Raw genomic sequence first — 230,686 nt, 5'->3', positions numbered from 1 at the left:
GAATGTGGGCGCTATTTTTAGTATGTATTGCATCAGCATGTTTTTGGTCTGGTTTTGAACAAGCAGGTTCATCATTAAACTTATTTGCACGCGATTATACTGACCGCCTTATTGGTACTTTTGAAATCCCTACAACGTGGTTTCAATCTTTAAACTCGCTGTTTATTATTGCCCTATCACCATTTTTTGCAGCGCTTTGGATTAATTTATCTAAAAGTCTAGTATCACCTAGCTACAGCGTTAAGTGTGCGCTTGGTTTAATTATCATGGCGTCAGGCTTTTTAGTTATGTTTATGGCGGCTCATTACGCTGCTGAAGGCTTAAAAGTAGCGCCTTACTGGCTTGTTACTACCTATTTTTTACATACAGTAGGTGAGCTTTGTTTAAGCCCTGTAGCATTAAGTGCGGTAAGTAAACTATCGCCTAAACGTTACACTGGTCAAATGATGGGTGTATTTGTATTAACTTACTCAATCGGTAACATCATCGCAGGTTTACTTGCTGGTAATTTCGATCCGAATAATGTCCAAGAAATCCCTAACCTATACCTACAAATTGCATTATTTAGCATTGGTGTTGGTGTTGTTTTAGTACTCATGACATTTAAAGCTAAAGTATGGGAAAAACAAGGGTTAGAAGAAAAAGCTTCTTAATTGTTTTTTAAATAATATAGCTAAAAACCAATCCCTCATAACCGCTATGAGGGATTTTTTTATTCAACTTTGCCGCACCACTGTTAACTGATATTATAGCCTGATTGATTAGAGAATAGACTCAGGGAACAGCTGTATATGCAATCGTTAACGATATTACATGCCACAATTTTAGCATTTTTAATTATGCTTTTATCAGCTTGTGGCGGCTCCAGTGACGAGGTTACACTCAATCCAAACAACCCAGTTGAACCAGAGCCAAGTACACTAACATTATCAAGCTCGACTGGTTTAGACACGACATTAGATGAAGGTAATTTTATACTAACCGCTCCTGCTGGTGCGACTTCTAGTAATACAGAGCTTACTTACGAGAAAACACTATTAGATGAAGCAAATGAGCAACAAAATATAGTTTCAGATTTACATAGTCTTACACCAAACTCGCTGACTTTAATTACCCCCATCACTATTTCAATAAAAATCCCTGTGGACTATGCATTAGGCGGGCAACTCTTTATAGCAAAACTATCAACCAATACATGGGACATAATCGAAAGCTCAACCGTGTTAGATGGCTTCGTTAGCGCGCAAGTGAACACATTAGGCACCTACGCAATACAAATGCAGCGTAATGAAACTTTTGCCAATATAGGCCCAACTTGTGATGCCAGTGCCACTAAACAATCAGTGAGGTTTGTGCATGTTGCCGATTTACATGCTCGCTTTGGCTACCAAGAGCAATATTTCAGCCGTATTAAAGCCTATTACAACCAAGTAGCAAGCCAAACTCCTCATACCTTATTTACAAATGGTGGTGATGACTATGAAAAAGGCACCGTTGCAGAGCAACTATCACAAGGTACTGCAACAGAAGAAGCAATTAAAGCGATGCAATTTGATGTTCGTGTTGTTGGAAACCATGATTACGCGTGGGGCCCAGAAAAACTATTACGTTATTCACAAGACGAGAATGCCATCGTACTGGCGAGTAATACACGGTATGAAGGTGAGCAACTACAAGATTTTGCAGGCGTTGGATTTGCAAAAGTACAAGTAGGGTGTGTCACTTTAGGTTTGTTTGGTATGACTTCTGTGCCATGGAATGAACTTGATGAACCAATTGAAGATGAACCAATCCCTGATTTCATAAAACAATTTAAAATGAGCTGGCAATGGCAACAAGTAGCGCAAAGCATTGTTAGTCAATATCGTGACGACGTAGATTATATGATCATGCTGAGCCATTTAGGTGTCGGTCTTGATACTGATATGGCAACTAACGTCGCAGGCATTGATTTAGTGCTTGGCGGCCACACGCATGGTGGTGAAAGTTTCGAGACACTAGACAACGGCGCGATTGTTATTCAGCCAGATTTTTATGCTAAAGGGATTACTGATTTAACGCTTGATTTTGATTTAGCGGATAAATCATCTCCGGTTGTTGATTACAAAACAATTGAAACCGACTCTATTAATGAACGAGATGAAACGACTAAAAAAGCTATTGATGAAATTATGGGTCGTTATGCTCCTGACGCTGAAACAGAAATAACTATTTCAGAAAATTATCCAACTACTTTACAATTAGCTGAAATAACCGCCTTAGCTGCAAAGCATTCAAGCTCAATAAGCGCAGCGCTTTTAAATCCTGAGCTAGTACAAAAACGCTGGACACCGGGCGCGCTTACCCAAGAAGATTTTCATAAAGCTTTTTATGTAGAAAGGCAGCCATCAAATACGCCTGGGTTTAACTCTGTCTATAAAGTAACAGTATCGGGAAGCGACTTAGCAGCGATGTTTGCCAGTCAACCTGATTGGTTTTCACTTAAACCTGAAGATATACAACCCACAAATAATTACGAAGTTGCGCTATTTAAAGGCGCGGCTTTAAATCCTGATTTATTTTTTAATAGTGTGACATTCTCAAACATAGAGCCAATAGCCGAAGCTTGGTGGCTACTTGATAAATATGCTCGATTTAGAACAAGCCAATGCCTACATTTGGATACCGACACTGAGCTTTACTCGTGCAGTAACGTAGCAAATGTAACTGTATGGAATTTTGAGGATGCTAACAATCCGCTAGCGGCTGATTTTGGGCCTTCAGTACTTAACTATTTCGATCCAAATGAAACCAATTGGAGCACTGATGAAACCCAATATAACACCACCACTCAGTTAAATATTGATGATTTAACTGACGGCCCTTCGGGTGTCATGGCATTTTCGCGCCACTCCCCGACAGAAGGCTTATTAATTGAATTAAACACCCCTGCAAATGGTGATTTTGCAAACGAAGGAATGGTATCTGACTACACACTTGTTATGGATTTATATTGGCCTTCAGAAGGCAAAGATATTTATCGTGCAATAATGCAAGCAGAAACAAACAATTATCTGGATGACGATGCTGACATATTTATAGACCCAAGTGGTGGTTATGGTAAATCAACAAGCGACAGTGGCTACTTTGGTAATACTCAGGCAGAAGCATGGCACCGTGTCGCATTTGTTTTCTACACAGCACCTACAAGTGGGGTATTTGAAGTATACATTGATGGTGAATTAGCTGGCGTTAAAGAAGACGGCGAAATTGACCGTCAATGGGCACTCAATAAAACGGTGCTTTTATTTACCGATAATAATTTTGAAACCGTAGCGGGTTACTTGAATGCATTGCTTTATGCTGGCCGTGCTATGACCCGAGATGAAATTAAGCGTATGGGCGCTGCACAACAAAAATTAACATTTGAGCAATCTACACGTACTTTAAACCAAACAATTGAACGTCACTACAAAGCAGCTCCAGCAATAAAAACTAACCCATGGCTAGAGCAGCGAAACAAGTTTTTTGGCAACGCCTCTCAAAGTGTAAACAATTAAGTACGAAAAAGCTTTTGCTTATTAATTATAAAAGGAGGTTTAACGCAGGTTAAACCTCCTTTTTAGTATTTAAATACAATAACTTAAAAACAAGCACTCCCACTTGAATTTATACCATATAACTTCATTTTACTTAACTGTATTACAAACACGTAACTTTATAATAACCGTCCTATAAAATTTACACATGCACTAGACACTAAATAGCGCTCTCCTCTTCCCCAAATTAAAAATCTGGTTGATTATCTACTGCAATATGACAACAACACATAATCGCAGTGCTTAATTGCGGGAGTAATAATAATGAGTGAAGTAAATAACTATTTAGGTTTAGTCGGTATTGAATTTACCGAGTACGCAACACCTGATGCTGATTATATGGATAAAGTATTTACTGATTTTGGCTTCTCCAAGCTTAAAAAATTCAAAGGTAAAGACATTGTTTATTACAACCAAAACGATATTCACTTTTTACTGAATAACGAGCGTGAAGGTTTTTCTGCAGAATTTGCTAAAAGCCATGGCCCTGCTATTTGTTCAATGGGTTGGCGTGTTGAGAATGCGCAAAAAGCATTTGAAACAGCAGTAGAGCGTGGTGCAAAACCAGCGACCGACTCAACACATAAAAACATGCCTTACCCTGCAATTTATGGCATTGGCGACAGCCTAATTTACTTTATTGAAAATTTTGGCGACAAAGGCACTATTTACGAAAGTGATTTTGAAGACTTAGAAACGCAAAATATTGTAGAAGATAAAGGCTTTATCCGAATCGATCATTTAACCAATAACGTTTATAAAGGCACCATGGAAAAATGGGCTAACTTTTATAAAGACGTATTTGGTTTTACAGAAGTACGTTACTTTGACATTAAAGGTCAAAAAACAGCGCTTATTTCGTATGCACTTAAGTCCCCTTGTGGCACCTTCTCTATTCCAATAAACGAAGGTAAAGGTAACGATAACAACCAAATTGATGAATACCTTGGTGAGTACAACGGCCCAGGCGTTCAACATTTAGCGTTTTTAACAGATGACTTAGTAAGCTCTCTCGATAAGCTTGATAAATCAACAATTGCAACGTTGGATATTATCCCAGAGTACTACGATACTATTTTTGACCGTGTACCTTGGGTTGCTGAAGATAAAGAAAAAATTCGTCAGCATCAGATACTCGTAGATAGCCAAAGTGAAAATTGTTATTTATTACAAATTTTCTCTAAAAACTTATTTGGTCCAATCTTTATAGAAATGATCCAACGCGTTGATGATGGTGGCTTTGGTGAAGGTAACTTCCAAGCATTATTTGAATCAATCGAACGTGACCAAGAGCGTCGCGGCGTTTTATAAAATATTTGAGTAAATTAAAAGCAGCGAACTTCGCTGCTTTTTGTCGTTTTAATATTTAAAAAGTATGGCGCCAAGTACAAGTATGATTAAATAAACTATACCTTGTCGCCATACAGTAAAATCCAAAGGAAATGTAATGAGCCTAATTAACGAAACCCACGATATTAATTTAACCAGCTGGGTAGAATCAGCTAATGTTGATAATTGCGACTTTCCAATTCAAAACTTACCGTTTGCAGAATTTCGTCGTAAAGGGTCTGATGAGGCCTTTCGTGGTGGTGTTGCAATTGGTGACCAAGTAATCGATTTAGCAAAACTAAGTAAATTAAACGTTTTAACAGGTGACGCTAAAACAGCCGCTGATGCAGCAAGTGAAACAACTCTAAATACATTTATGGGTTTAGGGGGGCAGTATTGGTCAGCCCTTCGTTTGGCCCTTTCAAAAGCACTAAGAGCAGGCTCTGAGCACCAACAAGCGCTTAGCGATACATTGGTTGCACAGTCTGATATAGAGTTTTCTTTGCCTTGTCGTATCGGTGATTACACCGACTTTTACACTTCTATTTATCATGCTACTGCTGTGGGTAGTTTGTTTCGCCCTGACAACCCATTATTACCTAATTATAAATGGGTACCTATTGGTTATCATGGTCGCTCTTCATCTATTGACGTATCGGGTCAAACATTTCATCGCCCTAAAGGTCAAACCAAAGCGCCAGACGCTGAAGTGCCATCATTCGGTCCGTGTAAACGCCTTGATTACGAACTAGAGCTGGGTATTTACTTAGGTAAAGGCAATGCACTGGGCGATGCAATCGCTATCGAAAATGCTGAAAACCACGTATTTGGCTTTTGTGTATTTAACGATTGGTCAGCACGTGACTTGCAAGCGTGGGAATACCAACCGCTTGGTCCATTTTTAGCTAAAAACTTTGCCTCAACTGTATCGCCTTGGATTGTAACAACCGAAGCATTAGCGCCTTACAGAACAAGCTGGACACGTGATGAAAACGATCCACAGCCTATGGACTATTTAGAATCAAAAGCGAATCGCGACCAAGGTGCTTTTGATATTCAAATGGATGTTAAAATTCAAACGCAAAAAATGCGTAGCGAAGGCCATAACCCAACGCGCGTATCAACATCTAGCTTTAAGCACTCTTACTGGAGCGTGGCACAAATGGTTACTCACCACACAGTGAATGGCTGTAACTTTATGCCAGGTGACATGCTAGGTTCGGGCACTCAGTCAGGTCCAACGCACGAAGAAGCAGGTTCATTACTTGAGCTTTCTCGTGGTGGCAAAGAAAAAATTACGCTAAGTAATGGCGAACAACGCAGCTTTTTAGAAGATGGCGATAACGTTATTATGCGTGGCTGGTGTGAAAAAGAAGGCTATGCACGTATAGGTTTTGGCTCTGTAGAGAGTACAGTTCTGCCTACAAAATAATACGAGTATTAAATAAAAGGGCTGCTTACTAAAAGCAGCCCTTTTTTATTAATTTTTGAACAGTTACAATTTTTCTCTGGCTTTTTTAACTCAAATTGCTATCTTAATTCGGTTAATAGCCAATGTTTATATGCCATGTCAGTATTTATAAAGTCTTTTTATCAAAAAACATTTCCAGCCCGTCAGTTACTTATTCGCCAAAATGGTGAAGTTAAGCATGTTGTTTTGGCGTCTTGGGTTCAGCTTACTGTTGCAGTACTTGTTTTTGCTACTTTAGCTTGGATCAGTATTTCTACATTACGTGTTTATTCACAAACGAACAAAATTTCCAACATCCAGCAAAACCAATTGAATAAACAACTACTTTGGCAGAAAAAAGTCAGCGAACAAAATGCACTTTATACAAATCAGTTAGAACAGCTGGCTATTCTTGAACAAAAACAGGCTTTATTGCAAAGCATGATAGAGTCATTACCAGCCTCGATTAGCAAAGATTCAATACAGCTTGATAGTAATCTCGAGTCACCAATTAGTGAACGAAAAGAAGAATTTCATGCTCCACTACTTGATGAAGAGCCAAACAATAAGCAAGTGAACTTAGTTACCCCGCTTACTTTTTCAGCAAGATACCAACATTTAGCACAAGCTTATCAAAAAAACTTTGCATTACTTGATAGCCAAATAAATAAACGACACGACGATATTTTAGCAATGCTTAAAGGCGCAGGACTTGAATCGGCACTTAAACAACATTTGGCACTAAGCGAACAAAAAACAGCACAAGGTGGCCCACTTGATGTTTTTGATGAAACAAAAATTCCGACCCAATTTTTACTTATTGCCGATAAACTACTCTTATTAAATAACCTTGAGAGCTTTTTAACAGAGCTTCCGAATTCTTTACCTTTGCCTGCTGCAAAATATTACATTTCAAGTAGTTTTGGTCTTCGCAAAGATCCTATGAATAATCGTCGAGCCTTTCATAAAGGAGTCGATTTAGCTGGTTGGCATAAAACCGAAATTTTTGCCCCTGCTGACGCTATAGTTCTCAGAGCCGGCCGCAACGGTGGTTATGGTAACTTTATTGAGCTTGAACATAAAAATGGCCTTGTGACTCGTTTTGGCCACTTAAATAAGATTAAAGTGAAGAAAGGTCAACTAATTACTAAAAATGATGTAATAGGTTTAATGGGGAGCACCGGTAGAAGTACCAGTACTCACTTGCATTATGAAGTATTACTTGATGGCAAACATGTTAATCCTCTAAAAATAACAAAGGCGCTTTCTCATGTTCGGTAGAAAGAAACAAAAACCAGGAAGCTCTAGTTTAAAAAGAGTAAATAACACTCCCTCTATTATTTCACAAGATGTTCGTCTCACAGGCACCTTAGTTAGCCAAGGTGAAGTACAATTAGATGGTCGTATTGATGGTGATATTAAAGCAAAACATTTAGTTATTGGCTCAACAGGTATTATTGAAGGTATGGTTGAAGCACAAAATGTAGTTGTAAAAGGCAAAGTTATTGGCTCAATAAACGCCAGTGAAGTAAATGTTAAAAGCGGCGCACATGTTCATGGCGATGTATTCCACGATACCTTAAGCATAGATGCCGGTGCGATTATTGAAGGTAGTTTAAAGCAACGTTTTGAAAAAGATGCAATTGAGCTTATTAGTGAAGAATTAAAACCAGTCAGTGAAGTTAAGATGTTGTTAGAGGAAGACGACAGCGGCTTGTCGTTTGTAAATAAACAAGCCACAGATAAAAACTAAATCAACTCAGTTGACTGTTCATTATTTTTTTTCAGTGATATACATTGTAATATCAGCAGTGAATACAAGTTCATTGCGAGTATTATAAAGCTTTACTGGCACAACTAAGTCCTCTTTATCTATCCATTTATGCGGTAAATCAATCTCTGCAATTGCAGTTACATCAGTGTCTACTTTAGCTAAATACTGCACTGTCATCCCTTTTGGGATCCAACGATGCGTTTTAACTGGCACTGTAGCATCAACCATTACACCCGCACACAATTCAGCTAAGTTACACTGCGCAATAGCATGAATAGTTCCAATATGATTATGAACGCTGCGACGATTTTTAACCACCGCACTACAATGGCCCTCTCTCAAATCGAGTACGTAAGGTTTCATCGAACCAAAATATGGCGCTTTAAAGCAAACAGCTTTAGTAAAAAGCCAATTCCCAAAAGGTAAGCGCTTAAACTTGTGCCATGTTTTTACAAGTGCAGATTTATTACTCATTATTATTTTCCATCAACAGTTACTTTTTTAAAATTAACACATCAGACCAGTTTTAAAAAGTGCATTTATGCTGGCTTTTTAGCTTAATCCAATCAAAAAGTAAGAATGACAGCCTATGCAGGGGTCATAAGCCCTTTCTTTTTTATGAGTGCCCACCTAAAATACTCGACAAAAGGAGACTCAATGCAAACACAGCCCGCTAAACCTAATATGACTTTGTTACTTATCTTAGCGTTACTCGTTATATTTTGCCCTATGGCAATCGATATTTACCTACCTGCTTTTCCAACTATTGCAGAACAATTTGCAGTTACTGAACAACAAGTACAGCAAACCGTTGCTATTTTTATGCTAACAGTAGGCCTAGGCCAATTAATTGCGGGCCCTTTAGCTGATAGATTTGGCCGAAAACCAGTGGCAGTAGTGGGCATTAGTTTGTATGCAAGCTCTGCATTACTCGCATACTACTCGCCTTCTTTTGAGGTATTGCTGATAGCACGTGCTTTTCAGGGAATTGGAGCCTGTGCCACGTTTGTTGTCGCATTTGCGATAGTGCGTGATAAATATGGTAGTGAACGAAGCGGTCAGATGATCACCTACCTTAACGGGATTGTGTGTTTCATTCCGGCAATGGCACCTATTTTAGGGGCTTGGCTTACCGTACAGTTTGGCTGGCGTATGAACTTTATGTTTTTAACCGCGTTTGCCATTTTGGGCCTTATTGTTACGCTATTCTTTTTTAGAGAAACTCGCCCTGCTGATAGTCATTATCAGGGGCATATTTTAGATTTACGTCGCTTTACACCGATTATTAAAACACCGGTATTTTTGTTTAATAGCCTAATTTGTATGGTCTCAATGTCGGCCATATTAGTGTATGTAACGCTCGCTCCAGGCTGGCTTATTACACATTTAGGCGGCACCGTAGCCGACTTTACTTTTTGGTTTACGTTAAATGCCGTAATAAGTATTGTCGCAAGTTTTATTTTACCAACCTACATTAAACGAAATAGCCAACGTGCTTTGCGTGTCGGTGTGAGTGTACTGGTTTTCTCAGGCATTTTAATGTTAGCCCTTAGCGGTATAGAAACAGCATTTGCGCTTATGTTACCTATCTTAATTGCTGCATTAGGGTTTGCTTTAAGTTTAGGCTCTGCAGCAGGAATGTCTCTGTCTAGCTTTCCTAAACAAGCAGGCACAGCCTCTGCATTACTCGGTGCTATGCAAATGAGTGGCGCTAGCATATTGGTAGTATTGACCCAGTATTTAGGGCTAAGCACACCATGGCTAATTGCTTTTCACTTATTATTACTAGCTCCGCTTTGGTTTATTTTAATGAGCAAAAAAGCCCATACTTTACACCCAGCTAAAAGTACTCAATGATCAATCCTGACTTTCTAATCTCATTTTTATTAGCCAGCTTTTTAATGGCAGTAGCGCCTGGGCCATCAAATGCATTTTTGATGGCGCAAACATTTGCTAATGGTCGAAGTGCTGGTATGCAAAGTGCTTTTGGTTTTGCATTAGGTGGGGTTGTTCATACGCTATTTGCTGTTGTAGGTCTAAGCGCAGTACTAAAAGCCTCTCCTAGTGCCTATGCCGCAGTGCAATATGCAGGTGCAGCATACTTATGCTATTTAGGGTCTATGATGATTAAAGGCACGCTAAAGCAGCCAGAGCCGACACCTGATGACAAGCAAACCGATAAACCGCATATAAGTACCAGTAAAAAAAGTAATGTCATGTTTCAGGCCATGATGACTGAAGTACTAAACCCTAAAGTAGCATTATTCTTTATTGCATTTATTCCACAATTTGTAGATCCAACGCTTTCATCGGCTACTTTTCAGCTCGCGTTTTTTGGCTTACTTTACCCTCTTTTTGCTTTTCCAATTGACTGCACGTATATTTATTTTGGCGACAAAATTGCACAGTTTTTTAGACGTAACCCAAATAGCCAACTTTGGATTGATAGGATCACTGGCATTGTATTTATTGCCCTTGCTATCAATCTATTATTTTAACTAACCTGCACTTTGGTTAAGAGATTTATTCTTCCGAGTTTAGGTTCATCAATAAAAAGAATTAGCATGGAACAAAAAACACAATCTCTTCCCGCACAAAAAAATATTGCTTTAGTTGCGCACGACGGTAAAAAAGCAGCATTAAAATTATGGTGTGAAAAACACAAAGAAATACTAAGTAAGCACACTTTATATGGCACAGGTACTACGGGGCATTTAATTCAAAAAACCACGGGGCTTGATGTAGTTCAGCTTTTAAGTGGTCCTATGGGCGGCGATCAACAACTTGGCGCTAAAATAGCAGAACATGAGATACATGTTTTAATATTTTTTTGGGACCCATTAGCATCACAGCCTCATGACCCTGATGTTAAAGCACTACTGCGTTTAGCAGCTGTTTGGAATATTCCGGTGGCGTGTAATGAAGTGAGTGCAGATATGTTATTAAGCTCACCGCTTATGGACGTAGAGCTTGAACGTACATTGCCAGATTACGAAAAATACCTCGCAACCCGACAAATAGATCTTTAAACCTCAATTGTAATCTAGGTTATTTATAAAGCATGCTGGCCCATTTAGTCAGGCCAGCGGTTACACTACCAAAGTGATCCCCGTTAACCATTTTTATATCGCCTAAGTGCTCACTTAAAGCCGCTTTAATCAATGGTGATTGTGCACTACCGCCTGTTAAGTAAATAATGTCTGGCGTGGTCGCAGCGTCGCTGATTGCTTGTTTTGCTAAAGTAACTATTTGGCTAATACTACTCTCAACGGCAACAGCTAAATCGCTTACCGATACATTTTTATTCAGTCCACTATCTAAAAAGCTTAAATCGCAATCAAACGCACTAGCTGATGAAAGTGCTATTTTAGCCGCTTCACCTTGTTGCACTAATTGATGGCCTTGCTTGTTTTGCTGTAAATGTATTAAACGCTTATAAAGCTCAGGCGCACTTACATCACGTAATTGTGCATTTAGCTCTCGGGTATGGCTTTCACTATAAAATTGGCTTTGTAAGTTTACATCGTTAATTTTACACGCTTGCCAAAACGCTTGATTAGGCAAAGGCAAACCCGATTTAAACGTACTGCCTAAACCCAATAACGGCATTAAACCATGAAAGCTCAAAGCAATATCTAAATCATTTCCGCCAACACGTTTACCACTGTGAGATAAAAAATCGCTATCGCGCTGGCTATTTCCTCTAAAGCTTGGACCCATTTGTACAAATGAGCAGTCACTTGTACCACCACCAATATCAATAACGAGTACTTTTTGATCCTGAGTTAAATCACTCTCGTAGTCGATACCCGCAGCAAGTGGCTCATATAAAAACTCTACGTCTTTAAAACCAGCACGTTTAGCAGCACGCTCTAAAATACCGACCGCTTGTTGATTTGATTGCTCGCCACCCACAGCTTGAAAGTTTACTGGGCGACCAATCACTGTTTGTGTAAGTGTTTTACCTAAAGAGCGCTCAGCGCGTTGCTTAATTTTTAAGATCATCGCGGTTGCGATATCTTCAAAAAAGTTAATTTGACCTTGCTTTAAACCTGTTGCACCAAAAAATGATTTAGGAGACTTAACAAAATAGCCTTCTTCAGGAAACTGCACGTACTCGCTAATCGCTTCACGACCAATAAATAGGGTTTCATCTGAAGGTTGTAAATCAAGGTCTGACTTAATACGAGGTAAGGTATTTAATAATGCTTGGCGCTGCGTTAAAAAGTCATGCTCATGGGCTGTGCCATGTAAATGCTTAGCAACAAAATCAACAACCAACGCACTGTGATGAGTGTAAAGTGTAGACGGTAAGTAATGTTTTCCTTGCTCTAGCGGTACTAATTGAACATTACTCTCGCTCATTACACCCATAGCACAATTAGAACTACCGTAATCAAAACCTACAAACATACTTCACCACACATTACCAAAAAGGCCGCGCAATTTAGCACACTTTGTAAAATTTATAAATGTTATAAACTATCTCTGACCCGTAAAAAACTAGCAAAACGCGGTAACCCATTTTTTGTTAAGCCATGAAATCGGTACGTTACAGTACTACCAATCTCCGGTGGAATGGAGCGCTGTGCATCATTAAACCCAGTACCAATAGAAAATACCTGCCCCTGCGCTGTTTTTACCCTTAATGCCCCTAACATTCCTTGATATTTACCTTTGCCTGGTAAGTGGGCAATTACAACCGCTTCTGCATCTAAATAAGGTTTTAATTTTAGTAATGCATTACTTCTTCCATTGCTGTGCTTCGCGCTGGCCAAATGAAGCATTACGCCCTCGCCACCCTGCTTAGTTATATCGTCAAAATACTCTGTAAGCTGCTCATTATTTGTAAAGCTATATTGACCTACAGCACTAATGTGCGGCGAGTTTAGGCTAGTAATAAGCTCATTATAGTTTTTATAACGAGTGCTAAAAGGCAGATTTTTATCTGGCATATCAAATACTTTATAGGTAATAGTTTGCCAATCATGATTATTAGGTTTTTTAGTTCTGACTATGCCACTCAGCGCAGAAAAGTGCTCACGTTTAGTCCACAGCTCACCATCAAGCCATACATTTGGCAATGGCGCTGTAAACCAACTTGGCGCATTGATAATATTACCCTTACGAGTTAAAAACTCCGTGCCGGTCCAGATAGCTCTTACGCCATCATATTTTTCACTGACTAAATACTTACTTACATCGTAATGTTTAGTTTCGTTATATACTTTAGCCAGTAAAACAGGGGGTTGTGCTGCACTTATACATTGCGTAAAAAGTACAACAACAATTAAAAGCAGGTGTTTAATAGTAAACATTAGCGCATCCAAGCAAGTAAAAGTTGGCTTAAACTATAGTTGAGATTGCACCCATTGCCAAAACTCATCTAAGTTACTCATTTTATAGGTAGCTTGGCTAAAATCGTGATCTTTTGTGTGGCTATTAGCAATGGCTACAACACGTAACAAGGCGTTATTGGCCGCCGTAACGCCGGTAAATGTATCCTCAACGGCGATTGCATTGCCTGCCTGTATATTTATCTGCTCAAGTGCCAGTAAATACGGATCCCCTGCAGGTTTAGGATTAGTTACATCGTCTTTTGTTACCACCGTGTCAAACAGCTCATAAAATCCTAAACCTTTAAGTATTGGCATAGCTTCACTTTTAGCACTGCCCGTTACTAGGGCCATTTTTAAGCCACTCGCTTTTACAGCTTTCAACGTTTGCTCAGTAAACGGCATTAGTGGTGGTAAATGTGTTATTACATATTCGCCAAATAAACGGTATTTTTCATCTGCTAAAAACTGTGCACTTACCGATAAGTTATGCTCTTGCTTAATTTCGATTGCAGCTTCTAAAGTAGGCCGTCCCGAAAAGCGCTGGCAAAAATCATTTTCTAAATAACTAACACCGTAAGGCTTAAGTAGTTTACTCCAGCATACAAAGTGCATGCTTTCTGAATCAACTAATGTGCCATCCATATCAAATAATACTGCTTGTAAAGTCATCCTCATTCCTTATACCAACCTGCATAAATCTTTGATCAATTTAACGAATTAAATTGCACTATAACTTCGTTAAAAATTTTTTATTTAGAACAACTAGATACAAAAATTTTTGCCTATTTCTAGCGTAATTTTCTTAACGTTAAATAGAACCCATATATAAGCAGATTGGTATTATTTAACCTAAGCTAAATTTAGGCAATAAAAAAAGGCGCCTTAAGCACCTTTTATATAAATACAGTTATTGCGTTAAGCCTGCTGGTGGCTCACCCGTTGCTTCTTCACCCGTATCAACATCGACAAGCTCGTAGCCACGCGTTTTACGCATAACTTTAAGTACAGGCTTTTCAAATGCTGTTTTTAAACGATCTGAGTCATCTTTCAACTCATCAAGTGTTGTACCAAAAGGGGCTGCGCCTGTTTCTGACCAGTTAGTCACTTTACCGTTCAGGTTATATTCTACTTCGTGTATTTGATATTGCGCTGCTTCGTCTTTCGTTGCTTCACAAAAAATTACACGGTAATTCCAAAATCCAGCCATCTTTTTATCTCTTTAAATTAATTAACGCTACTTTACCAGCTTTATAAAAACATAAAAGCCTGCACAAGGCAGGCTTTTAAAAATTAATATAATTTAAGGTTATCTTTAGAAGAAGTTAACTTTAAACTCAGCGCCAACATAGCGTTCTTCATTAACCATTGCTGTGTTGTTATTAAAGTCGATTGCACCAATAGCAACTTGCTCATCAAATAAGTTACGAGCAAAAACAGCTACTTCGTATTCATTATCATCCTGAGCCCAAGTATAACCGGCGCGCACACCTACTTCTGTTAACGGTTTACCTTCAAACTCAACCGCTTCATATAAGAAGAAGTTAACTTTACTGCGGTACGATACATCGGTGTAAGCGTAAAAGTTACCATCGGCTAGTTCTTTTGAATAACGAAGTGTTATGTTAGAAATAAACTCAGGTGCATTAGGTAAGCTATTACCATCAATGATTGCTCTGCCATTCACTGTCGTATCAGTAATATGCAATGTGTCACGATCTGGTACAGGAATGGTAATGCTGTTATCTTTTAACTCTGTTTTGTTATAACTAAAGTTAAACGTGGCATTAAGCTCATCAGTTAATACCCACTCGGTATCAAGTTCAAAACCATAACCTGTTGTCTTATCTGCATTGAGCAAACTTGTGGTATTTGCAGTCCCACCTACAGCAGTTAATTGCTGATCATCCATAGTAAAATAATAAATACTCGCATTTACACGCCCGCGACCATCAAGTACGTCTGATTTGAAACCTGTCTCATATGAAGTAACAGTTTCAGAGTCAGCTGTAGTAACCTCGTCAGAGAACGTGATACGACCTTGAATACTAGGAGCGCGGAATGTATTTGCAACTCGTGCATATAAATTAACATCATCATTTAATTTATAAGACGCTGAAATATCCCAACTTACATGATCATCACTTACATCAGTTGTACGGGTGATATCGTTTGTACATTGTATCAAGTTATTTAGGCAGTCATCGCTAACTATTTTACGTACTGCTTCAAAGTCTTTTTCATCGTCTGAGTAACGAAGGCCAGCCGTTAGTTTTAAATCATCAGAAACAGTGTAATCTACAGAACCAAATACAGCCCAAGCTTTAGTATCTTGCTGTTGATTAACGTAACCGTTTAACGCGCCTCCAGCTAGAGTGTTATAGCCGAAGTTTTCAATCGTTACTGATTCATCAAAATAAAATAAACCGGTTTGAAAATTAACATCGCCGTCAAAGTTACTCGCTAAACGTAATTCTTGCGTGTATTGGTCGTGATCTGGTAAACCACTTTCACTTTCTGATGGGAATGGAATTGAACCTGGACCATGAAACTCACCTAAAAAGTCAGCACCATAACCACCATCAATATCGCCACGCGAGTTTACTTCTGCGCTTTCCCAACCTGAAATTGAAGTAATTGTATAATCATTAAAATCATATTCTAGCTTTAAGCTTAAACCTTGTGCATCAACAGTTTGCTTTTCACGTGCTGCTGCATCGTGGTAAACAACTTTATAATCAAAGTCATCAACTAGATCGTTAGTGCCACTTTTAATTGCATTCGCACGAAATGGAATAGGTGTGCCATCCATATTACGTACGTGATAATTAAGTAAGGCTGAAAAATCATCTTTTTCATATAAAAATTGGATACGTGCAGCTCTATCGGTGTAACCACCTAGTACATCATCTTGCTCAAAACCTGGCGCACGGTTATCAATAAAATTATCTTTGTCTTGCCAAAGAACAGAAACACGTGCTGAAAGATTATCAGTTAAACCACCACCCACCGCGCCTCTAAAATCAACGGCACTGTCTGTGCCATATGATACTGAGCTAAAACCTTCAAATTCTTGGCTAGGTTTAACCGAATCAAATTTTACAAGACCAGCCGGTGTATTACGGCCAAACAATGTACCTTGCGGACCACGTAAAACCTCTACACGCTCAACATCAAATACAGGGAAACCTTTTAGAATCGCATTTTCTTGAACGATATCGTCAACAACCAGTGACACAGGTTGTGATGCATTTAAATCAAAGTCGGTATTGCCTAAACCACGAACATAAAAACGTGGAAATGTACGGCCATAAGAAGACTCAATCGCTAAACTTGGAATTTTCGCATTCATAAAGCGAATATCCATACCGGCAGAGCTATACACATCAAGGTTATCACCTTGTAATGCAGATACTGCCACGGGTACTTCTTGAGCGTTTTCGACACGTTTACGAGCGGTTACTTGAATAACTTCTAATTGGTTGCTTTTTTTAGCTGTTTCTTGCGCAGCTAAAGAAGAAAATGAAGTACCTGCTACTGCAGAGAACAACGTTGCGTTAATTAGGGTTGCTAACGTAGATCGTTTCATTGCTTTCATGTTGGGTTTAACCTTTTGTGTGCACTCTTATTCAACGGTTTATGTGTTGCGCAATTTATACCATGGAGGTAGATTGCGGGTTCGACCAATTTTTCGCGTCTTGCTATAGGCTGCGCGGACCTTATTATCGAGAGTACAAAAACGATGTTATAAGGCTGAACGAACGATCGATATTATACCACCACGTAATAATTTTACTGCAAAAAGATGAGCAAAAAAGTAAACTCTTTTGCAACATTTAACTACACGTTATGCCATTTTTATACATTTAAAGGCATAAAACACAATAAATAAGGACATATGTCCTTATAAAAAAACAACAAACAAAGTAGCCATTTGCACTTTTTAAACAAAAATGAAAAAACACGAACATAGTTTGAAAATAAAAAAGCTGCACACGGCAGCTTTATTTTTTATGGACTCAGATAACTGAATGTTTTTATTTGATACGCTTAAGTGCAATTTCACCATCTATATGAATATCACGCTGCGGGAAAGCAATCACTACATCATGCTCTTCAAATACAGCGTAAATACTAAAGCGAATATCACTGCGTACTTTTCTAAGCATAGTCTCCGACTCTGCGCACACCCAAAAAATAGCGTTAAATACAAGTGAGCTATCGGCAAAGTCATCAAATAGTACTGACGACTTTGGATTAGCCAATATAGCTTCATGGTCATCAAGTACTTGCTGAATTAGCTTTTTAACCAGCAGTACGTCCGATCCGTATGCAACACCAACGCTCACCGCTGAACGCGCATTACCATCAATTAGTGTCCAGTTAGTTACTGTATTTTCTAATAGCTGGCTATTGGGTATCAACATATGCACACCATCGTTTCGGCGTATACGTGTTGAACGTGTATTTATTGTCTCTACAACCCCTTTTGCATCACCCACTTCTAAAAAATCACCAATACGAATTGGTCGCTCCCACATAAGTATCCAACCACTTATAAAGTTGTTGATAATATTTTGTGCACCAAAACCAACGCCAATAGCAATAGCGCCCGATACGAATGCAAATGCAGTAACGGGGATACTAAGCACTTCTAAGGACGTAAAAACTAAAATAGCAATGCTTATAATAAAGTAGATACGAGTGAATAAATGCACCGCGTCTTGGCTTAACTTTTTTGCTAGTAAGGTTTTTTTTATCAACTTACCAATACGCGTAACAACAAACCAAATAGCGAAAAGTATTAAAGGTACTTTAATGATTTTTGCAACGGTAATATGTACATCGCTGTAACTAAATACAACAAAGGCAAGAATTTGGTTTATGTGTTCTAACGTCATTTATTTTCCAATACAAGCAAGGAGCGCTTTAAAGTTAAATCGCTATAGAGTGAAAGTGATTCAGTGTTGGGTAAGTTTAGCACGTCATAATATAACTTAAACACACTGTTAATAAGTTCAATATGCACTGATTTAACTCTTACTGCAGCAAGTCCCCTCTAGTTATTAAAAAGTGGCGCGAGGTTTGTAACCTAGTGGGCTCAGTAAAAACCGAGCAAAGCTTCCGCATCCTGCTCACGCCCCTTATCTACATCCTGTAAGCAACAAAGAGTTAATCGTCCTTAGAAATAACCCGACGGGCAGCGCATGCTTGGTCTTTGTGCTACGTTATGGCCTATTTATGGGGAATAATCACACTTCATAGGCTCTGCCTTGCCTAAAAACCAAACATACTGATGCAAGTTCAACCACCAAAGTTCAACACGCCCTAACCTACATTTTAGAGCATCGTAATAAAATAGGGTGTCTACTTGCATAGCAAGAGTAAGTGTATAAACAGCGCCTCTTTTGATACTCAGCAGTAGTTAAAACGATGTTTTAGAGCTGTATTTACCTACCTAAATGCCTGTTATTAGCTAATTTGCGTTCAAATCCCGCTTAATATCGATAAACTTTATTGTATATAAATCAGAATTTGGTAAGTTAACTGGGTTTTTAAACTCATAAAGCCTATTCCGGCTAATCTTTCTATGGAGTTATTATGCGTAAGACACTGATCGCCACTACTATTGCTAGTGCCCTAATACTATCGGCCTGTTCATCAGATGAAACAACAAAAACGGCAGAAGAAGGCGCAGCACAAGTGCAAGACATGAACGCAAACAATGTTTTATTTAAACCAAGCCCATTGCAATATATGGCGCCAGAATTTGATAAGTTTGGCACAAAAGACTACGAAGCAGCGTTTGATGCTGGTATTGCACAGCACACAGCGCAAATTGAAGCTATTGCTAATAACCCAAAACCTGCAACATTTGAAAATACATTAGTTAAAATGGAGCTATCAGGCGAGTTATTGAACCGCGTATCGGCTGCTTTTTACAACTTATCGGGTTTAATTTCAGATGACGAATACCAGCGCATTGATGAAAAAATGGCGCCGGTATTATCAGCTCACTCAGACGATATTTACTTAAATGGTGCATTATTTAAGCGCGTACAAACAATTTATGACAATCAAGATAAATTAAATGCTGAAGATCAACGTCTAGTTGACTTTTACTACAAGCAGTTTGTAAAAGCAGGTGCTAAATTAAATGACGCTGAAAAAGCTAAAATGCGTGAAATTAACTCAGAGCTAGCTCAACTGTCGACCGCGTTTTCACAAAACATTTTAAAATCATATAAAGAAGACGTCATTGTCGTTACTGATAAAAGTAAATTAGCCGGTCTTTCTGAAGGTGAAATTGCAGGTCTTGCAGCTTCTGCTAAAAAGGCGGGTAAAGACGGCTACATGATCACGTTAGTAAATACAACGCAACAGCCTATTTTAAGCAGCCTTGAAAACCGCGACCTGCGTGAGCAAATTTTTAAAGCTTCTGCAAATCGTGCTGCAAAAACTAACGGCCCTATCATAATTAAAGAAACCAACCTACGCGCTCAAAAAGCAGAGCTTTTAGGTTATAAGGATTGGGCTTCTTATGTAATGACATCGCGTATGGCGCAAACAACTGACAATGTATATGGCATTCTAGACGACCTTGCGCCAAAAGCAGTTGAAAAAGCCAAAATAGAAGCAGCCGCTATTCAAAAAGTGATTAACGATTCAGGCGAAAGCTTTGAGCTTAAACCATGGGATTGGACTTTTTATGCTGAAAAAGTACGTGCAGAAAAATACAACTTAGACCCTGCACTTGTTAAGCCTTACTTTGAAATGGATTCTGTAATTCACGACGGTTTATTCTTCGCGATGAATAAACTATATGGCATTACGTTTAAAGAACGTAAAGATCTTCCCGTTTATCATGAAGATGTAACTGTATACGAAGTATTTAACGCTGATAACAGTGCTATCGGTTTATTTTACTTAGACCCATATGCACGTGAAGGTAAACGTGGCGGTGCATGGATGAGTGCATACGTAAGCGAAAGTGGCTTAAAAGGTACTAAACCAGTTATTTACAATGCGCAGAACATTCCAAAACCTGCTGCAGGCGAACCTACGCTAATGACGTTTGACGAAGTGTCTACTATGTTCCATGAATTTGGTCATGCTGCACACGGTTTATTCTCAGATGTTAAATACCCAAGCTTAGCGGGTACTGCAACGGCGCGTGACTTTGTTGAATTTCCGTCGCAAGCAAATGAAGATTGGATGATTGAACCAACGGTACTTGCTAACTACGCTAAGCATTACAAAACAGGTGAGCCAATTCCACAAGCTTTACTTGATAAAGTACTTGAATCGCAAAAATTCAACCAAGGTTACGGCACTACTGAATATTTAGCCGCTGCACTACTTGATATGGAATGGCATTCATTTGGTTCTGATGAAAAAATTACTGATGTTCAAAAGTTTGAACAAGACGCGCTAGAAAAACACGGTATTGCTTACTACCCTGTTCCACCGCGTTACAAATCAAACTTCTTTAGCCACACATTTGCAGGTGGTTATTCAGCAGGTTACTACGCGTACCTATGGACTGAAGTGTTTGCAGCAGATGCCTTTGCACATATGGAAAACAACGGCGGCTTAACACGTAAAAATGGTGACAAGTTCCGTAAAGAAATCCTATCAAAAGGTAACAGCCGCGACTTAATGCAAAGCTACATTGAGTTTAGAGGTCAAAAACCAACTACCGACGCATTACTTAAGCGCCGTGGTTTAGTTGAGTAAATAACTTAATTTATTAAGCTCACTTTTATAAAAGCCCGCTTGCGGGCTTTTATTGTTTATACCCTCACATATAACAGATAAACTTAGCTCAATATTTATTAAAAGATGATGGTTATGCAGTACTTATTTACAGTCACTTTGCTATGGGCGTTTTCGTTTAGTTTAATTGGTGTGTACTTAGCAGGACAAGTTGACGCTTGGTTTAGCGTATTAATACGCATAGCACTGGCAACACTGATTTTTTTACCTTTTTTAAAGCTCAAACAAACGCCTAAACCTTTAGCCTTAAAGCTTATGCTGATTGGCGCTATACAACTTGGTGTTATGTATAGCTTTTACTACCACTCATTTTTATTTTTAACCGTTCCTGAAGTACTGCTATTTACTGTAATGACTCCTTTGTACATTACCCTGCTAAATGATGCATTGAATAGACGCTTTAACCCACGCTTTTTTATAGTCGCACTTATTGCTGTAATCGGTGCAATTACTATTCGTTACGAAAACCTAAATAGCGATTTCATAATCGGTTTACTATTAGTTCAAGGTGCGAATATAAGTTTTGCTGTAGGCCAAGTCACCTATAAACGCTTAATGAATAAAAATCAACTTGATGATAAAACCGTATTTGGGTGGTTTTTTATAGGCGCACTTATTATTGCCATAATTTGTTATGCATTATTTGGCAATTCAAACAAATTACCAACCACTTCTACTCAGTGGGGCATACTGATTTATTTAGGGGTTGTTGCATCAGGCCTTGGTTACTTTATGTGGAATAAAGGCGCAACCCTGGTCAACGTTGGAGCTCTAGCAGTCATGAATAACTTACTTATCCCAGCAGGGATTATTGTTAACGTGCTTATTTGGAACAGAGATGCTGACATAGTTAGGTTAAGTATTGGAGCAGCTATAATGTTAGGTGCATTATTGGTCAATCAAATGCTTAATAAAAAGTGAATTAATAAGTTTGTAGCTAAATTGTCATTAATAATCATTAAAGTAGTACAAATTTTACTTTTTAAGGATAAACAATGAAACGTATTACCTTACTTACAAGCTGTATATTGTTAGCCGCACTTGCAGGCTGTGATGACGATGTAGAAATAGTAGAAAAAGAAGTGGTTGTTACCAACACCGAAGTGGAAATTGTTGAAGTACCTACGCCCATTGTTGTAGAGGTTGCTGAAGGCGCAAATATTCAGCTAGGCACTCGCCCCGACTATTTAATTGATGATATGGCGCAAAGCACACTAAAAACAAAATTAGAGTCATGCAGCGAAGGGCCATTTTATCGTACTGATTTTTCCATTGGTCATCGCGGTGCGCCAATGCAATACCCTGAGCATACTAAAGAAGCCTACATTGCTGCAGCAAGAATGGGCGCAGGCATTGTTGAATGCGATGTTACATTTACAAACGACAAAGAGCTTGTTTGTCGCCACTCTCAATGTGATTTACACACCACGACTAATATTTTAGCCATTCCTGAACTTGCAGCGAAATGCAGTGTGCCATTTACACCAGCCGATCCTGCTAATGGTATTGCTGCATCAGCTAAATGTTGTACCAGCGACATAAGCTTAGCGGAGTTTTTAACACTTGAAGGTAAAATGGATGGTGCAAACACTAATGCAACTACCGTTGCCGATTACATGGATGGTACACCAAGTTGGCGCACTGATTTATATGCCACCAACGGCACATTGATGACCCATAAACAAAGCATTGCACTGTTTAATGAGCTGGGTGTAAAAATGACCCCAGAACTAAAATCGCCACAAGTAAGTATGCCATTTGATGGAATGACACAAGAGCAATATGCGCAAAAAATGCTAGACGAGTACACACAATTGGATGTGCCAGCCTCAAAAGTGTACCCGCAATCATTTAACCTTGATGACGTAAAATACTGGATTAACAACAACCCTGACTTTGCAGACAAAAGCGTATACCTAGATGGTCGCGACAGTGAAGCCGGTTTTGATCCAAGTAACCCACAAACATGGCAACCGAGCATGGATGAACTTGTTGCCGATGGCGTTAAAATTTTAGCCCCTCCTATTTGGATGATGCTAACAATAGATAGCGAAAACAATATCGTCCCCTCGCAATATGCAATTGACGCTAAAGCGGCAGGTTTAGCGCTTATTGCATGGAGCCTTGAGCGATCAGGCCCGCTAAATGAAGGCGGCGGCTATTACTATCAATCAATTGCTGATGTTATAGATAACGATGGCGATATGATGACGGTTGTTGATGTACTTGCAAAAGACGTGGGGGTTATGGCTATATTTTCAGATTGGCCTGCTACGGTAAGTTATTACGCCAGTTGTAATAAAATGCCTGCAAGTATTTAATACCAATCTGCTTATATATGGGGTCTATTTAACGTTAAGAAAATTACGCTAGGGCCTGTTTATCTTTCGAGGTTAAATTTGCATCAGACTGTTTGGTATTTAGGCAAGGCAGAGCCTATGTAGTGTGGTTATTCCCCATAAATAGGCGATAACGTAGCATAAATGCCAAACAGGCGCTGCCCAAAGGGTTCTGCCTCGGGGCTATTTACTCTTTTTTACTCGGTTTTTACTTAGCCCACTAGGTTACAAACCTCGCGCCGCGATTAAATGCCCCTAGATTGAACAAATTTTAATCCTGAAAGGTCAATAGGCCCTAGAACTAGGCAAAAATTTTTTTATCTAGTTGTTCTAAATAAAAATTTTTAACGACGTTATAGTGAAATTTAATTCGTTAAATTGATCAAAGATTTATGCAGGTTGGTATAAATACTCGACAACAAAAGTCGTTTATTTTATCGCGCTCAGTTACCATATCATTATATAATTTTATTTAACTGAGCGCTTTTATGATAATCCAACAACATAATGCTGACTTGCCAACACCTACAGGTTTAATGCGAACAACTGTATATCGCCCTCAAGCGCAAGGACAGTTCCCTGCTATCATTTTTTATTCTGAAATATTTCAGCAAACCGCCCCGATTGCACGCAGCGCAGCTATTTTAGCAAGCCATGGCTTTGTGGTGTTAGTCCCGGAAGTATTTCACGAGTTAAACCCTATAGGCACTGTGCTTGCTTACGACGATGCAGGTAAAGACAAAGGCAATGCCGACAAATGGGCAAAACCACTTGAGCATCATGATAGCGACACGCAAGCCATTATCGACTTTATAAAGCAACAAACTTACTGCACAAGCACCGTAGGCGCAATGGGCGTATGCATTGGCGGACATTTAGCTTATAGAGCAGCACTTAACCCTGAAATTAAAGCGGCTTTTTGTTTATACGCTACTGATATTCACAGCAATACATTACCGGCAAAACTAGGCAACAACTCATTCGAGCGTATGGCTGATATACAAGGTGAAATTCACTTTATATGGGGAAAACAAGACCCGCATGTACCAAAGGAAGGCCGCACTAAAATATACCAGCAATGCGTAAGCACTGGCATTAATTACCAATGGCAAGAAGTTAACGCACAGCATGCCTTTATGCGTGATGAAGGTGAGCGATATGACGCTGCCCTTGCTATTAATATGTATCAACAAGCGGTTGCATTATTTAGCCGTACTTTATAAGTGCTTTATAGATATTTTAAAAGCGAAAATAATTAAACGCCTTTCAGCATACCTAAAGCGGTATGCTGCTTTACAAAGTATGCTTTTAAGTAATCAATAAACAATCGTAACTTTTTAGATCCCGCAGCCCCTGGCGGAAATACTCCGTACAGTTCAATATCTTTGCTTTTATAATCATCTAATATTATTTCAAGCAACCCAGCTTGTACTTTTGGCCACGCATCGTAAAGCGGAATACGCCCGATGCCATGCCCCGCTTCTACAAAGGCAGTACGTGCGGCTGCGTTATTAGTACTTAGCCCGCCTTGCATTGTAATATCGTGTTTTTTGCCATCTTTTTGAAGTGTTAATGTTTTACTCCCGAGCTGGTAAACGACCCATTGGTGCTCTGCTAGCTCTAAGGGCGTTTTAGGTTTTCCAAAATGTGCAAAGTATTCCGGCGCGCCACAAATACAGGTGCTCATTGTAGTCAGCTTGGTTGCCTGCAAGTTGGAGTCACTCAGCGCCACCCCCCTAATTGCAAAATCAAACCCATTTTTAATAATATCGATAACGTCATCCGTAAGTTGTAAATCAATTTTTATTTTAGGATATTGCCGTTTAAAGGTATTTATTGCAGGCACAATTAATTGCATTCCTACATTTACGGGGCAACTAATTTTAAGCAAACCTTGTGGCTCACTTTTTATATTTTCTATTTGTTGATTAGCGGCATTGGCTTGTTCGGTAATTATTCTACAACGCTCATAATAAGCAATGCCGGCTTCAGTGAGCGCCATGGTGCGGGTTGAACGATTTAGTAAAGTGATTTCAAGTTGGGTTTCTAATTTTTTTAAATGATAACTTGCCACGGCTCGCGTAAGCCCTAGCTGTTTAGCAGCAGCGGTTAAGCTACCCTGCTCTACAATTTGTGCAAATACCACCATACTTTTTAACTGCTCAAACGACACTTTCATAAACGCTCCACAATGTGTTTCAAATTCAACTCTTTAATTGTATCAATTATTAAATCAATAAAGTCAAATTTATCATCGTTGTTTAAAGGAGTGTTAGTCCATATAGTAATCGGTAAGCAAGATTACTAATTTAAATCATCAGAAGGAATATATTCAATGTCTAAAAAAATACTTATGGTTCTTACATCTCACGCAGAACTTGGTAACACTGGCGAAAAAACAGGTTTTTGGGTAGAAGAATTTGCAGCCCCTTATTACGCCTTTGTTGATGCCGGCGTTGAAGTAACGTTAGCGTCTCCAGCTGGCGGCCAACCACCCATTGATCCGACAAGTACACTTGCTGATTTTCAAACAGATGCAACAAAACGTTATGACGCAAATAGCGCAGCACAAACATTAATGGCAAACACTAAAGTGTTGAGTGAAGTGAATTCAAGCGATTTTGACGCTGTATTTTACCCAGGTGGCCACGGCCCATTATGGGACTTGGTTGACAACACAGATTCAATTTCACTTATCGAAAGCTTTGTAAAAGAGCAAAAACCGGTTGCTGCGGTATGCCATGCAAGCGCGGCATTTTTAAATGTTAAAGATGCTGATGGCAATGCATTAGTAGCGGGTAAAAAAGTAACTGGTTTTACTAACTCAGAAGAAGCTGCAGTACAACTTACCGATATCGTGCCATTTTTAGTTGAAGACGAGCTAATTAAAAAAGGCGGCGATTATCAAAAAACTGACGACTGGGGAGTATTAGCACTAGTAGATGGTTTAGTAATTACCGGTCAAAATCCAGCAAGCTCTGAACTAGCTGCTAAAAAGCTACTAACTAAGTTAGGTTAATAGCGAGTAATAATTAAAATTAAGCACAGTATTTTATGCTGTGCTTTTTTAATTGCTTTTCATTAGCAAGTACAATTCCTATACTGGCAACTCTTAAAGTCAATTAGGGCAATTATATGGCAACCAAGCCAACCACACTGTCATTACTAACCAGTACCCGTTTCGCAATTTTTAGTATTGTTGTTATTTGCTTTGTACTACAAGTAATTAATAGCCTCCCTGGTATAAGCTTAAATGGTTTAGGAATATACCCACGCAGTATCCAAGGCTTAATTGGCATACTATGCGCGCCTTTTTTGCATGGTAGCTGGTGGCATTTTGCCAGTAACATGATCCCATTTGTAGTATTAAGTTGGCTAATTTGCCAATACAGCGTTAAGCGTTTTTATAATGTATTTATTTTTACCGCTTTAGTTGGTGGACTGTTAGTTTGGGCATTTGGGCGCAGTAACATACATGTTGGTTTAAGCGGTGTTATATATGGTTTGTGGGGATTTATACTTTGCTATGGCGTGGTCAGGCGTTCGTTAAAATCCATTATCATTGCTATTGCTGTTGCCATACTTTATAGCGGTTTTATATGGGGTGTTTTACCTCAGCGCTACCATGTATCGTTTGAAAGCCATCTATTTGGAGCGCTAAGCGGGTTGTTTTTAGGTTATAGATTAGCAAAAAACGATAAGCTAAAAGGTCGATGAGTTAAATATTAAACGAAACCTTTAATTAATTTTTTATGTCCCCATTTATGAGTAAGTATTAAACAATTCTATTTAACATTGAGGTTATTTATGAGTGATGAAAACGAGTATACACCACCAAAAGTATGGACGTGGGAAAGTGAAAGTGGCGGTAAGTTTGCTAGTATTAATCGCCCCGTTGCCGGCGCGACTCATGACAAAACTCTACCTATTGGTGAGCACGCATTTCAGCTTTATTCTCTTGCGACACCTAATGGTCAAAAAGCCACTATTATGTTTGAAGAGCTTTTAGAGCTTGGCTTAACTGGTGCAGACTACGACGCATATTTAATAAATATAGGTGATGGCGATCAGTTCGGTTCTGACTTTGTTGATATTAATCCAAATTCGAAAATCCCAGCACTAATGGATCATTCAACCACGCCACCGACTCGTATTTTTGAATCGGGTTCTATTTTACAGTATTTGGCTGAAAAATTTGATGTACTCATCCCTAAAGACTTAAAAGCTAAAACGCAGTGTCGTAACTGGCTGTTTTGGCAAATGGGCTCAGCGCCATACTTAGGTGGCGGATTTGGTCACTTTTATAGCTATGCGCCAAGTAAAATGCAATACCCTATTGACCGTTTTACAATGGAAACTAAACGCCAACTTGATGTGTTAAATCGCCATTTAAGCGAAAATGAATACATGGCAGGTGATGAATACTCAATTGCCGATATTGCAATTTGGCCGTGGTACGGATCGCTAGTTCTAGGTGCTTTGTATGATGCTGCTGAGTTTTTAGATGTTGCTTCATACACTCACGTTGTACGCTGGGCTACACAGGTTTCAGAGCGTCCAGCTGTAAAACGCGGTCGTCGTGTTAATCGCACATGGGGCCCTGAAGAAGAGCAAATGGCAGAGCGCCATAAAGGCAGTGATTTTAAATAAAATAGCCACGCATCTTTGTATAAAAGCCAGTAATATTTGCTGGCTTTTATACTTCAAAAAACACGCCATTTATTGCCAATAAATCAATTAAAGCAACAGCTTAATACAAATTAACTATTTAAATAATTTATTATAAAATTATTTTCTTTTAAAATATGAAAACGCTCCAAAATAAGCTAACTTTAATATAAATTATTAAAACTAAGTGTTTTTATGCGTATAACTATTTATCTCATCATCATAAGCCTCTTTTATACGGCCTCTTTTTCCTTTAGTACCTACGCTGAAAATATTAAAACACTGACTATTTATCACGATTCTGACTACTCTAATCATAACGAATCCGCCTATGCAATGAAAATGGGAGCACTTACAGCACTCGCCGAAATTAATAATAATGTACAAGGTTACCAAATAAATTTTATTGAAAAAGATAATAGAGGAAACTCTAATCGCAGCTTGCTGCATATGCAGCAGTTTTTAAAAGATTCAAACGCGTTAGTTTTTTTGGGGGGTCTACACTCTCCTCCCTATATTAAAAATAGAGATTTTATAAATAAAAATAAACTATTACTTTTAGTTCCTTGGGCTGCTGGTGGGCCAATTACCCGCTACCCTGACGAGAAAAACTGGGTATTTAGACTCTCTGTAGACGATACAAAAGCAGGCCATAGAATGGCCCAATTTGCAACGCAGACTCTTGGTTGTCAAAAACCCCAACTGTTATTAGAAAATACCCCTTGGGGTAAGTCTAACAATATTGCGATGAGCAAAGCATTGGGGAATATTAAAACTAAAGTAAATTGGTTTAATTGGAACATAAAAGCGAATAGTGCAAAAATAATTCTACGTGAAATCATAAGCGACCAAGCCGATTGTATTTTGTTTGTGGGTAACGCACTTGAAGGAGCTGAAATAATTAACGCTATGGCAAGTTTTGTAGAGAATAAGCGAGTACCTATAATTAGTCACTGGGGGATCACTGGGGGGGATTTTTTCACAAATGTTGAGCACGCAATAAAATCAAACCTCAGCCTGCATTTCATACAAAGCTGTTTTTCTTTTTTAACTAAACCCCAAACAAAGCTTACCAAAAACGTGGTAAATCAAGCGCTATCGCTTTCCCCCCCTTCTATAGCACCAGAAAAGCTGGATTCTCCGGCTGGGTTTATCCATGCATATGATCTTACTAAAATCCTATTACAAGCCATTTCGCAAACAACATTAACCGACGATATACAAAAAAACAGGGCGAATATTAGGCTCGCATTAGAGAATTTAAATCAACCAATCGATGGATTAATTAAACAATATAAGCAGCCTTTTACTCAGTGGTCTAATGATGATGCAGATGCACATGAAGCACTTGGGTTAGGTGATTTATGCATGGCAAATTATAAACCTGATGGGAGTATTCATATATTAAATAATTTAGAAGGCAGTCCAGAATAATGCCAAACTCACTGAGTAATAAATTTAAACTGACAACAAACAATGCATTTTATACTTTTTTAGCATTGAGTTTAATACTTTCAGTAACAATAAGCCTTTTACTTGTTGGGAGCAGAGCTAATGATGCTATTTATGATTTACAGAGTAAAAGTATAGAAATTGAATCAGAGTTAACCACTAGTTACTTAATGCTTTTTATAGAAACCCGAGAACAGATCCTCAAAGATATTGCTCGCCAGCCAATTTTGTCAAATGCAATCATGGGCTCAGAAACATCTAAAGCTGCGCTATTAGATTACCTTGATGAATATAAAATTTTAGGAAAAACCGAAAAGCTTGTTATTACAAATATTCTCCAAGAAGTTGTGTATAGCAGTGACTCATCATTAGCTGAGGTAATTGCGACAGAACCTACTTGGCTAAATAGTATAATTAACAATCAAATAGAAAGCGCTGTTATTTTACGGTCATCACAATCGCAATATTTTTTTACCATTGCAGTACCTATAAAATATAACAACCTCAGTGAAGGGGTGCTAACAGTAAAATTTAGCACACCGCTTAGGGAGTTATTACCTGCAAAATTTGTATTAAATAATCACAACATCATACTCAGTGGCCCTTGGGTCTCTTTTTCAAATTTAGATGAAACACAGCAGTATATTTCAATCAGTAAAAAACCGGTTGGTTCCACAGGCATTGAGTTAAATTATTTAATAAAAAACAGCTTGTTAGCTGAAAAAGTAACCGCCTTTATGCTAGATATAGCAGTAGCTCTTATTTTAAGCCTACTCCTTTCATCTGTTGTGTTATTAATTTTTGGTAGGCATTTACTATTAAACCCATTTAAGCAGCTTGAGATTTCAAAAAAAGCGATCAAATTAAGTGAAGCTCGTTATAAGTTAGCAGTTGAAGGCAGCAATGATGGTATTTGGGATTGGGATATCCTCTCTAATACAATATATTTTTCCCCACGGATTAGAGTATTACTTGGATACAATGAAAACGATATAGAGTTTTTACCTAATACAATTGAAACATTTAATAACCTAATTCATATTGATGATATAGATGAAAACCAAAAACAATTAAAAGCGCATTTAACGCAAAATAAACCATATAATATTGAATACCGCTTAAAGAATAAATCAGGTGTATACCGTCACTTTAGAGCGAAAGGCATGGCATTACGAGACAGCAATAATATTGCTATCAGAATGGCGGGCTCAATTACTGACATCACTGAACAAAAAAAATCACAAGAGGCATTAAAAAAAGCCAAAGAACAAAATGATTTATTAGCCCATGCTATAGAGTCTTGTAATGTAGGAATATCGATCGCAGATGCTAAAGTTCCTGGTCTACCTTTAGTATTTTTAAATAGCGAGTTTGAAAAAATAACCGGTTACAAAAAAGAAGATATGATCGGTAAAAATTGCCGTGTTTTACAAGGCCCCAACACAGATAAAAAATCAATATCGGTCATTAAAAACGCAATAAAATCATTAGAAACTCAGCGTGTAGAAATAGTAAACTACAAAAAGGATGGCACCGCATTTTGGAATAGTTTACAAATCTCCCCTGTTTTTGACGAGCACTCTAAACTCACCGCCTTTGTAGGAATTCAGCAAGATATCACTAAACGGATTGCTGCCAATCATTCATTAATTGAAGCAAAAGCATTAGCAGAACAAGCCAATATAGCAAAAAGTGAGTTTTTAGCCTCAATGAGTCATGAAATACGTACGCCTATGAATGGAGTACTCGGTATGCTTAACTTTATTTTAGATAGCTCTTTAAACGAAAAGCAGCAATATCAAACACGTATTGCACTTAACAGTGCAAACTCTTTACTCAATATAATTAATGATATTTTAGATTTTTCAAAAGTAGATGCAGGTAAGCTTGAGCTAGAAGAGTTAGAGTTTAACTTGCATGCCATGCTAGGAGATTTTTTAGAAACAGTCGCAGCTCAAGCATATAGTAAAGGTATTGAACTTATTTTAGATATTACAGATATCAAATACCCTTTCGTTATTGGAGATTCTGGACGACTCAGACAAATATTAACAAATCTTGTTAATAACGCCCTTAAATTTACCCATGTAGGGGAAGTGCAAATTATTGCTAAATTAATTCCCACTAATGGGAATGAAATACGCTTTAACTGCCAAGTGAAGGATACCGGAATAGGCATTCCAGTAGAGCAACAAGCCAAGTTATTTAAATCATTTTCACAAGTAGATTCTTCAACAACACGGAAATACGGCGGGACAGGATTAGGGTTAGCCATCGTTAAAAAACTCTGCAATTTGATGCAAGGTGAAGTAGAGGTAAAGTCGGACGAAAATAAAGGGAGTAACTTTATTTTTGATATCACTTTAAAGAAAGGTAAAAAAACAGAAAAAGTAATGCCTCCTATAGATATTACTGGAATTAACATACAAATAGCGTGCAGTAACAAAAGCCAAGCTAACGTACTTCAAAAGCAGCTTACACAATGGGGAGCAATCGTAACAATAAGCTCATCAGCAAAAATTGCGCTAAATACTTACGAGCAATTTTATACCCAACATGCTCATCCTTTCGACATTGTAATTATTGATACAAAACTTAGCGACAGTAACGGATTAACACTCGGTAAAACGATTAATGATCTAAATCTTCTCAGTACAGCAAACCTTGTATTGATGACCACAATAGATCAGTTTGAAACTAATGAACACTATAAACAAAATGGTTTTACTGCTTACTTTCCAAAACCGATGACAACTAAAGATATTTTTAACCTTCTTACAAAATGCTTACCCGAGAGAAACACTTTACATAGTGAAAATACCCAAACTTGTACCATAACCGAAAAACCACTTGGGCCGAATGATATTGTATGGCGTGAAGATATACGTATTTTATTAGCTGAAGATAATCAAATTAATCAGATTGTCGCCGCAACAACATTGAAAAAGATGGGAATTAGTGTTGTAGATATTGCGACCAATGGTAAAGAGGTACTTGATTACTTAGATCAAAAAAATACTATTGAGCCATACTCTCTTATTTTAATGGATTGCCAGATGCCTGTTATGGACGGATATCAGGCAACAACTTTAATTAGAAATAATGAAGCAAGAGATAAAGCAAACGCCATTACAATCATAGCAATGACAGCGAATGCTATGACCGGTGATAAAACTAAATGTTTAGATTCCGGAATGGATGACTATATATCAAAACCAATTGCCCAAGATATTTTATTTGAAAAGCTTTTAAAGTGGCTTCCTCACTCTGTAAAATAGACATTCAACCACATTTTCTTACATATATTTAGTTGTTCTAAAATTAGTCGTTGGTACTATAAATTAATCTTGAGCAATACTATATTGCTCGTTAATTTAAAGGATTAACGAATGAATAAAATAATAATAACGCTATGTGCCTTGTATCAGCACAAAAACTAGCAATACAAACAACACAAGCACTAATTACAACCGACTCCGCAACTGTATTTGCATATAACAAGACCCTAAAGCAGCTTGAGAGCATCAATTTACTAAGCGCAAAAAGCATTCAACTTACCCTACCCAATAATGCGATTGGTTTTGATGTAGCAACACTTGCCAATGCCGATACCAAACAAGCACTAATTTTAGCAAACGACGGGGTTTATAAAACCAATAGCGATAAAACAACATTATTGTTTACTTATGAATCAGTGCTTAATACATTAAAAGTAGATGAGTTTGAGAAAATTGATTTTGTTTTTGATGCCAATAACGATGGCTTAAGTGATATTTTTATCCCTAATTTAACAAGCAGCACCTTATATGTTCAAAACAAAGACGGCAGCTTTTCAGGAAAAGGGCTTTCTCTAGAAGTTAACATTAACAATAAACCCGTCGTTATTGATTTTAACCACGACGGCTTAAACGACCTAGTATTTTCAAACGACTTTGGAGCAGATGTACTCCTTGCTAATTCAGAGGGCTTTGAGCAAAAGCTTACCTCAATTGACTTTGACATCGAGTTAGGCGAACTAAGTAATGGTGAAACTCGCAAAATAAAGCAAATTATTGATATTAATAACGACGGATTTCTAGATTTTACAACCAGGCAGTTTAAGCCTACGCAAGGTATGGATTCGTTAGATATAAAAATAGCACATACTTTATACCTAGGGAGCGCTAAAGGTTTTACTAGTACGCCCATTACCTTATTTGAAACACAGGGCCCTAGTGAGTTATTACTCAAAACTGATTTTAATAATGATGGCTTAATTGATTTACAAAAAATGGATTTAGATATTGGCTTAGGTACTATCGCGTCTATGGCATTGGGCGGTGGCAGTACTGATGTAGATGTAGAAATGAATCTTTATAAACAGCAACCCGACGGCTCATTTGCCAATAAATCGAGTATCGAACTTGATTTAGAAATGGAAGTGGGAATGAACGGCAATGATTCCAAACCAGCGCTCTATTTAGGCGATATTAACGGCGACAGCTATATTGACGCGGTATACAAATACAGTAAAAAAACACTGTATATTTATTACGGAGAGCAAGATTCACTGCTAAATAAAAAACGTAAGAAATTAAAATTAACGCTGCCTAAAAATAACAAAGATATTCTGTTAGTTGATATAAACCAAGATGGTAAAAAAGATTTTGTATTTAAATTTACCGAAGAAGATGGCACCAGCAAAATAGAAACACGGTTAAATTAAACCAATAAAAACGCCCAACTGAATTAACCGTTGGGCTTTTTGACTTAAACCTGCGAGTAACAGTCAGCTTTACTCTAAGTAATAACACTTAAGCAGTTACGTTTAGCAGTGAATCACCTTCACTTAAACCAAATTTCTCTTGCACTGATGCAAGGATTAATTCTTTATCTTCATCTGACAACTGATTTGAATACTCAGTTAATAGCTCATCTAAATAGCTGACTACTTCATCTGTATCGACTGATTCTAATGAGTTTTGCGGCGGTGGCGGACGCTGGCCTTCTGCCCGTCCTGCATCACCAATACTTTTAGCATCAAATTCAAGTTCGCCCATTAAATCAGCAAGCTCTTTAGTGGGTGCAATACCTTGCTCTTTAAACGCCGCTTGAATACTTTGCGCATCGTCGCTAGTTAAGTTTTCTGCATCAAACTGTGCAAGCGTTTCTTTAATAAAATCGCTTTGCTCTGTTGTTAGCTTTGCTGTTTGGCTGCTTTGTTGCGACATCAAACTGGCAGAACTGCTGTTAATACTATTAATCATTTTAGTACCCTTTCAACGTTCACGACGAGGTGGTTTATGATCGCTAAGCTCTTGTTCACTAATTTCGCCATTACCATCGGCATCTATAGAATCAAAAATTGTTTGTGCATCGCCGTGCGGTGGTTTTTTAGCACTAAACTCTTCAAAGCTAATTACACCATCGCCATCAGTATCAATAGTTGAAAAATCAGGTCTTTCAGGAGGATTGTCACCCCCTCGTGCAGCTACATTAGCTGAAAAAGCAATAGATAATATTGCCACAGTGGCAAGTGTTGAAAAATGCTTCATAGTAATAACCTCGTATTTAAGAATTAAATTAAGATTACGCTTTAAAAACGCAAACAATGTGCAAACAATAGGGAAGTAGTAAATTATTTTGATAAAAAAATTAATTTAAAAAGTTATGGTTGATTGCATTGCAATCAATATATAAGCTAATAAAATAATACGATTAATAACTGACGAGCAGTTGCGTTACTGCCCTTAATTCTCAAAGCTGATATACTGCTTGAGCCAATTAAACAAACAAATACAGAGCACTTTCATAAATAATGATTAATAACCAACCCTACTTAGCAGGCAATCTGTGAAAATACCTAAACGCCTACAACCTCTTGTTGATGATGGCCTTATTGACGAAGTTATAAGCCGACTAATGAGCGGCAAAGAAGCCGATGTATTTATTGTGCGTTGTGGTGAACACATACGCTGTGCAAAAGTGTATAAAGATGCCGTTAAACGTAGCTTTAAAAAAGCGGCACAATACCAAGAAGGCCGAAAAGTACGTGGTGGACGCCAAGCCCGTGCTATGGGCAAACGCTCTAGCTATGGCCGTCAATTAGAAGAAGAGATTTGGCAAAATGCCGAAGTGGATGCGCTATCTCGTTTAGCCGGTGTGGGTGTACGTGTACCTGATACTTACTTTTGTATTGATGGCGTGCTGCTTATGGAGCTCGTGTCGGACGAGGATGGTAACGTAGCTCCTCAACTAGGACATGTCGTTTTTAGTGAAGAGCAAGCGATTGAGCAGTATAAACTCATGATACATTACATTAAGCTTATGCTTTGCGCAGGTATAATACACGGTGATTTATCTGAATTTAATGTACTTGTAGATAATAACGGCCCTGTAATTATAGATTTACCGCAAGCAGTTAACGCTTCAGCAAATAACAGTGCACAAGCTATGTTTGCACGCGATGTAAATAACATACGCCGCTACTATGGTGAATTTGCGCCAAGCATACTAAAAACTCAATACGCTAAAGAAATGTGGGCACTATTTGAAGAGGCCAATTTAACGCCTAATTCAACGCTTACAGGTGAGTTTGAAGACAGCGACGAACTTGCAGATGTAGATTCTATTCTTGATGAAATCCAAGCGGCAGAATATGAAGAGTTTGACCGTTTAGAGCGAATTAAAAATGCTGACGATGATGAGTAGATCATCATCATAGCTCACTAATCCCCCCCTTACTGCGGGTGCACAAATCGGTAGCCAACCCCATAAACAGACTGAATAACACTTTCAGTTTGTGTCACTTCATCTAGTTTTTTACGCAACTTTTTAATATGGCTATCAATAGTACGGTGGCTCACAATACGCTGATCGGCGTACATAGTGTCCATTAAACTATCGCGCGAATAAATACGATTTGGGTTGTTAAACAAAGGTTTAAATAGCTGAAATTCAAAGTTCGTTAGCTCTATGCTGCTTGATTTGTATTTTACGTTGTAGGTGCTCTCATCAAGCTTCATTGTTGACTCTGTAACATCACTTGCGTTATTTAATCGCCTTAATATAGCTTTTACGCGTGCCACCAGCTCAGCATAACTAAACGGCTTACAGATATAGTCATCAGCACCTAACTCTAGTCCAAGTAATCTATCTATTTCTTCGACTCTTGCCGATACCATAATAATAGGCACGTTTGAAAAGCGCCTGATTGCTTTACACAATTCAATGCCACTTTGGCCTGGTAACATTATGTCGAGTAAGATTACACTCGGGCTGTTAATTTCAAGCCAAGGTAATACTTCATTCCCGTGATGTATTTGATGAGTGATAAAGTGGTGGCTGCTTAAAAAGTCACTCATTAAGTTAGCTAGCTTTACTTCATCTTCCACAATCAGTATTTGTTCACTCATAGGCATCTCTGTAAGTAACCTCAACTTTATTTTTATAAACTAAATAGTTGGCAATCTAATAATAATAGCAAGGCCGCCTAAGCTGGCTTTTTCTGCAGCTATTTCACCATTATGGCCTTTAACTATATGCTGGCAAATAGATAAGCCTAAACCAGAACCCCCCTCTTGGCGATTACGCGAACTATCTACTCGATATAAATACTCAAACAAATGCGATAAATGCGACTGCTCTACACCTACGCCATTATCTTCAATTATAAGCTCTAAGTAGGTTTGCCCTTTAATACTTATATTGCTAGCCGTTAATGAAATAGTTGAGCATTGTGCATAGTGTACTGCGTTCATTAAAATATTATCGAGTAGCTGCAAAAGGCGTGTTTTATCTGCTTGTACAGTTATGTGTTTAGCGCTATTTAGTAAATGAATTTTTATATTATGTTGTTCAAGCACAACCTGATATTTTTGCTCAATAGTATTTAATAATAACGCCATGTCAGTAGGTTGCATAGTGTAATGCATACCCCCTAACTCTGCGCTATTGAGCATATGCAAGTCGTCTATTAAGCGTTTTAAATGCAAAGCTTCATCGTTAGCCGAACTTATATTTTTTGCGTTCGGTTCTCGTATACCAAGTAGCATAGCTTCAAGTTCACCGAGTAAAATGCTCATTGGCGTCCTAAGCTCATGAGAAATATTAGCAAGCCATCGCTTACGTACTTGCTCATCTTTAGCGAGTGTAAATGCAAGGATATTAAAATCTTCGCTTAATTGGCCTAATTCGTCTTTTCGCTCAAGCGTAAGTTTGGTCTCGTAATTACCTTGCGTTAAGCGATGCATACCGTTAGCAATTTGCTTTACTGGGCTTACTAAGTGGCGAGACAATAAAAAGGTAACCAGTAATGTAAGCACTACCGCAGCTAAAGCAATAAACCATAGGTAGTTAGTTTGTTGCTGTAAAAAATCAAGTTCATAACCATCCACCAAGCTATCTCTTTTAGAAACAGCTAAGTAACCCACTACTTTATCGCCCACTGTAATTGGGGTTGTTATATATTTTAAACCGCTGAGATACTTACCCACTACTCGCTGTTTATTTTCATCAAGTAAAGCGTAGTGAGCAATATTGTCCGGTGGTGGGCGACGATCCATCCCTAAACGAACATGATCGGGTGGCGGGTGTCGCATCACCCCTCCCCTGGAACCCGGACCTTTTGGTGGTCTAGGTAAAAACTGGCTATTTTCTAGCTGCGATTCAACAAGCTTTCTAAAATTTTCGCCATCGCCAACAACGCGTTGCCATGAGGGGGTTTGTTCGTATTGCTTTGCAAGTTGTACAACAAGTGGCTCTAGCGCTTTTATCTCTTTTGCATTAACAAAATCAATTACGCCTTGACCTATACTCCATTGTATAAGTATCACCAGCCCTGCAATAACACTAAAAGTAAAACTAAATAGTATTAAAAAAAGTTTATTATGAATTTTCATTAATGCGTGTTTTCAACCTTGCTAGGAAAGCTTTCAAATCGGTATGTTATAAACTCTTTGCTTTGGTCGTTAACATACAACGTAGCAATTATTTTTTTGCCTTGAACGGTCCAATACATATGACCATGATTATTTAAAGTAACCGATACGGTATTTATACCATTTTTAAATAAGTTAGCAGGTAAATGCAATGCATGTCCGTAAATTCGCTGTATTTTAACCCCATTTATATATAAATGAGCATGACCTTGTAAAAAGCCCGTGTCATCGTTTGTAGTAACGCTCATCATTTGCTGCATGTTCATCGTGCCCTCTGGCGGCACAGACAAATCATAGCGCTGCGTATCTAAAATTAAGTTATAACCCGACATACTATCTTTTAATAACTTAAGGCTTAATGCCGGGACTGGCATATCATTTGGCACTGCTATGGGCATATGGCTATGATCCATCATTTCCTGCTGCGCAAAGAGCTTAAAGCTCAATAGCGCAGCAGTAGTTAGGATCAATGCGTATTTAAAATAACGCATAGTTACTCCTTACATTCCCGGTGGTGGACCCATTGTTTCGCCCGAATCACAGCGACCAATTGAATTATCGGCTAATTGACCTTTAAAACGAGGCCCTATTTGATAAGGAAAAGAAGGCTGTAATTTACCATCGCTGTCTAACATTAGTGTTATATGGTAGTGATAACCCTTGCCATCGTTAGTATCGTGGCCGTTATGCTCATCTAATTGAGCACCGGTTACTGTTTTTTGTGCGTAGTAATAATCTTCAAAGTAGTAACCATCGTCGGCATTTAATGTATTACCAGAGAGCGTCGTTACTTCTGCGCCAATAGCAGGACCTGCATCACTTGTTTGTGTGCCTTGGCTAACATCGTATTGATCAACTAAGGTACAGCTTCGTTCGCCCTCAGTACCACAACCACCCTCACTTTCTGATGCGCCATAATCACGCATTTCCCAGCCGCTTAATGCAAGTTGTCCGTTACTTTCATAAGGACCATAAAGCGGATAGCCATCAGCTGCAAACCCATAAATAGGTGAATGTGCATCGCCATCATCTTCAAGTAAATCAGCTAAGCAACTCGTATAAAAGTGATGATGATATTCCCCGTTAGCAGCATGTCCGCCACACACATCAACATCGTACTGCTCAGCAATGGGCGCTAATGTATACCAAATATTATTACCGTAGCTCATACCATCGCCCCAGTTAAATATACTGGTGCCATTAACCATTAAGCCAACTGTACCTAAACCTGTTTCGCAGGTTTCAGTGCCTGATAAGTCGGTCGGTGTTATCGGAAAATACGCCTCAACCGCTTGTTCTGTCGGGCAGCCTGGTCCTGGTGGCCAATAACCTGCACCGCCCGTGTCATCACAATTTTCAGTGCTGCTGTTATAGCCAATATCTTCACCAAAGGAAATAGTTTGACCTACTGCTGCTGAGGTTACACCGTTATAAAAATCAGTAGCTGCACGCGGGCGATTATTTAACGCGTCTACTTGGTCTTGTGTAAGTGTTACATCATATCTAGGAATGTCAGTTGTTTGCACGTACATGTATTCAACGTCAGCATCTTCCTCTGTAACAGTAACAACCTCAACTGATTGAACATCTTCAACCACTGCGCCATTGTTTTGTATATAAGTAGAGGTTGTATCATTATTAATTAACCAGCTGGTAAGTTTTGCACTATTATCAATAGTGCCAGTATCTGAGTCTGATGAAGCAATAACATTAACTATAACGGTATCTACAACGACATCGTTTGTACCGTCATCTGCACTGATTTCAAATACAAGTGCTTCATCGGTTAATACCTCAGGTGCAACAAACTCAGTAGACGTTACGGTACTTGAAGATAAACTAACGGTAGTGCCTGATGTTTGTGACCAACTAACAGATACTTCGCCGTCATCTTCAACCGTTGAACTTAAATAAACGGTATCACCCGCATTAACAGTTTGGTCAATACCGGCATCAACCGTTGGAGCACTATTACTGACTGTTTCGCCGTCTGTTGTAGTACTTGTAGAATCGCTGTTACATGCGCTTAAAGCGATGCAAAGCGCGCTTAATGCAAATAATTTAGTTACATTAGCGGCTTTTGTTTTAAAAAGTGTTTTCAATGTTTGAACCTTTACTTTAACGTTTAATAAAGCAAAGTTAACAAGTAAAAGTGCAAACAATGTGCATAAACAAAGGAAGAACCTACATAAAATTACAACTGTGGTCTTTTAAGCAAAAACTTATCTTTGGTTGTAGTAAAGTAATCGCCGCCCATTTTACCCACTGCATTTAATAATTCAGGATCAATATAGCCACAACTCATTACTTCATCGTCTATACAAATACCCACTACATCCAACAACATCATTTGTCCGCCGCCAGGCTCGCTTGAAATAGTAATAACTTCGCGTAACTTACATTCAAACCGTACTTTTGAATCGGCAACGCTTGGCGCATTAACTAACTTACTTGGAGCTTGGGCGATGTTTGCTGCATCAAATTCGCTTATATCACTAGGATAATTTGCACAACTTTGATTCATTTTTTCAACTAGCTCTTGGCTGACAATATTAACCACACATTCTTTAGTTGCCATTAGATTATTGAGCGTATCTTTATTCGTTTTATCACTAGGGTTTACTTGCGTAACACTTAAAACAGGTGGCTTGCAGCTAGCCACAGTAAAAAATGAATAAGGCGCAATATTCGCAATACCTTCACTATTTAATGTACTTATCCATGCGATAGGCCGTGGGCTTATACCGCCGACTAAGTAAGAGTAAACATTTTGGTTGGTATTTTCGGTGAGATCTAAAAACATACATTTCCTTTTAATACATTAAAACTAAATCTTAATTCAAGGTAGTTACGTATAACTTTGGCTAACTCAATTAAATAACAAGTTAATTTTTATTTCTATTTAAAGCAATAAACCAATTATATGAAAATAAACATCGTGTGGTTTAAACGTGATTTACGTCTTAGCGATCATCAACCATTAAAAAATGCATTTAGTAATGGCTTACCGACCCTATTACTTTATAACTTTGAGCCATTGCTGCTCGAAGATGCCCACTACAATGAGCGGCATTGGCGCTTTGTGTATCAATCAATAGTTGAGTTAAATAATCAGCTAGCGCGTTTTAACGCCTGTGTTTATATCTTTAATTTAAATATGAGCGATTTACTTGAGTCGTTAAAGACGCAGTTTGAAATAGTAAATATATTTAGCTATCAAGAAATAGGCTTAAACAATACCTTTGAGCGCGATAAAGCTATTAAAACTTGGTGCCAGCGTAACCACATTAATTGGCAAGAGTCGCAAACAGGCGCAGTGATTCGCGGCAAAAAAAATCGTAATAATTGGAACGAACGCTGGCAGCAAACAATGCAAGCACCTATTGCTGTTCCTAATTGGAAGAGCATAAAAACAATTACCCTTAATAACTATCAAGCGCCTGAGCTACCAAGCGCTTACACGCAAGATCACGACAGCTTTCAACAAGGTGGCCCGCTGCATGCACGAACTGTAATGCAGAGCTTTTTTGCCGAGCGCGGTAAAGGTTATCAAAAAGGAATATCAAGCCCAAGTTTAAGCCAAACACATTGCTCTCGGCTTTCCCCGTATTTAGCGTGGGGGAACATTAGCCTCAGGCAAGTGTATCAAATGGCAATTGATGAATATCATTCAAAACACCCTGATAAAAGAGGCTGGAAGCGGCCGCTTGCTGCGTTTGTATCCCGTTTGCATTGGCACTGCCACTTTATGCAAAAGTTTGAAAGCGAGTGCTCCATGGAATTTTTAGCCCTTAATCCGGGTTATCATGTATTTCCGTATCGCGATGATGAACATGTTAAAAATGATATTGAACGCTGGGCACAAGGTCAAACAGGTGTTCCAATTATTGACGCTTGCATGCGCTGCTTAAAAGCCACCGGCTATATAAACTTTAGAATGCGCGCCATGCTTGTAAGCTTTGTAACGCATCATTTAAATATAAGCTGGCAGCAAGCAAGCTTTCCTCTCGCTAATTACTTTTTAGATTTTGAACCCGGAATTCACTATCCGCAAATTCAAATGCAAGCCTCGGTAACAGGTATTAATACCATTAGGCACTACAACCCAATTAAACAATCGGAGGATCAAGACCCAACAGGTTCATTTATTAAAAAGTGGTGCCCCGAGCTTGAAAAACTCCCTATTGAATATTTACATCAGCCTTGGGAGCAAACTCCGATGGAAGCGCTATTTAACGATTTTAAACTAGGGGAGGATTACCCTGAACCCATGCTTGATTTAACCACTGCTTCAAAAGAAGCACGCGAACGCTTATGGCAATACCGTGAGCGAGCCGATGTTAAACGCGCCATAGGGAAAATTCTTAGAAGGCACGTAGCAATTACACCAAAAACAAGCCAAGCAAAAAATAAAAACAACACTAAAACTAACAGTAAGGCTAAGTAAGCATGGCGCACAAAAAACTAAACTTACCTCAAAAAATATGCCCTATTTGTAATAAACCTTTTACATGGCGTAAAAAATGGCAGCGCGACTGGGATAACGTTATTTACTGTTCAGAGCACTGTAAGCGAAATAAACAGGGATAACAATTAACTGGCGCCTATTTTGCTACATAATCACGTGTTTAGTGGTTATGAAGAGGTAGCCGAATAGGTATCGCAACCGTGGAATAAATTTATCTTAGCTCCTGAAGCAGTTAAAAACATATACTCTAGTGACTGGATAAAATTGATTTAATCTTTATGCAAATTGGTGTAATTACACTGATAATGATAACTATGATATATATAATCTTAGCTTTGTAGCCCAGTTTTAATAAACACAAAAAAGCCGCCTTGCTGGGTCAGCCCAGTTAACCAAGGCGGCTTTTACTAAACAACTATAACTTACATATTACCTAGCTCTATCATCATTGCTGTGTACATACGTAAATTAAGCTCAAGTTGCTCAAGTGTCATAAATTCATGCTCTGAGTGACCCGTGTAGCGTTTACCTGGCATTGAAGGGCCAAACGATACTGCATTATCAAACAGCTTTGCGTTAGTGCCACCACCTATTGATACAAAGTCAGCTTTTTCGTCGCCCGTAAAATGCTTGAAAATATCAAGCAGCTTTTGCGCGTGCGGCGCACTATCAAGTAGCATAGGTGTGCCAATAATTGTTTCTATGTTGGCAAGCGTTACATTGTTAGTGGCCTGCCAATTAGCGAGTGCATCATCAATTTGCTTTTTTAATACAGCTTCGTCTTTACCCATTGGGCGACGTGCATTTACAGCAAGAGTTAGTGCATTACCATCGCGCTCAATAACGGTTGGTGCCACTGTCATCGGGCCCATAAAGTCGTGCTTATAGGCTATTTCGCCAAACTGTTTACCGTGAATGTCTAAACCAATTAACTGATTCACAAAGTCGATTAGCTGGCCGTCACTGTTATTTTCAAGCTCCACGCCTTTAAATAACTCAGCTAAATAAGCAATGGCATTTATACCCGACTCCGGCTCAGATGAATGCGCCGACATACCTTTAACGCTTATTGCTAAACCATTACTTTTTTCACTAAAGTTAAATTCAACTTTATTTAATGTTTTTGCTTTTAATGTATTAATAAGTGCCGCGTCTGCATTGTGAAGTACTAAGCTTGCATCTTCTGGAATTTGGCTTCTAAACGCACCGCCAGTTACATCCTTTACATATAAACCCGTCTGTGGTGATGTTGCATTAAAAGTAGGTGCAATTAAGCTCCAGCCTTTCTCGGCAACCACTACAGGGTATGATGCATCAATCGTTACTGCATATTTTGGTTGTTCATACGTTTTCATGAATTTAGTAAGCGGACCCCAATCAGACTCCTCTGCAAGGTAAATCATCAGCTCAATACGGTTATTAAGCGTTATGCCTTTATCTTTAATTGCTTTCATGGCGTAAAGCGCTGTTGCTATTGCACCTTTATCGTCTTCCGTACCACGACCAACTAATTTACCCGGTTCAGATGTATCAATAATAAAAGGACTTTGTTTCCATTTGCTAGCATTAGCAGGTTGCACATCGCCGTGGGTTACTACCGTTACTTTTTCGCTTTGCTCGCCCATACCAATTAATACGGTGTAGCCTAAATCTTGATAGTCAAAACCAAGCTCTGCGGCTTTCATTTTTAAAAGTGCTTTAAAGCCAATAAAATCGGGATTTTGAGGAGCGCTAATGTCGTTTTTATTAACCGTCGGAAAAGCCACTAAGTTAGTTAGTGTGTGTATTTGAGCATTTTGGTAGGTATTTACTGCGTAATCGGCAACGCTATCAATATTTTTATTTAACTGCGCATGAGCACCAAATGCAAATAAAGCAATACTGGCTAAAGCTAACTTTTTCAAAACAATTCCCATTTAATTAATAACTAAGAGCATTAATTATAACGCTATGGGAGGCTTACATATAGCAATTTGTGGCAGGCACACAGGTAACTTAAGGTAAATATTTATATAGCAGCTTTTATGAGGATGAATGTATAATGCGCGACTTAAAATTAACAGGGTCTTTAATTGTGAACCGTCGTAAAAAAATCGTCACTAAATTTCAAAAGAAAGATAAACGCACTAACGCTAAACTACACAAAAGCAACAAACCGTCTTATGTATCAAAAGCTGAGCGCGAAAAACTAGCTGAACAAGAAAGTAATGAGCCACAGGTAACCCAAGAGTAACTTTACGTTAACCGTTGCTTTGATAATTTAAAGTGGCAAAAGTAGCGACCACTTACATAACATATCACTCCCGTGGCAACTATAAGCTCAAACGTAGCTAAGTAATTAACTGTATCTACATATGATATTGCGAGGTTTATACTTTGCATCCAGTCTTTCATTTTAAATAATGCAGTTGCCCCAATAACCATTGGAAATGTAAAAGCAGCGTAGCTCGGCGTAAAAGGTCTACGTAATAACTTTATAAATAACACATAAACAATCAGTGTTTTTATTATCGCTAATATAAATAATGCCCCCACTATAACAAGTGATGGATTAGCTACAATATGAAAATACCCCGCTAATGTTAAACTGGCAGGCGCAGCTAAAATGGCAAGTGTTGGCTGTATTTCGTAGTCACTTTTTAATGCTAATAAAAAACGATAAAACATAATGGGCAGCATTATCGCGTACGTTGATATACCAATAACCAGCGCGCTATAAGCTAACCACGCTAATGTCGGATTTCCCGAAAAAGTAATATCTGCAATAATTATCCCTACTGGTGGCACAAACCAGCTGGGCGCCATATCCTCAAAGTTAAACTTTTTTGCTCGCTGGTATAAAAAACTCACCAAAAATGTGAGATGCAGCACAAAAGCTAAAACCCACATAATATCACCAGCCAATGGGTTAAATTGCCCAATTGAGTTTGAAATAACAAGATTAGCCATTGCAAATGTAGGGATCACACTTCCTGCAACTGGGTGTGCTAAATCGGCTTTTAATAAATGAGGGTGTAGTAAAAACTTAGCAGCCAAAAGTAAAACTAATACGCTAGCTAGTACCGCTCCCAAAAATTGCCCTTGAGAGTTTAAATTAAAAACGTTTTCCCATGTCCATCCCATACTAGCAATACCCAAAGCTAAACCGGCCATAGCTGTTGGCGCACCCATCACTTTATTTTTAAATTGCTTAAACACTGTACTTCCTAATCATTGGGTGATGAACAAGTTACTGCTTTTTACTGCATTGCCTTAAAATAACGCTGTAAAATTAATACAAACGTGCTTAATAGAACGCTTTTTGCGTACAAACATTTCATAAAAATAAGTTTACGGCTTAATTATTAAAGCGCAAAAAAAGCCATAACGTGGTTATGGCTTTTGCTTTATTTTAAATTTGAATATGAGGTTAATTAAAACGCGTAACTAACGCTTACATTAAATGAACGACCTTGCCCTGCTAATTGCTCAAACCCGTTGCCGCTATCTTGTTTAAGCGCTGCAATGCTTACACCGCCAAGGGGGAGCTGGTAATATTCATCAAACACGTTACTCACTTCTGCGCTTAGCGTTAATGAATCCCATGTGGCTTTAGAGCTTAAATTAACCAAGCTGTAGCTGTCTGTTTGGTTTTCAAAACGATTATTATCTAAACGGCTTTTTGCATCTACCCACTGCCAAGATAACGCATTTTCAAATCGATTAATTTGCTGGCTAATACCTAGCTGGGTTTGCAGTGGTTTAATTTGATAAAGCGGCTGGTTAGTATCGTCGCGCTTACCTCTCGTATTAGTAACATTAGCGTGTAACTGCCAGTAACCTAAATCCTTAGATTCATAAATGTTGGCTGTTAAATCTATTTTTGCACCATATAAAATGGCATCTACATTAGTAAACTGCAAAATGTTACGCGCTGTATTGTCTAAGTCATAACTACTGAAGCTTCTTACACTATCAGCATCAATATAATTGTTCACATCTGTATACCAAACATTGGTGCTTAATCGCCAACCATCATCTTTAGCCTGCTTAATATAAGTAGCACTTATTGTATGCGCTGTTTCAACGTCTAAATCAGGGTTACCAATATAGCCATTACCATCGCCATACCAACCAATCATGGTGGTTGCCATATTGCTTACGCCCCAGCTGTATCGCTCATATAAATTAGGCGCTCGGTTTTTACGGGCAAGGCCAAATTGCAACTCATCATTATTTGTTATTTGGTAGTTAATTAATAAACTAGCGTCAACTACAGTATCGGTTTTATCTCTGTCGCCAGCATTAAAATTCTCAGCGGCAATGGTATTATCTGTAGATGTATCGCTCATGGACATACTTTGCATACTACCCATGTCGCTCATATCGCCCATATCCATCATACTCATACCATCGTTGTAAGATTGAACTTCTCCAACGTGGGTATTAATACTTTCAATACGTACGCCTGCGTTTAACCATAACTTTGTATTTACTTGGCTCTCAAATTCAGCAAATGCCGCTATGCGCTCTCGTTTACCGTTATTTATATTTATGTAATCGTCTGGTCCCATCATGGTTGAGCCTTCAATACCTGGCCACCAATCATCAATGCTGTAATTAAAATATTCTTGAGCGAGTAAGATACTGCTGTTTTTATCAAGGGCAATACGCCATTTAAGCTGCGTACTTATATCTTGTGCATCGGTTTTCATTGGCATCATGCCTGTCTTTTCTTGGCTAAAAAAACCCATTTCGTGCTTTACACTGTGCCAATTAACTTGCCCTTCAAGCTCGCTGTTTTCAAAGGAGCGTTTGTATTGAGCTATTGCACCGTAACTGGTGTTATCGGTCATATCCATATACTGATTTGCAAATCCCTGATACGGGATTTTTTGATGCGTTAGCTTTATAACTAATTGCTGTTTATCATTGCGCATAGCTGCGGTTAAACTATGATTTTGCGCTCGATACAATGTATCAAGCACTACATCGTCGTTACCGTCTTCATAACTATCTGCGTCACTAAACGAGCCCTGATAATTAAGGCTAAACGTGTCACTTGCTAAACGTGCACCAACGCCAAGTTTACGTCCGTTATCAACGCTACTGTACTTTGCTGACACATAACCTGAGTGCCAATCTAATTCACTGCTATTGCTATACTCTGGTGAAATAGAATTAACGCTTATTACGCCAGCAATATTATCGCCGCCCGCGCTCACTGGCGACACGCCTGCAACCACATTGTAAGACGTAATTTGATTAGCCGAAATATACGAAAGTGGCGGGTTCATGTGATTAGCGCATGCAGCGGTAACATCTGCGCCATCAATTAACACTTTAACTCTGTCGCCCATTAAACCATTTAAAATAGGGAGGTTAGATACGCCGCCCGCAGCTGAAAAGTCGACACCTAAATCACTTAATAACGATTCTGACGAACCAAGTGCTAAATGCTTATTTTGAGCATGTCCGTGTACTTCAATTACTTCTAAAGGTGTATCGTCGGCAAATGCAAACGGAGATAGCACACCGCTAATAAAAAGTGCGACAGGGGAAAGTAAGTAAGTTTTTTGAGTTTTGCTTTTATAAACCATTGTGAATTTATGCCACTGTAAGAATTGGCGTAATTATAGTGTGAACTGCAAAAGCAAAAGCGCGACATATTGTCGCACTTTATCAATTAAGAATGTTGTTAAATTGCCCCTAGACAGAACTCTTCGTGCAGCGCGTGTTTGGCATTTATTCTACGTTATCGCCTATTTATGAGGAATAAACACTACATAGGCTCTGCCTTACTTAAATACCAAACATACTGCTGAAAATTCAACCTCAAAAGATAAGCAGGCCATAAATAAAGGATGGTTTTAATTATAAAAAAGAGCCAACAGTAAAACTGTGACCCTTATATAAAAATGTATTCTTTAAATTTTACACATTTAGCTGCGACACAATTTCCGACACCTTCTCCGCCCCAGCTTCAATGTCTTTTATAACGTCAGATACTTCTGAAATTAACTCTCGCCCTTTAACCGAGGAATCAGAAACAGATGTTATTTGCTTTGAAATATCATTGGTCAGCTCTTGATTGTTTTTTACAACCGTTGCAATTTCATTTGTAGAACTACTCGTTCTTGCTGCCAATTGTCTAACTTCATCAGCTACTACTGCAAAACCTCGGCCATATTCACCTGCTCTAGCGGCTTCAATAGCTGCATTTAAAGCTAGTAAATTAGTTTGATCGGCAATACTACTTATAGTAGAAACAATTGATCCTATGACCGCAGATTGTTCATTTAGATTTTTAATTAACTCAACTGATTTAAGGACCTGATTTACGATGGCATCGGAATTTGCGATCGAATCGCTTAAAATACCAGAGCCTAGTACGGCGGTTTTAACCGTAGAAACGGCTGATTCGTGTGCAATCGCTGCGGCTTCTGTAACGGCTCTGTTACGCGACATGCGCTCAGTTATATCCGAAGCAAATTTAATAACCTTTATCACGTTTCCCTTGTTATCTAAAATAGGGTTATATGTTGCCTCAAGCCAAATTATGTCTCCATTTGCTTTTACTCGTTTAAACTGTCCTGATTTGAATTGCCCTTTCCCTAACTCATCCCAAAAATGTGGGTTTTTATCGTAAAACTCGTCGGTGCAAAACATCCTATGATGCTCACCTATTATTTCATTTAGCTTATAACCGGTAGCAGACAAAAAGTTGTTATTAGCTGTTAATATTTCACCTTGAGGGGTAAATTCAATCGTTGCCAACGCTTTGCTTAATGCTTCTGCAACTGCTTCTTGTGCTTTTCTTTGCGTGTAATTAGCCGTAATATCAGAGGCTATTTTAATTACCTTAACGACAACCCCATCTATTTCAACTGGAAAGTATGTTGCTTCTAACCATATTTTTTCGCCTTGGGAGTTATATCTTAAAAAAGACCCACTTACTGACTTACCGTCTCTGAGATTTTTCCAAAATTGAGTATACTCTTTCGATTCCGCATATGATTTTTCACAAAACATGCGGTGATGATGACCAACAACATCATCCTTGGTATAATCTACTGTGTTCAAAAATAATAAATTAGCGTCTAAAATAATCCCTTCAGCCGTAAACTCAATATAAGCAACATGCTTCGTTATTGCATTTAATACTGATTCTTTTTGAGCGACTTGTAACTCAAGTGCTTCTATTTTCGAGTTACTTTTATTTATACCAAACATATAAGCTGCCTTAGGGTAAATGTTTAATCTGAATGAGCTGTTTATTTAAGCTCTATACTACAACTATAAAATTTAAATATAGGCAAAAATACAAATTTAATCTAATAAATTAGACTTTATGCGCCGCATCACACTAATTGACCGAAACTCTGGATAATCAATCTATCTCAAGTGGTTACTTTCAGCGCTAACTGCGTTTAATTTACTTGCAATAGGCCAGCTATTAACGCGTAAACTCGCCTTGTTTTCACAGAAAATCTCTGGCTAGAGAAAAACCTCAATCTGAGTTTAGGTTAATTATCTAGAGCCTGTTGATCTTCAAAAATTAAAATTCACTCTATCTTGGCCGATTAAATCGCGGCGTAGGCTAGGTAACTGATCCTGCTTACTCTACTGATTTACATTAACATAAGAGTGAGTAAAGACAGCGCATGCTTTGCATTTACGCTACGTTATCAAACGCTTACAGGAGTTAACCAGGGTACATAAGGCCACTGTGCTTAAAAGTAAACAAGCTCCTGTAAATTCAATCTCGAAAGATAAACGGGCTCAAGAATAATCTAATTTTATATGTATAAAAATATCACTATTAAATACATAAATCGTATATATCTTATTTAATTTCAGTTTGGCACATGACGCCGCGCACTTTTTAACTTAATATAACCACCTGTTTATCTCTAAATCACGTCATTTTTTCTAGGGTCTGTTTATAGATTAAAATTCGTTCTATCTAGGTTCGATTTAATCGCGGCGCGAGTTGTGTAACCTAGTGGGCTAAGTAAAAACAGAGCAAAGCTTCAGCGTTCTGCTCACACCTTTTACCTACATCCATGAGGGAATAATCACACTAAAAAGCTCTGTCTTGCCTAAAAAATATACTGCAGTTAAATTCAATCTCGAAAGATAAACAGAATCTAGCCTATATAATATTTTTACATATTTTACTGTTGCTTTTATCTATGTATTTCACATCAATTTCAAAGGATTTTTTATGACATCAGATGTAACGTCGGCATCTAGTCAACTTAACAGAACCGCTATTTTACTTGTATTAGCGCTCGGTACATTTATTTTAGGATTATCTGAATTTTCGATGATGCCTATGCTGCCACTGATTAGCGAAACATTTGGTTCAACGCCGTCACAAAGTGGTTATGCAATTAGTGCTTACGCCATTGGTGTTGTAGTGGGCGCGCCTATTTTAATGCTAACAACTGCTAATATGAGAAAGCGCAAAGCATTGCTCATTTTTATAAGCTTAATGTTTGTCTCAAACGGATTAAGCGCGATGGCAACGTCGCTTGAGCAACTTGTAATATTCAGATTTTTAAGTGGTTTACCTCATGGTGCATATTTTGGCGCAGCTATTTTATTAGCATCGGATATTGCCCCAAAAGGTAAGCGTGCTAGCTTTATGTCTAAGGTGTTTATGGGTTTAACTGTGGCTACTATTGTTGGTGTGCCCGTAGTTACACTTATAGGTCAAAATTTAAGTTGGCGGTATTGTTTAGCCGGCGCTGCAGTGCTTGCATTTATTGCTTTTATTTTTGTTTATAAAGTAGTGCCAAATATCGATAACGCTAAACCCTCTAACTTACTAAACGAGTTTGGCGTACTTAAAAATAAACTGGTTTGGTCTATTTTAGGTATTGTAATTATTGGCTTTGGTGGGGTGTTTTGTATTTATACTTACATTGCCGACACCATATTAGTGGTAACAAAAACAGCCCCGTATACTATTTCTATCGCAATGGTAATGTTTGGTATCGGTTGTACGCTCGGTAACTATGTACTGGGTAAAGCAGCCGATAAATCTGCAATTAAAACCACTGGTCTTGCACTTGTATGTACCATTGTATTTGCCTTTGCTTATGTAACGGCAAGCCATAATATTTGGGCTCTTTATGCTGTGACCTTCTTTATTGGTTGCAGTGTGGGCTTGGCTACGCTGATTCAAACGCTTTTAATGGACGTCGCCCCCGAAGGCCACGCTATGATTGGTGCCTTAGTACAGTGCGCATTTAATACTGCCAATGCTATAGGCCCTTGGGTCGGTGGAATTGCAATAGCACAGGGTGCTGCACCTAATCAAACAGGTTACGTAGCAGCTGCATTATTTTTAGGTGGTTTGGGGATGTGGCTACTAAGTTACTTACAACTAAATAAACAGCAACCAACAGCGTAAGCCGCCAGTTATAGCAATCCACAATGATACTTAATCAATTTGAGGGATTAATTAGGCGAATTGATATTAAGCTGAGTTTTAAATAATAAACACAAAAAAGCCCAAACAACGTTTGGGCTTAATTTTTATATTTTAACTAAACTGCGTTATTTTGTTAGCTCAATATTTATCTCATTAATTAATGTATGAATGCGCTGTGCATTTTTGCCTAAATCACTACGTCCTACTCGCGACTTACTACGAATATCGACAAAACGTTCGCTGCCTTCATCGTTAATGCGGACAACGACATCATCTTTAAAACCAAACCATGTTGTTGTATCAGTCGCTTCTACAAGACCTAAACTTGTATCTGTGTTAACAAGTTCCCAACCCAAGTTTTTCACTGCTTGCTCTGTAGCTTCAAGCAAATCAGTTTTAGATTGAGCAAAACTAAGCGTTGCAAGTTCTGGGTAAGCTTTGCGTTGTTCAATTGCGGTTTCTTCGCCTGCATAGGCAACTGGGTTTGGCGCATCAACACGAAGTGGTGCAATAGCTACAAACTGAGGGGGGTTAACTAAGTCGGTAGAAATATCATGTATTGGCGGCACACTTTTAGCTGTGTTCATCATATTTAAAGGCATTGCTATAGCCACTGCTGAAAATACAACCGCAATAGCTGCACTACCAAATGTCACGGTTTTGCGCATAAAGATTATCTGTATTAAAAGTAGCACAAGTGCAGCGCCACCTGCATAAACGCCAAATCGAAAGCCTGTAAATGCAGTTCCTAGTTCTACAATACCAAATTTGTACAAAGGCCCAGGCAGAACGACCAGCAAAAAGGCAATTAAACTAACTAAGCTCACTAAAATTTTCATTTTATGATTCCTTTATTATGTGTGATTTTTATTATTAAACAGATAAACGCTATTAACGAGTAGCTTATACTGCCTATAAGTGCTTTTAGATTACTATTAGCGACTAATTACACAAAAAAGTCCAATGTTGTGTGATCAAAGTTACTTAAATTAGGAAAAATATCAACAAGCTCAGAGCTCGGCACACCAAACCACTGAGCCAATGTGGCAAAGTACTGCTCATTTGCAACGCTTGGAATTAAACGCCCGCCACTGGTATCTTTAGGACCATCTAAATGCTGAGTTAAAAGCTCACCATATATATTACCGCCTTTTACTGCGCCGCCCATTACTATTTGGTTCCCTGCCCAACCATGATCAGTACCATCGCCATTTGAGGTCAACGTGCGACCAAAATCAGACATAGTAAACGCAGTCACTTTATCTGCCATATCAAGCTCTTTCATCGCACTATCAAACTCACTAAGCCCTTGGGCTAATGTGCTTAGCAATGCAGGGTGAGTATCTAGCTGATTATCATGGGTATCAAACCCGCCCATAGACACAAAAAACACTTGGCGCTGAGTACTTAATTTTGACTGCACGCTAATTGTTTTAGCAACTGCTGCTAACTGCTCCGATAAACTTGTATCACTAAATGAAGTAATTAACGCTGGCGCTGTTTCTAGCGCATTATTCATCGCTTGGGTGTTATTAATCGCCGACTTGAAGCTATCAGCGTAAGCACTACTGAGGGGATGAACTGTATTACTCATAATCCGGTTCATTATAGTAGTTACATGTTCCATGCGCGGCTTATAATCACTAAATGCATTAATTTTACTTATACCGCTTTTATTAAGTGCAAATGCTTTTGTTTGATTACCCGTTTGCCAAAGGTTTGTACCATCAAGCGATATATTAGCGGCAAACTGATCTTGCTGCTCTAAGCGCTCAAGTAAACGTGCGCCCCACCCACTATTTAACGACTGTTTTTCACGCCCATACATCCATGATGCCTGCTGATCATTATGCGAGAACAAATGTTTGGGGATCGTCACGGTTTTATTTTTATAATCATCGAGAGTAGTAGGTGCGAGTAAAGTTCCAAGGCCGCCAACAAACGCTAGATTAGACGAATCAAACACACTTTTAATAGGCGCAAGCGAAGGATGCAGCCCAACTCCACCAGCAAAATTAGTTGCACTATTAAGTGCTATAGGCGCCGAAACAGCAAGGTTTTGACGACTTTGTTCATACAAGCTACGTTGCTCACCTTCTAATGGTACTAGCATATTAAGTGAATCATTACCGCCATATAAAAACACACACACCAACGCTTTGTAATCCCCCAACTCAATCGCATTTACTGACCCCGTTAATGCTTGCAGTTGTAAACTTGTTAGCGCGGCCGCCGACACACCGCCTTTTAAACATAACGACAAAAACTGTCTTCTATTTATGCTCATTATGTCTCTCCTAATACTGCAAATTAAATTCAGGTGAAATAGCAATTATGTAAAGTAAATACGATACCCGTTCTCGATATTCGGCATCATTAAAGTATGCATCTAAATCAAGCAATGCTTGGCGCGTATCAGCACTCATTGAACCTGCAAAATATAAAACATTATACTGTTCAAGTAAGGCACCTACCCCGTTACTTTTTAAAAAGCTCATATCGCTCTTGATATAAACATATAACTCTTTGGGATTTAAATCATCACGAGCTTCTGCAGTTCCCCAAACTAAACCTGAGAAATGCTCGTTCATAGTGCCAATTAATGTAGTATCACCCGCTATTTGTAATTCCGGTGCGACTAACTCATCACTGCGTAATTGAGCTGGCTGATAATCGGGTCTAAAAAAGTTAAATACAGATGGCGAACGCATTGGCCCCTGCCCATAATTATTTATTAAATTCCATGTTCTATACTCCCCTTCTAAAGACCTTGCATCAAGGTTTCGCCAAAATTGTACTGTTTTTAGTAAAGGCTCCTTAACTTTTCCTTGATAGCTTAAAACACTGCCAAAATGACGAGCCTCGTCATCTAAGTAAATAGCTTTAATGACAGCCGCTAAATCCCCACGCACACCATCGCCATTATCGTTAAACACATTAGCCACTCGCTCAATATATTGAGGGGTTGGATTTGATGTAATTAATCGTTGAATTAGTTGCTTAGTAATAAATGGTGCTACATTGGCGTGATTAAATAAATTATCGAGTGCTATTTGCAGTGATTCCTCTGGCCCATAGCCCTCAGGGATTACTTCATTATTTAAAAGTACTTTTTGTTTACTTGAATGGTATTCGCTAAATGCTTGCATTGGTTTAATATAATCACGGCTTTTGCGTTTAAACGTTTCACTATCGGCAAACGTCCAACCAGTAAATACCCGTGCAAAGCCTTCAATTTGAGACTGCCCGTAAGTGGCAATGGTATTCCCTTGGGCATCAAGCTTTGCGCTGCCATCTAGGTTTAGCTCTTCAAGCCCAATGGTAAATAACTGCATTACTTCACGTGCGTAATTTTCGTCTGGGCGAATGTTAAGTGCATCATCTGCTTTTTCGTTACCTAAATGGCTTAAATAAGTCCCCATAATTGGCGAAAGCGTGACATCCTCTAGTAACTCCCGGTAATTACCAAATGCATTTTTAAGCAGTAAATCGTAGTAGGTAACCATTCCTTCTGGTTGAGAGCTTAAGCTGCTATTGGCATCCGACACCACTAATATCTCGCTCAATGCAAATGCAACGCGCTGGCGAAGCTGATCGTCACTGCGCAAGGTAGCCTTCCACCAACCATCAATACGGTTGATATATCTAAAGTCATCTTGATCCGGACTTTTGACTAAATAACTTCGGTGGTATTCAATTGGCAATGCTATTTGGCTTTCAAGCCATTGCTGCTCACTTAACCCTTGGGCTTTGCGTATTTCATTAAGTGTTGGCCCCATACTACCTTGGTGTAGCAAACGTGCAGCAGCAAATTCATCCATCGCGTTTCTGGCAATAAAACTTACCGTTTTAACTGCAATAGCACCTTCGTTGTCCGTTGCAGTTACATTAAAGGCATACTCTTTTGGTGAATAACTCAATGCTGAAGGAATATTTATTATCACAGAGTTAGCAGCTATTGGCTCATCAAGTACCTTAAGACCAGCAGTTTGCTCCCAGATCACACTTGTTATTGTGCCGTCGTTATCGCTCGCTGTTGCAGTTAATTCAATAGTTTGGCTTTTGGTTATATCGCTTGGAATATTAGCCACAGATAAAATAGGAATTTCATTTCCGTTAATAGTTGGCGTATCATCTGAGCCTGAACCACCGCAAGCACTTAGTAGCAAAACTGAGCTTGCCATCAAAAAATATTTATAATGCATGAAAGTCGTCATCGTCTTTTAATAAAGGTACATTACCATGTACCGAGTTTGATGCATTTATTGAAACACAAAATTTACAATTTAACCCTTTATTTTTTGTAACCGAAACTTGACTAACCCTCAAAAACACAAAAAATACGGTGGTTTAAATTAGCCTGGGCTTTATTATTTATGAAAACAGAAATTAGCTATCGTTTTGAATCTTCACAAGTTGCCAACCGATTTTCACATGAACTAAAAAATTGGTCTGTTAACGATGTAAAAACTCGTCTTTTTAATGGTGGCGACAGTGTAAAAGTAAGCTATGAGTATGACGAAAATGGGTTTGATTACACTATTGCAGAACTTGATGACCTAGCTGAGCGACACGCAGGTAAAGAAATATAAGTAAACAAAACCCCTCTCATACGTAATTTATTAAATATAAATACGTTAATTACTTTTAACACGCTAGAGATGAGTCTGGCAGTGTTATTATGGGTAATATACAACGCATTAGAGTGCCCTTATTAAGCTCACTCTCAATTTCTATAGATCCCTTATGTTCCTTTAATACGTTATATACAATAGCCATTCCCATTCCAGTTCCCTCACCTACAGGCTTTGTAGTGTAAAATGGTTCAAAAATATGATTGACTGTTTTTTCATCCATTCCGCAGCCATTATCGGACACTTCAATGTAGATATTTTTCTCGTCTGAGAATAAATTAACAAGAATTTCTCCTTGCTGGTCTTGTACTAAATCACAGGCATATTTAGCGTTTAGTAAAAGGTTTACGAAGATTTGATTAATTGCCGACAAATTACAATAACTTAATGGTAATTCATCATCCGAACACGTTATGTTGCATGTTTTTAACTGATTAGCGAGTAACTTAATAGCCCCCTCTAGCGACTCTCTAATATTAGCCATAGCCATGGAATTATTTTTAGGTCTAGCAAAATTAAGTAAGTTATTAACAATTGCCGCAATTCGCTGTAATCCCTCATGCGTATCATTTAATAGTTCATCTAGATCATCTAAAATAAAATCAATATCACTTTCTTCATCAAGTTTTATTAGTAATGTTTCCATCTCTGCAGCAGATATTGATTTATTAATATATTGTTTTGCAACAGTCATTAATGCTATCAGCGTAGGTTTAAAAAATTTAATACTTTCAAGGTTACTAGTTACATATGCCAGTGGATTATTTATTTCATGGGCAACACCTGCCGATAGCGTCCCTAAAGTAGCCATTTTTTCACTTTGCATAAGAGTAACCTGCTGATTTTTTAACATGTTAAGCTTTTCTTCAAGATCTTGGTTTGCACAAAATAATGCGCGTGTTTTATCCTCAAGTAGCATCTCTAGTTCATCTCTTGCTGCTTTTTCACGAAGGTATGCTTTTTTGTAGTTGTGGGTATCTTCACTCATTGCCAATCTCATATTTAACTTCAATTACACATTTATCAAAACCATTATGCATACATTCAACATGATTTAGCGCCACCTCAATACCGTAATGAGAGGCTGCACCAAAAATAAGCCCTTCAGCGCACATGCACAGCTGCCTTTTGGAATAGTAATGCATCAAAATAAATCCATCTTCAATAAGCTCTGCTTTAATTTCTGGTAAATTTGGCTCTTGATATAGTTTTGCAACTTCAACATGAATCACCTTATCGATACCCATAATTAAGTCCGCAAACCCATTAAAGTTTTCAACTATTGTAGGGTGCCGGCCCCTTAAGTGGCCAAATAAATACTCACCAAATGCCTTTAACACATCAGGCATAGACATAGATAAAGCATCAGCTACATCTTGCGCCAAACCCACTATTTCTTCATCTGGATAGCTTTCTGCTGAAATATAAATACGATCACTAGGTGCATTTTTTTCAAGTAAATCATCCCACGCAGCCATGCCGCACTTTTCAATAACGAGGGCTTCAAGTCCTCTAAAAATAACACCTTTCATACATCCCCTCGTGTATCACTTTTTAAAACTTAAAAACCATTGTTGTACATCTTCTAGTATTTTCAAATCATCAATAAAGTCATATTCAGTTTGATTAAACTCAATTACTTGCTGGCAATAAGCATGCTCAACAATCATATGAATAACAGTTAATGATATCCCCTCATCCACAGGTAAATCATCCAGTAACTGCGCCCTAACAATTGACTTTTCAAACCCCCAAAGCGCTAATAAGTAGGCACTAAGAGCGTACTTAGGCACGTTTTCATCTTCGTTATCTTGCACAATACACATAGCAGCTAATTCACCAATAACACTAAGCAAACCAACTGCAAATGCAAACAACTGTGTTTGCCTATCTTGCTTTAAATACTTAGCGAGCGATTGCGCCATACTTGCTTTTTTATATCCTTTATTAATTAACTCATTAAGCGTCTCTTGCTTAGCCTTATTAAGTAATTGTTGAGACAATTCAGAAAAAACCACAATCGCCTTTAAACTAACTAAACCAATTCTTATAATCGCCTCTTTTAAGTTTGTAGTTTGACTATCAAACCCCATAAATGCGGAGTTGGCTACCTGCAAAACTTTTCCCGTTAATACAGGGTCGTGGCTAATATTATTTTCTAAAATAGAAATGTTTGGCTCATTTTTATTTAACTCACTTAATAAGTTTTGAGTCACAATACCTAAAAATGGCAAGTCTGAAAGCTGCCCTAAAATAACGCGATGAGGAGCATGAATAGGAAGTAATTTTAATAACTTAGCGCTGTCTAGCACCGCGACTAAATGTTTCTGTGTAAAAGGTTTTACAAGATGAAAGTGGATTGTGTTGTTAACTTGTAGTTGATAGTTACTACTTAAATCACTGGTAAATAAACACCTTAAGGCTGTAGGACAGATCGCTTTAGCGTGCTCTAGTACTTTAAGCCCTGAAGAAAGTGGCATCATAGAATCACAAAAAATAATGTCGGGTGTTTTATTACTTCCTATGTAGCGTTCAAATTCATTAGGTAACTGTAAGCAGGCTACAGTTACATTTGCACATAAGCGGCTCAACGTTTTTGCTAGTGCACGTAATAGTAATTCGTCATCATCAATTAAAAGTATATTTATTTTTTGCTCATGCATTCACTATACCTTCGCTATAACGTATTAATTTCTAATCAAAGCGTAGTATAAATTCATAAATAGACATAAAACGAAAAGGGCCTAATCGTATTAGAGATTCATAGGATTAAGATAAAGCCATTGAGCTCTGATAGGATATACTTAATTACTGCACAATTAATGTTAAACCAGCAGGTTAAATAGATTGAATGAAAAAGATATTTTTAATAGCACCTTTTTTATTAGTTTTATAAACGACAAGCTTCGTCCACTGATTAATAAAACATACCGTTCCAACTCAACAAATACTTTAATTGGTCAATCATTAGCTGGTCTGCTTTCAAGCGATATTTTATTTAATCACTCTGCAACTTTTAATTATTACGTAATAATTAGCTCAAGCTTATGGTGGGCCAATAATGAATTACTAAATAGCCCTTTTGAGCCACAATCGTTTCCTCAATCGGTTTATATTGACGTTGGTAAAGAAGGTGAATTAATGGAAGGCGATTGCATAAGAAAATAGCGCCTATTTTTGGTAATAAAAGCCAAGTGAAATTAGGCTATTTTAAAAACCTAGATCACGCCGATACTCTGCATTTAGCTGTATACGACGCTTTTACATAAATTAACTACCATCCAAAAAAGTAATTAATAAAAATGCTTATAAGACTTTAAGTATTATTCATGGTATTTGCGGATCATCGCCACTTTGCCGTTTTCAATTTCGATTACTTCCATCATTGTGGAGGTGTATTCTATTGGCTGCTTACTTTGTGGGTGAATACCTTTTGCAAAATTCTTATAACGAATAGCAAAGCCTGTATCGTTAAACACAAATGTATTAAGCAGTGTGCTTTCAAACAACGTGTGTGCACCTAAGTAAAAACTCATACCTTTGCGCATCTGCTTTTTACCATCAGGAGTACGTGAGTCATCCGGTTGATACGGAATGTGCTGATTGCCAATATCATCGGTTAACAATGCAAGGTAAGCCTCAAGCTCTTTAGTACCTGCGTTGGGTGCTTGTGTGGCGGACATTGTTTTATAATATTGCTGCGCAAATGCATTTAAGTCGAGTGGCTTTTCAGCATAAGCCGAAAAAGCAGTTACTAAGGCCAAGCCTAACGTTAAAAGTAGCTTCATCACTTATCACTTCCTGTAGTTAATAATATTGATTCATTTATAGGAACACTATATTAATATGTTCAATAATAAAACAAATAACTTTAAGTAACTAACACCTACATTTTGCTTTTCACTCTGTTGGTTGCAACGCTGTTGGCAGGGTCGTCTGGCCAAAAGTGCTTAGGGTAGCGGCCTTTCATTTCCTTTTGCACATCGCGGTAACTGCTAGCCCAAAAGTGGGCTAAATCTTGAGTAAGTTGCAATGAGCGTTTACCTGGCGATAGCAACTCCATAAGCAGTGACAGCTTACCGTTGGCAAGCATAGGCGTACTGGTCAAGCCGTAAACCTCTTGCATACGCACGCTTAGCTTTGCGGGGCCATCAAGCTGGTATTCTATTTTTATATTTGAGCCACTTGGTACCGTTAAGCGCAGTGGTAACAATGCTTTTAACGCGGTTTGTTGTTGCCAATCAAAACAGTTTTGTAATGCTTCAAAGTAGTTAAACTTTTTAAGCTGCGTGAGCGTTTTAATATCTTCTAAAAACACGCCTAGCCACTGCGCTGCATTTTGAATAAGTTGTTGCTCGTTTATTTGCGGGAATTTATCGGGCATTAAATTACTTGCTAGGCTCATACGTATCAGCAATTGTTGCGCATCAGGTTGCTCGTTAAATAAAGCAAAACCGTGTTTAGCAAATAAGCTAAGCCACGCTTTAGCACGCTCGCTCTTATCTAGTTTTTGTTTACTAGGCTGGCTGCTGAGCGTTATAGCCCCGAGCTTTACTTCATCTTGGTGAATAAAGCGCGCTGATTTTTCATCAAACTCACAACGAGTAAGTTCACTAAATAAATGCGGTAAAAATTCTTGTAACTCAAATGGGTTAAGCGCGGTGGCTGCAAATATACGCCCGCCTTTGTGCCCGCCCATGGTTGCTATGGCTAAGTAATCGTCGTTGTGCCAGTAATCGGCATTTAACTCAGCACCAGCACCATTGGCAAGTAAATAACCATTACCACGTTTTTTAGCAATACGATCGGGGTATGCCAATGCCACCAGTAAACTTATATAATGCGTATTTAATTCGCTGTTTTCGTCTTTTACTTTTAAGCGGCTTTGCCAATACTTTAACTGTTGTTTAAATACCGGATGCGGACGTTGCTGTTGGCTATGTAGCGCTAAACTCAACTCGTTTGCACTATTTACTCGGCTCTCAAGTAATGCCACTAAATAAATAGCGAGCCTAAAAATACCAGAGAGTTGGTCATCAAGTATTTGTGCTTTTAATAGCATATGCGCCAAACGAATATCAGCACCAAAACCTAACATTTTACTGCCAAGTGGTGTGAGCTTACCCTTGCTATCAATAGCTTCTAGCATGTTAAGCAGGTTACTTGCTTGCTCGCATTGTTGCTCAGTGGGCTTATCGAGCAAGGTTAGCTCATCAATATTGGCTCCCCATTGCTTTGCCTCAAGCATAAGTTGGCTTATGTCTGATGTGAGTATTTCGGGATTGTCGTGGCTATTACGTCGCTCAAAGGTTTGCTTTGAGCCAATTCGATAAACAATACCCGGCTCTATTCGCCCTGCACGTCCTGCACGCTGCACAGCAGAGGAGCGTGATATACTTTGTGTTGTGAGCTCTGTAACCCCTGTTTTTAAATTAAAAGAGGCTGCACGGCGCTTGCCGCTGTCAATTACAATGCGTATGCCTTCAATAGTTAAACTGGTTTCGGCTACATTAGTGGTAAGCACTACTTTGCGCATGCCGTTTGGTGCAGGAGCAATAGCAGCTTGCTGATTGGCCTTATCTTGCTCGCCAAATAGCGTTGTAACTTGGCAGTTACTTGGTAAATCGCTCAGTGCTTGTTGCACGCGTAGTATCTCAAACTGCCCAGGTAAAAACACCAACGCGCTACCTGTTTGCTCATTAAGAGCTTGTTTTATTATGGTAGGAATTGCATCAAGCCAACGGCTTTCATCTTTTATGGGTATGTATATTTCGTCTATTGGGTAGCTGCGACCGCTCGATTGAATTACAGGGCAATCAAAAAACGCTGTATAACGCTCAGTATCAAGCGTTGCCGACATAAGCATAATGGTTAAATCGTCGCGCAGCGCACTTTGGGTCTCGAGCGCAAAGGCAAGTGAGGTATCAGCTGCAATTGAACGTTCATGAAATTCATCAAATATAAGTAAATCTATATCGCTTAATTCGGGATCGTTTTGTAGCATGCGCGTTAGCATGCCTTCGGTGACTATTTCGAGGCGCGTATTAGCGCTTACTTTACTCTCGCCCCTAATCCGCAGGCCCACACTTTGCCCAACACTCTCGTTTTGGCACTTTGCTAAATAACTGGCAATATTACGTGCAGCTATTCGGCGAGGCTCTAGCATTACAATACGTTTAAAATGCCCATCGCGCATAAGCTGCAGCGGCAACCACGTAGATTTACCCGCACCAGGCGGCGCTTGTAATAACGTAATAGGATTACTTTGTAATGTAGTAACGAGTTGTTGATATATGTCTTGAACCGGCAGCACTGCTATTTACCCAAAATTGCTTTGCGTGCATTGTAACAAAAACCAAAAATAAACGCGCCGCTAAAGCTATGTGGTTATAAGGGATTTAATAAAGGGTTACATAATCAGAAATAATTACAGACCGCTCTGTACATTTTTTAAGGATGTGTTCACAACATTAATCATTACTGCCTCAATAAAAACATAACACCATGATTATAATGTAAAATAAAGATTTAACTTATTGGTACACGCCTTGCTCCTTTTATACTGAACGTTAATTAAATCTAAGTAAGGAGAAACTTATGAACAGCGATCGTATGAAAGGTAATTGGAACGAACTTAAAGGTAAGGCTCAACAAAAATGGGGCGATCTTACCAACGACGATTTAGACAAAATTGAAGGTAGCCGTACAGAGCTAGTGGGTAAAATTCAACAGCAATACGGTAAATCTAAAGAAGAAGCAGAGCGTGAAGTTGATGAGTTTGAAAAAACTCACTAATCGCTAACTTCTAAAAAAACCGCCATTTGGCGGTTTTTTTGTTTAAGCTGTAGGTTATTTAGTTACGCTTTTAGCTGGTCACCTATTGGTAACTGCCTAATACGCTTTCCGCACGCTGCAAAAATAGCATTACATAATGCTGGCGCATAAACTGGTGTAGACGGCTCGCCTACCCCTGCTGGTGGTGCATCGCTTTGTACTATTTCAACGTCAATCTCAAGAGGTGAGTCACTCATACGCGGTACGCGATAATCATGAAAGTTACTTTGCTGCACGCGGCCTTTATCAAAGGTAATACCATCGCTGATTGCAGTTGTAATCCCGTAAATAGAACCACCTTGAGTTTGGTTTTTAACGGTGTCAGTGTTTACAACCGTACCCGCATCAATGGCAACCCACGACTTAATTACTTTTAAATCGCCAGCATCCGACACTTCTACTTCAACTACCGTAGCTACGTAAGTTAAAAAGCTTCTGTGTGCTGCTATTCCTAAACCTCGACCTTTAGGAAGCTCTCGCCCCCATTTACTCATGTCAGCTACTTTTTCAATAACATGGCGCAGTCTGCCAATATCTAAAGGATAAACCGCTTTATCACCACCGTAATTATCGTATGTGGCATTTTGCTCTGTTACATCAACAATACGGCTTGGACCTATTGTATCTAGTAAATAGTCTTTTTGGTCACGGCCAGCTTTGTGCGCCGCTTCGCCAATAAATGACTGAATAGCAAAGGCATGAAAAATATTTGATACAGAACGCATCCAACCAATTCGTGCTTTAGCAAGCGCATCACCGTTTTCTAACTTCATGTTAGGTGTGTTAATTGGGTTATCGGTAAACCCTAAGCGTAATTCACCGCTCATAGGAGTGGCTGCACCATCTTTAAAAGTAGATGCTATGGGTGTAAACGCGGTGCGGTGTAAATAAGATTCTATTGCGCCATTTTTATCTAGCGACGCTTCAATGTGTTGAGCCGAAACCGCATGGTAAAAACCATGTTGTATGTCGTCTTCACGCGTCCATTGAACACGAATAGGCTTGCCTACTTTCATTGAAAGGTAAGCTGCTTCTGCTGAAAAGTCAGGTTTAGACTTACGACCAAAACCGCCTCCTAACATGGTAACGTGAACATTAATTTTGCTCTCATCCATGCCAAGCATTGCAGCCACTGTTTTCATATCGGCTTGTGGATTTTGCGTAGCAGCCCATATATCAACACTGTCTTTGTTGTACATAGCTGTTGCACAAGGCGGCTCCATTGGTGCTTGAGCAAGATGCGGCGCGTAATAATCAGCTACGAGTTTATTGCTCGATTTAGCCAACACGCCCATGGCATCACCTTTATCACGTATGTTTGCCTGAGGAGTTTGTACTGTTTGTAATAATGACTTTTTAAATTCTTCTGAATTGTAATCGCCATTTTTACCATCATCCCATACTACTTTTAATGCTTTACGCCCTTGCCACGCAGCCCATGTATTTTTAGCTATAATCGCAATACCGCCTTTTGGCTGAAACTGCGGCGCGCCTTTTGGTGCAGGCATTTCAATAACATCTACAACGCCGTTCACCGCTTTTGTAGCACTGGCATCAAATGACTTAACAACACCGCCTACTACCGGCGGGCGTTCAATTATAGCCACCAGCGCTTGTGGTTCGCGTACATCGGCTGCAAATATTGCTTTACCTGTTACTAAATCGGCTAAATCTATGTGCGCCATGCCAGTATTAATGTAGCGCCATTCTTTGCGTGTTTTAAGTGTTAGTTTGTCAGCTTCTGGTGGCGTTATTGTAAGCGCTAAGTCGATTAAATCTTTATAAATAAGCGATTTACCTGAGCTGTGTGTAACAACGTGTTGATTAGCAGTACAAGTTTGCGGGTCAACTTTCCAATACTTAGCGGCAGCATGCTGCATCATGTAACGTACACTTGCGCCCATTTCACGCAGGCGCTGCATGTTGTAGCGAATACTACGCGAGCCATCGGTATTTTGATCGCCGTATTTAGGGTCGCCCTTACCCTGAATAACAATAACCTTATCCCACGCGGCTTCCATTTCATCGGCAACAATTTGTGCAATCGCGGTGCGAATTTGCTGACCCATTTCAGAGCGATGGCACGTTATTTCAACCATGCCGTCTGGGCGCAGTGCAATAAATAAGTTTGCGCGTTTTGCCAGCTCAGATGGCTGCTCTAACACACCCGCAATCGCTCTTGGCGCACTGCCTACAAAATAAGTACCGAGTACTAACGCACCTATTGCACTGGTTTTTAAAAACTTGCGGCGGTTTAAATCAAAATATTTGTTATCTTGGTTCATACTTCTTCCCCTTGTTCATTTGGGTCAAAATACTGAACACTCGCCATTGTTTTAGCAGCCGACTTAATTGCTTTATGAATACGTGGGTAGGTACCACAACGGCAAATATTACCTGACATATTACTTACTATTTCATCGTCGGTTGGGGTTGGGTTTGCTGCTAATAAGCTTGCAGCTTGCATCATTTGGCCGCACTGGCAAAAACCACACTGCGGTACTTTATGCTCAACCCATGCTTGTTGTACTGGATGGTCGCCCTGCTCGCTTAACCCTTCAATTGTCGTAATTGAACGCCCTGCTGCTGCCGCAACAGGTAATACACACGAGCGCTGAGCTACCCCATCAATATGCACGGTACACGCACCACACTGCGCCATACCACAGCCAAATTTAGGCCCGGTTAAATTCAACTCGTCTCGCAGATACCATAATACTGGCGTTGACGGATCGCCAGAAAACTCATGTTTATTACCATTAATGGTAAGCGTGATCATACTAAACTCCTTGGCAAAGCGCTTTAAAGGACGGTTCCTTGTTGCGCGAGAACTATTTTTAATTACTTACTATTTTATACTTACTACTTTTAGCCTACCACTTAGATCTGTTTTATAAAAACACTAATTATTAGAACGTTAGTAAAAATAGGACAACCAACTAACCACAATTTAGATAAAATTTAGGTAGCCGTAAACAGCTTGTTGGTAAAATTGAGCAACAATACGCTAAACCAAGAAAAGTAAATGAGTTGAGAAAGGTTATTAATTTATAAGCATTTTAACTAAAGTAGTGCATCACTGTAGCTATCCAAAACTTTATAATGGATAAATTACTGTTCTGACAACCCACAATTGCCACCGGTGGCAATTGAATGTAGAATAAATTTAATATTAATTAATTTGGTAAAATCTATGAAAATCGCATTAATGAATGAATTTAGTCAAGCAGCAAAAAACCCTATTGTACTTGAGCAACTTAATACTGTGGCCAAAGCCCAAGATCATCAGGTATTTAATGTTGGCATGGATGGTGACAACGACCATAGATTAACATACATCCACCTAGGAATTATCGCCAGCCTATTGCTTAACTCTAAAGCTGTGGACTTTGTTGTAACAGGTTGTGGCACAGGCCAAGGTGCACTTATGGCTAGCAATGCTTTTCCGGGTGTTGCATGTGGTTATTGTATTGACCCTTCTGATGCATATCTATTTGCACAAATAAACAATGGTAATGCACTGGCTTTACCGTATGCAAAAGGTTTTGGGTGGGGTGCTGAGCTAAATATAAAATACATTTTCGAAAAAGCATTTACAGGTGAAAAAGGTCAAGGTTATCCAGCTGATCGTAAAGAATCTCAAGTGACTAACGCTGGTATTTTAAGTCAATTAAAAGTAGATATAGCTAAAGATTATCTCAAGGCACTTGAATCGATAGACCCCGACCTTATTAAACAAGCTATTGGCGGCTCACGGTTTCAAGATTGTTTCTTTAAGCATTGTAAAGACGAAGCAATAGCAGCATTTGTTAAAGCTAGAGCTTAATAATAAAATTGTCACATAGCCTGAGCTCTGGTTAAGAGATTTACTAATATATTGAACCATAATGATATTTAGATTTATTATCCAGAGTTCAGGTTACATACCTCTAATAGCAGCTTCTGCATCATCTTGCGATAACAACTACTCACGTCTTTAAGACCTAAAGCCAACCGGCAGTGATGTAATAGCAGCCAATAATGGCTACTTGTAGCACATAACTATAGCGACAATTTTTAAAAGTATAATGGTAATTCCCACCGCTACCCTCAAACGTAATATCACCATTTAATAAAGCCATGCTGGGCTTATCACTAAGCTTTTTATTAATACCCCACACTGCATACCGATAATTATGATCGCCTAAATCATCAACACGAATATGGTAGTTAGCCGTTTTCCAATCGAGTACTGGTTTTTCAAAGTTATTAACACTTGAATGCAGGGATTGCTTATCTTGTTCAATTAAGCTTTTTGCAAGTGTCTGCTCTTTAGTATTTTGTGTATTTACAGCAATAATTCCACCACTATGTCTGGAATAAAGATTTGAGCCCTTTTGTTATTAAATACGAAATGAAACAAAAGCGAGTAAATCTTTCAAAGCCTTCCCTAAGTAAAGTCCGCCTAAAACCTTATTAAGAGCCTGTTATAACTTCATATTCTGCTCTACTAACATTTGGTACTGCAAAATTAGGAACTATATCTCTAGTATCTGGTATAGCTCTAGTTTCTATCGGAAAGTGCCAAATGTTAAACATATTATTTGGTCTAGTATCATAGGCTAATTGATCCCAACCTAAAATTGAAGCCATTCGAAAAGTGGCTAGTTTTTTTGCCATTTGCATATCAGATTTGGGGTTGAAATATAAAAGATAGCCAGTATTAACTGCCCCAGTTAATATATCAACAGCCTGTAAACCCCAATGAAGCTTAGAGTCCTGCATTGATACAAGCTCAATTTTTGAAGATGTTGGTAATTTAGCAAGCATATGATTAGTAATAATTTGAATTACTTCATCTTGTTTGGGGTATTTTGTACTTTTCTGGTCTATATATACTTTAAAGTTAGCGTTTAAACCTTTACTACTTTGATTTAGAAGTTGATTATACGTTGTGTAAAAAGCCGCTTCTTCATCTCTATGCCATTTTTGATAAGGGGCTTTTGATACCGCAATAGCATGGAAAGTACACGGGCTACTTAGTACAAACTTTAAGATATTTAAGCATAAATTAATTTGTCCTGAGCTTTTTCTTATTTTTTCCCATTTTATTTCACCTTGAATCCCACTCGATTTATAAATTTGTTCAATTTTAAAATTGAATTCATCTAAATATTCACTTGGAACATTTAAAATACCGATAGTATAACAAGGTGACCCTTTTGAAATTCCACTTTCATCAGCAAATGATACTACATCGTTCACTTCACTCTCCTTATGCATAAGCATTAAATAGCCTATGGGGTTCAATTTTTGGGGGTCATAACATCCCAAAACTACTTATATTCGCTTGATTAATAATTTCACTAAATAAACTCTTTGTAAACATATGATTATATAGACAAAAAAAGGACTTTATTATTTTTCACAAAAAACGTTTATTAATGCTATGCGACAAAACCATAATACATCTCTATCTAACTAAACTAATTTAAAAACAAAAAAACGAGCCTAATTAGGCTCGTTTTTGTTCTTTGTGTTTACTGATAGCTCACAACTAAAAACTGACCGCTTCGCTATTACTCCGGATCATACCCCAAGTTAGGCGATAGCCAACGTTCAGCTTCTGCGAGCGTCATATTAGTTCGCTTAGCGTAGTCTTCTACCTGATCCTTTTGCACTGCGGCTACTGCGTAGTATTTAGCCTCAGGGTGCGAGAAGTACCAACCTGAAACAGCAGCACCTGGCCACATGGCATACGAACTAGTTAGCTGCATACCAATGCGTTTTTCGGTGTCTAATAATTGCCAAATTTTCTTTTTCTCAGTGTGCTCTGGGCACGCTGGGTAACCTGGCGCTGGGCGAATACCTTGGTAGTTTTCGCGTATTAGCTCATCGTTTGCTAGGTTTTCGTCTGGTGCAAAACCCCAATACTCTTTACGTACTTTTTCGTGCAGGTATTCTGCAAACGCTTCGGCGAGCCTATCGGCAACGGCTTTAACCATTATTTTGTTGTAGTCATCTTGCTGTGCGTCAAACGCATTTGCTAAATCGTCTTCTTCTAGGCCGCCCGTTACTGCAAACGCGCCAAAGTAATCAGGCATGCCTTTTGGTGCTATGTAGTCGGCTAGGCAGTAGTTAGCAAAGTCGGTTTTTTCGGTTTGCTGACGTAAATGGCACGAAGTAGTTAACAGCGTTTTGCGCGTTTCGTCGGTGTATATTTCTATGTCGTCCCCAACGCGGTTAGCCGGGAATAAACCAATTACACCAAGTGGTTGTAAACTGCCTGCTTTTTCAAGGTCGTCTAACATATCGTTAGCGTCTTTAAATAAGCTTTGTGCTTGCTCGCCTACTACTTCATCGTCCATTATGCGCGGGTATTTACCGGCAATTGACCACGTCATAAAGTATGGCGTCCAGTCTATATATTTACGTAAAGTCGCGATTGATACATTTTTAAACTCAGTCACGCCCAGCTTTTTAGGCACTGGAGGCGTGTAGTTATCCCAATCGAGTTGTGCTGCGTTATCGCGTGCGCGCTGGATTGTAACAGGCTTAGAGCGTGGTTTTTTACGTGCTTGTTGCTCGCGTACTTTTACATATTCAGCTTTAGTTTTAGCTAAAAAGTCAGGTTTAATGTCTTTTGATAATAAGTTTGAAACCACACCTACTGCACGGCTTGCGTTATTTACATACACAACGCCTTTATCATATTGCGGCTCAATTTTTACTGCGGTGTGCGCTTTAGAGGTAGTTGCACCACCAATGAGTAGCGGCAGTTCAAAACCACGGCGTTTCATTTCTTTTGCTACGTGTACCATTTCGTCAAGCGATGGGGTAATTAAGCCCGATAAACCAATAATATCGGCTTTTTCGTCGATTGCGGTTTGCAGTATTTTATCGGCAGGTACCATTACACCTAAGTCGATTACTTCATAGTTATTACATTGCAGTACAACGCCTACAATATTTTTACCTATGTCGTGTACGTCGCCTTTTACGGTCGCCATCACTATTTTACCATTGGTTGAACCTTCTTCTTTTTCGGCTTCAATAAATGGGTCTAGGTAGGCTACGGCTCGTTTCATTACGCGCGCCGATTTAACCACTTGTGGTAAAAACATTTTACCTGCGCCAAATAAATCACCTACCACGTTCATGCCATCCATTAACGGCCCTTCAATTACGTGAATAGGTTTATCGGCAGCAGCGCGGCACTCTTCGGTATCTTCATCTATAAAGGTAGTAATGCCTTTTACAAGCGCGTGCTCAAGGCGTTTTTCAACAGGCCATGTGCGCCATTCTAAATCTTCTACTCGCTCGGCTTGTGCCATACCAGAGTATTTTGGTGCAAGCTCTACTAAACGCTCGCCTGCGCCTGGGTCTGTGTTAAGTATTACGTCTTCAACGGCTTTACGAAGCTCCTCTGGTATGTCGTCGTAAACAGCGAGCTGCCCTGCATTCACAATCCCCATATCCATACCCGCTTTTATGGCGTGGTATAAAAATACCGAGTGAATAGCTTCACGTACTGGGTTATTACCTCTAAATGAAAACGATACATTAGATACACCGCCCGACACTTTACAGTGCGGTAAGTTTTGCTTAATGCGGCGTGTGCCTTCAATAAATTCTACAGCGTAGTTGTCGTGCTCTTCTATACCGGTGGCTACGGCAAATATATTAGGATCGAATATAATATCTTCTGGCGCAAAGCCAATGTCTTCTACCAATATTTTATAACTGCGCGCACATATTGCGAACTTACGGTCTGCCGTGTCGGCTTGCCCGTCGGTATCAAATGCCATTACAACGGCAGCTGCACCAAAACGTTTTATTATTTTAGCTTGGCGAATAAACGGCTCTTCGCCCTCTTTTAGCGATATAGAATTAACAATAGCCTTACCTTGAATACACTTTAGGCCTGCTTCTATTACTTCCCATTTAGAGGAGTCGACCATAATGGGTACGCGTGAAATATCAGGCTCTGAGGCTATTAAGTTTAAAAACTTAACCATAGCGGCTTTTGAGTCCAACATGGCTTCGTCCATGTTTATATCAATAACCTGTGCGCCATTTTCTACTTGTTCGCGGGCCACTGTTAGCGCGGCTTCAAAGTCTTCTTCCATGATTAAACGTTTAAACATGGCAGAACCGGTTACATTGGTACGTTCGCCGACATTAGTAAATACTGCTATTTGTTGGGTCATGCTGGCTCCTTAATTTAAGTTACAGGCTTCAAGGCCTGATAAACGCATGCGTACTTCAAGCTCTGGTAGTTGGCGTGGTTTAACGCCCGCTAAACCTTTTGCAAAAGCGCGAATATGCGCAGGCGTGGTGCCACAACATCCACCTACTATATTAATAAAGCCCGATTTACCCCAATCGATAATTTCGGCTGCCATTTCAGGCGCTTCTAAGTCGTATTCACCAAACTCATTAGGCAAGCCCGCATTAGGGTGTACCGACGTAAAGGTTTCGCACACGCGCGACAACTCTTCTACGTATTGGCGCAGTAAATCAGGGCCAAGGGCGCAGTTAAGGCCAATTGAAATAGGTTTGATATGGCGAATAGAGTTATAAAACGCCTCGGTTGTTTGCCCCGAAAGCGTACGGCCTGACGCATCGGTAATAGTGCCCGAGATCATAACTGGTAATTTACGCCCTGCTTGCTCAAAGGCTTCTTCAACGCCAAACGAGGCAGCTTTTGCATTGAGGGTGTCGAATATGGTTTCAATAAGTATTAAATCGGCGCCGCCTTCCATTAATGCAAGGGTAGACTCTACATACGCAGTAACTAGCTTATCAAAGGTGACATTTCGGTAACCCGGATCGTTTACGTCTGGCGAAATTGAACACGTTTTAGATGTCGGCCCTAAAACACCCGCTACATAGCGTGGTTTTTCTGGCGTTTTAGCCGTAAATTCATCGCAAATTGCGCGTGCTAATTTAGCCGACTCTAGGTTTATTTCACGGCTTAGGCTTGCCATGTCATAATCTTCCATCGAAATAGTGGTCGAGTTAAACGTGTTGGTTTCAATAATATCGGCGCCCGCTGATAAAAAACCACGATGAATATCAGTGATTAAGTCGGGCTTAGTTAGGCTTAATAAATCGTTATTGCCTTTAATTAATACATGCCAGTCTTTAAAACGCTCTGCGCGATAGTCTTCTTCTTCTAGCTTATGATCTTGGATCATGGTGCCCATAGCGCCATCTAAAATTAAAATGCGTTCTTTTAATGCGGCACTTATTTCGGCTTGTTTATTATTTGTAGGCGCGTTATTCGGCATAGTTGTTAGTCCTCACGTCTTGGCTAACTAAATTAATATCATACGGTGTGGTTTGGTACACGTAGTAATTTAACCAGTTCGAAAAAAGTAAAAAAGCATGGCTTTGCCACGTTTTTGAAGGTTGTTTGGTTGCATCGTCATCCGGAAAGTAATTTTCGGGTTTTGGTGCATTAGGGCTTTTTTTACAATCGCGCTCGTATTCTGCTTTTAGCGAGTCGGCGTCGTACTCTGGGTGGCCGGTTATAAACACTTGGCTACCCGATTTATTTTTAAGTAAGTAAGCCCCTACTCGCTCAGAACCTGCCAGTACAACTAGCTCGTCGCAGGCGTTTATTTTATTTATATCAATATGGCCGTAGCGTGAGTGCGGTACCAAAAAGGTATCGTCGAATCCGCGAGTCAGTGCACCGTGATCAAAATAACACTGGTGAGTAAATACGCCACACAGTTTATCGTCTTTTAAATCGCGCTTTAAATTGTAACGGTGATATAACGCTGCATGCGCTGCCCAACACGAAAACAACGTAGAGGTAACGTGTTGCTCAGCCCAATCAATAATGACTTTTAGTTCATCCCAATACGCTACATCGTCGTATTCTAAATGCGCAAGTGGCGCACCGGTTACTATTAATGCATCGTAATTGTTGTCTTTAACCTCAGAAAAATAACGGTAAAAAGTATCAAGGTGCTCTTCTGAATTACTGCTACTGCGGTGAGTGTCGAGGCGCAGTAGTTCTACATTTACTTGTAAAGGCGAGTTGGCAAGCAAACGAATAAACTGAACTTCGGTTTCTACTTTATTAGGCATTAAGTTTAAAATAGCCAAACGCATTGGGCGTATTTCTTGCGTTTTTGCACGACTTTTTGGCATTACAAATACGTTTTCTTGACGTAAACGTGCAATTGCCGGCAACTCGTCTTTTACTGTAATTGGCATACCTTACTCCCGCTCATAAAAACCGAAGCTTAATTATGAACTGAAAGTAAAAAATATCAACCTCTAGATGTATAGATGTCTAAATGAAATTTATTCATGATTTTATACTTTACTTACAAGCATGCTTTAGTGCTTTAAAACCCGCCATTCGTTGACTGTTTCACCTGTCAGCCACTACAATACAACATTGAAAATTTTATTATTATTTGAAGGCTCCTTTCATGGTTTTACCTGATAAATTTATATTCTCGATGAGTCGAGTATCTAAGGTTGTGCCACCTAAGCGCACTATCTTAAAAGATATTTCGTTGCACTTTTTCCCTGGCGCTAAAATTGGTGTGCTTGGTTTAAACGGTTCTGGTAAATCTACGTTACTACGCATTATGGCCGGTGTTGACCAAGACTTTGAAGGTGAAGCACATCCTCAGCCTGGTACAAAAATTGGTTATTTACCGCAAGAGCCAGTACTGGACGAAAGCAAAACAGTGCGCGAAATTGTCGAAGAAGCCGTTGGCGAAGTTAAACATGCACTTAGCCGTCTTGACGAAGTATACAACGAGTACGCAATGGAAGGTGCTGACTTTGATGCACTTGCAAAAGAGCAAGGCGAGCTTGAAGCGGTTATTCAAGCGCACGATGGTCACAACATTGATAACGTTTTAGAGCGTGCTGCTGATGCACTTCGCCTACCAGAATGGGATGCTAAAATTGAGCACCTTTCAGGTGGTGAGCGTCGTCGTGTTGCTATATGTCGATTATTACTTGAAAAACCAGACATGCTTATTCTCGATGAACCAACTAACCACTTGGATGCTGAGTCGGTTGCATGGTTAGAGCGCTTCTTACACGATTACGAAGGCACTGTTGTGGCAGTAACGCATGACCGTTACTTCCTTGATAATGTAGCTGGCTGGATATTAGAGCTTGACCGTGGTGAAGGTATTCCGTGGGAAGGTAATTACTCTTCTTGGCTTGAACAAAAAGATGCGCGCTTACAGCAAGAACAAAAATCTGAAAAAGCACGTCAAAAATCAATTGCGCAAGAACTTGAATGGGTTCGTTCAAACCCTAAAGGTCGTCAAGCTAAGTCAAAAGCACGTATGGCTCAGTTTACTGAAATGCAGCAGTCTGATTACCAAAAGCGTAACGAAACTAACGAAATGTTTATTCCACCTGGCCCACGTTTAGGCGACCAAGTGCTTGAAGTAACTAATCTTCGTAAGAGTTTTGGCGATCGCGTTTTAATTGACGATTTAAGCTTTAGCATGCCAAAAGGTGCCATTGTAGGCATTATTGGTGCGAATGGCGCGGGTAAATCAACACTGTTTAAAATGATAAGCGGTGAGCAAGAACAAGACAGCGGTAGTATCAGCGTTGGTGAAACAGTACACCTAGCTACTGTTGATCAGTTCCGTGACGGTATGGATGAAAGCAAAACTGTTTTCCAAGAAATATCAGACGGTCAAGACGTATTAAAAATTGGTAACTTTGAGTTTCCAAGCCGAGCGTATGTAAGTCGCTTTAACTTTAAAGGTAACGATCAGCAAAAGTTTGTTAAAGACCTATCTGGTGGTGAGCGTAACCGCTTGCACCTTGCTAAGTTATTAAAAGCGGGCGGCAATGTGTTACTTCTGGATGAGCCAACCAATGACTTGGACGTTGAAACCCTACGTGCACTTGAGAATGCTATTTTAGAGTTCCCTGGTTGTGTAATGTGTATCTCGCATGACCGTTGGTTCCTTGACCGTATTGCAACGCACATTTTAGATTACCGCGACGAAGGTGTAATTAACTTCTTTGATGGTAACTACACTGAATACGAAGAGTGGCTTAAAAAGACACTCGGTGCAGCAGCAGCTCAACCTAAACGTATTAAGTACAAAAAAATTGGCTAATCTTCACTGAAGCTAATTTATTACAGTAACACTAAGCCCTGCATTTATGCGGGGCTTTTTTATGCCACCAGCATTCTAAGCACTTATTTTCTAGCATGTAGAGAATTACCCGCTATGATTAATTTATTATAAAAACAATAAGGCTAAATTAGGATATGCAAAATCGTCGTCAGTTTTCTCGTGTATTATTTTCAACCGATGCACAGGTAATTTTTAATGATCATCAATACCCATGTAAATTGCTTGATATATCTCTACATGGCGCATTGATTAACAAATGCGATGCTTTGACAGGCTGCACCAATAACGATGCAATACTGCGTTTTACACTCCCTCAAAGCGACATAGAAATAAAAATGGAAGTAGTTGTGTGTCATATAGAAGCAGATCACATCGGTTTAAAGTGCCGTCATATTGATATAGATAGCATTACTTATCTAAAGCGATTAATTGAATTAAATTTAGCCGATGACGAGCTGCTGCATCGCGAACTCACTATGCTGATTCACGACGCACAATAATAGACTCATTTAGATTAGTTGATTACCATAGGGCAAATTTTTCAACGTGTGAATACATGACTTTAAATCCACATTTACCTTTGGTGTATCATCCTAACTATTCGTTTAGCTTTGATCCAAAGCATCGTTTTGCAATGAGTAAGTTTGCACATTTATATCAGCATGTTGAAGAGCTTGGTTTGATTGGCGATAACCTAGTTGAGCCAATATTAGGCACGCCAGCACCACTTGAGCTAATACACTGCGAAAATTACATACACGATTTGTGGAACAACCGCTTAGATGAAAAAGCCATGCGCCGCATTGGCCTACCTTGGTCAAAAAAGCTCATGGCGCGCACATTTACAGCCCCTCAAGGCACATTACAAACGGCTCGTTTAGCGCTAAAACATGGCATAGCATGTCACCTTGCTGGTGGGACACACCACGCACATACCGATTTTGGCTCAGGCTACTGCATGGTTAACGACCTTGCCTTTACCACGCAAACTTTAATTGAATCGGGTGAAGTAACTAACGTACTTATTTTTGATTTAGACGTGCACCAAGGTGATGGCACTGCGGCCATGTTACAGCATCAGGCATACGCTTATACCTGCTCTATACATTGTGAAAAAAATTTTCCGTTTAGAAAATCTGCTAGCGATTTAGACATTGGCTTAACCGATAATATGAAAGACGACGAATACCTCGCTATAGTGGATGAAACCTTAAGTTACTTACTCAAAGAGTTAAATCCGAGCTTGGTACTTTACGATGCTGGCGTTGATATTTGGCAAGGCGATGGTTTGGGTAAATTAGACATTAGCTGGGATGGTATAATTAAACGCGACCATTTAGTGTTAAAACGCTGCCTTGAACACAACACACCCGTTGCTACAGTAATAGGTGGAGGTTATGATAAAGACCATCTTCGTCTTGCTAAACGCCACGCTATTGTTATTGAGCAAGCCGCTCGCTTTTAGTGTGAAATAAAAATGTTAAATTCTCGTTCTTATTTAATACATACAATAAAAACGAAAATACTATGAAACAGTTATTTATCGCCATCACACTCATTTTGTTAAGCTTTACAGCACATGCGCAACAGGAAATAACAAATACCATCCACCCTAAATTACCTACATTAAATTTACAAATGGCCGACGGTTCTATAATTAATACCCACGATTTACTAGGCCAGCCTTATATTTTACATTTTTGGGCCACTTGGTGCCCATACTGTAAAAAGCTGCAACCGGCACTTCAAAAAATTGATGATATGGGTTTAAAGGTCATTGCAGTTAGTTTTAAAGAAGATGAAGATGCTGCTCCCGCCAAAGCTCTTAGCGACAGAGGTTATACTTTTAAAACAGCAATAAAGGCTGATGCGATAGCTAAACAGTTAGGGATCAGAGGTACGCCTACTACGTTATTTATTAATAAACAGGGCGATGTGATTTGGCTCACTAACACCTCAAATCCAGAAGATGCAAACTTGCATTTAAATGCACGTACGTTACTTCACTCTATGGAGCTAAAAACAGAGTAATTTACTGCGTTTTTAGCTGACTTGGCGTTAAACCCGTCCAACGCTTAAAAGCACGCCGAAAATTTGGGATGTCATAAAATGCTAGACGCTCAGCAACTTGTTCATTACATTTAGCACGTAAGGTAAGTAGGTAAATTGCTTTGTGTTTGTTTTGCTCGTCAATTAGCGCTGAAAAGCCTACTCCGTTAATTTTCAGTTTTCGTTTAAATGTAGCTGAACTCATAGCAAAGTGCTTTGCGGTACACTCTAAATTAGCACTTGGGTGAGAGTATAAATACCTACAAACGGCTTCAATAAAAGTCATGCTAACTAAATTTTTATTATGTAATTGAGACTGCGCTTGCATAAATCGTAATTGACTAGCGCACGGGTTCTTAGCCATTAACATGGCTTTATTTAATACCCAGCGAGTACATGGCCTATCAAAACTTATCTTTAGCCCTAAATTTTGTTCGTACTCTTGAATATGCCGAGGGCGCTTAAAAGCAAAGTCAAACTGACAATGCGGGTAACTTTCGCTTACTCGTTTGAGTAAACTATAAAAAGCGGTGCTGTATATTTCTAATACGTAATGGTGCAGCTCTTCATTGAGTCCATGAGCAGGTTGTAAATAAATATAATATTGCCCGCTTTTAATGTATGTTTGGCTAAATAATAAAGGCGCTAACTGCATTCTTAAATGCGCTAATTGCTTTAGTACTTGCCCTAAATCAGCACTATACATAAGCGCTTGTACTTCAACTCGCGTATCATTTATTAGCTGGCTACCAAGTAAAAAGCCACTGTCGGTACTTTTCATTAACAGTTTAAATTGTGCTAGTAAACGCACCTGCTGAGATAAACTAAACGCATGTTGAAAGTTAAATAAATCTTGCTCAAATATTCCCGTACCACGCAATAGTTTATGAAGTTCAATACCTCGACTTTGTGTTAATTCAACAATCGCAATTATAAGTCCTTGTGCACTTACAAACTTATCATCTTGATTAACAAAGGTATGCACGTTGCGCTACTTTTTGTTGGTGCTTTTTTTGTTGTAACTGGCTATGCAATTGGCTTGTTAATGTACCTGTATAATTACGTTCATTACCTTGAATTAGAGCAGTTGTTACATGCTGAAACTTTGCTTTTTTTGAGCCTTCCACTTTAAATGCGCAATATCTCAATGCCCCTTTAATTTGCATCATAAGCTCTTTTGCTTGTTGTTCTGTGGTTTCTGGCATTAACACCATAAAGCAGTCTCCTGCATACCTGCACACAACATCACTTAGCCGGCAGTTCATTAGCAATAGCTCGCTCACCTCACGCAGTAACCTATCGCCTTCTTTAAAACCAAATTCGCTATTAAAATGCGAGAAGTCGCGTATATCAATAGCACCGAGCCACAAAGGCTGTGTGCTTAAAAACTGATTTTTTATGGCTAAATCTAAGTACTGCGCTTTATAAAGCCCTGTTACAGAACAAACTTTACTGTGTTCACGCAAGTTAGCTTCACGGCGGCGTAATTGGCGATTTAATACATATTGCTCTTGATGCCAATAATACAACCCCAAGCTAGTTAGTAGCATGCCTACAGGGGCTGGTAATGACTCAATCCAACTTAGCCATTTGTGTGCTGGGTGCATTAACCACTCATCGAGTAAATCTAAAGTAGCTGAGAACATAAACAACCCTACGCCAATCACTAAATAAGTTGTTACTTTACTGGGGGGCCTTGAAATTAATAACACCGTGATCCACACCAGAGCCATGAGTACAATACCGCCCTCGCCTATAATATCTAGCCATTGAATATCAGCATACGTTTTAAGTACACCTAGGTAAGCGCTTAAAAAGCAGGCACTAAAAAACATCGCAATAATACAATTAACTAATAATCGGTGGCTGGTAAATGGGTTAAATCGCATTAATTAATCTTCTCTTTGTAGAGTCTATTTTTATGCTAACTCATATCTATATTTGCCAGCAGGGTCATATTAGCTCAACTATATGACAGCAAGATGATCACCATTTTCAAAACCATCTTACACCACACAAAAAACCTCACTTTATAAGGAGTGCTAGTAGCTCATAAAGCCTTTCATAACAGTAAAACACAGCTCACAGTATATGTTTAAAGTAACACCTGTCACATTTACGTCATAAAATAACTTTAGTTTGCTCGTCATGCCAAAAATCAATGCAGATTTTAACGTTAACAATAAATTAGATATTTCTATATTAGAATCAGAAGCAACTTGAAAGACGGATTTAGACTAGGGGCGAAGCAGCTTTGCTCAGCTTTTACTAAACCTTCTAGGTTACAAGCCTCGCACCGCGATTAAATAGACCATAGATAGAATAAATTTCAATCAAAAAGGTCAGCTGGCCCAAAATCTATAAAGCATGATTTTTAATAAAGAAAAGCTATTTATTACAACACTCGCTTCATGATTTTTTAGAAGAGACTGAGAAAATATAACGCTGTGTTCAGTAAAGGAACCATTATGAATTTTAGATTAAATAAAACACTTAGCTTACTTGCTAGCTGTTTAATGATTAGCGCCATAACCGCCTGTAGTAACGGTGCTGTAAGTGAGAATATAAGCATTGAGAAGCAAATAGTTAGCACTGTAGAGCTTGGTCCAAATCAAAATATGCAAGGCTCACAAGGCGCGTGGCTAAGCAATAATAATTGGTTATTAGCAAGTGAAAGCAAAGGGCTAGTACTTGTAAATAGCCAAACAGATACAAACCAAATAATTGCGCCCGGAAATTTTGAATCTCTTTCAGTTAGGGCTTTATCAAGCAACGCTTTTTTAGTGGCGAGTATTGATAACAACCAAGACAATGTAGCTATTTTTAAACTTCAACATGTAAATAAAACATGGCAGTTATCTGAGCTAACCCGAATCATATCACCACAGGCTCAGCCCGACACAGTTTGTTTATTTGCTAATAATATCACGCAGACAGTTACTGCATTTATAGCCGATGTTCGCGGCTTAATTACCGAAACGGCTATTTTTGATACAGCTAAAAATCAGCCCGTCAATGTCAGTATACGAGAATTCCCTGGCGTAAGTGAAGCTGCGGGTTGTGCTGTAAGTGATATTACAAGCACGTTGTTTATTAGCGAATCCAACGTGGGGATTTGGGCTATAAATGCAAATGCTGAATCGCAAGCTGATAAAAAACCAATTGCGCTTGTTGCACCCTTTGGCGAACTAAAAAATGAACTTGGCGCTCTCTTTGCCTCAAGTGATGGCATGATATGGTTTACAAGCACTGAAAATAGCCTCCTATATGCTTATAACCCAATTAGTAATAAATTAAAACACTGGAGGCTAAATACTAATTTAAACCCTGAATCAGCCGCTATCAAGTACACAAGTAATAATACAGCGACTGCGGTTATTTATAATGATACGACTGGGGCTTATATGCAAAGCCAACTATCCGTGAAAAAAATAGCGGTTCAAAAAAATAGGCAAAACATAACGCAAATACATGCAAATGCACAAACTACACCTGTAAACGCATTTGGTGATGCTGCTGACGATCCTGCCATTTGGGTAAACCCTAGTGATGCTGAAAACAGCCTTATTTTAGGCACTGATAAACGTCGTGGATTAATGGTATATAGCCTAAATGGCAAGCTTGAACAGTCACTTGAAGTTGGTCGTTTAAATAACGTGGACCTACGACAAAATAGCACAATTAAAAACAGTACCAATACATTAATAACAGCCAGTAATCGAACACTTAACGGTATTAGTGTATTTACAGTACAAGCTAATAATAATGTGAAGTACATTGCTGATATTCCTACCAATCTTGATGAAATTTATGGCTTATGTATGTACTCGTCAAATACGGGGAACTATGTTTTTGTAAATGATAAATCGGGGCTGTATCAGCAATATAAAATCAGTGAGAATAACGAAAAAATAACAGGCAAACTTGTTCGCGAGTTTAACCTTCCAAGCCAGCCAGAAGGCTGTAGTGCAGATGATGAACTAGGACAATTATTTGTAGGCGAAGAAGATGCCGGTATTTGGTTTATAGGTGCGGAGCCAAGCACCGGAACAACACCTATAATGCTACAACACATTAATAAGCAATTAGTTGAAGATGTAGAAGGGATGGAAATTTATCATGCAGATAACGCACGTTATTTAGTTGTTTCAAGTCAAGGCGATAATAGCTATGTGTTATACGAAATAGGTAATATAACTCAAAACACTGAAGTGCCATCACTCAAATTTAGTGGTAAATTTAGCGTTATTGCTGATTTAAACTCAGGTATTGATGGCACATCAGAAACCGATGGACTAACTGTTACAGCAAAACCTTTACCAGGTTACCCTGAGGGTATTTTAATAGTACAAGATGGTTATAATCGAATGCCGCAGCAACCACAAAACTTTAAAATAATTGATTGGCGAGAAGTTAAAAAAGCCATCAGATAATACGCGCTACCTAATCATTTTATAAAGGCTCACTTGAGCCTTTAAATTGATCTTGTAATTAGATAAATATTACATACATTTTTATACTACAATTTAAACTCATAAATTAATTGAGATTATTATGCGCCTACTACTTACTTTATTACTAATTACTCTAAGTGGCTTTGTAACAGCGGAAGAAGAGAAAAAAGTAGAACTCCCCCCTGTCGATCCTGCTTATAAAGCTAAACATCCAATGGTGTTAGTTAATAAAGGCTCGTCTATCATCGCGATGAATTTGCCTACCTATAATTCACCTCATGATGTACAAGTTGTTTATAAAATAGGTAACCCCGATGTGGCGTTTTTAGGCTTTGTCAGAAATGCTGAATTAATCACCGTAAAACCACAAGCATTTAATATTCAACATTTAATGCGTGGTGAAGAAATTACGATTATTGCCGATATTTTTGAAGGCGATTACCAACAAGGTGGTAGTTTAATTTACTCACAAAAAGAACTTGTACTAGGTAAACAGTTGTATGCCAGAGAACTAAAGGGGTTAAGTGAATCATCACAATGGCAAGACTACGACATAATCAACCTAGGCGGCACTGAGCGTATTTATATTCATAAAATTCAACAAGCGCCGAGCTATAACCATCTTATTTTTGTCGATTTAGTTAATGCGTGTATGCAAAAATTCCGCACCTCAAAACGAGTTCCACCTGTAAATGAGCTTACCTATAAATTTGTTAATTGCGGGACACTCAAACCACTTTACTACAATGCAAATGATTTTAAAAAATAGTTACCTTATTCAGTAATTAGTTTGAGCCCTTGCTTCATTGCCTCAACTGATTGCCCTGCAAAGCCTAAGCGAACATAACTATATTGCTTAGGCATTAAACTTCTCACTGAATCAGCAAAGTAAAACTCAGATTCTGCTTGTAAATATAGGCTTTTACTTTGCATTGCTTGTTTTATATTGCTCGTATTTTTATTTAAGTTAACCCACATTGCCATGCCGCCATCTGGCTTTTTATACTCTATTGGTAAACCCTGTGATTGCAGCAATGCTAACGTGCTGTCCATTACTTCATAACGTTGTTTATAGTGCTTAGTCATGCGTTTTAAGTGGCGTTCAAACCCGCCCTCTTGCATAAAATGTGCTACAGCTAACTGCATAACCACATCATTTTTATGATTCATTAGCTGCTTCCATGCGGTTAACTGTGCTAATACTTCAGGGGCTGCACAAATGTAGCCAATTCTAGCGCCTGAGAACATGATTTTAGAAAATGTAGATAAGTAAATAATAATCCCAGCGGGATCGTTCCCAGCCATAGGTTGTAATGGCTGACAGCGATAGTGAAATTCGTGATCGTAATCATCCTCTATAATCATTACGCCATACTCATAACATAATTGATAAATTTGCATGCGCCGTGTGGGCGAAAGCGTAACGGTGGTTGGATATTGATGCAGCGGCGTTAAGTACAACATTTTTATTGGATATCGTTTAAGTTGCGCTTTTAAATCATCTACACACAACCCATATTCGTCTTGTTTTATATCTATTAATTGCGCACCACAAGCTGCAAACGCTTTACGTGCTGGCGGATAACCTAAGGTTTCGGCAGCGACAAAATCGCTTTTATTTATAAACGCCTTTGAAATTATAAATAAAGCTTCTTGTGAGCCATTACATACAAGTAAGTCTGATACTTTTAAACTTCTAGTTTTATGTAGATAATTGCTTATCTGAGTTTTTAGCTCACTCACTCCACCTATATCGCCATAATGAAGTTTACTGGTGTCTAAATGATTAAATACATGGCTCATAGAGCGTTTAAATTCTTTATAGGGAAAGCTATTTAAATCAGGAAGTCCACCTGCGAAATTATATACGTAGTCTTTTAAATTCATTGCCGGAATAGGCACGGCTAACTCTGTAGCAAATTTATAAGGTTTTGGTGTTAAAACTGGCGTGTGCTCACAGTTAGCACTGCTTTGAATTGGCAGTGTTTGAGTGACGCTATACCCAGAGCGTTCATGGGACTCTAGCCATCCTTCGGCTACTAATAACTGCAATGCGTTCATTATTGTATGACGGTTTAACTGATACGTTTGCGCCATAACTCGAGCAGAACTAAGTTTTGTACCAGGTGCAATATCTCCCTTTACAATAGAACCACGTAAAGCATCTGCAACTTGTAAGTACTTAGCTTTGTTTGAGTTATTAAATTCAATATTAAGTGGTTGCATGTTACCCCTCTATAACTGGTATAGCTAAAAAGCCAATTCTGGTTGTTTTTACCAAACCAAATTAGCGTACATTTGTTGCTCGCAAATAGCAAAGCTTAGAGGCAATATGTTTACTCAACAGATGCATAAAACAAATAAGGTCATACTAGAGCCATTAAATTATGAGCATTTAAACGACTTATATAAAGCTGGGCAGCATCCAAAAATATGGGAATGGGTATTAAGCAACTATACAAAAACACCTGAACTGTTAAAGGAATGGTTTACCACAAGTGCACAATTTAATAAAAAAGAACAAATTGTATTTGCCATAATAGACATAGCCAGCAAAGAGGTTGTAGGCACTACACGACTATTTAGATTAGATACACATAACTTAAGTGCTGAAATTGGTCATACATTTATAAGCCATCACTGGCAGCAAACTTATATTAATACTCACACGAAATATTTACTGCTTAGCTATGCTTTTGACGCGTTGAATTTAGTGCGAATAACATTTAATACTCACGAACAAAATCAAAAATCTCGAAATGCAATTACTCGACTAGGCGCCCGATTTGAGGGCGTAGCTTATAAAGACAGACTCCTTAGTGATGGGAGTTACAGAAGCACTGCAAAATTTAGCATTATTGACGAGCATTGGCAGAGTATTAAATTACAGTTAGAGGAGAAGCTTTAATGTACCCACCAATACATTTTCAAGAACATAGTATTGAACGTTTGCAGGCATTAGTTGAGCAATTTCCACTTGCAACTATTTTAATGCCCTGCTCGCAAAGTGACTTAAATAATATATGCCAAGTACCTGTATTATATGAGCCCTCACGTAATGTATTTATTGCTCACGTAGCAAAACATAACCCGCTAACACAATGTGATAAACAGTCAGTAAAATTACTCTTTAGTGGCGATAACTGTTATCTATCTCCCTCGTATAGTAATAATAAAACACTGCCGAGCTGGCTTTACTCATCAGTACAAGTAACCGCAAAAGTAGATGTTATTAAAAGCGATAATGAGAAAGAAAAAATAATGAGGCAATTAACAACCTATTTTGAGCAACCCTTTAAGCCAATGTGGAGTATTGATGAGGTGCCAAAAAATCACCGTGAAGCTATGTATCAACAATTAAGCTTTATAGAATTTACTCCCACTCATTGGAGTGGAAACTTTAAGCTAAGCCAAAATAAATCACCTGAGGTAAGAGCAAGCATAAAACAAAGCCTAGAACTTGCCAATAAGCGCTCTATTGCAAAACTATTTCAGGCATAAAAAAAGGCTCTTTCGAGCCTTTGGATTAACTTTGGAATAGTTAAAAATTTTTAAATTAGGTAAGCGTTAATAGCTGTGGAGCAACGCTATGATAGTCAACAGCCATAGCAATACTTAACGCTGTAATATTAATAATTGAAAATGCGAACACTTTACGTGCCCAACTGCTCATATCAATATTACGACGATAACCACGTAGCGCCATTAGCAACCACCAAAAGCTGGTAATACAAGCAACAGCCATAAAAGCAGCACCTGTGTAGCCAGTAATTGGCAGTAACATCACCACTAAGGCGTATACAGCAATATAAAGCACAATGTGGCGTTTTGCTTTGTCGATACCTTGCGCTACTGGTAATACAGGAATACCTGCCGCTTGGTAATCTTTAAAGCGAAAAATAGCGATCGCGTAAGAGTGCGGCATTTGCCACAAGCTAAACATGACTAGCAGTATTAATGCGCCCATATCGAACTGCCCTGTTACGGCGCAGTAACCAACTACTGGCGGTACAGCGCCAGAAAGACTACCTACAAAAGTGCCATATACTGAATTACGTTTCATGTAGAGGCTATAAACCCCTACATAAATTACGTAGCCAAAGGCTGCAAAAAATACCGCGGCTTGAGTGGTGTAGGCGATAAGTAAACCAAAGCCCACAACACCCAATAAAATACCGTGACTAAGTGCAGCAAAGGCCGACATTTCGCCTGTTACTGTAACTCGCGTACGAGTACGCGCCATGGCCACATCTATGTCTCTATCTATAACATTGTTGATAGCACAACCTGATGCAACCACTAGCGACAAGCCAATTAATGTGGCAATCATTAACCATGGGTCTATATCACCGCGCGAGGCAAGTAAAAACCCGCCCGCTACGCTGATCAAATTGCCCATAATAATACCCGGCTTTGTCACTGATAAATAACGACGAAACATCTTCAACTCCTAGTACATCATCATTGCGTTAGATTCATAAATGATCCAAACAGATAACCCAACAACCATTACGATGATCAGAGCACTGAATAGGAATGAGAAAGTACTTGCACGGCCATCTTCGGTCGTAAAATTAAGGTGTAAAAAGTATTTTAAATGCACCCAAATTTGTACGATTGCTAAAGTAACAATGCTCCAAAGCGTTGTTACTTTTGAGAAGTCACCTTCCATTACCATGTAAAACGGGATAGCAGTTAAAATTACCGATAGCACAAAGCCAATTAAGTAAGTTTTAACACTGCCATGAGATTCATCATGATGATCACTTTGCGTTTGCTTTAACGCGTGCGTTTCGCTGTGGCTCATTACATTGCTCCCATTAAATAAACAACGGTAAATACACAAATCCAAACAATGTCTAAGAAGTGCCAAAATAGGCTTAAGCAGCTTAAACGCGTTACGGTTGCTTTACCTAAACCACGTTTAGCAACTTCAATCATCATTATGGTCATCCAAATTAGACCCGCAGTTACATGTAAACCATGTAAGCCAACTAATGAGAAAAACGATGTTAAAAAGGCACTTTGTTGTGGGCCATTACCGTGCACAATTAGGTGATGAAATTCGTATACTTCCATACCAATAAACACAGCACCTAAACAAAACGTAACAAATAACCAAGTCAGTGTTAGTGCCTTTTTTTGCCCTTGAGCGGCAATCATGGCAAAGCCAAAGGTAATACTACTAATCAGTAGTGCTGCAGTTTCTACTGCTACAAAGTCGAGTTCAAAAATATCTTTACCCGATACACCACCCGCTGTGTTCATAAATAACACAGCATAAGTGGCAAAAAACGAGGCAAACAGTAGGCAATCGGTCATTAGGTATAACCAAAAGCCAAATATCGTATCGCCAGATGTGTCGTGATGATCATGCGCGTGGGCATGATCATCGTGTGATACAGAGTCTAAATTTGCTGATTCTAAATTTGCAGAAAGTGTACTCACGCTTTTAGCTCCTTAATACCACTTGAATTATATGCAGCTTCAGTGCGTGCAATTTCATCAGGTTGTATATAGTAATCTACATCGCTGGTGTAACAACGTTTGATAAATATGGCAATTCCGCCTACTAGCCCAACAACAGCTAACCACCAAATATGCCAAATCATTGCAAAACAAAATACTGTTAAGCTTGCTGCCATTAACACGCCAGCTGATGTGTTTTTAGGCATATGAATAGGGCTGTAGTTTGACTTATCTTGATATGCTTGACCTTTTTCTTTCATGTCGGTCCATGCATCAATATCATCAATATGTGGAATTGTTGCAAAGTTATAAATTTGCGGGGGGGAACTTGTAGCCCACTCAAGTGTGTGGCCGTTCCACGGATCGCCTGTTGTATCGTCAAGCGCTTCACGGTCTCTAAAGCTCACATATAATTGAATTACCTGGCTGATAATACCAAACATAATAATTACAGCACCGCCTGCGGCAATGTATAACCATATGTTCCAATCTGGGTTGTTAGTGTGGTTTAAGCGACGTGTCATACCTAAGAAGCCAAGTACGTACAGCGGCATAAATGCTACGAAGAAACCAATAATCCAACACCAAAATGATGCTTTGCCCCATTTTTCATTAAGTTTAAAGCCCATTGCTTTAGGGAACCAAAATACAAAACCGGCCAGGTAACCAAACACAGCACCACCAATAATAGTGTTATGAAAATGTGCAATTAAGAATAAGCTGTTATGCAGTACATAATCGGCGCCAGGAATAGCAAGTAATACACCGGTCATACCGCCTACGGTAAAGGTAACCATAAAGCCAAGTGTCCAAAGTACCGGTACGCTAATACGTAAACGACCTCGGTAAATGGTAAATAACCAGTTAAATAACTTAACCCCAGTTGGTACGGCAATAACCATGGTCATTACCCCAAAGAACGCATTAACGTTAGCACTCGAGCCCATAGTAAAGAAGTGATGTAGCCAAACAATAAAGCCTAAAATTGAGATTGCACCGCTGGCGTAAACCATCGATTTGTAACCAAACAAACGTTTACCGGCAAAGGTCGAAATAATTTCAGAAAAAATACCAAACGCTGGTAATACTAATATGTATACCTCAGGATGACCCCATGCCCAAAACAGGTTGATGTACATCATGGCGTTACCGCCCAATTCATTGGTAAAGAAGTGGAAGTCGAGATAACGGTCAAGCGTTAGCATTGCAAGTACAGCAGTTAAAATTGGGAATGATGCTGCAATTAAGATGTTTGCCCATGTACATGTCCATGTGAAAATTGGCATTTTCATTAGGGTCATACCTGGTGCACGCATTTTAAACACAGTTGCTAAAAAGTTTACGGCTGTTAGTAGTGTACCGAGCCCGGATATTTGCAAGGCCCAAATATAATAATCGACCCCCACCCCAGGGCTAAAGGTCAGCTCCGAAAGCGGCGGATATGCCACCCAACCTGTTTTTGCAAACTCACCAAACACAAGTGATAAGTTAATTAAAATTGCACCACTGGCTGTAAACCAAAAACTTAAATTATTTAAAAATGGAAAAGCAACATCGCGAGCACCAATTTGAAGTGGTAATACAATGTTCATCAGACCAATCATAAATGGCATTGCCATAAATATGATCATAATTACGCCGTGGGCAGTAAATATTTGGTCGTAGTGTTCTGGTGGTAAATAACCTGGCGCACCACTAGTAGCAAGTGCCAACTGCGCACGCATCATTATTGCATCAGAAAAACCACGAAACAGCATTATTAGTGCTAAAAGAATATACATTACACCTAAGCGTTTGTGATCAACAGACGTGATCCAGTCGCGCCAAAGCACGCCCCATTTTTTATACTTTGTAATAAGCCCGGCAATAATAAGCCCAGCTATCGCAATAACCGACATCGTGAACACAAGAATTGGCTCATGAAACGGAATTGCGTCGAGTGAAAGATTACCTAATAACGACATTATTATTCCTCGCCTTGGCTGTGAGATGAAGGCATTGAGTGCTCATTCATTTCATGATGCTTTTTACTCATTTGCCCATGTTCGCCCATTGCATGGTGTTTTTTGTTCATATCGCCATGCGCCTGCATATACTTCATAACAATGGTATGAAATAAGCCGTCATCAACTTTTCCGTAATATGCTACTGGGTTATTTTCACTTGCTTTTGCAAGCTCAACATAATTTGCATGAGTCAGGTTATTAGCGCTTGAATTCGCTTTCACATCACTCACCCACTTATCAAAGTCTGCTTGAGTAGGTGTAGCAATGGCATTAAATTTCATGCCAGTGAAACCTGCGCCGCTGTAATTTGCTGAAAAGCCTTTAAACGTACCTGGCTCATTTGCAATTAAGTGAAGCTTGGTTTCCATGCCAGCCATTGAGTATATTTGACTACCCAATTGCGGAATAAAAAATGAATTCATTGTGCTCTGTGAAGTTATTTTATATTCAACAGGTACATTTGCTGGGAACACTAATTCATTAACCGTAGCAATACCTTGCTCAGGATATATAAATAGCCATTTCCAATTTAATGAAACCACTTCAACAGTAAGATGCTTACCTTTACCTTCAATTGGTTTGTAAGGGTCTAGCTCTTGGGTAGACTGCCAGGTAATAACACCTAAAATGATCACAATAACAATAGGAACAGCCCAAACTGCGGCTTCAATTTTATTTGAATGAGCCCATTTTGGCGCATAAATTTCATGAGTTTGCGTGTCTCTATATTTCCATGCGAAATACAAAGTCATCACAATAACGGGAACGACTACAAGCAACATAAGCACGGTTGCGATGATGATTAAATTTTTCTCATCAATGCCTATTTGCCCTTTTGGATCGAGTATCCCGCCTTTACAGCCTGACAACGCCAGCACTGTACTAGCTAAAGCAATATTACAAAGGTTACGAATTAACAAGGGAGTATCCTACAAACCTAAAGTTTCAATTTGCTGCTTTAAATAAAAACCAAAGCAACGATTTTTCAATAAAAACCCAAGTTAACTAGAATTAAATTATAAAAATAAGGGGGCTATTCAAAACCTAAAGCTCATGCCATTAATGACCTAGCAACAAACCCAGCTTTCTAAACGCATTTATATAACGTAATAAAAGTTAACTTGGGTGAGTGGTGGTTGGCTGAAATGTGTTTAAAAAAACACGGAGCTACTTTGTTTTAGCTAACCTTAATTATTTACAGCAAGAACAAATAATTAAAACCAGCAACAAGATGCAGCGTTACAGGCAACCTGTAAAGCTAGGTGGAGCACGACAACCATGTGAAGAGATCACAGGCTGAAGAACTTTAGCCTCGCTAAAAGCAAAGGCTGCTTTACGGAGGATTATGCCAGCACGACGCGCTGGACAAATATGGAACAATAACCAACAAAGGCCAATAAGTAACTGACTTGATATGATCGGATGAGCTAAAAATTGCGCAAGATTAAGTAACAGTGGCTCTACAATAAACCCATCACTTAATAGCGCTTCAAGCTTGAAGGCATCCTCCAATGCACCGCTTAGCAACATTACAGTATTAAACACTAATAAAGTTATAGCTACACACACGCCCTTGCCTGCTTTATTCAAGCGTTCACACGTCTGCGGCTCGCCAGAGGCAAGTTCCGTAGCTGTATGATGCAAAGAAAGTGTGTTCAAAGACATTAACCTACTAAAATGACTATAACAAAATTAGAGTAATACAGTTTGCAATGGAAAAATTTAAAAAAACATTGCTGTTGTAAACCCTAAAACCAGGTGCTAAATACAATCAAACCCAACTAGCATATATTTACCTAGCGAAAATTGATCCGTATCAACCAAACTTTCAAAACTTACTGAAAGTTCGAACGTGAGTATAACAAAGAGAATTTTCTGTTCAACTAAAAATCAATTAATTTGGGTTAAGCTTTCGAAGCTATTTTGTTAATAAAAAATAACGCGATAAAAAACAATTGGTTAGCTAAAATAAAAAGCGATTTAAAGAGAAATATTTAATAGAATTATAGGTTTTCAGGAGGGAGTAATAATTGTGTCGCACAAATAAAAACAGCCCAAATTCAGTCACCACCGAACTTGAGCCGCCTTTCACACTGACAACATCTTCACACACAATATAAAGATTCTTGGTTTACATTACATGGCAATTGTAGGGAATAAAAACAACTCAAACTCAGTCACCACCGAACTTGAGTTGCCTTTCACACTGACAACATCTTCACACACAATATAAAGATTTTTGGTTTACACTACGTGGCAATTGTAGGGAATAAAAACAACTCAAACTCGTTCTTTATGGAAGTGAATCCACCGAACTTGAGTTGCCTTTCACACTGACAACATCTTCACACACAATATAAAGATTCTTGATTTACATTACGTGGCAATTGAAAGTAAATAAAAACAACTCAAATTCAGTCACCACCGAACTTGAGTTGCCTTTCACACTGACAACATCTTCACACACAATATAAAGATTTTTGGTTTACATTACGTGGCAATTGAAAGGAAATAAAAACAACCCAAGCTAAGTCACCACCGAACTTGAGTTGCCTTTCACACTGACAACATCTTCACACACAATATAAAGATTCTTTTAAGCGAGGCTAAGTTGCCTCAAGCTTATGACTAGAGCCTTGCTCTGTGTCTATGATTAAACTTTAGAGTGTTAGCTCCAATTTGACAAACGAGAAAAATAAACCTAATAGGTGAAAAAAACTAAACTATATACCTTTGTCTAATACATTTAGATTGGATTGCTTTGGAAGCTATGATGTTGAGGCGTTTTACAGACACAAAAAAAGCGCTATAAAGCGCTTTTTAATATTTAAGACAGACTTAAATAATTTGGTTTTCTTTCCAGGCTTGCTCTTTTGCTAAACGGTTTTTGCGTTTATCACATGGATCATCGCAATCACAGGCTTTATCAATACCAACCGAACCTAAACCACCACAGCTGCTTGCCATAGATTTTTTTTGCACGATCATACCAACGGCCATAGCCGAAACTATCAAAATTAGTAAGCCAAAAGTAAGAAGAAAAAGTGACATTGCTTAGCCCCTATTGATCAGCAATAAATTAAGCTCAAAACATTGTTGAGCGACTGCTATTATATACTCAAATAACGTGGAAATAAACAAACCCGCACCATACTATAAATAAGGTTTAAATGCAGGGCTTGAGTAGGTTATTAAACCGTCTTTCGATTTACCTATTAAGTACACGGGTAAATCATGCTGCTCAGCATAAGCTTGCGCTTTATCCATACCCATAACAGTTAATGCTGTCGCAAGACCATCGGCAGTCATAGCACTTGAATGAAGCACGGTTACCGACACTAAGTCGTGCTTAATCGGCATGCCGGTCACGGGATCAATTAAGTGAGTATAAATTTCACCATCCATTTCATAAAAAATACGATAATCACCCGATGTAGCAATACCATTTGTACCTGGCGACAAAACACGGTGTACCTTACGCTCTCCAGGTTGTGCGTCTGGTTGCTCTATTGCAATCTTCCAATCTTTATTATTTGGCTTTTCGCCTGCAATTCGTAGCTCACCACCAATTTCAACCATGTAATTGGTAATATTGTGGTTTTCTAATAACTGCGCCACCTTATCAATACCATAGCCTTTAGCTGTTGCCGAAAACGATAACTCTAAACCATCCACTTTTTTAGCCAAACCTTGAGCTGTTAGCGTAAGCTTATCAACGCCTATATTTTTAATCATACTTACAAGCTCTTCATCGCTAGGACGATTAGTTGGCTTTTTATCTGGGCCAAACCCCCATAAATCAATTAAAGGCCCCATAGTGACATCAAGTGTTTTGGTTGACTCACCTAACCGAATAGACTCAGATATAACAGCCCTAAAATCTTCACTAATCGGCATAACCTGATTTGCTGGTAATCTGTTGAATGTATTTATCTCAGAGTCTTCTATGTAAGTAGACATAGACTGATTAACATCTTTTAAAACAGCGTCTATTTGCGACTGTAACTGTGAGGCAGACAGCTGAACTTGCTCATCATAGTACTTAATATGATAAGTAGTGCCCATAGTCTTACCTTCTAAAAAGGTCTCTTTTGACTCTGGCTTTTCACCACAACCAGACAATAATAAAGTCAGCGTAATTAGCAAAAAGGCCATTATGCCTTGTGAAGTACTTACTCGATTCATAACTGTTCTACTTAATAGATTGATAAAATTAAAGAATAAAAAAGCCTCGTAACACAAGTGCTACGAGGCTGGTATTTTAACCAAAACTAAACTGTTTTGGTATTAGTGTTAGCCACCGAAGTCATCTAGTAAGATATTTTCGTCTTCAACACCTAAATCTTTAAGCATAGTAATAACTGCCGCGTTCATCATTGGAGGACCACACATGTAGTACTCACAATCTTCAGGCGCTTCGTGATCTTTAAGATAATTCTCAAATAACACGTTATGGATAAAGCCAGTGTAGCCTTCCCAGTTATCTTCAGGTTGTGGATCTGAAAGTGCTGTATGCCATACGAAGTTAGGGTTTTCAGCGGCTAAGCCGTCAAAATCTTCTACGTAGAACATTTCACGCTCAGAACGTGCACCATACCAAAAGCTCATCTTACGTTTAGAGTTCAAACGTTTAAGTTGGTCAAAGATATGAGAACGCATTGGCGCCATACCAGCACCACCACCAACAAATACCATCTCTGCATCCGTGTCTTTAGCAAAGAACTCACCAAATGGACCCGAAATAGTTACTTTATCGCCAGCTGTAAGTGACCAAATGTAAGAAGACATTTTACCACACGGCAAGCTAAGGTTTCTTGGCGGCGGAGCAGCAATACGCACGTTAAGCATAATGATGCCTTCTTCTTCTGGGTAGTTAGCCATTGAGTAAGCACGAATAGTCTCTTCGTCTACTTTTGACTCCAGATCGAAGAAACCAAAGTGGTTCCAATCACCACGATATTCTTCAGGAACATCGAAATCTGCATATTTAACGTGATGAGGTGGCGCTTCGATTTGGATGTAACCACCCGCACGGAACGGCACTGACTCGCCATCTGGAATTTGCAGCTTAAGTTCTTTAATGAACGTTGCTTTGTTATCGTTAGAGATAACTTCACAATCCCACTTCTTAACACCGAAAATTGACTCTTCAAGCTCAATTTCCATGTCGTTTTTAACATTTACCTGACACGCTAAACGACAGCCTTCACGGGCTTCGCCTTTAGATATGTGATCAAGCTCAGTTGGCAGAATATCGCCACCACCTTCTTTAATGTGTACACGACACTGGCCACAAGAGCCACCGCCACCACATGCAGATGATACAAATATACCTGACTCAGATAGCGCGCCTAAAAGCTTACTACCTGCTGATGTTTTAATGGCTTTATCTGGGTCGCCATTAATGCTAATGATAATATCACCACTTGCAACTAACTGAGATTTAGCACCAATGATGACTAAAACCAGTAGTACAACGATAGCGATAAAAACACCAACGCCTAAGAAAATCTGATAATCCATGATTTATCCTCGCTACCTTTACAGTGAAATACCAGAGAATGACATAAAGCCAAGTCCCATTAAACCAACAGTGATGAAGGTAATACCTAAACCACGTAAGCCGTCTGGCACGTCTGAATACTTCATTTTCTCACGGATACCTGCAAGTAATGTAATTGCAAGTGCCCAACCAACACCAGCGCCAATACCATAAACAACAGACTCACCGAAGTTATAGTTACGCTCAACCATGAAAGATACCGCACCAAAGATTGCACAGTTAACTGTGATCAATGGTAAAAAGATACCTAATGCGTTGTAAAGTACTGGGAAGAACTTATCTAATACCATTTCAAGAATTTGCACTAGCGCTGCTATAACGCCAATGAAAGTTAAGAAACGTAAAAAGCTAAGGTCTGCATCAGGATAACCAAGCCACGTAAGTGAACCTGGTGCTAATACAGCATGGTAAACTAAGTTATTAACAGGTACTGAAATACCTAAAACAACGATAACCGCTACACCTAGGCCAATTGAAGTAGTCACTTTTTTTGATACTGCTAAAAAAGTACACATGCCTAAGAAAAATGATAACGCTAAGTTTTCAATAAAAACGGCTTTTACAAATAAACTAATATAATGTTCCACTGTGTGCCCCTTACGCTTTAGCTTCTACTTGGTCTTTCTTATAAGTACGAAGTACCCATATGAATAAACCAATGATGAAGAATGCACTCGGTGGTAATATCAATAGACCCATAGGTTGATACCAACCGCCATCTTGTACTAATGGGATAATATCAACACCGAATAGTGTTCCTTTACCGAATAGCTCACGAATGAAACCAACAGTAAGTAAAACAACAGAATAGCCTAAACCATTACCAATACCGTCAAGGAATGACATTAGTGGTGGCGACTTCATCGCATATGCTTCAGCACGACCCATTACAATACAGTTAGTAATAATTAGACCAACGAAGACTGAAAGCTCTTTAGCCGTAGCATAAGAAAACGCTTGCAGTACTTGGTCAACAACAATAACTAATGATGCAATAATCGTCATTTGTACAATGATACGTACTGACGATGGGATCTGGTTACGAATAGTCGAGATAAAGAAGCTCGAAAACGCAGTTACCAAGGTCAATGCTATTGACATGATTAACGCATTTTTTAAGCTAGACGTTACCGCTAACGCAGAACAAATACCCAGTACTTGTAGTGCGATTGGGTTGTTAGCTAAAACCGGACCAAATAGGACCGCCTTCATTTCTTTAGTATCAGCCATTATTTCAATGCTCCTTTACGTACTTTCGCAAGGAAAGGGCCAAAGCCGTTTTCGCCAGTCCAAAAGTCAACTGCATGTTCAACACCGTTAGACGTTAATGTAGCACCTGAAAGACCATCGATCTTATGCTCATTATCACCCGCAGTACCTTTAACAATTTGAATTGGTAGCTCTTTACCTTGCCACGTAGCAGTCCACTGTGGATTTTGAATTTCACCACCTAAGCCAGGCGTTTCATTATGCTTGTAGAAAATAATGTTTTTAACTGTTTCACCATCGCTTTCAAGCGAGATAAAACCGTACATTAAGCCCCATAAGCCGTAGCCCTGAATAGGAAGAATGATTGCATCAATAGAGCCATCTTCTTTTTTCGAGATATACACCGGTGACTCTTTAGTCACACGTTGAATACCTGCAATGTCTTTAACGCCTTTCTCTTGAAGAGAAACACTTAGCGCTGCATCGTATTTGCTTTTTTCAAAATCAAAGATTGTTGGGTCTGTGTCTACAAACTCACCTGTGGTCATATTTACAACACGCGCTTCAATTTTAGCATTAAATGTATCAGATACATTCTCAACTTTATCGATGCCTGCCGCTGCTAAGATATTGCTTTGAATATCTTTATTTTTATTAGCTTGCTGTAAAGGACGAAGCTGTACAGAAGCAAACGATACAATGATTGCACACACTAAACATAGTGCTACAACAACTGCTAACGTTTTACCGATTGATTCGTTATTACTAGACATTACGTGCCAACCTCCGCTTGATATTAGCTTGCACTACAAAGTGATCGAACAGTGGAGCAAATAAGTTAGCAAATAAAATTGCTAGCATCATGCCTTCTGGGAAAGCAGGATTCACAACACGGATAAGAACCACCATAAGACCAATTAGTAAACCGTATGCAAATTTACCTTTATTAGTAAATGCAGCCGATACAGGGTCTGTAGCCATAAAGAACATACCAAACGCAAAACCACCAAGCACTAAATGCCAATACCAAGGCATTGCAAATACAGGGTTAGTTTCTGAACCAACAGCATTTAATAAGAATGCCGTTGCTACCATACCAAGGAATACACCTAGTACGATACGCCAAGAAGCGATGCGAACGTAAATTAAGAATAAACCACCTACAAGTAATGCAAGTGTCGATGTTTCACCAACAGAACCTTGAATGAAACCGTAAAATGCATTCCACCATAATTCCATGTTTGAAAAATCAAGTGTGCCAACAAAAGCTTGGCCTAGCATAGTCGCACCAGAGAAAGAATCTACTGCAGTCCATACTGTGTCACCCGAAATTTGCGCCGGGTATGCGAAGAATAAGAACGCACGGCCAGCCAAAGCAGGGTTTAAGAAGTTACGACCAGTACCACCAAAAATTTCTTTAGCGATTACTACACCAAACGTGATACCTAGTGCAACTTGCCATAAAGGAATTGTTGCAGGTAAAATAAGTGCAAATAATACAGAAGTAACGAAGAAACCTTCATTAATTTCATGCTTACGCACAGAAGCAAAAATCACTTCCCAAAAACCACCTACAGCAAACGTGACTGCGTAAATTGGTAGGAAGAAACATGCTCCGTAGAACATTTTAGCGCCCCAGCCTGCATTAGCGGTTAATTCACCACCAAAGAACTGAAACAGACCAACCTGCCACGAATTTGCTAGTTCAAAACCTTGTGCTAAAGCACCTGCGGCCTGGTGACCGATGTTGAACATACCAAAAAACATAGCTGGGAACGTCGCCATCCACACTAAAATCATCATACGTTTTAGGTCGATATTATCGCGTACGTGTGTCTTGCCTTTATTTACATAGCCTGGTGTATAAAAAATAGTTGCAGCTGCTTCATACAGTGCATAAAATTTTTCATATTTTCCACCGGCTTCAAAATTCGGCTCGATATCTTCTAGATATTTTTTTAAACCCATCTCTCTAGCCTTCCTTCTCGATCGTAGTTAAGCAATCGCGCAGGATAGAACCATACTCGTATTTGCCAGGACAAACGAAGGTACATAACGCTAAATCTTCTTCATCAAGTTCAAGCGCGCCCAGTGAAATTGCACTATCTAAATCGCGTGCAATTAAGTCACGTAATAATAGTGTAGGCAAAATATCTAACGGCATCACGCGCTCGTAGCTACCAATTGGAACCATGGCACGTTTTGAACCACCTGTAGACGTTGTCATTTTAAATAAACGACTCGGTGTAAGGTGAGAAAGGAATGTACGCGTTACAGAGAATTTATCACTACCTGGTGCAATCCAGCCAAATAGTTCTTTTTCGCGACCTTCAAGTAATACAGATACTTGAACGTGGTAACGACCTAAGAACTCATTAACACCGTTTGAAGTAGCGCCAGATAAAACAGAACCAGAAATAACACGGTTATCACCGTCTTCTAATTCTCCAGCAACTAAATCATCCAATGAAGCACCTAATTGTGTTTTCACTAAACGTGGGTTTTTAACACGAGGACCTGCAAGCGAAACAACACGGTTTGTGTAAATTTCACCCGTAAGGAATAAGTGACCATACGCAATAACGTCTTGGTAACCAATATGCCAAACTTGTTTACTAGCAGATACAGGGTCAAGATTATGGATATGAGTGCCTACAAGGCCAGCAGGGTGCACACCACCAAACTCATGTACTTCTACTTGAGCGATAGATGAGCTAGGAACTTGACTGCCAACTTGCTTACAAACAAATACTTTTCCATCAGTCAAACGCGATATAACGGCTAAACCCGCTTCGAATGCTTGCGCATTATCAGCAATAACTACCGCAGGATCTGCAGCAAGAGGATTAGTGTCGATAGCGGTCACAAAGATAGAGCTAGGATTTGCATCCACAGCCGCAACTTTGCTGAATGGGCGAGCACGAAGTGCCGTCCACTGACCAGACTGGATAAGTACTTCTTTAGCTTTTTCACGATCTAAGCTCGTAAGCTCAGTGTCAGAGAAAGAGTCAAAGGTGATTTGCTCACTGCCGTCTACTTCAATAACAACAGATTGCAGCACACGTTTAGCACCACGATTTATTTCTTTTACAACACCAGAAGCTGGTGCGGTAAATAGGACGCCGGGGTTCTTTTTATCTTCAAAAAGTACCTGGCCTTTTTTAACTTGGTCATCCATACGGATATGCATGGTTGGACGCATACCAATAAACTCTTCACCTAGCACAGCTACACGTTTGACGGGAGAACCGTCGTGAATAACTTGCTGAGGTGCGCCCTCTATGGGTAAATCCAGACCTTTTTTTATGTTGATCATACGCACTTGCACTACATTAACGGAAAGAAACTGAAAAATCGTACCAACCACGTCGCCATTTGAGCTATCCCAAGTTATATCTATGTATACAAAGAACAACTTGCTATGAATACTAAACAAGCAACGCGGTAAAAACTCTTCACATATTGCCTTAATTTTAACATCATTGTGGGCGACTATGCGAGTCTAATTATGAAAATTATACGACAGAAGCACTTATTTAGTTTTGTTATGTGTATTTAATAAAATTTAAGTTAGACCAAAGTGGTAGCTTAAGCAAAGAATGACATTTTTTAATCACAATTATTCAAAAAAGCCCGCAAAATAAAAAAGTCGCACTCAGCGACTTTTTAATTACATATTTGCAAATATGGTTAATCAATCATATTTGCAATTGGTTTGACCGAATCCACATCTTGATCGTAATCAACTCCGTCAATACCAAAGCCAAATAAACGTAAAAATTCGTTATGGTAACCCACATAATCGGTTAACTCATCAATTGAGCTTGTATCTACGCTATCCCAAACAGCTTGAACACGTGCTTGCACATCGTCTTCTAATTCTTTGTAGTTTTGAAATAAGTGGCCACCTTCATCAAAGCGTGGGTTATCACCATATAAGTTCTCACTAAATAAAGCCTGAATTTGCTCAATTGTACCTTCATAAGTACCATCTACTTTCATTACTTTAAATAATGCTGAAATGTATAAAGGCATAATAGGAATAGCCGAGCTTGCTTGTGTTACCACAGCATTAAGAGACGATACATAGGCTTCGCCATTTAAATCTTTTGTAGATTCTTTAATTGCAGCAGTTGCTCGGTCTAAATCTTCTTTAGCCTTACCAATAGTAGCGTGTCCGTATATTGGCCATGTTAGCTCTTTACCAATATAAGTGTAGGCCGTAGTTTTAAAGTTATCAGCTAATACGTCGGCTTCTTTTAATGCGTCAATCCACATCTCCCAATCTTCACCGCCCATTACTTTAATGGTGTTGTCGATATCGTCCTGGTTTGCCGCTTCAACAGTAATTTCATCAATTTCACGCTTTGACGTATTAAGGTTTTTAGTTGTAACTGCGTTACCTATTGGCTTAAGTGTAGAGGAGAACACTTCACCCGTATTTGGATCAGTACGACGAGGAGACGCCAAGCTATAAATAATACAATCTACTTTGCCCAAATCTGCTTTAATAGTGTCGATTGCTTTTTGTTTGATTTCGTTAGAAAACGCATCACCATTAATATTTTTAGACCAAAGACCCGCTTCGTCAGCTGCTTCTTGAAATGCTGCAGTATTGTACCAACCAGCAGAACCTGTTTTACGTTCAGTGCCTTCTTTTTCAAAGAAAATACCGAGTGTTTTAGCGCCGCCACCAAATGCAGCTGTGATACGCGACGCCAAGCCGTAGCCTGTAGATGCGCCAATAACTAATACATTTTTTGGTGCGTTCTTTAACACGCCTTGTTGTTTTACATAGTTAATTTGTTCTTGAACATGCTCGCTACATCCCGTTGGGTGTGCGTTGGTACAGATAAATCCACGAATTTTAGGCTTAATGACCATTGATGATCCTATATCTTTTACAATAAAAATTAGCGCTAGTTTAAAGGCTAATACTAAAAACACTGATCTGATCAGTTAATCACTAATCAGATACTTCAAAAAATACTTAGCTAATTTTAGAGCCGCCCATACAATTAGGCGAATCAGGTGCTTCTCCGCCCTGCTCGGTATACTCATCCGGTGTATAAGTATGGATAGCGAGTGCATGAATATGATTTGCTAACTCATCTTTTAAAATTTCATTAATTTGACGATGGCGTTGTAATAGGCGTTTGCCAGCAAATTCTTCGCTTACCACAATAACTTTAAAATGTGACTCGGTGCCTTTGCTGTGCATGTGACTTTCGTTAATTACATTTAAATGCTTACAGGCAATTGCGCTGCTGATTTTTTCTTGAATTTGTTGCTGCATTGACATAAAAACCATTTTTGTAGTTAAGTTATGTTGTTATCATAACAACTAGCCAAGCCTATTGGCTAACTAAAATTGAGCTTGCTTGATTTGCTTTATGCATCTAAACGTTAAGCTAATTCGTGGGTGAGCCAATGTAGTTTGCTTTGGGATTGCATGTTGATAATCACGCTGACTGTCGCCACTCATGACTAAACAGCTACCACTTTGCAGCTTTAAATCGGTTACTTTATTTGTCGATTTTTGTTTAAGCTTTAAAACACGCTCTGCTCCAAGTGATACACACACAATAGTAGGTTGATGGCCCAGCTCTATTTCGTCATCACTGTGCCAACCCATAGTATCGTTACCATCTCGGTAATAATTAACTAATAAAGAATTTAATGGCTGATTTAAATGTTTTTCTAAGCGCTTACGCATTGCTAATAAAATATTAGGCCAAGGCTCTACTATTAACTTACTATGCGAATAACCATATTCGAAATTATGCTCGCTAATAAAGCATTGAAGTCGGGGAATTGGGCCTGTTTTAGAATAAACGGTGACGTCGGGTTGCTGCCAAACTAGGTTTTTTTGCAAATAATAAAATAAATCGAGGCTTTTTTGCGCGCTAAGTGCCCTACTTTGATAAGAAAAGCCATTTGGTAACTGTTGGGGGTTGGCGTTTTGCCGTTGCATGTTAGAATTTACCTACATTAGTTTACTGATCAAATACCATTATGACGACGCAAGCCCAGCTAGGCGATAAAACCTTTACTCTTGAACGCTTTCCTTTGGATCAAAAAAACCGCAGTTTACAAGCGTGGGATTCAGCCGATGAGTACCTTATCAATTATGTTAACGAACATCACCCTGATTGTCGCTCACTGCTTATTTTAAACGATAGCTTTGGTGCACTTGCTTGTAGTTTTAATCAATTAACGGTTTGTTCAGTTAATGATTCTTATATTAGCCATCAAGCAGTGGCATATAACTTACAAATAAACAAACTATCCACGGCGCAATTTAGCCAAATAGATAGTCTGTCTGCATTGCCTGAAGACATAGATTTAGTGCTAATAAAAATACCGCGTAACGTAGGTTTTTTGCAATTTCAACTAAGTGAATTAAGCGAAATACTTGCACCTGGTACACCCGTAATTGCAGCCGGTAAAACAAAAGAAATTCATAATTCAACAATAAAATCGTTTGAGCAATTTATTGGTGAAACAAAAACAAGTTTAGCGGTTAAAAAATCACGTCTTATATTAAGCACGGCAAAAGGTGGGTATAAAGCAGCTGATTTCCCTATTACTTGGCCACTTGAAGGCACTGAATTTAATATAACAAATCATGCAAATGTGTTTTCACGTGATTCGTTAGATATAGGTGCTCGATTCTTTTTCAACTATTTACCAGAAACCAAGAAAGAAACTAGCATAATCGATTTAGGTTGTGGTAATGGTGTTGTAGGTGTTATGGCGCTTGCTCGTTGCCCTAAAGCATCTGTCACATTTGTTGATGAATCATACATGGCGGTTGAATCTGCGCGTTTAAATGTAGAACAAAACATGCCTGAGCAGTTTGATAATTGCCAATTTATTGAAAACGATTGCTTGACCGACTTTGATCAAGACAGTGTGGATATGGTGCTATGTAACCCACCATTTCATCAAGCGCAAGCTGTAACAGACCACATAGCATGGCAAATGTTTAAACAAGCAAAAGAAACCTTAAAACAAGGTGGCGAATTACGTATTATTGGTAACCGTCATTTAGATTATCACGACAAACTAAACCGTATGTTTGGCAACTGTAAACTACTTGGCTCCAACAAGAAATTTGTAGTACTAAGTGCCACTAAAAATTATTAGGAATTTAATGATTAAAATTACTTTTAGCCTATGTGCGTTACTTGTACTAGCTGGCTGTGCTAGTCAGCCTAATCAAGTGATCCTTAACCCGGTTTATAAAAATGGCCAAATTAGTACAATTAACAGCAGTTTAAGTACCAGCGTAATTGATTTACGTGGTGACACTGCAACGCTTAAGCTGATTGAATCTGATAAAACTAAAACGTTTGCAAGTCAAGGTATTACAGAGTCAGTTAAAAGCGTTTTAGATAGCGCGCTGAGTCGAAACGGAGCAAGTATTTCAAACCTAGCGACTGTGCGTTTTGAAGTAGATATTCATGCACTGCAAGCTTTGGTAACCGAAAAACTAGTAAGCCACACCAGTGAAGCTCAGATAGAGCTTGGTGTTCGTGTTATTCGCGCTTCAAGCAATTTTAGTAAGGTGTACCGAGGTAGTGCTAATTTAGAAGGCCCATTTAGTCACGAGCGAGCAAAAGTAGAAGGCCAGCTCAATAAGTTGACTGAGCAAATGATTACCCGCATTGTATCAGATCCTGAATTAATAGAATTTTTAGAAGGTTAAACATGAAACGACTTTTTTTAATCTGTTTCGGCCTATTTTTTAGCGCAAGTAGCTTAGCAGCCCAAGAAGGCCGCTTTGTGCAAAAAGATAATATTTTTCCGCGCGTCGAAATCGTAACCTCAATGGGCAGTATCGTAGTCGAGCTTGATCGCTCAAGAGCCCCTATTACAGTCAATAACTTTTTAACGTACGTGTCAGATAAAAGTTACCAGGGAAGTGTTTTCCACCGTATTGAGCGTGATGTAGAAAATGATCGCGATTTTGTTATTCAAGGTGGCGGGTACGACAAAGACTACGATGGTTTACATGAAAACGATCCTATTTTTAACGAAAGTGGTAATGGCTTAAAAAATGACATGTACAGTATAGCCATGGCATATCAGGACAGAGAGCCGCATTCTGGTACTCGTCAGTTCTTTTTTAATATGGACAATAACGACCATTTAAATCCAGATAAAGACTGGGGATTTGCCGTATTTGGTAATGTAATGGATGGCTATGACACACTTGATAAAATAATGGTTGTCGAAACAGGCTTTAACGAAAAAATTGGTTACGATTTCGTGCCAAAAGTACCTGTTGTTATCTTAAATATAAAAGTCCTTGAGCAAGTACCATTATAATTAATGAGCTGTAGTTTAACTACACCCAATCGCCAATGAAGGCCCTATGAGCAAAACTCTCTCTATTAGCGAATATTTTTCTTACTTTAAAGACAAACGCTTAATCAATATTTTTATATTTGGTATGAGCAGTGGTTTTCCTTGGGTTTTAATTGGCTCAGTGCTGTCGGCTTGGTTAAAGGATGAAGGCCTAAGTCGCAGTATGATTGGCCTATTTGGCATTGTATTTGGGGCTTACAGTATAAACTTTTTATGGTCGCCACTCATTGACCGGACCAAGCTCCCTATTTTATATAAATGGCTTGGCCAACGTCGTAGCTGGATACTATTGTGCCAAAGCTTTATCTTAATTGGCACGTTACTATTAGCTGGACTTGATTTAAAAACTAACTTAGCGCTTGTTGCCGTAATTTGCTTATTAATCGCCATTGCTTCTGCTACGCAAGATATTGCAATTGACGCATTTAGAATTGACACTCTCAGTGAAAACGAATCTCATAAAGCTACGGCAGCCGCCGCAATGGCAACATCTGGTTGGTGGACAGGTTATGCCCTTTTAGGCGCTATTCCATTTTATATGGCTGATATCCCGTCGCTTGACTGGCCCCAAATATATTATTTTTTAGCCGCTATAATTTTGCTGTTAATGGGTGGAGCTTTGTTCGCAAAAGAGCCTAAGTCAAACAGAGAAGCCGTGCATGCTGAGCTTGAGCGTGTATACCTTGAAAAACTTTCATCAACAAAACAAACCCCACTTACAAAAACAGTTGCGTGGCTCGCGGTAACCGTTATTGATCCCTTTAGAGCCTTTTTCACTAAAAACGGCGTTAAAACTGCACTTGCGTTACTTGCATTTATTTTCTTATTTAAGATAGGTGAAGCGTTTTTGGGCCGCATGTCTATTGTGTTTTATAAAGAAATTGGTTTTAGTAATAGCGATATTGCTACATTTTCAAAAGTAGGCACTGCCGTACTTACCATTATATTTACCTTTGTTGGCAGCTTATTTAATCAAAAATATGGCATTGTTAAAGGTTTATTTATAAGTGGTATTGCAATGGCAGCATCAAACTTAGCATTTTCATGGATTGCTTTAGTTGGACCTGACTTAAGGCTGTATGCCTTTGCTATTGTTATTGATGGATTTACACAAGCGTGGTCGTTAGTGGCAATGGTCGCGTTTATATCAATGCTTTGTGATAGGGCATTTAGCGCAACTCACTATGCGTTGCTAGCATCATTAGGGAACTTAGGAAGAACGTTGCTTTCAAGTTATAGTGGTGTAGTAATAGATGATTGGTTGGCAGGTAATTGGTCGCTATTTTTTATTCTTACAGCGTTAATGGTTTTACCATCGTTACTATTTTTGTACTTAATTAGGCACAAGCTGTATGAACTTGAGCGAAATTATCATCAAAAAAATTAAGAAATATAATGCATCCCTGCATTAATTTACTGCCTAGAACATTTATATAACTCATAAATGAACTAAACAATCACATAATTAATCTACTTTCAGCAAATTTAATGCTTCATGTGGATCAACGTCTAGTGCAGTACAATAGCGAACAAATTCAATAACATCTAAACGGCGCTCTTGATTTTCAATTTTACCGATAAACGAATGAGGTGTACCTAGCACTTGTGCAAGGCTGCGCATTGTATGCCCTTTTTCATGGCGCTTACTTTTAAGCCACTTTGTTAGCTTTGCGTTTTCTTCTGAAGAAACGGTTTTGCCCATCATTTTACATCTCCTACTCGATGATTTGACATACCCATTAAAGCAGTAGCCTATCAATAGCTGTAGGTAAGTAAGCAGCGCTACTTAATTTCACTTCAATAGCAAGGTGTTGCAGTTAAGCACTGTTGCCACTTACTTCTACCCACTTAGCTAAAAGCTACGCTAAAAATGTGGTATAAGTTTGTTTTTATTGAGAATGAAATTTTGCCCGTCTCATTCTTGGATACATTATATACTATTAATACTTTGGTTGAATGATTAATTGCGTTGTTCGGTACAAAATTAACTTGAGCGAATGTTTATAAACACTGAATATCCATCCATTTTCATCAAAAATTGAATTTTTTATGATTTTGTTTCATTTTAATGCGACATGTTTATTATTGAGTCTTATTAATTTTAAAAAGGTTGAGTCATGTTCAGGATACTATTTTTATTGCCAATTTTACTGTGCTTAGGTTGGTATCTTTTTTTGCGCAATAACGGGGTTCCAATTAAACAAGGTAAAAAAGGCTTTATGTATATTTTAGCTTTTTCTGCGTTTGTGCTCGGCTTTTTTATATTTATTATGCAAATAACCGAATACGCACCAACTGATTTATAGGCATTAAAAAAGCCGCAAAAGCGGCTTTAATCTATTTAGCGTTTGGCTGTTAAACGCTAAAGCTTGCACCACAACCACAGGTTGTTGTTGCATTTGGATTAGATACAAAAAAGCGTGCGCCTTCTAATCCTTCAGTGTAATCAACCTCACCATCAACCAAATATTGAATACTCATAGGATCAACAACTAGGGTTACACCATTTTTTACTATTTCTAAATCGCCGGGGTTTGCTTTTTCATCAAAAGTAAAACCATATTGAAAACCTGAACAACCACCGCCTGTGACATAAACACGCAGTTTTAGCTCTGGATTTTCTTCTTCGTCGATTAACTGTTTAACGCGAACAGCTGCTGCATCGCTGAACTTAATTGGTAATTCTTCTGACATTTTAAAACCCTCAATATCGTAATGACGTGATTATCTAATACCCGAGTGTTTTAATCAAGTATAGTAAAACAACTCTTTACCCTAATCTAATGTCGCATGTATTATGAACTTGGCGTAGCTTTAACCAAGCTAAAAAAATTGATACAAAACTGAGCTCTAAAAAGATCTAATAGACTGATTGATTTGGATTTTAGGAGCATTTTGACCTTTCCGAATTATAATTAGTTCAATTTACGAACAATTCAATTACAATTTAAAACTTCTGTTAATCAATACTGCTTAGAAAGGGCTGCACATATTTGATATTTATGCGTCATGATCTCCTATTTATGGAAATAACCACACTACATGTATTCTACTCAGCCTAAAAATTAAACATACGGCTAAAAAGTCGATCATAACAGCTGCTATGATCGACTCCGTATTTTCAATGCTAATGCCTGTGTGCTACTTATTGAAATAGTATGATCTTTTATAAGCTATAAACATACCTAGCAAGATAAGTAGCATCGCTAATGAACCGCCACCACTACCGCTATCTGAATTAGCTTTTGCTGGAGTAATGATAGCTTTTACATTAACTTCCACCAGCTGTTCAGCTTGATCTTCACCATCAGAAACAATAAGTTTAAACACCAAAGTAGTATCTTGAGCTACGTCTGGTGCTGTAAAGTTAAGCGTATTTGTAGTTACCGAGTCTAGTTGAGTAAGAGCTCCCTGAACTTGCACCCATGAGTAGCTTAAGTCGCTAGACTCTTTGTCTGTGGCTTCAGCGATAATAACAACGTTATCACCTTCATTTACAGAATATGTACTCGCGAGTGTAATCTCTGGCAATTGGTTGATATGTAAAAACTTAACATTGTGCGTATACGTAAACTCTTCATAGCCATCATCAATAATAAGAGTAATTACACTATCAACACTTTGCGTTAATTCACCTACCGTAAGTGTCGCTATATCGAGTTCCGGTGTATTAATTGTCACGGCTTCGTTTGCAACAGACCAACTGTAGCTAAGTATATCTCCGTCAGGGTCAATTGTGTTTGATGCATCTAAATTAAACGTTTCGAGTTCATTCATTTGATCCGGTAATTCAAGCGCTAAAACAGGTGCCTGATTCAAACTTTCTTGTGCAAGTTTTGCAACTAATTCCACAAATCCATTCTTTTGACCATCTAAATCAAATTCGCCACCATCAAGTACTTCAAAAGCTGTGCATTGCGAGCATATTTCTTGATAAACATTCCCTGTTAACTTAGGCACCGTTTTCCAACCTGAGATTGAAAGTAACCTAACTTGTAAATCCGAGCTCAATAACGCGTTATCTAACTGTGGTAGAGCAATTTCAACATAATCGGCTTCATTTGCTAATTCTACGTTTAGATTAACTAAGTCACTTTTAGCTTGAAAATGTGGCTCAAAAATATCTAAATCAGATAAGTGATTTTCAAGTTGTTGCTCATCAATTGTCAAACTATGGATAACATCACTGTTGCTCAAACGAGCAATAGTGCCAACACGAATTGAATTGAACTCATTGACGCTATGGAGTACTTTACCCGATTCTAAAATACCGATATTCATTATTGATGAATTATCTAAATAATCAGGGATCCCATCTCTGTCAGCGTCACTCATACCCTCTTCTATATCGGGAATACCATCACCATCAGTATCTATTAGTGGATCATTAAATACTACTTCATCAATAACAGGGATTGTCTGTGTAGTTGTCGCAACAACATCATCGTTTATCGTCGCTGAAAATGACAACTCAAATACATCCGAGCTAATACTTTTTGAATCAAAAGTCATTTCCCAACTCGTATCACTCAGCCTATAAAAATCTAAGTCACTGCCAGTGTTTTCGTTCAGCTGCGCATATTCAGGTGTAGTCCCCATTAACTTTACAACCACTGAAGTAGGCGAGTTACTTCGCTCTATCGATGTTACTACTTTATTATTTTGTTTATAAAGTAAAGAAATATAAGGCTCAATCAACTCGTCATGAAATAAAATTTTGCTTTGAGCTTTGTCGGTAACAAAAACGCTATAATTAGGCTCAAGCTCTAGCAGGGTTGAATTACCAATGAAGCTAGGATCTAGTTCAACTTCAATAGAGCCAGATTCATCTATACTAAATGATTTATAATTATTACCTGCTCGTAACTGAAAGCGAGCATAGCCTGTGGGGCTTTCGCCTGATATGTAAAGTTTAACAACTATTTTATGAATCGAATCAGAAAGCGTAAATGGTTGAATCGCGATCTCTGGGTATATTTGCACATTCACAACCCCGGATGCTTTATTTCCAGCTCCATCTTCAGCCGTAACAGCAACGTTAACTAAACCAGTACGAAAAACAAAATCATTATCTATTGTTACTGAACTCAGACCAGATACATTCTCACGAATGACATAACCGTTTAGTAGCTCATTTTTAATTCCATCAATTGTATTACCATAAAAATGAAGTGTACTATTTGCTTCAAAAATCGGTGCAACGGTGTCAACAATGAAGACGGTTTGCACAGCTTGAGTTTCATTCCCAGCCCTATCACGCGCAATCCATGTAACTTGGTGTTCACCTACATCAAACCTGCTTCCATTCGAAATGTAAACCTCTGGCGTAAAATAGCCATTGTCCACTACATCGGGTCTATAGAGATCAAGCAAATATGTGTATTCACGTTCAGCCTCAATCGTAACAGCGGATAAATCTGTAAAAGTAGGAGCTTGGTTCTCACCCTGAGTAGGGTCTGTTGGGGCACTATCTTCATTATCAATAACACCATCGCTGTCTGTGTCATTTGATTGAGGGTTTGTATTTAACTCAAACTCGATTAAATTAGTTAAGCCGTCGTAATCGTTATCATTGGATGCATCATAGCTATCAAGTACATTTAAACCATGCTCAAACTCCCAGTAATCGGGAATGCCATCATTATCGGTGTCTAGCGTCGGATCAACTTCAGAAATCCATTGCAATTGGTCTACAGCTAAAGCGAATTGTATATCGTGGTTTGGAATAAATGAGACTTTAATTATATTGAAACCGGCATTAATCGGAATTAGAAGTCTTGATTCATTAGTGAATAAATCGAGCTTATTACCATTGACAATAACTGCAAAGACGCCAGAGTAAGAGTAAGAGTAATCTAAATTCAAATAACCTTGTTCAAACACACCAGCGAGTGCAAACCCAACTTGCTCACCTTGTTTTACGTCTATGATTGAAATGCTTTGAGCGCCGTCAGTAAACCAATTTTGATAAGCACTCCACTCCTTTTGACTATTCGCAAGGGGTGTTAAATAACTTGGTAATGAATTACCTTCAAAACTTTCACTTAAATTAGAGAATGTCGAAGGAATTGATTGTGAACTATCTGCTCGACTTTGTGCATAAAACTCTTGGTAATTTGAGTAACCATCATTATCGGTGTCGAGTAATGCATCCGTTGAATCTAGAGGTAATAATCCATTATCTACTTCGTAACCATCACTTAGCTCATCGTTATCTGTATCACCAAGATTAGGGTTTGTGCCTAATTCATACTCTTGCAAAGCACTTAAACCATCGTTATCTAAATCTAATTGCGCATCAGTACTGTCAAGGCGATCTAAAGCATATTTGACCTCCCAAACATCGGGTAACAGATCACCGTCTGAATCACGCATATCATCTAATGGTAAATATACAAAATTATCAATCCATACAGTATCCTGACCATAACTAGCAGAGCCGTCTTTACTATATTTGAAACTAATATTTTGAACCCCCTCTTCAATCTCTAACAGCAGTGGGCCTTCTTTTAAAGAGGAATCTGATGCAAATATTCGTTGTTCATTTACATACACATGTAAATTATCACAGCAACTTTCAGATTCTATTTTAAAATCAAACAGTAAGTAACCCGACTTAAATAACCCCGTCACATCAAATTGGCTAATTTCATTATCAGATAATACTCCTGATCGAATACTTTGCGCACCATCAGTCGCAAAAGTTGTATCAATATACCATGGTGAATTACTCTGTTCATTATCCACTAGCCATGATGGTAGTTCGCTGCCTTCAAATGAATCCGTAATATCTAAATGCAAAGGGAAAGAGCTTATATCTTGTGGGTTTGTACCACTTATAAATTCGATTAAATTACTAAAACCATCGCCATCGTGATCACTCGTCGCATCACTAGGATCTGTTAGAGATAAATCGTTGTAAAACTCCCAACCGTCCGGCATTTTATCGCCATCAGTATCTGCGTTATTAGGTAAGCCTTGGTTTTCAAATTCCTGTAAATTTGACAGCCCGTCTTCATCATTATCGAGTAGTGCATCACTTGAGTCATTAATATTTAAACCGTGTTGCAATTCCCAATAATCAGCGATACCGTCTGCGTCAATGTCAGAAAACTCGTCGCCAATATAAATATTATCTATAAATACGGCATCTGAATCAGTTGATACGGACATATCTTTACTGTAAACAAAAGTTAACTTATTCAAACCAGCAGAAATTGCATGAGTAAATGTTTCCCATTGCAGTGAAACACCTGATTTATTTAAAACCAATTCATCGTTAATATAAACAGTGAAAAAATCAAAGTTTTCTTCTGAATTAATGTTGTAGTTAAAGTTTAAAAATTTGTCACTATCAATAAGTACTGAATATTCAACACTCGTTTGCTGGGAGTCGCTTATATCATTATTAGTTAACACAAAACTATTGGTCTCAACATCCTGCATTACTAACCAAGGAGTAATAGGTACAGATGAAATAAAGTTTTCTGGTACAAGTCCGTCATCAAAATTTATCGTGGTAGTGGATGGAACATCTGGTGTTGAGCTAGCATCAGATGGGTCAGAACCGGCTAAATATTCAATCAGGTTGCTTATTCCATCCCCATCTAAATCTAGTTGGCTATCACTCCCATCTAACGGATTAAGCTGATATGTAAGCTCCCAGTTGTCAGGCATCGTATCTAAATCTGAATCTGAACTTATAGGATTAGTATTGTGTTCATTTAATTCAGCAAAATCAGTTAACGTATCCCCATCGGAATCTTCGTTGTTAGGAAGAGTATTTGCATTGTATTCTTCCAAATTAGTTAGACCATCATTATCTAAATCTAGATCTGCATCACCTGCTGAGCTGGGGTCTAAATTGTAAACACGCTCCCAGTTATCATCCATTCCATCTAAATCACTATCGATGAACTGAATGTTATTACAGATCACACCAACAGCATTAAATGCATTAACAACATCACCTGCATTGTAGCGAAGGTCTATTGCTGTATTTATTGCACCACATGCGGCATCAATATAATCCGATGAAGAAATCCAATAGTTTTGATTGGCTTTAAGCATAATTTCAAATGCTTTTTTTGGATCCCAACCTTCACTTGTCGCTAGTAAGAAAAAAGCACGATTAAATACGCCACTACTAAAGTGCACATCCATTCCGTAGTAAAAATCATTAGCATGATCAATAGAGACACCATCATTAGAAGGTGTTGCAAAGTAACGTAAAGCAGTCGCTTGTTTCGTTATATCTGCGCCAGATAACCAATCAGTCTCGCCTCGAACAAAAAACTCAGCTGTTTCTCCTGCCATATCAGAAAATGACTCATTAATACCACCCGACTGATCAAAATACATCAAGTCTGAATTTTGATTTGTGAAACCATGGCTTACTTCATGAGAAACAATATCTAATGACACTAAAGGGTGAAATCGATCTGCCCCATCGCCAAATGTCATCGCATAGCCATTCCAAGTGGCATTTTCCCAGCCATTATCTTGATGAACACGCATTAACAATTTAAATGTTAATGGGGCCGTATTATACCATTGCTCATACATATCAAAAACAGCGGTACCAAACGCGTGCGCATCATTCAAAGGAGAATATGCACCATTTATTTCTTTATGAGTATTTCTATCACAAAGGAACGAAAATGCATCGACAGGTTCTTGGCCTGACTCCATTGTCACCGTCTTTACTTTGTCGTTTTCTAAAAAGCATGTTGTGCCATTTTGAGTAACTTCTAGCGCAGGGAAATCTGTCCCATATTCATACTGGCCAGTCTTCGTATTACCACCAGGTCCTGAAGCTTGCGCTTGTTGAATATTATTCCATACTTTAATTAGAGAATAATCTGACTCATCAATTAACGCTGCTGGTAGGCTCTCCAATGACTGATCATTAACAAACAATTCTATAAGTCGAACATAGCGCGCTTTACCATTATTTATGTAGATGTAACGATCATTACTCGTGATATCAAAACGCGAAGCTATATTTAGTTTTGACTTTGCTAATATTGCTTTAGCAGCATCTTCAGGCTTGAACTGATTATTTTTTGTTTTTTTAAGCTGTTCATCGCTGATGTTCTTGGCAAAAAAACCACTGATATGGTTTGTTTTATTTTGTACACTAATCTGCTGCCCCCAAATAGGAACCCCAGCGTAATACTGTTGCATCTTTTTAGATTTTTTAGATCCATTAATCCCTTTAGATAACATACTGTTATTTTTTGATATTTCAGAGAAATAAACTGGATTTATATTTTTTGAATTGCTTGTAGATGAATTATTAAGAAGTGCCGTCAATTCCACTTTATTTACAGGTGTAATTCTTTCAACAACAGCGCTATGGGCTACCATCGAGTTAAAAACACATAACGCAGTAATCCCTGCAGTTAATCCTTTATACATAAATTTCCTATGCTTAACGCATTATAATTAGTTTTTAATACCTTATATTAACAAAAGTAAACCATTTAAAAAATAAAAACGACTCATTTTAAGTTTACGAATAGTATCAACGAACACCACCATAAATATTAAAACTAATTTAACCTGAGCACTGTTCAAGTGACACACTAAAAAATTGAATTATATGATATTTTAATTTTTTTCCCTAGCCAGAGACTTTTATTGCGAGTAGATTCTACGCAGTCAGCGCTAAAAGTAACCGCTTGAGATAGATTTATTATCCAAAGTTCAGGTTAATTTACATGTCAAAATATTTTTTCAGGCAAATTTTTGAAGGAAATAAAGTTAATTTAGTAGCAACTTCCTTATCAGTTATGTGAATCTATTTATGTTATTAATTTTACAAAATCACAAGGACTTAGTGGTTAGCATTTGCTAAACTGCTCGCTGAAAAATATGACGAGGAAATAATGCATGTGGCTTGAGCAACTCAGGCGTCGGCTGGCAAAACCTAAAACATCTGTACAATTATGCTTATTAGGCGTAGTTGCCGGATTGATTGCTGCATTTTTTATTATTTTATTTCGTTTAACTATTTTATTTTTCCAAAGCTTATTTTTAGAAACACCTGACGACTTTACTACCCTACCAACACTTGAACGTGTTTTAATGCCGCTAATAGCCGCACTATTAATTGCGTGTTTTGCTGCGTTTACTGGCTTTAAACATTATCGTTTAGGCATTCCTTTTGTTATTCACCGTATTAAGCGCCATTACGGACAAATGCCTCTTTATAATACGGTAAATCAGTTTGTTGGTGGTGCATTAGCACTTATAAGTGGTTTTTCGGTCGGCCGCGAAGGCCCTTCTGTTCATATGGGCGCCACTGGTGCAAGCATTTTAGCCGACAAGCTCCACTTACCTCATAACGCGATGCGTACATTAACGGGTTGTGGTGTTGCAGCTGGGATTGCTGCTTCATTTAATACCCCACTGGCAGCTGTTATCTTCGTAATGGAAGTAGTACTTAGGGAATATAAAGTACATATATTTGTGCCCATTATGCTTGCTGCGGTTACAGGTGCACTCGCTACTCAATTTGTTTTTGGTGAAGGCTCTGAACTTGCTCTTATTACAATAGCGCCACTTAGCGGTTGGCACTACCCATATTTAATATTGTGCGGCATGGCACTCGGTGCAATTGCATTTAGCTTTAATCAAAATTTAATGTTAATTATTAAAACATTTAAGCCTTTGAGTATGTTCCCTCGCCTATTGATTGCAGGCTGTATTGCCAGTTTAATTGCATACGCAGTACCACAAGCAATGGGGTCAGGTATGAGTGCAATTACCATTGCGGTAGAATCCCCTGAGAACGTAAAATTACTTACCACCATTTTAATTGCCAAATTACTTGCCACTTTATTTGCGATTGGTTTGGGTATTCCTGGTGGGTTAATTGGCCCAGTGATCGGACTTGGCGTATTAATTGGTACTCTTATGGCCTTTTGCGCACAATTTATTAGTCCTGGAACTGATATAGCAGGTACTTATGGGGTTTTAGGAATGGCGGGATTAATGGCTGCAACGTTGCATGCCCCATTAGCTGCTTTAACAACCGTTATGGAGCTAACATCATCGCCTGAGATTATTGTGCCTGCCATGCTTGTTATAACGACAGCCTATGTAACTGCATTACAATTTTTTGGAAATCGCTCCATATTTTTACAGCAATTAGATTTTCAGGGACTTCCCTATCATGTATCTCCAGCCACAGAAGCGCTACAAAAAGTAGGGATAATGGATGACATGGACGAAAATTTCAAATTGCTATATTCAGATGATAAAGAGCAAATAAAAAATACCCTTGATGCTATGGATAGCCAAACACCACTTATTGTATTTGATGAGGAGAATGGCTACAGGCTTGCTGAATACGATTTAAGTCTAATGTCTGATCAGGCCATCAATTTAAACTACATTAGCCTGCAGGGCATTAGTAGCCAAGCAACACTAGCCGATGCATTCGATATGTTAAAAGACAAAAGAAGTGGCGCACTGTACGTTTACAACCTTTTAGATAATCAACAAATTATGGGGCTTTTACGTTGGGACCAAATTCATCATATTTTGACCATTCGTAACAGCTTACTTTAAACAATAAGGATTATTATGAGCGCATTATTGATTTATAAAACACTCCACATATTTTTTATGATTGCGTGGTTTGCCGGTATTTTTTACTTACCTCGATTATTTGTATATCACGCCATGAGCGAAGAAAAGTCGTGTAACTCTATGCTTAAAGTTATGGAGCGCAGACTACTTTATTTTGTCACCCCATTTGCTGTTTTAACGGCTGTATTTGGAGTACTAACCATTGTTGAGTATGGTCGTGATTGGTTTAGATACAGCATGTGGCTACATTACAAACTTGTACTCGTTATTATTTTGTATATATACCACGGCTACTGTTTTAAATTATTGAGCGACTTTAAGCATGACCTAAACACTAAAACGGATCGTTTTTACCGAATTTTTAACGAGCTACCTGTTATTGCGCTACTCATAATTGTGGCATTAGCAGTAATAAAGCCTAGCTTGTGAAAACCTCTGGCTAGAGATGAATAAATTTAAATATCATTATTTCTCAATGTTTTAGTGAGCAACCCAACCAGAGTTCAGGTTAAGTCACATTTTAATTTTGTTTTAATACGCGCGATTGCGTGCCCCATTTTTTGGATTATCGCGCCCTTTTGAAAAACTAGGAATAACCCCATGTTAAGTTTCCAAGGTGAAAATATACTGTCTGTTAGTCAGCTAGACAGGGACTGTATTGAACGCATTTTTGCAGTTGCTAAAAAAATGGAGCCTTATGCTAAAAAACAAAAACGTACCAACGTACTTGAAGGCGCTATTTTAGCTAACTTGTTTTTTGAGCCAAGCACACGAACACGTGTAAGCTTTGGTACAGCCTTTAACTTACTCGGTGGTTTAGTTCGTGAAACAACCGGTATGCAAAGCTCAGCCCTTGCAAAAGGGGAATCACTTTACGATACCGCACGTGTTATTTCAGCTTATGCTGATGCTGTCGCTATGCGTCACCCAGATTCAGGCTCGGTCAGTGAGTTTGCTACGGGCTGTAGCGTACCAGTAATTAATGGTGGCGATGGCCCAAATGAGCACCCCACTCAAGCCTTACTTGACTTACTCACTATTGAACGTGAACTCAGCCGTTTTGATCAAAACATTGATGGTATGCATATAGCCTTAGTGGGCGATTTAAAATATGGTCGCACCGTACACTCGCTTTCAAAACTATTGTGCCATTATAAAAATGTAAAATTTTCGATGGTTGCTCCCGATGGCTTACAAATGCCTGACTACATCTTAGACGCAGTAGATAACGCGGGTCACAAAATTGAATTGGTAGACAAGATGGAAGGCAATTTAGCGGCCGACATCGTTTATCAAACACGTATTCAAGAAGAACGCTTTCCTTCACAAGAAGAAGCAAATAAATACCGAGGTGGATTTAGAATTAGCCAATCAATTTACAGTGCACACTGTAAACCTAACTCTGTTCTTATGCATCCACTTCCGCGTGACAGTCGTATTGAAGCCAACGAGCTCGATAATGACTTAAACGCTAACGACAATTTAGCTATATTTCGCCAAGTACAAAATGGTGTATTAATTCGTATGGCACTGTTTGCTTTAACACTCGGCGTAGAAAACAAAGTTGAGAAGTATGAAGTAGACGTACCTTGGTTTAGCCGCAAACGCGATAGCTAAGCCCCTTTTAAGTGACAATTTATAGGATTTTTCATGACAATTAGCCAAGACTTATTTGAACGCGCTCAAGCCTCTATTCCAGGTGGCGTAAATTCGCCAGTTCGTGCTTTTAATGGTGTAGGCGGTACGCCGCTATTTATTACAAAAGCAGAAGGTGCGTTTACATTTGACGCTGATGGTAATCGTTACATTGATTACGTTGGCTCTTGGGGGCCAATGATTATGGGGCATAACCACCCTGCGATTAAACAAGCCGTTCACGAAGCAGTAGAAAACGGCCTCAGTTATGGCGCGCCAACTGAAGCCGAAATTTTAATGGCTGAAAAAGTAAAAGAGCTAGTCCCATCAATCGAAAAAGTGCGTATGGTCAGCTCAGGTACTGAAGCAACTATGAGTGCAATTCGTTTGGCACGTGGTTTTACAGGTCGCGATAAAATATTAAAGTTTGAAGGGTGTTACCACGGCCATGCAGATTCGTTATTAGTTAAAGCAGGCTCAGGTGCACTAACAATGGGCGTACCGAACTCTCCAGGTATTCCAGAAGACTTTGCAAAGCATACGCTTACGGTATCGTTTAATAACTTAGATGAAGTAAAGGCTATTTTTGCAAAATACGCAGACGAAATTGCTTGTATTATTGTAGAGCCAGTAGCCGGTAACATGAACTGCATACCACCTGTGCCAGGCTTTTTAGAAGGTTTACGCGATGTGTGTGACGAATATAAATCAGTACTTATTTTTGATGAAGTAATGACGGGTTTTCGAGTGGCACTTGGCGGCGCACAAGCTTATTACAACATTAAACCAGATCTTACGTGTTTAGGTAAAGTAATTGGCGGCGGCATGCCCGTTGGCGCGTTTGGTGGTAAAACAGAAATAATGGATTACATTGCACCTGTTGGCCCTGTATATCAAGCGGGCACTCTTTCTGGTAACCCTATTGCAATGGCTGCTGGTTTAAAATCACTGGAGCTATTAAGTGAGCCAGGCCTGCACGATAAGCTAGAAGCAATTTCAAAAGCAATTTGTGAAGGATTTGAAGCTGGCGCTAAAAAAGCAGGTATTGCGTTAACGACTAATTACGCAGGCGGGATGTATGGATTCTTTTTTACCAATGCGGAAAAAGTAACAACCTACAAACAAGCAACTGAATGTGACTTAGAGCGTTTTAAACGTTTTTTCCACCTTATGCTTGAAGAAGGTGTTTACTTAGCACCATCTGCGTTTGAGGCCGGTTTTGTATGTGCTGCACACTCTGTTCAGGAAGTAAAAGAGACCATCGCAGCTGCCGAACGCTCATTTGCTAAACTGTAACTTAAAAATTACTTTTGTATTAATTAAACGCCTGTTTTTAATGCGTATAATTAATATAAATGATTAAAAAAAGCCCAAAAGGGCTTTTTTTATTTGTAAAGTAATTTAAATGAATGATAATTAACCTTAACAAGGTCTAGTTAGCATTAATTCCCTATTCAATAATACAAGAGAGTCTTATGTCAGGATTACGACAATTCACAGCACCTGCCACCAGGCTAATGGCTAATTTAAAGTACAAAACAAAAATTAGCCTTACATTTGGTATATTGTTAGTTCCTCTTGCTATTAGTTTGTTTTTTCTAGTGTCGCTATTAAGTGATAGCATTAACGTATCTAAAATGCAGCAGCAAGGCTTAAAAGGTTATCAAGCCATACTTAATAATCAAATGCTTGGAACAAGCAGTAAAAATATAAAAGTTGCTCGCGAACTAGGCTTCACAATAAAAGATGGTCAAGCTGATGATGTGCTAGAACTTGTTTCAATTGAGTCTAATTTAGCACTTGATAGCCAACTTGCCAGTGCTTATGTAAATCGCGCATTAGTCACCCCGATCCCTGCACTTATAATGCAAATAAATTTAACGACCGAAAGCGCAAATACAGTACTAACCAGTAACCGATTTACACCCGATACATTTATTGCTCTCTCCAATCTTAGTAAGTCATTGCCTCTGTATGAAAAGCAATTAGAAAAAACTTTAACCGTAGCAACTGCAGCAGACAAATCAGTTAGTAAAATACTTACCCCTGCTCTACAGCAACTACAAGAAACTGTGTATGCATTCAAAAATGCGATAGACAAAAAGTTACTTGAGCCAGATGATATAGAACTAAGTAAAAGTAAATTTGAACAGCTAACAAATGATGTTAATAACAGTATCAGTACATTAATAAATAAGAGTATTCCAACTCTAGAATCTTTAGTTGAAAATAAACTGAAAACGCAACAATGGACACGTAACATTGTATTAGCTGCTTCAGTTTGTAGCTTAATTTTTGCCTTTTATTTAATGGTCGGCTTCTACTTTGCTGTGGTTGATACTATAAACCGCTTCGCTGAAGCCGCAAATAAAGCTGCTAATGGGGATTTAAAAGCAATTCTCCACTCAACTGGTAGTGATGAAATGAGTATTATTGCTTCGAGATATAATGCTTTGTTAAATGCATTCTCGCATTTATTGTCAGATGTAAAGGCAAGTACGGTAGAACTGTGTGATGCCACAAAATCACTATCGCATGCAAGTAGCCAAACAAGTGACGATGTTACTAAACAACAAACACGTGTAAATGCTATCCATAATGCTTTAAGTGATATGGCACAAACTGCACATACTGTTGAAGAGTCAGCTCACCAAGCGACACTGACAGCTCAAGATGCCGCTTCACATGTAAAACAAGGCTCAGACAATACAATGGAGCTGGCTAAATATATGCAAGACTTGCAAATTGAATTTGCAGAAAGCCAGCAAGCACTCGACAGATTAGCGCAAGATAGCCAAGAAATAAGTAAAGTAAGTAAAGGGATTAGTGAAATCGCCGATCAAACTAATTTATTAGCCCTTAATGCCGCTATTGAAGCAGCTAGAGCTGGTGAACATGGTCGAGGATTTGCTGTTGTAGCTGATGAAGTAAGAACCTTAGCGCAGCGTACACAAACACAAACCCAAGAAATTCATCAAATTATTAGCTCATTGCAACAAGCTTCTGACGACACACAACAGAAAATGCGTTCAAGTGTTGAGAAGATGGAACAATCAGTAAAAGCAGCCAACCAAACCAACGAAGTATTGCAAAGTGCAGAACAAAGCATGGGTGATATTAAACATCAGGGCGAAGTTATTGCAGAACGAGTTAAACAGCAATCAAATGCTACAACACAAGCATTAAATGACTCGCAAGCGGTCAGTAACTTAGCGGATCAAACCTTGATCTCGGCACAATCAACACTTCAGGATGCCCAGCAGTTAAGCCGTTTATCTAATGACCTAACTAAGTCTATGAGCTTTTTTAAATCATAATTAATTGACTTTAATTCACAACAAAGCCGCTAAATAAGCGGCTTTATTGTTTAAGGTAGTCTTAGATTAACGAATGCATTGTGGTCTTGGCTCAAACTCACTCGCTCTAAGCGGTAGCTGAATCACCTTGCCACATCCTGGTGGCGCTTGCTTACCCGTTTGCTCATTTACAAATGCCCAGCGTATTGATGGCGGACGAGTATCAGCTATTGCTTGTGGGTTAAGTGGCTTTAGGTAACGTATATAGGCTTCAAGCGCTCCCACACTGCCTGTTAACCCCGTACTTTTGTTGTCGTCTCGACCAAGCCACGCAACAGTCACTGTATTTTGATCAAAGCCTGCAAACCAGCTATCACGTAAATCATTACTGGTTCCAGTTTTACCTGCTAGTTGAATTGACGGGAAGTGTAAATTTAAGCGTTTAGCTGTGCCGTCTTTCGTTACGCGCTTCATTGCGTACTTAGTCATGTACATTGCTGATTTATCAAAACGAGGCTCTGCATTTACTTGATGCTTATAAAGTACTTTACCAACCGAGTCAGTTAATGCCGAAATTGCAGTGAGCTTTTTATATTCGCCATCAGCAGCAATTGTTGTATAAAGCTGAGCGACTTCAAGACTCGACATTTCAACAGCTCCTAAAAGCAGAGACGGGTATTCGTCTATAGACCCGGTAGCACCTAACCCTTTTAATGTTTTTGCCACTTGATCAACACCTACATCAAGCCCTAAATTTACTGCAGGAATATTAATACTGTTACTAAATGCTTTGTAAAGAGGCATTGCACCACGGTATTGATGATCAAAGTTCTCAGGCTGCCACACTTTCCCTTGCTCATTTGTTACTTGCAACGGTGAATCATCAAGCAGTGTTGATAAATTATAATGTGGTAACTGAAGCGCCGTTAAATACACGGCTGGTTTAACTAACGAGCCTATATTACGTTTTGTATCTAAAACACGATTAAACCCTGAGTAACGTACATCGCGCCCAGCAACAAGTGCCGATACACCGCCTTTTTCGACATTAACTGAAATCATGGCGGCTTCTAATTTTTCAGTTTTTGGGCGTTTTTCTAAATACGGTAAGCTCTTTTCAATAGATTCTTCCATTGCTGTTTGTTTTTGTAGATCAAAATAGGTAAACACCCTAACACCTGCATCTAGTGTTTGTTGATCTGGCAACAATTTATTTAGCTCCCTGTTTACTAACTCTAAATAGCCCGGATAGGATTTTTGCAAACTAGCTTTCATTGGTGCAATATCAATTGGACGTTTAAGTGATGCGCGATATTCTTTTGTACTAAGCAGTTTACTTTCAACCATAAGGCGAAGTACTAAATCACGGCGCTCCATTGTGCGCTCTTTGTAACGACGAGGATTGTAATAAGAAGGGCCTTTAACCATTGCCACCAGCAGAGCAATTTGATCGTACTCAAGCTCGTCTACAGGCTTTGAAAAGTAGAAGTCAGAGGCAAGCCCCATCCCATGAACACCTTGGTTGTATGACTGCCCTAAATAGACTTCATTTAAATAAGCTTCAAGAATCTGATCTTTTGAATAACGATAATCTAAAATAAGTGCAATGAATGCCTCATTTATTTTTCGCATTAAAGAACGCTCACGCGTTAGGTAAATATTTTTAGCTAACTGCTGGGTAAGTGTGCTACCTCCTTGCACTGTACGCCCAGCTCTAATATTAGTATAAAGTGCACGTAAAATAGAAAAAACAGATACACCATGGTGTTCATAAAAATTACGATCTTCAACAACGAGTAAAGTATCTTTTAACATTGCCGGAAACTTATCCAATGGCACAAATTCTCTATCTTGTTTAGAATCGTTACCAATGCGGGCTATTTGCACCGGTTCTAAGCGAGCACTATTTAAACGCCTACCAAACTTATCTTTAATAGTAGCCACTTTTTGCCCTGAAAAACGAAGTTCAATAATATGGGACTCTTCAAGGCCATCATAAAACTCAAAATCACGACGATAAATTTTGATGCTATTTGCAGTCTTAACAAACTGCCCTGTTCGACTCAGCCTATTAACTGATGAGTAATTTAAACGCTCTAGCTCAAACACTACTTCCTGACTTGATAAAAACTGCCCCGGATAAAACGCCATTGAACGAGCATAAACCTGCGCTGGTAACTGCCATTTATTACCTTCAAATATACGTGTTGTTTTTGAATCTAAATAAATTAAATACATTGCCATAGCAATGAAAACAGCCAAGCTTAATTTCCAAAACACTGACCATGTTTTTCGCATAAAAGAGCGTTTAACAGTGGATTTAACTGTTTTTTTACGCCCCTTTGAGGTGCTTTTTTTTGTCGTGCTTGATGATTTTCTTGCACGTTTAGCTGCAGGTTTGCTGGTAGGTGTTTTGTTATTGTCGGCCATTTAAGTGTAATTTATTCCAAGGGTTATTCACGAGTGTGAGCTTAGCATATTGGGCATATCCTAACATCCGAAAAGTTAACCCCCCCTGAAACAAAAAAAGCCCTACCGAAGTAGGGCTTTGTGTAAACACACTATTATTTAAATAAACTATTAGCTATTTCGAACAGAAACAAATTCTGGGTAGGCTTCAATACCACAATCGTGTTGATCCATACCATTTAACTCTTCTTCTTCTGTTACACGTATACCCATCGTTTTGTTAAGCACAGTCCAAACAATAAATGATGCTACAAATACAAAGGCAAGAATACACACTAGACCAATTAACTGATTAACAAAGCTTGCATCACCATTAGTTAGCGGTACTAACATAATACCTAATGCACCACACACACCGTGTACAGAGATAGCACCAACTGGATCGTCAATCTTAACTTTATCAAGTGCTATAATGCTAAACACAACTAATGAGCCACCAAGTAAACCTAGTAAACATGCCATTAATGGAGAAGGTGAAAGTGGATCAGCAGTAATTACAACTAAACCTGCTAATGCACCGTTTAATACCATGGTTAAATCTGATTTGCCCCAAAGTATCTTACATACAAACAGTGCAGCAATAGCACCCATTGCAGCAGCTGCATTAGTATTAAGTAATATTTGACCTACCGCAGTTGCGTTTTCTTTATCCGAAAGTAGTAATTGAGAACCACCGTTAAAGCCAAACCAACCCATCCATAAAATAAATGTACCGAGTGTAGCAAGTGGTAAGTTTGAACCTGGAATTGGGTATATTTCACCGTTTTTACCATATTTGCCTTTACGAGCACCTAGGATTAATACACCAGCTAGTGCAGCAGCTGCACCTGCACCATGTACAATTGCAGAACCTGCAAAATCTACAAAGCCCATTTCAGATAAGAAACCACCACCCCATGTCCAGTAACCTTCAACAGGGTAGATAAAGCCAGTAAGTACTACAGCAAAGCCAAGGAAAGCCCATAGCTTCATACGCTCAGCAACAGCACCTGATACAATCGACATAGCCGTTGCAACAAATACTACTTGGAAGAAAAAGTCAGATTCTAAAGAATGGTCAGCATCAGCAGCTTGTGTGCCAATTAAAGCGCCTATTGAAGGAATAAAACCACCTTCGGCATTGTCTACATACATAATGTTGTAGCCAACTAATAAAAACATCGTACATGCAATTGAATATAGCGCGACATTTTTAGTTAAAATTTCAGCTGTGTTTTTAGAGCGAACTAAACCCGCTTCTAACATGGCAAAACCTGCTGCCATCCACATTACTAATATACCTGATATTAAAAAATAGAAGGTATCGAGTGAAAATTTTAGTTCTATTATTGTATTTTCCATGATTCCCCCTTAAATCGCTTCTTCGTCAAGTTCGCCAGTACGGATACGGACAATTTGATCTAGGTCGTACACAAAAATTTTCCCGTCACCGATTTTACCTGTTGATGCGATTTTAGTAATTGCTTCTACAACACGCTGACAATTCTCAGTACGAGTCGCAATTTCAAGTTTAATTTTTGGAATAAAATCTACTTGGTATTCAGCTCCACGATACAATTCTGTATGACCTCGTTGACGCCCAAAACCTTTAACATCAACTACTGTCATTCCTTCAATCCCTAAATCAGCGAGTGCTTCACGCACATCATCTAACTTAAATGGTTTTATGATTGCACTAATCATTTTCATAGCGGCCCCCTCGGACTCTTTATTGTTATCCTGTTAGCCAATACAATCCAACCTTTGTGCCACTATTTTATAGTATTATTAAACAATAACTTAACTACAAAACCAAAAAAAAAGACAAAAAAAACGCACCATTTAGGTGCGTTTTTTTAACAAGCCAGCTACATTGGTGCATTAGATGATTCTGCACCAATTAAAAGCAATAATGCATTTATACAATACAGTTGCGTCCTCTATTTTTAGCTTCGTATAAAGCAGTGTCTGCAACGCGCATTGCATCGCTTAAGCTTGTGTTTTGAAATTCGGCTAAACCAATACTAGTAGTAATAGTGAATGACCGATCGCTGATAGAAAAATCATACGTTGCCATTTTTTTTCTAAATGCTTCGAGGTATTCGCGCCCTCTAGCTAGCCCTATATCAGGTAAAATAATGGCAAATTCCTCCCCCCCAACTCTCGCAACAGTAAAGTTAGCAAATGCAGAACGAATCAGTGCTCCTACTTGCTTTAACGCTTGATCACCACCTTCGTGTCCTAATGTATCGTTTATGTTTTTGAAAAGATCGATATCGAGTAAAGCTAAGGTGTTATTTTGATTTTTAGTTTTTAATAATTTTTCTGCATATTGATAAAAATAACGTCGATTATAAAGACCCGTTAAATGATCTCTAAAAGCACTCTCTTTGATATCTGCAATTAACGAAAGCTGTTCCATTGTTTGTAACACCCGACAATGAAACTCTTCATTCATAAACGGTTTTGTTAAAAAATCGTTCGCGCCATATTTGATAAAGCGGGCCGATAAACCATGTTTTCCAGCCCCCGATAATCCTATAATCGCTAAATCATCACGGCCTCTAAAATTTCGCACCGCTTTAACTAGTTCAAAACCGTCCATTGTAGGCATTGCATAATCAGTCATCAGTAACTTAATGTCAGGGTCTGCCTTTAATATATCAAGCGCTTGTTGGCCATCGTGTGCCGCTGTTACATCAAATAATTGCTTTTCGAGCATTTGCTTCATCAAGGAACGACTCAATACAGAATCATCTGCGATTAATGCTTTACACCCTTGGTTTCGCAGAAGCTGTGCTACCAACTTCACCGCGTAGTGATATGAATCGCGATTATCTTTTATTACGTAATCGACAACCCCTAACTCAAGCATTTGCTGGCGTTTATATTCATCAATTTTTGAAGTCAGTACAACGGTTGGGATTTTTTTAGATAAGGTATATTTTGCAACTTCCCCGTTCGGTGCATCAGGCAACGTTAAGTCTACAAGAGCAAGTGAGTATTTATGTTTTTCAACATTCGCTTCACATTCAGCTAAAGACCAAGCGAAATCGACAGTAACGTCTAAATAATGTGCAGTTAAGTGGCGTAGAACCTGCTGTACTACTTTACTGTCTTCGACCACTAATACTCTTTGCATAGACCCTTCTCTTAACTTCTGATTAATTTTGCGGTATAGCCGCAAGTACAAAATATCACCACTTCATTCTCACGGTATAAAATCATACAAAAGAGTCAATAATAAGCTGGCACGTAAATATACCGGATTTTTATAAGTAGCTAAATAAATAAATTATAAATTAACCTAAAAGCACATTATTACTTATTCAACCAAAAATATCGGTCACTAGTCTCAATACTTTTGTTATTTAGCTAGTAATTGCTTTTAATAGCCTATCAACAATAATAAGGATACCTCATGACGCTTTGTCGGATTATCAGTTTACCAATCGCTATTATCACCTTAGTCCTCAGTACTGCCTCACTTGCAGATAACCAACGCCGTATAGATGTCGACAGTAAAGTAATTACTCAACACAAAGCCAAAATTAACGGCCAACGTTTTGGCTATACAGTTGCCACAGGTACGCAACCTGTGTGGGATGATAAAGGCGATGCGATTGCAACGCTTCAATATACCTACTATACCCGTGACAAAGTAGACGACAGAACAACTCGCCCACTACTCATTTCTTTTAATGGTGGTCCCGGCTCTGCATCAGTATGGATGCACCTTGCCTATACTGGGCCTAGAGTATTAAAAATTGATGACGAAGGTTACCCTATTCAGCCTTATGGCGTAAAAGATAATCCTTACTCAGTGCTTGATATTGCCGATATTGTTTATGTAAACCCGGTAAATACCGGTTATTCTCGCGTACTTGAAAATGAGAAAGGCGAACTCCTTTCTAAAGCAAAGCAAAAAGAGCTATTTTTTGGTGTAAATGCCGATATTAAATACCTTGCTGAATGGTTAAATACTTTTGTAAATAGAGCAGAGCGCTGGCGCTCGCCTAAATTTTTAATTGGCGAAAGCTATGGCACAACACGTGTATCGGGTTTAGCTCATGAGCTTCAAAACAGTCAGTGGATGTATATTAACGGTGTTGTACTCGTATCACCTACCGATATTGGTATTAAGCGCGATGGCCCAATAAAAGCTGCCAACCGCCTACCTTACTTCGCTGCAACTGCTTGGTATCACAAAGCACTTAAAGCCGATTTACAAGCTAAAGACTTAGACGAGCTATTACCAGAAGTTGAGCTGTTTACTGTAAATGAGTTAATCCCAGCTCTTGCTAAAGGTGGCTTTATTAATGCAGATGAAAAACGTCGTATAATTACAAAAATGGCGCACTATGCTGGCTTGTCAGAAAAATTTGTTGAGCAAAATAACTTAGATATTCCAACCCAGTTTTTCTGGAAAGAATTACTACGTGAACGTGGTCAAACTTTAGGGCGTCTAGACTCTCGCTATTTGGGGATGGATAAACGAGGCGCAGGTGAGTCTCCTGATTACTGGGCTGAACTTACGTCATGGTTACACTCTTTTACCCCTGCAATTAATTACTACTTACGTGAAGAGTTAAACTATAAAACAGATGTAAAATATAACTTATTCGGTAATGTTCACCCTTGGGATAGAACGGGTAACAATACTGGCGAAAACCTTCGTTTGGCAATGGCGCAAAACCCTTATTTAAACGTCATGATCCAATCAGGGTACTTTGATGGCGCAACCAATTACTTTGATGCTAAATACACGTTATGGCAGTTAGATCCTAGCGGAAAAATGAGGGAACGTTTGAGTTTTAAGGGCTATAGAAGCGGGCACATGATGTACCTTCGCCATGCTGATCTAGAAAGCTCTAATAATGACCTGCGTAACTTTATTAAAAATGCCTTGCCTAAAGAAGGCCAAGCCGCAAAATACTAATCTCTAAATTTACTAGAGGTGGCTCTTATTGAGCCACCTATTTATTTTCATATTGCTGACAATAACGACTTAACTGAGCTATCACAGCGTTAAAACATAACTCTAACTCTTCAATTAAGTTGCTTTGGACACTTTTATTTTCTGCCAAAGTTTCAACTTCCTGACAAATATCTGCAAGTCGTATCGTCGCCACTGATTTTGATGATGATTTTAAGCCATGGGCCTGAAATGCTATGCCAGTAAAGTTATCGCAGCTTGCATACTCACGTATCAACTTAACTTGCTCCCCTGCTGTTTGCAAAAATGCATTAAATACCATGCAATGTACTGCGGGATCATCTCCGAGCATTGCACGCAACACAGATAAGTCGAGTTGATCACACGAATGGGTCGCTGTTTCAGGCTTTTGATTGGTTTTAACCTCAGAATTAACCACTGTTTTCGTGTGCTTAATTAAAAGTGATTTAAGTTTCACTAACTCAACAGGCTTAGTTAAAAAACCATTCATACCTACTTTATGGCAATCGTCTAAATTCTTTTTAACAATATTGGCTGTAATGGCAATAATGATCAAAGGTTCGAAACGACTATCTTTTCGTATTCTTGTCGTTAGCTCAAAACCATCTAAAAGAGGCATTTGGATATCCGTAAGTAAAACATCAAAGTGCTTGTTTTGTAATGTTTGCCAAGCCTGCTCTCCATTACTTACAAAAGTTGAGCGCACACCGAGTATTGTTAATTGCTGCTTTAATACTTGTTGATTGGTAATCTGATCCTCAGCAACTAATACATCTAAAATAGGCAAAGAATTTGCTGAAAAGTTTTTATCTTTGATTACGCAAGCATCTGAATTAGAAGAAAAACCAGCCTGTTCAAAAGTATTAAACGTCAAACTGAAGCACGATCCTTTATTTAATTCACTTTGTACTGATATTTTTCCTTGCATGCGCTCAACCAACTCCTTGGTAATGACCAGTCCAATACCTGTGCCATGGACCTTCCTCGTTTCTGCACCTAATCGATCGAAAGGTTTAAACAATCGAGAAATATCATCATTTGCAAAGCCACCCCCTGTGTCAGCAACGCTAATTTCACACTGCTGATTATTTAAAATTTTACAACTTATGTAAATCTCACCATTTCGTTTATTATATTTAATCGCATTAGAGAGTAAATTTAACATTACTTGTTTAAAGCGACGTTTATCAATATAAAAATTTAGTCCTTTAAGTAAATCGAACCCTTCAGTGTACAGAGTCATTGACTGTGCTTTTGCTAATTCACTTACAAGCTCCACAGAATCTTCGATAAGTGGTTTGATAGGCACATAATCAAAATTAAATTGCATATTTCCAGACTCGATAGCCGTTAAATCAAGTACATCATTAATCAATAAGAGTAAGTGTTCACCAGCTCGGTAAATACTTTTGGCGTTACCTTTTTGTATATTATTAGCAAATTCGTCATATTCATATAACTGAGCGAAACCTAAAATAGCATTTAACGGAGTGCGTAATTCATGGCTCATACTTGCCATGAAATCAGACTTTGCTTTACTTGCCGATTCAGCCTCAATGCGCAGCCTATTCAATTTTTGATGATTACTTTGAACTTCAATAGCCATTTTATTAAATGCATTGATAACACTGCCAATTTCATTCTTTTGTTGCCTATCAACATGACAATTAAAATCGCCTTTTGCGAGCTTTGAAAAAGCAAATTCCAGTCTGCGCAAAGGCGTTGTGATTCGATAATCAACTAACCAAGCAAGTGCCATGAAAAAAATAACGAGTATGGTAAATTGACTGTATATTAGTGTGTAATGCAGCTTTGAGGATTCATTTATTTCGTTAGTGAAATTAGCGACTAAAATAATTTTTGCTAGAGGTTTATCTAAAAATAAAACCTGCTGACTTAGTACAACATCACTACGCTCAATTGTGCCCTGCCAAGTGTCCAATGGATACAATTGGTTTTTTGTTACCTCATCTATAACTTGGATTCTTTTCCAATTCGGTTGAATTTCTAGCTGGCTATCAACCTGCTCGTAAAGTTCAGCATATTGGCGAGTAAGCAAAGGAGTTGTTACTGAAGTAGACAGTTGTTGCAGTGACCGTTGTGCGGTTTTAGAAAGTCCTTCGTTAACCCAACGAGCTTGCTCTGGTAGTGCGTAAAAAATAAAAAGACAAACCAATAAAAAACCAAATGTTATTACAGCAACAAAGCTTTGTACTCGCAGACTACGCCACCAATTAATTCTCAACATAAAATGCGCTTAGCCCCCATTCAGTTAATTGTTGATACTCCGCTAAGGTCGCAATACTGGGCTCTATAATTGGGATCCCTGCAAATAAATGTTTATGCTCATCACTTTCGCCTATATTTAAAAAAGCACGCTGTACCTTAAGCTGTATTTCACTTGCAACTCTCGGGTGAGCAACAATTGGATGGCGGCTAATTTCACGAGTTTTATAAATAACTTTGAGCTTTTGTTGTAAATTTTTAGGTTGCTGTTTTAATGTACCTAAAACTCCACCTCCCGCTTTAGTCGAGTTCAGTGCTACGTTTAAGTACACCGAAGAGTGTGTTTGTACATAAACGGGCTTAATTTTTAGTCCATACAGTAAAGCTAAATCGGCGCGCATTAACAATGAAGCACCTAGTGCATTTGGTGCAGGAAACGCAATTTCAGCTCCCTCTAACTGGCTTAAATTATCTATACCACTTTTTTTATTAACAACTAAAACACCTTGGAGTGATCGCCCTGCATCTTTTATTAAGGGTAAATAACCTTGTTTTTCATGTGCTACAACACTGTGCCAAGGGTTCATATAAGCAAAATCATATTCTCCATTAGCAAAAGCCTGTTCAAAAACAGGTATAGACTTAACCGTAATTAACTCAATTTTTACACCTGTTTGCTCACTCACTTGTTTGAGTAAAGGCTGCCAAATAGCATTCAATTTTTGCGATTCATACTGAGGTACAACACCAAAAGTATATTCTTGAGAAAACAACCATGAACTTTGCAATAAACATAACATAGCAACGACATACTTCATCAGCTCTCCTAATATGAGTGTGTTATTACTATTAGCTTAGTTAAAGACTGAGTAAGTCACCATAAAATTCTTATCTGTTCAGCATTTACCAGCTTTAATCAGAGGCGCTTTTACTTGATACCTCTGATGAATAAGAATGTCATGTAGATTGAGCAGGGTTTTGTAGGTACTTTTCAGACCTACTTTATTATTAAGCCAAGTAGGGATCATGCCTGCGGATAAAGCATAAACTTGATAAGCAATGCTTAAATTGTTGCCTTGCTGAGTTAATAACCACTTTGCATTTAAAGTTTTAATTCTGACCACATTTTTATAAAGTGGCAGCTCTTTTGGGCGCGCTTTAATAACTAGCTGGCTTTGATTTGGTGTTAATTGTGAATAACACGAATACGTGACTGCGTCTCTATTTGCAACTGGCCAAGGGGAGTCAAAATAGCTGTAAACGAGGTTTTCTGAGGGGCTCAGTATTTTAATAACACTAACTTTCGAGGCGTTCTCTATCCACTTTTGCGCCACTTGCGTATCACTAAGTAACGCTAAAAAATCCTCAGTGGTGACACCATTTACAACTAGCTCGCCTTTAACTTCAAACGTATCATCATCATGAATTTGATAATATACGCTTACCCCTTTCTCATTTTTGTACAAATGCCAAATCGGATTAGCATACGCATTAAAGGCTTGCATTAAAAAAAAGAAGCAAGTGCACTTTTGAATAAAGTTTGGCTTACAAAAGTGCCTTGTTATTATTTTTGCCAATACGGTTCTATATCAAATGACGCGAGCCGGCTTTGCTCCATCGCATTTACCAAATACTCAGATTTTTGCTCAAGCCACAACTGAATTTTAGCGAGTTGCTCATCTTCTTGCCCAGCACATAACTGCTTTAAATACTCCAACGTACTTAACTCATACATTCCATGGGAAATATCCAACCAAGGCAACCTAAATTCCAATCGCTCCTCTTTATCAAATAGAGCACCTAAGCAATTGCCACTTAGTAGGCTATTTTCAAGCTGTGTACGCAAGCTTAAATAATCAGTAATACTGAGAGTTTGCTCTTTTGGGAGCATATGATGCAAGTTTTTCCAATCTTTATTAAACAGACGATTAGCAATCGATGAAACTGGCTTTTCTGCAGCTTGAAGTTCAACCTGCCCCCAATCTTTACGCCAGTGCTTATCAATTAACCAAGTTGTTAACGATAATAGTAATCGATTATAGCGCGCACTATGAAACAGCGCATTGATATCATCAATACTGGGTTGAAGCTCTTTTAAGTCATTAATAACTTGTGCAAGTGCCGGCGCTGCATTTATTTTTCTATAAAAAGCATGGCGTTTAGAGGTATAGGTTTTAAGCTGAATTGCATTTTCAACCCATGCTAACTCACTTAATAGCCATTTAAGTTCAGTGCGAAGATGGTCTGTGCTTTCTTTAGATACAATATCGTCATACAACCAAAAAGTATGCCGGATTAAACTAATACCATCTGTTACTCTTTTCAGTGTTTTTAAACTTGGTTTATCGAAATAACATTGCTCATGTTTTTGTACAAACCGGATACCAAAATTCATTGCTGCAACTAATGCACTTTCTTGACTTGGTGAACTAGACAATTGCACAAAGCCAATGGATTTACTTGGTTTTAATGGTTTTTCATCAGCCAGACGATAGCCACGTGCCGCTTTAGAATATAAACCTAAACGAATACAGTTTTGACTCACCAACTTATCAGCTAAAGCAAAGAGTTCGTTGCGACTGCCTTCAACCAGCTCAATCTCAAGTTCGCTAATAACCTCTATTTTACCAGCCGCTGCAATTTCGCCTTTATCAAGTACGACTTCAATTTTGGCCCCTGTTTCAGTCTCTATTAACCAAGTACGGCGAATAAAGTTAGTACTGAAAATGGGGTATAAATTTTGTGAAATTGAATCAACTTGCATACCATGAGGCCAGATGTTGGCGTTAAATGCCATCAAATTAGGTCGATTTGATTCAAGTGGTAAATTATATTCAGGGCGTTGATGCAGCCCACCAACAACTTCACCTGCAAGTTTTATAGTTTGCTCACATTGGGTATCCGCACAACGCGTTCTAAACCCGATATCAAGCGCTCTAAGTTCACGGTTCGGTGTATCATAGTATGAGTTTTGCAAACTGCGTGAAGGCTTGTTTATAACCGTTTTTGCAAATTGAGTAATTAAAGAGGGGATCAGTGGAACTACGGCATCTGATACCAAAAACTTCAGTTCTATCTCAGTATCCATTTGGTCTGCGGATTACCTTTAAAATAAATAAGTGCTCAAAATAAACAAAGCGCATCCACAATGCAAATTTTTTAGTCTTATTTATGCCTAAAATCATGACTGGGTTACAATATCAGTCTTGCTATTAAGCGCTTAAATCCATACTATCTGGCTACTTATGTGAAATAAAAATCACGTTCATCATGGACGCAGTTAGATTAACAAGGTAGATAAATGCTAAAACACTGCTTATTAGGGCTACTTTTAACAGCCACCACATTTATGAGCCATGCAGAAGAAGCCCAAGCGGCAAATTCCACTGATGCAAAAACCGCTTATATCATCGATAATTTATATACTTTTATGCGCTCTGGAGCGAGTACAAATTATCGCCTTCTTGGCTCTGTAGATGCAGGAACAAAGTTAACTTTATTATCAGCTGAAGAAAATGGTTTTATCAAAATTAAAGACGATAAAGATCGCGAAGGCTGGATAGAAACCAAGTTTGTTACCCAAACTGCTGGTTTACATCAACAATACCAAACACTGAGTAGTGAAATGGGCACAATGCAAGAAAAGTTACGCCTAGCTCAAATAGAATTACCGCAGCTGCAAGAGCAGAATCAAAAATTAACAGATCAAAACCAACAACTTTCTGAGCAAATAACTAAATTAAAGAGCACACTGGAGATAGAGCGGACTCAAAAAGAAGCTGCCAGCTCTAAAGAAAAACGCCAGCTACTTACTTATGGTGGCGCAATTGCATTTTTAGGACTGTTTTTTGGTATTATTTTAACTATTGTGCTGTCGCGTCGTAAACGTTACGAAGGTTGGGCATAAACTCACAGCTGAGTGTATACAAAAAAGCCGCTTTATAGCGGCTTTTTGTTCTCTGTATTTTCATGCAGTTCAAGTTTAGGTGCGCTCATACCTTTGAGTAATCGACCAAATATATCTGCGCCAGTAATAATACGCTTTTCATCACTCCACACTAATACAACGTCGTGATCAATGGCACCATCAAACGATTTGTCAAGTGAATGGTTTGCTCTTATTTTTAAAATAACTTCACTCAAACGCATGGTTTCATCTGTAACAATGATTGGCCTGTGGCAATAGTGATATGGGTCAAAAGCCTCTGGTTCAAACAATGCTGAACGTAAAAAACCATCTGCATCAACCACCAATAACGGCCAACCATCTTCATTAGTAATGATCACCCAGTTATAACCTGATTTATGTAACTTACGTAAAAATTCGTTATCGGCAGTCAACGTAAGATCAGGAAATATCGGTAAATCTAGCTTTGTTGGCAATGCAATTATAGAGTCAGGGTCAATCACCTCACCTTCTTTGGTTACACTGATCTCATCTAAACTAAAAAAGTTAAGTGCGCCAATTCCTTCCACATGCTGAACATCAGCCTCTTCGGCTTCAATGTGTTTACGAATAATGCCTCTTAATTCGCTTTCAGCAAAGTACGTAATACCCTCTTTTCCAAGCCATGCATCAAGCACCAAAGCAGTTGGTTTAGCTACAACGTAAAACAGTATCTGGTAAAATTTTATAAGTGGTGACAACATACTCGCCATTTTAAGCGCATTACGCGAAAAATAAGCTTGGGGTGTAATTTCACCAATGATAGTAATTGCGATAGTTGAGAACAAAAATGAGCTTGCCCCCATTAATACCGAATCAGAAAGCAAAGTAAGTAATACGTTTATACCTACGTTACCCCACAAAATAGTCGACAATAAAAAATTTGAATCATTACGCAGCGCCATTACTTTTATAGCGGCTTCGTTACCTTTCGTACTTTCCATTTCAAGTTGTAATCGGCTTAGCGAAAAAAACGCCAAATTCAAACCAGAAAACATTGCGGACTGTGAAATACACAGTCCAATTGCACACCAAATCATGACATCAAAAGTCATTATATTTTCCTATTAAAAAAGCTTATAGCAACAACAAGCTGCCTAAACCTAAAAAGGTTACAAACCCTACAATATCAGTAACGGTTGTTAAAATTACCGAGCCCGACAATGCTGGATCTATTTTCATTTTGTCTAAAATAGACGGAATAACAACACCCGCTAACGACGCTGCAACTAAGTTTAATAATATTGCGACTGTAATCGTAATACTTAGCATAATGTCGCTAAACCATAAATAAGTAAGTGCACCAATAACAAACGCCCACACCAACCCATTTACAGCCCCCACGCGCAGCTCTTTTTTAAGTAACGCTTTACGGTTGGAGTCGGTAACCTGGCCCAGTGCCAAGCCGCGAACAATAACGGTCAATGTTTGACTTCCTGCAATCCCTCCCATAGAAGCCACTACTGGCATTAACACCGCTAACGCAACCACTTGCTCTATCGTTGCCCCAAATAATCCTATAAACCACGATGCTAAAAACGCCGTTGCTAGATTAATGCCTAACCAAATACCTCGGTTTTTAGCACTTTTTCGCACACTTGCGAACAAATCTTCGTCTTCTCTTAAACCACCCGCTTTAGCTGCCGCTTCATCGGTAATTTCTTGGCGCAATTCGTACGCTGAGGCAATCGTTAATCTGCCAAGTAACTTGTTATCTGCGTTTACGACTGGCATTGCCATTTTCTCTGAGTGAATAACGACTTCTGCCGCTTCATATAAATCATCATCTGCATGTAATGATGAGAAATCATGATTAGCCAAAGCTATTAAACTGTCAGTGTCACTCGCTTTTATTAAATCGTTAACAGCAACCTCACCTATTAAGCTGCCTTTTCTACTGACTAAATAGATAACTTCACTGTATTGTGGCAAACCTTTATGCAACAGCTTTTTAGCCCCACCAGCGGTTAATTTCTCTGATACTTTTAAGAAATCAAACCCCAACCAATGACCTAGTTGTTCAGGTGGATATTGCTGTGCTAATTCGTATTGTTTAATCTGCGCTTCGTCGAGTTGTTTTTTAGCATACTCAACAAAGCGTTCTGGAATAACTTCTTCTAGTTCAAGCAGCTCTTCTACATTAACTTCATCTAATAATTTAAATGCATCGTTATCATCTAACGTTTGCAGTAACCATAGACAGCTATCCTCACTTAAATTTACAAAAATTTCATGTTGCGTGTCTTCATCAAGCAATAGCCAAATTTCAAGGCGTTGCTCTTTTGGTATCGCCTCAAAGAGTAAAGATAAATGCTCAGTAGAGAGTGTTACCTGCGCATCAGCTAATAATTTATTTTTGCGTTCTGTTGTATCGCATTGAAGTAAATCATTTATTAGTTGTGGAAGTTGATCAACCGGATACTCAATCATTTTAAAACCTTAAAATTTAAAAATGCACGTTACTTACAGTTTATCCTGACAACAAAAATTTGCTGAGAAAACTTGAGTTTATTAAGCATGTACAGGCTATTTTTGCGCATTGTATGGGCAAAATAAAAACGGTACTAATGTTTATTTTAAAAAATTAAAAAAACAGTAAAAGGGATTATTTTTGAGGAGAGAGTCAACACAATAAGCAATCCAAATAGATTGCTTTTGCTACAAAAAAAGGCCCATATTAAAAACTAATATAGGCAAACAAGAATGAAATAGGTGCGTACATTTAAAGGCGGTCGGTAATGCTGCGTACAAGTTCAGAATCTAAGAATTGAGTTACCAAGGCAGCTCCCCAGGCATACGTCCGTTGAATTGGGTAACCTTTAAAAATCCAGCGTTTACGTACATGATTAAAATGCTCCAGATAATCTTGCTTAGCTTGGGGCATAGGGTGTTCAGCAAGTTTATTCCACGCCTTGTAGACACCCGACATATCTGAGCCTCGCATAAAGCGCTGTAGCCATCGAGGAAAACGAGCGAAGCTAATAGTTGACTGAAAGTCGATAAAATAAGGTTTACCGTCAGCACCACATAAAATATTACCCATATTACGTAAATCTAAATGCACTATCCCTTTGCGATGCATTTTTGCGACTTGACGCTCAAGCTCGCTAAAAAAATCAACTGGAAGCTTTTTACCTTGATGAATTAAAGAACGAAGTGACGTGCCCTCTATATAGTTATAAGCCACTGCAATCGGCGATAAACGGCAAAAACGATTTGCTACCGCGTCCAACTCAGATAATCGACTCAAACCTTTATATTCTTGGTTAACCGAAATACGTGCAAACGATTTACGAATAAACCAAGGACTTTGGCTAAAGTCTTTCATTATTAAATCAAATCCATCATCTTTATATCGATAAACAATAGCATTAGCAAAACGTCCTTTATGAACAACACTTAAACGATGTTGCACAAAAGTGTGCTCTGGAAATTGTTGCTGTAATTGCGCTAACAAATCATTTTCAATCATAACAAACCTCACAAGATAATAACCTTGATTGCCTAGGCAACTATATTAACAAAATTCGATTTTACCTACAACGGAATCACATGTTTAGGGTCTTGATTTTCTATTGAAACAGTATCGCTATTTTATTGATAATCTATTTTTTAGAGGCTGTTTGAGGCAGTGATTCTAGGTTATTTATTGCTTTGAACAGCAAATCCATTAACTGTTTTTTTTCAGATTCTAAAAAACCAGTTAATGCCTGAGTATATACTTCGTTTACTACTGGCATTATTTCTGGGTAAAGTGCTTTTCCTTTTTCACTTAAACATAAAATGGTTGAGCGTTTATCAAACTCACATTGTGTTTTAGCTATTAAGCCTTTTTCTTCAAGACGGCTTAATAGTCGACTCATTGCACCTCGGTCATAAACCATATGCTCACAAAGCCCAGCAAGCGTATTAACAGACTCTTTAGCTAGCAACACAACAACTATGTACTGCGCCGAAGTTAAATCCATAGGAAGTAATTTGGTATCAATATGCGTAACCAGCGTTGAGCGTAAAAAAGATACCAAACGCCCTAAGTCTTGTTCAGGGACCAATTCATCGCGAGTACAGCGTTTAATTGATGTCATACTTTGCATTAAAATCCACTCAATTTAGTCTGTTTACATCCAAATAGACCGATCTACTTTAAAAATTGTAAAACTTGCCAATAAAGTTAAGCCGCAGTTAGCGGCTTTAATAACGGCAAATACAGAAATACTAAATTTTAAACTGCCCAACTAATTGGCCTAGACTTTCACCTCTTCCGGCTAAGTGCTCACTAACTGATGACGTTGTTTTACTCGACACTGTAAGCTCATTAACTATTTCTTGAATAGCATATACATTGCGATTTATTTCTTCTGTTACACTACTTTGTTCCGTAGCGGCTGTCGCAATTTGCGTACTCATATCGTTAATTGATGTCACTGAATTGGTAACCGATCCTAAACTATCGGATATAGCTCGTGATGACTCAACTGAACGATTACAGCTTTGTTGGCTTGCTTGCATTGCACCTACCGCTGAGGACACTAGATTATGTAGTTCACTCAGCATTTCATTAATTTCAAGTGTGCTCACTTGCGTACGACTCGCCAAGCTTCTTACTTCATCTGCAACAACAGCAAACCCTCTACCGTATTCACCAGCACGAGCGGCCTCTATTGCGGCATTAAGTGCTAATAGGTTTGTCTGTTCTGCAATACCGCCGATAACACTCAGCACACTATTAATTTTTTTAGACTGCTCGCTCAGTGAATCAACCTGTTCAGCAGCGACGTTTATTTCATCCATTAATTTTGATACTTCGCTAAGTGAAATATCAACACACTCTTGTGCTTTAGCAACTTCCTGTGTTGCAGCCTGAGTTGATACAGCAACTTGCGTAGTATTTTGTGCAACTTCATGTGATGTGGCAGACATTTCAGTAATTGCGGTCGCAACTAACTCTGTTTCATGATTATGATTGAGTAGCTTGCCCTCAATTAGTCGTGTTTGTTTATTTATATCACTGGATGCTGATTTCACATCATGTGTAACATCAACCACATTCGCAATAATACCGTGTAGCTTACTGACAAAAACATTAAATGCTTCACCTAATTTACCAATTTCATCATTCGTGTCTATCTCTAGGCGCTTAGTTAAGTCACCTTCACCTTTTGCTATGTCGTCAAGGCTCTGCACCATTCTTTGAATTGGCTTAACCATGGTATTCGCTGCAACCAATGCACATGCAATCGTTAAAACAACCCAAAATAAAGCAATTAGCAACAAGGTAATTACCTTATCATTCATATGCTCTTGCATCGTTACTTCGTATTTAATTAGCTCTGCTTCTATATCATCCATATATGCGCCAGTGCCAACCATCCAATTAGTTCCTGGGATCATGGCAGCATAGCCCATTTTCTCTACTAGGCCTGTCGTATTAGGTTTTTGAAAGTGGTAGTTAAATGCGCCACCACCTTTTTGAGCCTGTTCGAGTAACCCGACTATAATTTTTTTACCATTGGGGTCTGTCATCCCTATTTTATTTTGCCCTTCAATGGCATCACCTAATAACGCATGAAAAACACTAACACCGTTTGTATCGTAGATGAAAAAGTAACCCCCTTGACCAAAGGTTAAGTTTCTAAGCGCATTTTTAGCATCTTGGGCAGAGCCAGTATCTAATTGGTGACGAACAATTTTGCTCGCAATTTCGATTTCTGTACTTAATAAGTTCTGTTTATCTTTGATCAATTTAGTCTTAAATGAATCAAAATTTTGCTGCTGATTTTTAGACTCTAAATAATAAGAACTCAGCATTAAGCTAGTTAAAAGTAACATCAGTGGCAAAATAGCTAATAACAACAATTTGTTTTTTAAGCTTAAATTACTCATTATTTCTCCAAATCTAAGGCAGTAAATTTAAACAGCAACAACATAAAATAACAAAAGATACTTTTTACTTTATGCTCACTGATAAAGGTAAATTAGTTTATTTACATACAACTTAATATTTACGAAGCGTGTAAATATTAAAGGTAAATGTCGAGGTAAGAGCCAAACCAACCTTGGCGATTTTGTCCATATTATAGTTGTAAGGCATACATTTTAATACTTAAAACATTGCGACCTTAGTAGTAAGCAAAGTAATGAACCTAACCAATTACTCCCACCAATAAGTAAAACAACGAAAAACAAAGATGAAACTTAGGAACAATCATGTAGTTTTTTTATTTTTATTAACATATAATCACCCTATCTTACTAATACGAATTACCTATCATAAAATCGGAACGCACGTCATTTCTTATCTCTGCTTAATCCCAACCAAAATGAATCATCAATGAAGTACATTCTATATTTTACGCTTTTAATTTCTGCTCATGTATTCGCCAAGCCAATAAACAACAGCACTGCTTTTTATTATTCAGCACCGATGCCTCTTGCTGAAATGACATTTTATTCTCGTGTGGTAGTGCAACCAGAATTAATCACAGAGCATGAGCTTAATTGGCTTACGCAGCGTAACATTGCTGTTTATGCTTATCTTAGTGTGGGTGAGTCATTCGAAAAAAACACGTCATCACTTGTTGTTAATCCCAATTGGAATAGTCATATTTCCGATTTAACTTCTACGTATTGGCATAAACACATTAAAAACAGCGCTAATGATTTAAAAGACCGTGGTTTCACTGGCTTATTCTTAGATACACTAGATAGCTATCAGCTATTAGATACAACAAGCAATAAAGCAGACCAACAAGCTGGGCTAATTTCAATTATTGAGGACCTCTCAAGCTCATTTGATAAACATTTAATACTCAATCGTGGGTTTGAACTACTTCCCAAGTTAAAAGGGTTCGCAACTGATTTAGTAGCGGAGGGGTTATATAGCCATTACAATCCTCTTGATAATAGCTACAAACTCACTGCCGAAAGTGATCAAACATGGCTAATTGCACAATTAAATACAGCAAAAAACTTGGGCTTTAATGTACAAGTGATTGATTATGCAAAGCCCAAAAATCGCCTTGCTATGGCTCAAAAAATAATAAAAAACGGTTATGCACCTTGGATAACTGACGGACACCTACAAACATGGGGAACGTCAAATATCACACCAATAGCTAGGCGTATTCTAATTCCTTACAATAGTGATATTAAGCCACTTATCTATACTACGGTGCACTTAAAACTTGCAACCATGATTGAGTATTTGGGGTATATCCCTGATTACATTGATGTAGCAAAAAGAGCGCTTCCTCTCATAGATCCAAGTTTACATGCTGGCGTTATTTCGTGGACTACCAGTGATGCTTTTTATACCCCGGCGATAACTAATTGGCTAGAAACAAATTTAGGCGCTGTCCCTTTGTTAGTTATGGGAGAATTACCGCTTTCGACTACACTACTAATCAAACTAGGTGTAGAAGCACTCAATGTATTACCTCCTGCTCCTTATGAATTAAATTACTTTGCCCCATGGTTCAAAGGTGAAGCCGCGACACCACCACCAATAGTAAAACCATATTTACTGAAACTAGCGCCAAATGCCACTGCGCTTATTAATATAAAAGCGGCTGATGGCAAAATTGTTGTGCAAAGTGCAAAAACAAAATATGGTGCTGTGGTGGTTGCCCCTTGGCTAATTGATACTTTTCCGATGGAAGGTAGTAAGTGGGTTATCGACCCTCGTACATTGCTGACAAAGGCGATGGAGCTCCCGCCTATCTTAGTCCCCGATACAACAACTGAAAGTGGTAGGCGCATGCTTACTCTACATATTGATGGTGATGGTTTTTCAAGTATTGCAAATTTTACAGGTAGACCTTATTCGGCAGAAGTGATCCGCGATGAAATAATTAAACGCTATAAACTCCCTTTAACATCATCAATTATTCAAGCAGATATTGAAGCTACTGGACTTCACTCAAAAGCGAGTCCTAAATTGGAACGTATTGCGCGCAGTATTTTCGATTTACCCTATGTTGAAATTGCATCTCATACTTATAGCCACCCTTATTTTTGGACCGCACTCTCTGGTCGGAAAAAAATAGATGAGGATGACACCGACTATGGTTTTCATCTTGATGTGCCAGGATACGACACTATAAGTTTAAAAAAAGAAATTACGGGCTCTATAAAATACATTGACGAAAAGCTGGCACCAAAAAATAAAAAAACAGTATTAATGCTGTGGTCTGGTGACGCAACACCTGGGCCAAAAGCACTTGAACTTGCCCGTGACGCGGGTGTATTAAACATTAATGGCGGCAACACCGATGCAAATGCCGATAACCCTAGCCTGTCTCATATATCGCCAATTGGGCGACCTGAGCGCGACCTGTTATATCAAATTTATGCTCCTATCTTGAATGAAAATGTATTCACTAATTTATGGCACGGGCCTTATTATGGGTTTAAACGTTTAACCGAAACATTTGAAATAACAGAAAAACCATACAGATTAAAGCCTTACACTATTTATTATCACTTTTATTCGGGGGAAATACCTGCTGGTCTCGATGCCTTAAAACACAATATAGACTATGTTTTAGCACGGCCAAATACACCTGTACATTTGAGTCATTTTGCAAAAATTGCAAAAGATTTTTATTTCTCTGCATTAGCAAAAAATAATGACGATGAATGGCTATTTAGCTCAAAATATATTCGTACTTTACGGATACCTAGCGATTTTGATATACCAAATATAGCCCAAAGTGAAGGGATATCTGGTGTAACTCAAAAAGGCGACTACGTACATATTATCAATAATATTGCCCGCCTTAACTTTGATCACAGCCAAAATAATAGTAAGCCTTATTTAGCTTCTGCTAATGTGGTTATCGATAATTGGCAGGTAAATGGCGCAGTAAGCTTTAAAGCTTGGGTACCCGCTTCACTTGATTTAATGAATGGACGTGAATGTCAATTTACATCTCATTTGGGAGAGCGCTTTAAAGGTATCACTCACGGTAAATTAACGCATTTCAAAATACCTATGGGTGACTTTTATGGCTACCTTAACTGTGCTGGGACTGCCCCATAATGAATTCTAAAAAACGCCCTCAGTTAGTATCTATAAAAACAATATTAACGATATTAGCCGTAAGCTGCTTTGCACTTTATGCGTTATTTCCGCATACCTTATTTTTTGAAGATGATACGCTTTCACAAGATTATACTTTTGAAACATCGTACCTAAATGCAGCGCTTAATACTGACCCTGACAATGAAAAACTACGCGCTAAGCTAATTGAGCTACACATAGAGCTAAGCGAATACGCACAAGCGAAAATTGAGCTTGCAAAGTTACCTAAAAGTGAGCGCAAAGCGACACTTGAAATCAAACTACTTTACTCATTATGGTTAGCAAGTGGTGCAAATATAGATGATAGATTTGAAGAGTTATCTTTAAAAATAAAGGCCCATAAAAATTGGAATGAACAAGTGCTAAGCATAGCTAAAGCGCTTGGCTTAAATGTAAGTGTTGCACAGTACTACCAGCTAAAAAACAAGCCATTACTCGCCGCTGATTACTGGTTAAGTGCAGGCGAACCAGTTAAAGCATTAGTCATTTATAAAGCAGGTATACACGCGAATATAGCTGAAAAAGCAATTGAAACAGCGCTTGGCGCAAATGATCCTGTGCAAGCCTATATTTGGTGGAAAAAGTATGGTGACCAAGCTAACACTGAACGTACTCTTTATTTAGCTGACTTAGCCGGCAATACAGAAGATGCTGCAGATGCGGTAGAAGCCCTACTAAAAGCTACCCCTAATAATGCACACTATTTAACTAAGGCAATGTATTTACGCTTAGCCAATGGTAATGCAAAAGGTGCCGAACAATTACTCGCAAAATTGCTAATAAAAAGTCCAAATAACAAAGAACTCCATTTACTAAATTGGAAAGTAAAACGCTGGCAAAATAAACCCAGCGAAGCACTTAATGAATTTAAGTGGTTAATGGCAAATCATGCAGTAACACCAGCCATGCTTAGTGATAGCATAAACGATGCAACCTCTCTTTATTTGTATCAAGATGCAAATGATATTTACGAATACAAAGCGCAAAATAGGCAGTTAAAAGGCAATGGTTTTGCTAAATGGATGCAAACCAATGAGTTCATCGGCAATGCAAAAAAAGAACTAAATCATATTGAACGATTTGAACAAATTAGTGGTAAAAGTGTGTTATCACAATACTGGAAAGCTAAAGTACTGCACGATACTGGTAACTTAAAAGGCTTAAGGTCACTATGGCCAACATACCAAGGTCCAAAAAATGAAGAAGATCTATTATGGCTTGCCCGATCATTTTGGCTTATCGATGATTTTTCAACCGCACTTACCATTTTAAAGCAAAAACAACAAAGTACAGACACTGAATTTTGGACTGCACGCGTTGATATGGCATTACGAGTTCAAAATAAAAAAGAAGAGCTTTATGCGCTAGAACAATTAATGACCATTAGTGAGCTCAGTGTAGGTGATATGTTGCACTATCAACAACTGCGCTTTGAGAACAATCCTCAAGGCCTTCTCGATTACCTATGGCAGCAACCATCACTTACAATTAGACAATTAATCCAAGTTGCATTATTGAGTTCACACGTTGATGATGAAGAATCGATAAAACGTATCCACCAAGAACTCGAAAAGCAGCGCTATAATAAAGCACTTTATCCTGCTTGGTTAATACTCTCAAACTGGTATCAAAACAAAAGCGATTTAAATTCAGCCTATACCACTTTAAACCGCGCAGCAAAACTAAGTGAGTACAATCCAGACGTGGTGCTTGCACAAGGTTGGTTAGCACTGCAAATGCACGATACAGTAATGATAAAACGTATTATAGATAATCATTCAGAAGATGAGACTACTCACGGCTGGACGCAACTGTTAGCTAGCTTATCGATTCATGAAAAATCATATAATAGCGCTTACTTTTACTTACGAAAGTTAGCGCTGGCTGATCCAAACGACTTAACAACCCTGGTTAACTTAGCTGATGTAATGAAACAGCTTGGTTATTACGCAAATGCCACCGAACTTAATCATTATTTATTACAACATTTACCTAAAGATAAATACGCCTACCGAGGCTTAATGTACCGCTGGGCAGGTGCGATGGCTATTCCACATTTAATGCAACTTAATTCAATGGATGAACTAGCACCCGAGACAATTGGCGAGCCTCAAACAAACTGGTGGTTAGCACGACGAGCAGCACAAAAGTTAGCTCCTTGGCAAAAACTACAACTTTACATGACTAATGGCGAGTTTAATAAAATTAAACAGCTCATAACGCAAAATGCACTAACCGAGGAAGATAAGTTAAATGCACTTCTCTACCTCAGACAACCCTACGCAACAATGCAGCGTTGGTACGAAGAACTAACAACTGAGCCGAGCGAATCACAATTAAGTTTGGTTCGTAATGCCCGAGGCTCATACTTTAGAGCACTTGAAATTAATTTATCGCCTGAGGCCGGATTAAACAGTAGCCAATACGATGTAAATGTTTATTTTCCTTATGCCAATGGCCAGTGGAAACTAAGCCTAAGTAATCAGAAAAACTTTAATAATAATGGATTACTGTTTGCTGTAGAAAATAAAATGACATGGGGTCGCTGGTATTTCGATGCAAAAATTGATTCCCACCAAGGTCGTTTAGCAAATCGTCAGGGTATTAGCTTAGATTCTCGCTATCAATGGGATTCTCGTACACAAGTTGGTTTAAAGCTTGAGCACAATGTTGAAAATCGCCAGTCAGAGGCCTTACTTAGTTTTGCGCAACTTAACAAAGCTACGGCCTATGTAAACTATAATATTGATGGTCGACAAAACATGCAATTATCGGCCGCTATAATGTCTTTTTTACGACGAGATAGTGGAAGTTCACTCATCAACGGGCAAGAGTATAACGCCCGATACCAATACCGTATTTTAAAAGATAGGCCAATTTGGACTGCTTATTTTAGCGCGCAATGGCAAGATTTTGAACAAGTGAACACGCTTATAAATACAGGTAACGATGCCGCATTAAATATAGAACTTCAGCCATTTAGACGCTTTGCGCTCGGTACCTCATTTTCCTCAACCAGCTCACTAGAACCGCCCTATTTAGGTACTAGCCCATCATGGCTATTTGATATAAGCACCGGTTACCAAACTATCAACGATGATATTGATGTGTCTGTTTCAAGTGGCGCTGGTTGGTCTATTTTAGGTGATGATTTATTTAAATTACAGCTGGGTTACCAAAGTAGTAATAAGGTTGGTAATTCAGATACACAGTTACAATTAGGATATTACGTACATTTTTAATGTTAGGAGAAAATATGTTTCGCTTAGTTATACCATGTCTAGTTTTATTACTATCAGCCTGTACAACGAGTAGAGTTGCTGATGATGTAGAAATAAACCCATCAACAACAGTTGCCTTATTACCGCTAGTAAATCATGCTCAAACACCTCTCGCTGGTGAGCGTGCTGAAGACATTTTAACAAGTATTTGGCAACAAAATAAATTACCAACGCTTCTTCGCGCACCCAGAAATAGCAATAAGGAGCTACCACCACTTGACGATCAATATCGTTTAGATAACGCCATGCAATGGCTAAGCACTCAACAAGCGGATTATCTACTCACCGGTAGCATTGAAGAGTGGCGCTACAAAGCTGGTCTTGATGGCGAACCCGTTGTTGCTCTTACTTTATCGTTAACTGCGAACGGCCAAACCACACCGATATGGACAGGAACAATTGCAAAAAGTGGTTGGGGACGCGATAGCATTGCAGCAACGGCACAAGATGTAATTGCCGACTTAATTTCTTATATAGAGGTTAGTGAGTGAAAACACATTTCTTTCGCCCAAGAGAAGTCCCTGAGCTACAGACATGGGCTGAGGTAATTATATTTACCACATTGGCTTTAGGCCTGCCTGTTCTGTTTAATGCCGAGGATCCTTTTTGGACGCAAGGAGGGTTTTCTTGGCCTGTATTAGGGCCTTTACTGGTTGCTTTGCGTTATGGGTTCTCTAAAGGTTTTATCAGCATTTTAACTTTACTCGTAGGCCAATTACTGTTGTTGCAAAGCGATATTTTGGCACCTCAAAGCGAATTCAATATCAACGCCATGATTGGCTATACTATTGTAATTATGATCGCGGGTGAATTTAGGGATGTTTGGGAGCGTACTAATCAACAACAGACTATTCAACTAGAGTATGTGTCTGATCGGCTTGAAAAATTCACTCGTCAATATCATTTAATTAGCTCTTCACACGATCGAATAGAACAAATGTTAGCTGGGCATACATTGAGTTTAAGGGAGTCATTGCAAGCTGTAAGAGCATCTATAGGCCAACTTAAAGAAAGACGTTTAGATAGTGCAGCGCAAGTGATTATCAATTTATTTGTAGAGTATGGAGCATTAGAAAAAGCCGGGCTATATAAAGTGGAAAACAATAATATAGTGGAGCCCCCTCTTGATGTTATTGGTAAAATGACTTCGCCAATAACATCTGACCCACTAATCCTTGCTATGTTTGAAGAAAAAGAACTGGTGTCGGTTAAAAGCTCTAAAGTTTATTTAGGCAGCAGTAAATACCATATCGCAATTCCACTTATTGATGTAAACGATACCATTTATGGCGCTATTTTAGTCGAAAAAGTACAGTTTTTTGCGCTCAAAGAAAACACGCTTACTTTACTTGCCGTAATGGCCGGACACGTTGGAGACTTACTTCGACATGAGATAACCAACCCGATAATGACTAGCGAAGAATCTCCGTACTTTGTTCGCCAAGTAAAACGAGCTAACAAAGAAGCTAAACGTTACAAAATTCCTGCACATTTATTAAAAGTTAAAACATTAAATATTACCAACGAATCCCGTCGACTTATGGAGTATTTAACGGAAGCCCGTCGAGGCTTAGATATTTACTTATATGATGATGAGAAGCAAACTCTGTTAATACTTATGCCACTTACTGATGAATTAGAAAAAGACGGTTTTATAACGCGTATAAATGGGTGGAGTAAAGAACGTACAGGTAAAAATTTAGCTGAATTAGATATCGTTATTGAACAACAAATTGCTTTGCCAATTAGTAAAGATGCGATTAAACCACTGGTAACACTTCATGATTAGAATTGTCATTGCTGTAATAGTGGGATTTATATGTGAATATTTTGCTTTAATAGAAACACTTGATACACCCAATTGGCTTATCGCTATTTTATTACATGCTATAGCAAGTATGCTTTTTACTTTTGTAAGCTATATTGTCATTCCAGCTAAATACAAAAGTACATTATTTGGTGCCCTATTACTGTTATTTTCACTACTGTTTACGCTTCCTCTATTTGGTGTTTTAGGCGTTATGTTCGCACTCACGTTTGCTTTGTGTAAACCGCTTAAAAATAATGATATTGAAATACAAGAACACAAAATCCCAGGTCTCCCTTTTGAAGTTCGTAGTATTTCAGCTAATCCAACCTATTCGATGGGTGGATTAAAAGCGATCCTCAAGTATGCAAGTGAGCCAAACAAACGTCTTAGTGCAGTAATGGCTGCACGTCACATGAGTGATACGCAGGCAATTCCTATTTTAAAACTCGCCCTTAAAGACTTAGAAGATGATATTCGTCTGCTTGCTTACTCCACTCTCGATGCTAAAGAAACTAAGTTAAACGAAAAAATAGGCCTATATCAGCAAGAGATATTGTTAACGACTCAGCAACCAAAACTGAGTAACTTGCAACAACAATTAGCTGAAATATATTGGGAACTTAGTTACTTAGGATTGGCACAAGGTGCATTGCGAGAATACGTGTTAAAAAAAGCAGAAACACTTTCCTTGCAAAGTATCGAATATGTGAAAAAGCCTGCAACCTTTGTATTTTTGGGCCGGCTTTGTTTAGCTCTTGGTAAATATGAACTTGCACTTAGTCATTTAGCACAAGCCACAGACCTTGGTATGGCACGTCGTCATGTTTTGCCCTATAAAGCTGAAGTTGCTTTTTGTATGAATAAATTCGATGACTGTAAACGTTATTTAAAAGAACTACCAGAGCAACCAAAGGGTAGCGAGTTACGCCATTTACAGGAGTATTGGAATGCCTAAACCAAACGCTGATGTATTACTGCTTTTAGAAGGCACTTACCCCTATGTCCGAGGCGGCGTATCGAGCTGGGTCCATCAAATTATTGAAGGCTTACCACACTATAACTTTGAGCTGGTTTTTTTGGGCGGTGCACCTGAGCATTATGGTGAAATTCAATATACATTACCTAAAAATGTAACCAAATTACATGTTCATTATTTAGTTGAAAACAACGCCTCTGAAATAAAAGCAAAACATGGCGTAAAGTATAAAAAAGAGTTGTTCGAATTTTGGCAACAACTGCAAAACTATTTCCGTGACTCTAAAGAACCGATCCCTAGCGAGTTACTAAAGTTTGCTTTTAAAAAGCTTGCCCAAAAAGACGGCATAAACGAAGCCGACTTTTTGTATAGTGAATCCTCATGGCAAGTTCTCGCAAAATATTATTTAACCTACTGTGATGAATCATCATTTATCGATTTCTTTTGGTCGTATCGTAACTTATACAAACCGCTGTTTAAAATAGCAGAGATAGCTCGCGAATTACCTAATGTTAAACTTATACATTCAATATCAACAGGCTATGCGGGATTCCTAGGTTCTGGTGCAAGCGCAATTAGCAACACTGCGTATTTACTAACCGAACATGGTATTTATACCAAAGAGCGTAAAATAGACCTTATTCAAGCCAGCTGGATCAAAGAGTCAGAGCAGGTATTAGGTAAAAATTTAAATACCGAAATGGGCTTTATTCGCAGAATGTGGATTAGTTTCTTTGAGCAGATCGGCAGAACATCTTATCAAGAAGCCGATAAAATAATTTCTTTGTACGATGGTAATAGACAACGACAAATAAAAGATGGCGCCGCACCAGAAAAAACACGCGTAGTGCCAAATGGTATTAAAACATCGCGTTTTATTGAAGCACTTGCACAGCGTCCAAAAACGATTCCACTCACGGTAGGCTTAATTGGTCGTGTAGTGCCTATAAAAGATATTAAAACTTTTATCCGTGCAATCAAAGAGGTTCAGTCTAGTATACCTACAATTGAAGGCTGGATTATTGGCCCATACGAAGAAGACCCTCAATATTATAAAGAATGTCAATTACTTGTCAGCAGTTTAGATTTAGAAAATAACGTTACGTTTTTAGGTATGCAAAATATAGCTGAAATACTGCCTAAATTAGGTATCGTTGCACTAACCTCTATTTCTGAAGCACAACCTTTAGTACTACTAGAAGCGATGGCAGCTGGCGTACCAGTCCTTGCAAGTGATGTTGGTTCGTGCCGGGAGATTATTGAAGGCGCAACTGACGAAGACAAAGCACTTGGCAAAGCCGGAGAAGTGGTATCAATCGCCTCTCCTAGCGAAACAGCAAAGCAAATATCAAATATCTTAAATAACGACGAAAAGTGGCATGAGTATCAATCGAGTGGTCTTAAGCGCGTAAAAGCGTTTTATGACGAAAGCCATATGTTTGCGCAATACGACACACTTTATAAGGATGCAATGTCATGGCCGGAATAGGTTTTGAGATACGAAAAATTCTCAAAAAAAACACCCTACTTTCAGTATTTGAAGCTTATAGTTACGCTGGATTAATTGGTTCTGGCCCGTGGCTACTGTCAATTATCGCGCTTATGCTGATTGGCATTTTAAGTTTAGGTATTGTGCTACCGAAAGTGTTGATCATTCAGTTCTTAACGCTTGTAACCTATATGATGGCCGCATCGCTTATTTTAACGGGTGGTCTGCAATTGATGCTAACCCGTTTTATTGCCGATTTATTTTTTACAAAAGATAATGGATTAGTGCTACCAAACCTACTTGGCGCACAACTAATTACTACAATTGGCGCCCTATTGGTCGGTCTTGCTGTTTGGCCATTTTTACCTTTACCCATTATGACTAAAGTGATTATTTTAGGTGCCTTTATTAGCTTATGTAATCAGTGGCTTGGCGCAATATTTTTATCAGGTATGAAAGAATACAGGCTTATTTTAGTCACGATGCTGAGCGGCTATGCTTTCATGGTATTACTGGCTTACTTGCTTAGGGACTGGCAGTTAGACGGGTTGTTTTTTGCCTTTTTTGCTGGTGAAGCCTTATTATTTTTCAGTTTTCTATTTATGATTATTCGCCGCTACCCAGGTGAAAAACTTATAAGCTTTGACTTTTTGAACAATAAAAAAGTGTATTACAGCCTATTTTTATGCGGCCTGTTTTATAACATCGCTGTATGGGCCGATAAAATCATTTTTTGGTATTCACCAAGTACATCAATCCAAATTATTGGAACCCTCAGAGCCAGCCCTATTTATGATTTACCTATATTTTTAGCCTACCTATCTATTATCCCAGGTATGGCCGTATTTTTAGTAAGGATGGAAACTGACTTTGTTGAAGAATATGACCGTTTTTACTCTGCAATTCGCGACGGCTCAACGTTACAAGAAATTTATCATTTGAAAGATAATATGATCCGCACTGCGCGCAGTGGTCTTTACGACATATTTAAAATTCAAGGAATTACTGTCGCTTGCTTATTATTATGGGGAGAACAAATACTAACTTTTATTGGTATTGATCCAAACTATAAAACCCTCTTATTTATTGATGTAGTTGGTGTAGGCGTACAAGTTATATTTTTATCTATTTTAAACATTTTATTTTATTTAGATAAACGTTCAACCGTGCTGTTTTTGGCTGGATTATTTTTAGTTATAAATGTAGTTTTAACCTTACTTTCAATTGCTTTAGGGCCACAGTTTTATGGTTATGGCTTTGCGTTAGCGACCATAATTAGCTCCGTTATTGGTTTATTTTGGTTGTCTAAACAATTTGAAGATTTAGAATACGAAACGTTCATGCTGCAATAGACTATTTAAAACGTAATTGAAAACACATTATTTTTCAAAAGGCATACGTGTAGAGATCTTTTTATGTTTAACGGAGAATTATATGGAAATAGACTATTTAAATTATTCACTCCAAGAGCTACGTGAAGCTTGGATGACAATTGATGATTACACATACCCAGAGCGCGCAATCAAGGTTTATCAACTTTTGAAAAGTGCTGAGGCTAAAGCGTCAGAAGATAGTTATTCCAATGCGTCTTCAACGTGGGTCGTGTCAGTATTACGTAATTTCAGTAGGCCTAGGCTATATGACCCAAGCTTTAGCGATATATTACTAGAAGAAAGTAGTGCAACGATGAAAGAGCAACGTGTTATAAAGCTCATCGCTGAAAGAAAAAGTATTGACCACTAGCAGGCGCTCAATACTTTTAAATAAAGTGAAACTCAACATTACTCATTAGTCTGTACTTGCATAACCCCTTTGCTATCAACAATAGTTAAACTAATGCAATTATTTACTCACCCAACGCGCTTTAAAACCACGCGTATCAACGTGTATAAATGCGCCTCTGTGCGACTTAGGCCCATAAATACCTAAACCACCTAGTAAACCTTTAAATGATTCACGTCTAGCTAACGACTCCACTATATCGGCCATCGCTTTAGCATCCCCTATTGAATGCTTACCGTCGTTATTTATATCATCCATACGGTAGTTGCCATCGTTATCTATAAAAATATCGGCTGCATCACCAAATACATGTCGACTAAGTTTTACATTGCCGATTGATTTGTTGTAGTACGGAGTTCTATAACCGCTCATAACCACCATATTACTAACCGGTATCCCTTCTAAAATCAGTTCTTTGCGTATTTTTTCTAGTTTAAGTAACAACTTATTTTGTAAAAATAAATACTTTGGGTGCTTACTTCGCTGCTTACTAACAAATTCTTTTAGTGAAAAGTGAGGTGATATTTTTACGTTTTCATTTTCAGGCGTTACCTTAACAAAGCCATCGGGCACTATGTAGTGTGAAACGTCTTTAATCTGTGAAGGTTTAGGATAGTGCCCAATGTGGTAATACTTGAGCTTTCCTCCTTCAACATTGTCTGCCGGTACTTTTACAAATACGTTGATTTTCATACGCTGTTTTTTATCGGGCGACTCAATAATTACCGTTGTTAAACCAGGCTCTTTGGGTGCTTGCCATTGCCAACGGTTGGTGTCTGTAAGCTTAGATTTCCCTTGGGTATTAATTAGCGTGTAGGCATTTTTTGATTGCGCAAAAAGCACTTCAAACTCAACTTGCTCTTGGGGCATTACAAATACTGAAAACACCGAATATGGCATAACTATATCGTTAATTTTTAGGCTAAATTTTGCATCTTCAAAGTTGACTTTGTTTTTTATATCAACTACCTGATGCGCAGGCTTTGTAGGCGCGGCAGCAAATACACTATTACTAAATATAATTGTGAATATGGCGATAGAAATATAATGAATAAATTGCATAAACCCTCTCATTATTTATTTTTTAACAAAGCAGCAATTACCGACTGCTTACTATTGTTTAAAAGTGCTTTTTTATCACGTTGATATATGTCATCTCTAAAGTTAACCAGTTTGTTTTCATCAACCCATGCAGTCCAATAGACTAAATGAATAGGAAGAGGCTCATCTAAATGAAACGTTTGAGTATTATTTTGGTCACGAGCGCTATCGATATGACTGAGTGTTTGCGCTTCTCCTTCGTGCTTAATAATCTCACGCGCTAACGAAAAAGGCTTTTCTATTCTTATACAGCCATGCGATAAGGCTCGGTTTGCTTGGCTAAAACGGTGCTTTGCTGGTGTATCGTGAACATAAATTGCTTCGGGATTGGGGAATAAATACTTAACCTCCCCTAGAGGGTTTTGGCTCCCTGCTCGTTTTACTAAAAAGTGATCAAATTGGTACGGCTTAATAGAATCCCAATCAATGTTGCTTGGATTAACAGTTTGTGAGTCTAGGTAGCTGTTTTTTCTAATTTCAATATTATTTTTTACAAGGTAGTCAGGATCCTCGGCTACCTTTGGAGCAATTTCTTTAGTGGCAATTGAGGTGGGTATACGCCATTCAGGATTAACTACAAACTTTTCTATTTCGTCGCTAAATGCAGGTGTTTCCCAACTTGGTTTACCTACAATTACGTTGTTTTTTAATTTTACATCGCCCGCTTTTACAAATCGTAAGCTGTATTCTGGAATATTTACATACACATATTGCTCATCACTTGCGCCTGCAAAGTTAGTTATTCTATAAAAGTTAAGTTTTAATTTATCGAGTTTTTGCTGTGCAGGCACATTAAGCGATGCAAAAGTACGCTTACCCACTCGGCCATCAACTTTTAAACCATGGCGACTTTGAAATTGCTTAACAGCTTGCTCTAAATCTTTATCAAACGTGCATATAGCTTCGTTGCACACATTAGTTTTTAAGTCACGCTCTTGATATAAACGCTGTGCAAGTAAGCTCACCTGATTATTATTACTGCCTAGTTCAAGCAATTCGTCGTTATATAAGTGTGTAAAACCACCTTTGTTAACTATTTCTTGATACCAATTAATTGCTTTTTCTGTACGTTCAATTAACTGCGCTGAATATTGGTCAAAGTAGTAGGTGTCATCAGCTTGCATGTACTTTTGTGAGTTGTAAGTAGTTAGTGAAGAGTTAGCGAGTACCACACTTTCAAGCTCATTAGCAGCGAGTGTTGGTGCTGAGCATAAGCCGCCCATGCCAATAAACAATGCTGTTTTTAAAGTAATACCCTTTGCTTTAGTAAGCGCTTGATTTGAAAATGACCCCTTCACTGTGTACCTCCTCGCTAAATATCGTTGATAAATGCTTATGTACTTATCACTAAGTAGTGCTTTGGAGGTGCAACGGTAATGCCAAATCAAAATATCAGGTTAAGAACCTGAAATTTAACAACTTTTCAAAATTTCGTATTTTAAACGTTAATAAATTAGATGAGTAAATATGTAATTAATATGCCCAAGTGTGTAAAGTTGCTATGGCAATTAATCGTTTAAGAAAGCTAAAAAACCACGTTCATAACGACTCAAGTACTTCGTTTTTCGTGGTAATGAAAGCGACTCTCTCCACGCAGTTTGAGTATCTTCATCTTCTTTGCACAGCGTAATTAAATCGGGATGCACATAAGATTTGCGTGCTATAGCTGGAGTATTACCAAGTTGCTCGGAGACACTATCAAGCATGCTTTTTAAAGTAAGCGCCCCTTTAGCTTTAGCTAATTGTTTGAATGCAATAACGCTTGCTCGCCAAGTTCTAAAGTGTTTTGCACTAAACTCCTCACCCATTATTTGTTGAATGTACTGATTTATTTCACTTGATGTAACATTTGTGCGCTCACCTTCGTTTATATACTGGAATAAATGCTGGCCGGGCAAATCTTGTAAGTCTTTTATGACATGGCTAAGCACCCTATCGGTTATGTTTACTTCACGCTCCTTGCCTGATTTAGCACGGTACTTTAGCTGGATATTTTTACCCGTGAGTTTTGCATGGCGTGTGCGTAGTGTTGTGGCGCCAAAACTTTTATTTTGCTTTACGTTACGTTCGTTACCTACCCGCAGCGCACCTAAATCCATAAGCCTTACCACTGCCGCTAAAGCACGTTCAATATTAAGCTCATCGCCTTGTAAGTCTGTTTCTAAACGCGCTCTTAACAAAGGGAGTTTATTACCAAATACTCCACATGCTTGGTATTTTTTTGCTTCTTGCTGTGCCCTAAATTCAGGATGGTAGCGGTATTGCTTTCGCCCCTTACTATCAAATCCTGTCGCTAAAATATGCCCGTTTTCTTCTGGGCAAAACCAGGCGTTTTTATAGGCAGGCGGAAATGCCAATCCATTCAAACGATCAATCACATTTTGCTCTTTTATTTGCTTACCGATTGGATCAAAGTAAAGCCAACCTTTATGTTTAAGTTTACGAGTGATCCCTGGTAAATTATCGTCTACATAAATTAGCTTCATTAACCCTCCAGTTATATTTAAGCATGCGTCGAAATATAAAATGTATCACTTTAAAATAACCTTAAACTGAACAAGATTATTGATATATAATAAAAAACCAACAACAATTATAAATACTTAATATATATTAATAATTCTATTTAGGTTTTCGTAAAGTAGGTCTAACTTACGCGCCAGCAACAAGTCTATTACGATTAAACTTGATGCACTCAGCGCTAAAAGTAACTACTTTAGATAGATTTATTATCCTAAGTTCAGATTAATTACACTTTGTCCCCTGCAATTGGGGTGCTGTTTAAATGGAGAATTCAATGGCTTTTGATTATGGATCGATTGATCTTGGACTAAAAAACCCCTTCAAACTGGAAGGTAAAGTAACAGCATTAAGAGGACTCATTGAGTCTATAGCTGGTATTAGTTTACTTGTTATTGCTGCGGGCTCTGTGAAAGAAGATACAACCGCAGGTTGGATTTTAATGGTGTTTGGCATGCTTATTTTAGCATTCGGCATTCGCTCACTATCGGCAGGTATTTATGCAACTCTTAAATACTTTGTAGGTAGAAACCACCCAACATCTTTAGCTTATAACTTTAGTAAATCGCAAACATCGACCGCCCAAGAAGAAAAAAAGGAAGTGGCCTATACAGCTAATTCTCTTGAAGAAATGCTGGTTGGTCGTAAAAACAGTACATTTAAAGAGCCTAATGGTTTTTTATCACGATTACTTCACAGCTTAATCCCTAAGTTATTGTTTCTACCATATCCTATTCGTAATGTTGCCCAGCGATTATTTGGCTCATGGGTAAGCACCTTTGTCGCCCTTATTGCTTATGGCCTTGTTGCATTTGTGTCTTTGTCGGGCTTTACCGGTGAAGCTGGGGAATTAGCATTTCCGGTTTATAGTGCAATATTAATGTTTTACGTGCTTTTTTCGTGGCGTTCTACAGGTAAACCTATCTCTCGAAATGCAGAAAAGAATATTGAATCACTTGGAACTGGTGCGCTTGCAAAAATTATTTCGTTATCTTTTATTTTACCCATCGCTATTGGTCTTTCTATGTCATGGTTGATGAAAGAGCAACGTATTAGTAAAGCGCAAATAGATAGCTGGCTTGAGCAACTGCCTAGTCTTCATGCTGGAATGTACTTAATTGCAATTATTATATTAGCGACTCTAAGCTGTGCGCTTGCTTTTATCATGATCAAAGCGCGTTTAAATTCAGTTACCCCTTCAGCTGAAGTATCTGAACTACGTGAAAACTGGCAAGAGTCTGTTCATCCAGACGAGATTTTCATAAACCTCGATAACCTAGTAATGGCTAATCGTCGCTATAAAGAAGTACCTAACAGAGTTTACAGAGAATTAGACCCTAAGCTTCAAGAACAAATAGAAGGTAAAGGCGGTTTTAAAGGTGAAATGATCCAAGAGATTCAGCCTAAACTGCACTCAAAGGACTTAGGTAAAAACTTTACACTCGCGAGATTACTTGCTTTGGTGAGCGGTAACTTACTTTATATTGTAGCGTTAGTATTTACTGTGTTTTTAGCGTATTCGTTTATTAATATTTACCATTACATTGATGCGGCAAATATTAATAGCTTTAAACAAGCATTTAATAACCAACATGTTATTCAATTTAGTGAACTATTAATGACAAGCTTTCACTTATTGCTAATAGGTATACTTATTAAAGCATTTGCACAATTGCTAACAAATACGGCTCATCTGTTTTTTGCTGAAATGCAATTTGAATCACTGCTTGTGTACTTTAAATGCGAAGGTACTTTTACTGAGTCTAAAATATCAACAGGTACTGGTATTCACGATAGCACCCGCTCAGAAAATACTTTAGTACGCAGTAGCATAACGCCTTGGATTATTGTTTCTCGTGTTATTTCTACTACGTTTGCTGCAACAGGTATGAAAAACCTTGAACATCCTCGCCACATTATGGAAATGCATAAAGACGAAGGACAATTACAAGCAATCAAAAAAGACGTTATTGCATTCTTAAAAGACCGCGAATCTATCGCCTCAATCACCAGCGAGCGCGATTTAGGTAATGCGTCACAAATACATCAACTAAACCAACAAACGCGCGCTATACCTACTCAGCAAGCGATAGCGAAAGATGATGAAGAAGCTGCCGGGTATTTAAGACAAGAAGAAAACTTATCTCCCGAGCCCAAAAGTTAATTAACCTGAAACCTAGATAATTTTTATTAATGCCACCTTGGTAACTTAGGTGGCATTTTTTTACCCTCTATTCAATACTTTTTAACTTTATTACCTCTTTTGCACTCAACAACATGATTAATATTGGATTAGTTCACAAAGCCCTTGCTTTATGTGCCAAAACACAAATAATGAAAGGATTAATTACAGGGTAAGAATGAGGACAATGAGCTATATACTAACCACCCAATGTGCTGATGATGTAGGCTTAATAGCTAAAATTACAGGGCTTTGCCATAAAAATAATTTAAACATTACGCGTAACAACGAATTTGTAGATAAAGACGCGCAGCGATTTTTTATGCGTACAGAGCTTACAGGCGAGCCACAAAGCGACTTTTTAGATCAACTACGCGCATTGTTGCCAGATGGGGCTAAACTTGCGCTACATTGCGGCGCAAAAACTAAAGTAGTTTTATTGGCAACTAAAGAAGCTCATTGTTTAGGTGGTATGCTGTTAAAGCAATTTGAACAAACTCTTAATATTGAAGTACTCGCTGTAATTGCTAACTATGCTGATTTAGAGCCGCTAGCTAAAGGGTTTGGTGTGCCATTTCATGTTGTATCGCACGAAGGGTTAACCCGTAGCGAACATGACGAAAAAGTAGGCGATCTAATTGCCAGCTACAACCCTAACATTATTGGCCTTGCCAAATACATGCGTATTTTAAGTCCTGAATTTGTGGGTCGATTTGAAGGTAAAATAATTAATATTCATCACTCATTTTTGCCTGCATTTATAGGGGCTAAACCTTATCATCAAGCATTTGAGCGCGGCGTAAAAATTATTGGTGCTACCGCTCACTTTGTTAATAATGAGCTTGATGAAGGTCCTATTATTTTGCAAGATGTAACCAGCGTTACACATGCGAATACCGCTGAAATGATGGCTAAAATGGGCAAAGATGTTGAAAAGACTGTGTTTTGTAAAGCACTTCAACTTGCCTCAGAGCATAAGCTATTTATTAATGGTAATAAAACCGTGGTGTTTTCTTAGCGTTATTCCAACCGCTTAATTATTCTACATATAAAAAATGCCAGCATTGTTGCTGGCATTTTTTTGCTCATAAATAAGCTAATAACTTTTTAAATCTAAATTATGCCTGCTCTATTGGTTCGAGCTTTAATTTAGCGGCAATTAAAACGGCTTGGGTACGATTGTACACACCGAGTTTTCTAAATATGGCTGTAATGTGTGCTTTTACTGTCGCTTCTGAGATGTGTAGTTCATAAGCAATTTGCTTATTAAGTAAACCTTCGTGCAGATATTGCAGCACTCGGTATTGTTGAGGCGTTAATGAGGCAACTTGCGCTGCTATTTCTCTATCTTCACCTTCAATTTCAGCTACTTTGTTTTTTAACTCTTTTGGTAGCCATGTATCGCCTTCAAGTATTTGGTTAATTGCACTGGCAATATCATCAGACGATGACGATTTAGGAATAAAACCCATAGCGCCGTAACCCATTACTTTTGAAACGATATTCACGTCTTCACTACCCGAAACAACGGCTATAGGTAAGCTTGGGTATTCTTCTCGAATACGAATAAGGCCATATAAATCACCATTACCTGGCATGTGAAGGTCTAGCAGTAATATATCAAGATCCTCTTGCTCGCTTAACACTTGCAATGTGCTGTCAAAATCGGATGATTCAAAAACGGCTAAACCTACAAATTTTGCGCTCAGTGCGCCTTTTAGTGCTTCACGAAATAACGGATGGTCGTCCGCTATTAAAAACTGACTCATGGTTCACTCCTAATAAATTCGGCTGCCAGTTAGGTTTAAAACCCTTACTGACAGCCGATATACTACGTTTAGAATCAACTTGTAATCAAGTTTTTAACGCACATTTAACGATTTAATCTGTTCTCGATTAGTTCATCGACAACTGAAGGATCCGCAAGCGTTGACGTATCACCGAGTTGTTGGTGCTCATTTGCAGCGATTTTACGTAAAATACGACGCATAATCTTGCCTGAGCGTGTTTTTGGCAAACCCGGTGACCATTGAATCATATCTGGAGATGCTATTGGGCTTAGCTCTTTACGAACCCAGTTACGTACCTCTTTGGTTAACTCATCGCTTACCGTTACACCTTCGTTAGGCGTAATATATACATAAATACCTTGGCCTTTAATATCATGCGGGTAACCCACTACAGCTGCTTCAGCTACAGCTTCATGCGATACAAGTGCACTTTCAATTTCGGCAGTCCCTAAGCGATGACCCGATACGTTTAACACATCGTCCACACGACCTGTGATCCAGTAATAACCATCCTCATCACGACGACAACCATCGCCTGTAAAGTACACTCCTGGGTAGGCGCTAAAATAAGTTTGTTCAAAACGTTCATGGTCGCCATAAACAGTTCGCGCTTGCGATGGCCAGCTATCTAAAATAACTAAATTACCATCTACAGCACCTTCGAGTGTACTACCTTCGGCATCAAATAATGCAGGCGCAATACCAAAAAATGGATGTGTTGCAGAACCTGGTTTTGTATCAGTAGCGCCTGGAAGTGGTGTGATCATTATGCCACCGGTTTCTGTTTGCCACCATGTATCAACAATCGGGCAATTAGATTTACCAATACTCTCGTAATACCATGTCCACGCTTCTGGATTAATTGGCTCACCTACTGAACCTAAAATACGTAAACTATCGCGATTTGACGAAGCTGTTGGCTCATCACCTTTGGCCATTAGCGCTCTAATTGCTGTAGGAGCGGTATATAAAATAGTCACACCGTGTTTATCAACTACTTCGCCCATACGCCCAGCTGTTGGATAGGTAGGTACACCTTCAAATACAACTTGAGTACAACCGTTTACTAATGGCCCGTACGCTATGTAACTGTGGCCTGTGATCCAACCTACATCGGCACTACACCAATACACATCGTCTTCTTTTAAATCAAATACGTATTCATGTGTCATTGATGAGTAAACTAAGTAACCACCGGTGGTATGCACAACACCTTTAGGCTGACCAGTAGAACCTGATGTATACAATATAAACAAAGGATCTTCAGCATTCATTGGTTCTGGCTCACACTGTGCTGGTAAGTCAGCAACTAGCTCGTGCCACCATATATCGTGCTTATTCCAATCAACTTCACCACCGGTTAATTGGTGCACAATAACGTGTTCAATTGTGGTTACAGAGTCTTGCGCTACCGCTTCATCAACGTTTGCTTTTAATGGTACGCAATTACCTGCACGTCGACCTTCATCAGAAGTAATAACGACTTTAGCGCCCGAATCCCTAATACGGTCGGCAATCGCTGATGGTGAAAAGCCACCAAATACAACAGAGTGAATAGCACCAATTCGTGCACAAGCTTGCATTGCGTAAATGGCCTGAGGCGTCATTGGCATATAAATAGCTACACGGTCACCTTTTTGAACACCTAACTTTTTTAAGCCATTGGCAAATTTAGCCACTTCATCATGAAGTTTTTGATAAGTAATGTGCTCACTTTGAGAAGGATCATCACCTTCCCAAATAAGCGCAATTTTGTCTGCTTTCGTTTTTAAGTGGCGGTCAATACAGTTATAAGAAGCGTTAAGATAGCCATCTTCATACCATTTAATGCTGATATGGCCTTTATCAAATGAGGTGTTTTTAACTTTAGTGTAAGGAGTAGACCAATCGAGGCGTTTGCCGTGCTCATCCCAAAAACTTTCTGGATCGTCAATAGATTGCTTATAAAGCGTACTATATTTATTTTTATCAATGAGTGTTGCGTCTTTAATGTGCGCAGGAACTGGATAGATACTTTGTGACATCTTAGTCTCCATTAAAATTACTTGCCTTGGGCTCTTATCAAGGATTACTCAGCAGTGCTTTATTAAGTATTAGACCTTAGTTGTACACACCTTTAAATTCTTCAGTTGTAGTTTATAATTGGCTTGGTTTAATTATTTTACATAAATAATACAAGATGTTAAATGTAAGTAAATACAAACTACTCATACCTTAAACCTTAGTCTTATAGACCAATAGGTAATTGAGTATATCTCGTACATATTTAACAGTGTTGCCGTACAATAATAAAACAATTTTGCTAAAACTTAACTAATCTATTATTTAACAAATAAAAATAGAATGTGTATTAGTAATGACAAGTCACGCAAAAAAGCACTTTTTATTCGTAAGTAATACCTTTAGCAAGTAATACAAAATAAATGAATAAAAAGTAATAAACAAGTAGCCTATAAAGGACACCAAAATGAAATTTACTCCATTAAAAACACTCGCAGCAAGTGCTGTTCTTTGCTCGCTTTCAAGCGCAACATACGCAGCAACTGTTGCAAAGGTTGGTGATACCGAATTTACTTACGGCGGATACATTAAACTTGACTCTATGTGGAGTGATTATTCAGCCGGTGCACCAGCAGGCACAAGTGTTGGTCGTGATTTTTACGTACCAAGTACACTTACAGTTGGCGATGATAATAGCTCTGATGCAGTTTTTGATATGCACGCACGTCAATCTCGTTTTAATTTTGGTACAGCCACGTTATTAGATAACGGTAAAACGGTAAAAACTAAAATTGAAATTGACTTTTTAGCGTCTGCAGCCGGTGGAAACGAGCGCGTTTCAAATTCATACGCACCACGCATTAGACATGCATTCATCACTTATGACGGTTGGTTATTTGGTCAAACTTGGTCAAACTTTCAAAACGTAGGTGCTCTTGCAGAAACACTCGACTTTGTAGGCCCAGCTGAAGGCACTGTGTTTGTTCGTCAATCTCAAATTAAATACACAACTGGCGCATGGTCTTTTTCATTAGAAAATCCAGAAAGTACAATTACGACAGCGGGCGGCACACGTGTTGCCACTGATGATGCATCACTACCTGATTTTACAGCACGTTATACGCACAAAGCTGATTGGGGTAACATCGTTGTTGCAGCACTAGCACGTCAACTTACTTATAAAGCCGGTGAAATTGACGCTGATGAAACATCATTTGGCATTAGCGCATCAGGTATGGTTAAGTTAGGTGAAGACAACCTTAAATTTATGCTTACCCAAGGGCAAGGTTTAGGCCGTTATGTAGGCTTAAACGTAGCACATGGCGCTGTTCTTGATGGTGATGATCTTGATGCTATTGATTCTACATCAGGTTTTGTAGCTTACCAGCATAAATGGAACAGTCAGTGGCGTTCAACGTTCTTATACTCTTTCTTCTCTGCTGATAACAATACCGATTTACTCGCTATCTCTGGTGATCCTACAGAATCAAGCCAAAGCTACAGCGCAAATATCTTATACTCACCCGTTAAACGCTTAACATTTGGCGCTGAACTAAAGCATGCTGAGCGAGAAACTGAAAGCGGCGTTGATGGTGATTTAGACCGTTTACAATTTTCTGTTAAATACTCTTTTTAATAGCTAAAAATCTAATTACTTCCTTGAAGCGGCCTTGGCCGCTTTTTTTATAGCTCTATTTAAATTTTGCTATTTGCTTAATAAAGATCTTAATTTTACACCTATAAATTTATTGTAAGTCGCTAAAATCCCATAAAACAGCATGATTATGAGTAATAGCGGTAAAGCAAAATTGCAAATAAATACAATTTAAATTGAGTTATACACTTCATTCAAGTCCATTGAAAAATCTTACCGTTACCTAAAATTTTATACTTATTTAATCTAAGTCTCTAATCTTGTCTAATTGTCTATTTACAGAAAAATTAATAGCGATTAAAAATAGTAATGCATCGCCAACACCATAAAAAATTCAAATAAAGCCCAGCAACCCATAGCCCACTTTATAAACAATATCGAATAATACTATTAACAGATTATTCTATCCCCATTAGTTAGATGTAAACACGCTTGTAAATGATAATAGTTTTTGTTTGAGTTTGTTAATTCTAAATAGTAGAATATGGCTATTATTTAAATAAACTCAAATAATATTAAATATTAATTAAGGGAAAACATGAAACTCAATCGCACTTTTGCACTTTCTTCTTTAGTTTTAGCCATGGGTTTTTCAGCTCAAGCGCAAGAAACATCAACTAAGAATACAGTTGAAAATAATAATGAAAAAATGGAAGAAATATTAATAGTAGGTGTACGCCAAGATCGCGTTAGCAAAGGTGCTACCGGTTTAACGATGGAGCTTAACGAAACACCACAATCGATTAGTGTAATTGGCGCAGAGCAACTTCAAAACTTTGCAGCAAATAGTATTAATGATGCATTGAAAATGGCCACGGGTATTACTGTTGAACAAGGTGAAACTAACCGCACACGCTATACTTCTCGCGGTTTTGATATTAAAAGTACTCAAGTTGATGGTGTTGGTCTACCTAATAATTGGGGTCTTGTTACTGGTGCTATGGAAAGCTATGGTTATGAAAAAATAGAAGTTATTCGTGGTGCTAATGGGCAATTAACAGGTGTAGGTAATGCTGCGGGCACTATTAACTATGTTCGAAAGCGCCCAACAAATGAAAATGAAGGTGAAGTAGGTATCTCTGTAGGTACTTATGGTTTAAAGCGCTTACAAGCTGATTATTCATTTTTGTTAACAGATTCTGGTAGCTGGGCTGCACGTGCTATTGGTGCTGTAGAAGGATCAGATTCATACCTTGATGGTTTAGAAAACGATCGCACTTACTTCTCTGCAGTAATTGATGGGCAACTTACTGGTAATTCGACACTTTCATTTGGTGCTTCACATCAAGATGCAAATACAGATGGAACAATGTGGGGAGGATTACCGCTTTCATATGCCGATGGTACACAAGCAGAGTGGGACGTAAGTGCGAGCCCAACTCAAGAATGGACTAAATGGGACACTCTTAATACCACTGCTTTTATTGAATATACTTATGTATTTGATAATAACTGGGAAATTAAAACAACTTATAATTACCAAGACTCAGAAGATCAAAGTAAATTACTTTATCTTTATGACCATTATGGAATGTTTGATAGTGAAACTAATTTAGGTTTAGTTAGCCTTCCAGGACGATATGATACAGAATTCTCTGCTGATTTATTTGATATAACAGCTAAGGGTGAGTACAGCTTGTTTGGTCAAGAACATGAGTTAATGCTTGGTGGAAGTATTTCGCAAAGTACATCTTACTCTTTTACCAACTCTTACGATGCAGTAACAACTGAAGCTTATGGCTTGGCGCCTGCTTTTCCATACGCATTAGATGCGATAGCTGAACCTATTTGGGGTGAACAAACCAAGTATGCTGATATTGATGTTACTTTGAAGCGTTTTTTTGGTTCTACTAAATTAAACCTAACAAGTGACTTATTTGTTATTGCAGGCTTTAACGCTATCGATTATGAGCGTACAGGCTTTAGCCAAGGCGTTGATATAAATAATGATGAAAGTGAGATAAGCCCTTACCTTGCAACAACGTATGCAATTAATGATGATGTTAATGTATATGTGAGCTATTCCGATATTTATCAGCCACAAGAGCAGTATGATTACGATGGTAACTTTTTAGATCCAAGCAAAGGTGTTAATTACGAAGTTGGAGTAAAAACTCAATGGTTTGATGATCAACTACTTGCAACCTTTGCAGTATTTAGTGCCAAACAAGATAATATTGCAACTTATGCAGGGCTAAACGCATCTGGATTTACTTACTATAAAGGAGCTGATCAAGATACCCAAGGCTTTGAATTAGAATTAACCGGACATATAACTGATGATCTAAATGCTGTATTTGCATATACATACTTAGATATCAATGATGACGCAGGCGATAGTTCTCACGAATGGGAGCCTGAAAATGTTGTTAATTTTTCATTGGATTATACGCTGCCTCAACTACCTGAGTTTCAGTTTGGCTTAGCCGGAAAATGGCAATCAAAAACAGCAAATATAGCCAGTAATGTTAAGCAGGATTCTTATTTACTTATGAACGCATTTGCTCGATGGGATGCGAGCGAAGACTTATCAATTCAAGCTAACATTGATAACATCACAGATGAAAAACATATTACTAGCTTAGCCAATGTTGGTTTTTATGGCTCCCCTATTAGCGGAAAAGTTAGCTTAACTTATCGCTTCTAAAGTTCTATTTTAATTAAGGCCCATTCTTTAACTATTAGGGCGTGTTTATCTTTGGTGGTTGAATTTGCAGCAGCATATTTGGTTTTTAGGCAAGGCAGAGCCTATATAGTGTGGTTATTCCCCATAAATAGGCGATAACGCAGCATAAATACCAAATATGCGCTACCCTTTGGGTTCTTTCTAGGGACGATTAACTCTTTGTTGCTCGATTTTTACTTAGTCCACTAGGTTACAAATCTCACGCCGCGATTTAACCGCCCCTAGATTGAACAAATTTCAACACGCCCTAAAGAATGCTTTTACCTGATTAAAACGTATAGCGTATGATCGCTCTGCTCTTCATTTAGTATAGTAATTACTAATGCAGTGCCTACTCATGCGCGATTTAACCGTAGATTTTTATAGGTTAAATTAAAAACGACACATTTTTATGTGTCGTTTTTATCTTATCTACTTTAAGTTTTTAACAATAAAAAGCGCCAACCATTACTGATTAGCGCTTTTTTAAAGCTCGGGTCAAATCAAGCTAAGAAACTCATTTTGATATAGCTTAAAGGTCTGCGTCATCGCCTAACTTATCTTCACCATCTTCTGGTTCAATAGTTGCTTTTAGTAAAAGCATTTCGCGTAACTTACCTTCAATCTCATCTGCAATTTCTGGATTTTCTTTCAAAAATTTAATTGAGTTAGATTTACCTTGGCCTACTTTGTTGCCACAGTAACTATACCAAGCACCTGCTTTTTCAACAATTTTGTGCTTAACACCTAAGTCAATTAACTCGCCTTGCTTAGAAATACCTTCACCGTACATGATGATAAATTCAGCTTGTTTAAATGGCGGCGCTACTTTGTTTTTAACAATTTTAACGCGGGTTTCGTTACCAACAACTTCATCACCTTCTTTCACAGAACCAATACGACGAATATCAATACGTACCGATGCGTAAAACTTAAGTGCATTACCACCCGTTGTTGTTTCTGGGTTACCAAACATAACACCAATTTTCATACGGATTTGGTTAATGAAAATACATAACGTGTTAGAGCGTTTAATATTACCAGTAAGCTTACGTAATGCTTGTGACATTAAACGTGCTTGTAGGCCCATGTGCGAGTCGCCCATGTCGCCTTCAATCTCAGCTTTTGGTGTAAGTGCAGCAACCGAATCAATAATAACAACGTCTACCGCGCTTGAACGTACTAACATGTCACAAATCTCTAGCGCTTGTTCACCTGTATCTGGTTGAGAAACTAAAAGTTCATCAATGTTAACACCTAGTTTTTGTGCGTATACTGGATCTAGAGCATGCTCAGCATCAACAAAGGCACATGTTTTGCCTTCTTTTTGAGCTTGTGCGATAACTTGTAAAGTAAGCGTTGTTTTACCAGATGACTCAGGGCCGTACACTTCAACAATACGTCCCATAGGTAAACCACCTATACCTAAGGCAATATCAATACCTAATGAGCCTGTAGATACAGATTCAATGTTTAACGCTTTGTTATCACCCAATTTCATAATTGAGCCTTTACCAAATTGACGTTCAATTTGTGATAGTGCTGCGTCTAACGCTTTTTGTTTGTTATCGTTCATTTTGTTCTCCAAATCCAGCTAATGGAACCAAGTATACTGTATGAAATCACAGTATCAAGCTAATTTTTTTATTTTATCTCATCTATTACATTTTTTAATGCAAATACAATAGCTTGTAACCTAACCTGAGCTCTATCACCAATAAATACTTGTTTAAATGTAAGCAACTTATCATTAATTTGTATGCCAAACCACACAAGTCCAACAGGTTTACCTTCAGTTGCACCACCAGGCCCGGCAATGCCCGATACACCTATCGCAATATTAGCGTTTGTTGCTTTAATAGCACCTACTGCCATTTCTCGCACTGTTTGTTCGCTTACAGCACCATACTTTGCTAATGTACTTGCACTTACATTGAGCAAATCTTGCTTTGCTTGATTGCTATAAGTGACAAATGCACGGTCAATATAAGCCGAGCTCCCAGGGGTGTCGGTAAGCGCATAACTCACTCCGCCACCAGTACATGACTCAGCAGTAGTGATCCATAAGCATTTATCCGTTAAAATAGCGCCTAATTGCGCAGCAAGTGTTTTAATCTCTTGATGTAATTCCATATTCAGCCTTTGGGTAAATACATGTCGTTTGATCTTTATGCACCACACACTATAAAACAACAAACCCCTATGATGCAGCAGTATCTAAAAATAAAATCAGAGCATCGCGATATTTTATTGTTTTATCGCATGGGCGATTTTTACGAACTCTTTTTTGACGACGCAAAACGCGCCGCTCAATTACTTGATATTTCGCAAACTCATCGCGGCAAAGCCGGTGGCGACCCAATTCCTATGGCTGGCGTGCCTTATCATGCGGTTGAAAACTACTTAGCACGCCTAGTCCAAATGGGCGAATCAGTCGCTATTTGCGAACAAGTTGGCGACCCTGCAACCAGTAAAGGTCCCGTTGATCGTAAAGTTGTACGCATAGTTACACCCGGTACAATTTCTGACGAAGCGCTTTTACAAGAACGACAAGACAACCTTCTTACCAGCGTTTGGCAAAGTAAAAAAGGATTATACGGTATTGCCTACCTTGATATTAATTCAGGTCGTTTCAACATAGTTGAAGTAAACACCGACGAAGCCTTTAGCTCAACTATTCAGCGCCTATCACCAGCAGAACTTCTGTATAGCGAAAGCTTTGAAAACTTTCATTTAATTGAGCATATAAAAGGCGCTCGTCGTCGCCCAGAATGGGAATTCGACTTAGATACGGCCCAACACTTATTATGCGATCAGTTTGGTACTAAAGATTTAGTCGGCTTTGGTGTTGATAAAGCCCACAGCGCACTTGTTGCTGCAGGTTGCCTAATGCAATACGTAAAAGATACACAACGTATTGCATTGCCGCATATTCGTGCAATTACGCTTGAGCACAACGAGCACGCAGTTATTTTAGATGCTGCAACACGTAAAAATTTAGAGCTTACCGTTAATCTATCGGGCGGGTTTGAAAATACACTTGCTCAAGTACTTGATAAAACAGCAACGCCAATGGGTTCTCGCTTACTAAAGCGCCGTATTCATACGCCTATTCGTAATAAAGATGAGCTAAATTCACGTTTAAATGCAATTAGTGCTATTTTAGATGTACAACTTTGCGGTGAATTACACGAATCATTAAAAGAGATTGGTGATGTAGAGCGTGTTATTGCCCGCCTAGCTTTATGTACTGCTCGCCCACGCGATTTAACGCGTCTGCGCAGTGCACTACAAGCACTTGCACCACTGCATACTTTGTTAGGTGATACTAACGATCCTCGTATAACAGATATTATCAAGCACTCGCCTGAACTCCCTGATTTACAAGCATTGTTAGAACAAGCTGTAATAGAAAACCCACCAGTACTTATTCGTGATGGTGGCGTTATTGCCCCGGGTTACAACAGTGAACTTGATGAATGGCGTAACTTAAGTAAAGGTGCAACCGATGTTCTTGATCAACTAGAACTGCGAGAACGCGAACGTACGGGTATTAGTACGCTTAAAATTGGTTATAACCGCGTACATGGCTTTTTTATTGAAGTAAGCCGCGCTAACGCGCACTTAGTACCAGCCGACTACATTCGTCGTCAAACGCTTAAAAACAACGAACGCTACATTATTCCAGAGCTTAAAGAGCACGAAGATAAAGTGCTTGGTAGCCAATCAAAAGCCTTAGCGCTTGAAAAGCAGCTATACGAGGAGTTGTTTAGATTTATTGCTCCACATATTAAACAGTTGCAAATGATGGCAGCAGCACTGGCTGATCTAGACGTATTAAATAATCTGGCCGAACGTGCATTTGCACTCAATTATGCAAAACCAGAACTGTGCGATAACGACAACATTAGCATTAAGCAAGGTCGTCACCCTGTTGTTGAACAAGTAATGAAAGAACCGTTTATTGCTAATCCTGTTGAATTAAACAGCCAACGTAAAATGTTAATTATTACCGGTCCAAACATGGGCGGTAAATCAACCTATATGCGCCAAACAGCACTTATTGTGCTAATGGCCCACATTGGCAGCTACGTACCCGCAGATAGCGCTAAAATTGGTAATATTGATCGCATATTTACACGTATTGGTGCAAGCGATGATTTAGCCTCAGGTCGCTCAACCTTTATGGTAGAAATGACCGAAACAGCAACCATTTTAAATAATGCCACGGCGCAGTCTTTGGTATTAATGGATGAAATTGGTCGCGGTACAAGCACTTACGATGGGCTGTCGCTTGCGTATGCAACAGCGAATCATTTAGCGTCAAAAATATCAGCTAAAACCTTATTTGCTACACACTACTTTGAGTTAACAGAACTTGCTGAACAAACAACAGGTCTGGTAAACGTGCACCTTGATGCAATAGAGCACAACGATACAATCGCCTTTATGCATACAGTACTTGATGGCGCAGCAAGTAAGAGCTTTGGCTTACAGGTAGCTGCTCTTGCGGGTGTGCCAAAAGCTGTGATTGCACAAGCAAAGCAAAAACTTAAGTTACTTGAAAATCATCAAAGCGTTACTGCACCAAATACAGAACAACAAGCCTTTACTTTTAATAACGAAATTGCACAAAGTACACCTTCAGAAGTTGAAGAGCAGTTAAGCGCAATCGACCCTGATAACTTATCGCCACGCCAAGCACACGATTTGTTATATAAACTAAAAGCATTGTTGTAATTTATGTCATCTAATTTACAAGCATAAAAAAAGCCGAAGAATAAATTCTTCGGCTTTTTAACACACATAGTCTTTTAAATTATTTAACTAGCTACGAAAACTGATTAAATAAGCTGTCTGTACTTAAACCTTCTTGTTGCAAAATATCTTTTAAACGACGTAATGCTTCTACCTGAATTTGTCTTACACGTTCACGTGTTAAGCCTATTTCTCGGCCTACATCTTCAAGTGTAGATGGCTCATAGCCAAGTAATCCAAATCGACGTGCTAACACTTCGCGTTGTTTAGGATTTAACTCACCTAACCAATCTACAATGTGTTTATTTATATCATTCGTTTGTACTTGGCCTTCAGGGCCTGCACTTTTTTCATCAGGAATAATATCTAATAACACACTGTCATTTTCGCCGCCGATTGGCATATCAACAGAGGCTATTTTTTCGTTAAGACGTAGCATTTTTGTTACATCTTCAACGGGTCTATCTAAGCTCTCTGCAATTTCTTCAGCAGTGGGTTCATGGTCCAACTTTTGAGTTAATTCACGAGCGGTACGTAAATAAACATTAAGCTCTTTAACCACATGAATAGGCAAACGTATCGTACGTGTTTGATTCATAATGGCACGTTCAATTGTTTGGCGTATCCACCATGTCGCGTAAGTTGAGAATCTAAAGCCACGTTCAGGATCAAATTTTTCAACAGCGCGGATTAAACCTAAATTACCCTCTTCAATTAAATCAAGTAAAGCAAGTCCACGGTTATTATATCGGCGAGCTATTTTAACAACCAAGCGTAAATTGCTTTCAATCATGCGTTTACGAGAGGCGTCACAACCTTTAAGTGATTTTCGTGCAAAAAAGACTTCTTCTTCTGCACTCAGTAATGGAGAGAAACCTATTTCACCAAGATAAAGCTGAGTGGCGTCAAGGTTTTTTGTTACTTCTTCTTTGGCAAATATATCTTCGTCATCTACTTTTTCAAGTAACGATGTGTTTTCTTCAACGGTGGTATCATCGAACTTGTCATCATTCGTGATGTTTTTGTCAAATTTTGCTGCGTTAGCCATAAGCCTTCTCCCGAGCAATTATCAATACCTTAAAATTAGGGTAGGTATTTAGCAGGATTGACAGCTTGCCCTCGGTAGCGAATTTCAAAACGAAGTGCCGTAACCGAAGATTCTGAATTACCAATTTCTGCTATTTTTTGTCCAGCCTTAATTTTCTGCTTTTCTTTAACAAGTAATTTCGAGTTATGTGCATAAGCACTTAGGTAATCATCATTATGTTTCAATATGATTAAACTACCATAACCTCGAAGTGCGTTACCCGCGTACACCACCGTTCCTTGTGCCGCGGCTAATACTGAAGCCCCTTTTTTATTAGTAATCTGTAAGCCTTTGTATCCGTTTTCCTTATTAGAAAAGCGTTTAGTAATTTTACCTTTTGCTGGCCAAAACCACTTCACCTTACTACTCGACAAATACTTTTTGTTACTAACTTTGTTACTGGCTTGTTTTTGAACATACTCTCGTTGTTTTGGCTGATCAAGCTCTTTCTTTAATTTTTTGTTATTTTTTTGTGTGCTTTTTCTAGACTTTTTACTCGAATTCGTATATTTTTTCGACTTTTTATTTTCTGACTGCAATGGTGTTAAAGAGATATCTTGCCCAGGATATATTACATAAGGTGATGAAATAGAATTGTTTTTTGCTAATTTACGAAAATCTTGACCTGCACTAAAAGCAATTGAATATAAAGTATCTCCTTTTTGAACTTTATACTTATCACCACTAATGTTAATTTTATGATCTAAATAGTTAACATTATTATTTAGACTGCTGACTGGTGCTGGAACATGACGAGACGAGCAGCCAAAAAGCAAAATACTAATAAATAAAGCAACATAACGCATAAATTGTTTATTCATTGTATTTAGCTCCTTATGTAAAAAAGTTATTTTATAAAGCTTAACGCAACAAAAAGTACGCGACAGCAATTAATACGACTAATCCCCAACCAAGTATTTCAATATATTGACGTAATTTTTGCTCCATCTTAGCTCCGCCCCACTTCATTAAAGCTGAAACTAAAAAGAATCGCGCACCGCGACCGATGGCAGATGCAATTAAAAAAGGCAAAAAGGCCATTTGTAAAACACCCGCGCCAATCGTAAATACTTTATAAGGTATAGGTGAAAAACCAGCTAAAAAAACAACCCAAACACCGTAATCTTTAAACCAGTTTAATGCGACATCAAACTTTTCTTGCCAGTGCATTTGTGCAATTAATGGCTCAACAACGGGTTCAAATAACCAAAAGCCGAGTAAATACCCAATTATTCCGCCAACAACCGATGCGATTGTGGCAAAACTTGCAAAGCGCCATGCTTTTTTAGGTTGAGCAAGCGACATAGGCGCAAGCATAACATCAGGTGGGATTGGGAAAAAAACAGACTCAGCAAAGCTCATTGCAGCCAAATAACGCTCGGCATGGCGATGCTTGGCCCATACAAGGGCCATATCATATAACTTAGTAAACAACTTCAAAATGAATTCCTATTCAATATCGCCAGGTACCAGTGGTACAAACCTAACTGGTGCAATAACATGTTCTGTGTAATCGTCGCCGTTGCGAATAATCATTATTAATTTTTGATCACTTTCACCAATTGGGGCTAATAACACGCCACCATCAGCCAATTGAGCAAGTAAATCTTTTGGCACTTTAGAGGCCGCAGCCGTCACTATAATACCGTCAAACGGCGCTTGTGACTGCCAACCTTGCCAGCCATCACCATGCTTCATCGACACATTATATAAATCGAGTTGATGTAACCGGCGTTTGGCTTGCCATTGCAAGGCTTTGATACGCTCAACTGAATAAATTTTAGTGAACGTTTTAGCTAAAATTGCAGTTTGGTAACCAGACCCAGTACCAATTTCCAGTACTTTATTGCGAACACCCGCAAGGCGAAGTAGCTCAGTCATACGGGCAACAATATAAGGTTGCGATATAGTTTGCCCCTGCCCGATGGGTAACGCTGTATTCTCATACGCTTTATGTTGCAACACGTCATCAATAAAAACATGGCGCGGAATATTCGCAATAGCACTAAGCACTTGGGTATCTTCTACGCCTTCGCGCTGTAGTAAATCAGATAACGCTTTGGCGCTGCGCGTATAATTAGCGAGCACGGTTTATCTCCAAATCGGCAAGCCAGTCTCCTACCGCTTCTAAGCTATCTTTAGCGGTCATATCAACACTTAATGGCGTAACTGAGGCATAGCCATTATTGATTGCGTAAAAGTCGGTGCCTTCACCTGCATCACTTTCGGTGCCAAGCGATCCATACCAATAAATATCACGACCCCAGGGATCCGTTTGTTTGGTCATGGTTTCGGCTTTATGACGAGCGCCTAAACGTGTTACTTGCACCCCTTTTAATTCACTTAGTGGAATATCTGGCACATTAATATTTATTATTTGATCTTTTGGAAGCGGATGCGAAGCCAAGCCCTTAATAATATTGACGGTAACAGCAGCGGCTGTTTCAAAATGCTCGCCTTTATGTGAGCAAAGCGATACCGCAATTGCAGGTAAGCCCAAATGACGTCCTTCAGTCGCGGCAGCCACTGTGCCAGAATACAGCGTGTCGTCACCTAAGTTGGCACCATGATTAATACCAGCAACAACTAGATCTGGTTTTTCATCAACCAACTGATTTACACCTAAATGTACACAATCTGTAGGTGTGCCATTAACCGACATAAAACCATTTTCGAGTGTCGTCGCTCGTAGCGGGTTCATTAATGTTAAAGAATTACTCGCGCCACTACAGTTGCGATCAGGTGCAACAAGGGTTACCTCTGCAATTTGTATAAGCGCCTGATATAAAACCGCAATGCCTTTGGCATTTACGCCATCATCGTTACTTAACAGTATCTTCATTTATGCCATTATCCTTTTCTTTGCGCTCTCGTGGGCTTGCATCTGTATAATCCACCAGCTCGCGTAATAATGCGGTTGCAAAACACCCTTTTGGCAAACCAAAACTCAGTTTTAAACTCGTTTCATCTATGGTCTCAACCGTTAAGTTTTGCGGAATTAAACGCAGCATTCTGCGCTCATTTTTAAGGCCGAGTTCACCCAAGCCATCGCACCATGCTTGGTAGGGTGCAAGCCATACTTTTTCTTGCTCGGTTAAGCCTTTTTCACTTTTACCCACCATAGGTGCCGACATCATAATATCGCCAGTGGCTAATCGCTCAATGTTTTCATCGTTAATCGCATCTTCAAAAAATGCATTACTGCCGCTGAGCATAAATACTTCACGGTGCATTGTTTTAGCTAAACCATGCTCTTTTACACGCAGGCTCACTAACTGATTAAATACATGCGATCGTGCTGCTGAAATAATAATACCGCGCAACTTTTTATCGCGAATACGCTCACCGGCAAACATTTTTTCAGCCATAACTAAGTTATGACCACCATGACCAAAGCGCTGCTCGCCAAAGTAATTAGGCACGCCTGCGCGTACTGCGTTAATACGGCATAGAATATCAAGAGGCTTGGTTACATTACGAAGCGTAATAGTAAATTTATTACCTTTGTGGCAGCCCGTACGTAACTTACGGTCGTGGCGCTGTTGCGAAACAATAAAAATACTCTCGCTATTCAAGTCGCTAAAATCGATAGGCTTTTTAATCGGTACTTTTACACTAAACCACTGCGAGCACACACCGTGGCGATCTTTCATGCCTGCGTAACTTACGTCTCGCGGTGAAACACCCGCACGCTGCGCAATTAGCTTTGCAACGTATTGCGTGTTTTCGCCTTTTTTAACCACCTGCAAACACACGTGTTCGCCACTGCCGGTAAATTCTATACCTAAGTCTTCATCAACCATAAAGTCTTCAGCAGTGGTTTTAAAATCAGCTTTAGAAAGCGGTGCACCGTATAAATAATTTAAATCGCTCATGCGTTTTTTGTACTCGCAGGCTCTTTACTCATAATAACCACCGCATGGCTCGAAATACCTTCTTTGCGCCCTTCAAAGCCTAGCTTTTCGGTAGTAGTGGCTTTAACGTTAATTTGGCAAAGGTCACAATTTAAATCACTGGCTAAATTAGCACGCATAGCTTGAATATGTGGCAGCATTTTTGGCGCTTGCGCAACAATAGTCACATCGCCATTGCCAAGTACATAACCTTGCTCTTTAGCTAAGCCCACCACATGGCGAAGTAAAATACGGCTGTCAATATTTTCATACTCACTAGCTGTATCGGGAAAGTGCTTACCAATATCACCCATAGCAAGGGAGCCTAAAATAGCATCACATAATGCATGAATAGCAACATCGCCATCGGAGTGCGCTAAAAAGCCCTGTGGGTAATCAATTTTTTCACCACAAATAGTTAACGGGCCTTCGCCGCCAAATTTATGTACGTCAAAACCATGGCCAATTCGTATCATAATGCACTCTCGTTTTGTTGTTTATGTAATAAAAACCCAGCCAAATCTAAATCCTCTGGTGTGGTTATTTTAATATTGTCGCTGCGCCCTGCCACAAGCTTTACCGGTTTGCCCGCCCATTCAATAGCACTGGCTTCATCGGTAATAGTTGCCCCACTTGCTAATGCGTTTTGAAGTGCATTTTTAAGCTCGTCATATTTAAAAAATTGTGGGGTAAGTGCTTGCCATAAATCGTCTCGTGGCACAGTTTGTAGGGCATGTGTGTGGCCACGTTTTATGGTGTCTTTTACTTTGCTAGCTAAAATACCACCTTCGTCAGCACACATGCATTCATCAATTAAGCGTTCTATATCACTAATATTAACTAACGGGCGTGCAGCATCATGTACCAGCACCCATGCTGGAGGATTGGGCGCTAAAAAAAGTAAGCTATTGAGCACTGAATCGGCACGTTCATTTCCGCCACTGGCGCGAACAATGCGCTTATCAGCGAATGAAAGTTCGTCAAAATAGGGGTCGCTGTCGCTAAGAGCAACAACAATAGTGCTTAATTTAGGTAATTGAGAAAGTTTAGCTAAGGTGTGTTCTAAAATGGTTTTACCCGCTAATTGTATGTATTGCTTAGGCGCATTGTGCTGCATCCTACTGCCAACACCTGCAGCAGGTACAATTGCTGCAATAGTCTGTTTATTTGTCATATTGTTTGCCCGGTAAAACACGAATAAATGTTTCGTCCGGTTTAATCATTCCCAATTCGTTGCGTGCACGCTCTTCAATACCTTCTTGGCCAAGCTTTAAATCTTCTATATCAGCTGTAAGCACTTTATTTCGTTTAATAAGCTTTTCGTTAGTGTGTTGGTGTGATGCGACAGCACCTTTTAATCGCGTGTAGTCTTGTACGCCATTATGACCAAACCATAATCTATATTGCACAAACAGTGCTAAGCACAATAAGCAAGCTTGAAAAAATCGCATTTAACACTCCTTATTTTAAATCCCGAATACCTTAACTTTATTAAGCTAAAGGGCGCTTTAAATTGCGCCAATTAATACTACCCGCTAAAAGCATTTCGCGTAGTGATAAGAGCCGTGGTGAGCAGCGCTTTGAAAACTGCCATTGATGCCCACAACAAGCTGCGGTAAAACTTACCTTACTTGGCTTTATTAACTGAGCGTTTTGCTGCTCAAGCCCATTTCCTAAAAAATCAAACCAACCTAGCTCGTTACAATGCAGCTTATTTTCATCTAACTGATCGATACTGTCTATTCTCAGGCGCACCTGATCGTAGCCATGCAATATAACAGGCACTATTAACCCCACTTTGGCATGTGTTTGATAAAAAAGTTCATTAGCTTGAACATTCACATCGGGTGGTGTCGGTTTTTGTTTTTCAAGCCAAGACCCATTTTGCGAGTCCAACGTAAAAGGTGTGTCACCATTGGCAACTAACGTTGCCGCTCGCTCAATATAATAGGGTAGGCTTTTTAACTGCCGACGTAGCTTATCAGCATTAGGCTCTGCGACTAAACGCAAAACCTCACGCTGATAAAATGCATTGCACAATTGTGCATATAACACTTTTTGCGCATCAGTTTGCCAAATTTCAACTTGTTGCAGAGCACCAAGTGACTGATTTTTCGCTACCAATAGCTCTACTCAAAAACATTTAGGTAAATGTTTTATAGCACAGTACTGAATGCTTTTTAAGCATTACATACTAATTTAAGCGCTTGGCTTTTCACCTAATTTAGCTTTACCTGATTCTAAAAATTGCACAACCGTATTACGCTTTTTACCAATTAATAAACTGCCATCAGCTAAAAACATAAAGTTTTGCCAATTGCGTTTAAATACATCAAACGTCGTTTCGATAATATTATCGCGTGCCATACAAAAATAAACCGTGGTGTTAGCTTCCCAATCTAAAAACGTTAAGATTGCTTCTGGTGGTAGCGCATCACCATTTTCCCACGCATCTTGCCAATCTACTTCTTGGCTAAAGCTTTTTTCTTGACCACACCAATCGGTGTCTTCAAAAAAATCAGGGTGATCAAACTCACGGCTCACCATGGTTGTCCAAAGTACGGCTGCGCGCTCGTCGCTCATAGGCTTTATTTTTGCTGCGTCTTCATCAGATACAGGTAAATCTTTGTGGCGAAAAACCCACGCCTTTTTGTAATCATCTAAAGAAATATAGTTCATAGTATTGGCAAATTAGTTAACATTAAAAGTGCAAAGCCAAATTATACAAGAGATCAAAACATGACTACAGCAATAAAACCACTTTCCCTAAAACCAGGCATATACCAACACTACAAAGGCCCGCAATATAAAGTTATTCATGTTGCCACCCATAGCGAAACCGAGGAACAACTTGTGATTTACCAAGCACTTTATGGTGAATTTGGTATATGGGCGCGCCCATTAAGCATGTTTTTAGAAACTGTTGAAAAAGACAGTAAAACTATACCGCGTTTTGCTTATATTGGACCTGCTGCTTAACTATGGCATTATAACAAAATAACTTACTGCTCAGACCAGACAAGGGTACACCGTGCAATTTAATTCAACTGACAATTACATAGCGAGTAGCGCGCTTAAACAAGCTGTAAATGCTGCCATTATGCTCGAAAAACCACTTTTAATTAAAGGCGAACCTGGCACAGGTAAAACTATGCTGGCTGAGGAGTTGGCTAAAAGCTTAGATACCACGCTTATTCAGTGGCATATAAAATCGACTACTAAAGCGCAGCAAGGCTTATATGAGTACGACGCGGTTTCGCGCCTGCGCGACAGCCAATTAGGTGACGAGCGCGTACACAACATTAGTAACTACATCGTTAAAGGTAAGCTTTGGCAGGCATTTACGTATGCAGAGCTTAACGGCAAACGCCCAGTACTATTAATTGATGAAATAGACAAAGCCGACATAGAGTTCCCAAACGACTTACTACTTGAGCTTGATAAAATGGAGTTTCATGTTTATGAAACTAACGAGCGCATTGTCGCAAAAGAGCGCCCTATTGTAATCATCACATCAAATAACGAAAAAGAATTGCCGGACGCATTTTTACGCCGCTGCTTTTTTCATTATATTGATTTTCCTAGCAGCGATGAAATGCAGCAAATTATTGACGTGCACTACCCTAACGTTAAACAGGATTTAGTACGCCAAGCACTTGAAGTGTTTTTTAACCTGCGCGAAGCAAACGGCCTTAAAAAGAAGCCCTCCACCAGCGAATTACTCGACTGGTTAAAGCTTTTAATGGCTGAAGACATAGACGCTAAAACACTGCACGATAAAGCTAAAAAAGGCGGTTTAATGCCCATGTTTGGCGCATTACTTAAAAATGAGCAAGACATAAGCTTAATCGAAAAGCTCGCCTTTATGAGCCGCTAGGGCCTGTTGACCTTTCAGGATTAAATTTGTTCTAACTAGGGACGATTTAATCGTGGCGCGAGGTTTGTAACCTAGTGGGCTAAGTAAAAGCCGAGCAACAAAGAGTTAATCGTCCCTAGGACGAACCTTCAGGCAGCGCGTGTTTGGTATTTATGCTGTGTTATCGCCTATTTATGGGGAATAACCACACTACATAGGCTCTGCCTTGCCTAAATACCAAACACACTGCTGCAAATTTAACCTCGAAAGATAAACAGGCCCTAATATGTTAGTACAGTTTTTTTTCACGCTACGTAAATACCGTTTACCGGTGAGCTTGCGCGAGTTACTCGACTTAATTAACGCCTTAAAAAAAGGCGTTATATTTGCCGACGTAGACGCCTTTTACCATTTAGCGCGCACCATAATGGTAAAAGACGAAACGCACTTTGATCGATTCGACAAAGCCTTTAGCGACTACTTCAGCGGTATTGCCGATCTTGATTTGCTCGAGAGTTTAAAGCAGCAACACAACTTACCTGAAGATTGGCTACGTAAAGAGTTTGAAAAAAACCTAAGCGATGAAGAAAAAGCTCAGCTAAAAGCTATGGGTGGGCTCGACGAGCTTATAAAAACCCTAAAAGAGCGTTTAGAAGAGCAGCAAAAACGCCACGCTGGTGGCAATAAATGGGTGGGCACTGGCGGCACATCACCTTTTGGTGCATACGGCTATAACCCAGAAGGTGTGCGTATAGGGCAAGACGGTAACCGTAATCGCCAAGCGGTAAAGGTGTGGGATAAACGAGAATACAAAAACCTCGACACCGACAGAGAAATTAGTTCGCGCACAGTTAAACTCGCCCTTAAAAAGTTACGTAAGTTTGCCCGCACAGGCGCAAGCGACACGCTTGATTTAAACGAGACTATTCGCGCTACTGCCAAACAAGGCGGCATGCTTGATGTAAAAATGGCGCCCGAGCGCCACAATGCAGTAAAAGTACTCATGCTGTTTGATATTGGCGGCTCAATGGATGACTACATTCATACCTGCGAAGAGCTATTTAGCGCCGCCCACAGCGAATTTAAACACCTAGAGTTTTACTACTTTCATAACTGTTTATACGAGCACGTTTGGCAAGACAACGCACGCCGCCATTCAAACGTAATAGACACCATGACGCTGATTAATAAATTTACCAGCGACTATAAAGTAATATTTGTTGGCGATGCTACTATGGGCCCATACGAAATAGCTTATGCTGGCGGCTCGGTAGAACACTACAATGAAGAGCCCGGCAGTGCATGGTTACAACGTATAACAAACCACTTTGATAAAGTCGCCTGGCTCAACCCACAACCCGTTGAACACTGGCCGTACTATCAATCAATTGGCTTTATAAAAGAGTTAATGAACAACCGCATGTATGCCCTTAGTTTAGATGGGATAAGTAAAGCTATAAAAGAGCTGAGTTGATAGTTAATATCAATGACAGCCCAGTGCCATGAGCGGTCATTGATAGCGCTTACCTAACAGGCGCAAAATAGCTGGCTAAACTTAGCAATGAAGGAGCGCAGCCTTCTGTTTTGCGTCCCTTGGTTTAGGCACTTGTTATAAACCTTAGTGCTCTACACCTACCCGCAGTTTTGCAATTTCGAAAGAAAGTACAAAACCAAATGTGGCAAGAAGACCTAAACACTTTCCTCTGTCATCTTCACAGTCTTTAAACTTGTCATGCATGTCAGGTCGTCGTTTTTTTACGTACAATTCAGTTTGTATTAGTTCTCGATACTCAAATCTGGGTTTAGTGACATCGTGAGCCAATGAATTTCTTAACTTCTTTATCTCATTCAAAGGCTGGATTAACTTCCGATAATCTTCAAGATCCTCACCCTCTTCAGGTCTGTAGACTTTTAAAAAATCCTTAAAAACATCTATTTTAGAACCCAACATCTTATTTTCGATATCGTCATCAATGACTCTGAGGAGATTGACCAACTTATGCTCAATTAGCAGCACAATAGTAAAAAACATACCAACCAGTTCATAATCTTCTTTTTTTCGCTCTCTCGCCCATTTATTCCCTTCAACCATGAGCTCTTTTAATTTTTCACCAATATCAATTGGTTCGTCTGATTGAATATAACGAATTGGTTTGTATTCTTTTTTCTTTTTACGTTTGTAATAACCAAACATGTTTAAAAGCTTTTCCACGATTCCTCCAAAGGCAACGCAGTTGTAACAGCCAACAGTTTTTTGTCCGCGTTTACGACTTTATTATGCATTTTTTAAGCTAGAAATTGCCATCTTGATCGGTTCTAATCTTATTTGATGCATCTCAGCTATAACTTTTCTTTTATCTGTTTTAACGATAACGAAACCCTCTTTAGAATCATCAGCATATAGTTGAAAGAAATAAGGCAACTCTTTTATGAGTAAGTATGCCTTTATTACTGCTGATACCTGGTCGTCATTTAGCAAACCGACCTGATTTAATAAGGTATCATAAACATCAGTAAAAAGAGTTTTTGGAATATGAGCATTAGAATTTATCGGCTGGCTCAATTGTTCAATTCGTGTCTCAAATGATGATTGGTTTATTTCCAATTCAGAGAGAATAGCAATCCTTACGCTGTCTATTTTCGAATTAAGCTCACGTTTATGCTGTTGCCTTGAAAAAAAACCATTTGCCAAGATTGTCACAACAACCCCTGAAAAACCTAAGAATCCAGCAATTAAAATTTGATATTTTTGTAATAAATCACACATGCAAACTCGACTTTAATCCATAACATTTTAGTATTTATGCGACACGCAGTTTGTGTTGCATAATCGCTTGTTGGACTGAGGCGCTACCTGCTCGGTGTGTCAGAGTTGGTGTTATTTATGCTATGGGAATTTGCTTTTTATGACCTAAGCGATATCAAGCCAGCTTTACTGGCGTGTCTATCGTATCTAAGCTATCCCTGCGTTACTCAGCGTTTATTATCCACCTATTAAACCTAATGTTTCGCCGTTAAGCAATGATCTTTTTCTCACGCACAATCGCGACTAGCCTGAGTAGTTAAGCAGGTTAACTCATTGATTTAATGCAGCAAGCAAGGCTGCTAACTCGTTCGCGCTATTTTATTTGTCGCCACATCTAAATTCATCACACCAATAAACCGCGAGATGCCATTCAACAGTGAGGGCTATGGATAAATCAAAGATGATGTAATGCTTAATCGCTTTTGACTGGCCGGTTATCGCTCTGAGCAGCCATGCAGATAATATTTAAATCATACAACTACAAAACGTTACTTCTCGTTCATTTTAGTTTAAATCGATTTACTCATAAACAAGCTGTACGGATCTACCTCATAATCACCAAATGGCTCACACTCTTTAAAACCAAATTGAGCATAAAGCTTTTGTGCGGGTAAAAATGCCTCTGCAGTGCCGGTCTCTAAACTTAACTTTTTGTAACCTCGCAAAGTTGATTGCTCAATAATATGCGTAAGTAACTTAGCAGCGATGCCTTGGCGTAAATAGTTGCTTGATGTGCGCATTGATTTAATTTCGCCATGCGTTGTATTTAGTGCTTTTAAAGCGCCAACACCCGCTAAATTATTATCAATCCATAAGCTATAAAAAGTTATATCGGGCTGAGTGAGTTTACTCACATCAAGTGCATGTACGCTCTCAACGGGCGAGTGTTTTAACATATCGTTATGATGCGCTTGTAGTAACTTTATAACGTGTGGGTTTGAAAGCTCACCTATTCTAACATCCATTTATACCTCGTTTAATCCTAGAATTTAATGCTTTAGGGCTTTAATTAAAACCCTAAAGTAAGTGGCTCTATTTAGGCTGCTAGTTTCCATACTACAAAAGCGACAGCAAACCCAACTAAGTACACCAAACCTAACCACGTTAAACTACGTAGTAAAACGCTATGCCTTATAGCAGGCTCTGATCGCACGAGGCTAAAGTTGAGCCATGCAAATACAGGCGTTGTAACAAATGAAAGTGTCATTGCAAACGTAAGCATGGGGCCAAGGGCTGATTTAAAAAATAAAATAACGGCCATACCGGCAAGTGCTTGTAGTATTAACCAAATATTTAGGCTGTGTTTTGATTGCTTAAAGCCAAGTAGCTTATGGGATTCGTTAAGTGTGCGAGCGTAGCCATCTAGCACGGTGAGTGTAGTGCCAAACATACATAAAGAAGCGATTGCTGATACAAGTGGCCTTGCCCACTCGCCTATTGTTAATGCGTACATATCAATAAGCTGCTTGGCAAACGCGACACCGCCGAGCTCTATACTACTGGTTTGCCCGTACTGCACTAATACACCTAAGCTAAAAAATACCAAGGCTAAGCCAGCTGTAAGCCAGTAACCTACGTTAAAATCGAACAAGCCTTGGCTTTTAGAAACTGTTTGCTGCGCTTGTTTTTCTTTTAGCCATAAAGAACTTAATGCAGATATTTCGATAGGTGCTGGCATCCAGCCCATTAAAGCCACCATAAAGCTAAGCATGGCAAGTTCATATGGTGAAGGCCCAACATAGTCAGCAGGCGCCATTGGGCCATTACTAAACGCGATAACTAACGCAATAACGGTAGCCAGTGTTAATAATCCCATTATGCCTTTGGCCACACTGTCGAGCGCTTTAAAGTGCCCTAACAATAATATGGCTAAACACACTCCTAATAATATCCAACATAGCAGTGTTACCTCTATTACTACAGGCAGTGCGTAATGCAGTAAGCTTGCGGTAAGCAGTAATACGCCGGCGGTATTAACAATGGCGGCTACAATGTTTAAGCCAATAAAACTGTAGAAGTAAAACGGACCTTTGCTTTTATAGCCCTCCACTAGGCTGTTTTTAGTGGCGAGTGTGTATTCCATACCAAAGCGAAAAAACGGGTACTTTAAAACATTAACAACAAGGATTAGCCAAAATAGTTGCCAACCAAATATTGCTCCAGCTTGCGTAGAGGCAACTAAGTGAGATCCGCCAATAGCGGCTGTTGCCATGAGTATTCCAGGCCCAAGCGCACCTAGTCGAGACTTCCATACTGCTTTTGTTGTGTGCATTAATTTCTCAAAATATGTGTGTTGTACGCTGCTTTTATTAATTCTTTTGATTAATAAACTTCAAGAACGCATAACTTACCTAAATTACAGGCAATAAAAAAGAGCCATACGGCTCTTTTTTATAATACTTTGGAACTAAATTTTATTTAAGATCCATCTCTTGGATTATCTCGTGTGCGATTTCAGGTGTCGTGCTAACAGGCTTTTCGTGTAGGTTTGCTTTTATCTGCCCTTTTCGATGTTTTAGTGCCGCATCGAGTTTTTTAGCTGCACTTGCAATGGCAGGGTACATAACTTCGTTTTCCCCTTTTACCGATATGCGCGTGCCTTCGTAATTAGTGCTAATTTCAGCTTGGATTTTATGATGCTCTTTAGACAAAATAATATCGAGTGCAATAAGCGATGGAAAGTGGCTCTCGATTTTAGAAAATTTTTCGTTGATGTGCTCTCTAATAGAGTCAGTAACTTCAACATGGTGACCAGAAAGATTAATTTTCATAGGGTATCCTTTTATTTGTTACCTCATAAATAGTATTGGGGGCTATTTAGATTAACACAAGGAAAAAAGAGAGATATTTGAGGTTTATTTGCGGCTTTTGGTGATTTAAATCATGCGTTGTGCAAAGTTTATGCAAAGCCCATTGTACATGGGCTTTCAGACGTCTACTTAACTTAAACTAAGATTGGTTAATCTGTGTACGAACAACAGTAGTCAGCAAAATCAGATACTTTTACTTTAAAGCTTACATTTGCATCAACATTAAACGATTCACCCGCGTTAAATGTTTTCCACTCACTTGCGCCTGGTAATAAAATATCCCATTGGCCAGCTAAAAGCTCCATGCACTCTTTTTGGTTTGTATCAAAAACAAACTCACCTGGTTGCATAAAGCCTAACGTTTTCGCTTCGCCATCACCTAAAATAACAGTACGGCTCGACACTTTTCCGTCAAAATATACATTGGCTTTTTTTACTACACTCACGTTATCGAACTTTGGCATTTTTAGCTCCTGCTAATTTTTATATTTAATTGCGGTCACATTGCCTGATACATAATGAGCTTGCAAGGAAGTGGAGCGAAAAACATTAAGTCAAAATATCATAACGGCAAACAACAACTTATTTTTATTGAATATTAGCTTTTAGAGGATATGTTAAATAATTAGAAGCTACGCTTCTCACGTGAGCAAGCTCTACGTCTACAAATAACGCTCCTTAACTTTGGGAACAACTACTTGTAGGTGTGCATATTTCTGGCTTTTAAAAGTAACTCTTTTACAAAATTTTAAACCAGCGAGATCGCGCAACAGAACTTATAATTTATTACAAGGAGGAATAAGAGACACTGCGCTTTCAAAAAAAGAGATAAGGCTCTGACAAAGTTAAACGCCCTGCGAGTTATCAGTAATTAAATTATCGTGGTCGGGGGGTAACTCAGTAAGCTTTATTGATTCCATAATCCGCTGTTGTGATTCAAGTGCATGCTTAGCCCATTTTTTATGTTTATCTGAGCGGTCAACACGATGGTTAAACTTTACTTCTAAAAAAGCATGCTCACTTAATGGCAAACAATAAAAATCGTGACGAGAGTGCCTATTACTTTTTTTTACTTGGTAAAATACCCATTGGCGATTATTAATCATAACCTCTTTAGCCGCAGGCAGTGGCGGATAACCATAAGATTCAACGCGCCCTAAAATTTCCTTTTTAAGTGCCTCACCTTGCCATGGGTTTGCTCTTTTATTCGACTCTAGCTTGGTATCATTTTGAAGCTTAGTGTTATAACCATCTGACCCCCAATGATAATTATCATACTCATCAATCACAAAGCGTTTTAATTGCATAATATCAAGAACATTGATTTTATTGGTTTGCTTAATTCTTAGTTGGCAACTAAGCATACCATACTCACTGCTTGGTAAATAACTTACTGGTGGCAAATACATCCAATTTTCAGTGAGCATATGCACGTATTCATGGTGTAAATAGTTTTTTTTATGTTGTTTAAACCAGCTGGTTGAATTATAGGGAAACGACACATCAATGGTAGATGGTACAGCTGCGACATTGCTATCCGGTACATCGAGAGTTAATAGCTTATCTTCTAAAATGAGGCGGTGATGAATACAGTTGTCGAAACTAGGCCCCCCAATAAAACCACGATAAAACGCCTTGGCTAAATTAAACACTTTTAGAATTATCAGCAATTAAATTATCGTGATCTGGAGGTAAATCACTGAGCTTTATTGATTCCATAATCCGCTGTTGTGACTCAAGTGCATGCTTAGCCCATTTTTTATGCTTATCAGAGCGATCAATACGATGATTAAATTCAACCTCTAAAAAAGCATGTTCACTTAATGGCAAACAATAAAAATCTTGACGAGAGAGGCTATTATTTCTTTTTACTTGGTAGAACACCCACTGGCAATTGTTAAATATAACTTCTTTGGCTGCTGGTAGTGGTGGATATCCTCGAGTCTCAATACGCCCTAAAATTTCTTCCTCTAACTCATCAGGCTCAAAAGGGACGGCCATTTTACTTGATTCTAATGTAGTATCATTTTTAACTTCGGTATTTCTGCCATCAGGTCCCCAATGGAAGTTATCGTATGATTCAATCACAAAGCGTTTTAATTGCATAGTATCAAGAACATTGATTTTATTGGTTTGTTTAATCCTTAGTTGGCAACTAAGCATGCCATACTCACTACTTGGTAAATAGCTTACTGGTGGCAAGTACATCCAGTTTTTAGTAAGCATATGTACATATACGTGCTGTAAATAATCTTGCTTATACTGATTAAACCAAGTAGTTGAATTAAAAGGAAATGAGACATCAATCGTAGAAGGTACAGCAGTAACATTACTGCTAGGCATATCAAGGGTTAACAGTTTGTTTTCTAAAATAACGCGATAGTGGATGCAATTTTCAAAACTGGATCCGCCGACAAAACCACGGTAAAAAGCCTTGGCTAAATTAAACACTTTTAGAATTATCAGCAATTAAATTATCGTGCTCTGGAGGTAAATCACTGAGCTTTATTGATTCCATAATTCGCTGTTGTGATTCAAGTGCATGCTTAGTCCATTTTTTATGTTTATCTGAGCGGTCAACGCGATGATTAAACTTTACTTCCAAAAAAGCATGTTCACTCAGTGGCAAGCAATAAAAATCATGGCGAGAGAGAGCATTATTCCTTTTTACTTGATAAAACACCCATTGGCAGTTATTAATCACAGCCTCTTTAGCGGCAGGCAATGGCGGCTTTCCATAAGATTCAATACGACCTAAAATTTCTTCTTCTAACTCATCAGGCTCAAAGGGGACGGCCATTTTACTAGATTCTAATGTGGTATCATTTTTAATTTCGGTATTTCTGCCGTCAGGCCCCCAATGGAAGTTATCGTATGATTCAATCACAAAATGTTTTAATTGTGCGATATCCAAAACATTGATTTTATTGGTTTGTTTAATCCTTAGTTGACAACTAAGCATGCCATACTCACTACTTGGCAAATAGCTTACTGGTGGCAAGTACATCCAGTTTTCAGTAAGCATATGTACGTATTCATGGTGTAAATAGTTTTTTTTATGTTGTTTAAACCAGCTGGTCGAATTATAGGGAAACGACACATCAATGGTAGACGGTACAGCTGCGATATTGCTATCCGGTATATCAAGAGTAAGTAACTTATTTTCTAAAATGAGCCGGTGATGAATAGAGTTGTCAAAACTGGGGCCACCTACAAAGCCACGATAAAAAGCCTTGGCTAACTTGATCATAATCGCTTATCCGTTGCTGGTAAGGTTTTAATAAAGTTTTTTACAATATCGGCTTTTTCATTATTTCCTAGCATTTCTAGCTGAGCTGCATAGGTGACTAAGCCTAAAAACGGTAAAGTGTGTGGGCTTTCGCCAACAGAGCCATCTGTAACAAGGCCTTTAAATTTCAGCGAACGCACTAAACTACTTGGTGATATTTTACTGCGGTCAGCTAAATTAGGCACTAAATCATAGGGGTTGTTACGTACCGCAACTACTTTTAAGCCCGTACTGTTAGCAATGCGTTTTAAACGTTCGACATTTGAGCCTGAACCATGCACCGCGAGTTGCTGGCCTGTAAGGGGCTTACCATAGTAAATACGATAATGCTCCAGTGCCGCACAAAAAATGATTGCTCCTTGGCTGTGTGCTAGCCATTTTACTTGTTTACCTTGCTGGTTATTTTGTGCCAGCACGGCTGCTAAATGCTGAGCATTGTGGGATTTAGTGCCTGAGCGCTTATCAAACGCGCACTCAATTAAGTCAAGCTTTGTATAATCGGTGGGGTTATGAAATAACGTATAAGCTTTAATACCGTCTCCCTCATAAGCTCTATCAAGGTGAGTGCCCATCAACCATGTGGCTTTGGTAAGCTCATTTTGCATACCATTGACTGCTGCGTGCTGTGTATTCACTCGTGCTGTTGGAGTAGGCTCCTCTTGCCACGCTCCTTGTATTTCTTCTATCTCTTCCCTCTTCATAGCCTTACTATAACTATGGTTGCTAAGCCTTTTTACCTCGTAAAGCATGGTGCGCTCGGCAGCAAAATTACCTTTCTTTCCCTGTAGCTGCTTATCAAATAATACATCTGTTATAGAGACGAAGTTAGACTCCAAGCTATAACGTATTAAAAAATGATAATTACGAAATGGGTATTTTGTCCGCCATAAACGGCGTAACGGGTTGCGGCTATGCTTAATTGAGTTTGTAGCATTAGGGTTCGCGCAAATTTGAATGATATCGGCGCACACCATTTTTAAATCATAATCATTGAGCTGCGATAGCATAGCAAGTGCTTGGCAGGTAAATTTAGCTTTACTAAATGGGAAATTAACGGGTAGCATCACACCAAAATCTCGACAGCTAAGCGCGTCAAGAGGGATTACAGAATGAGCATTGATAGTTTTATTGAGTTTAGACCAAGACATATTTCTTCCTTGTAAATGAGTCTGGGTTAAAATACTACGTTAAATTATTTGTTAGAGCAAAAGTTTTTAACGCAGTATTTTAATGTTAAATTGCACCTTTTTGGCTCCATTGTAGGTCGTCATTTATGGCGTCATATTTTTGATTTATCTTTAACGCGCTAAAGCACGACCTACAAACAAAAAAGCCCGCCCTGTTTTAAACAGAGCGGGCTTTTAATCTTTAAAGCAATCGATTAAAAAAGCTCGTTTGCTTTGCTTACAATGTTTGCCACTGTAAAACCAAAGTGCTCAAACAACTCATTAGCTGGTGCTGACTCACCAAAGGTAGTCATACCTACTACTGCGCCGTTTAGGCCTACGTACTTGTACCAGTAATCAGCAATACCCGCTTCTACTGCTACGCGGCGTGTAACAGATGCCGGTAATACGCTTTCTTTATACTCTGCGCTTTGATCTTCAAAGGCATCAGTACATGGCATAGATACAACACGTACCTTTTTACCTTGGCTGCGTAGCTCAGTTGCTGAATCTTGTGCTAGTTGCACTTCAGAACCCGTCGCAATGAAAATAATCTCTGGATTGCCGTCACAGCTAAGGATGTAACCACCCTTTTTAACATCGCTTAATTGCTGTGCGTCACGCGCTTGTTGCTCAAGACCTTGGCGAGTAAAGATTAACGATGTAGGACCGTCTTTACGCTCAATAGCTTGTTGCCATGCAATTGCCGACTCAACTTGGTCACATGGACGCCAGTTGTATAAGTTAGGCGTTAAACGCATGCTTGCAATTTGCTCTACTGGTTGGTGAGTTGGACCATCTTCACCTAAACCAATTGAATCGTGCGTGTATACAAAAATGCTTGGTTGCTTCATTAATGCAGCCATACGTACGGCATTTTTTGCATATTCAACAAACATTAAGAACGTAGCACCGTAAGGAATAAAGCCTTTATGAAGAGCAATACCATTCATAATTGCCGACATACCAAACTCACGTACACCGTAGTAAATGTAGTTACCGCTTGCATCGTCGTGTGTTAAACCTTTAGAGCCATCCCAAATTGTTAAGTTTGAGCCTGCTAAATCGGCTGAGCCACCCATAAATTCTGGTAACAACGGACCAAATGCGTTTAATGCATTTTGCGATGCTTTACGAGACGCTGGGTTTGCAGGGTTTGCTTGTAATTGCTCAATGTACGCTTGAGATTTTTCAGCCCAATCGCCAGGCAGTTCGTTATTAATACGACGCTTATATTCAGCTGCAAGCTCTGGGTATGCTTTTGCGTATGCTGCAAATTTTTCGTCCCAGCTTGATTCAAGCTGCTGACCTTTTTCTTTGCTATCCCACTGTGCGTAAATATCATCAGGAATTTCGAACGCATCGCCAGTCCAACCTAAAAATTCGCGAGATGCTTTAATTTCGTCATCACCTAGTGGTGCACCGTGACAATCGTGGCTACCAGATTTGTTAGGTGACCCGTAACCAATAATTGTTTTACAACAAATTAGTGATGGTTTATCCGTAACACTTTTAGCTTCTGCAATTGCAGCACTTATAGCATCGCTGTCGTGGCCATCAACACCACTAATTACATGCCAACCATATGCTTTAAAGCGAGCTGGTGTGTCATCTGTAAACCAACCTTCTACTTCACCATCGATTGAAATGCCGTTGTCATCCCAAAATGCAACAAGTTTACCCAGACCTAATGTGCCAGCAAGTGAACCAGCTTCATGAGAAATACCTTCCATAAGGCAGCCATCGCCCATAAATGCATAGGTAAAGTGATCAACAATATCGTGACCTTCACGGTTAAACTGTGCAGCTAGCGCTTTTTCAGCAATGGCCATACCTACGGCATTTGTGATCCCTTGACCTAATGGACCCGTAGTAGTTTCGATTCCCGGTGCATAGCCATATTCAGGGTGACCTGGTGTTTTAGAATGCATTTGACGGAAGTTTTTAATTTCGTCCAGTGGTAAGTCGTAACCACTTAGATGCAATAGAGAATAGATAAGCATTGAACCGTGGCCGTTTGAAAGAATAAATCTGTCACGGTCAGCCCACTCTGGATTAGTTGGGTTATGCTTTAGATAATCGCGCCATAATACTTCAGCGATATCGGCCATGCCCATAGGGGCTCCAGGGTGACCAGATTTGGCCTTTTGTACTGCGTCCATTGACAAGACGCGAATAGCATTTGCAAGTTCTTTGCGAGATGGCATGAATTCTCCTACCTTTATGTGTATTTGCGCGGGTATTTATGTGTTTGTTTATGCACCCAAGTAACTTGGGTTTGCTTATAGCGACCATTCTTACTTATTGTGGGGGCTGTGTGCAATTAAAAACCCTATAAAAGTGAGGCATTATGAATATTTTTTAAGACCAAAAAGTTATTAGTAATTTTATTTAGACGTCTAGGCGTAAAAACACTATGCAAGGTGTTTTGTTTTCGATAAAATACGCCCCTTAATTTTTTAGCGCTAATACCGACGTTTGTGAAGCGCAATATTTGTGAGCAGAAATACAATGGCAAAACATTTATTTACTTCTGAATCAGTTTCTGAAGGTCATCCGGATAAAATCGCCGATCAAATCTCTGATGCGGTACTTGATGCTATCCTAGAGCAAGACTCTCATGCCCGTGTTGCGTGCGAAACTTACGTAAAAACAGGTATGGTTATGGTTGGTGGTGAAATCACTACTAGCGCATGGGTTGATATTGAAGAAATTACACGTAAAACAGTACGTGAAATTGGCTACACGCATTCAGACATGGGTTTCGATGCAGATTCATGTGCAATTTTAAACACTATTGGTAAACAGTCTCCTGACATTAACCAAGGTGTTGACCGCACTAGCCCAGAAGAACAAGGTGCTGGCGACCAAGGTCTTATGTTTGGTTACGCATGTAACGAAACAGAAGTGCTAATGCCTGCGCCAATTACTTACTCACACCGTTTAGTACAGCGCCAAGCGCAAGTACGTAAAAGCGGCGAGCTTAACTGGTTACGTCCAGATGCAAAATCTCAAGTTACTTTTGCGTACGAAAATGGTAAGCCAGTAGGTATTGATGCAGTAGTACTATCTACTCAGCACAGCGAAGACATTTCACAAAAAGATTTAGTAGAAGCGGTGATGGAAACTATCATCAAGCCGGTACTTCCTGCAGAGCTTATTACAAGCGCGACTAAATTTTTCATTAACCCAACAGGTCGCTTTGTAATTGGCGGACCAATGGGCGATTGTGGTTTAACAGGTCGTAAAATCATCGTTGATACATACGGTGGTATGGCTCGTCACGGTGGTGGTGCTTTCTCTGGTAAAGATCCATCAAAAGTTGACCGCTCAGCTGCATACGCTGCACGTTACGTTGCTAAAAACGTAGTTGCGGCTGGCCTTGCTGATAAGTGTGAACTACAAGTTTCTTACGCAATCGGTGTTGCAGAGCCTACATCTATCAGCGTTGAAACCTTTGGTACAAGCAAGTTAGAAGAAAGCCGTTTAATCGAGCTTATTCGTGAACACTTTGACTTGCGCCCTTACGGCTTAATTCAAATGCTTGATTTAGAGCGCCCTATCTACCTTCCTACAGCGGCTTACGGCCACTTTGGTCGTGACGAATTCCCTTGGGAACGTACAGATAAAGCTGAAGCACTTCGCGCAGCTGCTGGCCTTTAATTGGTTAGGTAACTATCTAAATACAAAAAAAGCGCCAATTGGCGCTTTTTTTATGTATTATAAATAGCAGAATAAATTCAAGCTTAATTAAAATAACGGTACATTAATAAAAATATTAAGGCAATTTACTCTTTGTTGCTCGGTTTTTACTTATTCTTACATGGATGTAAGCCAGTAGCGCAGCGCAGGAGCCGTTACCGAGCCCACTAGGTTACAAACCTCACGCCGCGATTAAACAGCCCCTAGATTGAACAAATTTTAATCCTGAAAGGCCAACAAGCCCTAATCCACAGACTTTATTTTGTGATCGCACAGAAAGTAGCTCATAAGTTAAAATAATTTAATTTTACATATGGATGCCTTTATAAAGGAGTTCGGTTTATACTCTTTTTATTAAAAAGCTTTAGGGGTACTTAAATGGCCGACAATTTTCGCGTTATATTTGCTGGACTTGCTGATGGAATAGACAGTAACGCTGCATCTATCAACCTTGCAGATAAACTAAAAACCTCAGAAGAAAAAGTAGCTCTTTTTTTTAAAGGAAAGCCACTGTTTGCACCGAGCCATAAAGACAAAGCACTAAAACAAGCCAAACTATTAGCTAGTTTGGGCATTAAAAGTAAGTTGCAGGCAGTTTCAAATGCAGCTAATACCTCAACTGAGCAGCCTCAAAACAGTCAACGTGATGAACGTATTTTTGATGCCCTTGATTACATCACCAGTAGCTTAATTCGCCTTGAAGAAAAACTCGAAGAACTTGAACAACGCTTACCAGAAGAGCAATCAAAAAATCCTGAAATAGATGAAGATGACGATTGGCAAGACGACGATTTATTGCTTGATGAAGAGTTAGTAAGCACACCTAAAAAACGCAGTAATGTGCTTTTATATTCTTTAATAGCAACAGCCGTGACGTTACTTATTATATTGGCTGTATATTTGGCATTTCCTAGCTTATTTTCTTTATAATTGCATAGTGAAATCATCAAATGAATAATAACCGCGCACAGATAAGAAAATCTATCCGTGAAATACGTAATAACTTGTCAAAAAATCAACAAAATTTAGCGGCACAATCGCTATATATGAATTTTATTCAACATTTAAAAAGTAAAAAAACGAATAAAACAGAGCATATAGCAATCTACTTAAGCAATGATGGAGAACTAGATACCTCACTGTTAATTAAAGAGTTATGGAATCTAAATCACCACATTTACCTACCAGTAATCCACCCCTTCAATGGGACTAATTTACTCTTTCAGCGCTATGAAAAAAACTCACCCATGAGGGCAAACCGCTATGGTATCTTTGAACCTAAGCTCAACTGCTCTCAAATATGCCCATTAGCAGCGCTTGATTACCTCCTTATGCCGTTAGTTGCATTTGATAAACAAGGTAATCGCCTAGGAATGGGAGGCGGGTTTTATGATAGAACACTGGCGCGTTTACACGAACAAAATTGGCAAAAACCACAACTTATTGGCTTAGCACATGAATGTCAAAAAGTAGACGTGTTACCCATTGAGTCGTGGGATGTACCACTTAAAACTATTATCACTCCAGATAAAACCTACTGCTGGTAACACGTTAACTTGTATACTAGCAGCATACTTTTGATATAGATGAGCACACATTAATGACACAAGATGAATTAAAAAAAGCAGCTGCCTGGGCTGCACTCGAGTTTGTAAAAGAAAACACTATTGTAGGTGTCGGTACAGGCTCAACAGTTAACCATTTTATTGATGCCCTTGGCTCAGTAAAAGACACTATTGTAGGCGCTGTATCAAGCTCTGAAGCCTCTACCGTTCGTTTAAAAGAATTAGGTATTGAAGTATTTGAGCTCAATAACATTGATGTTTTGGATGTCTACGTTGATGGCGCTGATGAAATTAACGCTCAAAATGAAATGATTAAAGGTGGCGGTGCAGCCCTTACTCGCGAAAAAATAGTAGCGGCAGTAGCTAAACAATTTGTGTGTATTGTAGATGACACCAAATTAGTAGAAACGTTAGGTGACTTTCCGCTTCCGGTAGAAGTTATCCCTATGGCGCGCAGCTACGTTGCACGAGAATTATTAAAACTTGGTGGTGACCCTGTTTACCGTCAAGGTGTAGTTACCGATAATGGTAACGTTATATTAGATGTATTTAACTTAAAAATTACCAATGCCAAACAACTTGAAACACAAATTAACTCAATTGTTGGCGTAGTTACCAACGGCCTATTTGCGATGCGTGGTGCTGATAAAGTGATTATCGGCACTAAAAATGGGCCTCAAATTAAATAGGATGAGGTTATGAGTAAGGTATCGTTAGCAAAAGACAAAATTAAAATTCTCTTGCTTGAAGGTGTTCACCAAAGCGCTGTTGAAACGCTAAAGCGTAACGGTTACAGCAACATCGATTACGTTAAAACATCCTTACCTGAGGACGAACTAAAAGAACGCATTAAAGATGTACACTTTGTAGGCCTTCGTTCTCGCACTCATATAAGCGAAGCGGTATTAGATGCCGCTGAAAAGCTCGTTGCAGTTGGTTGTTTTTGTATTGGCACAAACCAAGTTGACCTAGACAGCGCACGCGAACGTGGTATTGCTGTATTTAACGCACCGTTTTCTAACACTCGTTCTGTTGCTGAACTTGTACTTGGCGAAATTCTGCTTTTACTACGTGGTATTCCAGCGCGTAATGCAGCAGCTCATCGTGGTGGCTGGTTAAAAACAGCAAATGGTTCGTTTGAAGCACGTGGTAAAACATTAGGTATTATTGGCTACGGTCACATTGGTACTCAGCTGGGTATTATGGCTGAAAACATCGGTATGAACGTGGAGTTTTACGATATCGAAGATAAGTTATCACTGGGTAATGCAAAACAAGTTCATAACCTAACTCAGCTATTACAACGCTCTGATATTATTAGCTTACACGTACCAGAAACGCCGCAAACTAAAAACCTAATCGGCACAGCTGAACTTGCTGTTATGAAGCAGGGATCTATTTTGATCAACGCTTCTCGCGGAACTGTTGTTGATATTGATGCACTTGCAGAAGCGCTTACCGAGAAAAAGCTAAGTGGTGCAGCAATCGATGTGTTCCCTACTGAGCCTAAATCTAACGATGAAGAATTTGTATCGCCACTGCGTCAATTCGACAATGTTATTTTAACACCACACATTGGTGGCTCGACACAAGAAGCACAAGAAAATATTGGCATCGAAGTAGCAGGTAAACTGGCTAAATACTCAGATAACGGCTCAACGATTACTGCGGTTAACTTCCCCGAGGTATCGCTACCAGAGCTTGCTAATCGTAGCCGTTTATTACACGTGCACCACAATCGTCCTGGCGTACTAACACAAATTAACCAAGCGTTTGCACAGCACGGTATTAATATTGCCGCGCAATATCTGCAAACAGATTCAGCAATTGGTTATGTTGTTATTGATGTAGATACTGATCACTCTGAAGTTGCACTTAAAGAGCTAAGCGCTGTTGAGGGTACAATTAGAGCACGTATTCTTCATTAATAATGAGATTGGCTCCTTGAGCAATAACTACAGTTTTATAAAAACACCGCACTTAATTTAAGCGCGGTGTTTTTTTATAAGCTGTGTATTTCTCATAAGTTACGTGTGCGCGATGTAAAATCGCACCTACCGCTTGGATATATATATAATTTTGTAGGTGAGGTTTTATACCTCGCTTGTACATATTAAAAACACGTTACATGTGCGCGATGTAAAATCGCACCGACCGCTTGGGTATATATAATTTGTAGGTGAGGTTTTATACCTCGCTTTACATATCTAAATATATTAAATAACACCGTTTAAAATAAAAACCTCAAGGCACAAAAAAGCGCGAGTAAAACTCACGCCTAAATTATTTAAATTGAGCCATCAACGCCTTTTCGCTTCACTGACAGCTCAACGCGATTATTAATCACCTTTTACTTCTAAATTAATAAACTTAACGAGCTCTTCAGGTTGCCCTACTAGCATCATAATGTGTTGATTAACTTCCATCATGGTTTTACCTTCAGGTAATTTTGCAGATACGCTAAATGAATTCAAACCTTTAGCAAAGCTAGTTAAAGCCTCAGCTATGTCTTGCGTTACGGGAGCTTGTTGTAACTGCTGCTGTAGCATAAGTTCCATTTGCTCTAACGTCATACCTTGCTTTTCAAGCTCACTTGATAATAAATCTTTTAGCTTACCTTGATTATTTAAGGAAAAACTAACATTGCGCGGCTCCAGTTTGCTCATTGCTTGCATAACAAGTGTTTGCTGCTGTAACTCTTGCTCGTAAGTTAGAGGTTGATTACCGGCTTCTTGTTGCGCCTTACTAATAGCCAATGACGCATCCATTAATGCTTTTGAATTAGCTAAGCCCATATCCATATTAAAACTAACAATATCTTTTGCATCTAATTTAACAACCACATCACTGTTGCCCGACTGTTCGTCGTAATCAAGCGATGAGTGTAAGTCATAGCTTGCCGATGCTAACATTTCGTTCGTATCTGCTGGTAATTTTGCGGCAAAGTCTTTATCAAACTGGAAGCTTTTTACATCAAACGATGTATGAGGCGAAATATTATCCGGATCGTAACCCGTTATTTCAATACTTTGAATCTTAGCAACATTGTCACCCTCAGGGCTTATTACTTCCATATTTGTTATTTCTACGCTTTTTGAAATAACACTTGCTGATAAACCAGCATATTTAAATATAGCGCCCGTTTGCTCACTTACTAAAGCAAGTTGCTTATCTACTTCTGCACGCACTTCTTGTGTTGCTACATAATTTGCATAACTTACACCACCAACACCTGCTGCAACAATAGCCGCAACTATAACTAATTTTTTCATGTTATCTCCTTATTTAATTCTTAATATAAAATGCTCTTAACTCAAGAGTAACACTGATGAACATTACCGGTTAAGCGTTTTTGCTGGCTAGTTAATTAAACTAAGTAACTCATGCACTGTTTTTACTGGGGTAATTTTAGCACCCAACCCTTCCATGGATTTATGATAATTACGAAATGGAATAAATATTTCAGTAAAACCATGTTGTGCTGCTTCTTTAACGCGCGGTACACCACTATCAATTGGGCGTACATCGCCATTTAAGCTAAGCTCACCCATAATACATGTGGTACGAGGTACAACAAATTCATTTAAACTACTAAGTAATGCGGTAACTAACGCCAAATCAATACAGGTTTCTGATTCATCAATTCTTAAACCACCTACTATATTGAAAAACGTATCGTGAAATATTTTAGTTTTAGTGTGCTTGCGCAATATACCGGTCAGCATTTTTATACGATTCATATTTAAACCAACGCAAACACGCTGCGGAAATTCCGCCTCAGTTTCGGTGGTTAAACATTGAATTTCGAGTAATAAATTACGATTTCCTTTACGAATACAAGTAATTGTAGACCCAGGTGAATCGGTGGTTGAACCCGATAAAAATATTTCGCTTGGGTTATCAACACTTAACATACCGCGTTCGCACATTTTAAAAATGCCCACAGTATCAATATCACCAAAGCGATTTTTATTGGCTCGCAAAGTACGAATTTGCCCATCGTTGGTGTCAATATGTAAAAGCGCATCCACTATATGCACCAAGGTCTGCGGGCCAGCTATTTCGTTATTCTTATTTACATGAGCAATAATGAACATGGTGACATCATTTTGCTTACAATATTGAGTCAATGCTTGTGCGGCACTCTTTACTTGCGAAGGCGAGCCTGGGCTACCATTAGCGGTATCGGTTACAACAGCTTGAATAGAGTCGATTACAGCAAACTTAATTTTATTCTTCTCAAGCTCATCAATAATTGTTTCAACGCTTGTTTCTGAAAGTAAATAAAGTTCATCAGGGTTGTAGTTTAACTTTAAACGGTTAACCCTGTTTTTAAACTGTGATAAAGACTCCTCTGCCGTACAGTAAAGTGATGGCATACGCTGTGACATCCTAGCCACTAAATCAGACAGCAATGTAGTTTTACCAGCGCCAGGGTCGCCAGAGATTATATTAACCGACCCAGTTGTGACACCACCGCTTAGCACACGATCGAGTTCGCCGATTTCAGTTAGCTGTTTTTCAGCCTCTGTTGTAGTAATGTCATTAATTTTTTTAGAGCCGCCACCAATACCACCAGCATAACCGCCTACACTTGCTCGCACTGCCGCTTTTTTACTGTGCCCTGCTGAAGGTTTAAATTCTGCTAATGTGTTCCATGCACCACAGCGACATTGACCTTGCCAACGTTGGTAGTTCATGCCACATTCAGTACAAACAAACTCTACTTTTGCCGCTTTTGCCATTAATAACCTTACCTACTATTCTTTAATTTTTAAAATGCTTACTATTAAATGATTATCTTGCCATTCCACGCTTTTTCTCAGCAACGATTTTTACCTGTGAAAAACCTAGTATCACAATCATTAAATACAATTCTGTTTTTATTCCCTGTAATTTAGGGCATACTTTTTGCTTTGAAATAATTTAAAGTAACTTGCCAACAAAATGGCATTTAACACATAATAACAAGAGCTAAACTGTAGTTACTCAAATAACCGTACCTATATTAATAACATAGAATGGTTTAACGTTTATTTTTTCTAATAAATAGACTCAACAGTATACCTACTTTTTCAATTAGACGGTGATGGTTTTATAAATGGCTGATGACATAATGCTCAAACACGAAGACCTCGTGAATGAGCTAAAACAATATTTAGGTAACACCAAGTTTGACATGATTTTCAAATCAAAAACGGCAGAGCTTACAAAGCCTGAACAATTTTTGATGAAAATGGAGATGTCACGCTTATCTCAGCCTGTTGCCCGATTTGTTGATTTACGCGGTTTAGTTACCGGACATGTAAAGCCCTATGAGCACAATGGCAAACAGCACTTTATGGATGATACTGCCATTGAGGTTTTTGAAAAAGCTTTAGAACAACATGGTGAGTACACGTTAGCTGTTTACGAAGCAGTAATGAATACTGAGAATAATCATCGTGTGTTACAAAAAAAGGCTATAGAAAAGGCTGAATTACCAGGACTAGATGACTCGTTAGATACCGATGTCATTAAATTTGCCTCTTATGAGAGTCGCCGTGAAGAGCGGATGAACTACTCAATAAAAGTCACTATTACCTACGATGACAAGAAAAACATTGCGGCAAGTACCTCTGACATTTCTCTTAGTGGCTGTAAAGTAAAGCTCGTTACCCGCCATATTTTAAAGAAAGGTCAACTCATCGCAATGCGTTTAGTCGGGCTTGAGCAAGACTTTGAGCTAGGCTTAAAAAACGGTATTCAATACGAAGTAGTGGCTGTGGAAAATATATCTCGTGAATACAACCACATTCGTTTAAAGCGTACTTATGTAGAAAATAATGAAGCATTTGATCGCTTTTTAAAGAGCTTTATTCATGGCAATAAACGCCGTTATAAAGTCAACCTTGATAACACTCTTGATGCTGTCGTTTCAAAAGGCTATGAGCAATATTACATTCCGCGAGTAACTTCTTTATATGTATTTTTAAGCAAAAAAGATGATCACTATTACCCAAGCTTGAGCTTAACAACAGAAAATAATATTTTTATTCAGCGCTATTTTACTGACGAAAGAGCAATCCCTTGTTTGTACAATGTACTCAATCACCAGCGTATAACCCAATTGCTAACGCAAACAACGGCCGTTAAAGAAGATTATCTCTATACTTTTACGCATGTATCCTCAGGTAAAATTTACTATTATTCTGCAACACGTAGTGAACTTGAAAAAACGCCTGAGTTGAGCAGTTTATTTTTAAGTTTTGGCAGTCAAAAAGAAAGTTGGCAATGTTTTAAACTTCAAATCATGCCTACTCACCCAGACGATTCGTACATTCCACTTTCTTTACCTAATAGTACTGGTGAAAACATTGAAAAGCTTAATAAGCCGCCTTCGCCTCGCGTTGAAGGGCTAGTAAAAGATGTAAAGTACATTGTTGTTTTAACAAGTATTGGTAATGCTGTAGAACAAGAGCAGTATAAAAAATTAAATTATGATAAAGCACTTGTTAATCAGCTTAAACATTTTGGTCATGCTAAACATCAAACACCACCTTATTTAGATATTGTTGCACTTGAATATGTAAATTTACGTTCGCATAAGCGCTATCTATATAAAACAGCAGCAAAAATAACCTTAGGTGACATTACCTTTAGTGGCTACACGCGTGACTTTTCTGTAATGGGCTTACAACTTGAGTGCGAGCAACCCGTCACCTTTAAAAAAGGTGACATTATTTTATTATCATTTCCTGACTTGCAAAAAATAACTAAAAAGCACCAACTTAGTGAATTAAAATATGAAGTAATGGCAATTGGTAAATCGTTTACTACCATTAACTTAAAAGCAAGTCGGGTATCTGACTTCCCTCATGCTGGCGTTACCTTTTTCACTCAGTTAATTGAAAACAACAAAGACAAACTTAAAGTATCTGAAGAAGCACCTAAAGTGGAAGGCTTATCTACCGCGCTTAGAAATATGGTTACAAAAAGCGTATGTCAATTTCCATTATACTTACATAAAGAAGCTGCTCATTTTAAAACGGGAGCCATTGGTTTTGGTTTATACGCTAGCCCGTTACATGTAATTTTACAAAACTTTGGGCTGCTGGGTAATAAAACAGACTTATCTAGTATATTGACCGATGAGCAAATAATTAATGTAATTTCGCCGCATATTAAAGATAGAAGCCGCCAAGACCCTCCTCTGGCATTTACAATCGCTATTAACTTTGATCCCCGCAAAGGAGATATCAAAGATGCTATTACAAGCCAATGTGTACTAGGTGAAGACTATAGCGGCTTTGAGAAAAAAATTAGCCAAGGTATTAAATCGGATCTAATTTTTGTGATGCGTTTATATTTATCACGTACGGGACGTCCTGATACCGATTACTTATCTAACGAATTAAAATATGTAAGCCAATACGCTATGCATAAAGCAAAAGATTTGGAAAAAGCATTATGGTCTGTAGCAGGCGTAGGTGACGTAGTAGATATTACTGAAGAAGCGCTTAGCCACCTAGACCTCAATCAACAACAAATTGAGCAAATGGGACGTCGTAAACTTATTTGGTTAAACCGCTTACGTTAACTGGTTTAACCTAATCTATTTAAAAAGTAGGCTCTTCTCCTAACGGAATAGCCAACATATACAACAATTGCAATAATGATCCTTGGCAAATAGCAGCTTGTGCCTGCTCAACTACTTTAGGTTTACCATGTACGGCAACACCTAGGCCTGCTTTAGCCATCATGACTAAATCATTTGCACCATCACCGATAGCAACCGTTTGTATTTTTTCAAGTCCTAGCTTTTGTTGAAGCATCTCTAAAACAACCGCTTTTTGCTGTGCATCGACAATTGTACCCAGTACTTTACCCGTTAGTTTATCGCCTTCAAATTCAAGTACATTAGCATGAACTTCATCTAAATGAATAAGCGCTTGTACACGTTCTGCAAACGGTACAAAACCACCTGATGCGATAGCTAAGTACCAGTTATGTTGTTTTAAAATTTGGCAAAGCACTTTAATACCTGGCATGAGTGGTAATGTATTTTTAAGCTCTTCAATCAAGCTTTTTTCAATACCAGCCAGTTTAGCGACACGTTGATTTAAGCTTTCGCTAAAGTCGAGTTTACCTGCCATCGCGAGTGCTGTAACCGACGCTACTTCGTCATACACATTGGCCAAACGCGCTATTTCATCAATACATTCAATGGTAATCGCCGTTGAGTCCATATCCATAACCAACAAACCAGGCTCATAAAGGTTAGGAGGTGTGGCTACTTGTACTAACTGGCAATCAAGCGTACTTGAAAACGTTTGAAGCTCTAACGGGTTTATAGCTTGCTCTGCATTTTGCGTATAAAAGCACAGTGCGGGGGCTAGCCCTAAATCAGGTTGGTATCGGCATATAGCGGTAATGATTTGGTTATGCTTAGCTAAAAAATCAATAATGCTAGTCACATGGCTTGTGTTAAAGTCACCTGCAAATGCGATACTAAATAATCCCAGCTGTTTATTTGGAACATTATTAAGCGGTAAAAAAGTACAATCCTGATAACTAAACCATTGATTTAAAGTTAACATTGATAATGATTGCTCAGTATTAAGCTGTGCCATGCTCGTTTGCGCCATGAGATCTCCGTATTTATTTTTATTTTCCTGATATAAACTAATTGATGTAGGTATTATTAGCGCTAAATTCGCCATCAGGTGAGGTTTAAGGTTATAGTGCTAGTTGTAACATCAAATCAAAATCCTGTCAGCAGCATATACGGTGACTATGAAAAATAACCATCTTAAAAATCCTATATCGGCTTCTCAAAGAAAGCGGCTTGTGCGCCTGTTACTTGCGGCTGCCTGTTTTGTGTTGCTAAGTTGGGTTGCTGTCAGTAGCAGTTTCCAAAGCCACCAACTGCTTTATGATAGTGCCGATAGCACTGCAAAAAGTTTAACTAAGTTTATGGCTTTGAATGTAAAAACACCTTTAATCGAAAAAAACAAACCACAGTTAAATACAATTTGTAACGATATAAGCAAAGATGAATTTGTACTTTCGGCCACTATTTACGATCAACAAGGTATTTTAATAGCCAGTAGCGATAACTGGCAATCGCATCATATTTTTGGCCAACTTCCTGATTCAACACCAGGTATTAGCAAATTAAAAACCCCCTTTGTAGAGCCTGTGATAAGTGATGATGATCGTCCACTTGGGTTTGTGTCAGTTACGTATTTAACACGAGCAGCAATTGCCGACAGTCATAATCATTTTCATGATTTAGGTCGCCAAGTACTTTTAATGCTAGTGATTGCCTGCATTTTCACGTGGCAATTAGGGCGAGGCTTAAAACGTTGGCAGGTTAATCGCTACATGCAAAAAACATCTGAGCAAGAATCATAAAGTAGCTTAGCAAGCGTCTCTCTCTTACTGTGTGGCTTTAAATCACACAATGCATTAAATACATCGGGTATATGCAATGGCGTGTTAACTTCACCTTGATAGCCGCTTAAAGGCATTGAGGGAGAATCTGTTTCTAGCACTAAATTTTCTGGCTCGATAGCAGCAATAACGGCGCGTGTTTTAACTGCGCGCTCATAGGTAATAACACCACCTACTCCTAGCTTAAAGCCCTGTTTGATATAGTACTGCGCTTGTTGGATTGAACCTGAAAATGCATGAATTACCCCCCCATTTTTTGGCTTACAACGTTTAAACGATTGCGCAATTAAATCATGGCTTTGCCTATGATGCACAATGAGCGGCAAGTTAAGCTTGTTTGATAGCTCTATTTGCTGTTCAAATAAATAAGTTTGTTTGGATAGGTTTTCAATACTTCTATCAAGCCCACACTCACCAATGGCCACCAGCTGATGCGTATTTGTAGTTGCAAACTCAAATAACGCTTCTATGTGCGATTCTTTATGTTGCTCTAAAAAATAAGGGTGTAGCCCTGCCGCTATTTTTATACTTGGATAGGTTGCTTTGAGCTCTATGAGGGCATGCGATTGAGCAAGGGTAATGCCTGGCACAATAAACTGATTAACTCCCTTTGCTACACACTCTCTTATGAGAGATTCACGATTTGAATCAAACTCACTAAAATCGAGATGGCAATGAGAGTCAATAAATTGCACAGTTACTTACTCATCTATTTATTAAGGATTTAAGCGCGTAATTTGCCAGCTATTATCTGCTTGGCGCTGATATATAAAGCGGTCATGTAAACGATGCGCTCCACCTTGCCAAAACTCAATTTTAGTGGGCACTACACAATATCCGCCCCAAAAATCGGGAAGTGGAATTTCACCTTTAGCAAACTTGTTTTTCATATTGGCAAAGGTTTCCATTAGTACTTTACGTGATGACACCGGACGACTTTGCGCCGATGCCCAGGCGGCTAATTGGCTTTCTTTAGGACGAGATAAAAAGTACTTTGCCACAGCAGAAGTTGGTAATGGTTTAGCCTCGCCATATACAATAACTTGGCGCTCCATGTGATGCCACGGAAAATGCAAGGAAATTTTGTTATTACCTTTAAGCTCTTGCGCTTTACGCGAACCTGTATTGGTAAAAAACACAAAGCCGTTATCATCCAAATGCTTTAAAAGCACTATACGCTGTGAAGGCTGACCGGTTTCATCAACAGTTGCTACAACCATCGCTGTTGGATCGGGTAATTGGCTTGCTACAGCATGCTCAAGCCATGTTTCAAACTGCTTGAATGGGTCATCTTGCAAGTTATCTTCGCTTAACGCGTCTTGCAGGTATTCACGGCGGATATCTTCGAGTTTCATAACAAATCCTTTAAATAAAGCCTTAGAAAAGAGCTTAGAGTAGCGAGCTTAAAACATTAGATGTTGAGCAGTAACAAATATTAAGATTCAGGTGTATCGATAGCAATAAACATAGAGCCTTAGGTGTATCTATAGCAATAAACATAGAGTCTCAGGTGTATCGTTGGGTTTCGTTTCACTCAACCCAACCTACACAGCTCAGATATCTGCAAGTGTAGGAGTGCTAGCAAGGCGGTAAAACTATTTATGCCAAGGAGCATACGGTTTGTATGTGACTTAGGCTAAATAGTTTTACCAACGCAGCTAAAGCGAACTACACGCAGCAGATTACATTTGCTCCATAACTTCAATACCTAGCAAATCCAATCCCGTTTCTAGTGTTTTAGAAACCAAATTACACAGCACTAAACGGCTATCGCGCACGCTTGGCTCTACGCCTTCTTTAAGTACTGGGCAGGCTTCGTAAAATGTCATGTATAAGCTTGCAAGCTCATATAAGTAACCACATAGTACGTGCGGTGTTGCTTCGTTGATCATTAAATCAAGGACTTCTTCAAGCTGTAGTAGCTTAAGTGCTAGTGCTTTTTCTTGAGGCTCAACAATTACAACATCTGAATTTAATGTAGTTGCATCAACGCCTGATTTACGAAAAATACTGCGTATACGTGTATAAGCATATTGTAAGTAAGGAGCGGTTGCACCTTCAAAGCTTAGCATGCTGTCCCAGTTAAAAATGTAATCGCTGGTGCGATGCTTAGAAAGATCGGCATATTTAACTGCACCAATACCTACTTTACGGGCAATCTCGCTGCGCTCAGAATCACTTAAATCAGACTCACGTTCAGCTAGTTTTGCGGCTGCACGGTTAATTGACTCTTCTAATAAATCAGCAAGTTTTACTGTGCCGCCAGTACGTGTTTTAAATGGTTTATTATCGGCGCCCATCATGGTGCCAAACGGGCAAAACTCGTAGCTTGTTTCGTCTCGTAATAAACCAGCTTTACGCGCTGTTAGCTCTACTTGGTTAAAGTGTAGATTTTGACGTGCATCTACAAAAATTAAGATACGATCGGCACCTAATTTATTTGAACGGTAGTCACATGCAGCTAAATCGGTTGTTGCATATAAAAAACCACCGCCAGATTTTTGTACGATAAACGCTGATGGCTCGCCATCTTTATTAGCAAGTTCATCTAAAAACACCACTTGCGCGCCTTGCGACTCAACGGCAATATTTTTATCTTTAAGTAGGCTAATAATATCGTTAAGCTCTGCGTTGTATGCGCTTTCAGCCATAATATCGGCTTGAGTAAGCGTTACATTTAAACGCTTGTATACTTCTTCAGAGTGTTTAACTGAGGTGGCTATAAATAGTTTCCAAAGCTTTTCACAGTGCGTATCGCCGCCTTGTAGTTTAACAACATAGTCACGTGCTTTATCTGCAAAGCCTTCTTCATCGTCAAAACGTTTTTTAGCATCGCGATAAAAGGTTTCTAAATCAGCAAGTGCTACAGAGTCTAAATCAACACCTTGGCTAATTTGATCTTCTAAATGCGCGATTAACATACCAAATTGCGTGCCCCAATCACCCATGTGATTTTGACGTACAACCGTATCGCCTCTAAATTCAAGCGCACGCACAATTGAGTCACCAATAATGGTTGAACGTAAATGGCCTACGTGCATTTCTTTAGCAAGGTTTGGTGATGAATAATCAACAACCACTTTTTGTGGCTTAGCATGCTCATTTACAGCAAGCTTTGCATCACTGTTAGCGGCTTGTACGCTTTGCGCTAAAAACTCAGGCTTTAAATGAATATTAATAAAACCTGGGCCTGCAATTTCAGTCTTTTGAGCAATATCGCTTACATCAAGGTTATCTATAATTTTTTGCGCAAGCTCACGTGGGTTGCTTTTCATTTTTTTAGCCGCGCCCATGGCTGCATTAATTTGGTAATCACCAAATTGTGGACGTGTGCTTTGCGTTACTGCTGGGTTTGTATCTTCAGGTAAGCCTGCACCAACCATAGCTGCAACGGCTTTTTCGATTAAAATAGTACGAATATTCATATTTTTTACCTTTGTAAGCCCGACAAAGCAGGCTTTCAGTTAACTGTAGTCAGTCGATTCTAGTTTTCGCGTGTATGGCTAAACGTTACTTCAGGGTAGCGCTCTACCGATAAGTTAAGATTTACACGGCTAGGCGCAATGTAAGTTAAGTTATCACCGCCATCGAGTGCTAAATTACTTTCGCACTTGCGCTTAAAGTCTTCAAACTTTTTCACATCATCGCTACTTACCCAACGCGCTGTATTTACGTTTACACCTTCGTAAATAGCATCTACGTTATATTCGGCTTTTAAGCGCGCTACAACTACATCAAACTGAAGTACACCTACCGCGCCCACAATTAAATCGTTGTTTATAAGCGGTCTAAATACTTGCACAGCACCTTCTTCAGAAAGCTGCACTAAGCCTTTTAATAATTGCTTTTGCTTAAGCGGATCGCGAAGACGAATACGGCGGAATAATTCAGGCGCAAAGTTAGGGATACCACTAAATTTAAGTTTTTCGCCTTGCGTGAATGTATCACCAATTTGAATAGTTCCGTGGTTATGCAAACCAATAATGTCGCCGGCGTAAGCGTCAGCTGCGCGCTCGCGGTCGCCCGCCATAAAGGTTACCGCATCAGAAATGCTCACTTGCTTGCCAATTCGCACGTGATTCATTTTCATGCCTTGGCTGTACTTACCCGATACAATACGCATAAATGCAATACGGTCACGGTGCTTTGGATCCATGTTGGCCTGAATTTTAAATACAAAACCAGTAAAGTTTTCTTCAGTTGCAACAATAAGTCTGTCTTCTGTTTCGCGTGGTAATGGCGTTGGCGCCCATTTAGTTAAACCATCTAACACGTGGTCAACACCAAAGTTACCAAGTGCTGTACCGTAATAAACTGGCGAAAGCTCACCGGCTAAAAACAGATCTAAATCAAATTCGTTTGATGCGCCAATAACAAGCTCAAGCTCATCGCGTAATTGCGCAGCTAAATCTTCACCAATGGCAATATCAAGCTCTGGGTTATCAAGACCTTTAATGGTACGAACTTCTTGAATTTTATGACCCTGACCTGTTTTGTATAAAACAGCTTCGTCATTATGAATGTGGTAAACACCTTTGAACTCTTTACCACAGCCAATTGGCCAAGTGATGGGGGCACAGGCAATATTTAGCTCTGTTTCAACTTCGTCCAGCACTTCCATTGGGTCGCGAATATCACGATCACATTTGTTCATAAAGGTAACAATAGGTGTGGTACGCAGGCGTGTAACTTCCATTAACTTGCGGGTACGGTCTTCTACACCTTTTGCTGCATCAATAACCATTAAACACGAATCTACCGCTGTTAATGTGCGGTAAGTATCTTCAGAGAAGTCTTCGTGCCCTGGAGTATCAAGTAAGTTAACAAGTGCGTTGTTATATGGAAACTGCATTACAGAGGTAGTAACAGATATACCACGCTCTTTTTCCATTTCCATCCAGTCAGACTTAGCATGCTGGTTAGAACCACGGCCTTTTACAGTACCAGCTCGTTGAATAGCTTGTCCGAATAACAATACTTTTTCGGTGATGGTTGTTTTACCAGCATCTGGGTGAGAGATGATAGCAAAGGTTCGTCGTTTATTAATTTCGCTAAGGAGATTTTGATCTGCCATTAAAAAGTTCTTTTAGTTTGTATACGGATATTATCCACTTTAAGTATGCTGAGCTTTCAAGGCTTAAATAATAACAATTGCATTAAATTAGTGATCTATTATAGCGATAAGTAAATAGTGTAATAACAAGGCGAAAATTATCACATAGAGTTGTTCTCTATGAATAATTTTTTAACGTAGTTAGTAAGTTATTCAATACGCTAGAATGATCATATTTTTAATAAAATTGGTATAAAGCAACCTCGAAAGCTCAACACACCATCAGAAAAGCCCTAAATTGGCTCTTCACATGCGATCCGTTATGTTAATCGTAATTGAAGACTATTTTCGCTGATCTTGGCCTTATAAACAATCAATGGTTAGTTATTAACTGATCTTTTTATTAAAGGCCGTTGAGTTCTAAAATAAAATGCAAAGCTCGCCCCCCCATCCCCTTATTATTTTACGTAAGTTTCTTTCGTTGGTTACAGAAATTAGCCATCAAGACACCTACAGGCTTGTGTAATATAGCGGTTACGCATATTATTGATAAATTGCATGGAGGATAAGTAGTTTGGTCATGAAAACCAGTAAGTTAAGCATTCGATTATTATGGTATATAACGCCGCTTGTTATATTGCCTCTATTATTTTTAGGGGGCTTCACGCTCACGAATGTAACTAACTCCACTCAAAAACAAGCCGATCTAATAATGAGTCGTTTTGTTGAGCAACAACAACAAAAAGTATTTAACTATATAGACTCTTTTCACTCAACTACAAAGCTGCTCTCGACTTCTCCCGTACTGAGTGACTTTTTAGCAAATGATGTACGAGCTAATGGCAGTTATACACGCCAACTAGGTGCCTTAATGGATGTATTTGCCAGTTATAGCGAAGCCTATCCAGATATAGTCAGTATTAATTTAGTCTCTGAAAGCGGAAAAAGCGACGCTTATTATTCAAACAATCTGACTACAGCCCCTAAAAGTTATCCCTTTTTAAATAAAGTACTGCAAAGTAATTTAAGCCAGCAACAGTTCATGGATCAAAAATCAGACGGAACAACCAGTTTGTATTTTATTCAGCGAATTTATAGTGTTGACTACTATTTAAAACGCCCTCAACAGTTAGGCTTTATCGTTGTCCATGTTGAGCCTTCAATACTCAATACCAGTATTTTAGAGGCGCCTTATAACAATACACTTAATTTACTACTCACCAAAGATGGTAAAATTTTATTTAGTTCCGATTACAGTATGCGCGGCCAATACATTAGCGAATACGAACTAAACCGAATACATGATTTAGCTGATATTGGCACCTTGTCGACTATCGAACTATCAAGTATAGATAAAATAGAGCGCATGATTTTTGCGGTACAAATGAGTGGCGGTTATTATTATGTTTCTACTATTCCTAAAGCTGTACTTTATCAATCTGGTAAGGCTATTAGTTTAATAACAGGCTTAATTGTTCTTATTTCGGTGATCACCCTGCCTATATTAATTTTTGTGGTTGTGCGTAACTTACTACTCAACCCTATCGAGTTATTAGGTGCAGCAAGCCACCGCGTTGGGGATGGTGATTTATCGGTGAATTTACCTGCGCATACAAATGATGAAGTAGGCATTTTATTTAACGATTTTAATCACATGGTTAACCAGATAAGACACTACCAACAACAGCTGGAAGATTATAAACATCACTTAGAAGATAAAGTAGAAAGCCGTACCAAAGCACTTGAAGCAATGAACAGCCAACTAGAGCTGGCGATTGCTCAAGCTGAACAAGCGAATCAACTTAAAAGTCGTTTTTTAGCAAATATGAGTCACGAAATACGTACACCGCTCACTGCTATTATGGGCTTTACAGAACAATTACTACACAACGATAAAATAGCGAACGATAAACAGCACCTCAGTACTATTTTACGAAATTCAAAACACTTGCTAGAACTAATCAATAACATTTTGGACTTATCTAAAATTGAGGCCGAAAAGCTTGCAGTAGATCAAGCGCCTATCAATGTAGTACAGCTCGTACATGATATTGAATCTATTATTGAACCCTTAGCAAAAGAGAAACAGCTTACTTTAAATATAAACTATGAATTACCACTGCCTCGTACCATATACAGTGATATTACGCGTTTAAAACAAATATTAATTAACGTTGCGAATAATGCAGTTAAATTTACAGAGCAAGGCAGCGTTTCTATTTGCGTACACTTTCATCAAAAAAGAAAAATGCTTGAATTTGTTGTCACAGACACCGGCATCGGAATGTCTGAAAATCAAATAAAGCGTGTATTTAAACCATTTGAGCAAGCTGATGCAACGACTACCCGTCGATTTGGCGGTACAGGGCTTGGTTTATGTATTTCCAAAAACTTGGCGCAACTACTCGGTGGTGATGTAGTACTAAAAAGTGAAATAGGTAAAGGAAGTAAGTTTTCTATTAGCGTGTCGTGTCATTTAACAGGCAGAAAACCCGCACTACAATTACTTACAGATAAAAGCCAACTAACGCCAGAAAGAGATCCACTACTATCGTTTGCAACCAACCACTTTGATGCCAATATTTTAGTGGCTGAAGACAACCCTGATAATCAATTACTAATAAAACTGCTTCTGCAAACGTGGGGCCTAGAACCCGATATAGCAAGTAATGGCGCACAAGCAGTAGAAATGGCGCTAGTTAACGACTATCAGTTAATTATTATGGATATGCAAATGCCGGTTATGGGCGGGTTAGAAGCAACTAAAATGCTACGCCACGCTGCGTACGACGGCCCTATCATCGCATTAACCGCAAACGTAATGAACCATGATATAGGCACTTATTTGGAGGCTGGTTGTGATAAAGCACTTGGTAAGCCGATTGATAAAGACGCATTAGAAAACGTACTAGTGAGTTATTTACACCTTGAAAAAGATAACCAAAATAAATGGGATAACTTATTAAAAAGTGAAAAATTCCAACAAATTGCAGACAACTACTTAGCTAATTTGCCGACTTACTTAGATGAAGTAAAAACATATCAACGTTCTGATGACTGGGAAGCACTACGAAATGTTGCCCACAGTATTAAAGGAAGTGCTGGGTGCTTTAACTTTGACGATATTTATCACAGCGCAGGCGCACTCGAAGACTCATTAAAAAGTGATAACAAAATAGTTCGCGATGATCTTATAGCCGACTTAATTACCGCTATTGAAAACTCTATAAATAATAAGCAAGTATAAACAACACATGCTCGCTGTTATTGGAAACCTAAACTTAATGCCATCCCCATTAAAATGGCATCTTCAAAGCCATTTTTAGCTGGGTTGTCGCTTGGGTAGTAGTTTTTACGCACTGACATTTCTATAAAGCCAGCGTACTCATACAGCGCAATTGCTCGCGTGTTAGATTCGCGTACCTCTAAAAATAAGTTTTCAGCGTTTTGTTGCTCACCGTATTCAATAAACTGAGCTAACAACTGCTTAGCAATGCCCTTGCCTTGATAACTTGGTGTTACGCAAATATCCATAAGCGTATAATCAGGACCTGCTTTTTCACCAATATAAAAACCAACCATAGTCTCATTTTCAAACGCGGCTACATTAAAATAGCGCCCACCTAAACACGAACTCATTGTATTTAACGTCCACGGATGGCTATGGCATGCTGTTTCTATTGCCATTAATTGAGGTATTGCGGTTTCGTCTACTGGTTTAAAGTTTATCAAGGTGTTCACTCATTAAAGCCCATAAAGCGCGCTTATCGGCCGTGCTGAGCTGTGGTTTTGTAAGTACTAGCTGATCGTCATTTAATTGCATCTCAGCGCTTTGTACAACGCTGTTAATAGCAATTGGTAATGCTGCACGTTTAATATCTGCAAATAATTGTTCACAAAGCACTATAGGCTCAAGTACATTGTTTTTTGATGCAGTATCAGGAGCATGACTACTTGCCGCAACACTATCTATTAAAAGATTATCTGCAGGAGGGCTATCCGCTGGAAATTTATCGGCTGGTTTAAAGTGTTTATTTAATTCGAGGTTTTCAATACCAAAAACAGCTGCGTACCGTGAATGCATAACGACTCGATGAAATTAGTAAGTAAGGTAATATAAGAATTAATAAATACGATGTAAAGAAGAAATGGCAGGGGCGGAGAGACTCGAACTCCCAACCATCGGTTTTGGAGACCGCTGTTCTACCAATTGGAACTACGCCCCTGCAATGACGACGAATTATAGAGAAGTTTCGCCAAAGGTAAAGAGAAAAATCACACTTTTAGTTCAACTGCTTTTTAAATAAACAAAACGGCGAATTAGCATGCTAATCCGCCGTTTTTAATCACTTTATTTTATCTGACTAAAACTAAAATTAATTATTCCCATTCGATAGTTGCAGGTGGTTTACCTGAAATATCGTAAACAACACGAGAAATACCATCAATTTCGTTAATGATACGGTTTGAAACCACACCTAAGAACTCATACGGTAAATGTGACCAGCGCGCTGTCATAAAGTCGATTGTTTCCACACAACGAAGTGATACAACCCAATCGTACTTACGTGCATCGCCCATAACCCCTACCGATTTAACCGGTAAAAATACAGTAAACGCTTGGCTTACTTTATGGTAAAGCTCTGCTTTGTGTAGCTCTTCGATGAAAATCGCATCGGCGCGGCGTAATAAATCACAGTATTCTTTTTTGATTTCGCCAAGTACACGCACACCTAAACCTGGTCCAGGGAAAGGATGACGGTAAAGCATGTCGTACGGTAAACCTAGTTCTAGGCCAATTTTACGCACTTCATCTTTGAATAATTCACGTAATGGCTCAACAAGGCCCATTTTCATGTCATCTGGTAATCCGCCCACATTGTGGTGAGATTTAATAACATGCGCTTTGCCTGTAGCAGATGCCGCTGATTCAATTACATCTGGGTAAATTGTACCTTGCGCTAACCATTTTGCATTTTTAAGCTTTTTGGCTTGCTCATCAAACACATTAATAAACGTGTGACCAATGGCTTTACGTTTATCTTCTGGGTCAGACTTACCCGCTAGATCATTTAAAAACTGCTCTTCAGCTTCAACTTTAACAATGTTTAAGCCAAATTTATTACCAAACATGTCCATTACTTGTTGGCCTTCGTTTAAACGAAGTAACCCATTATCAACAAATACACATGTTAGTCTTTCGCCAATTGCACGGTGAATAAGCATAGCCACAACTGATGAATCAACACCACCAGATAAGCCTAGAATAACTTCGTCATCGCCAACTGTTTCTTTAATTCGTTCGATAGCATCATCGATAATTTTTGCAGCAGTCCATAATTTTTCACAGCCACAAATATCAATAGCAAAACGCTCTAATAAGCGCTGACCTTGATGTGTATGTGTCACTTCTGGGTGAAACTGTACGCCGTAGAAACGTTTTTCTTCGTTAGACATTGCAGCATGTGGGCAAGTAGATGTTTTAGCTGTTGTAGTAAAACCAGCTGGAATATCCATTACTTTGTCGCCATGGCTCATCCAAACGTCAAGTACGCCGTTGCCACCATCAGTGATGTGGTCTTCAATTGCATCAAACAATGCACAGTTGCCTGCTTTTTCAACTTGTGCGTAACCAAACTCTTTTTTATCAGAGCTATGAACACTACCACCTAGTTGAGCTGCCATTGTTTGCATACCGTAGCAAATACCTAGTACAGGCACGCCTGCATTAAATACATACTCAGGAGCGCGCGGGCTGTTTTCAAGTGTTGTTGATTCTGGGCCACCAGAAAGAATGATACCTTGTGGGTTAAACTCGCGGATTTGCTCTTCAGTCACATCCCATGCCCACAGTTCACAGTAAACACCAATTTCGCGTATACGGCGCGCGATTAGTTGAGTGTATTGTGAACCAAAGTCTAAAATGAGAATTCGTGAATCGTGAATATCTTTGCTCATGGAGTATCTCGTAAAGTAGATGCTAATGCTAAATGCCGCTTTGAATACCAATTTTATTAAACATTACTAATTCTTGCTGGCTAAATAACTCTCTAACCACGTTAAAAACTTCTTATTTAGAAGAAACTAAAAGTCGAAGTTTTTGCCTCGTTATTGAGCCATTTATCTGTTGCAATAATTGACCACTTTATTAATGCAATTGGTATTTATATAAACGACTAAAAAGAGGGCTTGCAAAGCAAGCCCAGTATATTAAATTAATTACGCTGCTTAACCTAAGCGGTAATTTGGTGCCTCTTTAGTGATTTGCACATCATGAACGTGCGACTCACCCATACCTGCTGAAGTAACACGTACAAATTGTGGTTTTGTATTTAGCTCTTCAATTGTTGCACAACCAGTTAAGCCCATAGCGCTTCGTAGGCCGCCCACTTGCTGATGAATAATTGTTGCAATAGGGCCTTTGTAAGCTACGCGACCTTCAATACCTTCAGGTACTAACTTGTCTGCTTCGTTTGATTTTTGGAAGTAACGATCTGATGAACCTTCTTTTTGATCCATCGCGCCCAATGAGCCCATACCACGGTAAGATTTGTAATAACGGCCTTGGTACAATTCAACTTCACCTGGTGCTTCTTCAGTACCAGCAAGAAGAGAACCCACCATTACACACGATGCACCAGCAACAAGTGCTTTAACAATATCACCAGAAAAACGAATGCCGCCATCAGCAATAACAGGAATGTCGCGACCTTTTAAGCCTTCAACAGCATCTGAAATAGCGGTAATTTGTGGAACGCCACAACCGGTAACAATACGTGTAGTACAGATAGAACCTGGGCCGATACCTACTTTAACTGCATCTGCTCCCGCATCAGCTAGTGCAATCGCACCTTCAGCTGTTGCAATGTTACCTGCAATAATTTGTAAGTCTGGGTACTCTTTACGCGTTTTAGTTACACGGTCAATAACACCTTGAGAGTGACCATGTGATGTATCGATAAGTAAAACATCAATACCCGCTTCTACTAATGCAGCAATACGCTCATCAGTACCCGCGCCAACACTTACAGCAGCACCTACACGTAAACGACCTTGGTCGTCTTTACATGCGTCAGGTTTGTCTTGGGCTTTTTGGTAATCTTTTACTGTGATCATGCCTTTGAGTTTAAATTCATCATCAACAACAAGGATTTTTTCAATGCGGTGTTCGTGCATTAAGCCTAAAATTTCTTCGCGTGCTGCGCCTTCTTTAACGGTAACAAGCTTTTCTTTTTTAGTCATAACGGTAGAAACAGGCTGTTCAAGCTTAGTTTCAAAACGCATATCACGGCTAGTAACAATGCCTACAAGTACATTATTGCTGTCAGTAACCGGAAAGCCTGAAAAACCTTTTTCGTGCGAAAGCTCAACTGCATCAGCAATTGTTAAATCGGCAGTCACCGTTACAGGGTAAGAAACAATACCTGCTTCGTAGGTTTTAACTTTACGTACGTTTTTCGCTTGTTCTTCGATAGTCATGTTTTTATGAATAAAACCAAGACCACCCTCTTGCGCAAGGGCAATAGCTAAACGAGCTTCTGTAACAGTATCCATAGATGCTGAAATAAGCGGCAAGTTAAGTTTGATACCACGCGTTAAGCGAGTTGAAATGTTTGCCGTGTGTGGCAAAACAGTAGAATGACCAGGTACTAAAAGTACGTCATCAAAGGTAAGAGCTTCTTTAGCGATTCTAAGCATTTTGGCAACTTCTCACATGTGGAACTACGATAAGGAATTGCGGCCAAATTTTAACAGCGTTGTTGGCATGAGTAAATAATATTTCGTAAATATTTATGATAAACTTACCTTATAACTTGCCTCATAAATAGTTTTAGGTTGTTTTTTATGTTTTCGAAGCCTTCGCAGACGGTTTACACCGTGTCACGCCTTAATAGAGAAATTCGCACATTACTTGAGCAAGGCTTTGCCTCATTAGTATTAACAGGCGAAATTTCTAATTTCATTACCCCTGCATCCGGTCATTGGTATTTTTCGCTAAAAGACGATAAAGCACAAATTAAAGCCGCAATGTGGCGCGGCAACAACCGCAACCAAAGCTACCGCCCTGCAAATGGCGCGCAAGTTACAGTAAAAGCGCGTGTATCACTTTATGAACCTCGCGGTGACTACCAGCTTATTGTTGAGCATATGGAGCCGGCCGGCGAAGGTCAGCTAAAGCAAGAATTCGATGCACTTAAAATGCGTTTGGCCGCCGAAGGATTATTTAGCTCTGCTCACAAGCAGCCATTACCGCAAAATATTAATCGTATTGGTGTTATTACCTCAGCAACCGGCGCTGCTATAAAAGATATTTTAACGGTACTTAAACGCCGTGCGCCACAATTAGAAGTCATTATTTACCCTGCGATGGTGCAAGGCAAAGAAGCACACCTGCATTTAATTAATCAAATTGAATTAGCTAATGCTCGTGATGAAGTAGACGTACTTATTTTAGGACGAGGCGGAGGATCACTTGAAGATTTATGGTGTTTTAACCACGAACAGCTCGCCCGCGCTATTTTTAAAAGTGAATTACCCATAGTAAGTGCGGTAGGCCACGAAATAGATACCACTATTAGCGACTATGTTGCCGATGTTCGTGCAGCAACCCCATCAGCGGCAGCTGAGCTTGTAAGCCCAAATACGCAAGAGTTACACAACAAAGTAACGCAATTAGTTAATCGTTTATCTAACGCGTTTAAGCACGGCATTGCCGACAAGCGCGCATTAGCAACGCAGTTACAACACCGCCTTAATTTATGTCATCCACGTAATCAGCTTAATCAAAAAACGCAACGTTTGGATGAGCTAAGCATTGCACTGCAACAAGCTATGCGTAATCGCTTATACCAGCAAGAACGCACACTTAATAACTTAACGCCGCGTTTAATGCGCCAATCACCAGACAAAAAACTCGCTACAGCAAACCATATACTCACGCAATTACACGCAAGACTAAACCAAGCTATACAGCATCAATTGCAGCAAGCAGATAACAACTTGGCACTACAGGCAAGTAAATTAGATTCGGTAAGTCCGCTAAATGTTTTAGCACGCGGTTACAGCATTACAAAAAATGAAAAAAATAAAGTGGTTAAGTCAGTAAGTGATGTGAAAGCCGGTGATGCACTTATTACCGAACTTGTTGATGGTGTTATACATTCTAAAGTAGTGAGCTAGCACGCTTAACTAAAATAGGAGCACTTACTCTTTGGTGCTCACTATAAATTCTATTCGCTCGTCGTTTGAGCTTGATGAGGTGATTTTAAACTGTTGCCACCAAGGTGTCGTTGCCAACTTATCATTAAGTTCACGCCACTGTGCATGGCCTTGTTCATTATTCTTATCGGCTAGTAATTCAAATTTACAGATAGTTTGTTTACAAGTTAAATAGCTTAGCTGCGCCGTATTACTTAAATCACTGATGATTAAAAAGTCAGTAAGTGCCGTTTCTATTTCGAAGCTCCACTGCGTATTTTCACTTTCACTATCAAATTTTTCATCAAGCTGCTTAGCAAAATCAGTGCCTTCTAAGCGAGTTCGCTTTAACTGCTGCTGAGCAACTTTCAGCTGTTTTGTAGCTACTGACAATTCGTTATTTAGCGCACTTATTTTCGTAATGTACTCTTTTTCCAGCGGTTGTTGAAGTGCTTTGGTTGTAGTGTTTATAGGTGATTTTTGAACTGATTTATTACCGCTTACTTCAATAATAACATCTTGGCTAGCATGTATAAATTGAGCCGTTTTATCGTTAAACGGTTCATACAAATGCAAAAAGTAACCACTTGTTAATCCTACCCCCACAAAAAAGCTGAGTATCATTGCAAATAAGTTACTTTTATATGGCATTTATTTTCGCCTACCTTTATAGCATTGCACTTGTATGTGAAGCATTTTCAGGCTCAGGATTTGCTAAAAAGTTTTGGTTCATACTTTGCGCCGGACACTCACAATCCGGTCGACCAATAATTTTAGCGGGTACGCCAACAGCGGTTGTGTGTGCTGGAACATTGCTAAGTACAACAGAGCCTGCACCAATTCGTGCGCCCTCGCCCACTTCAATATTACCAAGTACTTTAGCGCCGGCGCCAATTAATACGCCCGCTCTAATTTTGGGATGACGATCGCCCTGCTCATTGCCTGTACCGCCAAGCGTTACAGATTGCAAAATTGATACGTTATCTTCTATTACCGCTGTTTCACCAATAACAATACCGGTTGCATGGTCAAACATAATGCCTTTACCCACTTTACATGCTGGGTGAATATCGACCCCAAACACTTCAGATGTTCGGCTTTGTACAAAGCGCGCTAACTCTTTACGGTTTTGTTGCCATAAGCAATTTGCTAAACGGTGCGCTTGAATAGCATGAAAACCCTTTAAGTTTAATATCACCGTAAGGTAAGTTTCGGCTGCGGGATCTCTGTCTTTTACCGCTTTAATATCCTCAGCTACATAAGTAAGCATACGATCGCACTTTACAAATGCTTGATCGAACAACTCACGAATAGTAAATGCAGATACCACCGCGTCCGCCAATTTATTAGCAACAATAAAGCTCAATGCTGAACCCAAACACTCATGATTCAAAATACATGAATACACATGACTCGCTAAAAGAGGTTCACGGGTTACGACTTCATTTGCTTCAGTACGAAGCTGTTGCCAAATTTCATGACGCATAATACTGCACTGCCTTAAATTGATATAAAAGAGCCTTTTATCAAGTCTAACGGATTTAAAGCCTAAGGTGTTAACCCCTTAGTTATTTGTTCTGGTTATTAGGTATAACCGTTTATTAAGTTTCATTATTAAATAACCTGAACTGTGGATAATAAATCTATCTCGAGCAGCTATTTTCAGCGCTAACTGCGTTGAATTTACTGAAAATCTCTGGCTAGAGAAAATAAATTTAAATACCACCATGATTCAATACGTTAGTAAATCTCTCAACCAGAGTTCAGATTAAATAATAAAAAAGCCCCAATACTTTAAGCATTGAGGCTTTTTCTAACACTTAAAAACCACTTAAATTATTGAAATACTTTATCGACTTTCATCACTTCAATATTTTTTACAGGAATTGCTAATTTATAATCAGCAATCACTTTATCCTCAGCAACCAACTCAGCAGGTTTATTCGTGTTGTAAACCATTGGCGATGTTTGCTGCGATGCTAAACGTTTTTGCATATCAGCGCCGTCACCAGTAATAAATACATAGTGAACATTGTCTGTTTGTAAGTTTTCTTTAATAACGCGATTTACATCAGCAAGCGTTAGCGTTTTAAGTTTGTTAGTTACGTAACTTACAAAGCTATCTGTGTTGTAAAATTCGCTATCAAGCGCGTAACCTAATTGGCGATTTTGACTTGCGACCATTTGCGGCACAAAGTTAATTAAAAAGTTACGCGTTGCTTCAAAGTCATCTTCGCTCATACCATTTTTAATTAGCTTATCAAGCTCAAATAAGGCTGTACGAGTTGCAAAGTGCGCATCGTTATTAGAGCGAAGTGGGCGTAACCACACTTGAAATATTTGCTCTGAGCGCCCTAGGTTTGCATCTGGCTTGGTTTGAAACATACCACGTGGAAAGTATTCAATGTATGCATAATCGCCATAGTTCATACCGCGAGTTTCACGAATACGCTCATATAAAAAGCTGTTAGAACTACGGTGCTCACCAAAGTACGAACGCACAAGCCAAAGGGCTGTCCAGTCTTCGCTACTTCTAATTGTATTAATAGGAAAACCAAATGATACCGCAGTCGATTGTGCCGATTTTTCTACAATCGTTGCATGATGACCTTTAAGCACTGGCGCATCAGGAATACTTAAACGACTTTGCTCACCTTTTGGTAGCGTTGCAAAGTCGCTCATCATTTTAGCTTTAAGTTTTGCAGGCACAGCCCCAATTAAGCCAACCGTGAGTTTAGATTGCGTAAGCTCGCTGTTATAAAACGCTTTAACATCATCTAGCGTCAACGCTTCTAAATCCGAAATATCACCATAGTTGTAACTTTCGTAAGGGTGATTTTTGTAAAGTGCACTGTATAGCACTTCTTTACCTAGCTCTTCATCATTAGATGCTTTTAAGCCTGACTTAATACCGTCGATCATTTCTTTTTTAAGGCGTTTAAAGTCGTCATCTCTAAAACCTGGATTTAGTAATTGATCGCTCACAAGTGTATACCACTGCGCCGCATTATCTTTGTGAATGCGCCCTTGAAACGACAGCATTTCTTTATCTATTTGATAGCCAAAGCTACCCGCAAGCGGATAAAGTGCTTTTTGAATATCTTTGTAGCTTGTCGCCTCTGAGCCACCTTGTGCAAGCATAGCCGCAGTTAACGCAGCAACACCTTTTTTGTCTTGTGGGTCGGCAGCCGCACCGGTATTGAATAAAAAGTTAACATCAATTAATGGCGAGCTATTGGTTTTATCAAGTACTTTAAATACAGGAGCCGCAGGTGCTTGTTCAAGCTTTGCAGTAAGCGCATTTAAATCAACTTCTTGCTCAAAACCTGGGGCTTTATCAAGTGCCGACATTGTTAATGTGGTACGTGCGTTATCAGTAAAGTATTTATTAGCAACGGCTTTAATATCTGCGCTGGTGATGTTATCTGCCGATTTATACAGCTGGTTTATAACCTCAGGATCACGCTCAAAATGCATGTAGCTGGCAAGGGTTGATGCAATCGCTTGCGACGAATCTAAGCCATTAATAAAGCTGTACTTAAGGTTCGATTTTAAATCACTGAGCTTTTGCTCATCAACAAGCTCAGTGCGTGCTTTTGCATAAGTGCGGTTAATGGCATCGCGTGCAGTGGCTAAATCATCTGTGTTTTCTACTTTAACAAATACGTGTAATAAACCCGGATCTTTAGTCTCTGGGTTATAGGTAAACATTTGGCTGGCAATTTGTTTGTCGACCACTAGCTCTTGATATAAATCTGAATTACTAGAAAAATAAAGCTGTGAGATTAAATCAAGTGCCGCTCTGTCTTTTTTAGCAGGCTCCCACGCAGCGCCTTTGTACGATACAAGTAACCAATGCCCTGGTAGCGCTTCATCTTGCTGGTGCAAATATTTTGGTGTTTGTTGAACAGGTTCTGCTTTAATGTCAGCAACATAGTTACCCTTTTTCCAGCTGCCCCAATGCTTTTTAACCATTGCCATTGTTGCTTGTGGGTCTACATCGCCCACGATGACAAGTGACACATACTCAGGCTTATAAAACTTAGCAAAAAATTCTTTACCGTAGGCCATTTGATCTGGCATGGCTTCTATGTCTTTAAAAAAGCCCATAGTGGTGTGTTTATACGTGTGCTTATCAAACGCTTCTTCGCGTACAGCGCTTAATAATTTACGAATTGGGCTCGCGTTGTTTTTTAAGTACTCACCTTTTACCGTTTGTGCTTCTGTTCTAAATTGCTCTTCGGTGTAGGTTAAATTTTGAAAAATATCAGCTTCAAGCTCAAGTACTTTATCAAGGTGCTGCTTTGAAAAGTTTAAATGGTAATTTGTGTAATCATTTGTTGTATAAGCGCGGTTATCAACACCTGAATTTTTTAATATGTCTGAGTACACATCTTCAGGGTATTTTTGTGAGCCTTTAAACATCATGTGTTCAAAAAAGTGAGCAAAGCCTGTTTTGCCTTCTTCAACTTCGTTACGCGATCCAACCGATACCGGAATTTGCAGCGACACTACATCAGGGTAATCGGTTTTAACAACCATGACACGTAAGCCGTTTTCTAGCTCTTCAATTAAGTAACCTTGTGAAAAAACACGATCATCAGCTTTATTTACTTGTTCTTGTTGTGCTGTTGTTTGCGTGCTTTGGTTTTGTTGCATGGCGCAACCCGTTAACGCCAGCGATACCGCTAAGCTGGTTGCTAATAATTTAAATTTCATTGCTGTCCCTTTTTAAATTGAGCAAATTTGTTGTCAGATGTATTACTAACTCACCCTCGATTATGCCCCAAAGCCAATAAATATAAGAGCCCCAAGGGAACTTATTATGTAAACAACTGTGTCAATTATAAATTATGGGAACAAGCACTATGAATAAACATCATGTTAGTTGAAAAACTTTCATTAAATAAATCTATCTAGACGTCTAAATGGCTGCTATATTAAATCCATCAAAACAAACTTAGCTGGAATGAGGATTATGGCTTTATCACTAAAAGAGAAGATAGTGGACACCAATCAAGGTGTTTATCTTATTGGTACTACCCCGCCTAAAATTGGCACCGATAAAGCGCAATTAAAAACCATTGCAGAAAAGCTATTAGGTCGCTTACACGAAATTGAATACGACGGCGTGATAATTTACGACATTCAAGACGAAAGCAGCCGAACTAACCAAGACCGCCCATTTGCGTTTAAACAAACCGTTGATCCGCGTGAATACAGCCATTTACTTCGTAATTTATCTGCACAAGATGTGATTACTTATAAAAGTGTGGCGCAGCGTGGCGTAGGCGAATTTAAAGATTGGCTAAGTGAAACTAAAAACGACTACGATTTACAAAATGTTGTTTTAGTAGGTAGCCCATCATCGGTAGGCGATATAAAGCTAAGCCTGCCAGATGCGTATAAAGCGATGGCTGAGCAATCCGATGATTTCTTTTTAGGTGGCGTTACGATTGCCGAGCGCCATTCAAGTAAACGAAATGAGCACGAACGATTAATAGAAAAAACAGCACAAGGTTGTCAGTTTTTTATATCGCAAGCTGTTTACGATGCACAAGCTACTATAGAGCTAATCACTAGCTACGCACGTACTTGTAAAGCACAGGGTATTACACCTCAACGTATTATATTAACGTTTACCCCGTGCGGCGGCGAAAAAACCTTAGAGTTTATGCAATGGTTGGGTATCTCAGTGCCAGAGGCAACTAAATGGCGCATGCTTGATGCAGACAATACATTAAGTGAATCCGTCCGTATTTGCCGCGAAAACCTCGACTTAATACTTAAAAGCTGTGCGCACCTAGACGTGCCACTGGGCTTAAATATTGAAAGCTTAACAAACCGTAAAGAAGAAATTGACGCGTCAATTAACTTATACCGTTTATTAAAAGCCATTATGGAATTAAACCTTGCGGAAAAGCTAATAGCTTAAAGGCTAGGTAAGAGCTAATTAACACCCTTCTTGGCGAGCCTCATGGCTTGCTTTTTTATGTCCGTTCTTTGAAAAATTAATTAATAAATACAAGTAAAGATTTGCAGCTTAAGCTATCAATGAAAGCTATTTTTGGTTATTACTCTCAAGCCTTTTTAAGGCAACCCCATCGATGAGCACATAACACCAAAAATTATTCCCTCATTAGATATAAATCTAATGCTAGGGAACGTTTCAAATAAGCTTATTATTGCTAAGGAAAAAATAAAACCTATCGCAGAAAAAACTAGCCAAGTTTGTGTGGCATGAACCTCCTTTTATAATTGTGCTTTTTTAGCGAGCTTATACGCTTGTTTATTTTTATACATTGCCCTGTCTGCCTCATTTAATAGTTTTTCAAATGACTGCCTTTGTTTGTCAGTAAAGCTATAACCAATACTGAGCGATAAATCGCAAACGTCTTCTTTGAGTAAGGCTTTTGAATACTCAGTCGAAATTTTATCCATAATGTAGCCAATCTTACTTTTATCGCTTACTTGCATTACCACAACAAACTCATCACCTCCGATACGCCCGACTATATCAGCATCTCTTAAATGGGTTTTTAGCGTATCTGCCAATATAATTAAGGCTTTGTCACCCACTTCATGACCAAAGGTGTCATTTAATTTTTTAAAGTCGTTTATATCAATAAATAAACAACATACATCAAAACCTAAGCGTAGCGCTAAATTAAGCTTTTGCTGAGCGAGTAAACTAAGTGCTCGGCGGTTATAGATATTAGTTAGCGCATCGAGCATGGCTATTTCGCGCATTTGTTCATAACTATAAATAAGCGCTAAGTCGTCTTCAATTAAATCGCGTAGTTGTTCTATAAGCTCAAAATATTCATTGGTATAAGTTGTTTTTTTAGTGTCTTTTAAGCATAGCGTGCCAAATACTTCGCCTTCAGGCCAATGGATTGGTAAACCTAAGTAGGATTCAACACCATCTTCAACAACCTCAGGTAGAGTGTTCCATGCATCATTATTACTTGCATTATTAACGTATAAGGTATTGTTATTCTCTGCTACGTACTTACAAAAAAGAGGTGTTTGGGGGGGAAGGATAGGATTGGTCTCAAAGTTAGAGCCACCTTCGTTATTTCTAATAACAACGCGATAGCCTTTGCTTGTCGCCTGAACTATATAACCTGACGGGGCTGAAAAAAGCCCCGTTATAAGGTCGATTGTTTTTTGCCATTTATGCAAAGATATTTGGCCATCAATACCAGAAAATGCCCATTGATCGATTTCAAACATTACTTTACCTCAGCTACTTATTAGCCCCAGTATAGGCAATAAAACAAAGGAAAAGCTATTATTTACGACGCCTACTTGGCTCTCTTTTACCGGTAATACGCTTTTTATCGCGGTCTTTTCTCGACTTGTTAGTATTTTTACGATTATCTTTTGGCTTTTTATTAGGATCTGGCTCGTAGCCTTCTAACCACTGCGGCGTTAAACGCGTATCGAGTAGTACTTCAATTTCTTCTAGCAGCCATTGCTCATCAAGACTTACCAGCGACATAGCAAGTCCTTGCTCACCAGCACGACCTGTACGGCCAATACGGTGTACGTAGTCCTCGGCAATATACGGTAGTTCAAAGTTAATTACGTATCTAAGTGTGGAAATATCTAAACCACGCGCGGCTACATCGGTTGCAACAAGTACGCGTGTAATACCTTCTTTAAAATTTTGCAATGCACGGTCGCGTGCGCCTTGAGATTTATCGCCATGGATTGATTCTGTTTTTAAACCGTCTTTACACATTTCTTTAGCGAGCTGATCAGCCATTTGTTTTGTGCGAGTAAAAATAAGCACTTGGCGCCAGTTTTTCATACCAATCATGTGCGATACAAGTTCGCGCTTGCGGTCTTCATCTACAGCGTAAATAACTTGCTCTACTTCAACTGCGGCTGAGTTGCGCTTATCAACTTCAATTAGTTCTGGATTTTTAAGTAGTTTTTTACTGAGTTCAAACACGCTGTCATCAAACGTAGCCGAAAAGAGTAAAGTTTGGCGATCGCCTGGAATATGTCGCAATATACGTCGAATTTCATCAATAAAGCCCATATCAAGCATACGGTCTGCTTCATCAAATACGAGCGAATCTACACTTGAAAGTACCACACTGCCTTTAACTATATGATCAAGCAAACGCCCAGGTGTTGCCACGATAACTTGCGCTGTTTTAAGTGCTTTTATTTGAGGGCCAATACTTACGCCACCATAGGCTAAAGCGCCATTGATATGAGTGCCTTGTGCGTACTTTTCAAAGCTGGCAAATACTTGCTGAGCAAGCTCTCGTGTTGGTGTTAAAATTACAACGCGGGCAAGGCCTTGCTCATCTTTTTTAGGGGTATTTAAAAGCTTATGTAACAGCGGTAAAACAAAAGCAGCTGTTTTACCTGTACCTGTTTGCGCGCTGCCCATTACATCACTTCCGGCTAAAATAGGCGGAATAGTTTTAACCTGAATTGCGGTAGGTTGAGTGTAATTATTTTGCTCAATCGCTGTTAATAATAACGGATCGAGATTAAGTGATGAGAACGTAGTGGCAGACATAGGCTTAGCTTTAAAATAACAAAGAGCGCTATTGTACGCATATTACTGTACTGCGTAAATTAACCAGCCCAGAAAAGTATTTAATCGTGATTGCTCACTTTCGCTTTAGCGCTAAAACAATAAAAAAGGCGCTAAATAACAGCTGTATTTAGCACCTTTATAATTGCTGTAGCTTTAAGCTGGCTTTAGTGTTGCTTTACGTTCGTTGTAAAACGCTATTAAATCGTCAACTGTTGCTTGGCAGTATTCGCGAATACCCGAAACCACCATGTGCTTTTCACCACTACCTACTTTAACGCCGTTTTCTAACAGGTTAAAACGTAGTGTAATTTTTCCGCGCTTACCAGTGTACTCAAAGCTTGGCTCTGCAAATTCAAGTATTGGCGCTGTTATATCAAGGTTATCAAGATTAATAAGCATTGATTCGTAAATTACCATCGGACGAGCAGGGTTTATCATTACCTCTTGCTTGCCCATTAATGGGATAATTACATGCGGAAAGGTAGTACCAGAAAACTCAACATAATTTTTTATTAGACTATTAGTTAGTGCTGGGCATTGGCTGGTTTTACCGCTGCGCTTTACCTTTAAAATAACTTTTTCGCCATTGGTAACATCAAACTCATCGGCTCCCTCAGGGAAATGTAGTTTGGTGTTTTCATCAACCATACCGGCAAAAGTAAATTCCATTTGTTCACTAATACCGTAGCGATCTAGTACCAATGAAAAAAGTAAGTCTCCTGGCGCGCAAAACTTTTTGGCATCTTTGTCATGAAGTGGATTGTAATCATCAGCAACGCATTTAGCGAAGCGACAACCTTGCTCACGAGAGATAGAAACATAATCAGCGTGCTGCTGAAAAAAAGGACTTAACATAGTGTGTTCACTGCTTAAACTGCTTATAACCTGTCCATACTACCAGAAAAAAAATACTGAGAGGTCGAATCTGTTAGATTAGTTACTAAATAAAACAGAGCAATAAAAAACAATGACCTTTTATTTATTAGCGCTATCAATTATATGTGTTTTTCCGTACTGCAAAATATCAATAATGCGACAACCCCTTTGGCACTACTTACTAGCTTTAGGTGTTGTAAGAAAGAAATTAGCTGGACAGCCACTTTAACTGTACTAAGAGACGGTGTTTTATGGGAAGCGCCAAAAGTTATAAATTAACTATTAACGCCATAGTCTCTTGTTATGAATTTTCGTGCTTCCAGTTTAGATATTTACAAAGCCCTTCCAAGTCAGGAAATAAAGTATGGCTGTTAACACCGTGCCTATCTAATGCTTTTAGCATTGTTTTAAAATGGCAAGGATCTGACTGTCTGTAAAATGTGCTTTTTTCATAATTTTCTCCTGTGTTTACAATAAGAGAAAATTCTACGTTTGGCATCTATTATTTTTAGGGGGGATTACCGGGCCATCTATTTTTACTTTCATTTTGTCTACATAGCTCAGCTTTTTGCGTGATTCATTATTTATAATAATGCACTCTTCATGCTGTTTTTGTTGGCTTTTTCCGTAATAATTAGGATGGGTGTCATCCTAATTAGCTTTTTCTCGACAATATAACAAAGGGCATACTCAAAAGTGCCTGGCAAAATTTGCTCAGCGAAATTGATAGGAATGAATTTATTTTGACAGGATAAGTCAGGCTTGACTTCTCACCCAAAGAAAGTGCCATAACAGTTTACCATGGGTGAATAATATCTATTAGATCACAGCGAATAGATGGATTAAAGGTTAAAAAGCAACCAACCAAGAACAGTTGGATACGTTCCTAAAAAGAGTAATTCTACAGCCTATCGTGGTAGAGCGACCTATTGCTAGGCCGACCCCACACAGATCCGGACGTGCGG

At 38.9% G+C, this 230,686-nt stretch carries 190 protein-coding genes, 1 tRNA gene and 1 pseudogene (1 of these 192 cut by a window edge); 75 read left to right on the top strand and 117 right to left on the bottom strand.

All coding sequences use genetic code 11. From position 1 onward, the window contains the following. The 6 genes from NRL14_RS00960 to NRL14_RS00935 all read left to right on the top strand — a co-directional run. Positions 1-653, top strand: the final stretch of a protein-coding gene (locus tag NRL14_RS00960) for a peptide MFS transporter (protein ID WP_033031529.1). 841 nt of this gene lie to the left of the window's left edge; 653 of the gene's 1,494 nt are visible here — the last part of the coding sequence; the start codon falls outside the window, past its left edge; its stop codon occupies positions 651-653. A 138-nt stretch (positions 654-791) separates the two neighbouring features. Further along, positions 792-3,539, top strand: a complete 2,748-nt coding sequence (locus tag NRL14_RS00955; protein WP_306723771.1) for a metallophosphoesterase — start codon at positions 792-794, stop codon at positions 3,537-3,539. Between the two features lie 303 nt (positions 3,540-3,842). Next, positions 3,843-4,889 (top strand): 4-hydroxyphenylpyruvate dioxygenase, encoded by a 1,047-nt coding sequence (gene hppD, locus NRL14_RS00950; RefSeq protein ID WP_008134701.1) that lies wholly within the window; start codon positions 3,843-3,845, stop codon positions 4,887-4,889. A 136-nt stretch (positions 4,890-5,025) separates the two neighbouring features. Then, entirely contained in the window at positions 5,026-6,339 is a 1,314-nt protein-coding gene (gene fahA / locus NRL14_RS00945) for a fumarylacetoacetase (protein WP_149606641.1), read from the top strand. Between the two features lie 135 nt (positions 6,340-6,474). Beyond that, a complete protein-coding gene (locus NRL14_RS00940) occupies positions 6,475-7,638 on the top strand; it encodes a M23 family metallopeptidase (protein WP_007376893.1) in 1,164 nt (387 codons plus the stop codon). Further along, the gene (locus NRL14_RS00935) at positions 7,628-8,110 is read left to right on the top strand and encodes a polymer-forming cytoskeletal protein (RefSeq protein WP_149606640.1); all 483 of its coding nucleotides are present in this window, start codon (positions 7,628-7,630) and stop codon (positions 8,108-8,110) included. The genes NRL14_RS00940 and NRL14_RS00935 overlap by 11 nt, the downstream gene beginning before the upstream one ends. Before the next feature lie 21 nt (positions 8,111-8,131). Here NRL14_RS00935 and NRL14_RS00930 read toward each other — a convergent pair whose 3' ends face one another. After that, entirely contained in the window at positions 8,132-8,605 is a 474-nt protein-coding gene (locus NRL14_RS00930; RefSeq protein WP_008134698.1) for a hotdog fold domain-containing protein, read from the bottom strand. A gap of 183 nt (positions 8,606-8,788) precedes the next feature. Here NRL14_RS00930 and NRL14_RS00925 point away from each other — a divergent pair, with 183 nt between their 5' ends. From NRL14_RS00925 to NRL14_RS00915, 3 genes are all read left to right on the top strand, one after another. After that, on the top strand, positions 8,789-9,988 hold the full coding sequence (locus NRL14_RS00925; RefSeq protein ID WP_149606639.1) for a multidrug effflux MFS transporter: 1,200 nt from the start codon (positions 8,789-8,791) through the stop codon (positions 9,986-9,988). Next, entirely contained in the window at positions 9,985-10,629 is a 645-nt protein-coding gene (locus NRL14_RS00920) for a LysE family translocator (protein WP_306723769.1), read from the top strand. The genes NRL14_RS00925 and NRL14_RS00920 overlap by 4 nt, the downstream gene beginning before the upstream one ends. A gap of 66 nt (positions 10,630-10,695) precedes the next feature. Further along, the gene (locus tag NRL14_RS00915) at positions 10,696-11,160 is read left to right on the top strand and encodes a methylglyoxal synthase (RefSeq protein ID WP_002958191.1); all 465 of its coding nucleotides are present in this window, start codon (positions 10,696-10,698) and stop codon (positions 11,158-11,160) included. Positions 11,161-11,179: 19 nt separating this feature from the next. On the opposite strand, the gene yegD is transcribed toward NRL14_RS00915, so the two are convergent. The 6 genes from yegD to NRL14_RS00885 all read right to left on the bottom strand — a co-directional run bounded on the left by yegD (position 11,180) and on the right by NRL14_RS00885 (position 18,368). Continuing rightward, positions 11,180-12,544, bottom strand: a complete 1,365-nt coding sequence (gene yegD, locus NRL14_RS00910; protein WP_306723768.1) for a molecular chaperone — start codon at positions 12,542-12,544, stop codon at positions 11,180-11,182. A 62-nt stretch (positions 12,545-12,606) separates the two neighbouring features. Beyond that, positions 12,607-13,449, bottom strand: a complete 843-nt coding sequence (locus NRL14_RS00905; protein ID WP_306723767.1) for a DNA ligase — start codon at positions 13,447-13,449, stop codon at positions 12,607-12,609. Between the two features lie 33 nt (positions 13,450-13,482). After that, entirely contained in the window at positions 13,483-14,139 is a 657-nt protein-coding gene (locus NRL14_RS00900; RefSeq protein ID WP_306723766.1) for an HAD family phosphatase, read from the bottom strand. A 238-nt stretch (positions 14,140-14,377) separates the two neighbouring features. Further along, positions 14,378-14,677: a hypothetical protein gene (locus NRL14_RS00895; protein WP_007581307.1), complete on the bottom strand. Its 300-nt coding sequence runs from the start codon at positions 14,675-14,677 to the stop codon at positions 14,378-14,380. Positions 14,678-14,782: 105 nt separating this feature from the next. Then, positions 14,783-17,065: a TonB-dependent receptor gene (locus tag NRL14_RS00890; RefSeq protein ID WP_033040865.1), complete on the bottom strand. Its 2,283-nt coding sequence runs from the start codon at positions 17,063-17,065 to the stop codon at positions 14,783-14,785. A 439-nt stretch (positions 17,066-17,504) separates the two neighbouring features. After that, positions 17,505-18,368 (bottom strand): mechanosensitive ion channel family protein, encoded by an 864-nt coding sequence (locus NRL14_RS00885; protein WP_008137029.1) that lies wholly within the window; start codon positions 18,366-18,368, stop codon positions 17,505-17,507. A 700-nt stretch (positions 18,369-19,068) separates the two neighbouring features. Between NRL14_RS00885 and NRL14_RS00880 the strand changes: the two genes are divergently transcribed. The 4 genes from NRL14_RS00880 (at position 19,069) to NRL14_RS00865 (ending at position 24,805) form a co-directional block, all read left to right on the top strand. Further along, entirely contained in the window at positions 19,069-21,204 is a 2,136-nt protein-coding gene (locus tag NRL14_RS00880) for a M3 family metallopeptidase (RefSeq protein WP_306723765.1), read from the top strand. A 114-nt stretch (positions 21,205-21,318) separates the two neighbouring features. Further along, positions 21,319-22,164: a carboxylate/amino acid/amine transporter gene (locus NRL14_RS00875; protein ID WP_306723764.1), complete on the top strand. Its 846-nt coding sequence runs from the start codon at positions 21,319-21,321 to the stop codon at positions 22,162-22,164. Positions 22,165-22,238: 74 nt separating this feature from the next. Next, positions 22,239-23,564 carry a glycerophosphodiester phosphodiesterase family protein gene (locus tag NRL14_RS00870; protein ID WP_007376880.1) on the top strand — a complete coding sequence of 442 codons (1,326 nt, stop codon included), beginning with the start codon at positions 22,239-22,241 and terminating at the stop codon, positions 23,562-23,564. A 506-nt stretch (positions 23,565-24,070) separates the two neighbouring features. After that, a complete protein-coding gene (locus tag NRL14_RS00865) occupies positions 24,071-24,805 on the top strand; it encodes a dienelactone hydrolase family protein (RefSeq protein WP_306723763.1) in 735 nt (244 codons plus the stop codon). A gap of 32 nt (positions 24,806-24,837) precedes the next feature. Here the strand turns inward: NRL14_RS00865 and NRL14_RS00860 are convergent, their stop codons facing one another. Continuing rightward, positions 24,838-25,761 (bottom strand): LysR family transcriptional regulator, encoded by a 924-nt coding sequence (locus NRL14_RS00860; protein ID WP_007376878.1) that lies wholly within the window; start codon positions 25,759-25,761, stop codon positions 24,838-24,840. 156 nt (positions 25,762-25,917) lie between these two features. Between NRL14_RS00860 and NRL14_RS00855 the strand changes: the two genes are divergently transcribed. From NRL14_RS00855 to NRL14_RS00830, 6 genes are all read left to right on the top strand, one after another. Beyond that, positions 25,918-26,601 carry a type 1 glutamine amidotransferase domain-containing protein gene (locus tag NRL14_RS00855; protein ID WP_306723762.1) on the top strand — a complete coding sequence of 228 codons (684 nt, stop codon included), beginning with the start codon at positions 25,918-25,920 and terminating at the stop codon, positions 26,599-26,601. A gap of 116 nt (positions 26,602-26,717) precedes the next feature. Next, a complete protein-coding gene (locus tag NRL14_RS00850; RefSeq protein WP_033031816.1) occupies positions 26,718-27,299 on the top strand; it encodes a rhomboid family intramembrane serine protease in 582 nt (193 codons plus the stop codon). 90 nt (positions 27,300-27,389) lie between these two features. Beyond that, entirely contained in the window at positions 27,390-28,232 is an 843-nt protein-coding gene (gene yghU, locus NRL14_RS00845) for a glutathione-dependent disulfide-bond oxidoreductase (protein WP_007376875.1), read from the top strand. 213 nt (positions 28,233-28,445) lie between these two features. Continuing rightward, entirely contained in the window at positions 28,446-29,684 is a 1,239-nt protein-coding gene (locus NRL14_RS00840; RefSeq protein WP_149606631.1) for an ABC transporter substrate-binding protein, read from the top strand. After that, positions 29,684-32,980: a PAS domain S-box protein gene (locus NRL14_RS00835; RefSeq protein ID WP_306723761.1), complete on the top strand. Its 3,297-nt coding sequence runs from the start codon at positions 29,684-29,686 to the stop codon at positions 32,978-32,980. The genes NRL14_RS00840 and NRL14_RS00835 overlap by 1 nt, the downstream gene beginning before the upstream one ends. Positions 32,981-33,114: 134 nt before the next feature. Further along, positions 33,115-34,407, top strand: coding sequence for a VCBS repeat-containing protein (locus tag NRL14_RS00830; RefSeq protein WP_306723760.1), 1,293 nt, complete (start codon positions 33,115-33,117; stop codon positions 34,405-34,407). A gap of 88 nt (positions 34,408-34,495) precedes the next feature. On the opposite strand, the gene NRL14_RS00825 is transcribed toward NRL14_RS00830, so the two are convergent. Next, on the bottom strand, positions 34,496-34,948 hold the full coding sequence (locus NRL14_RS00825) for a hypothetical protein (protein ID WP_306723759.1): 453 nt from the start codon (positions 34,946-34,948) through the stop codon (positions 34,496-34,498). Positions 34,949-34,960: 12 nt separating this feature from the next. Next, the gene (locus NRL14_RS00820; protein ID WP_007376870.1) at positions 34,961-35,236 is read right to left on the bottom strand and encodes an EF-hand domain-containing protein; all 276 of its coding nucleotides are present in this window, start codon (positions 35,234-35,236) and stop codon (positions 34,961-34,963) included. A gap of 298 nt (positions 35,237-35,534) precedes the next feature. On the opposite strand from NRL14_RS00820, the gene NRL14_RS00815 reads away from it, so the two are divergent. Then, complete coding sequence (locus NRL14_RS00815) at positions 35,535-36,392, top strand: PA4780 family RIO1-like protein kinase (RefSeq protein ID WP_002958167.1); 858 nt, start codon at positions 35,535-35,537, stop codon at positions 36,390-36,392. A gap of 29 nt (positions 36,393-36,421) precedes the next feature. Here NRL14_RS00815 and NRL14_RS00810 read toward each other — a convergent pair whose 3' ends face one another. From NRL14_RS00810 to NRL14_RS00790, 5 genes are read right to left on the bottom strand one after another with little or no spacing between them, the layout of a single operon-like run. Beyond that, positions 36,422-37,096 carry a response regulator gene (locus tag NRL14_RS00810; RefSeq protein WP_033023590.1) on the bottom strand — a complete coding sequence of 225 codons (675 nt, stop codon included), beginning with the start codon at positions 37,094-37,096 and terminating at the stop codon, positions 36,422-36,424. Between the two features lie 39 nt (positions 37,097-37,135). Continuing rightward, positions 37,136-38,581, bottom strand: coding sequence for an ATP-binding protein (locus tag NRL14_RS00805; RefSeq protein ID WP_306723758.1), 1,446 nt, complete (start codon positions 38,579-38,581; stop codon positions 37,136-37,138). Further along, positions 38,581-39,111 (bottom strand): hypothetical protein, encoded by a 531-nt coding sequence (locus tag NRL14_RS00800; RefSeq protein WP_306723756.1) that lies wholly within the window; start codon positions 39,109-39,111, stop codon positions 38,581-38,583. The genes NRL14_RS00805 and NRL14_RS00800 overlap by 1 nt, the downstream gene beginning before the upstream one ends. Positions 39,112-39,120: 9 nt before the next feature. Continuing rightward, complete coding sequence (locus NRL14_RS00795) at positions 39,121-40,782, bottom strand: YHYH protein (protein WP_306723755.1); 1,662 nt, start codon at positions 40,780-40,782, stop codon at positions 39,121-39,123. Positions 40,783-40,814: 32 nt separating this feature from the next. After that, positions 40,815-41,423 carry a flavin reductase family protein gene (locus tag NRL14_RS00790; protein WP_306723754.1) on the bottom strand — a complete coding sequence of 203 codons (609 nt, stop codon included), beginning with the start codon at positions 41,421-41,423 and terminating at the stop codon, positions 40,815-40,817. Positions 41,424-41,543: 120 nt separating this feature from the next. Here NRL14_RS00790 and NRL14_RS00785 point away from each other — a divergent pair, with 120 nt between their 5' ends. Beyond that, positions 41,544-43,067 carry a cryptochrome/deoxyribodipyrimidine photo-lyase family protein gene (locus tag NRL14_RS00785; RefSeq protein ID WP_306723753.1) on the top strand — a complete coding sequence of 508 codons (1,524 nt, stop codon included), beginning with the start codon at positions 41,544-41,546 and terminating at the stop codon, positions 43,065-43,067. A 2-nt stretch (positions 43,068-43,069) separates the two neighbouring features. Next, positions 43,070-43,210, top strand: a complete 141-nt coding sequence (locus NRL14_RS00780) for a DUF2256 domain-containing protein (protein WP_149615310.1) — start codon at positions 43,070-43,072, stop codon at positions 43,208-43,210. A gap of 300 nt (positions 43,211-43,510) precedes the next feature. Here the strand turns inward: NRL14_RS00780 and NRL14_RS00775 are convergent, their stop codons facing one another. After that, positions 43,511-44,992: a dipeptidase gene (locus tag NRL14_RS00775; protein ID WP_306723752.1), complete on the bottom strand. Its 1,482-nt coding sequence runs from the start codon at positions 44,990-44,992 to the stop codon at positions 43,511-43,513. A gap of 137 nt (positions 44,993-45,129) precedes the next feature. Here NRL14_RS00775 and NRL14_RS00770 point away from each other — a divergent pair, with 137 nt between their 5' ends. After that, positions 45,130-45,321 carry a DUF2986 domain-containing protein gene (locus NRL14_RS00770; protein WP_033030776.1) on the top strand — a complete coding sequence of 64 codons (192 nt, stop codon included), beginning with the start codon at positions 45,130-45,132 and terminating at the stop codon, positions 45,319-45,321. A 2-nt stretch (positions 45,322-45,323) separates the two neighbouring features. On the opposite strand, the gene NRL14_RS00765 is transcribed toward NRL14_RS00770, so the two are convergent. The 3 genes from NRL14_RS00765 to NRL14_RS00755 form a co-directional block, all read right to left on the bottom strand. Then, complete coding sequence (locus NRL14_RS00765) at positions 45,324-46,286, bottom strand: TDT family transporter (protein WP_306723751.1); 963 nt, start codon at positions 46,284-46,286, stop codon at positions 45,324-45,326. Between the two features lie 215 nt (positions 46,287-46,501). Then, positions 46,502-48,667, bottom strand: a complete 2,166-nt coding sequence (locus NRL14_RS00760; protein ID WP_306723750.1) for a TonB-dependent receptor — start codon at positions 48,665-48,667, stop codon at positions 46,502-46,504. 334 nt (positions 48,668-49,001) lie between these two features. Continuing rightward, positions 49,002-50,300 carry a PAS domain-containing methyl-accepting chemotaxis protein gene (locus NRL14_RS00755; protein WP_306723749.1) on the bottom strand — a complete coding sequence of 433 codons (1,299 nt, stop codon included), beginning with the start codon at positions 50,298-50,300 and terminating at the stop codon, positions 49,002-49,004. A 931-nt stretch (positions 50,301-51,231) separates the two neighbouring features. Between NRL14_RS00755 and NRL14_RS00750 the strand changes: the two genes are divergently transcribed. Next, positions 51,232-52,488 carry an MFS transporter gene (locus NRL14_RS00750; RefSeq protein WP_306723856.1) on the top strand — a complete coding sequence of 419 codons (1,257 nt, stop codon included), beginning with the start codon at positions 51,232-51,234 and terminating at the stop codon, positions 52,486-52,488. A gap of 146 nt (positions 52,489-52,634) precedes the next feature. Here NRL14_RS00750 and NRL14_RS00745 read toward each other — a convergent pair whose 3' ends face one another. The 3 genes from NRL14_RS00745 to NRL14_RS00735 all read right to left on the bottom strand — a co-directional run bounded on the left by NRL14_RS00745 (position 52,635) and on the right by NRL14_RS00735 (position 56,714). Then, positions 52,635-53,348, bottom strand: coding sequence for a DUF1499 domain-containing protein (locus NRL14_RS00745; protein ID WP_306723748.1), 714 nt, complete (start codon positions 53,346-53,348; stop codon positions 52,635-52,637). A 107-nt stretch (positions 53,349-53,455) separates the two neighbouring features. Further along, positions 53,456-54,796, bottom strand: coding sequence for a DUF1501 domain-containing protein (locus NRL14_RS00740; protein ID WP_306723747.1), 1,341 nt, complete (start codon positions 54,794-54,796; stop codon positions 53,456-53,458). 10 nt (positions 54,797-54,806) lie between these two features. Next, positions 54,807-56,714: a DUF1800 family protein gene (locus NRL14_RS00735; protein WP_306723746.1), complete on the bottom strand. Its 1,908-nt coding sequence runs from the start codon at positions 56,712-56,714 to the stop codon at positions 54,807-54,809. Between the two features lie 171 nt (positions 56,715-56,885). Between NRL14_RS00735 and NRL14_RS00730 the strand changes: the two genes are divergently transcribed. After that, the gene (locus NRL14_RS00730; RefSeq protein ID WP_007376172.1) at positions 56,886-57,101 is read left to right on the top strand and encodes a hypothetical protein; all 216 of its coding nucleotides are present in this window, start codon (positions 56,886-56,888) and stop codon (positions 57,099-57,101) included. A 55-nt stretch (positions 57,102-57,156) separates the two neighbouring features. Here the strand turns inward: NRL14_RS00730 and NRL14_RS00725 are convergent, their stop codons facing one another. From NRL14_RS00725 to NRL14_RS00715, 3 genes are read right to left on the bottom strand one after another with little or no spacing between them, the layout of a single operon-like run. Beyond that, positions 57,157-58,131: a sensor histidine kinase gene (locus NRL14_RS00725; RefSeq protein ID WP_306723745.1), complete on the bottom strand. Its 975-nt coding sequence runs from the start codon at positions 58,129-58,131 to the stop codon at positions 57,157-57,159. Then, positions 58,124-58,675: a heme NO-binding domain-containing protein gene (locus tag NRL14_RS00720; RefSeq protein WP_033030793.1), complete on the bottom strand. Its 552-nt coding sequence runs from the start codon at positions 58,673-58,675 to the stop codon at positions 58,124-58,126. The genes NRL14_RS00725 and NRL14_RS00720 overlap by 8 nt, the downstream gene beginning before the upstream one ends. 15 nt (positions 58,676-58,690) lie before the next feature. Next, positions 58,691-59,806, bottom strand: coding sequence for an HDOD domain-containing protein (locus NRL14_RS00715; RefSeq protein WP_149606614.1), 1,116 nt, complete (start codon positions 59,804-59,806; stop codon positions 58,691-58,693). 184 nt (positions 59,807-59,990) lie between these two features. Here NRL14_RS00715 and NRL14_RS00710 point away from each other — a divergent pair, with 184 nt between their 5' ends. Further along, positions 59,991-60,311 (top strand): alpha/beta hydrolase-fold protein, encoded by a 321-nt coding sequence (locus tag NRL14_RS00710; RefSeq protein WP_149615300.1) that lies wholly within the window; start codon positions 59,991-59,993, stop codon positions 60,309-60,311. 155 nt (positions 60,312-60,466) lie between these two features. On the opposite strand, the gene NRL14_RS00705 is transcribed toward NRL14_RS00710, so the two are convergent. Next, positions 60,467-60,931 (bottom strand): nuclear transport factor 2 family protein, encoded by a 465-nt coding sequence (locus tag NRL14_RS00705; protein WP_306723855.1) that lies wholly within the window; start codon positions 60,929-60,931, stop codon positions 60,467-60,469. A gap of 98 nt (positions 60,932-61,029) precedes the next feature. After that, a complete protein-coding gene (gene hrpB / locus NRL14_RS00700; protein WP_306723744.1) occupies positions 61,030-63,456 on the bottom strand; it encodes an ATP-dependent helicase HrpB in 2,427 nt (808 codons plus the stop codon). A gap of 284 nt (positions 63,457-63,740) precedes the next feature. On the opposite strand from hrpB, the gene NRL14_RS00695 reads away from it, so the two are divergent. After that, a complete protein-coding gene (locus tag NRL14_RS00695) occupies positions 63,741-63,938 on the top strand; it encodes a CsbD family protein (RefSeq protein WP_008132353.1) in 198 nt (65 codons plus the stop codon). 62 nt (positions 63,939-64,000) lie between these two features. Here the strand turns inward: NRL14_RS00695 and NRL14_RS00690 are convergent, their stop codons facing one another. Continuing rightward, on the bottom strand, positions 64,001-66,262 hold the full coding sequence (locus tag NRL14_RS00690) for a xanthine dehydrogenase family protein molybdopterin-binding subunit (protein ID WP_306723743.1): 2,262 nt from the start codon (positions 66,260-66,262) through the stop codon (positions 64,001-64,003). After that, the gene (locus NRL14_RS00685; protein WP_007376163.1) at positions 66,259-66,756 is read right to left on the bottom strand and encodes a (2Fe-2S)-binding protein; all 498 of its coding nucleotides are present in this window, start codon (positions 66,754-66,756) and stop codon (positions 66,259-66,261) included. Before NRL14_RS00685 ends, NRL14_RS00690 begins: the two co-directional genes overlap by 4 nt. Positions 66,757-67,170: 414 nt before the next feature. On the opposite strand from NRL14_RS00685, the gene NRL14_RS00680 reads away from it, so the two are divergent. Beyond that, on the top strand, positions 67,171-67,803 hold the full coding sequence (locus NRL14_RS00680) for an RpiB/LacA/LacB family sugar-phosphate isomerase (protein ID WP_007376162.1): 633 nt from the start codon (positions 67,171-67,173) through the stop codon (positions 67,801-67,803). Positions 67,804-67,960: 157 nt separating this feature from the next. Here the strand turns inward: NRL14_RS00680 and NRL14_RS00675 are convergent. The 5 genes and pseudogenes from NRL14_RS00675 to metA all read right to left on the bottom strand — a co-directional run. Further along, positions 67,961-68,323 (bottom strand): annotated as a pseudogene (locus NRL14_RS00675) (hypothetical protein); the annotation flags it as partial. A 109-nt stretch (positions 68,324-68,432) separates the two neighbouring features. Continuing rightward, on the bottom strand, positions 68,433-69,221 hold the full coding sequence (locus tag NRL14_RS00670; protein ID WP_007581211.1) for a DUF3800 domain-containing protein: 789 nt from the start codon (positions 69,219-69,221) through the stop codon (positions 68,433-68,435). Positions 69,222-69,535: 314 nt separating this feature from the next. Beyond that, on the bottom strand, positions 69,536-72,166 hold the full coding sequence (metH, locus tag NRL14_RS00665; protein ID WP_149606608.1) for a methionine synthase: 2,631 nt from the start codon (positions 72,164-72,166) through the stop codon (positions 69,536-69,538). A gap of 9 nt (positions 72,167-72,175) precedes the next feature. Continuing rightward, the gene (locus NRL14_RS00660; RefSeq protein WP_306723742.1) at positions 72,176-73,249 is read right to left on the bottom strand and encodes a homocysteine S-methyltransferase family protein; all 1,074 of its coding nucleotides are present in this window, start codon (positions 73,247-73,249) and stop codon (positions 72,176-72,178) included. After that, positions 73,239-74,186 carry a homoserine O-succinyltransferase gene (metA, locus tag NRL14_RS00655; protein WP_024608777.1) on the bottom strand — a complete coding sequence of 316 codons (948 nt, stop codon included), beginning with the start codon at positions 74,184-74,186 and terminating at the stop codon, positions 73,239-73,241. The genes NRL14_RS00660 and metA overlap by 11 nt, the downstream gene beginning before the upstream one ends. Before the next feature lie 221 nt (positions 74,187-74,407). Here metA and ettA point away from each other — a divergent pair, with 221 nt between their 5' ends. The 4 genes from ettA (at position 74,408) to NRL14_RS00635 (ending at position 78,133) form a co-directional block, all read left to right on the top strand. Further along, on the top strand, positions 74,408-76,081 hold the full coding sequence (gene ettA, locus NRL14_RS00650) for an energy-dependent translational throttle protein EttA (protein ID WP_007376155.1): 1,674 nt from the start codon (positions 74,408-74,410) through the stop codon (positions 76,079-76,081). Between the two features lie 155 nt (positions 76,082-76,236). Continuing rightward, positions 76,237-76,602 (top strand): PilZ domain-containing protein, encoded by a 366-nt coding sequence (locus NRL14_RS00645; protein ID WP_008133974.1) that lies wholly within the window; start codon positions 76,237-76,239, stop codon positions 76,600-76,602. A 56-nt stretch (positions 76,603-76,658) separates the two neighbouring features. After that, complete coding sequence (locus NRL14_RS00640) at positions 76,659-77,567, top strand: histone deacetylase (protein ID WP_306723741.1); 909 nt, start codon at positions 76,659-76,661, stop codon at positions 77,565-77,567. A 62-nt stretch (positions 77,568-77,629) separates the two neighbouring features. Further along, positions 77,630-78,133, top strand: a complete 504-nt coding sequence (locus tag NRL14_RS00635; protein ID WP_149615289.1) for a TlpA disulfide reductase family protein — start codon at positions 77,630-77,632, stop codon at positions 78,131-78,133. Position 78,134: 1 nt separating this feature from the next. On the opposite strand, the gene NRL14_RS00630 is transcribed toward NRL14_RS00635, so the two are convergent. Both NRL14_RS00630 and NRL14_RS00625 read right to left on the bottom strand, forming a co-directional pair. Further along, positions 78,135-79,136 (bottom strand): AraC family transcriptional regulator, encoded by a 1,002-nt coding sequence (locus NRL14_RS00630; RefSeq protein WP_306723740.1) that lies wholly within the window; start codon positions 79,134-79,136, stop codon positions 78,135-78,137. After that, positions 79,120-80,040 (bottom strand): GGDEF domain-containing protein, encoded by a 921-nt coding sequence (locus tag NRL14_RS00625; protein ID WP_306723739.1) that lies wholly within the window; start codon positions 80,038-80,040, stop codon positions 79,120-79,122. Before NRL14_RS00625 ends, NRL14_RS00630 begins: the two co-directional genes overlap by 17 nt. A gap of 579 nt (positions 80,041-80,619) precedes the next feature. Here NRL14_RS00625 and NRL14_RS00620 point away from each other — a divergent pair. Both NRL14_RS00620 and NRL14_RS00615 read left to right on the top strand, forming a co-directional pair. Continuing rightward, a complete protein-coding gene (locus NRL14_RS00620) occupies positions 80,620-82,584 on the top strand; it encodes a phytase (RefSeq protein WP_306723738.1) in 1,965 nt (654 codons plus the stop codon). 121 nt (positions 82,585-82,705) lie between these two features. Further along, on the top strand, positions 82,706-83,374 hold the full coding sequence (locus NRL14_RS00615; RefSeq protein ID WP_306723737.1) for a hypothetical protein: 669 nt from the start codon (positions 82,706-82,708) through the stop codon (positions 83,372-83,374). A 5-nt stretch (positions 83,375-83,379) separates the two neighbouring features. Here NRL14_RS00615 and NRL14_RS00610 read toward each other — a convergent pair whose 3' ends face one another. Then, a complete protein-coding gene (locus tag NRL14_RS00610; RefSeq protein ID WP_306723736.1) occupies positions 83,380-84,831 on the bottom strand; it encodes a PLP-dependent aminotransferase family protein in 1,452 nt (483 codons plus the stop codon). A gap of 106 nt (positions 84,832-84,937) precedes the next feature. On the opposite strand from NRL14_RS00610, the gene NRL14_RS00605 reads away from it, so the two are divergent. Beyond that, the gene (locus NRL14_RS00605; protein ID WP_306723735.1) at positions 84,938-85,513 is read left to right on the top strand and encodes a GNAT family N-acetyltransferase; all 576 of its coding nucleotides are present in this window, start codon (positions 84,938-84,940) and stop codon (positions 85,511-85,513) included. Next, positions 85,513-86,106 (top strand): FMN-binding negative transcriptional regulator, encoded by a 594-nt coding sequence (locus NRL14_RS00600; RefSeq protein WP_306723734.1) that lies wholly within the window; start codon positions 85,513-85,515, stop codon positions 86,104-86,106. The genes NRL14_RS00605 and NRL14_RS00600 overlap by 1 nt, the downstream gene beginning before the upstream one ends. A 55-nt stretch (positions 86,107-86,161) precedes the next feature. On the opposite strand, the gene cyoE is transcribed toward NRL14_RS00600, so the two are convergent. The 17 genes from cyoE to NRL14_RS00515 form a co-directional block, all read right to left on the bottom strand. Beyond that, on the bottom strand, positions 86,162-87,046 hold the full coding sequence (gene cyoE / locus NRL14_RS00595; protein WP_002958102.1) for a heme o synthase: 885 nt from the start codon (positions 87,044-87,046) through the stop codon (positions 86,162-86,164). A 9-nt stretch (positions 87,047-87,055) separates the two neighbouring features. Beyond that, positions 87,056-87,412, bottom strand: a complete 357-nt coding sequence (gene cyoD, locus NRL14_RS00590) for a cytochrome o ubiquinol oxidase subunit IV (RefSeq protein ID WP_149615281.1) — start codon at positions 87,410-87,412, stop codon at positions 87,056-87,058. Then, positions 87,412-88,053: a cytochrome o ubiquinol oxidase subunit III gene (gene cyoC / locus NRL14_RS00585; protein ID WP_149615280.1), complete on the bottom strand. Its 642-nt coding sequence runs from the start codon at positions 88,051-88,053 to the stop codon at positions 87,412-87,414. The genes cyoD and cyoC overlap by 1 nt, the downstream gene beginning before the upstream one ends. Further along, positions 88,050-90,038 (bottom strand): cytochrome o ubiquinol oxidase subunit I, encoded by a 1,989-nt coding sequence (gene cyoB / locus NRL14_RS00580; RefSeq protein ID WP_306723733.1) that lies wholly within the window; start codon positions 90,036-90,038, stop codon positions 88,050-88,052. Before cyoB ends, cyoC begins: the two co-directional genes overlap by 4 nt. A 2-nt stretch (positions 90,039-90,040) precedes the next feature. Continuing rightward, positions 90,041-91,000 carry a ubiquinol oxidase subunit II gene (gene cyoA / locus NRL14_RS00575; protein ID WP_096793554.1) on the bottom strand — a complete coding sequence of 320 codons (960 nt, stop codon included), beginning with the start codon at positions 90,998-91,000 and terminating at the stop codon, positions 90,041-90,043. Positions 91,001-91,319: 319 nt separating this feature from the next. Then, a complete protein-coding gene (locus NRL14_RS00570; protein WP_002958097.1) occupies positions 91,320-91,739 on the bottom strand; it encodes a hypothetical protein in 420 nt (139 codons plus the stop codon). 1,179 nt (positions 91,740-92,918) lie between these two features. Beyond that, positions 92,919-93,131, bottom strand: a complete 213-nt coding sequence (gene nqrM / locus NRL14_RS00565) for a (Na+)-NQR maturation NqrM (protein WP_007376137.1) — start codon at positions 93,129-93,131, stop codon at positions 92,919-92,921. 102 nt (positions 93,132-93,233) lie between these two features. Then, positions 93,234-94,265: an FAD:protein FMN transferase gene (locus NRL14_RS00560; RefSeq protein ID WP_306723732.1), complete on the bottom strand. Its 1,032-nt coding sequence runs from the start codon at positions 94,263-94,265 to the stop codon at positions 93,234-93,236. A 108-nt stretch (positions 94,266-94,373) separates the two neighbouring features. Beyond that, the gene (nqrF, locus tag NRL14_RS00555; protein WP_007376135.1) at positions 94,374-95,603 is read right to left on the bottom strand and encodes an NADH:ubiquinone reductase (Na(+)-transporting) subunit F; all 1,230 of its coding nucleotides are present in this window, start codon (positions 95,601-95,603) and stop codon (positions 94,374-94,376) included. 18 nt (positions 95,604-95,621) lie between these two features. Then, on the bottom strand, positions 95,622-96,230 hold the full coding sequence (gene nqrE, locus NRL14_RS00550; protein ID WP_007376134.1) for an NADH:ubiquinone reductase (Na(+)-transporting) subunit E: 609 nt from the start codon (positions 96,228-96,230) through the stop codon (positions 95,622-95,624). A gap of 10 nt (positions 96,231-96,240) precedes the next feature. Beyond that, entirely contained in the window at positions 96,241-96,873 is a 633-nt protein-coding gene (locus NRL14_RS00545; RefSeq protein WP_007376133.1) for an NADH:ubiquinone reductase (Na(+)-transporting) subunit D, read from the bottom strand. Next, entirely contained in the window at positions 96,873-97,625 is a 753-nt protein-coding gene (locus tag NRL14_RS00540) for a Na(+)-translocating NADH-quinone reductase subunit C (RefSeq protein WP_007376132.1), read from the bottom strand. Before NRL14_RS00540 ends, NRL14_RS00545 begins: the two co-directional genes overlap by 1 nt. Next, positions 97,618-98,820 (bottom strand): NADH:ubiquinone reductase (Na(+)-transporting) subunit B, encoded by a 1,203-nt coding sequence (locus tag NRL14_RS00535; RefSeq protein ID WP_007376131.1) that lies wholly within the window; start codon positions 98,818-98,820, stop codon positions 97,618-97,620. The genes NRL14_RS00540 and NRL14_RS00535 overlap by 8 nt, the downstream gene beginning before the upstream one ends. 4 nt (positions 98,821-98,824) lie before the next feature. Then, entirely contained in the window at positions 98,825-100,168 is a 1,344-nt protein-coding gene (locus tag NRL14_RS00530) for a Na(+)-translocating NADH-quinone reductase subunit A (RefSeq protein WP_306723731.1), read from the bottom strand. A 374-nt stretch (positions 100,169-100,542) separates the two neighbouring features. Then, complete coding sequence (gene fabV, locus NRL14_RS00525) at positions 100,543-101,736, bottom strand: enoyl-ACP reductase FabV (RefSeq protein WP_306723730.1); 1,194 nt, start codon at positions 101,734-101,736, stop codon at positions 100,543-100,545. Between the two features lie 106 nt (positions 101,737-101,842). Continuing rightward, positions 101,843-102,154, bottom strand: coding sequence for a BolA family transcriptional regulator (locus NRL14_RS00520; RefSeq protein WP_033028965.1), 312 nt, complete (start codon positions 102,152-102,154; stop codon positions 101,843-101,845). Positions 102,155-102,217: 63 nt separating this feature from the next. Continuing rightward, the gene (locus NRL14_RS00515; protein ID WP_007376126.1) at positions 102,218-102,826 is read right to left on the bottom strand and encodes an alpha-ketoglutarate-dependent dioxygenase AlkB; all 609 of its coding nucleotides are present in this window, start codon (positions 102,824-102,826) and stop codon (positions 102,218-102,220) included. Positions 102,827-102,867: 41 nt separating this feature from the next. Between NRL14_RS00515 and NRL14_RS00510 the strand changes: the two genes are divergently transcribed. From NRL14_RS00510 to NRL14_RS00495, 4 genes are read left to right on the top strand one after another with little or no spacing between them, the layout of a single operon-like run. Beyond that, on the top strand, positions 102,868-104,001 hold the full coding sequence (locus NRL14_RS00510; protein WP_007376125.1) for a methyltransferase: 1,134 nt from the start codon (positions 102,868-102,870) through the stop codon (positions 103,999-104,001). Positions 104,002-104,008: 7 nt separating this feature from the next. Continuing rightward, complete coding sequence (locus NRL14_RS00505; protein WP_149606594.1) at positions 104,009-104,563, top strand: YajG family lipoprotein; 555 nt, start codon at positions 104,009-104,011, stop codon at positions 104,561-104,563. Positions 104,564-104,565: 2 nt separating this feature from the next. After that, entirely contained in the window at positions 104,566-105,186 is a 621-nt protein-coding gene (locus tag NRL14_RS00500; protein WP_007376123.1) for a peptidylprolyl isomerase, read from the top strand. Positions 105,187-105,232: 46 nt separating this feature from the next. Beyond that, positions 105,233-106,612 (top strand): MFS transporter, encoded by a 1,380-nt coding sequence (locus NRL14_RS00495; protein ID WP_007376122.1) that lies wholly within the window; start codon positions 105,233-105,235, stop codon positions 106,610-106,612. Between the two features lie 78 nt (positions 106,613-106,690). Here the strand turns inward: NRL14_RS00495 and NRL14_RS00490 are convergent, their stop codons facing one another. Further along, a complete protein-coding gene (locus NRL14_RS00490; protein ID WP_007376121.1) occupies positions 106,691-106,930 on the bottom strand; it encodes a helix-turn-helix domain-containing protein in 240 nt (79 codons plus the stop codon). Positions 106,931-107,342: 412 nt separating this feature from the next. Between NRL14_RS00490 and NRL14_RS00485 the strand changes: the two genes are divergently transcribed. Beyond that, positions 107,343-107,531: a hypothetical protein gene (locus NRL14_RS00485; protein ID WP_033014996.1), complete on the top strand. Its 189-nt coding sequence runs from the start codon at positions 107,343-107,345 to the stop codon at positions 107,529-107,531. 49 nt (positions 107,532-107,580) lie between these two features. On the opposite strand, the gene erpA is transcribed toward NRL14_RS00485, so the two are convergent. Together erpA and NRL14_RS00475 are read right to left on the bottom strand one after the other, a co-directional pair. Then, on the bottom strand, positions 107,581-107,919 hold the full coding sequence (gene erpA / locus NRL14_RS00480) for an iron-sulfur cluster insertion protein ErpA (protein ID WP_007376119.1): 339 nt from the start codon (positions 107,917-107,919) through the stop codon (positions 107,581-107,583). Positions 107,920-108,366: 447 nt separating this feature from the next. Next, entirely contained in the window at positions 108,367-114,645 is a 6,279-nt protein-coding gene (locus tag NRL14_RS00475; RefSeq protein WP_306723729.1) for a M4 family metallopeptidase, read from the bottom strand. 474 nt (positions 114,646-115,119) lie between these two features. Between NRL14_RS00475 and NRL14_RS00470 the strand changes: the two genes are divergently transcribed. The 5 genes from NRL14_RS00470 to NRL14_RS00450 all read left to right on the top strand — a co-directional run bounded on the left by NRL14_RS00470 (position 115,120) and on the right by NRL14_RS00450 (position 121,775). Beyond that, on the top strand, positions 115,120-116,802 hold the full coding sequence (locus tag NRL14_RS00470) for a chloride channel protein (RefSeq protein WP_007376117.1): 1,683 nt from the start codon (positions 115,120-115,122) through the stop codon (positions 116,800-116,802). A gap of 15 nt (positions 116,803-116,817) precedes the next feature. After that, on the top strand, positions 116,818-117,252 hold the full coding sequence (locus tag NRL14_RS00465) for a CopD family protein (protein ID WP_306723728.1): 435 nt from the start codon (positions 116,818-116,820) through the stop codon (positions 117,250-117,252). A 171-nt stretch (positions 117,253-117,423) separates the two neighbouring features. After that, a complete protein-coding gene (locus tag NRL14_RS00460) occupies positions 117,424-118,440 on the top strand; it encodes an aspartate carbamoyltransferase (protein ID WP_007376115.1) in 1,017 nt (338 codons plus the stop codon). A 33-nt stretch (positions 118,441-118,473) separates the two neighbouring features. After that, positions 118,474-119,754: a glutamate-1-semialdehyde 2,1-aminomutase gene (gene hemL, locus NRL14_RS00455; protein ID WP_306723727.1), complete on the top strand. Its 1,281-nt coding sequence runs from the start codon at positions 118,474-118,476 to the stop codon at positions 119,752-119,754. Positions 119,755-119,933: 179 nt separating this feature from the next. Continuing rightward, complete coding sequence (locus NRL14_RS00450) at positions 119,934-121,775, top strand: methyl-accepting chemotaxis protein (protein ID WP_033023282.1); 1,842 nt, start codon at positions 119,934-119,936, stop codon at positions 121,773-121,775. A 66-nt stretch (positions 121,776-121,841) separates the two neighbouring features. Here the strand turns inward: NRL14_RS00450 and mrcB are convergent, their stop codons facing one another. Continuing rightward, positions 121,842-124,016 (bottom strand): penicillin-binding protein 1B, encoded by a 2,175-nt coding sequence (gene mrcB / locus NRL14_RS00445; RefSeq protein WP_306723726.1) that lies wholly within the window; start codon positions 124,014-124,016, stop codon positions 121,842-121,844. Here mrcB and NRL14_RS00440 point away from each other — a divergent pair. Further along, positions 124,003-124,188 carry a hypothetical protein gene (locus NRL14_RS00440; protein WP_239462867.1) on the top strand — a complete coding sequence of 62 codons (186 nt, stop codon included), beginning with the start codon at positions 124,003-124,005 and terminating at the stop codon, positions 124,186-124,188. The two genes, mrcB and NRL14_RS00440, sit on opposite strands and share 14 nt — an antisense overlap. Positions 124,189-124,334: 146 nt before the next feature. Here NRL14_RS00440 and NRL14_RS00435 read toward each other — a convergent pair whose 3' ends face one another. The 3 genes from NRL14_RS00435 to NRL14_RS00425 form a co-directional block, all read right to left on the bottom strand. Continuing rightward, on the bottom strand, positions 124,335-125,564 hold the full coding sequence (locus NRL14_RS00435; protein ID WP_033015526.1) for an ammonium transporter: 1,230 nt from the start codon (positions 125,562-125,564) through the stop codon (positions 124,335-124,337). Positions 125,565-125,573: 9 nt separating this feature from the next. Then, positions 125,574-125,912: a P-II family nitrogen regulator gene (locus NRL14_RS00430; RefSeq protein WP_004587162.1), complete on the bottom strand. Its 339-nt coding sequence runs from the start codon at positions 125,910-125,912 to the stop codon at positions 125,574-125,576. A gap of 208 nt (positions 125,913-126,120) precedes the next feature. Beyond that, positions 126,121-127,344 (bottom strand): response regulator, encoded by a 1,224-nt coding sequence (locus NRL14_RS00425; protein ID WP_008134558.1) that lies wholly within the window; start codon positions 127,342-127,344, stop codon positions 126,121-126,123. Between the two features lie 279 nt (positions 127,345-127,623). Here NRL14_RS00425 and NRL14_RS00420 point away from each other — a divergent pair, with 279 nt between their 5' ends. Then, the gene (locus NRL14_RS00420) at positions 127,624-129,141 is read left to right on the top strand and encodes a S10 family peptidase (RefSeq protein ID WP_008134559.1); all 1,518 of its coding nucleotides are present in this window, start codon (positions 127,624-127,626) and stop codon (positions 129,139-129,141) included. Between the two features lie 37 nt (positions 129,142-129,178). Here NRL14_RS00420 and NRL14_RS00415 read toward each other — a convergent pair whose 3' ends face one another. The 4 genes from NRL14_RS00415 to NRL14_RS00400 form a co-directional block, all read right to left on the bottom strand. After that, positions 129,179-131,407, bottom strand: coding sequence for an ATP-binding protein (locus NRL14_RS00415; RefSeq protein WP_306723725.1), 2,229 nt, complete (start codon positions 131,405-131,407; stop codon positions 129,179-129,181). Continuing rightward, the gene (locus tag NRL14_RS00410; RefSeq protein WP_007376105.1) at positions 131,394-132,203 is read right to left on the bottom strand and encodes a phosphate/phosphite/phosphonate ABC transporter substrate-binding protein; all 810 of its coding nucleotides are present in this window, start codon (positions 132,201-132,203) and stop codon (positions 131,394-131,396) included. The genes NRL14_RS00415 and NRL14_RS00410 overlap by 14 nt, the downstream gene beginning before the upstream one ends. A 78-nt stretch (positions 132,204-132,281) precedes the next feature. Next, positions 132,282-132,950 carry an START domain-containing protein gene (locus tag NRL14_RS00405; protein ID WP_033028973.1) on the bottom strand — a complete coding sequence of 223 codons (669 nt, stop codon included), beginning with the start codon at positions 132,948-132,950 and terminating at the stop codon, positions 132,282-132,284. Further along, entirely contained in the window at positions 132,950-134,473 is a 1,524-nt protein-coding gene (locus NRL14_RS00400) for a CYTH and CHAD domain-containing protein (protein WP_306723723.1), read from the bottom strand. The genes NRL14_RS00405 and NRL14_RS00400 overlap by 1 nt, the downstream gene beginning before the upstream one ends. A gap of 213 nt (positions 134,474-134,686) precedes the next feature. On the opposite strand from NRL14_RS00400, the gene NRL14_RS00395 reads away from it, so the two are divergent. Beyond that, positions 134,687-135,292, top strand: coding sequence for a TIGR04211 family SH3 domain-containing protein (locus NRL14_RS00395; protein ID WP_008134564.1), 606 nt, complete (start codon positions 134,687-134,689; stop codon positions 135,290-135,292). Between the two features lie 32 nt (positions 135,293-135,324). Here NRL14_RS00395 and NRL14_RS00390 read toward each other — a convergent pair whose 3' ends face one another. The 5 genes from NRL14_RS00390 to NRL14_RS00370 form a co-directional block, all read right to left on the bottom strand. Beyond that, positions 135,325-136,386: a DUF21 domain-containing protein gene (locus NRL14_RS00390; protein WP_008134565.1), complete on the bottom strand. Its 1,062-nt coding sequence runs from the start codon at positions 136,384-136,386 to the stop codon at positions 135,325-135,327. A gap of 22 nt (positions 136,387-136,408) precedes the next feature. Next, entirely contained in the window at positions 136,409-137,761 is a 1,353-nt protein-coding gene (locus NRL14_RS00385) for a magnesium transporter (RefSeq protein WP_008134566.1), read from the bottom strand. A gap of 292 nt (positions 137,762-138,053) precedes the next feature. Continuing rightward, positions 138,054-138,803 carry an RIO1 family regulatory kinase/ATPase gene (locus NRL14_RS00380; protein ID WP_306723722.1) on the bottom strand — a complete coding sequence of 250 codons (750 nt, stop codon included), beginning with the start codon at positions 138,801-138,803 and terminating at the stop codon, positions 138,054-138,056. A 133-nt stretch (positions 138,804-138,936) separates the two neighbouring features. Beyond that, a complete protein-coding gene (locus tag NRL14_RS00375; protein ID WP_306723721.1) occupies positions 138,937-139,425 on the bottom strand; it encodes a MarR family winged helix-turn-helix transcriptional regulator in 489 nt (162 codons plus the stop codon). 121 nt (positions 139,426-139,546) lie between these two features. Further along, positions 139,547-141,214: a methyl-accepting chemotaxis protein gene (locus tag NRL14_RS00370; RefSeq protein WP_306723720.1), complete on the bottom strand. Its 1,668-nt coding sequence runs from the start codon at positions 141,212-141,214 to the stop codon at positions 139,547-139,549. A 448-nt stretch (positions 141,215-141,662) separates the two neighbouring features. Between NRL14_RS00370 and NRL14_RS00365 the strand changes: the two genes are divergently transcribed. The 8 genes from NRL14_RS00365 to NRL14_RS00330 all read left to right on the top strand — a co-directional run bounded on the left by NRL14_RS00365 (position 141,663) and on the right by NRL14_RS00330 (position 153,712). Next, positions 141,663-144,371, top strand: coding sequence for an endo alpha-1,4 polygalactosaminidase (locus tag NRL14_RS00365; RefSeq protein ID WP_306723719.1), 2,709 nt, complete (start codon positions 141,663-141,665; stop codon positions 144,369-144,371). Continuing rightward, positions 144,371-147,655, top strand: coding sequence for a tetratricopeptide repeat protein (locus tag NRL14_RS00360; protein WP_306723718.1), 3,285 nt, complete (start codon positions 144,371-144,373; stop codon positions 147,653-147,655). The genes NRL14_RS00365 and NRL14_RS00360 overlap by 1 nt, the downstream gene beginning before the upstream one ends. A 14-nt stretch (positions 147,656-147,669) precedes the next feature. Beyond that, positions 147,670-148,185 carry a hypothetical protein gene (locus tag NRL14_RS00355; RefSeq protein ID WP_008134575.1) on the top strand — a complete coding sequence of 172 codons (516 nt, stop codon included), beginning with the start codon at positions 147,670-147,672 and terminating at the stop codon, positions 148,183-148,185. Next, on the top strand, positions 148,182-149,483 hold the full coding sequence (locus NRL14_RS00350) for a PelD GGDEF domain-containing protein (RefSeq protein ID WP_306723717.1): 1,302 nt from the start codon (positions 148,182-148,184) through the stop codon (positions 149,481-149,483). The genes NRL14_RS00355 and NRL14_RS00350 overlap by 4 nt, the downstream gene beginning before the upstream one ends. Continuing rightward, a complete protein-coding gene (locus NRL14_RS00345) occupies positions 149,476-150,459 on the top strand; it encodes a hypothetical protein (RefSeq protein WP_008134578.1) in 984 nt (327 codons plus the stop codon). Before NRL14_RS00350 ends, NRL14_RS00345 begins: the two co-directional genes overlap by 8 nt. Continuing rightward, the gene (gene pelF, locus NRL14_RS00340; RefSeq protein ID WP_306723716.1) at positions 150,452-151,969 is read left to right on the top strand and encodes a GT4 family glycosyltransferase PelF; all 1,518 of its coding nucleotides are present in this window, start codon (positions 150,452-150,454) and stop codon (positions 151,967-151,969) included. Before NRL14_RS00345 ends, pelF begins: the two co-directional genes overlap by 8 nt. Further along, on the top strand, positions 151,957-153,321 hold the full coding sequence (gene pelG / locus NRL14_RS00335; RefSeq protein WP_306723715.1) for an exopolysaccharide Pel transporter PelG: 1,365 nt from the start codon (positions 151,957-151,959) through the stop codon (positions 153,319-153,321). Before pelF ends, pelG begins: the two co-directional genes overlap by 13 nt. A gap of 82 nt (positions 153,322-153,403) precedes the next feature. Next, positions 153,404-153,712, top strand: a complete 309-nt coding sequence (locus NRL14_RS00330) for a hypothetical protein (protein ID WP_007376088.1) — start codon at positions 153,404-153,406, stop codon at positions 153,710-153,712. 99 nt (positions 153,713-153,811) lie between these two features. Here NRL14_RS00330 and NRL14_RS00325 read toward each other — a convergent pair whose 3' ends face one another. From NRL14_RS00325 to NRL14_RS00315, 3 genes are all read right to left on the bottom strand, one after another. Further along, positions 153,812-154,813, bottom strand: a complete 1,002-nt coding sequence (locus NRL14_RS00325) for a D-Ala-D-Ala carboxypeptidase family metallohydrolase (RefSeq protein WP_306723714.1) — start codon at positions 154,811-154,813, stop codon at positions 153,812-153,814. Positions 154,814-154,824: 11 nt separating this feature from the next. Next, positions 154,825-156,150 (bottom strand): murein L,D-transpeptidase, encoded by a 1,326-nt coding sequence (locus NRL14_RS00320; protein ID WP_306723713.1) that lies wholly within the window; start codon positions 156,148-156,150, stop codon positions 154,825-154,827. A gap of 210 nt (positions 156,151-156,360) precedes the next feature. Continuing rightward, positions 156,361-157,338: a DNA topoisomerase IB gene (locus NRL14_RS00315; protein WP_306723712.1), complete on the bottom strand. Its 978-nt coding sequence runs from the start codon at positions 157,336-157,338 to the stop codon at positions 156,361-156,363. A gap of 311 nt (positions 157,339-157,649) precedes the next feature. On the opposite strand from NRL14_RS00315, the gene NRL14_RS00310 reads away from it, so the two are divergent. Both NRL14_RS00310 and purU read left to right on the top strand, forming a co-directional pair. Continuing rightward, a complete protein-coding gene (locus tag NRL14_RS00310) occupies positions 157,650-159,536 on the top strand; it encodes a hypothetical protein (protein ID WP_306723711.1) in 1,887 nt (628 codons plus the stop codon). Between the two features lie 205 nt (positions 159,537-159,741). Next, positions 159,742-160,572, top strand: a complete 831-nt coding sequence (purU, locus tag NRL14_RS00305) for a formyltetrahydrofolate deformylase (protein WP_306723710.1) — start codon at positions 159,742-159,744, stop codon at positions 160,570-160,572. A 100-nt stretch (positions 160,573-160,672) separates the two neighbouring features. Here purU and NRL14_RS00300 read toward each other — a convergent pair whose 3' ends face one another. Then, positions 160,673-161,323 (bottom strand): response regulator transcription factor, encoded by a 651-nt coding sequence (locus NRL14_RS00300; RefSeq protein ID WP_306723709.1) that lies wholly within the window; start codon positions 161,321-161,323, stop codon positions 160,673-160,675. A 104-nt stretch (positions 161,324-161,427) separates the two neighbouring features. After that, entirely contained in the window at positions 161,428-163,368 is a 1,941-nt protein-coding gene (gene acs / locus NRL14_RS00295) for an acetate--CoA ligase (RefSeq protein WP_306723708.1), read from the bottom strand. Positions 163,369-163,811: 443 nt separating this feature from the next. On the opposite strand from acs, the gene NRL14_RS00290 reads away from it, so the two are divergent. Further along, entirely contained in the window at positions 163,812-164,981 is a 1,170-nt protein-coding gene (locus NRL14_RS00290; protein ID WP_306723707.1) for a DcaP family trimeric outer membrane transporter, read from the top strand. Positions 164,982-165,537: 556 nt separating this feature from the next. After that, positions 165,538-167,646 (top strand): TonB-dependent siderophore receptor, encoded by a 2,109-nt coding sequence (locus NRL14_RS00285; protein ID WP_007376079.1) that lies wholly within the window; start codon positions 165,538-165,540, stop codon positions 167,644-167,646. A gap of 550 nt (positions 167,647-168,196) precedes the next feature. Here NRL14_RS00285 and recA read toward each other — a convergent pair. Together recA and NRL14_RS00275 are read right to left on the bottom strand one after the other, a co-directional pair. Then, on the bottom strand, positions 168,197-169,240 hold the full coding sequence (gene recA / locus NRL14_RS00280; protein ID WP_149606568.1) for a recombinase RecA: 1,044 nt from the start codon (positions 169,238-169,240) through the stop codon (positions 168,197-168,199). A gap of 68 nt (positions 169,241-169,308) precedes the next feature. Next, positions 169,309-169,797, bottom strand: a complete 489-nt coding sequence (locus tag NRL14_RS00275) for a CinA family protein (protein ID WP_306723706.1) — start codon at positions 169,795-169,797, stop codon at positions 169,309-169,311. 21 nt (positions 169,798-169,818) lie between these two features. Between NRL14_RS00275 and mutS the strand changes: the two genes are divergently transcribed. Beyond that, positions 169,819-172,404, top strand: coding sequence for a DNA mismatch repair protein MutS (gene mutS / locus NRL14_RS00270; protein ID WP_306723705.1), 2,586 nt, complete (start codon positions 169,819-169,821; stop codon positions 172,402-172,404). Positions 172,405-172,495: 91 nt separating this feature from the next. Here the strand turns inward: mutS and rpoS are convergent, their stop codons facing one another. From rpoS to NRL14_RS00215, 11 genes are all read right to left on the bottom strand, one after another. Next, positions 172,496-173,470 carry an RNA polymerase sigma factor RpoS gene (gene rpoS / locus NRL14_RS00265; RefSeq protein ID WP_007376075.1) on the bottom strand — a complete coding sequence of 325 codons (975 nt, stop codon included), beginning with the start codon at positions 173,468-173,470 and terminating at the stop codon, positions 172,496-172,498. 35 nt (positions 173,471-173,505) lie between these two features. Continuing rightward, complete coding sequence (locus NRL14_RS00260) at positions 173,506-174,330, bottom strand: peptidoglycan DD-metalloendopeptidase family protein (RefSeq protein WP_306723704.1); 825 nt, start codon at positions 174,328-174,330, stop codon at positions 173,506-173,508. 40 nt (positions 174,331-174,370) lie between these two features. Further along, positions 174,371-174,949 (bottom strand): YqaA family protein, encoded by a 579-nt coding sequence (locus NRL14_RS00255; RefSeq protein ID WP_033028947.1) that lies wholly within the window; start codon positions 174,947-174,949, stop codon positions 174,371-174,373. Between the two features lie 9 nt (positions 174,950-174,958). Continuing rightward, on the bottom strand, positions 174,959-175,597 hold the full coding sequence (locus tag NRL14_RS00250; RefSeq protein ID WP_306723703.1) for a protein-L-isoaspartate(D-aspartate) O-methyltransferase: 639 nt from the start codon (positions 175,595-175,597) through the stop codon (positions 174,959-174,961). After that, positions 175,587-176,351, bottom strand: coding sequence for a 5'/3'-nucleotidase SurE (surE, locus tag NRL14_RS00245; protein WP_007376071.1), 765 nt, complete (start codon positions 176,349-176,351; stop codon positions 175,587-175,589). Before surE ends, NRL14_RS00250 begins: the two co-directional genes overlap by 11 nt. Next, complete coding sequence (truD, locus tag NRL14_RS00240; protein WP_007376070.1) at positions 176,332-177,384, bottom strand: tRNA pseudouridine(13) synthase TruD; 1,053 nt, start codon at positions 177,382-177,384, stop codon at positions 176,332-176,334. The genes surE and truD overlap by 20 nt, the downstream gene beginning before the upstream one ends. Beyond that, a complete protein-coding gene (gene ispF, locus NRL14_RS00235; RefSeq protein WP_008135287.1) occupies positions 177,381-177,878 on the bottom strand; it encodes a 2-C-methyl-D-erythritol 2,4-cyclodiphosphate synthase in 498 nt (165 codons plus the stop codon). The genes truD and ispF overlap by 4 nt, the downstream gene beginning before the upstream one ends. Beyond that, the gene (gene ispD, locus NRL14_RS00230) at positions 177,875-178,576 is read right to left on the bottom strand and encodes a 2-C-methyl-D-erythritol 4-phosphate cytidylyltransferase (RefSeq protein ID WP_008135289.1); all 702 of its coding nucleotides are present in this window, start codon (positions 178,574-178,576) and stop codon (positions 177,875-177,877) included. Before ispD ends, ispF begins: the two co-directional genes overlap by 4 nt. Next, positions 178,566-178,853, bottom strand: a complete 288-nt coding sequence (ftsB, locus tag NRL14_RS00225; RefSeq protein ID WP_007376067.1) for a cell division protein FtsB — start codon at positions 178,851-178,853, stop codon at positions 178,566-178,568. Before ftsB ends, ispD begins: the two co-directional genes overlap by 11 nt. A gap of 40 nt (positions 178,854-178,893) precedes the next feature. After that, positions 178,894-179,526 carry a hypothetical protein gene (locus NRL14_RS00220; protein ID WP_008135292.1) on the bottom strand — a complete coding sequence of 211 codons (633 nt, stop codon included), beginning with the start codon at positions 179,524-179,526 and terminating at the stop codon, positions 178,894-178,896. 75 nt (positions 179,527-179,601) lie between these two features. Continuing rightward, the gene (locus NRL14_RS00215) at positions 179,602-180,081 is read right to left on the bottom strand and encodes a DUF2947 domain-containing protein (RefSeq protein ID WP_002958965.1); all 480 of its coding nucleotides are present in this window, start codon (positions 180,079-180,081) and stop codon (positions 179,602-179,604) included. Positions 180,082-180,141: 60 nt separating this feature from the next. On the opposite strand from NRL14_RS00215, the gene NRL14_RS00210 reads away from it, so the two are divergent. From NRL14_RS00210 to NRL14_RS00200, 3 genes are all read left to right on the top strand, one after another. Continuing rightward, entirely contained in the window at positions 180,142-180,381 is a 240-nt protein-coding gene (locus tag NRL14_RS00210) for a DUF1653 domain-containing protein (RefSeq protein WP_008135296.1), read from the top strand. Between the two features lie 52 nt (positions 180,382-180,433). Next, positions 180,434-181,279 (top strand): MoxR family ATPase, encoded by an 846-nt coding sequence (locus tag NRL14_RS00205; protein WP_033028943.1) that lies wholly within the window; start codon positions 180,434-180,436, stop codon positions 181,277-181,279. Between the two features lie 265 nt (positions 181,280-181,544). Next, positions 181,545-182,732 (top strand): VWA domain-containing protein, encoded by a 1,188-nt coding sequence (locus tag NRL14_RS00200; RefSeq protein ID WP_306723702.1) that lies wholly within the window; start codon positions 181,545-181,547, stop codon positions 182,730-182,732. Positions 182,733-182,876: 144 nt separating this feature from the next. On the opposite strand, the gene NRL14_RS00195 is transcribed toward NRL14_RS00200, so the two are convergent. The 11 genes from NRL14_RS00195 to tkt all read right to left on the bottom strand — a co-directional run bounded on the left by NRL14_RS00195 (position 182,877) and on the right by tkt (position 193,536). Beyond that, positions 182,877-183,470: a hypothetical protein gene (locus tag NRL14_RS00195; protein ID WP_139047174.1), complete on the bottom strand. Its 594-nt coding sequence runs from the start codon at positions 183,468-183,470 to the stop codon at positions 182,877-182,879. Between the two features lie 63 nt (positions 183,471-183,533). Next, positions 183,534-184,025: a hypothetical protein gene (locus NRL14_RS00190; protein ID WP_007581840.1), complete on the bottom strand. Its 492-nt coding sequence runs from the start codon at positions 184,023-184,025 to the stop codon at positions 183,534-183,536. Between the two features lie 548 nt (positions 184,026-184,573). Continuing rightward, positions 184,574-185,029 (bottom strand): GNAT family N-acetyltransferase, encoded by a 456-nt coding sequence (locus NRL14_RS00185; RefSeq protein ID WP_007376060.1) that lies wholly within the window; start codon positions 185,027-185,029, stop codon positions 184,574-184,576. A gap of 71 nt (positions 185,030-185,100) precedes the next feature. Further along, on the bottom strand, positions 185,101-186,276 hold the full coding sequence (locus tag NRL14_RS00180; protein ID WP_306723854.1) for an NRAMP family divalent metal transporter: 1,176 nt from the start codon (positions 186,274-186,276) through the stop codon (positions 185,101-185,103). Positions 186,277-186,478: 202 nt separating this feature from the next. Then, positions 186,479-186,835: a ribosome hibernation-promoting factor, HPF/YfiA family gene (hpf, locus tag NRL14_RS00175; protein WP_007376058.1), complete on the bottom strand. Its 357-nt coding sequence runs from the start codon at positions 186,833-186,835 to the stop codon at positions 186,479-186,481. A 188-nt stretch (positions 186,836-187,023) separates the two neighbouring features. Beyond that, positions 187,024-187,338 (bottom strand): pyrimidine/purine nucleoside phosphorylase, encoded by a 315-nt coding sequence (locus NRL14_RS00170; RefSeq protein WP_002958974.1) that lies wholly within the window; start codon positions 187,336-187,338, stop codon positions 187,024-187,026. Between the two features lie 381 nt (positions 187,339-187,719). After that, a complete protein-coding gene (locus tag NRL14_RS00165) occupies positions 187,720-188,526 on the bottom strand; it encodes a hypothetical protein (RefSeq protein WP_306723701.1) in 807 nt (268 codons plus the stop codon). Beyond that, positions 188,519-189,343 (bottom strand): hypothetical protein, encoded by an 825-nt coding sequence (locus NRL14_RS00160; protein WP_306723700.1) that lies wholly within the window; start codon positions 189,341-189,343, stop codon positions 188,519-188,521. Before NRL14_RS00160 ends, NRL14_RS00165 begins: the two co-directional genes overlap by 8 nt. Next, positions 189,318-190,124, bottom strand: coding sequence for a hypothetical protein (locus tag NRL14_RS00155; protein WP_306723699.1), 807 nt, complete (start codon positions 190,122-190,124; stop codon positions 189,318-189,320). Before NRL14_RS00155 ends, NRL14_RS00160 begins: the two co-directional genes overlap by 26 nt. Next, positions 190,121-191,311, bottom strand: coding sequence for a hypothetical protein (locus NRL14_RS00150; protein ID WP_306723698.1), 1,191 nt, complete (start codon positions 191,309-191,311; stop codon positions 190,121-190,123). The genes NRL14_RS00155 and NRL14_RS00150 overlap by 4 nt, the downstream gene beginning before the upstream one ends. A gap of 233 nt (positions 191,312-191,544) precedes the next feature. After that, on the bottom strand, positions 191,545-193,536 hold the full coding sequence (gene tkt / locus NRL14_RS00145; RefSeq protein ID WP_306723697.1) for a transketolase: 1,992 nt from the start codon (positions 193,534-193,536) through the stop codon (positions 191,545-191,547). 304 nt (positions 193,537-193,840) lie between these two features. On the opposite strand from tkt, the gene metK reads away from it, so the two are divergent. The 5 genes from metK (at position 193,841) to serA (ending at position 198,524) form a co-directional block, all read left to right on the top strand. Next, positions 193,841-194,992: a methionine adenosyltransferase gene (gene metK / locus NRL14_RS00140; protein WP_306723696.1), complete on the top strand. Its 1,152-nt coding sequence runs from the start codon at positions 193,841-193,843 to the stop codon at positions 194,990-194,992. 417 nt (positions 194,993-195,409) lie between these two features. Further along, positions 195,410-195,961: a hypothetical protein gene (locus NRL14_RS00135; protein ID WP_306723695.1), complete on the top strand. Its 552-nt coding sequence runs from the start codon at positions 195,410-195,412 to the stop codon at positions 195,959-195,961. 20 nt (positions 195,962-195,981) lie between these two features. After that, positions 195,982-196,578, top strand: a complete 597-nt coding sequence (locus NRL14_RS00130; RefSeq protein WP_306723694.1) for a 5-formyltetrahydrofolate cyclo-ligase — start codon at positions 195,982-195,984, stop codon at positions 196,576-196,578. 53 nt (positions 196,579-196,631) lie between these two features. Continuing rightward, positions 196,632-197,285 carry a ribose-5-phosphate isomerase RpiA gene (gene rpiA, locus NRL14_RS00125; RefSeq protein WP_007377803.1) on the top strand — a complete coding sequence of 218 codons (654 nt, stop codon included), beginning with the start codon at positions 196,632-196,634 and terminating at the stop codon, positions 197,283-197,285. 9 nt (positions 197,286-197,294) lie between these two features. Then, complete coding sequence (gene serA / locus NRL14_RS00120) at positions 197,295-198,524, top strand: phosphoglycerate dehydrogenase (protein WP_149606550.1); 1,230 nt, start codon at positions 197,295-197,297, stop codon at positions 198,522-198,524. A gap of 411 nt (positions 198,525-198,935) precedes the next feature. Here the strand turns inward: serA and NRL14_RS00115 are convergent, their stop codons facing one another. Continuing rightward, positions 198,936-199,868 (bottom strand): hypothetical protein, encoded by a 933-nt coding sequence (locus tag NRL14_RS00115; protein WP_149606549.1) that lies wholly within the window; start codon positions 199,866-199,868, stop codon positions 198,936-198,938. A gap of 87 nt (positions 199,869-199,955) precedes the next feature. Beyond that, a complete protein-coding gene (radA, locus tag NRL14_RS00110; protein ID WP_008137434.1) occupies positions 199,956-201,341 on the bottom strand; it encodes a DNA repair protein RadA in 1,386 nt (461 codons plus the stop codon). A 356-nt stretch (positions 201,342-201,697) separates the two neighbouring features. Between radA and NRL14_RS00105 the strand changes: the two genes are divergently transcribed. Next, the gene (locus NRL14_RS00105) at positions 201,698-204,175 is read left to right on the top strand and encodes a PilZ domain-containing protein (RefSeq protein ID WP_306723693.1); all 2,478 of its coding nucleotides are present in this window, start codon (positions 201,698-201,700) and stop codon (positions 204,173-204,175) included. 19 nt (positions 204,176-204,194) lie between these two features. Here NRL14_RS00105 and serB read toward each other — a convergent pair whose 3' ends face one another. Further along, positions 204,195-205,223 carry a phosphoserine phosphatase SerB gene (gene serB / locus NRL14_RS00100; protein WP_306723692.1) on the bottom strand — a complete coding sequence of 343 codons (1,029 nt, stop codon included), beginning with the start codon at positions 205,221-205,223 and terminating at the stop codon, positions 204,195-204,197. Positions 205,224-205,371: 148 nt separating this feature from the next. Here serB and NRL14_RS00095 point away from each other — a divergent pair, with 148 nt between their 5' ends. Continuing rightward, positions 205,372-205,992: an AhpA/YtjB family protein gene (locus NRL14_RS00095; RefSeq protein ID WP_008137440.1), complete on the top strand. Its 621-nt coding sequence runs from the start codon at positions 205,372-205,374 to the stop codon at positions 205,990-205,992. On the opposite strand, the gene NRL14_RS00090 is transcribed toward NRL14_RS00095, so the two are convergent. The 4 genes from NRL14_RS00090 to prfC form a co-directional block, all read right to left on the bottom strand. Then, positions 205,959-206,726, bottom strand: a complete 768-nt coding sequence (locus NRL14_RS00090) for a TatD family hydrolase (protein ID WP_306723691.1) — start codon at positions 206,724-206,726, stop codon at positions 205,959-205,961. The genes NRL14_RS00095 and NRL14_RS00090 overlap by 34 nt on opposite strands. Positions 206,727-206,747: 21 nt before the next feature. Next, positions 206,748-207,386 carry a pyridoxamine 5'-phosphate oxidase gene (gene pdxH / locus NRL14_RS00085; protein ID WP_010553172.1) on the bottom strand — a complete coding sequence of 213 codons (639 nt, stop codon included), beginning with the start codon at positions 207,384-207,386 and terminating at the stop codon, positions 206,748-206,750. Between the two features lie 327 nt (positions 207,387-207,713). Beyond that, positions 207,714-209,456: an arginine--tRNA ligase gene (gene argS, locus NRL14_RS00080; RefSeq protein ID WP_033028925.1), complete on the bottom strand. Its 1,743-nt coding sequence runs from the start codon at positions 209,454-209,456 to the stop codon at positions 207,714-207,716. Positions 209,457-209,515: 59 nt separating this feature from the next. Next, entirely contained in the window at positions 209,516-211,105 is a 1,590-nt protein-coding gene (prfC, locus tag NRL14_RS00075) for a peptide chain release factor 3 (RefSeq protein ID WP_007377813.1), read from the bottom strand. Between the two features lie 559 nt (positions 211,106-211,664). Here prfC and NRL14_RS00070 point away from each other — a divergent pair. After that, positions 211,665-214,331 (top strand): ATP-binding protein, encoded by a 2,667-nt coding sequence (locus NRL14_RS00070; protein ID WP_149606543.1) that lies wholly within the window; start codon positions 211,665-211,667, stop codon positions 214,329-214,331. A gap of 17 nt (positions 214,332-214,348) precedes the next feature. On the opposite strand, the gene rimI is transcribed toward NRL14_RS00070, so the two are convergent. The 5 genes from rimI to guaB form a co-directional block, all read right to left on the bottom strand. After that, on the bottom strand, positions 214,349-214,816 hold the full coding sequence (gene rimI, locus NRL14_RS00065; protein ID WP_306723853.1) for a ribosomal protein S18-alanine N-acetyltransferase: 468 nt from the start codon (positions 214,814-214,816) through the stop codon (positions 214,349-214,351). After that, the gene (locus NRL14_RS00060; RefSeq protein WP_306723690.1) at positions 214,803-215,168 is read right to left on the bottom strand and encodes a hypothetical protein; all 366 of its coding nucleotides are present in this window, start codon (positions 215,166-215,168) and stop codon (positions 214,803-214,805) included. The genes rimI and NRL14_RS00060 overlap by 14 nt, the downstream gene beginning before the upstream one ends. Positions 215,169-215,233: 65 nt before the next feature. Further along, a tRNA-Trp gene (locus tag NRL14_RS00055) sits at positions 215,234-215,310 on the bottom strand. A gap of 154 nt (positions 215,311-215,464) precedes the next feature. Further along, positions 215,465-217,042 carry a glutamine-hydrolyzing GMP synthase gene (gene guaA, locus NRL14_RS00050; protein ID WP_033028923.1) on the bottom strand — a complete coding sequence of 526 codons (1,578 nt, stop codon included), beginning with the start codon at positions 217,040-217,042 and terminating at the stop codon, positions 215,465-215,467. A 270-nt stretch (positions 217,043-217,312) separates the two neighbouring features. After that, a complete protein-coding gene (gene guaB / locus NRL14_RS00045; protein WP_007377818.1) occupies positions 217,313-218,782 on the bottom strand; it encodes an IMP dehydrogenase in 1,470 nt (489 codons plus the stop codon). Between the two features lie 147 nt (positions 218,783-218,929). Here guaB and xseA point away from each other — a divergent pair, with 147 nt between their 5' ends. Then, positions 218,930-220,264 (top strand): exodeoxyribonuclease VII large subunit, encoded by a 1,335-nt coding sequence (gene xseA / locus NRL14_RS00040; RefSeq protein WP_306723689.1) that lies wholly within the window; start codon positions 218,930-218,932, stop codon positions 220,262-220,264. 24 nt (positions 220,265-220,288) lie between these two features. Here xseA and NRL14_RS00035 read toward each other — a convergent pair whose 3' ends face one another. The 3 genes from NRL14_RS00035 to NRL14_RS00025 form a co-directional block, all read right to left on the bottom strand. Next, on the bottom strand, positions 220,289-220,933 hold the full coding sequence (locus NRL14_RS00035) for a hypothetical protein (protein WP_007377820.1): 645 nt from the start codon (positions 220,931-220,933) through the stop codon (positions 220,289-220,291). A 16-nt stretch (positions 220,934-220,949) separates the two neighbouring features. Next, complete coding sequence (gene cysE / locus NRL14_RS00030) at positions 220,950-221,768, bottom strand: serine O-acetyltransferase (RefSeq protein ID WP_033038052.1); 819 nt, start codon at positions 221,766-221,768, stop codon at positions 220,950-220,952. A gap of 350 nt (positions 221,769-222,118) precedes the next feature. After that, positions 222,119-225,001 carry a pitrilysin family protein gene (locus NRL14_RS00025; protein ID WP_306723688.1) on the bottom strand — a complete coding sequence of 961 codons (2,883 nt, stop codon included), beginning with the start codon at positions 224,999-225,001 and terminating at the stop codon, positions 222,119-222,121. Positions 225,002-225,260: 259 nt separating this feature from the next. On the opposite strand from NRL14_RS00025, the gene NRL14_RS00020 reads away from it, so the two are divergent. Next, a complete protein-coding gene (locus NRL14_RS00020) occupies positions 225,261-226,217 on the top strand; it encodes a methylenetetrahydrofolate reductase (protein ID WP_306723687.1) in 957 nt (318 codons plus the stop codon). 317 nt (positions 226,218-226,534) lie between these two features. Here the strand turns inward: NRL14_RS00020 and NRL14_RS00015 are convergent, their stop codons facing one another. The 3 genes from NRL14_RS00015 to NRL14_RS00005 form a co-directional block, all read right to left on the bottom strand. Beyond that, a complete protein-coding gene (locus NRL14_RS00015) occupies positions 226,535-227,518 on the bottom strand; it encodes a sensor domain-containing diguanylate cyclase (protein WP_306723686.1) in 984 nt (327 codons plus the stop codon). A 58-nt stretch (positions 227,519-227,576) separates the two neighbouring features. Beyond that, entirely contained in the window at positions 227,577-228,824 is a 1,248-nt protein-coding gene (locus tag NRL14_RS00010) for a DEAD/DEAH box helicase (protein ID WP_306723685.1), read from the bottom strand. A 174-nt stretch (positions 228,825-228,998) separates the two neighbouring features. Further along, entirely contained in the window at positions 228,999-229,700 is a 702-nt protein-coding gene (locus tag NRL14_RS00005; protein WP_306723684.1) for a DUF3581 domain-containing protein, read from the bottom strand. Between the last annotated feature and the right edge of the window lie 986 nt (positions 229,701-230,686).

Origin of the sequence: Pseudoalteromonas sp. 20-92, from assembly GCF_030847595.1 — a bacterium.
GTDB lineage: Bacteria > Pseudomonadota > Gammaproteobacteria > Enterobacterales > Alteromonadaceae > Pseudoalteromonas > Pseudoalteromonas fuliginea.
Note: the sequence above shows the minus strand (reverse complement) of the source record. Positions and strands in the feature narration are given on the sequence as shown.

Excerpts from the sequence above, each read along its gene's own strand:
- NRL14_RS00830 (WP_306723760.1), top strand. The coding sequence starts at position 33,115 with ATGTGCCTTGTATCAGCACAAAAACTAGCAATACAAACAACACAAGCA.
- NRL14_RS00430 (WP_004587162.1), bottom strand. The coding sequence starts at position 125,912 with ATGAAAATGATTAGTGCAATCATAAAACCATTTAAGTTAGATGATGTG.
- NRL14_RS00930 (WP_008134698.1), bottom strand. The coding sequence starts at position 8,605 with ATGAGTAATAAATCTGCACTTGTAAAAACATGGCACAAGTTTAAGCGC.
- NRL14_RS00460 (WP_007376115.1), top strand. The coding sequence starts at position 117,424 with ATGTTAAGTTTCCAAGGTGAAAATATACTGTCTGTTAGTCAGCTAGAC.
- NRL14_RS00035 (WP_007377820.1), bottom strand. The coding sequence starts at position 220,933 with ATGCCATATAAAAGTAACTTATTTGCAATGATACTCAGCTTTTTTGTG.
- metK (WP_306723696.1), top strand. The coding sequence starts at position 193,841 with ATGGCAAAACATTTATTTACTTCTGAATCAGTTTCTGAAGGTCATCCG.
- ispD (WP_008135289.1), bottom strand. The coding sequence starts at position 178,576 with ATGACAAATAAACAGACTATTGCAGCAATTGTACCTGCTGCAGGTGTT.
- NRL14_RS00885 (WP_008137029.1), bottom strand. The coding sequence starts at position 18,368 with ATGACGTTAGAACACATAAACCAAATTCTTGCCTTTGTTGTATTTAGT.
- NRL14_RS00745 (WP_306723748.1), bottom strand. The coding sequence starts at position 53,348 with ATGAAAATTTTAGTGAGCTTAGTTAGTTTAATTGCCTTTTTGCTGGTC.
- NRL14_RS00310 (WP_306723711.1), top strand. The coding sequence starts at position 157,650 with ATGGCTTTTGATTATGGATCGATTGATCTTGGACTAAAAAACCCCTTC.
- NRL14_RS00780 (WP_149615310.1), top strand. The coding sequence starts at position 43,070 with ATGGCGCACAAAAAACTAAACTTACCTCAAAAAATATGCCCTATTTGT.
- prfC (WP_007377813.1), bottom strand. The coding sequence starts at position 211,105 with ATGGCAGATCAAAATCTCCTTAGCGAAATTAATAAACGACGAACCTTT.
- NRL14_RS00300 (WP_306723709.1), bottom strand. The coding sequence starts at position 161,323 with ATGAGTCAGTTTTTAATAGCGGACGACCATCCGTTATTTCGTGAAGCA.
- NRL14_RS00915 (WP_002958191.1), top strand. The coding sequence starts at position 10,696 with ATGGAACAAAAAACACAATCTCTTCCCGCACAAAAAAATATTGCTTTA.
- NRL14_RS00715 (WP_149606614.1), bottom strand. The coding sequence starts at position 59,806 with ATGCATGAGCAAAAAATAAATATACTTTTAATTGATGATGACGAATTA.
- NRL14_RS00535 (WP_007376131.1), bottom strand. The coding sequence starts at position 98,820 with ATGGGTTTAAAAAAATATCTAGAAGATATCGAGCCGAATTTTGAAGCC.
- NRL14_RS00505 (WP_149606594.1), top strand. The coding sequence starts at position 104,009 with ATGATTAAAATTACTTTTAGCCTATGTGCGTTACTTGTACTAGCTGGC.
- NRL14_RS00365 (WP_306723719.1), top strand. The coding sequence starts at position 141,663 with ATGAAGTACATTCTATATTTTACGCTTTTAATTTCTGCTCATGTATTC.
- hpf (WP_007376058.1), bottom strand. The coding sequence starts at position 186,835 with ATGAAAATTAATCTTTCTGGTCACCATGTTGAAGTTACTGACTCTATT.
- fahA (WP_149606641.1), top strand. The coding sequence starts at position 5,026 with ATGAGCCTAATTAACGAAACCCACGATATTAATTTAACCAGCTGGGTA.
- NRL14_RS00895 (WP_007581307.1), bottom strand. The coding sequence starts at position 14,677 with ATGGCTGGATTTTGGAATTACCGTGTAATTTTTTGTGAAGCAACGAAA.
- erpA (WP_007376119.1), bottom strand. The coding sequence starts at position 107,919 with ATGTCAGAAGAATTACCAATTAAGTTCAGCGATGCAGCAGCTGTTCGC.
- NRL14_RS00695 (WP_008132353.1), top strand. The coding sequence starts at position 63,741 with ATGAACAGCGATCGTATGAAAGGTAATTGGAACGAACTTAAAGGTAAG.
- NRL14_RS00465 (WP_306723728.1), top strand. The coding sequence starts at position 116,818 with ATGAGCGCATTATTGATTTATAAAACACTCCACATATTTTTTATGATT.
- NRL14_RS00865 (WP_306723763.1), top strand. The coding sequence starts at position 24,071 with ATGATAATCCAACAACATAATGCTGACTTGCCAACACCTACAGGTTTA.
- NRL14_RS00680 (WP_007376162.1), top strand. The coding sequence starts at position 67,171 with ATGAAAATCGCATTAATGAATGAATTTAGTCAAGCAGCAAAAAACCCT.
- NRL14_RS00760 (WP_306723750.1), bottom strand. The coding sequence starts at position 48,667 with ATGGTTTATAAAAGCAAAACTCAAAAAACTTACTTACTTTCCCCTGTC.
- NRL14_RS00735 (WP_306723746.1), bottom strand. The coding sequence starts at position 56,714 with ATGCATTATAAATATTTTTTGATGGCAAGCTCAGTTTTGCTACTAAGT.
- guaA (WP_033028923.1), bottom strand. The coding sequence starts at position 217,042 with ATGAGCAAAGATATTCACGATTCACGAATTCTCATTTTAGACTTTGGT.
- NRL14_RS00150 (WP_306723698.1), bottom strand. The coding sequence starts at position 191,311 with ATGTCTTGGTCTAAACTCAATAAAACTATCAATGCTCATTCTGTAATC.
- NRL14_RS00725 (WP_306723745.1), bottom strand. The coding sequence starts at position 58,131 with ATGAGTGAAGATACCCACAACTACAAAAAAGCATACCTTCGTGAAAAA.
- NRL14_RS00485 (WP_033014996.1), top strand. The coding sequence starts at position 107,343 with ATGTTCAGGATACTATTTTTATTGCCAATTTTACTGTGCTTAGGTTGG.
- NRL14_RS00395 (WP_008134564.1), top strand. The coding sequence starts at position 134,687 with ATGCTAAAACACTGCTTATTAGGGCTACTTTTAACAGCCACCACATTT.
- NRL14_RS00685 (WP_007376163.1), bottom strand. The coding sequence starts at position 66,756 with ATGATCACGCTTACCATTAATGGTAATAAACATGAGTTTTCTGGCGAT.
- nqrM (WP_007376137.1), bottom strand. The coding sequence starts at position 93,131 with ATGTCACTTTTTCTTCTTACTTTTGGCTTACTAATTTTGATAGTTTCG.
- NRL14_RS00840 (WP_149606631.1), top strand. The coding sequence starts at position 28,446 with ATGCGTATAACTATTTATCTCATCATCATAAGCCTCTTTTATACGGCC.
- NRL14_RS00475 (WP_306723729.1), bottom strand. The coding sequence starts at position 114,645 with ATGTATAAAGGATTAACTGCAGGGATTACTGCGTTATGTGTTTTTAAC.
- hppD (WP_008134701.1), top strand. The coding sequence starts at position 3,843 with ATGAGTGAAGTAAATAACTATTTAGGTTTAGTCGGTATTGAATTTACC.
- ftsB (WP_007376067.1), bottom strand. The coding sequence starts at position 178,853 with ATGCGATTTTTTCAAGCTTGCTTATTGTGCTTAGCACTGTTTGTGCAA.
- truD (WP_007376070.1), bottom strand. The coding sequence starts at position 177,384 with ATGAGCGATTTAAATTATTTATACGGTGCACCGCTTTCTAAAGCTGAT.
- fabV (WP_306723730.1), bottom strand. The coding sequence starts at position 101,736 with ATGGTCATTAAGCCTAAAATTCGTGGATTTATCTGTACCAACGCACAC.
- NRL14_RS00545 (WP_007376133.1), bottom strand. The coding sequence starts at position 96,873 with ATGGCTGATACTAAAGAAATGAAGGCGGTCCTATTTGGTCCGGTTTTA.
- NRL14_RS00500 (WP_007376123.1), top strand. The coding sequence starts at position 104,566 with ATGAAACGACTTTTTTTAATCTGTTTCGGCCTATTTTTTAGCGCAAGT.
- NRL14_RS00515 (WP_007376126.1), bottom strand. The coding sequence starts at position 102,826 with ATGCAACGGCAAAACGCCAACCCCCAACAGTTACCAAATGGCTTTTCT.
- cysE (WP_033038052.1), bottom strand. The coding sequence starts at position 221,768 with ATGCGTCATGAAATTTGGCAACAGCTTCGTACTGAAGCAAATGAAGTC.
- yegD (WP_306723768.1), bottom strand. The coding sequence starts at position 12,544 with ATGTTTGTAGGTTTTGATTACGGTAGTTCTAATTGTGCTATGGGTGTA.
- radA (WP_008137434.1), bottom strand. The coding sequence starts at position 201,341 with ATGGCAAAAGCGGCAAAAGTAGAGTTTGTTTGTACTGAATGTGGCATG.
- NRL14_RS00935 (WP_149606640.1), top strand. The coding sequence starts at position 7,628 with ATGTTCGGTAGAAAGAAACAAAAACCAGGAAGCTCTAGTTTAAAAAGA.
- ispF (WP_008135287.1), bottom strand. The coding sequence starts at position 177,878 with ATGATACGAATTGGCCATGGTTTTGACGTACATAAATTTGGCGGCGAA.
- NRL14_RS00130 (WP_306723694.1), top strand. The coding sequence starts at position 195,982 with ATGAATAATAACCGCGCACAGATAAGAAAATCTATCCGTGAAATACGT.
- NRL14_RS00400 (WP_306723723.1), bottom strand. The coding sequence starts at position 134,473 with ATGGATACTGAGATAGAACTGAAGTTTTTGGTATCAGATGCCGTAGTT.
- cyoE (WP_002958102.1), bottom strand. The coding sequence starts at position 87,046 with ATGTTTCGTCGTTATTTATCAGTGACAAAGCCGGGTATTATTATGGGC.
- serA (WP_149606550.1), top strand. The coding sequence starts at position 197,295 with ATGAGTAAGGTATCGTTAGCAAAAGACAAAATTAAAATTCTCTTGCTT.
- rpiA (WP_007377803.1), top strand. The coding sequence starts at position 196,632 with ATGACACAAGATGAATTAAAAAAAGCAGCTGCCTGGGCTGCACTCGAG.
- pelF (WP_306723716.1), top strand. The coding sequence starts at position 150,452 with ATGCCTAAACCAAACGCTGATGTATTACTGCTTTTAGAAGGCACTTAC.
- NRL14_RS00620 (WP_306723738.1), top strand. The coding sequence starts at position 80,620 with ATGAATTTTAGATTAAATAAAACACTTAGCTTACTTGCTAGCTGTTTA.
- NRL14_RS00825 (WP_306723759.1), bottom strand. The coding sequence starts at position 34,948 with ATGATTAATAGTATTAACAGCAGTTCTGCCAGTTTGATGTCGCAACAA.
- NRL14_RS00875 (WP_306723764.1), top strand. The coding sequence starts at position 21,319 with ATGCAGTACTTATTTACAGTCACTTTGCTATGGGCGTTTTCGTTTAGT.
- NRL14_RS00095 (WP_008137440.1), top strand. The coding sequence starts at position 205,372 with ATGAAAAATAACCATCTTAAAAATCCTATATCGGCTTCTCAAAGAAAG.
- NRL14_RS00615 (WP_306723737.1), top strand. The coding sequence starts at position 82,706 with ATGCGCCTACTACTTACTTTATTACTAATTACTCTAAGTGGCTTTGTA.
- NRL14_RS00940 (WP_007376893.1), top strand. The coding sequence starts at position 6,475 with ATGTCAGTATTTATAAAGTCTTTTTATCAAAAAACATTTCCAGCCCGT.
- NRL14_RS00020 (WP_306723687.1), top strand. The coding sequence starts at position 225,261 with ATGGCTTTATCACTAAAAGAGAAGATAGTGGACACCAATCAAGGTGTT.
- serB (WP_306723692.1), bottom strand. The coding sequence starts at position 205,223 with ATGGCGCAAACGAGCATGGCACAGCTTAATACTGAGCAATCATTATCA.
- NRL14_RS00810 (WP_033023590.1), bottom strand. The coding sequence starts at position 37,096 with ATGAGTGAACAAATACTGATTGTGGAAGATGAAGTAAAGCTAGCTAAC.
- NRL14_RS00435 (WP_033015526.1), bottom strand. The coding sequence starts at position 125,564 with ATGGAAAATACAATAATAGAACTAAAATTTTCACTCGATACCTTCTAT.
- purU (WP_306723710.1), top strand. The coding sequence starts at position 159,742 with ATGAGCTATATACTAACCACCCAATGTGCTGATGATGTAGGCTTAATA.
- NRL14_RS00900 (WP_306723766.1), bottom strand. The coding sequence starts at position 14,139 with ATGACTTTACAAGCAGTATTATTTGATATGGATGGCACATTAGTTGAT.
- NRL14_RS00385 (WP_008134566.1), bottom strand. The coding sequence starts at position 137,761 with ATGATTGAGTATCCGGTTGATCAACTTCCACAACTAATAAATGATTTA.
- NRL14_RS00560 (WP_306723732.1), bottom strand. The coding sequence starts at position 94,265 with ATGAATCGAGTAAGTACTTCACAAGGCATAATGGCCTTTTTGCTAATT.
- NRL14_RS00520 (WP_033028965.1), bottom strand. The coding sequence starts at position 102,154 with ATGTCAATGCAGCAACAAATTCAAGAAAAAATCAGCAGCGCAATTGCC.
- NRL14_RS00425 (WP_008134558.1), bottom strand. The coding sequence starts at position 127,344 with ATGCAAAGAGTATTAGTGGTCGAAGACAGTAAAGTAGTACAGCAGGTT.
- nqrF (WP_007376135.1), bottom strand. The coding sequence starts at position 95,603 with ATGGATTATCAGATTTTCTTAGGCGTTGGTGTTTTTATCGCTATCGTT.
- NRL14_RS00510 (WP_007376125.1), top strand. The coding sequence starts at position 102,868 with ATGACGACGCAAGCCCAGCTAGGCGATAAAACCTTTACTCTTGAACGC.
- NRL14_RS00360 (WP_306723718.1), top strand. The coding sequence starts at position 144,371 with ATGAATTCTAAAAAACGCCCTCAGTTAGTATCTATAAAAACAATATTA.
- NRL14_RS00635 (WP_149615289.1), top strand. The coding sequence starts at position 77,630 with ATGAAACAGTTATTTATCGCCATCACACTCATTTTGTTAAGCTTTACA.
- NRL14_RS00820 (WP_007376870.1), bottom strand. The coding sequence starts at position 35,236 with ATGAAGCATTTTTCAACACTTGCCACTGTGGCAATATTATCTATTGCT.
- hemL (WP_306723727.1), top strand. The coding sequence starts at position 118,474 with ATGACAATTAGCCAAGACTTATTTGAACGCGCTCAAGCCTCTATTCCA.
- NRL14_RS00215 (WP_002958965.1), bottom strand. The coding sequence starts at position 180,081 with ATGAACTATATTTCTTTAGATGATTACAAAAAGGCGTGGGTTTTTCGC.
- metA (WP_024608777.1), bottom strand. The coding sequence starts at position 74,186 with ATGCCAATTACAGTAAAAGACGAGTTGCCGGCAATTGCACGTTTACGT.
- NRL14_RS00870 (WP_007376880.1), top strand. The coding sequence starts at position 22,239 with ATGAAACGTATTACCTTACTTACAAGCTGTATATTGTTAGCCGCACTT.
- NRL14_RS00835 (WP_306723761.1), top strand. The coding sequence starts at position 29,684 with ATGCCAAACTCACTGAGTAATAAATTTAAACTGACAACAAACAATGCA.
- NRL14_RS00015 (WP_306723686.1), bottom strand. The coding sequence starts at position 227,518 with ATGTTTGAAATCGATCAATGGGCATTTTCTGGTATTGATGGCCAAATA.
- NRL14_RS00600 (WP_306723734.1), top strand. The coding sequence starts at position 85,513 with ATGTACCCACCAATACATTTTCAAGAACATAGTATTGAACGTTTGCAG.
- NRL14_RS00115 (WP_149606549.1), bottom strand. The coding sequence starts at position 199,868 with ATGAAAAAATTAGTTATAGTTGCGGCTATTGTTGCAGCAGGTGTTGGT.
- NRL14_RS00720 (WP_033030793.1), bottom strand. The coding sequence starts at position 58,675 with ATGAAAGGTGTTATTTTTAGAGGACTTGAAGCCCTCGTTATTGAAAAG.
- yghU (WP_007376875.1), top strand. The coding sequence starts at position 27,390 with ATGAGTGATGAAAACGAGTATACACCACCAAAAGTATGGACGTGGGAA.
- xseA (WP_306723689.1), top strand. The coding sequence starts at position 218,930 with ATGTTTTCGAAGCCTTCGCAGACGGTTTACACCGTGTCACGCCTTAAT.
- NRL14_RS00390 (WP_008134565.1), bottom strand. The coding sequence starts at position 136,386 with ATGACTTTTGATGTCATGATTTGGTGTGCAATTGGACTGTGTATTTCA.
- NRL14_RS00410 (WP_007376105.1), bottom strand. The coding sequence starts at position 132,203 with ATGAAGTATGTCGTTGCTATGTTATGTTTATTGCAAAGTTCATGGTTG.
- NRL14_RS00200 (WP_306723702.1), top strand. The coding sequence starts at position 181,545 with ATGTTAGTACAGTTTTTTTTCACGCTACGTAAATACCGTTTACCGGTG.
- NRL14_RS00800 (WP_306723756.1), bottom strand. The coding sequence starts at position 39,111 with ATGCGTTATTTTAAATACGCATTGATCCTAACTACTGCTGCGCTATTG.
- NRL14_RS00860 (WP_007376878.1), bottom strand. The coding sequence starts at position 25,761 with ATGAAAGTGTCGTTTGAGCAGTTAAAAAGTATGGTGGTATTTGCACAA.
- NRL14_RS00640 (WP_306723741.1), top strand. The coding sequence starts at position 76,659 with ATGACTTTAAATCCACATTTACCTTTGGTGTATCATCCTAACTATTCG.
- NRL14_RS00440 (WP_239462867.1), top strand. The coding sequence starts at position 124,003 with ATGAAAACAGCCAAGCTTAATTTCCAAAACACTGACCATGTTTTTCGC.
- NRL14_RS00470 (WP_007376117.1), top strand. The coding sequence starts at position 115,120 with ATGTGGCTTGAGCAACTCAGGCGTCGGCTGGCAAAACCTAAAACATCT.
- pdxH (WP_010553172.1), bottom strand. The coding sequence starts at position 207,386 with ATGAAACTCGAAGATATCCGCCGTGAATACCTGCAAGACGCGTTAAGC.
- NRL14_RS00955 (WP_306723771.1), top strand. The coding sequence starts at position 792 with ATGCAATCGTTAACGATATTACATGCCACAATTTTAGCATTTTTAATT.
- NRL14_RS00905 (WP_306723767.1), bottom strand. The coding sequence starts at position 13,449 with ATGTTTACTATTAAACACCTGCTTTTAATTGTTGTTGTACTTTTTACG.
- NRL14_RS00610 (WP_306723736.1), bottom strand. The coding sequence starts at position 84,831 with ATGCAACCACTTAATATTGAATTTAATAACTCAAACAAAGCTAAGTAC.
- NRL14_RS00530 (WP_306723731.1), bottom strand. The coding sequence starts at position 100,168 with ATGATCAACATAAAAAAAGGTCTGGATTTACCCATAGAGGGCGCACCT.
- NRL14_RS00660 (WP_306723742.1), bottom strand. The coding sequence starts at position 73,249 with ATGCCGAATAACGCGCCTACAAATAATAAACAAGCCGAAATAAGTGCC.
- NRL14_RS00420 (WP_008134559.1), top strand. The coding sequence starts at position 127,624 with ATGACGCTTTGTCGGATTATCAGTTTACCAATCGCTATTATCACCTTA.
- NRL14_RS00355 (WP_008134575.1), top strand. The coding sequence starts at position 147,670 with ATGTTTCGCTTAGTTATACCATGTCTAGTTTTATTACTATCAGCCTGT.
- NRL14_RS00540 (WP_007376132.1), bottom strand. The coding sequence starts at position 97,625 with ATGTCTAGTAATAACGAATCAATCGGTAAAACGTTAGCAGTTGTTGTA.
- NRL14_RS00890 (WP_033040865.1), bottom strand. The coding sequence starts at position 17,065 with ATGAAAGCAATGAAACGATCTACGTTAGCAACCCTAATTAACGCAACG.
- NRL14_RS00135 (WP_306723695.1), top strand. The coding sequence starts at position 195,410 with ATGGCCGACAATTTTCGCGTTATATTTGCTGGACTTGCTGATGGAATA.
- cyoB (WP_306723733.1), bottom strand. The coding sequence starts at position 90,038 with ATGTCGTTATTAGGTAATCTTTCACTCGACGCAATTCCGTTTCATGAG.
- NRL14_RS00005 (WP_306723684.1), bottom strand. The coding sequence starts at position 229,700 with ATGTTAAGTCCTTTTTTTCAGCAGCACGCTGATTATGTTTCTATCTCT.
- NRL14_RS00770 (WP_033030776.1), top strand. The coding sequence starts at position 45,130 with ATGCGCGACTTAAAATTAACAGGGTCTTTAATTGTGAACCGTCGTAAA.
- pelG (WP_306723715.1), top strand. The coding sequence starts at position 151,957 with ATGGCCGGAATAGGTTTTGAGATACGAAAAATTCTCAAAAAAAACACC.
- NRL14_RS00705 (WP_306723855.1), bottom strand. The coding sequence starts at position 60,931 with ATGAAGCTACTTTTAACGTTAGGCTTGGCCTTAGTAACTGCTTTTTCG.
- NRL14_RS00260 (WP_306723704.1), bottom strand. The coding sequence starts at position 174,330 with ATGAATAAACAATTTATGCGTTATGTTGCTTTATTTATTAGTATTTTG.
- NRL14_RS00345 (WP_008134578.1), top strand. The coding sequence starts at position 149,476 with ATGATTAGAATTGTCATTGCTGTAATAGTGGGATTTATATGTGAATAT.
- NRL14_RS00740 (WP_306723747.1), bottom strand. The coding sequence starts at position 54,796 with ATGAGCATAAATAGAAGACAGTTTTTGTCGTTATGTTTAAAAGGCGGT.
- NRL14_RS00625 (WP_306723739.1), bottom strand. The coding sequence starts at position 80,040 with ATGCGATTTAACCCATTTACCAGCCACCGATTATTAGTTAATTGTATT.
- NRL14_RS00275 (WP_306723706.1), bottom strand. The coding sequence starts at position 169,797 with ATGGAATTACATCAAGAGATTAAAACACTTGCTGCGCAATTAGGCGCT.
- NRL14_RS00025 (WP_306723688.1), bottom strand. The coding sequence starts at position 225,001 with ATGAAATTTAAATTATTAGCAACCAGCTTAGCGGTATCGCTGGCGTTA.
- NRL14_RS00785 (WP_306723753.1), top strand. The coding sequence starts at position 41,544 with ATGAAAATAAACATCGTGTGGTTTAAACGTGATTTACGTCTTAGCGAT.
- rpoS (WP_007376075.1), bottom strand. The coding sequence starts at position 173,470 with ATGGCTAACGCAGCAAAATTTGACAAAAACATCACGAATGATGACAAG.
- recA (WP_149606568.1), bottom strand. The coding sequence starts at position 169,240 with ATGAACGATAACAAACAAAAAGCGTTAGACGCAGCACTATCACAAATT.
- NRL14_RS00290 (WP_306723707.1), top strand. The coding sequence starts at position 163,812 with ATGAAATTTACTCCATTAAAAACACTCGCAGCAAGTGCTGTTCTTTGC.
- NRL14_RS00325 (WP_306723714.1), bottom strand. The coding sequence starts at position 154,813 with ATGCAATTTATTCATTATATTTCTATCGCCATATTCACAATTATATTT.
- NRL14_RS00210 (WP_008135296.1), top strand. The coding sequence starts at position 180,142 with ATGACTACAGCAATAAAACCACTTTCCCTAAAACCAGGCATATACCAA.
- NRL14_RS00805 (WP_306723758.1), bottom strand. The coding sequence starts at position 38,581 with ATGAAAATTCATAATAAACTTTTTTTAATACTATTTAGTTTTACTTTT.
- NRL14_RS00605 (WP_306723735.1), top strand. The coding sequence starts at position 84,938 with ATGTTTACTCAACAGATGCATAAAACAAATAAGGTCATACTAGAGCCA.
- NRL14_RS00170 (WP_002958974.1), bottom strand. The coding sequence starts at position 187,338 with ATGCCAAAGTTCGATAACGTGAGTGTAGTAAAAAAAGCCAATGTATAT.
- guaB (WP_007377818.1), bottom strand. The coding sequence starts at position 218,782 with ATGCTTAGAATCGCTAAAGAAGCTCTTACCTTTGATGACGTACTTTTA.
- NRL14_RS00380 (WP_306723722.1), bottom strand. The coding sequence starts at position 138,803 with ATGATTGAAAATGATTTGTTAGCGCAATTACAGCAACAATTTCCAGAG.
- argS (WP_033028925.1), bottom strand. The coding sequence starts at position 209,456 with ATGAATATTCGTACTATTTTAATCGAAAAAGCCGTTGCAGCTATGGTT.
- NRL14_RS00730 (WP_007376172.1), top strand. The coding sequence starts at position 56,886 with ATGAAAACAGAAATTAGCTATCGTTTTGAATCTTCACAAGTTGCCAAC.
- mutS (WP_306723705.1), top strand. The coding sequence starts at position 169,819 with ATGTCGTTTGATCTTTATGCACCACACACTATAAAACAACAAACCCCT.
- NRL14_RS00070 (WP_149606543.1), top strand. The coding sequence starts at position 211,665 with ATGAAAACCAGTAAGTTAAGCATTCGATTATTATGGTATATAACGCCG.
- NRL14_RS00645 (WP_008133974.1), top strand. The coding sequence starts at position 76,237 with ATGCAAAATCGTCGTCAGTTTTCTCGTGTATTATTTTCAACCGATGCA.
- NRL14_RS00925 (WP_149606639.1), top strand. The coding sequence starts at position 8,789 with ATGCAAACACAGCCCGCTAAACCTAATATGACTTTGTTACTTATCTTA.
- NRL14_RS00330 (WP_007376088.1), top strand. The coding sequence starts at position 153,404 with ATGGAAATAGACTATTTAAATTATTCACTCCAAGAGCTACGTGAAGCT.
- metH (WP_149606608.1), bottom strand. The coding sequence starts at position 72,166 with ATGACCCAACAAATAGCAGTATTTACTAATGTCGGCGAACGTACCAAT.
- NRL14_RS00755 (WP_306723749.1), bottom strand. The coding sequence starts at position 50,300 with ATGTTTGGTATAAATAAAAGTAACTCGAAAATAGAAGCACTTGAGTTA.
- NRL14_RS00495 (WP_007376122.1), top strand. The coding sequence starts at position 105,233 with ATGAGCAAAACTCTCTCTATTAGCGAATATTTTTCTTACTTTAAAGAC.
- NRL14_RS00190 (WP_007581840.1), bottom strand. The coding sequence starts at position 184,025 with ATGTGTGATTTATTACAAAAATATCAAATTTTAATTGCTGGATTCTTA.
- surE (WP_007376071.1), bottom strand. The coding sequence starts at position 176,351 with ATGAAGATACTGTTAAGTAACGATGATGGCGTAAATGCCAAAGGCATT.
- NRL14_RS00920 (WP_306723769.1), top strand. The coding sequence starts at position 9,985 with ATGATCAATCCTGACTTTCTAATCTCATTTTTATTAGCCAGCTTTTTA.
- NRL14_RS00450 (WP_033023282.1), top strand. The coding sequence starts at position 119,934 with ATGTCAGGATTACGACAATTCACAGCACCTGCCACCAGGCTAATGGCT.
- NRL14_RS00010 (WP_306723685.1), bottom strand. The coding sequence starts at position 228,824 with ATGTCTGCCACTACGTTCTCATCACTTAATCTCGATCCGTTATTATTA.
- NRL14_RS00105 (WP_306723693.1), top strand. The coding sequence starts at position 201,698 with ATGGCTGATGACATAATGCTCAAACACGAAGACCTCGTGAATGAGCTA.
- NRL14_RS00375 (WP_306723721.1), bottom strand. The coding sequence starts at position 139,425 with ATGCAAAGTATGACATCAATTAAACGCTGTACTCGCGATGAATTGGTC.
- NRL14_RS00180 (WP_306723854.1), bottom strand. The coding sequence starts at position 186,276 with ATGGCAACAGCCGCTATTGGCGGATCTCACTTAGTTGCCTCTACGCAA.
- cyoD (WP_149615281.1), bottom strand. The coding sequence starts at position 87,412 with ATGAGCCACAGCGAAACGCACGCGTTAAAGCAAACGCAAAGTGATCAT.
- NRL14_RS00490 (WP_007376121.1), bottom strand. The coding sequence starts at position 106,930 with ATGATGGGCAAAACCGTTTCTTCAGAAGAAAACGCAAAGCTAACAAAG.
- acs (WP_306723708.1), bottom strand. The coding sequence starts at position 163,368 with ATGTCACAAAGTATCTATCCAGTTCCTGCGCACATTAAAGACGCAACA.
- NRL14_RS00690 (WP_306723743.1), bottom strand. The coding sequence starts at position 66,262 with ATGAACCAAGATAACAAATATTTTGATTTAAACCGCCGCAAGTTTTTA.
- NRL14_RS00285 (WP_007376079.1), top strand. The coding sequence starts at position 165,538 with ATGAAACTCAATCGCACTTTTGCACTTTCTTCTTTAGTTTTAGCCATG.
- NRL14_RS00790 (WP_306723754.1), bottom strand. The coding sequence starts at position 41,423 with ATGTTTTTAGATCTCACCGAAAATACCAACCAAAATGTTTACTCTTAC.
- tkt (WP_306723697.1), bottom strand. The coding sequence starts at position 193,536 with ATGCCATCTCGCAAAGAACTTGCAAATGCTATTCGCGTCTTGTCAATG.
- NRL14_RS00185 (WP_007376060.1), bottom strand. The coding sequence starts at position 185,029 with ATGGATGTTAGAATAGGTGAGCTTTCAAACCCACACGTTATAAAGTTA.
- NRL14_RS00415 (WP_306723725.1), bottom strand. The coding sequence starts at position 131,407 with ATGTTGAGAATTAATTGGTGGCGTAGTCTGCGAGTACAAAGCTTTGTT.
- NRL14_RS00370 (WP_306723720.1), bottom strand. The coding sequence starts at position 141,214 with ATGAGTAATTTAAGCTTAAAAAACAAATTGTTGTTATTAGCTATTTTG.
- NRL14_RS00850 (WP_033031816.1), top strand. The coding sequence starts at position 26,718 with ATGGCAACCAAGCCAACCACACTGTCATTACTAACCAGTACCCGTTTC.
- NRL14_RS00315 (WP_306723712.1), bottom strand. The coding sequence starts at position 157,338 with ATGAAGCTAATTTATGTAGACGATAATTTACCAGGGATCACTCGTAAA.
- NRL14_RS00880 (WP_306723765.1), top strand. The coding sequence starts at position 19,069 with ATGCGTAAGACACTGATCGCCACTACTATTGCTAGTGCCCTAATACTA.
- NRL14_RS00855 (WP_306723762.1), top strand. The coding sequence starts at position 25,918 with ATGTCTAAAAAAATACTTATGGTTCTTACATCTCACGCAGAACTTGGT.
- ettA (WP_007376155.1), top strand. The coding sequence starts at position 74,408 with ATGGTTTTACCTGATAAATTTATATTCTCGATGAGTCGAGTATCTAAG.
- NRL14_RS00060 (WP_306723690.1), bottom strand. The coding sequence starts at position 215,168 with ATGCATTCACGGTACGCAGCTGTTTTTGGTATTGAAAACCTCGAATTA.
- NRL14_RS00155 (WP_306723699.1), bottom strand. The coding sequence starts at position 190,124 with ATGATCAAGTTAGCCAAGGCTTTTTATCGTGGCTTTGTAGGTGGCCCC.